At 43.2% G+C, this 169,372-nt stretch carries 152 protein-coding genes, 5 tRNA genes and 1 riboswitch (1 of these 158 running past the window's edge); of the genes, 10 read left to right on the forward strand and 147 right to left on the reverse strand.

Annotation, left to right across the window (positions count from 1 at the left end):
- The 20 genes from fetB to HMPREF1521_RS03200 all read right to left on the reverse strand — a co-directional run.
- Positions 1-658, reverse strand: the 5' portion of a protein-coding gene (gene fetB, locus HMPREF1521_RS03100; protein WP_038115655.1) for an iron export ABC transporter permease subunit FetB. Its footprint begins 107 nt before the window's first position; only the first 658 of its 765 coding nucleotides appear in the window; it begins with the start codon at positions 656-658; its stop codon lies off the left edge, out of view.
- Positions 655-1,311: an ATP-binding cassette domain-containing protein gene (locus tag HMPREF1521_RS03105; protein WP_038115657.1), complete on the reverse strand. Its 657-nt coding sequence runs from the start codon at positions 1,309-1,311 to the stop codon at positions 655-657. Before HMPREF1521_RS03105 ends, fetB begins: the two co-directional genes overlap by 4 nt.
- A 141-nt stretch (positions 1,312-1,452) precedes the next feature.
- Entirely contained in the window at positions 1,453-1,737 is a 285-nt protein-coding gene (gene rpmA / locus HMPREF1521_RS03110) for a 50S ribosomal protein L27 (protein ID WP_004696430.1), read from the reverse strand.
- A 12-nt stretch (positions 1,738-1,749) separates the two neighbouring features.
- A complete protein-coding gene (locus HMPREF1521_RS03115) occupies positions 1,750-2,064 on the reverse strand; it encodes a ribosomal-processing cysteine protease Prp (RefSeq protein WP_038115659.1) in 315 nt (104 codons plus the stop codon).
- A gap of 2 nt (positions 2,065-2,066) precedes the next feature.
- A complete protein-coding gene (gene rplU, locus HMPREF1521_RS03120) occupies positions 2,067-2,378 on the reverse strand; it encodes a 50S ribosomal protein L21 (RefSeq protein WP_038115663.1) in 312 nt (103 codons plus the stop codon).
- A gap of 201 nt (positions 2,379-2,579) precedes the next feature.
- Positions 2,580-3,146: a manganese efflux pump MntP family protein gene (locus HMPREF1521_RS03125; RefSeq protein WP_038115667.1), complete on the reverse strand. Its 567-nt coding sequence runs from the start codon at positions 3,144-3,146 to the stop codon at positions 2,580-2,582.
- Between the two features lie 27 nt (positions 3,147-3,173).
- Positions 3,174-4,601 (reverse strand): Rne/Rng family ribonuclease, encoded by a 1,428-nt coding sequence (locus tag HMPREF1521_RS03130; RefSeq protein WP_038115669.1) that lies wholly within the window; start codon positions 4,599-4,601, stop codon positions 3,174-3,176.
- 97 nt (positions 4,602-4,698) lie between these two features.
- Positions 4,699-5,394, reverse strand: a complete 696-nt coding sequence (locus tag HMPREF1521_RS03135) for a TIGR03936 family radical SAM-associated protein (RefSeq protein WP_038115672.1) — start codon at positions 5,392-5,394, stop codon at positions 4,699-4,701.
- Positions 5,366-7,249 carry a TIGR03960 family B12-binding radical SAM protein gene (locus HMPREF1521_RS03140; protein ID WP_038115674.1) on the reverse strand — a complete coding sequence of 628 codons (1,884 nt, stop codon included), beginning with the start codon at positions 7,247-7,249 and terminating at the stop codon, positions 5,366-5,368. The genes HMPREF1521_RS03135 and HMPREF1521_RS03140 overlap by 29 nt, the downstream gene beginning before the upstream one ends.
- Before the next feature lie 29 nt (positions 7,250-7,278).
- Entirely contained in the window at positions 7,279-8,382 is a 1,104-nt protein-coding gene (gene rodA / locus HMPREF1521_RS03145; protein WP_038115677.1) for a rod shape-determining protein RodA, read from the reverse strand.
- An 8-nt stretch (positions 8,383-8,390) separates the two neighbouring features.
- Positions 8,391-9,314: a P-loop NTPase gene (locus HMPREF1521_RS03150; RefSeq protein WP_038115678.1), complete on the reverse strand. Its 924-nt coding sequence runs from the start codon at positions 9,312-9,314 to the stop codon at positions 8,391-8,393.
- Position 9,315: 1 nt separating this feature from the next.
- On the reverse strand, positions 9,316-11,211 hold the full coding sequence (mrdA, locus tag HMPREF1521_RS03155) for a penicillin-binding protein 2 (protein WP_051435735.1): 1,896 nt from the start codon (positions 11,209-11,211) through the stop codon (positions 9,316-9,318).
- A 15-nt stretch (positions 11,212-11,226) separates the two neighbouring features.
- A complete protein-coding gene (gene mreD / locus HMPREF1521_RS03160; RefSeq protein WP_038115682.1) occupies positions 11,227-11,718 on the reverse strand; it encodes a rod shape-determining protein MreD in 492 nt (163 codons plus the stop codon).
- Positions 11,715-12,632, reverse strand: coding sequence for a rod shape-determining protein MreC (gene mreC, locus HMPREF1521_RS03165; RefSeq protein ID WP_038115686.1), 918 nt, complete (start codon positions 12,630-12,632; stop codon positions 11,715-11,717). The genes mreD and mreC overlap by 4 nt, the downstream gene beginning before the upstream one ends.
- A gap of 1 nt (position 12,633) precedes the next feature.
- Positions 12,634-13,671 carry a rod shape-determining protein gene (locus HMPREF1521_RS03170; protein ID WP_038115688.1) on the reverse strand — a complete coding sequence of 346 codons (1,038 nt, stop codon included), beginning with the start codon at positions 13,669-13,671 and terminating at the stop codon, positions 12,634-12,636.
- 161 nt (positions 13,672-13,832) lie between these two features.
- A complete protein-coding gene (radC, locus tag HMPREF1521_RS03180; protein ID WP_038115693.1) occupies positions 13,833-14,531 on the reverse strand; it encodes a DNA repair protein RadC in 699 nt (232 codons plus the stop codon).
- 33 nt (positions 14,532-14,564) lie between these two features.
- Positions 14,565-15,131, reverse strand: a complete 567-nt coding sequence (locus HMPREF1521_RS03185; protein WP_038115697.1) for a nucleoside triphosphate pyrophosphatase — start codon at positions 15,129-15,131, stop codon at positions 14,565-14,567.
- A gap of 27 nt (positions 15,132-15,158) precedes the next feature.
- Positions 15,159-15,761 (reverse strand): hypothetical protein, encoded by a 603-nt coding sequence (locus HMPREF1521_RS03190; protein ID WP_038115700.1) that lies wholly within the window; start codon positions 15,759-15,761, stop codon positions 15,159-15,161.
- A 178-nt stretch (positions 15,762-15,939) separates the two neighbouring features.
- Positions 15,940-17,145, reverse strand: a complete 1,206-nt coding sequence (locus HMPREF1521_RS03195) for an acetate/propionate family kinase (protein WP_038115702.1) — start codon at positions 17,143-17,145, stop codon at positions 15,940-15,942.
- Positions 17,146-17,148: 3 nt separating this feature from the next.
- Entirely contained in the window at positions 17,149-17,712 is a 564-nt protein-coding gene (locus tag HMPREF1521_RS03200; protein ID WP_038115703.1) for a hypothetical protein, read from the reverse strand.
- A 138-nt stretch (positions 17,713-17,850) separates the two neighbouring features.
- Here HMPREF1521_RS03200 and HMPREF1521_RS03205 point away from each other — a divergent pair, with 138 nt between their 5' ends.
- Positions 17,851-19,047, forward strand: coding sequence for a nucleotidyltransferase family protein (locus tag HMPREF1521_RS03205; protein WP_038115704.1), 1,197 nt, complete (start codon positions 17,851-17,853; stop codon positions 19,045-19,047).
- A gap of 107 nt (positions 19,048-19,154) precedes the next feature.
- On the opposite strand, the gene pyrR is transcribed toward HMPREF1521_RS03205, so the two are convergent.
- From pyrR to thiT, 68 genes are all read right to left on the reverse strand, one after another.
- A complete protein-coding gene (gene pyrR, locus HMPREF1521_RS03210; RefSeq protein ID WP_038115706.1) occupies positions 19,155-19,676 on the reverse strand; it encodes a bifunctional pyr operon transcriptional regulator/uracil phosphoribosyltransferase PyrR in 522 nt (173 codons plus the stop codon).
- A 159-nt stretch (positions 19,677-19,835) separates the two neighbouring features.
- Positions 19,836-20,759, reverse strand: coding sequence for an RluA family pseudouridine synthase (locus HMPREF1521_RS03215; RefSeq protein ID WP_038115708.1), 924 nt, complete (start codon positions 20,757-20,759; stop codon positions 19,836-19,838).
- Positions 20,760-20,762: 3 nt separating this feature from the next.
- Positions 20,763-21,200, reverse strand: a complete 438-nt coding sequence (gene lspA, locus HMPREF1521_RS03220; RefSeq protein ID WP_038115710.1) for a signal peptidase II — start codon at positions 21,198-21,200, stop codon at positions 20,763-20,765.
- A gap of 140 nt (positions 21,201-21,340) precedes the next feature.
- Positions 21,341-21,505: a DUF362 domain-containing protein gene (locus HMPREF1521_RS08875; RefSeq protein ID WP_005386021.1), complete on the reverse strand. Its 165-nt coding sequence runs from the start codon at positions 21,503-21,505 to the stop codon at positions 21,341-21,343.
- Positions 21,506-21,931: 426 nt separating this feature from the next.
- On the reverse strand, positions 21,932-23,233 hold the full coding sequence (locus HMPREF1521_RS03225; RefSeq protein WP_038115713.1) for an SLC13 family permease: 1,302 nt from the start codon (positions 23,231-23,233) through the stop codon (positions 21,932-21,934).
- 38 nt (positions 23,234-23,271) lie between these two features.
- Complete coding sequence (locus HMPREF1521_RS03230) at positions 23,272-23,529, reverse strand: hypothetical protein (protein ID WP_038115716.1); 258 nt, start codon at positions 23,527-23,529, stop codon at positions 23,272-23,274.
- Between the two features lie 195 nt (positions 23,530-23,724).
- A complete protein-coding gene (locus tag HMPREF1521_RS03235; protein ID WP_038115718.1) occupies positions 23,725-24,846 on the reverse strand; it encodes a sodium ion-translocating decarboxylase subunit beta in 1,122 nt (373 codons plus the stop codon).
- Between the two features lie 70 nt (positions 24,847-24,916).
- On the reverse strand, positions 24,917-25,300 hold the full coding sequence (locus HMPREF1521_RS03240; protein ID WP_038115721.1) for a biotin/lipoyl-containing protein: 384 nt from the start codon (positions 25,298-25,300) through the stop codon (positions 24,917-24,919).
- Between the two features lie 73 nt (positions 25,301-25,373).
- Complete coding sequence (locus HMPREF1521_RS09030) at positions 25,374-25,541, reverse strand: hypothetical protein (RefSeq protein WP_169835179.1); 168 nt, start codon at positions 25,539-25,541, stop codon at positions 25,374-25,376.
- Positions 25,542-25,563: 22 nt separating this feature from the next.
- Positions 25,564-25,902, reverse strand: a complete 339-nt coding sequence (locus tag HMPREF1521_RS03245) for an OadG family protein (protein WP_038115723.1) — start codon at positions 25,900-25,902, stop codon at positions 25,564-25,566.
- A gap of 73 nt (positions 25,903-25,975) precedes the next feature.
- Entirely contained in the window at positions 25,976-27,505 is a 1,530-nt protein-coding gene (locus tag HMPREF1521_RS03250) for a carboxyl transferase domain-containing protein (RefSeq protein ID WP_038115726.1), read from the reverse strand.
- A 149-nt stretch (positions 27,506-27,654) separates the two neighbouring features.
- On the reverse strand, positions 27,655-28,077 hold the full coding sequence (gene mce, locus HMPREF1521_RS03255) for a methylmalonyl-CoA epimerase (RefSeq protein WP_005377395.1): 423 nt from the start codon (positions 28,075-28,077) through the stop codon (positions 27,655-27,657).
- A gap of 52 nt (positions 28,078-28,129) precedes the next feature.
- Positions 28,130-29,068: a methylmalonyl Co-A mutase-associated GTPase MeaB gene (gene meaB / locus HMPREF1521_RS03260; protein ID WP_038115729.1), complete on the reverse strand. Its 939-nt coding sequence runs from the start codon at positions 29,066-29,068 to the stop codon at positions 28,130-28,132.
- 79 nt (positions 29,069-29,147) lie between these two features.
- Positions 29,148-29,543, reverse strand: a complete 396-nt coding sequence (locus tag HMPREF1521_RS03265; RefSeq protein ID WP_038115731.1) for a cobalamin B12-binding domain-containing protein — start codon at positions 29,541-29,543, stop codon at positions 29,148-29,150.
- A gap of 28 nt (positions 29,544-29,571) precedes the next feature.
- Complete coding sequence (locus HMPREF1521_RS03270) at positions 29,572-31,218, reverse strand: methylmalonyl-CoA mutase (RefSeq protein ID WP_038115732.1); 1,647 nt, start codon at positions 31,216-31,218, stop codon at positions 29,572-29,574.
- Positions 31,219-31,246: 28 nt separating this feature from the next.
- Complete coding sequence (locus HMPREF1521_RS03275) at positions 31,247-32,752, reverse strand: acetyl-CoA hydrolase/transferase family protein (protein ID WP_038115734.1); 1,506 nt, start codon at positions 32,750-32,752, stop codon at positions 31,247-31,249.
- A 514-nt stretch (positions 32,753-33,266) separates the two neighbouring features.
- Complete coding sequence (locus HMPREF1521_RS03280) at positions 33,267-34,523, reverse strand: O-antigen ligase (protein ID WP_038115736.1); 1,257 nt, start codon at positions 34,521-34,523, stop codon at positions 33,267-33,269.
- Between the two features lie 9 nt (positions 34,524-34,532).
- Entirely contained in the window at positions 34,533-35,840 is a 1,308-nt protein-coding gene (locus HMPREF1521_RS03285; RefSeq protein ID WP_038115737.1) for a folylpolyglutamate synthase/dihydrofolate synthase family protein, read from the reverse strand.
- 9 nt (positions 35,841-35,849) lie between these two features.
- Positions 35,850-38,507 (reverse strand): valine--tRNA ligase, encoded by a 2,658-nt coding sequence (locus tag HMPREF1521_RS03290; RefSeq protein WP_038115739.1) that lies wholly within the window; start codon positions 38,505-38,507, stop codon positions 35,850-35,852.
- A 21-nt stretch (positions 38,508-38,528) separates the two neighbouring features.
- Positions 38,529-39,419 carry a twin-arginine translocase subunit TatC gene (tatC, locus tag HMPREF1521_RS03295; protein ID WP_038115741.1) on the reverse strand — a complete coding sequence of 297 codons (891 nt, stop codon included), beginning with the start codon at positions 39,417-39,419 and terminating at the stop codon, positions 38,529-38,531.
- A 1-nt stretch (position 39,420) separates the two neighbouring features.
- Positions 39,421-40,392 (reverse strand): polyprenyl synthetase family protein, encoded by a 972-nt coding sequence (locus HMPREF1521_RS03300; protein ID WP_038115743.1) that lies wholly within the window; start codon positions 40,390-40,392, stop codon positions 39,421-39,423.
- Positions 40,389-41,087 (reverse strand): ribosome biogenesis GTP-binding protein YihA/YsxC, encoded by a 699-nt coding sequence (gene yihA / locus HMPREF1521_RS03305; RefSeq protein ID WP_084214614.1) that lies wholly within the window; start codon positions 41,085-41,087, stop codon positions 40,389-40,391. Before yihA ends, HMPREF1521_RS03300 begins: the two co-directional genes overlap by 4 nt.
- Entirely contained in the window at positions 41,087-43,396 is a 2,310-nt protein-coding gene (gene lon / locus HMPREF1521_RS03310; RefSeq protein ID WP_038115745.1) for an endopeptidase La, read from the reverse strand. Before lon ends, yihA begins: the two co-directional genes overlap by 1 nt.
- Positions 43,397-43,461: 65 nt before the next feature.
- The gene (clpX, locus tag HMPREF1521_RS03315) at positions 43,462-44,712 is read right to left on the reverse strand and encodes an ATP-dependent protease ATP-binding subunit ClpX (RefSeq protein ID WP_084214615.1); all 1,251 of its coding nucleotides are present in this window, start codon (positions 44,710-44,712) and stop codon (positions 43,462-43,464) included.
- Between the two features lie 12 nt (positions 44,713-44,724).
- Positions 44,725-45,318, reverse strand: a complete 594-nt coding sequence (gene clpP, locus HMPREF1521_RS03320) for an ATP-dependent Clp endopeptidase proteolytic subunit ClpP (protein WP_038115747.1) — start codon at positions 45,316-45,318, stop codon at positions 44,725-44,727.
- Positions 45,319-45,354: 36 nt separating this feature from the next.
- Positions 45,355-46,659: a trigger factor gene (tig, locus tag HMPREF1521_RS03325; RefSeq protein WP_038115750.1), complete on the reverse strand. Its 1,305-nt coding sequence runs from the start codon at positions 46,657-46,659 to the stop codon at positions 45,355-45,357.
- A 161-nt stretch (positions 46,660-46,820) separates the two neighbouring features.
- Positions 46,821-47,276 (reverse strand): CBS domain-containing protein, encoded by a 456-nt coding sequence (locus tag HMPREF1521_RS03330; RefSeq protein WP_038115751.1) that lies wholly within the window; start codon positions 47,274-47,276, stop codon positions 46,821-46,823.
- Positions 47,277-47,419: 143 nt separating this feature from the next.
- Positions 47,420-47,899, reverse strand: a complete 480-nt coding sequence (rlmH, locus tag HMPREF1521_RS03335) for a 23S rRNA (pseudouridine(1915)-N(3))-methyltransferase RlmH (RefSeq protein ID WP_038115753.1) — start codon at positions 47,897-47,899, stop codon at positions 47,420-47,422.
- A 12-nt stretch (positions 47,900-47,911) separates the two neighbouring features.
- Positions 47,912-48,730: an MBL fold metallo-hydrolase gene (locus HMPREF1521_RS03340; RefSeq protein WP_038115755.1), complete on the reverse strand. Its 819-nt coding sequence runs from the start codon at positions 48,728-48,730 to the stop codon at positions 47,912-47,914.
- Positions 48,731-48,889: 159 nt separating this feature from the next.
- Positions 48,890-50,074 (reverse strand): RuBisCO large subunit C-terminal-like domain-containing protein, encoded by a 1,185-nt coding sequence (locus HMPREF1521_RS03345; RefSeq protein ID WP_038115757.1) that lies wholly within the window; start codon positions 50,072-50,074, stop codon positions 48,890-48,892.
- 217 nt (positions 50,075-50,291) lie between these two features.
- Positions 50,292-51,677, reverse strand: coding sequence for a nucleobase:cation symporter-2 family protein (locus tag HMPREF1521_RS03350; RefSeq protein WP_038115759.1), 1,386 nt, complete (start codon positions 51,675-51,677; stop codon positions 50,292-50,294).
- A gap of 142 nt (positions 51,678-51,819) precedes the next feature.
- Positions 51,820-54,369 (reverse strand): selenium-dependent xanthine dehydrogenase, encoded by a 2,550-nt coding sequence (gene xdh, locus HMPREF1521_RS03355; RefSeq protein WP_038115761.1) that lies wholly within the window; start codon positions 54,367-54,369, stop codon positions 51,820-51,822.
- 17 nt (positions 54,370-54,386) lie between these two features.
- Positions 54,387-55,736 (reverse strand): dihydropyrimidinase, encoded by a 1,350-nt coding sequence (gene hydA, locus HMPREF1521_RS03360; protein ID WP_038115762.1) that lies wholly within the window; start codon positions 55,734-55,736, stop codon positions 54,387-54,389.
- Entirely contained in the window at positions 55,733-57,424 is a 1,692-nt protein-coding gene (locus HMPREF1521_RS03365; RefSeq protein ID WP_038115765.1) for a selenate reductase, read from the reverse strand. The genes hydA and HMPREF1521_RS03365 overlap by 4 nt, the downstream gene beginning before the upstream one ends.
- A 30-nt stretch (positions 57,425-57,454) precedes the next feature.
- On the reverse strand, positions 57,455-58,783 hold the full coding sequence (gene ssnA / locus HMPREF1521_RS03370) for a putative aminohydrolase SsnA (RefSeq protein ID WP_038115767.1): 1,329 nt from the start codon (positions 58,781-58,783) through the stop codon (positions 57,455-57,457).
- A gap of 51 nt (positions 58,784-58,834) precedes the next feature.
- Positions 58,835-59,773, reverse strand: coding sequence for a carbamate kinase (gene arcC / locus HMPREF1521_RS03375; protein WP_038115771.1), 939 nt, complete (start codon positions 59,771-59,773; stop codon positions 58,835-58,837).
- Between the two features lie 71 nt (positions 59,774-59,844).
- A complete protein-coding gene (gene ygeW, locus HMPREF1521_RS03380; protein WP_038115774.1) occupies positions 59,845-61,038 on the reverse strand; it encodes a knotted carbamoyltransferase YgeW in 1,194 nt (397 codons plus the stop codon).
- A gap of 165 nt (positions 61,039-61,203) precedes the next feature.
- The gene (locus HMPREF1521_RS08970) at positions 61,204-62,514 is read right to left on the reverse strand and encodes a YgeY family selenium metabolism-linked hydrolase (protein ID WP_038115777.1); all 1,311 of its coding nucleotides are present in this window, start codon (positions 62,512-62,514) and stop codon (positions 61,204-61,206) included.
- 12 nt (positions 62,515-62,526) lie between these two features.
- Positions 62,527-63,738 carry a diaminopropionate ammonia-lyase gene (gene dpaL, locus HMPREF1521_RS08975; protein ID WP_038115780.1) on the reverse strand — a complete coding sequence of 404 codons (1,212 nt, stop codon included), beginning with the start codon at positions 63,736-63,738 and terminating at the stop codon, positions 62,527-62,529.
- 9 nt (positions 63,739-63,747) lie between these two features.
- Positions 63,748-64,380, reverse strand: a complete 633-nt coding sequence (locus HMPREF1521_RS03395) for a transcriptional regulator (protein ID WP_038115783.1) — start codon at positions 64,378-64,380, stop codon at positions 63,748-63,750.
- Positions 64,381-64,762: 382 nt separating this feature from the next.
- Positions 64,763-65,182 carry a flavodoxin gene (locus HMPREF1521_RS03400; RefSeq protein WP_038115785.1) on the reverse strand — a complete coding sequence of 140 codons (420 nt, stop codon included), beginning with the start codon at positions 65,180-65,182 and terminating at the stop codon, positions 64,763-64,765.
- Positions 65,183-65,192: 10 nt separating this feature from the next.
- Complete coding sequence (locus HMPREF1521_RS03405; RefSeq protein ID WP_038115788.1) at positions 65,193-65,780, reverse strand: DUF3793 family protein; 588 nt, start codon at positions 65,778-65,780, stop codon at positions 65,193-65,195.
- A gap of 99 nt (positions 65,781-65,879) precedes the next feature.
- Positions 65,880-66,518: a hypothetical protein gene (locus HMPREF1521_RS03410; RefSeq protein WP_038115790.1), complete on the reverse strand. Its 639-nt coding sequence runs from the start codon at positions 66,516-66,518 to the stop codon at positions 65,880-65,882.
- A 124-nt stretch (positions 66,519-66,642) separates the two neighbouring features.
- Positions 66,643-68,331, reverse strand: coding sequence for a glutamine--tRNA ligase/YqeY domain fusion protein (locus tag HMPREF1521_RS03415; protein ID WP_051435736.1), 1,689 nt, complete (start codon positions 68,329-68,331; stop codon positions 66,643-66,645).
- Between the two features lie 84 nt (positions 68,332-68,415).
- Positions 68,416-69,465 carry a D-glycerate dehydrogenase gene (locus tag HMPREF1521_RS03420; protein ID WP_038116057.1) on the reverse strand — a complete coding sequence of 350 codons (1,050 nt, stop codon included), beginning with the start codon at positions 69,463-69,465 and terminating at the stop codon, positions 68,416-68,418.
- 186 nt (positions 69,466-69,651) lie between these two features.
- Positions 69,652-70,119 (reverse strand): large conductance mechanosensitive channel protein MscL, encoded by a 468-nt coding sequence (mscL, locus tag HMPREF1521_RS03425; RefSeq protein WP_038115793.1) that lies wholly within the window; start codon positions 70,117-70,119, stop codon positions 69,652-69,654.
- Between the two features lie 185 nt (positions 70,120-70,304).
- The gene (locus HMPREF1521_RS03430) at positions 70,305-72,098 is read right to left on the reverse strand and encodes an ATP-dependent endonuclease (protein WP_038115798.1); all 1,794 of its coding nucleotides are present in this window, start codon (positions 72,096-72,098) and stop codon (positions 70,305-70,307) included.
- Positions 72,099-72,343: 245 nt separating this feature from the next.
- Complete coding sequence (locus HMPREF1521_RS03435; protein WP_038115800.1) at positions 72,344-73,228, reverse strand: DMT family transporter; 885 nt, start codon at positions 73,226-73,228, stop codon at positions 72,344-72,346.
- 243 nt (positions 73,229-73,471) lie between these two features.
- Complete coding sequence (thrC, locus tag HMPREF1521_RS03440) at positions 73,472-74,971, reverse strand: threonine synthase (RefSeq protein ID WP_038115802.1); 1,500 nt, start codon at positions 74,969-74,971, stop codon at positions 73,472-73,474.
- A gap of 146 nt (positions 74,972-75,117) precedes the next feature.
- A complete protein-coding gene (locus HMPREF1521_RS03445) occupies positions 75,118-76,059 on the reverse strand; it encodes a Dyp-type peroxidase (RefSeq protein ID WP_038115803.1) in 942 nt (313 codons plus the stop codon).
- 282 nt (positions 76,060-76,341) lie between these two features.
- Positions 76,342-76,417: transfer RNA gene (locus HMPREF1521_RS03450), tRNA-Lys, on the reverse strand.
- A gap of 85 nt (positions 76,418-76,502) precedes the next feature.
- The gene (locus HMPREF1521_RS03455; protein ID WP_038115804.1) at positions 76,503-76,805 is read right to left on the reverse strand and encodes a hypothetical protein; all 303 of its coding nucleotides are present in this window, start codon (positions 76,803-76,805) and stop codon (positions 76,503-76,505) included.
- A gap of 1 nt (position 76,806) precedes the next feature.
- Complete coding sequence (gene moaA / locus HMPREF1521_RS03460) at positions 76,807-77,772, reverse strand: GTP 3',8-cyclase MoaA (RefSeq protein ID WP_038115805.1); 966 nt, start codon at positions 77,770-77,772, stop codon at positions 76,807-76,809.
- Between the two features lie 25 nt (positions 77,773-77,797).
- Positions 77,798-78,238, reverse strand: a complete 441-nt coding sequence (locus HMPREF1521_RS03465; RefSeq protein WP_038115807.1) for an MOSC domain-containing protein — start codon at positions 78,236-78,238, stop codon at positions 77,798-77,800.
- A gap of 348 nt (positions 78,239-78,586) precedes the next feature.
- A complete protein-coding gene (locus tag HMPREF1521_RS03470; RefSeq protein WP_038115809.1) occupies positions 78,587-79,915 on the reverse strand; it encodes a nucleobase:cation symporter-2 family protein in 1,329 nt (442 codons plus the stop codon).
- Positions 79,916-80,124: 209 nt separating this feature from the next.
- Entirely contained in the window at positions 80,125-80,742 is a 618-nt protein-coding gene (locus HMPREF1521_RS03475; RefSeq protein WP_038115810.1) for a cyclodeaminase/cyclohydrolase family protein, read from the reverse strand.
- A 13-nt stretch (positions 80,743-80,755) separates the two neighbouring features.
- Complete coding sequence (locus HMPREF1521_RS03480; RefSeq protein WP_038115812.1) at positions 80,756-82,426, reverse strand: formate--tetrahydrofolate ligase; 1,671 nt, start codon at positions 82,424-82,426, stop codon at positions 80,756-80,758.
- A gap of 388 nt (positions 82,427-82,814) precedes the next feature.
- The gene (locus tag HMPREF1521_RS03485; protein WP_038115814.1) at positions 82,815-84,089 is read right to left on the reverse strand and encodes an SLC13 family permease; all 1,275 of its coding nucleotides are present in this window, start codon (positions 84,087-84,089) and stop codon (positions 82,815-82,817) included.
- Positions 84,090-84,271: 182 nt separating this feature from the next.
- The gene (locus HMPREF1521_RS03490; RefSeq protein ID WP_038115816.1) at positions 84,272-85,540 is read right to left on the reverse strand and encodes an SLC13 family permease; all 1,269 of its coding nucleotides are present in this window, start codon (positions 85,538-85,540) and stop codon (positions 84,272-84,274) included.
- A gap of 106 nt (positions 85,541-85,646) precedes the next feature.
- A complete protein-coding gene (gene ttdB, locus HMPREF1521_RS03495) occupies positions 85,647-86,258 on the reverse strand; it encodes a L(+)-tartrate dehydratase subunit beta (RefSeq protein WP_038115817.1) in 612 nt (203 codons plus the stop codon).
- Positions 86,258-87,160 carry a L(+)-tartrate dehydratase subunit alpha gene (ttdA, locus tag HMPREF1521_RS03500; protein ID WP_038115820.1) on the reverse strand — a complete coding sequence of 301 codons (903 nt, stop codon included), beginning with the start codon at positions 87,158-87,160 and terminating at the stop codon, positions 86,258-86,260. Before ttdA ends, ttdB begins: the two co-directional genes overlap by 1 nt.
- Positions 87,161-87,577: 417 nt before the next feature.
- Positions 87,578-88,600: an AraC family transcriptional regulator gene (locus tag HMPREF1521_RS03505; protein WP_038115823.1), complete on the reverse strand. Its 1,023-nt coding sequence runs from the start codon at positions 88,598-88,600 to the stop codon at positions 87,578-87,580.
- Positions 88,601-88,889: 289 nt separating this feature from the next.
- Complete coding sequence (locus HMPREF1521_RS03510; RefSeq protein WP_038115825.1) at positions 88,890-89,156, reverse strand: SemiSWEET family transporter; 267 nt, start codon at positions 89,154-89,156, stop codon at positions 88,890-88,892.
- Between the two features lie 346 nt (positions 89,157-89,502).
- Positions 89,503-90,525 carry an AraC family transcriptional regulator gene (locus tag HMPREF1521_RS03515; protein WP_038115827.1) on the reverse strand — a complete coding sequence of 341 codons (1,023 nt, stop codon included), beginning with the start codon at positions 90,523-90,525 and terminating at the stop codon, positions 89,503-89,505.
- Positions 90,526-90,647: 122 nt separating this feature from the next.
- Positions 90,648-90,983: a cupin domain-containing protein gene (locus HMPREF1521_RS03520; protein ID WP_038115830.1), complete on the reverse strand. Its 336-nt coding sequence runs from the start codon at positions 90,981-90,983 to the stop codon at positions 90,648-90,650.
- A 33-nt stretch (positions 90,984-91,016) separates the two neighbouring features.
- Entirely contained in the window at positions 91,017-92,252 is a 1,236-nt protein-coding gene (locus HMPREF1521_RS03525) for a molybdopterin molybdotransferase MoeA (protein ID WP_038115832.1), read from the reverse strand.
- On the reverse strand, positions 92,209-93,357 hold the full coding sequence (gene mobB, locus HMPREF1521_RS03530) for a molybdopterin-guanine dinucleotide biosynthesis protein B (protein ID WP_038115833.1): 1,149 nt from the start codon (positions 93,355-93,357) through the stop codon (positions 92,209-92,211). Before mobB ends, HMPREF1521_RS03525 begins: the two co-directional genes overlap by 44 nt.
- Positions 93,350-93,880 carry an energy-coupled thiamine transporter ThiT gene (gene thiT / locus HMPREF1521_RS03535; RefSeq protein WP_038115835.1) on the reverse strand — a complete coding sequence of 177 codons (531 nt, stop codon included), beginning with the start codon at positions 93,878-93,880 and terminating at the stop codon, positions 93,350-93,352. Before thiT ends, mobB begins: the two co-directional genes overlap by 8 nt.
- A gap of 179 nt (positions 93,881-94,059) precedes the next feature.
- On the opposite strand from thiT, the gene HMPREF1521_RS03540 reads away from it, so the two are divergent.
- On the forward strand, positions 94,060-95,046 hold the full coding sequence (locus tag HMPREF1521_RS03540; protein WP_038115837.1) for a GMP reductase: 987 nt from the start codon (positions 94,060-94,062) through the stop codon (positions 95,044-95,046).
- A 203-nt stretch (positions 95,047-95,249) separates the two neighbouring features.
- Here the strand turns inward: HMPREF1521_RS03540 and HMPREF1521_RS03545 are convergent, their stop codons facing one another.
- The 12 genes from HMPREF1521_RS03545 to ilvB all read right to left on the reverse strand — a co-directional run bounded on the left by HMPREF1521_RS03545 (position 95,250) and on the right by ilvB (position 108,449).
- Positions 95,250-96,434 carry an MFS transporter gene (locus tag HMPREF1521_RS03545; protein ID WP_038115839.1) on the reverse strand — a complete coding sequence of 395 codons (1,185 nt, stop codon included), beginning with the start codon at positions 96,432-96,434 and terminating at the stop codon, positions 95,250-95,252.
- A gap of 305 nt (positions 96,435-96,739) precedes the next feature.
- Positions 96,740-97,918 (reverse strand): M20 family metallopeptidase, encoded by a 1,179-nt coding sequence (locus tag HMPREF1521_RS03550; protein WP_038115842.1) that lies wholly within the window; start codon positions 97,916-97,918, stop codon positions 96,740-96,742.
- A 106-nt stretch (positions 97,919-98,024) separates the two neighbouring features.
- A complete protein-coding gene (locus HMPREF1521_RS03555; RefSeq protein ID WP_038115843.1) occupies positions 98,025-98,207 on the reverse strand; it encodes a hypothetical protein in 183 nt (60 codons plus the stop codon).
- 82 nt (positions 98,208-98,289) lie between these two features.
- Positions 98,290-99,474, reverse strand: a complete 1,185-nt coding sequence (locus tag HMPREF1521_RS03560) for an aspartate aminotransferase family protein (RefSeq protein ID WP_038115845.1) — start codon at positions 99,472-99,474, stop codon at positions 98,290-98,292.
- A gap of 103 nt (positions 99,475-99,577) precedes the next feature.
- Positions 99,578-100,438 (reverse strand): acetylglutamate kinase, encoded by an 861-nt coding sequence (argB, locus tag HMPREF1521_RS03565; RefSeq protein ID WP_038115848.1) that lies wholly within the window; start codon positions 100,436-100,438, stop codon positions 99,578-99,580.
- Between the two features lie 10 nt (positions 100,439-100,448).
- Positions 100,449-101,399 carry an N-acetyl-gamma-glutamyl-phosphate reductase gene (gene argC, locus HMPREF1521_RS03570; RefSeq protein WP_038115851.1) on the reverse strand — a complete coding sequence of 317 codons (951 nt, stop codon included), beginning with the start codon at positions 101,397-101,399 and terminating at the stop codon, positions 100,449-100,451.
- A 109-nt stretch (positions 101,400-101,508) separates the two neighbouring features.
- A complete protein-coding gene (argF, locus tag HMPREF1521_RS03575) occupies positions 101,509-102,519 on the reverse strand; it encodes an ornithine carbamoyltransferase (protein ID WP_038115856.1) in 1,011 nt (336 codons plus the stop codon).
- 9 nt (positions 102,520-102,528) lie between these two features.
- Positions 102,529-103,713, reverse strand: coding sequence for a M20 family metallopeptidase (locus tag HMPREF1521_RS03580; RefSeq protein ID WP_038115864.1), 1,185 nt, complete (start codon positions 103,711-103,713; stop codon positions 102,529-102,531).
- Positions 103,714-104,119: 406 nt separating this feature from the next.
- Positions 104,120-105,454, reverse strand: a complete 1,335-nt coding sequence (locus HMPREF1521_RS03585) for a metallophosphoesterase family protein (protein ID WP_038115866.1) — start codon at positions 105,452-105,454, stop codon at positions 104,120-104,122.
- Between the two features lie 127 nt (positions 105,455-105,581).
- Complete coding sequence (locus tag HMPREF1521_RS03590; RefSeq protein WP_038115872.1) at positions 105,582-106,169, reverse strand: carbonic anhydrase; 588 nt, start codon at positions 106,167-106,169, stop codon at positions 105,582-105,584.
- 31 nt (positions 106,170-106,200) lie between these two features.
- Positions 106,201-106,713 (reverse strand): acetolactate synthase small subunit, encoded by a 513-nt coding sequence (gene ilvN, locus HMPREF1521_RS03595; protein ID WP_038115876.1) that lies wholly within the window; start codon positions 106,711-106,713, stop codon positions 106,201-106,203.
- A gap of 8 nt (positions 106,714-106,721) precedes the next feature.
- Entirely contained in the window at positions 106,722-108,449 is a 1,728-nt protein-coding gene (gene ilvB / locus HMPREF1521_RS03600) for a biosynthetic-type acetolactate synthase large subunit (protein WP_038115877.1), read from the reverse strand.
- Between the two features lie 188 nt (positions 108,450-108,637).
- Here ilvB and HMPREF1521_RS03605 point away from each other — a divergent pair, with 188 nt between their 5' ends.
- The gene (locus HMPREF1521_RS03605; protein WP_038115878.1) at positions 108,638-108,916 is read left to right on the forward strand and encodes a glutaredoxin; all 279 of its coding nucleotides are present in this window, start codon (positions 108,638-108,640) and stop codon (positions 108,914-108,916) included.
- 30 nt (positions 108,917-108,946) lie between these two features.
- On the opposite strand, the gene HMPREF1521_RS03610 is transcribed toward HMPREF1521_RS03605, so the two are convergent.
- The 13 genes from HMPREF1521_RS03610 to moaC all read right to left on the reverse strand — a co-directional run bounded on the left by HMPREF1521_RS03610 (position 108,947) and on the right by moaC (position 119,050).
- Positions 108,947-109,447 (reverse strand): folate family ECF transporter S component, encoded by a 501-nt coding sequence (locus HMPREF1521_RS03610; protein WP_038115879.1) that lies wholly within the window; start codon positions 109,445-109,447, stop codon positions 108,947-108,949.
- Positions 109,437-109,784 carry a nitrous oxide-stimulated promoter family protein gene (locus HMPREF1521_RS03615; protein WP_038115880.1) on the reverse strand — a complete coding sequence of 116 codons (348 nt, stop codon included), beginning with the start codon at positions 109,782-109,784 and terminating at the stop codon, positions 109,437-109,439. The genes HMPREF1521_RS03610 and HMPREF1521_RS03615 overlap by 11 nt, the downstream gene beginning before the upstream one ends.
- Before the next feature lie 8 nt (positions 109,785-109,792).
- Positions 109,793-110,611, reverse strand: a complete 819-nt coding sequence (locus HMPREF1521_RS03620; RefSeq protein WP_038115882.1) for a class I SAM-dependent methyltransferase — start codon at positions 110,609-110,611, stop codon at positions 109,793-109,795.
- A 290-nt stretch (positions 110,612-110,901) separates the two neighbouring features.
- Positions 110,902-110,976 (reverse strand) — tRNA-Arg (locus HMPREF1521_RS03625).
- A 129-nt stretch (positions 110,977-111,105) separates the two neighbouring features.
- Positions 111,106-111,564: a low molecular weight protein-tyrosine-phosphatase gene (locus HMPREF1521_RS03630; RefSeq protein ID WP_038115884.1), complete on the reverse strand. Its 459-nt coding sequence runs from the start codon at positions 111,562-111,564 to the stop codon at positions 111,106-111,108.
- A gap of 36 nt (positions 111,565-111,600) precedes the next feature.
- Entirely contained in the window at positions 111,601-112,236 is a 636-nt protein-coding gene (locus HMPREF1521_RS03635) for a flavodoxin family protein (protein ID WP_038115885.1), read from the reverse strand.
- A gap of 294 nt (positions 112,237-112,530) precedes the next feature.
- Entirely contained in the window at positions 112,531-113,250 is a 720-nt protein-coding gene (locus tag HMPREF1521_RS03640) for a DUF4198 domain-containing protein (RefSeq protein WP_038115886.1), read from the reverse strand.
- A gap of 290 nt (positions 113,251-113,540) precedes the next feature.
- The gene (gene typA / locus HMPREF1521_RS03645) at positions 113,541-115,352 is read right to left on the reverse strand and encodes a translational GTPase TypA (protein WP_038115887.1); all 1,812 of its coding nucleotides are present in this window, start codon (positions 115,350-115,352) and stop codon (positions 113,541-113,543) included.
- A 199-nt stretch (positions 115,353-115,551) separates the two neighbouring features.
- A complete protein-coding gene (locus HMPREF1521_RS03650; RefSeq protein ID WP_038115893.1) occupies positions 115,552-116,499 on the reverse strand; it encodes an epoxyqueuosine reductase in 948 nt (315 codons plus the stop codon).
- Positions 116,500-116,666: 167 nt separating this feature from the next.
- Entirely contained in the window at positions 116,667-117,596 is a 930-nt protein-coding gene (gene murB / locus HMPREF1521_RS03655) for a UDP-N-acetylmuramate dehydrogenase (RefSeq protein WP_369759695.1), read from the reverse strand.
- The gene (locus HMPREF1521_RS03660) at positions 117,571-117,933 is read right to left on the reverse strand and encodes a YlbF family regulator (RefSeq protein WP_038115899.1); all 363 of its coding nucleotides are present in this window, start codon (positions 117,931-117,933) and stop codon (positions 117,571-117,573) included. The genes murB and HMPREF1521_RS03660 overlap by 26 nt, the downstream gene beginning before the upstream one ends.
- Before the next feature lie 35 nt (positions 117,934-117,968).
- Positions 117,969-118,454, reverse strand: coding sequence for a tRNA (uridine(34)/cytosine(34)/5-carboxymethylaminomethyluridine(34)-2'-O)-methyltransferase TrmL (gene trmL, locus HMPREF1521_RS03665; protein WP_038115902.1), 486 nt, complete (start codon positions 118,452-118,454; stop codon positions 117,969-117,971).
- 95 nt (positions 118,455-118,549) lie between these two features.
- Positions 118,550-119,050 carry a cyclic pyranopterin monophosphate synthase MoaC gene (gene moaC / locus HMPREF1521_RS03670; RefSeq protein WP_038115903.1) on the reverse strand — a complete coding sequence of 167 codons (501 nt, stop codon included), beginning with the start codon at positions 119,048-119,050 and terminating at the stop codon, positions 118,550-118,552.
- 108 nt (positions 119,051-119,158) lie between these two features.
- On the opposite strand from moaC, the gene HMPREF1521_RS03675 reads away from it, so the two are divergent.
- Positions 119,159-119,836, forward strand: a complete 678-nt coding sequence (locus tag HMPREF1521_RS03675; RefSeq protein WP_038115905.1) for a metal-dependent hydrolase — start codon at positions 119,159-119,161, stop codon at positions 119,834-119,836.
- Positions 119,837-120,035: 199 nt separating this feature from the next.
- Here the strand turns inward: HMPREF1521_RS03675 and HMPREF1521_RS03680 are convergent, their stop codons facing one another.
- The 17 genes from HMPREF1521_RS03680 to HMPREF1521_RS03760 all read right to left on the reverse strand — a co-directional run bounded on the left by HMPREF1521_RS03680 (position 120,036) and on the right by HMPREF1521_RS03760 (position 140,445).
- Positions 120,036-121,679: a VWA-like domain-containing protein gene (locus tag HMPREF1521_RS03680; RefSeq protein WP_038115907.1), complete on the reverse strand. Its 1,644-nt coding sequence runs from the start codon at positions 121,677-121,679 to the stop codon at positions 120,036-120,038.
- 132 nt (positions 121,680-121,811) lie between these two features.
- Positions 121,812-122,912 carry an AAA family ATPase gene (locus HMPREF1521_RS03685; protein ID WP_038115913.1) on the reverse strand — a complete coding sequence of 367 codons (1,101 nt, stop codon included), beginning with the start codon at positions 122,910-122,912 and terminating at the stop codon, positions 121,812-121,814.
- 110 nt (positions 122,913-123,022) lie between these two features.
- Positions 123,023-123,829 (reverse strand): hypothetical protein, encoded by an 807-nt coding sequence (locus HMPREF1521_RS03690; protein ID WP_038115914.1) that lies wholly within the window; start codon positions 123,827-123,829, stop codon positions 123,023-123,025.
- A gap of 112 nt (positions 123,830-123,941) precedes the next feature.
- Complete coding sequence (locus HMPREF1521_RS03695; RefSeq protein ID WP_038115915.1) at positions 123,942-124,592, reverse strand: TrkA family potassium uptake protein; 651 nt, start codon at positions 124,590-124,592, stop codon at positions 123,942-123,944.
- A gap of 89 nt (positions 124,593-124,681) precedes the next feature.
- Complete coding sequence (locus HMPREF1521_RS03700) at positions 124,682-126,043, reverse strand: TrkH family potassium uptake protein (RefSeq protein WP_038115918.1); 1,362 nt, start codon at positions 126,041-126,043, stop codon at positions 124,682-124,684.
- A 10-nt stretch (positions 126,044-126,053) separates the two neighbouring features.
- On the reverse strand, positions 126,054-127,100 hold the full coding sequence (locus tag HMPREF1521_RS03705; protein WP_084214616.1) for a carbohydrate kinase family protein: 1,047 nt from the start codon (positions 127,098-127,100) through the stop codon (positions 126,054-126,056).
- Between the two features lie 189 nt (positions 127,101-127,289).
- Positions 127,290-128,930: a heme anaerobic degradation radical SAM methyltransferase ChuW/HutW gene (gene hutW / locus HMPREF1521_RS03710; RefSeq protein ID WP_038115923.1), complete on the reverse strand. Its 1,641-nt coding sequence runs from the start codon at positions 128,928-128,930 to the stop codon at positions 127,290-127,292.
- Positions 128,931-128,948: 18 nt separating this feature from the next.
- Complete coding sequence (locus HMPREF1521_RS03715; protein WP_038115925.1) at positions 128,949-129,467, reverse strand: flavodoxin family protein; 519 nt, start codon at positions 129,465-129,467, stop codon at positions 128,949-128,951.
- Positions 129,468-129,494: 27 nt separating this feature from the next.
- Positions 129,495-130,289, reverse strand: a complete 795-nt coding sequence (locus HMPREF1521_RS03720) for an energy transducer TonB (protein ID WP_038115929.1) — start codon at positions 130,287-130,289, stop codon at positions 129,495-129,497.
- Positions 130,290-130,291: 2 nt separating this feature from the next.
- Positions 130,292-130,699 (reverse strand): biopolymer transporter ExbD, encoded by a 408-nt coding sequence (locus HMPREF1521_RS03725; RefSeq protein ID WP_038115931.1) that lies wholly within the window; start codon positions 130,697-130,699, stop codon positions 130,292-130,294.
- A gap of 1 nt (position 130,700) precedes the next feature.
- Positions 130,701-131,318 (reverse strand): MotA/TolQ/ExbB proton channel family protein, encoded by a 618-nt coding sequence (locus tag HMPREF1521_RS03730; protein WP_038115932.1) that lies wholly within the window; start codon positions 131,316-131,318, stop codon positions 130,701-130,703.
- Between the two features lie 35 nt (positions 131,319-131,353).
- Positions 131,354-136,435, reverse strand: coding sequence for a TonB-dependent siderophore receptor (locus tag HMPREF1521_RS03735; RefSeq protein WP_038115933.1), 5,082 nt, complete (start codon positions 136,433-136,435; stop codon positions 131,354-131,356).
- Positions 136,436-136,679: 244 nt separating this feature from the next.
- On the reverse strand, positions 136,680-137,570 hold the full coding sequence (locus HMPREF1521_RS03740; protein WP_038115936.1) for an AraC family transcriptional regulator: 891 nt from the start codon (positions 137,568-137,570) through the stop codon (positions 136,680-136,682).
- A gap of 221 nt (positions 137,571-137,791) precedes the next feature.
- Complete coding sequence (locus tag HMPREF1521_RS03745) at positions 137,792-138,190, reverse strand: YbaN family protein (protein WP_038115938.1); 399 nt, start codon at positions 138,188-138,190, stop codon at positions 137,792-137,794.
- Positions 138,190-139,557 (reverse strand): PTS ascorbate transporter subunit IIC, encoded by a 1,368-nt coding sequence (locus tag HMPREF1521_RS03750; RefSeq protein ID WP_038115940.1) that lies wholly within the window; start codon positions 139,555-139,557, stop codon positions 138,190-138,192. Before HMPREF1521_RS03750 ends, HMPREF1521_RS03745 begins: the two co-directional genes overlap by 1 nt.
- Positions 139,558-139,591: 34 nt before the next feature.
- Positions 139,592-139,867: a PTS sugar transporter subunit IIB gene (locus HMPREF1521_RS03755; RefSeq protein ID WP_038115943.1), complete on the reverse strand. Its 276-nt coding sequence runs from the start codon at positions 139,865-139,867 to the stop codon at positions 139,592-139,594.
- Positions 139,868-139,992: 125 nt separating this feature from the next.
- Positions 139,993-140,445, reverse strand: coding sequence for a PTS sugar transporter subunit IIA (locus tag HMPREF1521_RS03760; RefSeq protein WP_038115945.1), 453 nt, complete (start codon positions 140,443-140,445; stop codon positions 139,993-139,995).
- 275 nt (positions 140,446-140,720) lie between these two features.
- Here HMPREF1521_RS03760 and HMPREF1521_RS03765 point away from each other — a divergent pair, with 275 nt between their 5' ends.
- From HMPREF1521_RS03765 to HMPREF1521_RS03780, 4 genes are all read left to right on the forward strand, one after another.
- Positions 140,721-141,728, forward strand: coding sequence for an iron ABC transporter permease (locus tag HMPREF1521_RS03765; RefSeq protein WP_038115947.1), 1,008 nt, complete (start codon positions 140,721-140,723; stop codon positions 141,726-141,728).
- A gap of 29 nt (positions 141,729-141,757) precedes the next feature.
- Positions 141,758-142,504, forward strand: coding sequence for an ABC transporter ATP-binding protein (locus tag HMPREF1521_RS03770; RefSeq protein WP_038115949.1), 747 nt, complete (start codon positions 141,758-141,760; stop codon positions 142,502-142,504).
- 18 nt (positions 142,505-142,522) lie between these two features.
- Positions 142,523-143,527, forward strand: coding sequence for an ABC transporter substrate-binding protein (locus tag HMPREF1521_RS03775; protein ID WP_038115951.1), 1,005 nt, complete (start codon positions 142,523-142,525; stop codon positions 143,525-143,527).
- Positions 143,528-144,369: 842 nt separating this feature from the next.
- Positions 144,370-146,520 (forward strand): ATP-dependent Clp protease ATP-binding subunit, encoded by a 2,151-nt coding sequence (locus HMPREF1521_RS03780; RefSeq protein WP_038115953.1) that lies wholly within the window; start codon positions 144,370-144,372, stop codon positions 146,518-146,520.
- A gap of 186 nt (positions 146,521-146,706) precedes the next feature.
- Here HMPREF1521_RS03780 and HMPREF1521_RS03785 read toward each other — a convergent pair whose 3' ends face one another.
- From HMPREF1521_RS03785 to HMPREF1521_RS03800, 4 genes are all read right to left on the reverse strand, one after another.
- Positions 146,707-147,705 carry an inorganic phosphate transporter gene (locus HMPREF1521_RS03785; protein ID WP_038115955.1) on the reverse strand — a complete coding sequence of 333 codons (999 nt, stop codon included), beginning with the start codon at positions 147,703-147,705 and terminating at the stop codon, positions 146,707-146,709.
- Entirely contained in the window at positions 147,698-148,327 is a 630-nt protein-coding gene (locus HMPREF1521_RS03790; RefSeq protein WP_038115958.1) for a DUF47 domain-containing protein, read from the reverse strand. Before HMPREF1521_RS03790 ends, HMPREF1521_RS03785 begins: the two co-directional genes overlap by 8 nt.
- Positions 148,328-148,531: 204 nt before the next feature.
- The gene (locus HMPREF1521_RS03795; RefSeq protein WP_038115961.1) at positions 148,532-150,001 is read right to left on the reverse strand and encodes a [FeFe] hydrogenase, group A; all 1,470 of its coding nucleotides are present in this window, start codon (positions 149,999-150,001) and stop codon (positions 148,532-148,534) included.
- Between the two features lie 60 nt (positions 150,002-150,061).
- Positions 150,062-152,119: an ABC-F family ATP-binding cassette domain-containing protein gene (locus HMPREF1521_RS03800; protein ID WP_038115965.1), complete on the reverse strand. Its 2,058-nt coding sequence runs from the start codon at positions 152,117-152,119 to the stop codon at positions 150,062-150,064.
- Between the two features lie 116 nt (positions 152,120-152,235).
- Between HMPREF1521_RS03800 and HMPREF1521_RS03805 the strand changes: the two genes are divergently transcribed.
- Positions 152,236-152,556 (forward strand): hypothetical protein, encoded by a 321-nt coding sequence (locus HMPREF1521_RS03805; protein WP_038115968.1) that lies wholly within the window; start codon positions 152,236-152,238, stop codon positions 152,554-152,556.
- A gap of 92 nt (positions 152,557-152,648) precedes the next feature.
- Here HMPREF1521_RS03805 and HMPREF1521_RS03810 read toward each other — a convergent pair whose 3' ends face one another.
- The 11 genes from HMPREF1521_RS03810 to HMPREF1521_RS03860 form a co-directional block, all read right to left on the reverse strand.
- Positions 152,649-153,800, reverse strand: a complete 1,152-nt coding sequence (locus HMPREF1521_RS03810) for a glycosyltransferase (protein WP_038115970.1) — start codon at positions 153,798-153,800, stop codon at positions 152,649-152,651.
- 82 nt (positions 153,801-153,882) lie between these two features.
- A complete protein-coding gene (locus HMPREF1521_RS03815) occupies positions 153,883-154,182 on the reverse strand; it encodes an HU family DNA-binding protein (protein ID WP_038115973.1) in 300 nt (99 codons plus the stop codon).
- A gap of 51 nt (positions 154,183-154,233) precedes the next feature.
- On the reverse strand, positions 154,234-155,046 hold the full coding sequence (gene mazG, locus HMPREF1521_RS03820) for a nucleoside triphosphate pyrophosphohydrolase (RefSeq protein ID WP_051435737.1): 813 nt from the start codon (positions 155,044-155,046) through the stop codon (positions 154,234-154,236).
- Complete coding sequence (locus tag HMPREF1521_RS03825; protein ID WP_038115974.1) at positions 155,030-156,637, reverse strand: polysaccharide biosynthesis protein; 1,608 nt, start codon at positions 156,635-156,637, stop codon at positions 155,030-155,032. The genes mazG and HMPREF1521_RS03825 overlap by 17 nt, the downstream gene beginning before the upstream one ends.
- On the reverse strand, positions 156,634-159,930 hold the full coding sequence (mfd, locus tag HMPREF1521_RS03830) for a transcription-repair coupling factor (protein ID WP_038115975.1): 3,297 nt from the start codon (positions 159,928-159,930) through the stop codon (positions 156,634-156,636). The genes HMPREF1521_RS03825 and mfd overlap by 4 nt, the downstream gene beginning before the upstream one ends.
- A gap of 136 nt (positions 159,931-160,066) precedes the next feature.
- Positions 160,067-160,151: transfer RNA gene (locus HMPREF1521_RS03835), tRNA-Leu, on the reverse strand.
- Positions 160,152-160,609: 458 nt separating this feature from the next.
- Positions 160,610-160,781, reverse strand: a riboswitch (cobalamin riboswitch).
- Between the two features lie 137 nt (positions 160,782-160,918).
- Positions 160,919-162,037, reverse strand: a complete 1,119-nt coding sequence (locus HMPREF1521_RS03840; RefSeq protein ID WP_232203177.1) for an ABC transporter permease — start codon at positions 162,035-162,037, stop codon at positions 160,919-160,921.
- A complete protein-coding gene (locus tag HMPREF1521_RS03845; RefSeq protein WP_038115978.1) occupies positions 162,034-163,146 on the reverse strand; it encodes an ABC transporter permease in 1,113 nt (370 codons plus the stop codon). Before HMPREF1521_RS03845 ends, HMPREF1521_RS03840 begins: the two co-directional genes overlap by 4 nt.
- The gene (locus HMPREF1521_RS03850) at positions 163,143-164,942 is read right to left on the reverse strand and encodes an ATP-binding cassette domain-containing protein (protein ID WP_038115983.1); all 1,800 of its coding nucleotides are present in this window, start codon (positions 164,940-164,942) and stop codon (positions 163,143-163,145) included. Before HMPREF1521_RS03850 ends, HMPREF1521_RS03845 begins: the two co-directional genes overlap by 4 nt.
- Positions 164,943-164,951: 9 nt before the next feature.
- Positions 164,952-165,992, reverse strand: a complete 1,041-nt coding sequence (locus tag HMPREF1521_RS03855) for an efflux RND transporter periplasmic adaptor subunit (protein ID WP_038115986.1) — start codon at positions 165,990-165,992, stop codon at positions 164,952-164,954.
- Between the two features lie 21 nt (positions 165,993-166,013).
- Positions 166,014-167,714: an efflux transporter outer membrane subunit gene (locus tag HMPREF1521_RS03860; RefSeq protein WP_038115988.1), complete on the reverse strand. Its 1,701-nt coding sequence runs from the start codon at positions 167,712-167,714 to the stop codon at positions 166,014-166,016.
- Positions 167,715-167,882: 168 nt separating this feature from the next.
- On the opposite strand from HMPREF1521_RS03860, the gene HMPREF1521_RS03865 reads away from it, so the two are divergent.
- Positions 167,883-168,161 (forward strand): helix-turn-helix domain-containing protein, encoded by a 279-nt coding sequence (locus HMPREF1521_RS03865; RefSeq protein WP_038115989.1) that lies wholly within the window; start codon positions 167,883-167,885, stop codon positions 168,159-168,161.
- A 304-nt stretch (positions 168,162-168,465) separates the two neighbouring features.
- On the opposite strand, the gene HMPREF1521_RS03870 is transcribed toward HMPREF1521_RS03865, so the two are convergent.
- A tRNA-Arg gene (locus tag HMPREF1521_RS03870) sits at positions 168,466-168,542 on the reverse strand.
- 100 nt (positions 168,543-168,642) lie between these two features.
- Positions 168,643-168,718 (reverse strand) — tRNA-Trp (locus HMPREF1521_RS03875).
- Positions 168,719-169,372: the final 654 nt, after the last annotated feature.

The following is a 169,372-nucleotide window of genomic DNA, read 5'->3' on the forward strand; positions in this document are numbered from 1 at the left end:
TTTGATATTTTACAGCTTCAAGTGGAGGCATTCCCGCTAAAATAAGACCTGTCATCATTCCCGGCAAGGCCACTATTCCTAATGTCTTAGCACTATCTACAGTTGGCTGCAATCCAGTCTTTATAACATCTCGTACGATGGCCTTTGAAGCTTGCTTAGGTGTACTTCCTAACGCTAGTTTAATTTCTACCTCTTGTTGACGTAACTCAAAATTTGATAGCATTTGGCGATAACAAAGCCCAATCGCCACCATAGCACCACTAATAATCATTCCTCCAACAGGAATCACTTGATAAGCAGTAAAGTTAAGCACGCCTGTTAGGAGCAAAATCAATAAGGTAATGCTTGCACCTACGGTTATGGCAAACCAAGAAATCCACAATGCATAAGGTATTCCCTTGCCGCGTTTAGAAGAATTATAGGCAGCATTAATAGCCATAAAACCTAATAATCCGATTATGAATATAGGACTTTCAGTACTAAAAATATAAGCTAGAATGAAACCGATGGCAAATAACTGTATGGTAGCCCGCAAAGCACTTATAAAAATATCCTTCTCTAACTTCAACTCCTGCCGATAGGATATGAACATGCTAATAATAACTAATATGGATGCAAGGCATAATGACGTGGCTGAAATAGCGTGAAACTGACTCATCGTAATACCTCCTCTTTAGCTAATGATCCATCTACAATTGTAATGCGGCGATTAGCCAAACGTAAACTTTGTTCCTCACTATGTGTAATTGATATGATGGTCATTCCATTTTTATGAAGCTCATCAATTACTCGTTCTACGATAGCGGTATTAACAGAGTCTAATGCAGAGGTTACCTCGTCTAGAAGTAATACTTTAGGTTCAAAAATAAGGCTTCGAATGAGACAAATCCGTTGCATTTCTCCACCAGATAGTTCATCATTACGACGCTCAAGATATTCAATAGGCATATGAAGTAAATCGAAAAGATATTTGATACGAATCATATCAGGTTCCATACCGCGAATATCATAAGGGAAGAAAATATTACGACGCACCGTTTTCGCAAATAAGTAAGGTCTTTGAAAGCAATAGCCACCCTCTTTTCGATAACTTTCAGGATCCATAGTGGCTAAATCACGTCCATTATAAGTAATAAGCCCTGAGGTGGGACTAATCAAATCACTGCATAATTTTAAAAGCGTGCTTTTACCACTACCAGAAGGGCCTACAACAGTGAGATACTCTCCTTCATTTACAGATAGAGATACATCACGGATAATAGACTTTTCTTTTACAACATAAGATATATTAGATAACTCTAATAGTGCCATAATGCCTCCGATTATATTTCAAGACTCTATGATATATTTAATAATCACATTAAACTATATTATATTATACCAATACAACTTACACCATAATAAACAAAAAATCCCTAGTGGAAACCACTAGGGATTAATAATCTTGTAAAATTAAGCTTCTACAGGGTATACACTAACTTTACGGTTATAACGACCGGCACGTTCAAAAGCCACTTTACCAGGCACAAGGGCGAATAAAGTGTCATCTTTACCGATACCTACGTTAGTACCAGGGTGGAAGTGAGTACCACGTTGACGAACGATGATGTTACCGCTCTTTACGATGGAACCGTCATGGCATTTAACACCAAGGCGTTTAGATTCACTGTCACGACCGTTACGAGTACTGGACACACCTTTTTTATGTGCGAACAATTGCAAATCAAAAGTAAACATTAAGTTCACCTCCTATATTTCGTGTATTTGGACAAACTCCGGATACTGACGACTGATTTCCTCGAAGCCGAGAATCATAGTCTCCAAAATATCCTGTCCACTCCGGTTAATCGTACCGGAGAGAACCATATCACATCGACCTTCGCTATTGGTATACTCCCCTTCTTGCTTGGCAATGCGGGTTAAACCTAACATCGCCGTCGCCGATAAGGCGGACAATGCGGCGCATACAATATCGAAGCCATGCTCATCATATCCTGCATGACCGGACATGTGACAACCAGTTACTTGACCGTCACTGTTCCGCTGGATCCCAATGGAAACCATAATTAAGCTTGGATAGATTCAATACGAACTTTTGTGAACGGTTGGCGATGGCCTTGGCGACGACGGTAGTTGGATTTAGCTTTGTATTTGAAAACTAAGATCTTTTTACCTTTACCTTGCTCAAGCACCGTACCTGTAACCTTTGCACCGTTTACAAGAGGAGCGCCAACTTTAACGTCACCGTCATTCACTACAGTCAAAACTTCTTCGAATGTAACGGAATCGTTAGCAGCTGCTTCCAATTTTTCGATAGTAATTACATCGCCTTCAGCAACGCGATATTGCTTACCACCGGTTTTAATAATTGCGTACATGAGAACACCTCCTTGTTATCGAACTCGCTGAATAAGGTATCCCGACCCGGAGCCGGGCGTTTGAACCTGCTTCATGCGGATTGCAAAGTTCAGAAAACCGAACTAATACTGATACAGTATACCTTGTTTCCACCCTGTTGTCAAACGTAAATCAAGGTTATTCCGCTGTATTTGATACTTTCACAGATAGACTCGTTCACATCAACCGATAAGGCCCAAATGCTGTAATAAAATCTTAGTCCCGATGAGGATCAATACACCGCCTCCGAGAATGCCCGCATATTTACCCACAAAGCGGCCCATAAATTTCCCCAGGTATATACCGATTAAGGAGATTCCAAATGTAATCAGCCCTATAATGGCCGAAGCTTCCCATACGTTGATAGGCAAAAATGCGAATGTAAGCCCTACCGCCATCGCATCGAGGCTCGTAGCGACGGAAAGCATGAGCATTTCCCATACACCGAGAAACGGTTTATCATCGTCATCATGCTCATCGCTCAAACCGTCGCGAATCATGGCGATGCCTAAATAACCGAGAAGGCCGAAGATAATCCAATGATCCCAATCAGAAATTATATCTATGAACTGGCGACCGATAAGCCACCCGATAACAGGCATAATAAACTGAAAGAGACCAAATAAAAAGGCTAATGTAATTTTACGACCATTAGATCCGACGGGGATAGTCAACCCCTTTCCGATGGACACGCCAAAAGCATCCATCGCAAGACCTATGCTGATTAATACGATTTCAATTAACGACACACTACCACCTATTAATAAACTACCTACTTACTCGGACACGGCCATCAACGAATACCCTTCGCGACTGATATTAGGGTTCACCACAACGGAAATCTTGCGGCCTATAGACTCACCGAGATCTGCCAAAACATGCTTTGACAAATATTGTGCCACTTCCGGGTGAACTTCGATTTCTAAATCGGTCCTAATGCGGCCCGATTTAAACAGTTCCCGTATACGCCGAATGATCTGCATATATACAGTGCGTCCGGACAACATATATCCGGTTCCGCCGCACTGAGGGCACGTATCAAACATCAGGGTCTGTAACCCCTGACGGGCCCGCTTCCGCGTCATCTCAACAAGCCCTAACGAACTGATGCCGCACACAACGGTCTTCATCTTGTCCAGTTTAGCCTGCGATGCCAAGAGATTTAATAATTCCTGCTGGTGCTCTTTATCCTTCATATCGATAAAATCGACTACAATAATGCCGCCGATATCCCGCAGGCGCAATTGCCGGCAGATTTCTTTCGCCGCCTCTTTATTCACTGTGAAAGCCAGATCCTCCAGCTTATCGGACCGGCCCGTATAATGTGCGGAGTTCACGTCGAACACGGTAAGGGCCTCCGTGTGATCGATACGGATAGAGCCGCCGGACGGCAAATCGATATCGCGAGAGATAAGATTTTCCAATTGAGGTTCAATGTGATTTGCCTTGAAAATAGGCGTGCTGTCCCGATGACGTGTAACCTTTATGGATTGTGACGTCGGACCATGTCCCAGTAAATCTGTCAAGCGAGATTCGGCCATATCGGAGTCGACGATGATTTCCTCTACATTGCGATGGGCGTAATCCCGCACGAGGCGGAACCAAAAGTCCGCATCGCTGTACAGATCCGTACCGCTCTTGGCAACTTTAAAACGCTTTAATACGTGCTGCCATGTGCGCCATAAGTAGTCCATATCACGGGCAATTTCCTCGGCACTCGCCTTAGCCGCCGCCGTACGGATGATAAATCCGCAGCCTTCCTGCACATAGGGCTTCGCCAGTTCCTGTAATTGACTGCGCACGGTTTCATCGGTGATTTTCTTTGAAATATGCATGCCTTCCGAATATGGCAACAGCACCATAAAGCGGCCTGCAAGGCTCACATCGGCCGTAACACGTGCACCTTTGCCGAGCATTTCTTCCTTCACCACTTGTACCAGGACCTGCTGTCCCACGGACAATCGAGGTAAGATCTTCTGTTCCTTCCCCTGCTGCAGATTCAGATATGCATTCTGAGAGCCGCCGATGTCAATAAAAGCGGCCTGCATGCCGGGCAATACATTTTTTACGGTTCCCTTGTACATGTGATTTGCTATATGAGTTTCATCGAAACGTTCCAATGCAAAGTCTACCAGCCGCCCCTCTTCGTCCACAACGGCCATACGCACCTCTTCACGCATCACATTAACCAGAATTTTATGCATCTTATCCCTCCTTTCCTATTGTCATTACGATTATGTTTTTTCAAACCATGATCTAAAAATACTATTAATAAAAACTATATGACTATTAGTCAGAAATTCAGTAATTGATCTCCAACGGCGTAAAGCGCCCCTCATCATTTTCCACCATAATTGCTTTTCTATGGATTTCATATCCCGTCGTAATAGGCCAGTTGAATTGATCCTTACCGAGGTTCCACACCTCACTCGGCTTGATAGTGCCTTCCGGATATACGCCGATACCCATGCGCAGGGTCACCTGGTCACCGTTCATCACGGCCGTAATCGGCTCTTTCACAAAATGTTTTACGTCAATAGTACGGGTTTTCTTAGGCGTCACCTTTTCATAAGAAATTTCAGCGGCCTCGTTAAAAGGTTTGAGCAATGTATCCCAATCCGCATATACATCCGTTACTGGACCCGTAACTTCATAAACGGCGTAATTACAGATAGCCATCATCTTCTTAACCTTGTCAGGCATTTCTTTACCGTCCAATACCTCAAGGCCCGGAGGCGCCACGCGGTTTAATCGTTCCATAATAGAATTCAGACTGTCATCCTCAAGTACATCCATGTCGATGTATTCCGCTGTAGCGGTCACACCTAGTGCCAGAGCGGAGGAAAAGCTGATTTTCATATGCGGATTAAACCCTTCCGAATAGGCCATCTTGATTTCGGCGCGACGAATCATGCGCTCAACAGCCTGAGCATAGTCGAGATGTGACAAAAATCGTAATTCTTCACCTTTATGTAAGGCCAAACGTAACTTTTTCAACTCTGCCACCCTCCTTATAATCAATAATCGCCGTATTTAATTCAGGACATACATTACAGCCCCTGCACGGAGCACGACGACAATCGCCGGTCAACTTCGCATCAACAGCCTGTTCCCATTCACGCTTCAAGAACGCCTTGCTCACGGTGGAGTCCAGATGATCCCACGGCAAAGCTTCATCAAAGTCACGGGTACGACGTGCATAGTATGCCGGATCAAGGCCGCAGTTTTCGAAAGCTTTCAACCATGTTTCATAATTGAAAAATTCCGTCCATCCGTCAAATTTACACCCTAATTTCCACGCTTCCACGAGGACGCCGGACAGTCGTCTATCCCCGCGGGCAAATGCGGCCTCCATATAACCGGTATAACCGTCATGGTAGTGATAGGAGATATTGCGATTATTGATGAGAGATTTCAGATAACGCTGCTTGCGATGAATTTCCTCCACATCCTGTTGTCCATACCATTGGTACGGCGAATGCGTCTTCGGCACGAAGAAGGAAACGCTGACCGTTACGGAACCGTTGCGTTTACCCGTAATATCGCGGTGCAGATCGAGGACCTTATATGCAAGATCGGCGATGCCCGCTAAATCTTCGTCAGTTTCAGTAGGCAATCCCATCATGAAATACAGTTTAACCGTATTCCAGCCCGATTTGAAAGCATTCGTACAGGCCGCCAGGAGATCTTCCTCACTGACACCTTTATTGATAACATCACGCATGCGCTGAGTACCCGCTTCCGGTGCAAAGGTGAGACCGCTCTTGCGGACCTGCTGCACCTTTTTGGCGATATCTATGGAAAAGCTGTCGATGCGCAACGACGGTAAGCTGACGCTCACCTGTTTATCCTTAAATTCCTCCATGAGCATATCCACGAGTTCCGGCAATTTAGAGTAATCGGCGGAACTCAAACTCATCAGGGAAACTTCATTATAACCTGTGTTGGCAATTGTTTCCTTTGCGATTTCCAATAACCGCTCCGGCGTTTTTTCACGCACAGGTCGATACAGCATCCCCGCCTGGCAGAAGCGACAGCCGCGCGTACAGCCGCGAAACAGTTCCAGTACAGCTCGGTCATGAACGATATCGAGGAACGGTACCACCGGTTTCGTCGGATAAAATACGTGTTCCACATCTTCAATAATCCGTTTTTCAATGGTTGCGGGCACGTCATCAAAGCGCGGTGTAATCGACTTAAAATCACCGGATTCCGTATAGTCCACCTTATACAGTGCGGGACAATACGTACCGGGAATTTTTGCAACCTTTCTGAGGAATGCCTCCTTACCGCCAGGAAAGCCTTTCGCTTTTTCGGACTTAAAGAGGTCAATAAATTCATCGCTCCACTCTTCCGATTCACCTAACGAGACAATATCAAAGAAATCCGCCAACGGTTCCACGTTAAAAGCACATGGACCTCCCGTAACAAGCAACGGAAAATCCATGTCACGATCTTTGGCATACATCGGAATTCCCGCCAAATCCAACATATTAAGAATATTGGTGAAGCTCATCTCGTATTGAAGTGTAAATCCTAACACATCAAAATCCCTGATCGGTGTCCTCGTTTCCAATGAAAATAGAGGAATATTGCGCTTGCGCATTTCTTCCTCCATATCATGCCACGGAGCGAATACACGCTCCGCTACGGCGTCTTCACGACGATTCACGAGACCGTATAAAATTTTTATTCCCAAATGGCTCATGGCCACTTCGTAAACATCAGGAAATGCCAGTGCCATGGTTACAGCTACCGTACTGTGATCTTTCACGATACTGTTATACTCACCGCCCGTATATCGAGCCGGTTTCTGTACGTGCTGCAGCCATGACGTATCTAATTCAATCATACATCCTCCGGCTGAAAGCCTTCTTTCAATTAAAATATATATTTAGTTCGCTGCATGGAGATATTCAGCAACAAACCTATACTCAACATATTAGTGGTCAGCGCACTGACACCGTAGCTGAGGAACGGTAAAGGAATGCCAGTTACAGGCATAATGCCGATAGTCATCCCCACGTTGACGAGAACCTCAAAGCTCAACATAGCGCCGATGCCTGTCGCCAGTAACATTCCAAATGTATCATTGCAGGTATACGCGATGCGTATACTGCGATAAATGAGCATGAATAATAACGCCAAAACAATGATACATCCTACAAATCCGAATTCCTCGCCGATAACGGAAAAAATAAAATCCGTATGATTTTCCGGCAGAAAGTTCAATTGACTTTGGGTCCCGTTAAAGACACCCTTGCCTAAAATCATGCCGGACCCGATGGCTATCTTCGATTGGATTATATGATAACCGGATCCGAAAGGATCTATATCGGGATTAAAAAACACGAGGATACGCTGTTTTTGGTAATCTTTCAGAATAAACCAGACCAAAGGCAGCAACAGTACGCCTAATCCGACGATAATTTGAATGAGCCGAACTCGAATTCCCGCAATAAAAAGCATGCCTCCGAAAATAGCGATATATACGAGTGATGTTCCCAGGTCAGGTTGTAAGAATACGAGGAAAATGGGAATCCCTACATATATCACGGGAACCAGCAGCGATTTAAAGGTATTTAAATGATTAATACGAGGCTCCAGCATCTTGGCCATACAGATAATCATGAGTAATTTAGAAAATTCCGACGGTTGCAAGGTTATAGGCCCGATCTGAATCCACCGCTGCGCCCCTAACGCCGATGTACCGGCGATCATTACGGCCAGCAGCATAATGAGCGTGAAGGCATAAATCATATTGCCCCAGTTTTTAAGACGATGATAATCAAAAAACTGCATTCCTATAACTACAGCCACATTTGCCACGAAGAAAAGCAGTTGCTTTACCACAAGACTGTTAAAACTGAGCGCCTCCTGATTGACATGGGTAGCACTGCCTACAGCGGTCAAACCGATGCTTACAAGCAGAACCGTACAAATTATGATTGTCCAGTCGCTATGAGTCCAAATTTTTTGCCACATCGTATCACCTATTTGAGCTTAATTCGGCGCCACAAGCTTTGTTTGGCGTCTAAAACAAGGCGCTGCGTAGTCCAACCGTTGCGATTAATATAGCGAACCGGCCGATTACCTTCAAAAATGGTATTGCCGGAAGATGCCAACGTCGACATAGGCGTGAGCTCTTTAGCTCTTCTCCGTTTTTCAGCATATGCATTAAATCGGTCCAGTATATCCTGTTCATCCCAGGTATTTCCTGAAATAACATAATCCACCAAAGGTTTTAATAAATCGGCCGCATCCGTACGAAGCAGATCAAATAATGTTCCATTCTGTGTATACCGCAAGACCTTTTCATCATACGGAATCATAGCCCCTACATATTCGGACCGGATCACATCCAACATATCGTACAGATTAATGTCCGCATCATCCGTAGGCACCGAATTAAATACGACTACATGGTCCCGGATATTAGCTTCCTCACAAACTTGAATCATGCGCGCTCCATTGCGCAACGACACCCATAACGGATGAGTCACTACAATACAGCGATTCACCAACTCGAGAATCGACTCAATTCCCTTACCGATTCCGGCAGGCGCATCAATGAGGACATAATCATATCTGTCAGCTAAATATTTAATGAGTTTCTTATACTTCTTTCGTCCCATATCTTCCCAGCGAAGTTTTTGACTGGCCGGCAGAAAATCCAGATTATCACCGATAGGTAATATGGCGTCATCTGCATATTCCTTATGTTCACTCGCATCCAAAGCGTCATAAAACACTTCATCCGCCACGCCTAATACGAGATCCAAATCGCGTAATCCAAAATCTCCATCGCAGAGCAGTACGCGATGCCCTGCATTACTTAAAGCCGCACCCAGACAGGCGGTAACGGTCGTTTTCCCAACGCCGCCTTTGCCGGATACGACACCGATGATTTCGCCCATATTATTCCTTTCTTGGTTGTATAGTATTTACAGTATTTAAACGATTCTGTTCTTGAGACGTATTTTTCTTATTTCCATCATTAGATGTATTATTCAAGTTTACGTGAAAGTATGCCGCCAATATATCTCGCACGATAGGCCCTGCAGAACCGGCACCGAAACTGCCTTGCTCCACAAGCGCCACCACGACGATACGAGGCTTATCATACGGTGCATAAGCGACAAACCAGCCATGATCTCGGCCATGAGCATTTTCCGCCGTCCCCGTCTTGCCCGCTACGTCCACAGGAAAACCTTTAAATAAGGCACCCGCCGTACCGCCTTCATTAGTAACATCCCGAAGGCCTTCGCGAATGAGATCCATAACATTTTTCTGAATCGGTAATACGCCCAATTTTTCCGGTCCGAAAACCTCCTTCGGCGTACCGTCCGAATTATCGATACGACTCACTACATACGGCCGATAACGAATACCTCCGTTTGCGACCTCGCTCATAACTACCGCCATCTGTAACGGAGTTACCAAGGTAAACGATTGTCCGATAGCGGCGTCAAAGGTTTCCCCCAAGTACCAGTCCTGGTCAAATACCTTCCGCTTATATTCCGGATTAGCCATATTGCCGGCCGCTTCACCGACCAGATTTATGCCCGTTTTCTCACCTAAGCCGAAATAACGAGCATATTTATCAAGATTTTCAATACCGACGCGATTACCCATTTCATAGAAATACACATTATCCGATTTTGCAAGAGCATTATTAAAGTTTAACCACCCCAGAGCCTCACCTTCCGCATTGCGCTTATCGATGAGCCAATGGCGCCCGCTGTCAAAAATCATCTCATCCGGTGTAACCTTCTTCAGATCCAATGCGGCCGCCCCCGTAATGATTTTGAAAGGAGACCCCGGCGGATACTCGCCGGATATAACCTTATTATCAAAAGGATGTTTCTTATCACTATTCAACTGATTCCATTGGGCGGATGTGATCCCCTTGGCAAACCAGTTCGGATTGAATTCCGGATTACTTACCATAGCCAGTACGGCGCCCGTATTGGGATCTAGGGCAACCACAGCAGCCCCCTGAGCCGGAATTCCCTGCGCCTGCAGCTGTGCCAACTGATTATTAACGGCTTCCTCTGCAGCCTTCTGCAGATTCACATCAATGGTGAGGTGAATATTGGAGCCCGGTACCGTATGTTTCCGATCGACCTCTGCAACAGGCCGTCCTGTCGCATCGACCTCCAGCTGCTTTCCGCCATCGGTCCCGCGCAGGATATTATCGTACAGTTTTTCCAACCCCGAACGCCCCAATATAGTACCGCTCGTAACGGAAGAATTCGGATCTTTCGCCTTCAATTCGTCCAGTTCCTCTTCACTGACCTCACCTACGTAGCCGAACAGCTGGGCCGCCATCGTCTCATACGGATAATAGCGAAGCGGCTCTACATCAATGGTAACGCCCGGCAATTCATGACGATGCTCTTCAATGGTGGTAACTACATCCATAGATATATCGCTGGCGATTCTGATCGGTTCGTAACCGGATTTATGATCATTAACTTTCTTCTTGATTTCCTCAGGATTTTTATTGAGTAAGGCGGCTAATCGCGCCACTTCTCCATCATCAAGAGCCTTACCAGTAGGCATAATGGATATGGTGTAGGCCGGTCTTGAGCCGACAAGGATCTGACCGTTTCGATCATACATCAAGCCCCGTGCGGCAGTCATGGGCACCATACGAAGCCGGTTGCCTTCCGCCTTCGCCTGATAATAGCCGCCCTCCAAAATCTGTAAATCCAGCAGTCGCAGTCCCAATATGATAAATATACCGGTTATGATGTAAAAGAGTACATCAAAGCGACTCGTTTTTTTCCGTTTATAGAGGCCTTCAAGCACTCTTTCACCCCCTCATCACCAAATATAATCCTGCTGTTCCTCCTTAGGACGCAAGAATGCATGCAAAGCAGCCGCCATCAAAGCATTCCAAGGAAGAGTCGGAATAATCATATGCCACAAGTATGACCAGAAATAAATATCTCCACCGCTGCCCCAAATCATAAAGAATCGAATCAGTCCGTCCAGGACTGTACAGACAGCTACAATACAGCTGGACCAGTACCAACGTTCTTCATACAGACGATGCTTCACAAAAGACAATATATACACGACGATGACATAGGGAAATAAATGAAGTCCAAAAAAATTGGAAATCAGCACATCATGCACCAGCCCGCCAACAACGGCGGATACAAGCCCCATGCGTCGTCCTTTAAATAGCGTAATCATAACGACGGTTGTCAAAATGAGATTCGGCAGCCAGTTCGTATGAAATATAGCCGGCAACAACTGAGCCTGAATAAAATATATTAAAAATCCACTTAACAGTAAGGCTAACCGGATCATGGTTTAATAGCCCCCTTTGCCCCTTCCACCTGATCGCGCTGAGTCTGAGGCACTAATTTAGTCTCTAAGCCCGGCTTTGTAGGTGCGCTCACAGATGACGAAGTGATGATGAATACCTCCTCTAAACGATGAAAATCCACACTCGGACTGATGACCGCATTTTTAACAAATCCTTCCGAATCGTTTTCTATGGACATCACATTGCCTACCGGCAATCCTTTCGGATAAATGCCGCCATAACCGGAGGTAACGAGCTTATCGCCTACCAACACGTCTCCGTCGCGCGCAATATTGACCATCGTCGGCGTTCCCGGTGCGTTACCGTTACCTTTTACAACACCCGACAATCGAGACTCCGGTCTCTGCACGAGAATACCGATGGCACTGCGCGGATCCAAAATCGTCTGAACCCTTGCCGAATGAGGATAGACATCGGTAATGAACCCTACGACACCGCTCGGCACAACCACGGCCATATTCACGTCTATACCGTCCTCACTACCTTTATCGATGGTGAAAGTATTGGTCCACGTACCATAATCCTTCGTAATGATTCCCGCTAAAGTCATGGTGAATTCGGAATGACTGCTCTTATAATCAAGCAACTGTCGAAGGCGGATATTTTCCGCAACCACTTCATCGTAATTGACCACCTTTTGCTCTAAAGCGGCCTTGCGCGCAGCCTCCTCCTCACTTTCAGAGGTCGAATGTATAGCATCATCGATAACCTGGATGCCAGTCTGTATGCCCGCCAGCATTCGAGCAGAACCATACGCGAACGGAGTGGTAATCCCCTCTAAGGTAACGGTAACAAAGGGAATACTGGTTCGCTGCTTCCATGCAAATCCCAATAAAGCCAAGAGAATACAGCTGATAACTACGACGATAATTAACTTACGATCCGACTGTATCATACTAGTCCCGGCCCTTTCTATTCTTTGAATTTACAATAAAACGCGACACACCTACTAAATCGGATGTGGCGCCGTGCAATCCCGTAACAACCTTTACTTCCGGTAATTCAGGCACATGAACGGGCACGCCCAATTCCGTTCCGATTCGTTGTGAAAGTCCCTCCAGCTGTGCGGTTCCTCCGGTAAGCCAAAGACCATATTGCATGATATCCGCTACGATTTCAGGTGCCGCCTGACGGATAATCTGCTTGATTTCATCTAAAAGACCTTGCAAGGAATCATTAATTACCTGATATACCTCGGATTGATGAATCACACAACGACGACCCAAGCCGTTCATCATGTCACGGCCCTGAAAGACATATTCCGAATCCTCCAGCGGCGCAATAGCCGTCCCGATAGAATGTTTAAGATCCATAATGGTTTCATCGGATACCATGACGCCAAAGCACTGACGGATATATCGCAACAAAGCTGTATTGATATCTGAACCGCCGAAGCGAATCGTCTTGCTGTTCACGATGCCCCCCAGCGACATGATGCCGATATCCGTGGTGCCGCCACCGATATCTATCACCATGGAACCGCGGGCGTCAAAAATCGGTAATCCACAACCGATAGCGGCCGCTACAGGACGTTCAATGAGAAACACCTCTCGCGCCCCTGCTTGCATAACCGCATCCATCATGGCCCGTTGCTCTACGTCCGTCATGCCGCACGGTACGCCGACGAGAACACGGGACAACCGCAAGGTGTTGGAAACTTTATGGAGAAAATACTTTAACATCGTATGCATAACACGATAATCGACGATAAAGCCGTCTTTCAGAGGCGTCAACGGTCTCCACATATCGGGCATACGTCGCACGATACGGTCCGCCTCATCCCCGACGGCTACGATTTTCTGCTGTTTTGCATCTGTAGCCACAATGGAAGGCTCACTGATGACAGACTCACGGGTTCCGCCCATTAAACGCGTCTGGATGCTACCTATATCTATACTTACGTCTCTTCCCAGAGAAGGTAAAATGGAACTCATAATGCTTATTCTCCTTCATTACATCATCATTACATTTTACCATATCAACAGCAGATTAGGGAAACACAAAACACCTATACAGAGGAATGATAAGCCACTAATTGGGAGGAAACATAAAACGCCTACACAGATGTGTAGGCGCTCTAAGGACATAACTTATCCTAGCTGAGTTTACCGATTTCGCTGAGGCTCGTAAACTCATTATCTCCGATGACAATATGATCCAGTACGGGAATCCCCATAAATTGACCTGCGCTGATAAATAATTTCGTCAGCCGTATATCATCATCGCTGGGGCGACTGTCACCGGACGGATGGTTGTGAATCAAAATGATCGCCGCCGCATTACAGGCAATCGCCTTGCGGAATACGGTTCGCTGTTCTACAAGGCTCGACGCCAGGCCTCCGTTAGAAATCCGCTCAAGCTGAATGAGTTTATTGCGCGACGTCAACATGGCCGCCCACACATGTTCCTCCTCCTCATGGCGAAGGCGTTCCATCACATATTGAGCAATGACAAAGGGCTGAGAAAAATCTTCGTACGTAGCCTTGATTTTCAATTCGCCTAACCGTCGTCCCAGCTCCAATGCGGCACAAATGGTGACAGCCTTATCCGCTCCGATGCCTTTAATCTTCATCAGGTTCTTTACGGTCATGCGATTCAATCCGTAAATACCGTCATCAAAGGACTCCACAATATCGTGAGCCAATGTAAGAGCCGACTGCCCTTTCACACCGGACCTCAGTAAAATGGCTAATAATTCCTCAATATCCATATGCGACGGTCCAAGAGTTAAAAACTTTTCTCGAGGCCGTTGAAAGGGTAACATATCCTTAACACTTACCGTTGGTACTTCCATAAACTCTCTCCATTCTCATAGATAATACCTACCTTATTTCGCGCCAAGCATCTCGCATAATACATTGTATACCTGCTCCACAGGCAGGCCGACTACATTCGTATATGAACCTTCAATCTTTTCCACCCACAGAGCGCCCTTTCCCTGAATGCCGTATGCACCGGCCTTATCCATGGGCTCCCCACTGGCAATATAGGATTCAATTTCAAAAGGGGCTAAACTTTTAAAATACACCTTGGTCTCATTGTGAAAGACCCGCTCTTTTCCTTTCACCAGCAATGCCACACCGGTTATGACGGAGTGAACTCTCCCCGACAGTCGTTGCAACATGAGCCGCGCCTCATCCTCATTGTGAGGCTTACCCAGTACATCGCCATCGAGAACGACGATTGTGTCCGCTCCGAGCACGAAGCCGTCATCAGGAACATCGACTGCACAACGGGCCTTACCAAGGGCCTGCGCTTTTACCATCTCCGTAGGATTCTCATAGCCCTCATTAGGTTCCTCATAGGTGCTGGATACCACAATGTGATCAATGCCGACCTGTGTCAACAATTCCGTTCTTCGCGGCGATTGACTCGCTAAATATAATTCTGCCATACAGACCTCTCTATAACGCTGTTTTCATCACTCTTCAGGTGCAATTAATTTTTTATAATATTCCTGTACGTCTTCGCCATGCTTAACCGCATCAGCCCGTACAGTCGCATAAAAAACAACATCCTCCTGCGGCACCCGCACTCGACCGGCCACGTATTCGCTTAATATCTCAAAAAAACGGTCATCCGCCTTGAGCAGAAGCCGTCCATATTGCACCTTCTTACCATTTACGATAGAGTACACCAATGACCAGATTGGACGAGGATCCGAGGTGGAGCATTTTCTATATTTATAACGATACCTCAAGTTCGTCAATAATTCCCGTTCAAATTTGAACACACCGTCAATCATATCGTACTCCACTTCAAAATGGCGCTTTCTGAATATAGACGATTCATCAATAATCAATTTGGAATCCGTCAAAATATATGTATATCGGCTGATCGCCTGCTTTACCATAACGATGATGGCCGCAATCTCAATAAAATACTCCGCTATCAGAACCGTGTGCAAAGTAATACTGCGATATGTGGTATACGCCATGGCACACACCAATAGAAAAACAAATAATGTTACCAGTAACTCCGCACTCTTAGCACGCTGTGATCGCTCTTCATATAAAACTTTCATAGTTAACCCCTTATGTGTAAATCAATATCGTCTGACTATAGATACTATTATAAGGTATTCTATGTATAAAAACTACAAAAACCCGTCTATATCAAAGATATAAACGGGTTTCTATTGACACTAATAGTCACCTAGTCCAGATGCGAAATAATATTATTTTTTGCGCACTGCACTAATATTATTTTTTCAATGCCGCCGTAATACATTGAGTATCACGGGCAATCATGATTTCTTCGTTTGTAGGAATTACGAAGATTTTTACCTTGGAACCTTCAGCACTGATTTCCTGTTCTTTACCGCGAACATTATTGCGTTCAGAATCAATACGAGTACCTAAGTATTCCAAACCGTTACAGATCGCATCGCGGTTACCGATACCGTTTTCCCCGATACCTGCAGTAAAGATGATAGCATCTACACCGCCCATAACAGCAGCAAAGGCACCGATTACACGACGAACTTTGTAGTGGAACATGTTCAATGCCAATTGTGCGCGTTTATTACCGTTAGCAGCCGCTTCTTCGATAACGCGGAAGTCATTGGACACACCGGAAATGCCCAATACACCGGATTCTTTATTCATAACTCTATCGATTTCTTCATAGGTCATGCCTGTTTTTTCCATCAAGAACGGAACGATAGCAGGGTCAATATCACCTGTACGAGTACCCATGATCAAACCGGACAATGGAGTGAAGCCCATTGTAGTGTCGATGGAACGACCGCCTTTAATAGCAGCCACGGAGGAACCGTTACCCAAGTGACATGTGATGATACGAAGATCGGTCATATGTTTACCCATTAATTCCGCACAACGTTGTGCCACATATTTATGGGATGTACCATGAAAGCCGTAACGACGAATGCCGTAATCTTCATAATAAGAGTAAGGAAGCGCATACATATATGCTTCTTTTGGCATCGTTTGATGGAATGCCGTATCGAATACAGCAACTTGAGGTACATTCGGCATGATAGCTTCACAAGCTTCAATACCTTGAATGTTTGGCGGGTTATGCAACGGTGCAAGAGAAGCACATTCTTCCAACGCTTCCATTACTGCCGGTGTAATCAATACGGAATCCGCAAATTTTTCACCGCCGTGTACTACACGGTGACCTACAGCATCGATTTCATCCATGGAAGAAATAACACCATATTCAGCATCAACTAAAATATCTAGCAAAATGCGAAGTGCTTCTTTATGGTTCAAAATCGGTTCAACGCGTTCCAATTTGTCCGCATTAGGACGTTTATGAGTAAAAATAGCGTCCTGATCGCCAATTTTTTCAAATAGCCCCTTTGCCAATTCCGTTTCAGTGCTCATATCAAGTAATTGATACTTTAAAGAAGAACTACCGCAGTTAACTACTAATACGTTCATCGATTAACCCTCTTTCTGTTGCGTAACTTGAATCTTATCTTTAATTTCTTTGCTGATATCAGCCCCTACCTGATCCTGAGCAGGATACTGGTAGACAATATTCCACAATACGTCATGATCCATGAATACGTATTGAGAAAAACTAAATGTTTGTCCCTGTGCCGAGTAAGTGACATCCAGCTTCTTCGCTGTCGCACCTTCCAGCTGTACGGACTCTTCCTTGATTGTGGCGCCTAAATTAGCAAATTCCGTCTTGCTGCGGTTGATTTGTTCATCCACCGTAGGCAAAGGCTTATTCACTCCGGCACGCAATGCTTCAACCTCTATGACCATATGTTCCGTTACGGAACCGTAAATATCGATAGGGTATCCATCATCAGTCATATTTTTTGTGCTTTTACCCATTTCATAAGGCAGAGCAATTGTAATCTCAGACTGACCTGCGCGGATAACTTGATGACCAAAACTATAAGTATCCATCACATTTGTGGAGCCACAGCCGGCCATCGCCAATAGCGCAGCACCCAATAAGGCACCCCGTAATGTACGTTTCCATTGTTCTTTCATCATATACCTCACATCAATTCAGCATTTACAGTTAATTATAGCTTATCAGACAAATAAAATCTATACTAAACTTGCAGATTCCCCCTATTTACAGCACCTCTTCCCTTTGCTACACTAACACTAATGAAAGGAGTCCCTATGAATACAATCGGCATCATCTGCGAATATAATCCGTTTCACAATGGACATGCGCATCAACTGCATATACTGACAAAACAGTCGCCTCAATCATTGCTCATCTGTATCATGAGCGGTGCCTTTGTTCAACGCGGTGAACCGGCTCTATTTTCAAAATTCGACCGTGCCCGCTGGGCCGTTTGTAACGGCGCCGATGTTGTCATTGAACTCCCTGCTCTATTTTCTCTCGGCAGTGCGCAATATTTTGCGACCGGTGCCATCCGCATGGTAAAGGCACTTGCTATCGATACCCTCTCATTCGGTGCGGAAACGACGAATCTTGCGGCCTTTCAGGAGACGGCACAACGTATTGACTCTGAAAGCACACAAACATCTCTGCACACCTATATGCAAAAGGGTTTATCCTACAGCTCGGCTCTGCGAAAAGCATTGATGCAATATCAAAATACATATATCGACGATATAATCAGTTCACCCAATGCCGTATTAGGGCTCGAATATATACGTGCGGCGCTCACCTACCATAAAGGCCTTCAGTATCTTCCGATTTTACGAACCTCCGATCATCATGCAACGTCGATAAATCAAAACCTCCCGTCCGGAACGGCTTTACGACGAGCTGTTACCGAAGGCGAGTCCATTATAAACCACATACCGGCGACTATATCCGGCGATATACAGCAACAGATTCAACAAGGGCATTACGTAGACTATACACGTTACGAAGACATGCTCCATACATTGAGTCGCCGCATGACACCGGAAGCACTCTCCGCCTTCGGCGACTTTAGCGAAGGAATTGAATCCCTCTGGGCCAGAGCGGCACTCCAACCGACGTGGAAAGAAAGTATCGATACAATAAAATCCAAACGCTATACCTATGCCCGTCTCCAACGAATGGGCGCTTACCTTGCACTGGGGATAACTAAACCATTACTTCGTGAAAGCCAGAAACAAGGCCCGCAATACGCCCGCCTATTAGCATTCAACGACAGAGGGCGCCAATGGCTGCAACAGGAATATACCATTCCAATCATTCAAAAATGGGCCAAAGCGCCCGCCCTACTTTCAGATTTCGGAAGAGCAATGCATCACATCGATACGATTGCGACAGACATGCAGAGTCTATGTTTCCATAATCCGTCAATGCGTAAGGGGCATACGGACTACACGTACACACCGCAGTATATCCGATAAATGATATATACCAAATTATATGACTATTAAATCAAATAATACTAAATACAATTAACATTAAGAAATATTACCGGAAACTATTATCTAAAAAGGGGTCACAATACAGGTTATTCCTGTATTGTGACCCCTTCTTCACCATCCAGTTCCTTTACGGCAACACGAACGCTTTCAAGATGAGATGTAGGAATATTTTTTCCCACATAATCAGCGCGTACAGGTAATTCCCGATGACCCCGATCGACGAGGACAGCCAACTGAATCGACCTAGGTCGCCCGGCCGTCATAAGCGCATTTAACGCGGCCCGTATGGTGCGCCCCGTATACAGCACATCATCTACGAGAATGATGGTTTTTTCCGTCGTATCAATGGTACAGGGTTCACCCTCCTTGCGTCGTGCATCTCGGTCATCACGATAAATTGCCACATTGAGAGACTCACAATCGATATGAACGCCTTCAATGCGTTCGATTTCCTCTTGCAAGCGCTTCGCCAAGATAACGCCACGACGCTCGATACCTACAATAAGAGCATTAGACAGCCCCTTATTTCTCTCAAGAATCTCATGACTGATTCGACGGACGGCACGCATAATGGCATCCTGGTCCATCAATAACCGTTTCTTTTCCATACACAGCACCCCACATTAACTAACTGTCATCTATTCTATAAAATTCATCTATTCTATCAAAATCAAATTCCGCTATTAAAATTCTACATCCTGCTATTCATTATACAAAGTATTTGAAAGTACATCTTAGCTGCACTGCAGCACTTATATCTATTTCAACTATTTAAATTTACTTTCACGATAAGTCTTTGCAAATTCCAAGCAAGCCGCAAAATCTTCCGGCACAGGTGCCTCAAAATGCATGGGTGCACCGGTAATTGGATGTTTAATATCCAGAGTACGGGAATGTAACGCCTGTCCATTAATAGGAAAGTCCATACGACGATATCCGTAAAACGGATCATTTACCACCGGGTGCCCAATATGTGCAAAATGAACGCGAATCTGATGAGTCCGCCCCGTTTCCAAATTGCATTCCACCAAGGTCTGATGACCATATCGCTCCAACACTCTAAAATGCGTCACCGCATCCTTACTGTTTTCAAACACAACGGCCATCTTCATACGATCCTTCGGGTGTCGCCCTATGGGGGCTTTAATTGTCCCCTTCTCTTCTACAATATTCCCCTGCACCAAAGCCAAGTAAGTTCTCTTTGCCGAATGAGCTTTCACCTGTTCCGCTAAACCAATATGTGCGGCATCATTTTTAGCAGCCATCATAACACCGGATGTATCTTTATCTAAACGATGTACGATGCCCGGTCTGATTTCACCATTAATACCGGATAAATCTTTGCAGTGAAAGAGTAACGCATTCACCAACGTGCCTGAATAATTACCTACGGCCGGATGAACCACCATGCCTCTCGGCTTGTTGATGATAATAATATCATGATCCTCATAAAGATAATCCACCGGGATATCCTCAGGTTTCACCTCAACAGATTCCGGCTCAGGTATCTCTACATATATCACGGCATCAGCTGAAAGACGTAAATTTGCTTTTCCCAGCTTATCACCTACCGTCACATGTCCGGATTTGATAAGATTCTGAATATAACTGCGAGAGCCTTCCAAGCGTTCCGTCAAAAATACATCTAATCGCATGCCTTCCTGTTCGGCAGTTACAATAAATTCGTTCATATATTACTCCTCTGTATGAGTTGTTATTAGATAATATAAAACCAGAATGACACCTATGCAAATTCCGATGTCCGCAACATTAAAAATAGGCCACACGCGAAAATCAAAAAAGTCAACCACCCCATGCAGCACATATCGATCTATACCGTTGCCAACAGCACCAGACGTCAATAAAGCGGCACCTACACGTAATGCCAACGGCCCTTTAGATAAACGTTTCCAATAATACATACACACGGCTACCAACACAATGGCTACCAACAGAAAGAACCAACGTTGATTCGCCAACATCCCAAAAGCGGCCCCGCGATTAATAATAAAAGTCAAGTGAAATACATTAGGTATTACCGACAGAGATTCACCTAATAAAAAATGATTCATCACATAAGATTTGCTCCATTGATCCAATGCAAGCCAAAGAATAAATACAATATAAAACAAAGGTCGACTCCCTTACAATAACTTTATAATTCATCAATACATTTAAATAATCAATATATCTTAATAGTCATATTATACTAAGTTACTCTATTTTAGGCAAAATAAAAAAGCCCCTCTACGAGGGGCCAGTTCATTTGTGATTACTCAGCGGAAATTACGGATACTGGGCAAACGGATTCGCAAGAACCGCAGTCGATGCAAGTATCGTTGATTTCATATTTAGTTTCGCCTTCAGAAATAGCGGAAACCGGGCAAACAGATGCGCAAGAACCACATTTAATGCAACCATCAGCAATAACTCTCATGATTAAGACCTCCATAAAAAATATAGATTAAAACTTTTATTATCATTTAAAAAGGCACTTGCCTTACTTATATTCTCATTATCACACAATAATAATTGAAAGTCAAATGAAAATGAGATAAATCAAAATCTTTTTATACATACTCGCCTTTCATTTTTATCATATAAGAACTAGCACAATCTTTATATTGATATATTTTTTCAATTATATTTTTCAAATAGAAACAGAGTAATTGAGAATTCATTTATTATCATTTAATCAAAATACGAATCATATTAATAGGAATATAACTATCAATATTCATTATCATATTAATAAGATCAAAAGCAATATTTTTAAATTAAAAATAGAAATTTACATATAAAAACGAGGTCAAATCTCACGATTCGACCTCGTATGTGCTCATATAGTAGAATAACAATTCCCTTATTTACCAGGGAAGAAAGGCCATACCATTGGAATAATAATTAAGCTTACTACGAAGCAAACTAAAATCAATGGAACGCCGGCTTTTACATAGTCAGTAAATTTGTATTGACCAGGACCAAGTACTAATGTATTTGGAGGTGTACCTACAGGTGTACCGAATGCGCAGGATGCGGCAACGCCGATAGCCATCAATACAGCATGAGGATCAGCACCCATACCTTGAGCAATGGAGATACCGATAGGAGCCAATAATGCACAAGATGCGGTATTAGACATAAATTGCGTCATAACACAAGACAAAATAAACAATACGCCTGTTGCAAAGTATGGACTAGGATCGGAACCCATAACGCCAATTACTGCATCAGCAATCATTTTACCTGCACCAGATTGATCAAGTGCAGTTGCCACTGGCATCATACCGGCAAACAAGAAAATTGTTACCCAATCAATAGATGTGTAAGCTTGTTTTTCATTCAAACAACCAGTTAATACGCAAAGCATTGCACCGATAACGGCAACCATGCTCAACGGTAAGTTAATACCAAAGTGTTCTTTCAATGGTTCGCCTAAAATCATGGCAAGGATTACACCTAAAAGAATAAGTCCGGAGAACAATTGTTTCTTAGGATCGTTAGAAATATCTTCAGCAGCTACTTCTTGTTCTACATCACCGGCATCAGTAATTTCATGTTTAGGTAATAAATGTTTACCAATAAGCATCATGAATACGATAGTAGCAATAGTCAAAGGAATACCAATCCAAGCAAACTCAAAGAAACCAAATGGTTCAATGCCAAATTTAGATAATGTACCACTTACAATGATATTAGGTGGTGTACCAACCATTGTAATGATACCACCAATGCCTGCAGCGAATGCTAACGGCATCAACTGGCGAGATGCAGGAATCTTAGCAACAGCACAGATACCGACAACTACAGGAAGTAATGCAGCTGTTGTACCTGTATTAGATAAGAATGCGGACATGGTAGCTGTTACAAGCATGATAGCAAGCATTAAGCCATTTTCGCTAGTACCTGCATGAGATACTACGGTTTCCCCAATTTTTTGAGCCAAACCAGTGTAGAATAATGCAGCACCAACAACAAACATACCTGCAAACAACACAACTGTACTATCAGATAAACCAGAAAATACAACCTTAGGAGTAATAATACCCATAAGGCCTAAAGTAATTGCACCGCCTAAAGAAGTAATCGCCAGTGGAATAATTTCCGTAACGAATAAGACAGCCATAACTGCAAGGACGATTAAGGTTTGTTCTGCAGTACCCATACATCATCATCTCCCTTCAGAGAAATGCACTGACATAATTATAAGAGATATAAAATATAACCTACGACACCAATGACAGAGGCCATCAAAAAAGTAATCCCACACCCCTCTCGTGTTTTAGGATACCCAAAGAATAAAGTTTCGCCAAGAAAACCGCGGCGATTAAACCAAGAATATTTAGTTCTCCGCTGAAACCATTTAGCTTTGCCTTCAGCACCGATGATCAGTGCAGTAATAAAAAAAACAATAAACGCCCATACAAAACAAATCAGTATTTTCAATTCTACAGATAACAAGATGACCACCTCTACTATATAAAAAGCACCGGAAGGTTATTTTGTGAGTTCTTGTTCACCACTTAATGACCGATCTGACGATAGCATTTATTGCCGTATACCAAAATATTGTATGTTTACATACAATCAGGCTAATTTTAATTCACCAATAGGTGTACCTGAGTAGGCACACCTTGGTGAATAATTATTAAATTATTAATGAGTGGACAACATAGCAAGCATTGTACCTGCCGCTACAGCTGTACCGATAACACCTGCTACGTTCGGCCCCATAGCATGCATGAGCAAGAAATTTGCAGGATTAGCTTTAGCACCAACTACTTGGGATACGCGAGCCGCCATTGGAACTGCGGATACACCGGCCGAACCAATAAGTGGGTTTGTTTTACCGCCATCGACTAAGCTCATCAATTTACCAAACAATACGCCACCAGCAGTACCGCCGATAAATGCAACCAGACCTAAGCCAATAATCAAGATTGTTTGAGTACTTAAGAAGTGTTCCGCACTCATCGTTAACCCAGTACCTGTTGCCAAGAAAATGGTAACGGTATTGATCAACGCATTTTGAGATGTATCGGACAAACGATCCGTTACACCGGATTCACGGAACAAGTTACCTAACATCAACATGCCTAACAAGGATGTAATGGAAGGAAGCAATAAAGAAATGAAAATCGTCGCAACAATTGGAAATACGATTTTTTCAAATCGCGTTACTTCACGCAATTGTTCCATCACAATTTCACGTTCTTTTTTAGTAGTAAATAATTTCATTACCGGAGGTTGAATCAACGGTACCAAGGACATATAGGAATATGCTGCAACCGCGATAGCACCTAATAAATGTGGCGCTAATTTAGCAGCCAAATAGATAGATGTAGGACCGTCTGCACCACCGATGATACCGATAGCGGCAGCTTCTTGTACGGTAAAGCCCAAAGTCATTGCGCCACCAAGAGCTACGAATACACCGATTTGTGCGGCAGCACCTAATAACAATGTTTTAGGGTTCGCAATTAACGGACCGAAGTCAGTCATGGCACCTACGCCAAGAAAAATTAGTGGTGGGAAGATTTCTTGGGAAATACCCGCACTGATAAGTGCCATAACGCCTTCTTCAAAACCGTTACGAGGAATGTTTGCAAGCAAACAACCAAAAGCAATCGGACCCAACAATAATGGTTCAAACTCTTTTGCAAATGCTAAATATAGTAGAATTAACCCAACAAGGATCATTATAGCATTGCCTAGTTCAAATGCGAGAAAACCGCTATCATTAATAACGGATTGTATCGCAACAGCAAAAGCCTCCATATTTGTTCCCCTTTCATAAATATAAAATTGTTTTTATGACGCGGTATGACCGCGTCACATCAACTTGGGATTAGCCAAGAACAACCATATCTTCGCCAGTGGATACAGTTTGGTTAGCAGCAACGCGAACTTCTTTTACTGTTGCATCATGTGGAGCGGCGATTTCATTTTGCATTTTCATAGCTTCAAGAATCAACAAAGTTTCGCCTTTTTTAACTGCTTGACCAGCGGATACTGCTACGGATAGGATTTTACCAGGCATTGGAGCTTTTACAGTTTCAGCACCTGCTGGAACTGGAGCTGCTGCTTTAGCTGGTGCTGGTGCAGGAGCTGCTTTAGGAGCTGGAGCCGCTGCAGGAGCTGCCTTAGGAGCTGCCGCAGGAGCCGCACTTTTAACTTCATTTACTTCTACATCATATGCTGTGCCGTTTACTGTAACATTGAATTTTTTCATTTTAAATTCCTCCAACTATTTGTGTGTTTATACACTATTTATAAATTAATTTACATATATAAATCTGATAATCCTATCGATTACCGCGTAAGCGCCCTTCCATTTTCCAATTATAGCTCACAATCGGACGAATATGCGCGATTTGATCAGCGGAATAACCCATTGCCGCTAATGCACCAACGATAACTGCCACTACATCTTTAGATGGAGCTTTACCGTTAGTCATTGTAGCATTGTTCATGACAAATGCCTCCTAAAATCTATTAATTTCTACCGCTTAAACGACCTTCCATACGCCATTTAGCGCTGGTTGCTGTAGGTCGAATAGATGCGATTTGTTCGGATGAATACCCCATCGCTACAATAGCACCTACGATAGCTGCTACTACTTCATCGTCGTTTTGAACAGGTGCACTTGCTACAGAAGCTGCAGAAGCAGCAACAGGTGTACTCGATTCAACAGGTGTTTTTTTCTTCTTTGTAGGATCAACTAAATGAACGATTTCCATCAGAATCCCCAAAGCAATCAAAACACCAAACACAACGGTCATATTAATGGCCATTATTAGTAACGGATTAGTAGTAACTGCTTGTCCTTCCATAATTATTCCCCTTTCTAAAAAAGTAGTAAAGAAAGGTATCTCCCAAATTCGATGATAACTTTACCGAATCGAATTATAATGGAATATTACCATGTTTCTTTGGAGCACGGTTTTCGCGCTTGCTTGCAAGCATTGCCAAAGCGTTGATAACTGCCGGACGAGTTTGTTTTGGTTCGATAACAACGTCTACGAAGCCACGTTCTGCAGCTTTGTATGGAGTTGCGAACTCTTCCACATATTTAGCTGTTTTTTCCTCTTTATCTTCATCTTTTCTGAAGATGATATTAGCAGCACCTGCAGGTCCCATTACAGCGATTTCGGATGTAGGCCAAGCATATACTTGATCAGCGCCCAAATCTTGAGAACACATAGCTAAGTAGGAGCCACCATATGCTTTACGAGTGATAACAGTAATTTTTGGAACTGTTGCTTCAGAGTAAGCGTACAACATCTTAGCGCCATGACGAATAATACCGCCCCATTCTTGATTTGTGCCAGGCAAGAAACCAGGAACGTCAACAAAGTTAACGATCGGAATATTGAAAGCATCACAGAAACGGATGAAACGGGAAGATTTATCGGATGCGTTGATGTCCAAGCAACCAGCCATAACTTTAGGTTGGTTAGCGATGATACCAACTGATTGACCATCAAAACGTGCGAAACAAGTAATGATATTTGTTGCATAGAATGGTTGTACTTCGTAGAATTCACCATTATCTACTGTTGCAGCGATAACATCCTTCATATCGTAAGGCATATTGCTGTTATCAGGCAACAAGCTATTTAAAGCTTCATCTTCACGAGTTGGGTCATCACCTGTATCTACTAATGGAGCATCTTCCATATTGTTGGATGGCAAGAAGCCTAACAAGTAGCGAATCTGCGCGATGCAGTCATCTTCATCTTCAGCTGCAAAGTGAGCAACACCGGACACGGAGTTGTGAGCCATTGCGCCACCAAGATCTTCAGCCGTTACTTCTTCACCGGTTACAGATTTAATTACTGCCGGACCAGTGATGAACATTTGAGATGTATTTTTTACCATGTAGATAAAGTCAGTCAATGCTGGAGAATATACAGCACCGCCTGCACATGGTCCCATGATTACGGAAATTTGTGGAATAACACCGGATGCATTTGTATTTTCAAAGAAAATTTTACCGTAACCAGCAAGCGCATCTACCGCTTCTTGAATACGAGCCCCGCCGGAATCATTGATACCAACGATAGGAGCACCCATTTTCATTGCTAAACGTTGTACTTTAACGATTTTAGCAGCATGCATTTCACCAAGAGAACCACCTTCTACAGTGAAGTCTTGTGCAAATGCATATACCAAACGACCGTCAATAGTACCATAACCGGTTACAACACCTTCGCCAGGTAATTCTTTCTTTTCTTGACCAAAGTTAACACAACGATGTTTAACAAATTGATCAAGTTCAACGAAAGAGTTTTCGTCGAATAATTTCGCCAAACGTTCACGAGCAGTCATTTTGCCTTGAGAATGTTGTTTTTCGACGCGTTTTTCACCGCCACCAGCTTTTACTTTAGCTAGTTTTTCGTGCAATAACTCGATTTTTTCCTGCACTGTTGCCATTATAGCACCTCCAAATAAAACTTGTTACATCATCATTTTATTTCATAAATAAATAAAGTTCAAGCATATATACATATTTAATATATAACTACCGGTTATATGAATATGTATATCTATAACTCATATAATGATATGTTTCAAGTACTGTATTATTTCATACGTTGACATAATTCAAGTAATACGCCACCTGTTGCTTTAGGATGAACGAAAGCAATGGAGGAACCACCTGCACCGTAACGAGGTTTTTCGTCAATCATACGAATACCTTTAGCCATCAAATCAGCAATAGCATTTTCAATATTATCTACGCGCAAAGCAACGTGTTGAATGCCGTCACGACCGCCATTCTTTTCGATAAATTTACCGATAGGGCCATCTGGAGTTGTAGTTTCCAAAAATTCGAGTTCTGCATCACCACAAGGGAAGAAAGATACTTTTACTTTTTGTTCTTCAACAACTTCATCTTCAGGAAGATGTTGAATACCCAATGCATTTTTATAAAATTCTTTTGTTGCTGCCAAATCATTAACACCAATACCGATGTGGTCCACTTGTAATACTTTAAAAGCCATTTTGATTATCTCCTTTTATAAGGCTAAATCTCTCATGCTATGTAGTCGCCGTCTACTTTAGCACATTTGACATAACGCCGTTAACAACTGTATATGGATCGCTAGTGCGTTCATTTACAGCCGCCACTTGGCTATTAAATTCATCGCTAGTGACTATTTTTTCCGCCACATAACGACCAATTTGCTCATTAATCATCGCGATGATTTCATCACGCGTACGTTCTGCCCGGCGAGCATCCAACTCACCAGAGTCTTCAAGATACTCAAAATGTTCATCTAAGGCTTCGATGAGTTCATCTACACCTTGATCTTTGCTGGCAACAGTACGCTTAATCGGAGGTCTCCATTTGACTTCGCGAGAATCGAGATCAAGCATCATCTCGATTTCAACATTCAAACGATCGCAACCGTCCCGATCCGCTTTGTTGATAGCAAATACATCGCCAATTTCAAGAATCCCTGCCTTAATTGCTTGAATATCATCACCAAGGCCAGGTACAAGAACAACTAATGTGGTATCCGCATTTTTTACGATATCCACTTCCGATTGTCCTACACCCACGGTTTCAATGATAACGAGATCCATACCAAAGGCATCCATCAGCTTGACAACGTCCGCAGTTTTTTTAGACAAACCGCCTAAACTACCGCGTGTCCCCATGCTTCGAATAAATACATTTTCATTTAACGTCAAATCATTCATTCGAATACGGTCCCCCAAGATAGCACCACCCGAGAATGGGCTAGTCGGGTCGATGGCAACGATGCCGATTTTTTTACCCTGATCCAAATAATGTTTAACAACTTTATCGGTCAAGGTACTTTTGCCGGCACCAGGGGCCCCTGTAATACCGAGAATACGAGCACGTCCTGTTTCAGGATAAATGGCCTTCATAATATCGATGGCATTATCATACTCATTCTCTACAGCAGTAATGGACCGTGCTAAGGCTAGTCGAGAACCCTCAAATAGTTCTTTAACTAAATCCATTCGCCTCACCACCTATCTTAAAATATGGGAATAGAGGGATTCAGCTGTACAGTTGATTCCCTCTCACCCATTAAATTAATTATTTCACGTGTTCTTTAATGAATTTAACGATATCGCCAGTTGGTGTACCAGGAGTGAATACAGCAGCTACACCGGTTTTTTTCAAGCCAGGGATATCAGCGTCAGGAATAACGCCGCCGCCGATAACCAATACATCACCCATACCTTTTTCTTTCAAAAGTTCAACAATTTTAGGGAACAATGTGTTATGAGCACCGGAAAGAAGAGATAATGCTACTACATTAACGTCTTCAGAAAGAGCTGCTTCAACGATTTGTTCTGGAGTTTGACGAAGACCTGTGTAGATTACTTCGAAACCAGCATCACGAAGAGCGCGTGCTACTACTTTTGCACCACGGTCATGACCATCAAGACCTGGTTTTGCTACAATTACTCTAATACGTTTTTCTGCCATGATTTATTACCTCCGAAATTAGCCGATATTATAATGTGGAATGAGCTTCGTATTCACCGAATACTTCGCGCAACACATTACAAATTTCACCCAAAGTAGCATATGTTTTTACTGCTTCAAGAATTAATGGCATCAAGTTAACGTTTTCGTCAGCTGCGCCTGCTTTAAGTGCTGCCAATGCTGCATCAACTGCTGCCTGATCACGTTTAGCACGAACTGCTTGAGTTTTCTTGGATTGGTTAACACCAACGGAAGCGTCTACGCGAAGAAGATCTTTTGGTGCTTCTTCTTCAACCTGGAATTTGTTTACGCCAACGATTGTGCGTAAGCCGGATTCAACTTCCATTTGCCATTTGTAAGCGGATTCTTGAATTTCTTTTTGGATGTAGCCTTTTTCGATTGCTACTACAGCGCCGCCCATTTCATCAATTTTCTTGATGTATGCCATAGCTTCGTCATAAATAGCGTTAGTCATAGCTTCAACATAGTAGGAGCCGCCCAATGGGTCAACTACGTCAGCCAAACCAGATTCGTAAGCCACGATTTGTTGAGTACGAAGAGCTACTTGTACAGATGCTTCTGTAGGAAGAGCCAAAGCTTCGTCACGGGAGTTTGTATGTAAGGATTGAGTACCGCCCATTACAGCAGCTGCAGTTTGAAGAGCAACACGAACGATGTTGTTATCAACTTGTTGTGCAGTCAACATGGAACCAGCTGTTTGAGTATGTACACGAAGCATCATGGATTTTGGTTTTTTAGCACCAAAACGTTCTTTCATGATTGTTGCCCACAAGCGACGAGATGCGCGGAATTTAGCAACTTCTTCAAGTACATTGTTATGAGCATTCCAGAAGAAGGAAAGACGACCAGCGAATGTATCAACATCAAGACCAGCTTTCAAAGCTGCTTCTACGTATGCGATACCATCAGCAATTGTAAATGCGATTTCTTGCGCTGCCGTGGAACCTGCTTCACGGATATGGTAACCGGAGATGGAAATAGTATTCCATTTAGGAACGTATTGAGAACAATATTCGAAGATATTAGTGATCAAACGCATGGATGGTTTTGGAGGGAAAATGTAAGTACCGCGAGCTGCGTATTCTTTCAAAATATCATTTTGAATTGTACCTTTCAATTCAGTGGAAGGTACACCTTGTTTTTCAGCTACTGCAATATACATTGCCAACAAAACAGATGCCGGAGCGTTAATTGTCATGGATGTGGATACTTTACCAAGGTCGATGCCATCGAACAAGATTTCCATATCTGCCAAGGAGTCAATAGCAACCCCTACTTTACCAACTTCGCCTTCAGCCATTACATCATCGGAGTCATAACCGATTTGTGTAGGCAAGTCAAATGCACAGGACAAGCCTGTTGCACCGGATTCGATAAGGTAACGGTAACGTTTGTTGGATTCTTCAGCAGTTGCAAAGCCTGCATACATACGCATTGTCCAGAAACGGCCACGGTACATAGTAGGTTGTACACCACGAGTATATGGATATTCGCCAGGCATACCCAAATCACGTTCATAGTCAAAGCCTTCAATATCAACCGGAGTATATACACGATTGTATTTCAAGTTTTGACGTTCTGGAGTTTTTACGCATTTTTCGTCACAAAGTTTGTTGTACTCAGCAATTTGGGCTTTTAAATTTTCGTAAGCCATGTTTTCATCATCCTCCTAATAAAACAGGTTATTTTTTCATGCTTCCAGTTTCTGTGAAGCGTTTATGCCAAGAAAGAGCTTCATCAAGCAACATAGGTGTATGGGCATTTTTTGTTGCTGCTAATGCTTTTTCTAGGTATTCAGTTAACATTGGTTTGTAGTCTGGGTGAGCACATTTTTCAATAATTAAACGAGCTCTTTCCACTGGGCTCAAACCACGGCAATCGGCAACACCTTGTTCTGTACAGAAAATCATAGTGTCATGTTCTGGGTGATCCACATGGGATACATATGGAACGATAGAACTGATGTCGCCATTTTTAGCAACGGAGTTAGTACAGAAAATAGTGAGATATGCACTACGTGCAAAGTCACCAGATCCGCCAACACCATTCATCATTTTGCTACCCATAATATGAGTAGAGTTTACATTGCCAAAAATATCAAATTCGATAGCGGTATTCATGGCAATGACACCAATACGACGAGCGATACCAGGGTTGTTGGAAATTTCTTGCGGACGAAGAATAATCTTTTTACGATATTCATCAATATTATTATAGAAACGTTTCAACCCATCCGGAGAAGGACTCAATGCAGTACCGGAACATACTGTTACCTTACCAGCATCGATTAAATCAAACATACCGTCTTGAATTACTTCTGTGTAAATGGATAAATCTTTGAACGGCCCTTGAGCCAAACCGCTGATTACCGCATTCGCTACAGAACCTACGCCGGATTGCAATGGAAGCAAGTTTTGAGGCAAACGGCCTTCCGCAATTTCTTGTTCAAAGAATTTGATAAGATGCTGACTCATCGCCTTCGCATCATCATCAATAGCAGCCAAAGGTCTAGTTGTATCAGGTACATCACTCGGAACCACGGCAATAATTTTGCTAGGGTCACAAGGGATTGCATCTGTACCGATACGATCACCGGCCTGTTCCAACGGAATTGGTTTGCGATGTGGTGGATCCAACGGTTCATAGATATCATGCATACCAACTAAAGATAATGGTTGAGATACATTCACTTCTACGATAACTTTTTTAGCTTGGCTGACAAATGTCGGGGAATTACCAACAGATGTAGTCGGTACTAAAGAACCGTCTTCGTTGATTTGACATACTTCAATAATCGCTACATCCAAATCCCCGAAGAATCCGTAACGAATATTTTGTGCCATTGTACTCAAATGCATGTCGACATATTTGACATCTCCACCATTTAAAGCCTTCCGCATATCTTTATTAGTTTGATATGGGAAGCGGCGATTAATACCATTAGCGCGTGTTAACGCACCATCAGCTTCATCACCTACAGAAGCACCTGTCCATAAATCGATTTTGAATGGTTCCTTTTCCATTCGTTCTGCCAAAGCCAATGGTACAACTTTTGCATAGCCCGATGGTGTAAAGCCGGAAATACCAACTTTGTCATTAGGGTTAATCAACTGAGCTGCATCATAAGCAGTGACAATTTTACCTTGCAGGTCCACATTTTTTACGCGGTCTTTGATGTCTATCACCATAACCATCTCCTTTAAGAGTAACATTGTTAAACGACAATTGAATCTCTTTGGTCTAATACGTTCCTTAAACCGACTTCATCGTAGTCCTATTACAGGTGTATTGTCAACTTATATGACTAAAATGTATTTTTTATCACACTTCCCCTATGCATTATGACTAAAAGTCATCAATTTTTACACTTTTATATAATATACATTCACACCGTTATAACTCACAGGAATTATCGATATACTCAGTATATAGTGATATTTTATGGGCAATCAGAAATTTCATATACAAGATATAGAAAAATCAAAATATAAAATAACACTGTACACTACGGATTCTTCAATACACCTCCCTCATATCATTACATAGAGATACAAAAAACCGATTTTCAAATGTAAAACTATAATGTGTAATTATGTCTAACATTAGAAAATCGGTTTGTGTTGAATAACATACAGACCCACTCAAGGTATGTATAAATTATACCATTTATAAAGTTGTATAGCTACCATCGGCACTTGTTATTTACGCATCTTTGGATGCGACGGCATTCTCATTTTGTATATATTCCACTTTCACAAAAGCCCCTATCCATCCCAAGAGCTGCCAAAATGTAATCGTCACCTGATGACTGTAAAGTTCAAAGTCCGATAGTCCACTAAATAGGACACCTATAGCGAGAGCACCCACACCGATCTGTGCAGCTTGACAGAATAAGTCGCCTTTCAATCGAATGGCGGTTACCACATGACCGATAATAACCGTGAGAAATGTTAATAATCCGGGGATACCCGTCTCGGCTAATATATTCAAATATAAATTATGTGCATGGTACATCAGCACATGAGGAGCCTGAATATAATAGTTATAATCCGGATAAACCAGGAAAAATGTATTCCACCCTATACCGAAAACGGGATGCTCCCGCACGATGTACATGGTACTGTCCCATAGAGCCCAACGTAAGTCAGCTGATGTATCATGGCCCTGAAAGATTGACCACAGACGAGATGCAACCTCACCTTCGTAGCAGTATAAAATAAGCGGTATAGCCAGCAAAGATAAAAACAGTCTGCGCTCTACAAAAACGGCCCAATACAGAATCATCGCCGCAAAACTGATCCAAATACCTCTTGAATAGGTCAATAACATCGTCAAAAACAAGATAATGCCGATAACCGACATGGATACAACCTCTCGAGTCCGTTGCCGCTTCATATACACCAGAATATAGCTGATACATACACTGAGCACCATCAACAGATAAGCACCGAGCAAATTAGGATTTTGCAAGGTCGAGGCCATGCGCCTCATCAGTTTTGGGAACTGTGTAGCATCCACCCAGTCTTTAATATGTATATTAGGAATAAATATATACTGATAGATACCGATCAGACAGACCAGAACGGCAGCACCCAAAAAGGCACGGAGGAAATAATTCCACTGTTTCGGGCTTTGAATATAGGTGCGGACCAGATAATACATGCCTCCACCGGCTACGATCTGATAAAGCCAGCTCGAAACAGCCCAACCCCAATGGTCAGATAATACTGCTGAAAGTCCTGTCCAAGCCACAAAAACCATGACGCTCCATGATAGAAATCCCGTAGGCAGGCTAAGCGATTTTTTCGAAATAAGATCGTACAGCGCAAAGCCGATAGCAATCCACAACAAGACATCCCCCACCATCGGCTGTAATGGCATAGATACTACGACAGCATAGATGAGGCGCTCTATATAAAATGATATTTTTTTATGATTAGGAAGAAGTGCTAGTTCCATAATCTCACCTTAATGACTCAACTCATGACTGAGCCATTGCCGAGCGTCCCCTAATATATACAGAGACCCGCATACGGCAATAATATCACCGGCTTGCGTGTGTTTATATGCCAAGGATAACGCCTCCGTTACGGAATCCGCCGTCTGAGCCGTTACCTTTGGTACAACTGTACGAATGCGTGTGACCAACGTTTCCGGCACCTCGGTACGTTCTGTCGGAGCCGGTACAACGATAACCGTATCACCCGATTTAACTACCTCCCGAATGATACCCTCTTCATCCTTATCCCGCAAAATAGCCATCACTAGCGTCTTCGGCTTGTCTTTAAACAGTTCCGCATATGTCAGATTAAAGGCTTCCGCACCGGCCGCATTATGAGCTCCGTCAAAAATAAAGGTGCGACCAAGTACAGGTCTCACTTCAAAGCGTCCAGGCCATGTTGCACGTGCGAATCCTTCACGCATCGTTTCCTCACTGATATGTGAATCGGTGCGCATCAACAGCCGCACCGTCATCAATGCGCAGGCAAGATTCACAGATTGATGAATTCCGGCCATCGTCGTAAATAACATAGCAGGCGCTTCGTGATCTGCACTGACGGTAATCATCTGACCGCCTGTCACCGCACTGCGACTATCGATACCGAAATCTTTATTGAAAGCATACAGCTTAGCATGTTTCTCTTTGGCTGTGTCTTCGATAACTCGAAGAGGCGCATCCTGTGCGGCTGTAACAACAGGCACTTGAGGCTTAATGATCCCCGCTTTGTGCCGTGCAATTTCTTCCACCGTATCTCCGCAATAGGCCTGATGATCGATCGACACATTTGTAATGACCGATATCTCCGGTGTAACGATATTCGTGGAGTCAAGTAAGCCTCCGAGACCGACCTCGACAACAGCATAATCTACACCTTGTTCCTTAAAGAATAGAAACGCGGCGGCAGTCAACATCTCAAATTGTGTAGGCGGTTCAACTCCATCACCTATGATACGATCCACAGCATCCTTTACACGACAAATCAACTCAGCAAAAGCATTCTCCGTAATATTCGCATCGTTGATTTGAATTCGTTCCGTATAGGATTGAAGGTGAGGCGATGTAAATCGCCCCACCCGTAATCCGCTTGTAAATAATGCATAGGAAATATATGTCGTTACCGAGCCCTTACCATTGGTTCCGGTAACATGAACAATTTTATAGTCCTCCTGCGGGTTTCCAAGAGCCTCCATGAGGGCTGTAATCCGATCCAGTCCCGGTTTAATACCAAATGAGGATGCCTGTTCCAAATAGGCTAAGGCCTCTTTATATGTCATATAAACCTCCTATAAGGTTTCAAGGAACGCTTCCCGTTCCAATAATGCCTGTTGTTTCTGTTTATACTCTTCCAACTTTTCTTTTTCTTTAGCTACAACGGCTTCTGGTGCCTTTGCAAGGAATCCTTTATTTGAAAGTTTACCTTCCAAGCGGGAGATTTCTTTTTCCATCTGAATTTTTTCCTTCGCAATGCGCTCTTTTTCCTTTTCACCGTCGATAAGATCTTTGAGCAAAAGATATACTTCCATACCGTTTACAACTGTTACGGTCGCGTTTTCCGGTTTTGCATCGTCAGCACCGAGAATTCTCACCTTTTCAGCCCAAGCCAATGTTACAAAATAATCTTTGTGATCGGCTACCACTTGAACTAAGGCTTCGTCTGTAGGCGCCACAATAACCTCAGCTTTTTTACCTAACGGTACATTCATTTCGGCGCGCATATTACGGATACCTTTGATGGCATCCATCATGACTTCCATTTGGCGAGCTGCACCTTCAAGATTTTCAAAATCCAACGCTTCCGGCCATTTTGTTATGACAATGCTTTCCCCTTCATGAGGCAAATGTTGCCAGATATGTTCCGTAACGAACGGCATGAATGGATGCAACAGTTCAAGCATATGACGCAAGATTGTTACAAGCAGGTATTGAACTGTACGGCGATCGCGTTCGTTGCTGTCACTGTACAAACGAGGTTTCGCCAATTCAATGTACCAGTCACAGTACGTATTCCAAATGAAGTCATATACCGAACTAGCTGCTTCGCCTAATTCAAATTTATCGAGGTTAGATGTTACACTTTGAACTGTTTCGTTGTATTTTTGAATAATCCATTGGTCAGCCAATGTCAAATCATCTGTCGTTGGGACGAAGCTTTCATCATAATTCGTAAGATTCATCAATACAAATTTTGAAGCATTCCATATCTTATTGGCAAAATTGCGATTCGCCTCAACGCGTTCCATATAGAAGCGCATATCATTACCCGGCGTATTACCCGTCACAAGGGTAAAGCGCAATGCATCAGCACCAAATTGATCAATCACTTCAAGAGGATTGATGCCGTTCCCCAAGGATTTACTCATCTTGCGGCCTTGACTGTCGCGAACAAGTCCGTGAATAAATACATGTTTAAACGGAATTTCATGTTCAAACTCAAGAGCCATAAAGATCATACGAGCAACCCAGAAGAAGATGATATCATAACCTGTCACAAGAACGCTCGTCGGATACCATTGTTTAAGCTCCGCCGTCTGTTCAGGCCATCCCATAGTCGCAAAAGGCCACAAACCGGAGCTGAACCATGTATCAAGCACATCAGGGTCTTGCGTTACAGTTCCATGACAATGAGGACATTCCGTGATATCCTCACGGCTGACGATGGTTTCACCACACGCATCACAGTACCACGCAGGAATACGATGTCCCCACCATAATTGACGGGAAATCGTCCAGTCCCGAATATTTTCAAGCCAGTTGACATACGTTTTAGTAAAGCGTTCAGGTACAAACTCCACTTCATGATCTTTAACAACCTTGAGAGCCGGTTCCGCCAACGGTTTCATATCTACAAACCATTGTTTAGATACCATCGGTTCGATGATCGTATGACAACGGGAGCAATGACCTACCGCATGATTATGGTCGTCGATTTTTTCAAGCAGACCCATTTCTTTTAGCTCTGCCACAACTTGTTTACGAGCCTCTTCGCGAGTCATACCGTTGAACTTGCCTGCCCCTTCATTCATCGTGGCATCATTATTCATGACAACAATGGAGTCCAAATTATGGCGTTGCCCCATTTCAAAGTCATTAGGGTCATGAGCAGGCGTAATTTTTACACAACCCGTACCGAAGCTGGAGTCTACATAGTCATCGGCGATAACAGGAATCTCACGGTTTACAAACGGCAATACCAATGTTTTGCCGATGAGGTCTTTATAGCGCTCATCATCAGGATTTACCGCTACGGCCACGTCGCCGAACATCGTTTCGGGACGCGTGGTGGCAACGATAACAAAACGATTATCTTCACCTTTCACAGGGTACTTAATATACCACAAATGACCGTTTTCATCCTCATGTTCCACCTCTACATCCGATAGAGCCGTTGTACAGCGAGGGCACCAGTTTATAATGCGTTCACCGCGATAAATCAAACCTTTTTCATATAAGCTTACAAATACTTCACGCACGGCATGATAATAGCCTTCATCCAAGGTAAATCGTTCGCGAGACCAGTCACAGGATGCACCGAGACTGCGAATCTGTTTTACGATTGTATCGCCGTACTCTTTTTTCCATTCCCATACGCGTTCTACAAATTTTTCACGGCCCAAATCATAGCGGGTTTTCCCCTCTTCTTTTGCGAGCATTTCCTCTACTTTGATTTGCGTTGCAATACCGGCATGATCTGTCCCCGGCATCCACAATACGTTATAACCTTGCATTCTTTTAAAGCGGATGAGAATATCCTGTAATGTATTATCCAGCGCATGCCCCATATGCAGCATACCCGTTACATTAGGAGGCGGTAAAACGATACTGAACGGCTCTTTACCTGAATCTACTTCTTCGTGAAAGTATCCCCTATTTTCCCAAAAGGAATACCATTTCCCTTCTATTTCACCGGGATTATATGTAGTTAAATTTTCGTAGGTCTTCATCGTTCCTCCCAAATAAACTCCTTAGCGCTTCATAATCTTAGCCAATACAAACAGGCTCGTTTCATACAGCAATATCATAGGCAATGCAATCATCGTTTGCGAGAACATATCCGGTGTAGGTGAAATAACGGCGCCTATGATAAAGGATATAAGAATAAATATTTTTCGCTTACTCTTTAAGAAGCGTGATGTAATTAAATTAAAATAACCTAATATAATCAAAATCAACGGCAACTCAAAAATAAATCCGAAAGGTAATACAAAAGATAAAACAAAATCCAGATACTGCCCGATGGAAAACATCGGTTGTAATTCGTCTGTAGCAAAGCCCATAAAGAACTTCACCGCCGCCGGCAATACGAGGAAATAAGAAAACACGATACCTATCGCGAACAGACCGATCGCAACGGGTAAGATCCAGTTAGATAGCTGCTTCTCTCGCGCAGTCAGTGCAGGCTTAACAAATAGCCATATCTGATGCAGTATGACAGGCGCCGCAATAACAAGTCCCCCCACGACGGATACTTTCATATACGTAAAGAAAGCCTCTGTAGGGCGCATATAATACAGCTTGCCTGCCGGCTTTAACAGTATTTCCAATAATAAATCCACATAATAATAAGAAATACATGTGCCTATAATGATGGCCACAGCCATAATGATAAGTCGTTTACGCAGTTCGGACAAATGTCCAACCAGGGATATTTCCCGTGCTTCATCCATCATCTTCTGTTCGATGGCCGTATACACCGGTTCCGCCTCATCATTCTCAGGTATTTGCTGATTTGCCACCTTATATCGCTCTTGTTCCGCCTTTAGCTTCGCTTCACGGCGCTTTTGACGGACTACACTATCAAAGGAAGGTTTCTGTATAGGATATTCGAAATCCGGTTTTGGTTCGAACGGTTCCATATCATACCTTTCTATCGGCTAACTTCTCAACGGCCATAACGAGAAATTCCTTTCCCGGAAAATCCCGTACAGCTTCAAGCGCAGCCAATGCATCCTTACAATATTTTTCAGCTACCGCCAATGTATTGTCTATACCACCTTCGGCGATAACATAATCGATAATTTGCTGCTCATTGCCACCATTATTAAGAGCCTTAATATCGGCTAACAATTTATCTTTATTCGTATCATTGACAATGCTCAATAACGGATAGGTCAATAAACCTTCGCGCAAATCATTGCCTACAGGTTTTCCTGTCGTATCGGACGTTTCCCGATAATCCATAATATCATCGGTGATCTGAAACGCCATCCCCAATGCGTGTCCATATTTTTTGAGCTCAACGATTTCCGTATCGCGCCAGCCGCCCAATAAGCCGCCTAATTCCATGCAACCTTCCATAAAATCCGCCGTCTTCTTCTGCGTTTTTGTCATATACCGCTCAATCCCCTGATCGATACGATATACGTCCTCCATCTGCATGAATTCACCTTCTACAAGACATGTGATAATATGAGAAAAAACTTGCAGATACTTCATCGACGGCATTTCCGAAACAATGCGAAAAGCCTTTGCAAACAGATAATCACCGCTAAGAATAGCTACTTTATTCCCCTTATGCATATGAATCGTTTCTTCACCGCGACGAATTTTGGCCTGGTCCAATACATCATCATGGATAAGTGTCGCCAGATGAAGCATTTCGACGGCTTCAGCGATTTTTATACGTTCAGACTCAATCGATTGTCCCGCATTAGCTATGAGCAGGCATAATTGAGCACGTAACCGCTTACCACCTGCGGCGGATAAAGGTCTGATCAGTACGTTGAAATCCTCCGAACCGGTATTAAAAGATGCAGCAAGAGACTCTTCAACCCCCTCTAAATCTAGAGCCATGCGTTCCATAATCTCTATTTCATTGGTCTGACTCATGCTTCCTCTCCTAATAAAACCTTATTAATCCGCTGTTGCAACAACTCACGCCCCGTATGTTTTAAAGAGCTGTATAAAATAGGCGGGGTCCCCGTCGGATACAAGTCCTTGATAATGGCAAGATTCACTGACTTTTCCTTTGCTGTCAGCTTATCCGCTTTAGTTACTATAATCTGCAACGGTACGCCTGCCTCTATAAGCCAATCGTAAGCCACCTTGTCGATGGGCATCTCAGGATGGCGCCCATCGATAAGCAGGCATAATAACATTAATCGTTCGGAATTTAGAATATAATCCGCAATAAACGAGGACCACAAATTTCGATTTCCTTTATTGGTCTTTGCAAAGCCATAGCCCGGTAAATCCACAAGGAACCAATTGTATCTGCGTTCTTCCGTATCGGAAAGGACTTCTTTTGATTCAATATCAAAATAATTAATTGTTTTTGTCTTTCCCGGTTGTCCACTGACAAGTGCCAGTCCCCGATGATTACATAACGAATTTATCAATGAAGATTTTCCCACATTGGAGCGGCCTAAAAACGCGATCTCTACCGTATCACCTTCGGGATATTGATCAGCCTTTACACAGGATGTATTATATTTTGCTGCTATAATACGGGGCCCGCTAACTTCTTTTCGTGTATATTGCGGTTTCGGTCCCATATGTTTAGTGGATTTTTTCTTTTTTTGCATTATACAAGTGCCTTTGCTAATACTTCATCCATTGTCTTTACTGTTGTAATGGTAAGTCCGTCTTTAACAATATCAGGTAATTCCGCTATATCCTTTTCATTGCCTTTCGGAATCAAGACTTCTTTCACCCCGTAGGACAATGCAGCCAATAGCTTTTCTTTCAATCCGCCGATAGGCAATACGCGCCCACGCAATGTAATCTCACCGGTCATGGCAATATCGGCACGTACCTTTCTACCCGTTAAAATCGATACCATCGCGAGTGTCATAGTAATCCCTGCGGAAGGGCCGTCCTTAGGGGTTGCCCCTTCCGGTAAATGCACATGAATATCGAGTTTCTTGTAAAAGTCCTCATTGATTTTCAAGGCTTTTGCATTATGGCGAATATAACTCATCGCCGCTTGACCGGATTCCTGCATTACTTTCCCGAGACTACCCGTAAGCGCGAGTTTACCGGTACCGTCCATCGTCGTCGCCTCGCACGGCAATACAACACCGCCAACAGAGGTCCATGCCAAACCGTTCACATAGCCGACTTGCGGCTTCTTTTCCCGCTCCTGATCGATAAAAATCGGAGCGCCCAGAAATTCATGAAGATTCTTTGTGGTCACTTTCGGTGCGTCACCACCTTCTTCGACGACTTTAAATGCAATTTTACGACAAATCTTCGCGATTGTTTTTTCTAAAGTACGGACACCCGCTTCGCGAGTATATTCGGAAATCACCTTTCTCAATACTGCATCAGATAATTTCACCTTGTAATTTTCAAGACCGTTTTTCCTGATCTGTTTAGGCGCTAAATAGCGCTTTGCGATTTCCAGCTTTTCTTCTTCCATATAACTGGATAGTTCGATAATTTCCATACGGTCCAATAATGGTCCAGGAATATTGGATGCTACATTAGCCGTAGTAATCCAGAACACCTCCGAGAAATCGAACGGTACTTCGATGAAATGATCACTAAATGTGCTGTTTTGTTCAGGATCCAATACCTCCAACAATGCAGAGGACGGATCGCCCTTATAATCAGAAGCGAGTTTGTCGATTTCATCTAAAAGGAAAACGGGATTCTTCGTCCCCACATTCTTAATACCTTGAATCATTCGACCCGGCAACGCACCGATATACGTGCGACGATGACCGCGAATTTCAGCCTCATCCCGCACACCACCCAGGGAAGCGCGGATAAACTTACGGTTCATCGCCTTTGCAATCGATGTGGCCAATGATGTTTTACCGACCCCTGGAGGGCCAACCAGGCAGAGAATTGAACCGCTATTTTTACCGGTCAGCTTACGTACCGCAAGGAATTCTAGGATGCGTTTCTTAACCTTTTCAAGCCCGTAGTGATCTGCTTCAAGGATTGATTCAGCTTCTTTAATATCGAGTCGATCTTCACTCAACTCGTTCCACGGCAAGGACAAAACCCAATCCAAATAGTTCCGTAAAATCGTCGCTTCCGGCATCAACTGAGGCATACGGCTATAGCGAGAAATTTCTTTATCGATGCGCGTATGCACATCCTCGCTGAGGTTCAAGGCCTTCAATTGAGCACGTAGCTCTTCCGCCTCTTCCTCCGGATCACCTTTATCACCTAATTCATCGTGAATGATTCGGATTTTTTCGCGCAAGAAATATTCTTTCTGTGCTTTTTCCATGGATTGCCGTACTTGATTATTAATTGAATTCTCCAAATCGGAGATTTGTAATTCCATATTCAAGATACCCACAATCATATTAAGACGTCTTGCAACAGATAGCTCTTCAAGTAATTCCTGGCGCTTCAAGTTATTAATAGGCAAGAGGAATGCAACTTGATCCGCCAATTCACATGGATCACGAAGTTCCATTACACGGGTTACCCCTTCATCGGTAATGGTTTTAGCTTCTTCTACCCACTCGTTAAACTTAGCTTGCACTAAACGACGATAGGCCTCTAATTCCACATCATCTTCAAACTCAGACGCCACTCGTTCATAATCCCCTACATAATAAGGGTCCATGCTGGTAATATTCATAAGGCGAATACGAGTGATGCCCTCTACAAGAACACGTACTATACCACCTGGTAAGCGCAACATTTGTTTAATTTTCACCAATGTGCCCATTTGGGCTAAATCATGAACTGTCGGTGCATCTACAGCATCATCTTTTTGAGTTACGACGGCTAAAATGCGATCCTCATTCATTGCGGCTTCCACCGCCTTAATGGATTTGTCTCGACCGATATCGAGGTGAATCACGATATTCGGGTATACGACCATGCCTCTGAGAGGTACGGTAGGGATCCCAATTTCGAGTAAATTCATAGGTCCTCCAGGTATTTATATTATGAAAAGAAACTCATTCCTACACAGAAATGAGTTTCTTCGAATTACGATTTCAACTGGATGTCTTGGTCTGCCTCATTTTTGAGTATAGGTTCACCTGTGCTCAATACGGATTCACGATTAACAATGCACTTTGTTACCTCCGGCATCGAAGGAACTTCATACATAACGCGTTTCATCACCTTTTCAATGATAGCACGCAAACCACGAGCACCTGTTTTTCGCTGCAAAGCTTCATCAGCGATTTCTTCTAATGCATCTTCAGTGAAAGTTAATTCCACCCCATCAAGGGAAAGAATTTTTTCATATTGTTTTGTTAATGCATTCTTAGGCTTTGTCAGAATTTGAATCAATGCATCCCGATCCAGCTGGTCCAACGTCACCATCACAGGTAAGCGACCGATGAATTCAGGAATCAGACCAAATTTCAATAAATCTTCAGGTACAACATCTTTTAAGATAGCTGACACATTACGTTCTTCTGTACGTTGCACATCAGCACCAAACCCAAGAGTTTTCTTCGCGGTACGTTTGGTAATAACCTTATCCATACCGTCAAAAGCACCGCCACAAATAAACAGGATATTTGTCGTATCGATTTGCAACATCTCCTGATTAGGATGCTTCCGTCCGCCTTGCGGAGGGACTGATGCAACAGTTCCTTCCAGAATTTTTAGCAATGCCTGTTGAACACCTTCGCCTGACACGTCACGTGTAATAGAAGGATTTTCAGACTTACGAGCAATTTTATCAATTTCATCTATATAGATAATGCCTCGTTCGGCACGAGAGATATCATAATCTGCAGCTTGAATCAATTTAAGAAGAATGTTTTCCACATCTTCCCCTACATAGCCAGCTTCAGTCAGACTGGTCGCATCGGCAATAGCAAATGGAACTTGCAACATTTTTGCCAATGTTTGAGCCAAAAGCGTCTTACCGCTACCGGTAGGGCCAATGAATAATACATTCGCCTTCTGTAATTCAACATCGTCGACTACATTATCTGTCTGTAATCGTTTATAGTGATTATATACAGCCACAGCTAAAGAGATTTTCGCATCATCCTGACCGATAACATATTCGTCAAGATGAGCTTTTATTTCTCTTGGCGTCGGCAATTCTTGCAATTCGAAATCCGATTCGAGGTCACCCAGTTCATCAGCAATGATTCGTTCACAAACCTCAACGCATTCATCACAAATATATACATTCGGACCCGCCACTAATTTGCGGACTTCTTCACTAGTACGTCCACAAAAACTGCAGCGCATACTTTCCTTATCTTTTGCCAATGGACGCCTCCACTACTTGCTTTCTACAGGTTCTCTTGTGAGTACCTCATCAATTAAGCCGTATTCAACGGCATCTTGAGCACTCATAAAATTGTCTCGATCCGTATCACGAGATACAACGTCAATATCTTGTCCACTGCGAGACGCTAAGATACCGTTCAGTTCTTCACGCATACGAAGAATTTCACGAGCATGAATTTCAATTTCAGATGCCTGCCCCTGTACGCCACCTAACGGTTGGTGAATCATAACGCGTGCATGAGGTAGTGCATACCGTTTACCCTTTGTACCGGCCGTCAATAAAACGGCACCCATACTGGCGGCAGAGCCTACACAAATAGTAGATACATCCGGTTTGATGTATTGCATCGTATCATAAATAGCCATACCGGCGGTTACAACACCGCCAGGGCTATTGATATACAAATGAATATCCTTGTCTGGATCTTCCGCTTCAAGAAAGAGCATTTGTGCAATAACCGCATTTGCTACATTATCATCGATAGGGCCACCGAGAAAAATAATGCGGTCTTTCAACAAGCGAGAATAAATATCATAGGAGCGCTCTCCGCGTTCTCCTTGTTCAACTACGATTGGTACATACATATATTCACCTATTCGTATATCCAGTTGATCAGGCTGTTATTTAGCTGCTTCAGCACCCTTTGCATTATCAATAATGAATCGAGCTGCTTTTTTACGTGCTACGGAGCCTGCCAACATAGCTACACGGCCTTCTTTTGCAATAATATCCCAAACTTCTTTAGGGTCTGCCCCGAAGTTTTGGGCCATAACGAAGATTTCACGATTCATATCATCTGGAGTTACTTCCATATTTTCCGCAGTAGCGATTGCGTCCAATACCAGATCGGCACGTACGTTTTCAGCTGCGGAATCTTTGTATTCGGCGCGTAAATCTTCAATGGTTTTATTAGAGAATTTTAAATAATCATCAAGTTTCAAGCCACGACCTTCCATGTTCATAGCCAATTCTTGAATCATTTGTTCCACGCGATCAGTAATCATTACTTCCGGAATGTCTACAGTCGCATTTTTTACAGCTGTTTGAATCAAATCAGCATTATAAGTATCAATTGCACGACGGGATGCTTCTTCTTCCATTTTCGTGCGAAGATCTTTTTTCAATTCATCCAACGTTTCGTAAGAGCTTGCCCCTTTAGCGAATTCATCGTTTAATTCAGGCAATTCCTTACGTTTGATGTCATGAATATGAGTTTTGAATTCCGCTTCTTTACCGGCAAGTTCTGCCACGAAGTAGTCTTCAGGGAATGTTACTTTTACGGTTACATCATCACCGGCTTTTGCACCGATCAATTGATCTTCAAAGCCAGGAATGAAGCTGCCGGAACCGATTTGTAACGGATAGGATTTACCTTCTCCGCCGTCAAACGGTTTACCGTCAACGGTACCTGCGAAGTCGATCACTGCAAAGTCGTCCTTCTGAATTTTTGCGCCTTTTTCAGCAACGACCATAGTCGCCTGTTGTTCACGGATATTGTTCAATTGTTCTTCAATTTGTTCGTCAGTTACTGTAGCATCCTGTTTTTCAGCTTCCAAGCCTTTATAGTCGCCAAGTTTAACCTCAGGGCGTTTTGTTACAGTCGCCTTAAAAATCAAATCTTTACCTTCTTCGAACTGTTCACGTTCGATTTCAGGTTCGGATACAGGGATAATATCATTTTCACGAAGTGCTGCACTATAATTTTGATTAGCCAATACTTCGAATGCTTCTTCTAAGATAGCGTCTTTCCCGAAATTCATTTCCAAGATGCGACGTGGTGCATGACCCTTACGGAAACCTGGGATATTTACTTGACCTGCAATGCGTTTTACAGCTTGTTTAATGCCTTTATCTACTTCTGCTGCAGGTACTTCAATAGTTAACGTTACCACGTGTTGATCAACAGGATTTACAGTTGCTTTCATTTAAAATATGTCCTCCTTGAAGGGCGAAACGCCCAAATTTCTGTAGTATATTATGCACTCCTAATAATAACATAAATGCAAAGTCAATGCAATTCATCTCTATATACACTAAAAGACCACCCCTTCGGATGGTCTTTGTAAAATTTTTAAAATTATTCCTATTAATTATCTTTTGCAATCAATTTGATGATGTCACGACGAGACAGGATACCGATTAAATGGTAATCCTTATCCACCACCGGAACATTCTTCAAATGTTGATCCAACATGACGGAAACGACTTCCTCCACATCTTTCTCCGGCGTAGTAGTAATCACTTCATCAGTCATCAATTCATGAACATGAGATGCAAGTAATTTTTTAAACTGGGAATTATATTCACCAATACCATTATAGTAGATGCTGGCACCCAATACATTTACATAATGAGGCACATGAGGACGCACCTTTTTATACAGTAAATCCCCTTCGGATATGATGCCCAGTAATTTATTGTTGTCATCCACTACGGATACAGCCGTTAAATTATATTTAACCAATAAATCAGCCACATCAGAGATTGGCGCCTCTTTGCCAATAGTAACAGGATATTTATTCATTACCTCTTGGATTTTCATAGTGAATTCCTCCTTAAAATATATCTTGCTTAATTATACTATTCGCTATGAAATAATGAAACTCCTTTTTTATAAAAGTATTATCTCAGAAATTTATGAGATTTCTCTTATCTCAAAACAGTACCTTCACGCAGAGCAAAACACTACCAATGATACGGTTCATTCCGATTGATTTTAGAGGCTCTGTAAATTTGTTCCACCAGGAGTAATCGTACCATTTGATGAGTGAAGGTCATCGGGCTGAAAGACAATTTACAATTGACCGCACCACGTAATGCATCACTGACGCCAAAGGCACCACCTATGATGAAAGTCATATCACTGACACCGTCTACTTCCAATTTAGCAATTGTCTTCGCTAAATCCTCAGACGACATGGTACGTCCATACACATCGAGAAGCACCGTATAGGAATTCTTAGGTACCGATTTCAGCAAGCGTTCCCCTTCATCATCGACCACCTGCTTACGCTCCGCATCACCGGCTCGATCTCCGATTTTGCTTTCACCGAGTCCGGTAATCGTAATGCCGCCGTACGGACGCATGCGCTTTACAAATTCGGCCACGCCGTCACGCAAATAAGATTCTTTTAATTTTCCGATGCATACCACATAAAATCTCATACTGACTCCCCATTATTTCTGTTCGACCTTCATCACGGCCCTCATCGATACGATTTCATTAGGTTGACCATGCTGCAACTTCATCTCCGGCCCGATTTTGACCCCTCCGTCAACGAGCATCCGTCCGATGGTCTGCGTTACCACAACAGGATTATTATTGTTTTCCGAACGATGTGCCAGAATAACCTGCATAAAATCAGGTCGTTTCATCATAAGCAAGGCCTGTGCCGCCATTTCATTACTCAAATGGCCGAAATTTCCGGACACGCGCTGCTTTAAAAACGGTTGATAGGGACCGAACTGCAACATATGAGGATCGTAATTCGCCTCCAGTACAAGCAACGTCGTATCGTCGAGACGATGTAATATATCATCCGTAATAATTCCCGTATCGGTAACTACCGTAGCCTTATCCGTTCCGGAAAACACGTTAATGCCGATAGGATCCGCCGCATCATGACTGACTGCAAAAGGCTCCACCGTCAAATTCCCCAATGTGATACTTCCCTTTGTTATCGGTATCAACTGATGCTTCGGCACATCCAGCTTATCTTGTATTTCACGCCACGTTCCCATCTTCGTATATACGGGAATATCAAAACGTTTTAATAACTGCTGTAAACCGGCAATATGATCACTATGTTCATGACTGACAAATATCCCCTCAACCTGAGCCATATCAATATGTAATTCTTTCAAACCGTTCACAATGCGGCGACAGCTGATACCCGCATCGTGCAATATGACCGAAGCGCCCTTCTTGACAACCGTACAATTTCCCTTGCTACCGCTGGCAATAACGTGCACCTCCAACTGTGAGGACTCACCCATCAAACTGCTCCATTATATCCACTATAATTTAGTTTCATTGTAATTAATCATCATACTATAAATTATGAAAGCAACTTTAAATTATTTTCACTATAAATAAATATGAAAAAATTACGCTTTCACCATTCGTATCATATAAAAAAATATATTACCATTATTTTATAAATCGGATAGTTCATCTAAACGATTCACAAAATACGCCATATTCGATTCAATATCGGGACCTCGGCGGAACATGTCGCCGCCGACGAGGAACATCGTATCATTCCCGTATAAGCCGACCAATTCAGCTAATCTCGTATCGGTAATGCCCCCTCCCGGCGCCGGACATGCAGCTTTCAAAGGCCCCGTAGGATTTTTTATATATCTGCTGATCCGTTGACATTGATCCTGTGTGAAAGTAAAACGTCCGCCGTAAGACACGAAAATCGGCATATCGGCACCGAACAATCGAGGAAACAAGCCCAACTGTAAATAATCAGCCACACCGGATATTCCCGGGCTCACACAACATCCTGAGAACGCAGGGTGATTGATAATCGGCAAGCCTAGTGTTTCATCCGTGGCCAACACATGTAACCATCCAAAGCCGATTAAACTCGAAGCCACCATGAGGGCTGTCGCACCTGCTTCCTTTGCAAACTGTGCCCGTTCCATAACCTCAGGGCCATCACCTGATATATTGGCCGCATACAAGGTCTTTGTACCATGAGCGGCATTTATCTCCTGCACCGTATAGGCACAGCGGGAAATGCGATCACGAAATTCAGAAAAGGACTGATTGGAAATACCGTGATCATCTTTAATCACATCCGCACCGCCACGTGTATACGCACCGCACATACGTGCCAGCTCTGCACTAGATGTCCCCATAGGCTTGATAACAGCTTGAATCATAGGTCGTTTGGGAGTCCCCACAAGCTTTCGAATTCCTGCCAATCCGAAGCGTGGTCCCTTAAATAACTCATATAAAGATGGACATAGCTCTACATCAACCACCCAGATATGAGGTTGTAAAGATGAATTGCCGAAGATGACATTCAGAAATTGGGTCGCCTCCATTGCGGTCGTTTCTACCGCGTAGGATATACGTGCCACATAGTAAGAATCTGCCAACATGGTTTGTCCCGGCATCATTCCCACCGTTGCATAGGGCGAATCACCTTTCATCGGTTCTAATGCCACCAACTGTCCCGTTATGTGCTCTTTAATATATTCATCCGTTACAAATTCATAGGGAAACTCGATAGTTTGCTCCACTTGCACGGCCCTGGCAATAGCTCTTGCATCATCGTAACTGTTTGCTGCTATTCGATACGTGACTATAAATCGCTCGCTCTTCATAATGCATCTCCTTATCACAATATTATTTAATTATATACCAAACCTCCGGACTATACCATATATAGACATGAAAACGCCTCCCTCTAAATTATATTAGAGAGAGGCGTTTTCCTTGTGCAGGATAAAACACGTGCTATATAGAAACCCGAGCCTTGAAACTCAGAGGTTCTATCTAATTCATAAACAAATCTTTCAAATTATTATAATGATATATGAATTATTGATAGAAATGTTTAGGGAAGCCTTTAAACCGTGTAAAGTGACCATATTTTTTAGCCGCACGATTCGGCTGATTCACAGTTTTATAACCAAATCCGTTGAATAAAACATTTAAGATAACAGCAACGATACTACCTGCTGTAATCCCGGACTTCAATAGAATTTGAGCCCACGCCGGGAAGTGTACATAGAATTGAGATGCTGCAAGCGGAATCATGGATACGCCGATACTGATAGCAACAAGCATCAAGTTATAGTTATTATCAAAGCTAACTTTACCAAGAGAGCGAATACCGCTGGCAATAATCATACCGAACATGGCAATCCCCGCTCCGCCTAATACGGCATTCGGAATACAAGCGACGATAGCTGCCAACTTAGGGAAAAGACCTAATAAAATTAGAATAACGCCGGAAGCGGCAACAACGAAACGACTTTTTACACGTGTTACGGCAATAAGACCTACGTTTTGAGCGAACGCCGTATAAGGGAAACTGTTAAGAATCCCACCGATAACGGTGGATAAACCGTCAGCACGAAGAACAGCTGCCAATTCTTTCTGACCGATATGTTTGTTTACGATTTCACCAACAGCGATACTATCACCTGTCGTTTCCACCATAACTACAAGCATTACGACGATCATAGACAAAATTGAAGCCACATCAAAGGTCGGTAAACCGAAATAGAATGGCTGAACAACGGAAACCCATTGCGAACGACCTACTTCGGAGAAATCAGTGATACCCGCAATCATAGCCAAGGCAGTACCGAGAATAAGCCCTACCAAGATGGCCAGATTTCCGAGGAATCCTTTACCAAAACGATAGGTTAATACGACGATAATAAATGTCGCCACCCCGAGTGCGATGTAGAGCGGATCACCAAAGTTCGGATTGCCTACGCCACCGCCCATCCAGTTGACGGCAACAGGCATCAGGTTGATACCGATGATTGTAATAATTGTCCCCGTTACAACCGGCGGGAACAGACGAATCAAACGGCTGAAAAACGGTGCTACAAGGAAGGTAAACAGGCCTGCTACGATAATCGCGCCATAAATGGTGGTAATATCATGTTGCTGACCGATCATAATCATAGGTCCTACAGAGGCAAATGTTACCCCCTGAATTAGAGGAATACGTCCCCCGACCGGACCGAAGCCTAATGTCTGAATCAATGTGGCGATACCACAGGTAAACAAATCGGCCGTAATCAAGCGAATCAAATCTTCAATCGGTAAATGCATGGCTTGAGCAATAATAATCGGTACTGCCACAGCACCGGCGTACATCGCCAACACGTGCTGCAAACCATATGCAAATAATTGTGTGAACGGTACCATACCATCTACATGATTGACACCGGAATTGCCTTTAAGCATAATAAACACCTCATATCTTACGTTTTAGTTACTTAATATAGTCATACTTTCTCGTACATGATAGAGATTAGAACTCTCATCGACTTCACATAGGAACCTAATGGGTCGGGATTATACGAACCCCGCCCCGTTAGGCAAAAATTTATTTTCTATAACCCGTATGTTTAATCGGCAAGGACCTACGCGGTTCTCCGTCGATGCGACGATACGCATTTGCAATAGCCGGTGCAATCGGAATGCTTGAAATTTCACCAATCCCCTTAGCACCATATGCATATTGATCTGGTCTACCTTTTTCAATTAAATCTACATGAATAGGAGGACATTGAGTGGATCTGAGGAGACCAAGAGTACCATATTTAGATGTTACAAAGCCTTCATTGTAAACAAAATCCTCTGTTACAGCAAAACCCATCCCCATGATAGCGCCGCCTTCAGCTTGTCCGGAACAGGATTGCGGATTGATAACACGACCCACATCATAAGCTACATGCAAGTCGGAAATTTTATTATCTTCACCAATTGTTGCTACACAAGCCCCGAAACTATAGGCAACGTGACTCTTTGGATGAGGTTTATCCGAGTTGAACGGATCCGTTTCACCAAGGAACTCTTCGTAAATTTCCACGCCATCCAACTCTTCTAATGTTTTCGTTTCCAACATTTTCTTCAAGCGAAGACTCGCTTTACGCGTAGCCTCACCGGTAAAGAGGGTCTGACGAGATGCGGTAGTTGTACCGGAATCCGGTGTGCGTACAGTATCAGGATGTTCCGCAACGATTTTATCACTACTTAAACCCGTTGTTTCACTGAGCACCTGTGTCGCCATGGTAGCCATACCCTGACCGATACAAGCAGCACCCGTGCGGATGCGAACCTGACCATTGCGAACCTCTAGAATAACGCGCCCCGTATCAGGTAAGCCTACACCGATACCGCTATTTTTCATACACACTGCAAGTCCGGTGCGATCAGATGCATAATATGCATCCTTTACGGCTTCCAAACATTCTGCAAGAGCGGTCTCTTCCGAACAAATTTGTCCATTCGGCAATGAATCACCAGGCCGTACTACATTTTTATAGCGGAACTCCCAAGGATCCATCCCCACAAGAGCGGCCAATTCATCGATATTCTGTTCTTGACCAAAAACGGATTGCGTTACACCAAATCCACGGTAAGCCCCTCCGGGAACCGTATTTGTATATACGCAAATACCATCAAAAGAGAAATTATCAAAGTGATAAGGACCGCTGGAGTGAGTACCGGCCCGTTGAAGTACCGGTCCGCCTAATGATGCATATGCACCGCAGTTCGATACGATATTCACCTTGCTGGCAACTAAATTACCTTCCGCATCACATGCAGTGGTAATATCCATTTCCATAGCATGACGTTTTGTATGAATATTGATGCTTTCCTGGCGAGAGAACAAGACCTTTGTCGGTTTGCCCGTAATCCATGCCATAAGCGATGCATGATGTTGTACAGACATATCTTCTTTACCGCCAAAGCCGCCACCTACGAGCATGCCGTGAACCTTGACGGATTCATTCGGGATTCCCAACATGCGAGCGACTTCACGACGATCATCAAAAACGTTCTGACTGCCTGAATAAAGATGAATTTCATCACCTTCACGATATGCAACAGCACATTCAGGCTCCATAAACGCATGATCCGTTTGAGGCGTAGAATAATGATTTGTCACTACGAATGCAGCCTCTGCGATAGCCTTATCCACATCACCTCTAGATAAGGTTTGATGAGATAATATATTTCCATCCGGATGTAGTTTTGGCGCATCAGGTTTTAATGCATCCATCGGGTCGAGAATAGGTTCTAATTCCGTATACTCAACCTCAACGAGATTACATACTTCATCCAGGTATTTCTTCTCTGTCGTCGCTACTAATGCAACCGAATCGCCAATATAACGGGTAATATCCCCCTCTTTAATAAGTACATCCCAGTCCGGAATCAAATGACCTGTCTTATTGAACGGTACATCCGCCCCTGTTAATACCGTTACACACGCAGGATGCTCTAGAGCTTTAGAGATATCAATACGATCCACCTTAGCTCGCGGATATTTTGTTCTAACCGCCTTAGCATAAATCATACCGTCTATAAAAACATCATCGCTATATTGACCGGTACCGAGCGCCTTTTCCTCTGCATCAACACGGTGTAGGCGAGCGCCGATAGCCGCATTATTATCTTTTTCAGGAACAGGCAGGTTTTCACGGAACATCTTAGCTGCTAAGCGTATACCCTCTTCAATCTTGACATAGCCCGTACAGCGACAGATATTCCCCATAATCGCCTTTTTTATATCGTCTGACGTAGGGTCATTATTTTCATCAATCAATACCTTTGCACTAATAATCATACCTGGTATACAGAAACCACATTGCACCGCTCCGCATTCACCGAAAGCATATGTGTATACCGCCTTCTCTCGCTCAGATAGACCTTCGATAGTTACAACCGATTTACCATCCAATTGAGATAATTTAGTTACACAAGCTTTTGCCTTTTTCCCGTCTATAATTACTGTACACGTACCACAAGCACCAGCACTACAACCTTCTTTAGTGCCCGTCAATTTCAAATCAGCTCGCAAGAAATCAATTAAGCGCTGATCTTCCTGAACCTCATGATAGGTGCCATTCACTTGAAAGCGGTACATATATAGCCCTCCTTTCACTAAGGAATACATTCACCAAGATATGATTCTCGTAAGGATCCATCTTGTACCACATGGTGACCTCTGAGGATTACATCCCGTACCTTACCGGTTACGGTTAAACCCTCATACGGTATATAGTCTGCCTTTGTATGGGCTGACTTTTTTGAAAGAATGTGTTTCACATTCTTATCGACAATTGTAATATCCCCATCGCTACCAACGGATAATGTCCCCTTCTTAGGATACATACCGTATAATCTAGCCGGGTTTTCACTAACTAATTTCATAAATTCTACGACGTTCATATTGCATTGATTGACCAATACATCATAAGCGACGATGCCCCGTTCTTCTGCCCCGGGAATACCTCCGGGAATTCGGGTAAAATCATTACGTCCTTGAGACTTTTGACCTTCAAAGTTAAAACTGCAGTGATCAGAACCGATCGTTTGGAACACGCCCTCTAATAGTGCCTGTTTTAATACCAATTGATCCCTTTCAGTTCTAAGAGGCGGACTCATCACATATTTACCACCTTCAAAATCGGGTAAATTATATAAAGACTGATCAAGCACCAGGTATTGAGGACAGGTTTCACATGTTATCGCATGCCCCAGATCGCGTTCATCGAGGACTTGGTAAAGACCTTCTTCCGAACTGACATGAACAATATGCACGGGATAATCAAGTGCTGCACCAATAGTGCTGAAACGCTTTATCGCCTCCGCTTCAATCATGGCAGGTCTCGTAAGTGGATGATTGCTGACGTCTAATTCACCACGTTTGCGCTTATCCGCTACAAGAGCATCGATAAGATCACCATTTTCACAATGAGCCGCAACGAGTACGCCTGTGGGTTTAATCGCTTCGATGGCATCATAGATTTCGCGGTCCGTTAAGCGGAATCCGTAGGCCAAGTAGACCTTAAAGGATGAAACACCGGCATCTACAACCTTCGGAATCTCACGAGCCACTTCATCATTCATTTCTATAAGTTCCATATGGAACTTATAGTCACACGAGCAATGCCCCAAGGCGCGCCCCTTATGAACCTCCAGCCCCTTACAAAGAGATCCCTCTTCGGGAGAAGCAAAATTTATGATGGAAGTAGTACCTCCAAGAATAGCAGCCTTCGTACCGCTATCAAAATCATCCGCAGTGGATGCCAAGGCATTTGTCATTTGGAAATGCGTATGAGGATCTATAAATCCAGGAAATACATAACAACCTTGTGCGTCAATGACCTCGGCTCCATCCGGAACAGGAACATGTTCATCAATGGCTACAATTTTATCACCATCAATCAATAAGTCTCCGGTAAGGGTTCTATCAGATAAGACCAATTCCCCTTGTTGTATGATAATCATGATACATAGTACACATGCTCCTTACAAAAAGCATGTACAACTCCTTTCAACTCGTCCGGTAATGCATCGATGTCACATACGGCTTCTTCACCTTTAAAACGGTAGCCACAGCTAGTACCGTCGATGTAGAATCCATCATTCGTACTATCCGCCATCGCTTCTTTATTGTGGAAGAATGTAATGCGATCCTTGTACGGTTGACAAGGTTCTACGCAATGACATGCACAGTTACCACATTCATTACAACTTTGATCAATATGGATGATCAATTTGGCATCATTTACGGTAATGACTTCATTACATCTGTTTGGACATACGCGAACACAAGAACCACATGTTACACGACAACGATAGTCTGTGCTGTGTGTGCCAGGGAAGGACGGCATCGCCTCCCGTTTCTTCTTCATCGCTTCACTCTTCTTGTAAATCTTATTATCGGCGATATCCTTAGCGAGTTCAGCGATACGTTCTTTATGAATCTTTAACGCAGCATTATAATCAGTTGATTCCACTTCATCCGCTAACCCTTTAAATGTATTGTACCCTTCTCCCTGTAAAAGAATAGTACATACCGTTACAGGCCAGATACCGCAATCAAAGATAGCTTTGATATTCTGTTTTACGGCACCACCGCTATAAGACATAGGTAAACGTTCGCCGAATTGAGCACTTAATAGCTCCGCTACGCCAATTGTTACTGGTAACAGGGATTTACCGGACATATACATTTGCTCACCCGGCAATTCATTATTATGAATTTGTACAGGGAATGTATTTGTCAATTTAACGCCAAAAATCTTGTTATGTTTTTCACCAAGAGCGATAAGGCGTTCTAACATTGGAATTGCTTTGTCAAATTGCAGATCAACCTCGAACTGATGATCATCAAAATCGATGTATTCAAAACCCGCATTATCTAGAAGTTCTCTAATGCGTTTAGGACCTAACAATGTAGGATTACATTTCAAGTATAAGTTAAGTCCTTTTTCACTAATTAAATACGAACAGATAGACTCGATTTCCTCAGCCGGACAACCGTGCATGGTGGACAATGTGATCGCCTGACAGAGCTCATCGTCGATGGAGTTGATAAAGTCAACATCGATATGTTCAAATTCATCTACATGATCCAGGCACCACTGTTTACAGGTATTCCACATAGGAGACTGGGATGCACTGCGCATTGTATTGATGAACTTATCAACCATAGGACTCTTGATGCCGGCTAAATTATAGCCCACACTCATGATGAATAGGAAACCGTCAGGATCACCTAATCCCAGTTCCTTAGAAATCAGTTTTAAAGCGAACCAAGCTTTGATATATTCATCGGCCGCTTCATCACAGCTATACTCAGATGACCATTCCACATTGTATGCTTCATCAACAGAATAGATACAAGGTCTAGGAATACCTAGTTCCTCACCGTACATGATCTGTACAGTTTTCAATTCGATACAGCGAGCACCGGCCACATAGGAGGCTACGATATTCTGTGCCAACTGCGTATTAGGACCCGCTGCCGGCCCTACAGGATTTTCAATGGATTTTCCAAAAATATTCAATCGTTGATTATGCTTTGTACGATGAATTTTGTTTACATTATAAATACAATTGTACATCTTGTACTCAGTCATAATGTGATTCATCAATTTTCCGAAACTTACCGGATACATAATATCACTCATAAAATCACACTCCTTCAAAAGCGCTTGGTCTTATGGGTTGAGTCGTTTCCATAAACTTTTAGATGTCGTTAAAATTTCATCCATTACAGCGGCCTTGTCTATACCTTGTAATTGACGATCGATCATACGCGGCACACCATCGCTAATAGTAGTTACCACATACATACCGTTAGTACCGAACAGTAAATGCCCGTTGATGTTATTTTCATCAAGTGGTGTCGGCGCCGTGTAATCAAGTACAATCACATCAGCTGCAGCACCCTTTTTAAGAATACCTACTGTAGTATCAAAAAATTCATTCGCCATGTTACGGTTATTTTCAAATAACATGCGAGGGACCTCTCCCCATCCCACATATGGTTTATGCTGTTCGTGTTTCACGAGACAGTTAGCCACCTTATAGGATTCAAGCATATCATTTGTATATCCATCCGTACCAAGGCCAACAGTAATGCCCGCCTCTAACAGTTTTAAAATATCTGTTGTGCCGACAGCATTCCCCATGTTGCTTTCCGGATTATGTACAACCCTAGACTTCGATTCCTTCAATAATTGCACATCTTCATCAGATACGTGAACGCAGTGCCCCGCTATGCTCTTTGGTCCTAAAATACCGGCCTCTACGAGGCGTTTTACAGGACTCATGCCATACTTTTCTTTACTATCTGCCACATCTTCAGGGCCTTCCGCAACATGAACATGATATCCTAACTGATCCTCATTATGAGCTTTCACATAATCTAATGTTTCCGTGCTCAATGTGAAAGATGCATGCAGTCCCATCATCGCTGCCAGTCTGGATGGATCTTGTTTCGCCTCTTTACCAAAACGAACATTTTCTGCTACAGCCGCTTTCATCTGATCCGGACCATTGCGATCTGATACTTCATAGCACAAACAAGAGCGAACACCAAATTGTTTAGCCGCATCGGCAATGACGGATAGACTGTTAGGAACTTCACCATAACTCGCATGATGGTCAAAAATAGTCGTTACCCCATTTTCAATACAGCCTAAATAAGTAAGTAATGCACTGGCTTTCACATCAGGAGCAGTCAGTTTATTATCTAAATAGAACCATAGCCCCTCCAAGATTTCACCGAAATTCGTCGGCGCCGGACCCGGTAAGGATAAACCGCGTGCAAGCGCAGAGTAAATATGGTGATGTGCATTGATAAAACCAGGCATAATCAAACCGCCATGAGCATCGATGATTTGTGCATTTTCATAAGTTTTACATAATTCATTATATGTGCCGATATCAACAATTTGAGTCCCGTCGATGGCAACAGCACCATCATAAATGATAGGTCTATCAGCATCACGAGTAATTACAGTACCTTTACCTAATATAATCACTTGGACACCTCCTCAACAATTGGTTGAAATGCATACTTATAAATCTATATGTTATTGTAATACGATACGCGTACCGGTTTTTCCTGCTATACCGTCCTTAGATTTTTCCAATAATGTGATAATTGCAACACGACCCTTCTTAGATGCCGCAAACGCAACGGCAGCCTCAACTTTCGGTTTCATAGACCCTTCTCCGAATTCACCGGCTTCAATATATTTTTTAGCCTGTTCAACAGAGATTTCGTCCAGCCATTGTTCGTTTTCTTTGCCAAAATTAATGGCTACTTTTTCAACCGCTGTTAAAATAACGAGAATATCAGCATCAATTTCTCGAGCCAGCAAGCTACTGGTCCAATCTTTATCGATAACAGCGGCTGCACCATGAAGTTCATTACCTTCTCTGGTAACAGGAATACCGCCGCCGCCACAAGCCACGATTAACTCTTTACCTACTAAACCTTTAATCGCATCTAATTCGATGATTTCCTTAGGCGCCGGAGATGCCACCACACGACGATAGCCACGGCCGGAATCTTCCTTTACCACGTAATCGTAATTTTTTTCTGCGTATTCAGCTTCTTCCTTAGTCATAAAGTGACCGATAGGTTTCGTAGGATTTTTGAAAGCCGGATCTTTAGGATCAACTAATACTTGCGTAACCATAGTCATTGTAGGCAAATCTTTAATCCCACGGTTAAGGAGCTCTTCATGGAGAGCATTTTGTAAATCATAACCGATATAAGCTTGACTCATCGCTACACATACGGATAATGGAGTATTCGGCTGGCCTTCTTTTTCACGAGTCAACGCTGCCATGACATTATTGATCATACCGATTTGAGGTCCATTACCATGCGTTACTACCACATCACAATCCGATTCAACAAGGTCCACAATAGTTTTCGCCGTACTCTTTACTGCAATTTTTTGCTCCGGTAGGGAATTACCTAATGCATTCCCCCCTAATGCTACTACAACTCTTTTCTTCATGTTATTCCTCATAACAACTAATTTAAGAATAAAAAGGAGCCATCAACAACGGATGGCCCCTAAACTTTACTTTACGGTTGAACTCGTTCAGTTCCCTTCCGTTCTAATTCTTTTAAGGTTTCTACAGGATTTTTAAATTTGCTGAGGAAAATCATAGCTGCAATAACATATGGTTTGTAGCTTGCTTCCTTGTAAAGAGGTATACGATAGCGGTCGAACACTGTTGCGTCCACTTCGCCTTCATCACAACTTACACCTGTAATATCTGCCGGTAAGCAATGTAAGTAAAGAGCTTTACCATCTTTAGTGAGACTCATCATCTCTTCGGTACATGCCCAATCTTTATGTTTACCATTTTCCTCAAGAAGTACTTTTTCTAATGCTTCAATGCCTTCATGATCGTTGTCCCCGTACAACTTTGTACGTTTTTCCATCGCACCGAATGGTGCCCAGCTCTTAGGATATACGATGTCCGCATCTTTGAAAGCATCTTTCATATCGTTAGTTCTACGGAAGGAACCGCCGCTCGCTTCAGCTTGTTTTTTAGCGATTTCTTCGACTTCCGGCATTACTTCATAGCCTTCAGGATGTGCTAAAACGACTTCCATACCGAGACGAGTAAATAAGCCGATAGCACCTTGAGGCACAGATAAAGGTTTACCATAAGATGGTGAGTATGCCCAAGTCATTGCAATTTTTTTGCCTTTAAGGTTTTCAAGGCCACCGAATTCACGAATAATATGTGCCGTATCAGCCATAATTTGTGTCGGATGGTCGATATCACATTGTAAGTTAACAAGTGTAGGACGTTGTTCTAACACGCCGTCTTCATGACCTTCTTTAACTGCATCAGATACTTCATGCATATAAGCATTACCTTTACCGATATACATATCATCGCGGATACCGATAACATCAGCCATGAAGGAAATCATGTTAGCTGTTTCACGAACTGTTTCGCCGTGAGCGATTTGGGATTTACCTTCATCCAAGTCTTGAACTTCAAGACCTAACAAGTTACATGCAGACGCGAAGGAGAAGCGAGTTCTTGTGGAATTATCGCGGAATAAGGAGATGCCCAATCCACTGTCAAATACCTTTGTAGAAATGTTGCGTTCTCTAAGAGCACGTAATGCATCAGCAACCGCCCATACACCTTTTAATTCGTCATCAGATTTCTCCCAGGTCAGGAAGAAATCCTCACCGTACATTTTGCTAACATCTAAGCCTTGTAAAGTCTCAATACTTTTATTGAAGTCCGTCATAAATATATCCTCTCTTTCATATCCCCGTAGGGCTACTTAGTGCCAAATTATACTCATTACCTTTATAAAAGGTACAATACTATATCTATTTTCTTAATAACTGCTAAGCGATTATGTATTAAATATCATTTTAATTGCTAACTATATGATATTAATGAATAATTATTAACCTTTGCAATAAACTGTCGGTAGTAATGCATATACAGCTGCACATGTTACGAGATCTTGTTTCCATGTAATTTCATTAGGAGCATGTGCTTGTGCTTCTGCACCAGGACCAAAGCCGATACATGGGATACCGTTACGGCCCATGATGGATACACCGTTTGTGGAGAATGTCCATTTATCAGTCAACGGACGAGCTTTACGCATTTCTACGGTATCTGGTGCGCCGATTCGTTCAGTACCATATAGGCTGGTGTATGCTTCTTCCAATGCTTTTGTTACTTTGTGATCCTTAGGAATAACCCATGTCGGGAAGTAACATTCAATCGGATATGTCAAGCCTGTCCAGGATGGACGTGCATATTCGTACATAGATACCTTTGCACCGTATTCTTTAACATGTGGTAACGCTTCGATTTCCGCCAAGCAGCTTTGCCATGTTTCCCCGGCAGTCATACGACGGTCCAAGGAAACCGCACAGGAATCAGCCACTGCACAACGGCTTGGAGATGTATAGAAAATTTGAGAAGTAGTTACTGTACCGCGACCTAAGAAGCGAGCTTCTTCATAATGATCCGGGTTAAATTTAGGATCAAGCATTTTTACAAGACCCTTAATTTTTGTACTTTCATCAGCGGAGTTCGCATTCAACTCACGAATGTCCTGAAGGATATCCGCCATCTTATAGATTGCGTTGTCACCGCGTTCAGGAGCAGAACCATGGCAAGATACGCCTTGTACATCAACGCGGATTTCCATGCGACCGCGTTGACCACGGTAAATACCGCCATCAGTAGGTTCTGTGGATACAACGAACTCAGGACGAATATTGCGTTCTTTAATCATGTATTCCCAGCAAAGGCCATCGCAGTCTTCTTCTTGTACCGTACCTACAACAAGTACGCGATATTTATCACTTAACAGACCCAAATCTTTCATGATTTTAGCGCCGTATACAGCGGATACGATACCACCTAATTGGTCGGATACGCCGCGACCGCCGATTTTGGTTTCATCTTCAAAACCTTCATATGGGTCAAAATTCCAGTTATCACGATTACCGATACCTACAGTATCAATATGAGCATCAAATGCGATAAGAGTTTTCCCGGTACCCATGTATCCGAGAATATTACCCATAGGATCTACTTCAACTTCATCAAATCCTAGGTCCTTCATTTCCTGCTCTATACGTTTTACATGGTCTTTTTCCTCAGCACTTTCACCAGGAAATGCCACGATTTCACGTAAGAACTTTGTCATTGCCGGGCCATAAGTTGTTGCCGCCTGTTTAACTGCTTGTAAATCCATAAATAATACCTCCTATCGATCTTCACCATACCACATAATGTTTTTATATCTCATAGGATCCGTATCCCCTTCAGTGGAGAAGCAGAGTACCTTTGAAGACGCATCTAATTCTAATTCTTTCCGTAAGTCTTCATATTCCGGCATCGTCATAATGGCCGTCACAAGTCCTAACGGAACAGCACCGGACTCACCTGTTGTAATCGGTGTATCGCCCTTAATCGGAGCGCCGCCAACGCGCATGCCAAGACGTGCAACCCAATCCGGAGCGGCTACAAATACATCCGCATGGTTTCGTAAAATATCCCATGACACGGTATTTGGTTCACCACATGCAAGCCCTGCCATAATCGTTTCAAGGTCACCATCTACAATGCGAGGGTCTCCGTCACCGGCAACAGCACCTTTATATAAACATGCCGCCGCTTCGGCTTCTACAACAACGAGTTTCGGTTTCTTCTTTTCATTTTTATATAAATTACTGAAATAGCCTACTACGGAACCGGCAAGTGAGCCTACACCGGCTTGTACGAAAACGTGAGTCGGAACCTTGCAATGATCCTCTTCTAATTGAGCTGCCGTTTCCATAGCCATCGTGCCATAGCCTTGCATAATCCAATTCGGAATTTCTTCATAGCCTTCCCAAGCTGTATCCTGAACTACAACACCATTCGGCACTTCTTTAGATTTCTTTGTAGCAAGTCGTACGCACTCATCGTAGTTAAATTCTTCGATTGTTACGGTAGCGCCTTCGTTTTCAATCTGCTGTCTACGATATTCCGTAGATCCTTTCGGCATAAATACTACCGACTTTTGACCTAATTTATTAGCTGCCCATGCTACACCGCGACCATGATTACCGTCGGTAGCAGTAAAGAATGTAGCTTGACCAAAATCATCTTTTAGCTTCTTGGATGTCAAAACATCGTATGGTACATCTGCAATCGTTTTACCAAGTTGCTGTGCCACATATTTACCCATCGCATAAGAACCGCCCAACACTTTGAACGCATTGAGCCCAAATCGATATGATTCGTCTTTCACATAAAGTGAATCAACACCGATATAAGATGCTAAGTGTTTGAGTGATACAAGTGGTGTAACGCTATATTGCGGAAAGCTTTCATGAAATGCTTTAGCTTTCTTTATTTCCTGAACATCCATAACTGACAGAAATTTGTCACTGGATGGTGCCATCGTATTACGTACCCACTGAATTCGTTCCATATTAGCCTCCTATGATTCTTCCTTAACAGCATTCAAGTCACTATATAAAGTGAACTTGGAAATATTAAAATACTCTGCAATCTTCTCAGAAGATTTAGAGATTAAAAAAGCACCTTTATCGTTTAAATAGGCAATCGCTTTAAGACGCTCCGTTTTATTCATCAAAACGCCCGGTTTTCCAACCAATCGTTCTGCATCTTGGAGTAAATCATCCAATAAATCGGAAACACTGGTTGTTATCCTTTCAACCGATTCGGAATCATCATTTCCAATGCCGATAAGATGTTCCAATGTGCTGTGCATCATAACCAAATCTGTTATATCCTGGTTAATTCCTAGCAAATATGCGATCTTACCGTTATCATCACGGATATACATCGTTGAGGATCGCAAGACACGACCTTCCTTCGTCTTTGTAAGATATCCGAAACGACCATCCCCTCCATCATCATGACGGAGTACATCCAGAACAACATGAGACGGGCCGTCTCCGACATGACGATTTGTTATATTCCCATTCTCAATGTATACAAGGGATGAATCGATATCATGCTGTAAATCATGTATCAGTACTTCACAAGACTGGCCGAACTGTATGGCTAGTCCATGAGCTATGACCCGTAACCGATCCAACGTACTCATCGATATAATCACCCTCTCATCTATACATGGTCATGTTAATTTACAACCTTACTATAGCCTTCATCGGTATATTTAGATTTTCTCTAACAATTTTTGTTTATACCTAACAATTTGTTAGGTTTCTTTACTTTGATTATAGTCATATGTTTATAAAAATGCAACTATATTATGCATAAAAGTTATTTATAAATATAATTTTATATGTAAACTTTTATAAAAGCACAAATAATACTATCAATACAGCTGTTTTATGCTGTCTATATCATATAGATATCAAAATAAATTCTGACTGATATATCATTAACATAACCATGTAAATGCAAAAAAGGCTGTATTAATGACATCGTCATTATTACAGCCTTATCTATTCTATTATATTATATTATGCATTCGCCAATGTTTTACCTAATTCTTGACATTGTGCTTTACCATCATCATCAGGTTCACCCAGAACAGCAACGCCGTCAGCAACAAGTACTCCACCGGCAGCTTTGATGCGAGAGCCCCAATCTTCAAGCCATGTACCGCCCCAACCATAGGAGCCGAAGATAGCCAATTTCTTGCCACTTAATTTACCTTCCAATTCAGTGTAGAATGGTTCAAATTCGCCTTCTTCAAGTTGTTCCGCGCCCATATCAGCACAACCGAGAGCTAATTTTTCATAAGCAGCTGCTTCATCTACGGATACTTCAGAAACAGATTTAACTTCCACTTCCTGACCAGCAGCCTTGATACCTTCTGCTACTTCGTGTGCCATTTGTTCTGTATTACCTGTACCGGACCAATAAATTACACCAATCATCTTGTACCTCCTAGGCCGTTCTTGCGACCAATGAACCAAATGTTTTTCCCAACATCAATTGAGTTTGACAATACTGTCGACATGCTTTATAACACATGAAAGAACGCTGTGCGCCTATCACATCATCATAGACTTTCCATTCCCCGCACATGTGGTAGCCTGCACCACGTCGTGAAATAAAGTATTTCACATCGGTTAGAGGATATCCGAGAAATACACCGATCTCATGAGGAAAATCAATGCTAGCTTCCATACGGTACCGCAAATGTTCAAGCATTTCCATAATGCTCATCCGCTCATGATAACCGTATGCTTTCAAGAATGTCATCACCGCAGGTTGCCGCACATAGTCTCGTAATTGGGTTTCCCGAAACACCAGTAACAGTCTACGAGCTTTACAACGACACAATTCAAAGAAGAACAAACCCTTTTCATTGAACTCTTTATTATATTCAGTCAATACAAATTGGATCTGCTCATTCATGTCCCGTGGAATAGAAACCAAATTCGATAGCTTGATGCCACGAATTGCCGGTGCACAATGAAATCCAATGATTTGGTCAATTGAATTCATCATAATTTTACCTGCCTGCCGCATATCTACATAGGATGTTTTTATTTGAGAACAATTCCTATATCCACATGGTACTCTTGATGAGAAAAATTGTCAAGAATAATTGATATATACTTTCAATATTTATTTAGTTTTACTTTGTAATAATTCTTTTACCTTTGGAAATATCTTGGCATCACTTTCCTCATCAATAGCTATAAAACGTGCCTTAGGGCCTGTATACTTGTCATCGAACAACATGACATGCAGAACTTCTTCATAAGAATTATTATTAGCTACACCTCTATGTTTTAATGTTCCTTCATATGCATCCCCCTGCTTAGCCAACGGATTGACGACGGTAAATGTACCAAGAACAGGATTATTTCCACTGTTAATAGAGGATACCAAGGCCCCTAATGTGGATGAATCCGTACTAACGTCTCTGCGTTCACCCATAATCCCAGTCAACTGCCTGCCTAAAACCACATCGGCATAAACAGCATAATTCATTTCATTTCCATTTTTAATATTCAATGTATATACATTGGCAGATGTAGCCCCCGCATCTAACAAAGCGGTTCTAACGTCCTTCTTGCCTTCTGCGGCGAAGAGGGCTTTCGGATTATTGTTATACACCGTCACACCCTCCGGCATTTTAATGCCTTGATACATAGTATTCTGGTTTTTATTCATAACCGTCTTAATATTGGCAGCAGAACTTACAGCCGGAACATTAGCCAAAACAGAGGCTGCAATTGCAAGTAATAGTAATTTTTTCATCATAGCTCCTCAATTGATTAGAACATATTTAATGAAGAACCGCCCACACGGGACGGTTCTTTAAAAATTTCATATCGATTCATTTTACCACGATTGTTTAAATAAATTCTGAATCATAAAACAATTATTTTTTCTGTTGTTTAGCCCAACTGTCGCGCAAACCGACGATACGATTCACCACGATATGATCAGATGTGCTATCTTTATCGGTTACAAAATAACCTTGACGTAAGAATTGGAAGTGATCTCCCGGCACCGTTGTAGCTAAGGATGCCTCGCCTTTACTGTGTAAAACCTGTAGCGACTCATGGTTAAAGCTTGCCAAGAAATCCTTATCATCCGCATCGTCACGTAATAAGTAGTCATATAAACGCGTTTCGATATCCACCGCAGAGGATGCTTCCACCCAATGCAAAGTGCCTTTTACTTTGCGCGTGCAACCGCTACCGCTCTTTGTTTCAGGATCATAGGTACAGTGAATTTCCGTAATATTGCCATCCCCGTCCTTCACGATATCTGTACAAGTCACGAAATAAGCCCCTTTAAGACGCACTTCTTTTCCGGGAGCCAAACGGAAGAATTTTTTTACCGGTTCCTCCATAAAGTCGTTTCGTTCGATGTAAACTTCACGGCCGAATACAACCTCACGGCTACCGAGTTCTTCGTTTTCAGGATTATTTTCTATGGTCACGAGCTCGGTTTGACCCTCAGGATAGTTCGTAATAACGACTTTCACAGGATCCAATACCACCATAGGGCGCGTAGCTTTTAATTTCAGATCCTCGCGAATACAGAATTCAAGAAGAGCAATATCTACCATACTGTCCGCCTTAGCTACGCCGATACGGTCGCAGAAATCGCGAATCGCAGCCGGTGTATACCCTCGACGGCGCAATCCGGAAATAGTCGGCATCCGAGGATCATCCCAGCCGGACACAAGCCCCGCCTCAACAAGAGCACGCAATTTTCGTTTTGACATAACCATTTTGGTTACATTCAGCCGGGCGAATTCGATTTGCCGTGGAATTTCGGTATCGTCCCAATCCGCCAGAACCCATTCATATAGCGGACGATGAACTTCAAACTCCAATGTGCAAATGGAGTGTGTAACACGCTCAATCGCATCCTCAATAGGATGAGCGAAGTCATACATAGGATAGATTTTCCATTCGCCGCCTGTACGATGATGATCCGCATTCACGATGCGGTACAAAACGGGATCGCGCATAACGATATTAGGGTCGGCCATGTCGATTTTCGCACGCAAAACCTTTTCGCCATCCTTATATTTACCGTTTTTCATATCTTCAAAGAGAGCCAGATTCTCTTCAACACTGCGGTCTCGATAAGGGCTGTTCGTACCCGGCGTGGAAAAATCACCGCGCGTTTGACGAATTTCATCCGCCGTCTGGTCATCTACATAGGCTTTGCCAAGCGTAATTAATTTCTTGGCGTATTCATACATCTGTCCGAAATAGTCCGATGCATAGCGCACATCCTCGTTCCAATCAAAACCGAGCCACTTCACATCATCCATAATGGAGTTTACGTATTCCACATCCTCCTTCGTCGGATTTGTGTCGTCAAAACGCAAGTTTGTGAGCCCATTGTATTCCTTACCGAGCCCGAAATTCAGGCAAATGGATTTTGCATGACCTATATGCAGATATCCGTTCGGCTCCGGCGGAAAACGGGTCAATACACGTCCGCCGTAACGACCGCTTTCATTATCCTTATTAATTTCAGCTTCGATAAAGTTAACTGATACAACTTCTTCCGGAGCTATCGATTGTTCAATATCTTTATGTTCCAACGTTATAACCTCCACATGATAAATATTCTTTTATTTTACCATATATCGTATAAGACCGCACATATTTCATATTCTTGTGAAAGTTTAATCGAAATCGCTCAAATCAACGCCGGCTTTTTTCAATTCTTCTAAGGCAATTTCCTCTGTCAAAACGGGTTTCTTGTAATTCACTTCTTCGTTGACACATGTTTTAAGCGGTTTCTTATGAACTCCGGCGATGATATTATCCGCCGTCAGAATAGACATATCATAACGAGTTCTGTCTGTGTAGGAGCCTATATGCGGCACGATCAAACAGTTTTCTACAGATAACAGCGGATGATCTGCCGGCAACGGTTCAGGATCTGTTACATCAAGGGCCGCATAGTCGATTTCACCTGTTCTTAGAGCATTGATCAAGGCTTCCGTATCAACGATAGGTCCACGCCCCACATTGACGAACAATGCGGTATTTTTCATTTTCTTGAAAAATGCTTCATCACACATATGATATGTTTCATCAGTAAGAGGAGCCATAACACAAACCACGTCACTGGTAGCTAACAGCTCATCGAGTTCCATATAAGTTGTTTTATATAATTTATCATCATTACGCGGATGACGATTATGATACACAACTGTCATGCCAAATGCGCGTGCACGCCGGGAAATGGATACCCCGATTGCCCCCATACCGATGATTCCCAAGGTGCGACGACTCAAATCGAAACCTTTAATATTCGACGGTCTTTGTGCCCATCGACCGGATTTTACAAAATTTGCATTCTCCAAAATTCGACGACTCGCAGTAGCGATTAATGTAAAAGCCAGTTCAGCAACCGTTTCATTGAGAACCCCCGGCGTATTACCATAAGGAATCCCTGCTGCCGTCAAATCATCGATTTTCACATTATCATAACCCACCGCGGCTTGTGCGATAACCTTCAAATTTGGAGCATTTTTGACAAGGTCAGCATCTACATCGAGCGGTCTCACGCACCATAAGCCATCGGCTTCGACGAGCCACTCTTTTAACGTCTCACGAGGCATCACCGTCTTTTCAGTCCATTGACGTACCTCTACATGCTCTTTTAAATATGCAATCGCATCTTTGCGAACAAGTCCATTTACAACGACTAGAGGTTTTCGTTCCATATGCATCAGTCCCTCCAAAAAATTTACAGTATATACATATATTTTATACTAGAGCGTAAATCTAATACAATAAAAAAGAATTCCCGTACTTGTGCAGCGACATCAGGAATGCGAGCGGGCAAGTACAGAAATTCTTCTTTATTGGATGAGAGCCGATTAAGAGCTCTATCAATATTGAAATGTAAATTATTTCAAATCTGCAGTACAGTTAGGACATTTAACTGCATCAATGTTGATTTCAGATTTACAATATTGACATTCTTTCGTTGCAGGAGCTTCAGCAACGTCCTCTTCTTTTGCGGATTTCATCATTTTAGCCAATCCACGAACCATCAAGAATACAACAAATGCCAAGATTAGGAACTGAATCAAATCAGTGATAAATGTACCGTATGGCAATACGGAACCGGCTGCACGCGCCGTAGCGATATCAGCACCGGCCATGAATGCATCTTTAGAACCTGTGCTCAACGGCAAATACAAATTGCTGAAATCAATACCGCCTGTGAACACGCTGAGGATAGGCATAAACAAGTTGTTTACAACAGAGTTAACCAATGCTGTGAAAGCAGCCCCAATAATCATACCTATAGCTAGGTCCATCATGTTACCTTTGAACGCAAAGGCTTTAAAATCGTTTAAAAATTCTTTCATCTTACTACTCCTAAACACCTGATACTCGAAATCTTTTAATTCCTAAAAAATTTATTAATTACTTTACTAATGATAAAAGATAGAGTCCTCGATGTCAAGATTTTTCGATATAGTTTTCTCAATTTATACCGTACTCTTTTGCATAGGTATCTTATTTCAATAATAAATCAATTACCATGCGGATTCTATGCCAATCCTAACGATAAAATCTTTGCACGCTCCACGACGGCTATGAAAGCGGGCGGGATTAAAGATGCATCCAGGAATTGACTGATGCGACGACCTACAATAACCCCCTTATTCGCATAGAACCAGGAGAAATAATAAATATGAAGATCATCTATTTTGCGATCTGAAATATTGGACAAACAACGTTGTACAATTTGACTCTTTGTAATACCCAGCTTGGCATAGCCGCGCCGCGCCATATCCTTCGTCACCATCGGACGACCGTCATCTATAATATCCCTGATAATGGCATCCATAACGGATCGCTTACGCAACTCCAGCAAATGAGCTACAAAATCCATTTCAAAGCAGATTTCATCGGTGTAAAAGACATTTTCATTGCCTTTTGCATATTTTCCTTCCACATCGCGATCGTATAATGCCACAGTCGGTATGGCAAATTTATGAAACAGTTTTTGCAATTTGCTGATAGAGGATTCACCGCGTGCATTGATAAGACATATGCCAAAATAATCAAAATCCACACCCAAACGCTTACCAAAACCTGCAAAGCTGCCATATTCCGTCTCGCCTTCTACAATGATTATACATCGTGAATAAAGAGCTTCTTTCGCTTCAGGGAAATGCATAATCAGATGCTTCTCCACTTCCTTCGGGAAGTTAAAGGTAACGCCGCAAGCGGCACAGACCATATCCTGGTCATCCCGATACAGCCGAATAATATGGCGATAATCATCGACGAGGGCATCGGTACTATGCGTCACCACGAAAAGCTGTCCCAACAGTCCATCAATTTGAAATAATTCCCGAATAAGTCCGAGAAAATCTTCATTCTCATTAGTCGCAATTTGTCGATAATAATTGAGCACAGCCCGTTGCAGATAAGGACTTAAATGAAGTTCCGGCTCATCCACGCTGATAAAGATGGGTAAATATCGATGTCCCTCCGAATCATATACGAGTAAAGATTCTAAATTAGTAGTTGCACTGCGAACTTTCATATAAACCTGAGCGAGAATTTTTAAGGCTACCGCCATGATAAGACGAACATTATCAGCGGAATACTTTCGTTCCACCGTAACCGATGTGGACAGAACCTCGATTAGATGCTGTACATTCAGCATGCAATATGGATCCAGATCCTCCCTCAAGCTGTTGATTTCATGCTGTATATTACGGTCAGGCACCTCGAGTTTCGACACATAATTCTGTAAAAGATGCCCCAGCTCAACATAAATAGAGGACGGAATAGAAAAAAGCTCCCGTTCCGAAGTATCTCGATGGCAGACGTAAAGCGCGTGACGAACCATAGACAAAGGCATCGGCTCCATCTGTCCGTCATCGACCTTATATAGCCTAGGGTATACTTCCTGCACAACCTGCTCCAACCGCACCCGATATGTGGGCCCCGAAGATAATACATCATCATTAGTACTATTTAAACTCAAGCCGTTACCTGGGGTTTTACTCTTCTTATCCGTTCCCTTCATAACCGATTCGATAGATGCGGCTTTAGTATTCTTCATAGTCTCCGCCTCTATTCCGCCTAAAGGGTATATATGATTCAACTCCGACAGGGATAATTCAAGATCAATACGAATCGGTTTATTTACGTCTGTAAAATCGCCTTCGCTGAAGCCGCGACACTCCATAATAATTTCCAGAAGATCCAGAAAATTTGATTTTCCAACGGCATTCTCACCGACAAAATAATTTATATCATTATGAAAGCTTAGTCCCACATCCGCCAAATTCCGATAGTTTTCGATATGCATCCATCGTATGTACATAAGAGCCTCCTTCCCATTTGTTCTCCACGAGCAGTCAGCCAAGCAATTTATAAAATACTTAACAAACAGTAGATGGACCGCATCCCCACCCACCTCATTGTCACCGCTTCTCCGATATTAATTTGATATATAAATATTTTATCCATACAATTATAAATTATCACTTATATAAAAAGGTGCCAATCACGATCGTGATCAGCACCCCAGCTGTCATACAACGTTCTTACATTGTATATATTCGACATTTATTTGGTTTTTTCCTCTATGACCTTGCCGCTCCCCACAGAACTTTGTTCCTTTAAACGCGCCAACATAACGGATGCGATGAACATGGCAACGCCGGCACAGACCGTCGATACGGATAAACTTTCAGAAAAGAAAAGAAATCCATAAAACGAACTGATGAAGACACCTACGTATTGCAAAAATTGTGCCACCACCGCATTGGTCGTAACAAACGCACCGGTCAGGCAGAACTGAGCGACCACCGATATGCCGCCGATAATAGCGATAATAAGCCAGTCATATCCTTGAGGCATCACGAATTGATCAGTTGCTATAAAGCCGGCAAACATGCTGGTAATCAGAAAGTACGCCATGATTTCAAAATTGCTGTGCTGTCCACGCTTGCTGATGGTTCGTATCGTCGTATAAGCGGCCGCAGCCAACGCTGCGCCTAAAATAGCCACCAGTGCATACCACGAGAACGAGTCATAGCTGAACGGGTTCACCATTACTGTAACGGCAATCAGAATCAGGCAGAGCCATTTACCGGCGCCTTTCGGTATCGATTCTTTCAAAAACAGAGCGCTAAAGATAAAAACAAATATTCCCGTCGTCTGAAACAGGATTGTCGCATCGGACAATTTCATGTGCACCAAAGCGATGAAATTACATACCATGCCAAAACCGCCGTATAGACCGCGCATGATAAGGAGTCCCCGATCCTCCTTTGAAAATCGGATGTTCTTAACATACATGATGATAAGTACCGCAACGGTCCCGAAGAGCCCGCGGGCAAAGGCAATCTCCCCTGGTGGGATATTCGTACCCAGCAATTTTACAAATACATTCATCGTACTGAATAAAAGTGCGGATAACAAAGCATATATAAGGCCTTTTTTAGCCATAGCCCCTCCTTGAATTATTTCTCCCCATGTAATTCTGAATCCATCTTTCTATAAAGATCGATAAATCTATAAAGCTAACGATCTATATACGTATACTGGATAGTCACATATACTAGATAGTCAGGTAGATAATTAAATGGATAATTTTAGTTAATCACTCAGTTGGATAGTCAGATTAATTGATAGTAAACACCTAACTAAATATACAGATATACCGCCCTTCCTCGGAAAGGCGGCATCATATTATTTAGAGAATGTATCTACAAAATCTAAAACTTCCTGTTTCATGTTCTCTTTATCAATCGCTTTCATAAAGCGTAAGTCTTTAGACTGTAACGCCTCCAGTTGTTTAGGGAACCCCACACCTGTCACATCGGAAATATTATGCAAACTTTCATACGGAGTCGCCCCCGCCTTGATATCCAAAGCCTCACAAATCGCCATAGGGAATTTGAACGGATGCGCCGTGGAAGCTATAATTGTATGGCGAGCACCGTCTTCGGGATGTTTTTCCAATTCCTTCATATACGCCCCCATAGCTACGGCCGTATGCGGATCCATCACATAACCATAGGAGTTATAAACCTGTTCAATAATCGCCTTCGTTTCTTCGTCATCTACATAAGCGCCGGAAAAAGTCGCCTTAACCCGTTTGAATTCCTCTTCGTTAACAGATAATTTACCCGTCGCCTTAAGGTCTTTCATCCATCCCGCCGTTCTTTCACAATCCTCACCGGAAATATAGTATAAGAAGCGTTCAAAGTTCGAGGATTCAAGAATATCCATCGACGGAGAAATAGTCGTATAGAACGGACGATTCATATCATATGTGCCGGTTTCAAAGAATTCGGTGAGCACATTATTCTGATTGGATGCGCAGATTAATTTGCCGACAGGAATCCCCATTTTTTTCGCATAATATGCAGCCAGAATATTGCCGAAATTACCGGTCGGTACCACAACATTAAACGCTTCATCCTCATGGATTGCGCCTTGCGCCACAAGTTCAGCATAAGCATTGACATAATACACCACCTGCGGTGCCAAACGCCCGATATTAATAGAGTTAGCGCTGGAGAACATAACGCCCTTTTCCGCCACCTCTCGGGCCGTCTCTTTATCTACGAATAAGCGCTTTAAGAATTGCTGAGCATCATCAAAATTACCACGAATAGCGGTCACATTGACATTTGCCCCCTCCTGTTTCTGCATCTGTTCCGCCTGCATAGGGCTGACGCCGTCCGTCGGATAGAATACTTGAATATGAGTACCCGGCACATCTTTAAAACCTTCCAATGCCGCTTTGCCCGTATCACCGGATGTGGCGGTCAAGATGAGTACTTCCTTCTGTTCACCTTCCGCTTCTTTTGCCGCCACCAACAGATATGGGAATAGAGACAACGCCATGTCTTTGAAGGCTTGCGTACGTCCATGGAACAGTTCCAGTACGGATACTTTTTCCAATAGGGAATGAAGCGGCGCAATATCTCGTGTGTTGAAATTCGCATCGCTGTAGGCGGAATGAATCATATCCTTCAAATGAGCTTCGGAGAAGCACGGAAATAGTTTTGCCAATACAACAGCCGCTACCTCTTGATAGCTTTTATCTTTCACATTATCATATGTCAAGCAGTTAACAGGAAATAAAGACGGCACATATAAGCCTCCGTCCTCTGCCAAGCCATGTAACAACGCATAGGTTTCATTTACCGCAACTGTACCGCGGGTGCTAGTATAATTCATGAAATACCTCATCTATAAACGGACTACATTCTATGGAATCTAATAAGTTTTATTATAGCATAAAAGCGCCCCAAAAGGAGCGCTTTCTATTTTTCGGAACCATATTTAGATATGCATCAACAATAATAGTCCCCAAATTTATAACATTATATTTCTTCTTCCGCGATAGCATCCAATGTATCAAGAGACGGAATAAAGAACAGCATACCGGTTGTCGGTTTGGAATAGTCTAACAATTTATCATTCTGCGTAAACATATTCGTCAACATGGTTTTTGTTACATCCCAGTAACGCGCGTACCCGATAAAATATGTGCCGCGTACACCATGACCGGGTTGAGCGAACGGTACGTTCATCCGAACGATTTTATGTTCTTCCCCATCACGGTTATCTTGAGCCACCACATTATGTGCCGCTTCATCCTTTTCATCATCTTCCAGCTCTATGTCACTGAATTTGCGACGGCCGATAAACTTTTCCTGCATTTCTGTCGGCAATGCCCGCCATGCATCGAGATCATGAATATATTTTTGAGCAAACGCATAGGAACCGTTTATGAATTCCGGATCTTCATCACCGATAACGCCCCACTCTACGGCTTCTTCATCTACAGGATTTTCCGTGCCATCCACAAAATCAATGATAGCGCGGCCCTGTTCATAGTGAAAGCCATGTGTTTCATCAACAACGTCAGTAACAGGGCGTAAAAAATCCATGATTTGATCCACTACCGTATACGTAACGGATTCATCGTTGGAGCGTACATGTAAGAATAAGTCCGCCGGTGTCGCAGGAACATCCTGTTTGTCCCCCTTAATACCTGTGAAGTCTTCTAATTCTTTTGGTAGACGTGCATCCGGGAATAAGTACGTCCAACCTTGATAACTAAACCCGAAGGCGATACCAAGGCCCGCATTATTCGCCCGAATGTTAACGGAACGCTTAATCGCCTGAATACGGTCCGCCATGTCACGAATAACATCAAGTTCAGCATCGTGATTTTCACGCTTTAATAATAAGGTCGTAAAATTAACACTTTGCCCCGCATCTTTGTACACATCCTGTGTTCTGCTTTTATCTACCGCCATTTTGTACCTCCTGATAAATCCAGTACTTAACTCCTTTATATGTTCATGGTAAAGCATTTATGCTCTATTGTCTATGACTTATGTTTTTGTGTCTTCAATATATTCTATCTGATCGTACCGCACACGTAAATCTCCAACTGCACACTTAAAATCAAGGATATCAAACTAGGGTATAGAGCAAAAGCTGTTACAAGTTTAAAAATTATAGGACAAAAGGTGTTACAAATTTAATCTCATAAATAAAAAAAGAACCCGCATGTTCATGTGAGTTCTCTTTTAATATGGTGGACCACCAGGGGTTCGAACCCTGGACACCCTGATTAAGAGTCAGGTGCTCTGCCAGCTGAGCTAGTGGTCCATAACAAAATATATTATATGACTATTTTATGGGAATGTAAAGAATATATTAGACTCCTTCCCATAAAATAGCATATTAAAATATATCAATACTGTAACATCCAGTCTTTTATGATATTACACGATTCGGTAGGAATCACATCGGTAGTTCCGACGCATTCCGAATCGCTGTACATCTGCACTACACTGTGGGTACGACTCACTTCTTTCACGATTACATTCGTCAACTTCACCTTAGGCACACTGAACTGCAAACCATATCGTCCCATATAGGTAAACACCTCTTTTTGTGTATCATACTCCATATGGACTTGTAACATCTTACCACCGGGCCAACATTCTTCAACAAATGTCTTGGATCGAGGTTTCAAGAAATCAAAAAATCCCATACTACCCTCCAATGCGCCACATAGGTCGATCCGGCTGTTCCATAGTAATACCGTCATGGCGTTCCTGTTTACGTTGTAAAGCTCGTTCGATGTGATCCGCCAGTGCTGCTTCCGAAATACCGTTGCGCACAAGGGACACCAAATCAGCTTCGTCATCACGCAGGAGGCAGAGTCTCATTTGCCCGTCCGATGTAAGGCGTACACGGTTGCAGGAATCGCAATAGCTGTGAGACATAGAAAATATAAATCCTATATTTTTACCGCTCGGCAAGCTGAAATACGTAGCCGGGCCGAAGCCGTATACGGAATGCGTCTCTACAAGAACGCCTCCGACAACGCGTTCTAACTGGGACTTCCACTCATCAAATGTCGGTCCATGAAAAGCATCCCCCTGAAACGGCATATATTCGATAAAGCGCCATACAACAGGCCATTTTTCAACATACTGTAATAAAGATCGGACTTCATCATCCGACCAGTGCCGTGACAATACGGTATTAATTTTAACGGATTTAAAGTTTGCATCTATAGCACTTCGGATACCGTTCAGAACGGAATCCAACTGCCCTTCTTTGCCTACACAAACGGCAAATGCGTCGCTTTCCAAGGAGTCCAAACTGATATTGACACGATGTAATCCGAGTTTTCTCAACTTCTGTGCCCGTGAAGCCAGCAAACTGCCATTGGTGGTCATGGAGATATCTTCAAACCAGCCACTGTTTTTAATTCGACTCAACAAGTCCTCAATATGAGGGTATAATAACGGTTCTCCGCCGGTAAGGCGTACCGCTTTCACACCGATTCGATGAAAAGCACCGAGAATAAGCATCCATTCATCGACCGATAACAACTGAGTTTGACTTTGAGGCGTAATCTCTGATGGCCGGCAATAGGGACAACAAAAATTACACGCATCTGTCAGCGACAGACGTACATATTCAATGGTACGGCCCCATGCGTCTTTCATAATCTACCTCGTTTACTAACATTCATTATTTAATAATCGATACATCATCACCGACGCGAATCGTACCGTTTTTAAGTACCTTCCCAAAAATCCCCTGTGTGGGCATAATACAGGAACCGACCTGTTTCATGATTTCACAGCCTTGATGACATTCCTTACCGATTTGAGTAACCTCCAGCACAGCCTCGTCACCAAGCTTAAGATGCGTTCCTACAGCCAATTCATAGAGGACCATGCCTTCAACGGTAATATTTTCCGCAAAATCTCCGGGGTGTACATCCGCCCCTTGTTCACGCATATGATCGATGCTGGCGATGCCGAGTAAACTGATTTGACGATGCCAGTTTCCCGCATGTGCATCCCCTTTCATACCATGATCCACGATGAGATTCGCCGATTCGATATTATGTTTCTTTTGCCCTTTTCTCTCACTGATAGAGATGGCAATAATTTTTCCTTCTGCCATGTGCTCCTTCCCTTCTTATGGGAATACATCAATACATAACTTTATATAAATATCAATCTATTCTATCAAAATTTTTCTTGCACTATTTCTTTTGTGAAAGCTTTCACAAAACAGTTCTACATTTATCTATTTATTATAACATAATATTCATACAAATTCCCTGTGAATTTAATCACTAATCTATTTGCTGTTCCAATTAAATCGGGGATTCATTCGGCCTATTTCGGATATATAAGGCTAATCCTGCATACAAAAAAACTCGCTCATATAACGGACTGCCCCTCCAGAAATTGTGTCCAAATTCTGGAGGGGCAGTTCATAAAGCAAGGTTCTTCTATGGCACGACAATTACCGACGCCCCATTGTCTGGAACTCATCACCGTGATTAACTCCATTGAGCAATAAATTCAGTAAGATAGCTGTAATGCTGCCGAAGGTAATACCGGATTGTAAGATAATTTGCGCCCATGCAGGGAAATTCATATAAAATGTCGGAGCCGCAATTGGAATCATAGCTACACCGATACTGATGGCAACGAGCATCAAGTTGTGATTGCCATCAAAGCTGACCTTACCAAGAGATCGTATGCCGCTGGCGATAATCATACCGAACATCGCAATACCGGCTCCACCGAGCACCGCATTCGGAATACTGGCAACAACGGCCGCCAATTTAGGGAACATACCTAATAAGATTAGAATAATACCGGATGCGGCGACTACAAATCGGCTTTTAACACCTGTTACGGCAATAAGGCCTACATTTTGAGCAAATGCCGTATAAGGAAAGCTGTTTAGAACGCCGCCGATCACTGTTGAAACGCCGTCGGCCCGAATAATGGAGGCCAACTCTTTTCGACCGATCTTTTTGTCTACGATTTCACCGATTGCAATACTATCACCGGTTGTTTCAACCATGACCACGAGCATAACGACAATCATCGAAATCACAGAGGCCCAATCAAAAGTAGGTAATCCGAAATAAAAAGGTTCGATAAATGCCACCCATTGGGACCGTCCTACCTCTTCAAAACTTGCTACGCCCATCGCAAAGGCAATCGCAGTACCTGCAATCAGTCCGATTAATACAGACAGATTTCCGAGAAAGCCTGTAGCAAACTTATACACAAATACTACGATCAAAAACGTAATAAAGCCGAGGCCAATGTTGGTATAACTACCGAAATCAGGGCTACCCGCACCGCCCCCCATCCAGTTAATGGCCACAGGCATCAAGTTAATACCGATAAGGGTGATAATGGTCCCGGTCACAACAGGAGGAAATAGACGAATGAAACGGCTAAAGAATGGCGCAACCAGAAATGTAAATAGCCCCGCTAAGATGATAGCTCCATAAATGGCCGGCATACCGTGCTGTGCACCGATCATGGCCATAGGACCGACAGAAGCAAAGGTGACACCTTGAATCATGGGAATACGTCCCCCTACATTCCCAAAGCCTAACGTTTGGATCAGTGTTGCAATGCCGCAGGTAAACAAGTCAGCGGTAATAAGCCGAATCAAATCCTCCATGGGCAAATTCATCGCCTGTGCAACGATAATCGGCACCGCCACGGCACCGGCGTACATAGCCAACACATGTTGCAGTCCAAAAGCAAACAGCTTCGGAATCGGCAACATGGTATCCACTGTATTGATTTGTTCATGCTCCGTCATAATCATCTCCTATGTAAAACCATAAATATTACCTGTTTATTTTACATGATTGTTCGGATTTTAACAATACAAAAAGGAAATCCGAGGTAATTTATTCTACCGCGGACTTCCTTTTTCAAGATTTACCGAACATTATACAATTATCAAGATTATAATATTCAAATTCTATCTATTCGTATAAACAATCATTTATTTAACGGTGAAACAATCTATTTATATAAATTCACAATAGCAGCTTCTTTCGCATCGAGATTCGATTCAATACGTTCCATCTGTGACTCTAATTCAGTCACATAAGCTGTATCTTTGATGCCCGACAAATTAATCCGCACATTAAGAAATGCCGCCTTTACCGCAGCCCGTGCATTGATAGCCGCAATAATACCGTCGGTAATAAGATTCTGATTCCCCTTACGCACCGCAAGTTCCGCAAGCTCAAAAATCTTGGCCGCCACATTTCCGATCTCAAAGGGAACCATAGCTGCATCCTTATATGCCTTTTGAATCGCTGCCGTCCGTTTAGCCTTTTCTTCATCCGTATCTTTCGGTAAGCCCAAGGCATTCATAAATACATTAAATACATCCGCATCGGCCTGTGCTAAAACGAGCATTCGTTCACGTACAGCCTCGGCTTGAACTCGCAGATATTCCATATCCGACTGCACATCTTCGTAGCCTTTTTTATTACATGTCAAATTGGCCACCATTTCAGCTAACGCCGCACCGGTTGCAGCCGTCAGAGCCGCAATCGCACCACCGCCGGGTGTCGGTTCCTTAGATGCCGTAGCACCCAAGAAATCAATAACACTTTGCTCCACTAATTTCATAATCGCCTCTATCTCAATACAAACCTTTAATCGTTCCGTCCGCCTCTATATCCATGTTAAGCGCTGCCGGCCGTTTAGGCAGTCCCGGCATTACCATTACATCTCCGGTTCGGCATACAATAAAGCCCGCGCCATTGGCAACGCGAATATCCGATACGGTAATAGAAAAACCTGTCGGTGCCCCTAAAAGTGCCGGATTATCCGATAAAGAGTACTGAGTCTTTGCCATACATACAGGCAATCGATCAAGTCCCCAATCGGCAAGCTGCTTAATTTGTTTTTTCGCCTTATCCGTAAAGATGACACCATCACCACCATAAATAATACGTACTATTTTACCGACTTTTTCTTCTAAAGAATCCTCTAAATCATATACAAATTTAGGACTTGGTTTAGGTCCGTCCAATAATTCTACGACCTTCTTCGCCATATCGACTCCGCCATTACCGCCCTTTTCCCAACATTCATTGAGTTCTACAGGAACGCCGAATTTTTCACATAAGTGTTTGAGTTCCGCAACCTCCGCATCCGTATCGGTAGCAAATTTATTGATGGCCACTAGCACAGGAACATTGAAAAAGCGCATATTTTCGATGGCTTTACGTAAGTTACTGAAGCCTTTTGTTACTGCTTCCACATTTTCTTTGCTCAACACTTGTTTCGGTACTCCGCCATGCATCTTTAATGCCCGTAATGTAGCAACGATAACAATCGTATCCGGAAAAATATTACCATAGCGGCATTTGATATCGAGGAATTTTTCCGCCCCCAAGTCAGCACCGAAACCGGCCTCCGTAACGACGATATCCCCCAATTTAAGGCCTAACTTCGTCGCTACTATGGAATTACACCCATGTGCAATATTCGCAAACGGTCCGCCGTGAACAATGACCGGCGTATGCTCCAAGGTTTGTACAAGGTTCGGTTTGATAGCGTCCTTCATCAATAGTGCCATTGCGCCCTGACAACCTAATTGATGAACATATACAGGGTCTCCCGACAAATTACAACCGATAACAATGCGTCCGAACCGTTCTTTTAGGTCCTCTAAATCCTTTGCAAGACATAAAATCGCCATAATTTCAGATGCAACGGTAATCATAAAATGATCTTCCCGCGGAAATCCGCACACCTTTCCTCCAAGAGCGACCGTTACATTGCGTAGCGCCCGATCGTTCATATCGAGAACACGCGTCCAGGACAGTTGACGCAAGTCGATTTGCAGTTCATTGCCTTGATGAATATGATTGTCAATCATAGCGGACAATAAATTGTTTGCCGCTGTAATAGCATGCATATCACCTGTAAAATGCAGGTTGATGTCATCCATCGGTACGACCTGTGCATAACCGCCGCCTGCCGCACCGCCTTTGATACCGAATACAGGTCCTAACGACGGTTCGCGCAACGTAGCAATCGCATTTTTACCGATTTTTTGTAATCCCTGTACAAGGCCGATGCTCGTCGTGGACTTACCTTCCCCCGCCGGCGTCGGTGTAATAGCCGTCACGAGAACAAGCTTTCCGTCCGGTTTCGACTCAAGTCGACGAATGGCGTCAAAAGAGATTTTCGCCTTATAATGGCCATATTGTTCAATGTCATCAGCTGTGAGACCGCATTTATCAGCTATGACCTGAATTTTTTCCATCTTATTTTGTTGGGCAATTTCAATGTCGCTTAACATAATTTCTCCTCCATACCATTCAGCATTACCACTCTATCTGACATACCTATGCTTTTACCTTTATAGAATCCAACGAACTTAACATATCTTTATGGTTTATGCACTTCACAACAATATCTTAGATAATTGTCCACTGTGAATGTATCTTTGTACGCCAATAATACTATTATATGTGAAAGTATGAGTAATGTCTAATATAAATCTCTACTAAAATGAATCCTATCATAACCTCCGGCGTCTATCGGCGAATATATCACCTCAATCCAGTACTTTCATAATATATAAAGTCTGATCCAATATCACATAATAATTAAAATACGTGATATAGAGATTATAAAAAAAGAAACCCCGTCACAAATGACGGGGTCGTATGACTTACATTATATAATTATGGGTTAAATGGGAATAAAATAGGCAATAAAATTAAGGACACAACAGCAGATACCAAAATCAACGGTAAGCCGGCTTTCACAAAGTCCTTAAAACTATATCCGGCTACGTTATATACCATTGTATTCGCCGGCATACCGATTGGTGTCGCATATGCAAGAGAACTGGAAATAACGATGGCTACGAGGATTGCCTTAGGATCGAAGCCTAATTGAGATGCCAACGACAAGCCGATCGGTGCCAACAACGCAACGTCCGCCGTATTGGACATGAAGTTTGTCATGAATACGGACAAGAAGAATAATACCGCCAACAAAGCCAACGGATTTGGAGTTGCTCCTAAACCATCAACGATAAGATTTGCAATGAATGCACCTGTACCGGATTTAACCATCGCCGTACCGAGCGCCAACGATCCTGCAAACAAAAGAATTGTCTTCATATCGATGGATTTAACAGCCTCTGTTTCCGTAATAACACCGGTCGCTACGATAACAAGAGCACCTACCCAGGCACTGACAGCCAAGGATACGCCGATTTGTTTTTCAAAAATCATAGCCGCAATCGTCAACACAAGCACCAAGCCGGCAGTCCATTTTTTCCAGGCTGGAACATGGCTGAAATCAGCGTTCTTCTGATAATTTGCATCCGGCTCACGAGTCGGCACTTCCGGCAAGAAACGTTTGCCGATGAATGCGTAGAAAAGAGTACCTACGATTAGCATCGGTAACCCTACTTCACCGTATGCGAAGAAATCGAAGGATCCGAGACCCGCTTCTTGCAAGTTGGAGTTAGCGATCATGTTACCCGGGGAACCGATCATAGAGATATTCCCGCCCATCGCAGCGGCAAAAACGATTGGCATCAAAAATTTAGTCTGATTGAAGCCACCCTTTTTACAGATACCGATAACAACAGGAATCATAACAGCCGCAGTGCCCGTATTGGACAAGAAGCCTGACATAATACCGGTAAGCATCATAATAGCAATAATAAGAATTGTTTCATTTTTAGCGAATTTATTTACAATGTTACCTACGTCAACGGCTACACCCGTTTCAAAGAAAGCGGCACCAATAATAAACATCGCCATAAATAAAATGACATTAGAGTCAACAAAGCCTTTGAATGCTTCTGCTGCAGTCAACACACCGGCAAGGTGCAAACCGACAGCCACAATCATAGCTGTAATGGACAACGGGATTCGCTCCATCGCAAACATTACGATGGCAAATACTAGGAATCCCAATGTGACCATAATACTGTAATCCATGAGAATTTTCCTTTCATTGTAGAGTCATACTAATCCAGTATATAAACAAAGCCTTATAATGTAAATTACCTAATTTGCATTTCAAAAATGAATTTTTCTTCATAATCGACATTTTAAAAGCCCTCATGTTCAAAACATGAGGGCTCATTGGCTCATTATTGATATTATGTAGTTTTTAAACATTAAAAAGGAAATAGTAAAGGTAACAAAATAAGTGCCACAATGCTGGAAACGAATATAAGCGGTAATCCGGCTTTCACATAATCCATAAAACTATATCCGGCAATATTATATACCATCGTATTTGCAGGCATACCAATTGGCGTTGCATAAGCTAACGAGCTGGCAATAACGATAGCGGCTAAGACCGCCTTTGGATCAAAACCAAGTTGAGAAGCTAAACTTAGTCCAATAGGTACTAATAGTGCACATGTTGCCGTATTAGACATAAAATTAGTCATAAACACGCCCAGTACGAATAAAACAATTAACACAACGATTGGAGATGGGCTTGCGCCTAAACTGTTAACAATAATATCGGCAATCACCGCGCCGGTTCCGGTCTTAACCATCGCATCGCCCAATGCCATAGAGCCGGCAAACAGCATAATGGTTTTCATATCAATGGATTTTACAGCAACCGTTTCACTGATAACATTAGTCGCTACAAGTACAAGAGCACCTATCCAGGCACTGACATACAACTTAACACCTAATTGTTTTTCAAAAATCATAGCTACAATGGTTAAGATCAAAACAATCGCAGCCGCCCACTTTTTCCAAGATGGTACATGGCTATAATCATCATTACCTTCAAAAGCACCGTCAGGTTTATGACTTGGTGCATCAGGCAAGAATCGTTTGCCGATAGTCGCATAGAATATAGTGCCAATTATGAGCATTGGCAATCCTACAAGCCCATAATCAAAGAAACCAAAGGAACCCAACCCAGCTTGTTGCAAACCTGATTGAGCAATCATATTACCAGGCGCACCGATAAGAGAAATATTACCGCCCATAGCAGCTGCAAATACCAACGGCATCAATAATTTCGTTTGCTTAAAGCCACTCTTTTTACAAATACCGATAATAACGGGAATTAAAACTGCCGCAGTCCCTGTATTGGATAGAAAGCCTGACATAATGCCGGTGATCATCATAACCGCTACAAGCAGAGAAGTTTCTGTCTTTGCAAATTTATTAACAACATTCCCTACTTCTACAGCAACACCGGTTTCAAAAAAAGCTGCACCAATAACAAACATTCCCATAAAGAGCAATACGTTTTGATCTACAAAGCCTGCAAATGCATCTTTGGCAGATAAAACACCGCTCAAATGCAATCCAACAGCTACAATCATAGCCGTAATTGACAACGGGATTTTCTCCCATGCAAACATGACGATGGCAAATACTAAAAAGCCAAGAGTTATGATTACACTCGTATCCATAAAGACCTCCCAATACACATAACATCTAAAACAGATACCAAAAGGAGGATTGTAAACTCCATACAAATCCTCCTATTCAGTTGAGCACAACCTATAACGGTATATTTTATTTAATGAAGCTTACGTGCTTATAAATTTCTTCCAATACTTCATCTTTCTTGGCATTGTATTCCACTTTTTTATTTTCAAAGTAATTATTTCCTTCCGCATCGATAGACACGATGAGAGGGCCAAATTCCTTTACGCGGCAAGTCCATAATGTTTCTGGCATACCAAGTTCACGCCAGTTAGCAGATTCAATCTCCTCTACCTCTGTAGCCGCAAGCACCGCATTACCGGCCGGGAATACACAGTGAAGAGCACCAAAATCCTTACATGCACGGGCAGTTTCCGGCCCCATACCGCCTTTACCGACAATGAGACGTACACCTGTCTGTTTTACAAATTCGTACTCGAATTTTTCCATACGCATGGACGTAGTAGGTCCTACAGAAATCATTTCAAATTTATCATCACCATGATCACGCACAATCGGACCCGCATGTAAAATAGCCCCGTTACGAACATCTACAGGTAACTTTCGACCATATTCAACGAGACGTCGATGAGCGACATCACGGCACGTTGTGATATGACCGTTTAAGTAAATAATATCCCCAGCTTTAATTCCTTCAAGATCAGATGCTTGAATTGGTGTTGTCAAAATATGCTTAGCCATTAGAATGTCACTCCTTTGTGAGATAAAATTTCGTACTTACCGTCTTTATCAAATATCATATGACCGCGGCGATGGTTCCAGCAGCCTACGTTTACGGCTACGGAAATTACGGATGGATGGCGGGACCCATGCTCGATGTTTACACCCATAACGGATTTGTCTCCGCCCATCCCTTGTGGTCCAAGATGCAATGCATTAATTCCGTCTTCAAGCAGTTGTTCCATATATGCCGCTTTTTCATTTTCCGCTTTAGAGGATACGGGACGCATCAATGCTTTTTTAGACATCGTTGCCGCCGTATCGATCGAAGTAGCAATACCGACGCCAACGAGCAGTGGAGGACATGCATTAAGTCCATAGCTTGTCATTAAATCCAATACAAATTTAGCGACACCTTCGTACCCTTCACCCGGCATCAAGGTCTTTCCGGAGCCGGGTAAGGAGCACCCGCCCCCGGCCATATATGGAAAGATTTCCACATCATCACGACCAGGAATGATATCCCATGTTATATAAGGTGCTGTGCGACCGATGTTCTTTCCCGTATTAAACTCATCAAAAGTCTCTACACAATTATGGCGCAATGGAGCATCCTGGGTCGCTTTATATGTCGCTTCACGCAAGATTTCTTCCAACTCTCCAATCAATGGATAATTAGAACCCACCTTCACCCAAAACTGTAAAACGCCTGTATCTTGACAAGACGGACGATTTAACTCATAAGCCAAATCCATGTTTTTATGCATCGTTTCATAAATTGTTTTCGCTAACGGATTCTTTTCATCCGCTGCAAGCTCTTTAATTTTTGCTTCTACATCATCTGGTAATTTTTTTGCCATATAAGCTATGAACTTTGCCATGACATTTGTCATTTCTTGCACTTGTTGTTCTTTCGTACTCATCGTAAAACCTCCTAAAAGGACTTCATTACTATCTTTGTTAAGGATCTCACAATATTATTAGTGGACTTAATCCCTTTTGATGATTACATTCTACGCTTTTTACCGAATTCAACTATCCATTTTAAAATATGATTTTTTATGGTGAAAGTATGAGAAATCATATACATTGCGCCGATTAATGTCTCTACTGATCTTATACGATATACAAATAAGTCCATATATAGAAAACTAAAAAAGCGCTACCTGTAAAAGGTAACGCTTTATTTCCCATATATTTATATAGGATTTTAACATATACAAAATCACCTACACCTAATCATTTTATATAGGCTGAAAAAAATATAAATTCACACCCATATACTGCACGAATATCCACCGGCATATGCCGAACAGTCAGTATATTTTATAACAATAAATCTATAATTCCTCTACGATTGCTTTCAGTTTAACCTTAAGAGACTGCAATTTTTTATCTGCTTCAATCGAAGTTTCCCCATCGATAAGATTAAAATGATATGGCAAAAAAGAATTCAATATATCTAACATATCCTTATCACGGGTAGAAATCATTTCCTTCCAGTTGTGCAGTTTTGTTTTTCTCCCGATGCTTCGTGCCTGCTTACGATATTCAGACGGAGTCGTATGAAAATGCTTCTTAAAGGCCACGTTAAAGGCTTTTATATCAGGAAATCCACAGCGATTAGCAATACGCACTATCGCCTCTTCCGAATTGGCTAAACGCACCGTCGCTTCTCGTAATCTTAAGCGCAATAAATACTCAAGGAAGGAAACACCCAATTGGCGTTTGAAGAACTGTGATGTATAGTTCACATTATAGCCACCTACCCTTGCAATATCCTCTAATTCAATCTTCTGCTGATAATGTTCATCAACATAAGCAATCATCTTATCAAAGGTAGCGGCGGTCATATCTGCCGGTTTAGAGCTGATATGCACGGATTTTACCGCATCAACCTCACTATACACATCCCCCGCCAAAACCATGTAATGATGTTCAATCCACATGCGATTAGCAGGACTTTCACCATTAACCTCCAACAGCATCATCATCGCCGCATGATGGCGCAAAGATGTAAAGAACGGATTGTGACGACTAGTTTCATCTGATCGAACCACAAATTGATACATGCCGAAATTAGGATCAAACCCTTGAAAGAACTCCTTACCTACGTGAATAACGAGGGCTGTTGTATCCTCCTCCAATGCCAACGTAGCATGCCCGACTTGAGGCGAAATTATAATTGTATCGAGGGGTTCCATAGTAAAAACTTCGCTGTTACAACTCATCTCAATACGCCCTTTTAACAGAATAAGAATTTCAGTTTCACCATGCCAGTTGTAATGATATGTACTGACCTTGTATATGTGGCTACTGAAATCTATATGGTTGTTTTTATAGGTATAGTAAAAGTATTCCATTTATGTATCTCCTTATTCTATACATCTATTGTATCGAATAAAACCATCATTTCAATTGTCTCTGCGATACCTTCTCTTGTTCTGTTCCAGCCGCAATAGATAAAGTCAGGTTATATTGCTCAATTATATCCATAAAATGTCCCTCTCAATTAAACCGGCTACAAAAAATGCACCCTTTATAAACTAAAGGATGCATTTATTATGATATATTTATTTGACTACGGTCAACAGTATCTTGAAGTTTCCACCTGCATCAAGGCTTATATGATGACAGTGTCACTCACGAAGATTACATAAGTGCTGTAATTGCTGCGGCCAAGCCAAAGAAGATCCCTGGTGCATTGGCTAATGCAACCGGTAAATCTCTATGTTCTTTAAACAAACCATATAGTACCCATAATGTACAGTTGATAGCAGCTACTAAAGGCTGAATCCAATCACCGGTGCCTGGATGTGCCAGATTGTTCATAATTTGTGGAAAGTAAGATACATACATAGCTACAGCTGTAACTGTTGCAACTTTCCCTAAGTTTTCCATAAATTTTACTCGAGTCATTATATCCTCCAAATGATTAACTCAACATAGTTTTGTTTTCTGATGAAATATATTCTACTCGATTTGGTGAATATAACTATCCATATTAAAAGGTAATTTTTTTAATAAAATCAGATAAAACATATAGATTTCTCTCAGTATATTCTATTTCAAGGATTATGAACCTATAAATTCACCCACAAATGAGTATAGAAAAAGCACTACTTATTAAAAAGTAGCGCTTTAATAGATAAATTATATGCTTTCAACATATATAAAATCACCTATGTCCAATAATTCTATATCCATCAAAATATATTGCTCGCATTATAAAAATTCCAATATCAATACACCATGCGGATACGAATTATAACTCCTTGACAACATCGGCTAATTTTACTTTTAAAGTTTCTAGCTTTTGACTCATAAACTCTAACTCAGCCTTAGCTCTTGAATCATCTTCATACGATAAAAACGAATGTAATACATCAAGAACATCCTGATTTTCAACAGAAATAACTTCCACCCCATCATGTAATGTTGTTCTACGTCCGATTTCCTTTACCTTCTTGCGATATTCTGTTGGTGTCAATCGAAAATGCTTTTTAAAAGCCACATTAAAGGCTTTGATATCCGCAAAGCCGCATCCACTAGCAATCCTTGCGACTGCCTCGTCCGTACTGGTCAATAGAGCCGTTGCATCCCTGAGTCTCAAGCGTAATACATACTCAACAAAGGAAATACCCATTTGTTTCTTAAAAAACTGCGATGCATAGGCAACATTATATCCGCCAATCTTTGCAATATCCTCTAACTCGATTTTTTGTTGGTAATGCTCATCGATATAAGCGATCATTTTATTAAAGGAGGCCGGTTTTATATCACCGGGTCTAGCCTCTTCATGGACAAGTTTAACAGGATAAAACTCCCTAAATACATCACCGGCTAATGCCAAGTAATGATGCTCTATCCACATTCGATGTATAGGGCTTTCATCTTTCACCATTAACAACATCATCATAGCCGCGTGGTGACGCAAAGTTGTAAAGAATTGGTTATGGCGAGACCTTTCATCCGAATGGACAACGAATTGATACATTCCAAAATTCGGATCATACTGTTGATAAAACTCATTGCCTACATGAATTGCCAAAGCAATTACATCCTCCTCAAGAGCCAGTATTGAATGCCATACCTGAGGCGAAATAATAACAGCATCAAGAGGTTCCAGAGTAAAGACCTCATCATTACAACTCATTTCAATGCGACCCTTTAACAGAATAAGAATCTCCGTTTCTCCATGACAATCGTAATAATATGTACCGACCTTATATATATTGCTACTAAACTCGATGTAATTATGTTTATATGAATAGTCGAAATAATCCATAGCAACCAATCGCTCCAACAATCAAACAAGTGGGTAATTAATACTAAGTTTAAAAGCTACCTTTTTCAAATAAAGATAAATGCATCCCTAAAATTAATAGGGATGCATTTATTATGATATATTTATTTAACTACGGTCAACAACATCTTGAAGTTTTCACGAGCATCGAGGCTATGAGGCACTTCAGACGGCATGATCAATGTTTCGCCGGCTTTTACGGTGTGTTCCGTATCGCCGACAACGATATGTGCTTCTCCATCAAGGATTTGCACAATGGCATCCCCCACTGTTACATGCGTAGAAATTTCTTCCCCCTTCGGCAACGCAAATAATGTAATGCTGAGGCGTTCATTTTGAGCGATGGTAATACTGATAACTTGGCCGGCCTTATACTCCAGTACATCTGCTAGATGTAAAATTTCGTTAACAGGAATATTTTTTGTAAAAGTTTTGCTCATAAAAATCACTCCTTATATGACTGCATAATAGCTTTAAATCGCCGGTAACAGCCCTAACAGATACACATCGAACGTATCACCGGGATGTACTTCATGTATACCTCGCGGAATACATGCCAACGCATTAACAGTATATAGACCTAACATACTGCTACTATTAAAGTGACGGTTGGCAACAAAGCGTGGAGCCCCACCGCCGAATATCACTTTTCCTTGTACATAGCGGTCAAAAGCATTACGTTTAAAGATTTCTGTATCCATTACGCAAGCCACCACCGGAGTCGTCCAGTTAGACAACCCTTTATAGCGCTTCAAGGTCGGTGCTACGATTAAATGCCATCCATTAAAGGCAGCCCCCGGATTTCCGGACAAGCCGAAAATAATCTGACCTTTCGGTGTAACTGCACCATAGGATGCCGCGCCCGGTCGCATCTGAATACGGGCATAGATGGATTTAGCCCCTAACTTTTCATAAATAAGAGGCATCGTATCAAAAAGGCCTACCGATACACCACCGGAACTGATGATAACATCAGCATCTTCACTAAGTTCCAAAACATGATCGATTTCGGAGTCCAGTTCCTCAGGAGCATCGCTTACGTGATAGTGGGTTATCTTGTGAAAGCCTAAGTCCTCCAACAACCCGCATATCATAGCTCGATTAGAGTTGTAGATTTTACCAGGTGTTAAACTTTCACCTGGCTCAATAACCTCATGACCGGAGGTAAGAACCAACACACGAGGCATTGCATTAACAGATATATCGGTAATCCCCAGCCCCGTTAAAACAGTCTGTACCGTAGATGTTACCTCCGTCCCCTGCGGAATCACAATAGTACCGGCAACACACTCCTCACCTTGCGGGATGATGTGATCACCACGGTGATATCTTCCTTGAATCGTAATCGTCGTGTGCGGTTCACCTGTGCCGACTACCTGTTCCTGCATGATAACAGTATCACATGTATGAGGGATAGGTGCCCCCGTCATGATACGTACCGCATGACCGGGCCCGACAGGGTTCTCCCACACGACACCGGCCCCGATAATACCGTCAACGATATATTTATTACGTCCTGCTTCATAGGCAACGGCATATCCGTCCATAGCAGATTTTGAAAAGGCAGGTACATCTGTAGGAGCTATAATATCCTGAGCCAACACATAGCCCTTTGCAGCCTGAACATCAATCGTTTCTACTTTATGAACTTGCGTTTGTAAGGCCTCATCCCATAATTGGAGAGCCTCCTCGACAGTAACGACGGCCATCTAAACTCCTCATCATTTCCTGTATGTGGCGTACCAGTTCAGGTACGTCTCGATCTAACTTGCCAATTTCTATCGTCGCCACTCGGTCCATGGAATCCGAGATAAACGCTTCCGTATGTCCCTCCTGGGTAACCTCTATAATAGGGGCAATCCCTTGAGACCGCGATTCTAGTATAACTATATCCACGGGCATAAACTGTGATATTTCGTACAGGTTTGATTGTTCTTTTGTGCGTATGCGAATCGCTGTTTCAGTAGGTCCCGCAATAGCAACAGCATCAGCCCCGGCTTTATAGGCAAGATCTGTATCTGTTCCCTCATGGTCCATCTGAAATCCGTGTTTATCACTTTTTACAACACCGACGGATAACCCGATTTGTCGTAACTCGGATACAAGGCGCGTCACAACGGTAGTCTTACCCGTTTTACGTTTTGATGCGACCACGCTGATTAAAGGTACCCGGCGGAATTCATTTTCAGCTAAAGCCCGAGCCCATTGATAATCTTCAAATCTGTTTACATTTCGCAATGCATGACTCTGATCCTGTGCATCAATCAGTTCCACGGCTCCGATTATATCGATGGCATGACGCAAAGATACATCATCTCCGGCGATAACGGCTTGCAACAAAGGTACAATAGACGGTCTGTATATGCCCGCCATAGGCTCACGTTGTCCGCTACAGCCGATTGGAACAATAGCATTCCAATCATCTTCGTCGACTTTATATAACCATTCATAATACAGAGACACATCCATAAACGGCATGTCTACAGCCATCACCGCATAGGCAGGGCTCGCCCCGACGGACAAGGCACTATAGAGACCACCTAACGGACCGCAGCGCTTCACAGAATCCCGAACAATGGAAACCCTCTCTTTCTCATTGTTCGATAAAGTATCAATGATATGAGTTTGAATGGCAAGTCCTAATCGATCATCATCACCGACGGAAATTATAATATCTTTAACATCCGCCTCTAACCCCTTGCGCAAAGCATGTGAAATGAGACTTTCACCATTAACCCACGGTAACAGAGCCTTAGGTCGCCCCATCCGCGTACTCAAACCACCGGCTAAAATAATTAAACCTAACTCACTCACGACGTTTTAACCCTCGTTTTACCCCTTGGTATATAAACAATAAAACAACGATATTTATGATACCGTCCGGCACCATATAGGATGCATTGTACACCATCGAATAAATCCATGGATTTTGCCCCTGTGGCGCATAACTGGCGAATACGACAGCACCGCTCGTAACCGATGCCAACCAGCGCAATGCGATAGCCACGACGGAACCGCTGATAAGACCTGTGAAAGAATCCTTAAAATAACCGCATACACCGATGGCACCGTAAGCGACTACATAATCCAAAATAATGCTCAAATAATGCACAGATGACTTGAATCCCAAAATAAAATGCAAAATACCGTACACGACGCCGGCAAAGATACCGCGCGCCCCGCCCCAGCGATACGCAAAAATCATGAGCGGTACCAAAGAGGCAGCCTTTATGGAGCCCCCTTGAGGCATGTGGAAAATCGTAATAAATGATAAGACTTGCGCAATGGCGATAGCTACACCGGCTTCGGCAAGCATACGCGTTTTAGACTGACCCATCTGTATCGACCTCCTATGTAAAGTGAACTTATTAATATCATTAAATACAGTCTATCTGTATTGTACTACAGAATTCAAGCTACACCAATCAAATATTCGGAATGTGTTGAAAATTTTTCTCCTCTCTTGTATAATGGTACAGGTTCATTATGTAGTAACTCGAAGGAGATATAGAAACTATGATCAATACAACGAACATCTTTGATTATGAAGACGTGCAACTGATTCCTAATAAATGTATCGTCAACAGTCGTAGCGAGTGTGACACACATGTTAAATTGGGTAACCGCACCTTCAAATTACCGGTAGTTCCTGCTAACATGCAGACCATCATCGACGAAGCGTTGGCTGAAAAATTAGCACGTGAAGGCTATTTCTATATCATGCATCGTTTCCAACCTGAACGTCGTATGGACTTTGTAAAACGCATGCACGACCTAAAACTATATTCTTCTATCTCTATCGGTGTAAAAAAGGAAGAGTTCGCCTTAGTTGACGAATTCAAACAAGCAAATTTAACACCCGATTACATCACAATCGATATTGCACACGGTCATTCCAATGCAGTTATTGATATGATTCAATACATTAAAAAGAACTTACCGAATACATTTGTTATCGCCGGCAATGTAGGGACCCCGGAGGCGGTACGCGAACTTGAAAACGCAGGTGCTGATGCGACAAAGGTAGGCATCGGTCCCGGTAAAGTCTGCATTACTAAACTAAAAACCGGCTTCGGTACCGGAGGCTGGCAGCTGGCAGCGGTACGCTGGTGCGCAAAGGCGGCCACAAAACCTATAATCGCTGACGGCGGTATTCGCGACCACGGCGACATCGCAAAATCCATCCGCTTCGGTGCTACCATGGTCATGATCGGCTCTCTCTTTGCCGGTCACGAAGAATCCCCCGGAGAAGAAAAAATCGTTGACGGTCAAGCTGTAAAAGAATACTTCGGCTCCGCCTCCGAATTTCAAAAAGGAGAACGCAAAAACGTGGAAGGCAAAAAAATCTTCATCCCTTCCAAAGGATCCATCTTCGATACATTGATTGAAATGGAACAGGATTTACAATCCGCAATCTCCTACGCGGGCGGCACAACCTTACAGGCGATTCGAAAAGTAGATTATGTACTTGTTAAGAACTCCATCTTTAACGGCGATCGCTAATTAAACAGAAAAATACAAAAAGAAAACCATAAGTCCTCGACACGAGCTTTATCAAAGCTCGTCCAGGACTTATGGTTTTTATTTTTATATTACCTGATGTATGGATTTATAGTATCTAATACTTATTTGTTCTTAATAATATTAAATTAGTTGATGATATTCAGTTATGTATGTCTCAATTCTATTAAGCCTAAACAGATAAACTACATTTCGGTCTCTTCCACTTTATTCATCATAATATATGCGTACTTTCCGATAGCCGCACTCACCACAAGCAAACAGGTAAGCACGATGAAAGCCACAGTAAGGCTCGTACCATGAGCGATAAACCCGATTAATGCAGGGCCCATCAATATCCCCATATAACCGAGCATAGTCGATGTCGCCACCGCCTGCGTCATAGGAATAACATTCTGTTCCCCCATTGCGGAGAACAAATTCGGTACGATCATCGCTAAGGAGATACCTAAGAGTAAATAGGTATACATGGATGCGTGCCCCGGCAATGCGACGATGAGCCCCATTGCAACAGCACCTGACAAGTACCCGCCTACCACAACCTGTTTAGAGGATAAATGCTTACCAAGAGTGTTGCCGAGCAACCGGCCGATACACATGGTGCCATTAAAGAGCATAACCCCCATTACGGCTTCTTGAATGAGAATTCCTTTATCTTCATGAAGATATAACGCACTCCAGTCCCCTACTGCGCCTTCCACCAAATACGACACGAAACATAAAAGGCCGAAAATAATCGCAATAGGATGAAACGATAAAGGACTTTTAGATTTCTTTACCGTTTTTGCATTTGGATCTGTTCCAAATGGCAACATGAATCGACTGATGACAACAATAGCGATGAACAATATGATGAGTAGTCCCCAGATACTTTTATCAACAGGCAAGGATAACATTTTTAAAAGCACGAGCAGCACGCCGGCCCCGGCAAAGCCGCCGAGACTCCATCCGCCGTGATAGGCACCCATCAAATGTTTTTTGCTCACCTTCTCAGTGAGAATCGCCTGCAAATTAGCGGACGAGCTGCTGAGCCCTACGCCGATACCGAAGAAAAATAACGCCACCGTCGTTTCAAAAATGGTGGAACACATAATCACGACGGCAAGGGACAACATACCGATAAAACTGCCGGTAAGCACCGTCTTCTTGCACCCCAAAGTTTCTACCATTTTACCCGCTACGGCCATAGACACACAAGAACCTACACCGAGCAATAAAATCATAGAACCCAATACATCCTCACCGATGCCGAGCTTCGCCTTTAAGTAAGGCACAAAACCGGCCCATAAGGCCGTATACATACCGGGGATAAAAAACGCCCCGAAAGCACCGCGGATATTTGCTCTTGAAATAGAAACTTGATCGTTCATTGCATCCTTTCTGGCTTCTAGAACCGCCCGGCAAAGAAAGGTCCTTTTTTATCCGCAGAGCACGAAAACATGCGCCATGCAGGAAACCATTTTAACTACGATATGATTAATATTGGAATATAATAAACCTCTTTACGGAAAATGTAAAGAGGTTTATTTCCAAAAAATATTAACGATAAACTCATCAAAACACTATCGTGAAGCAGCTTCGGTACAAACAGAAACACGTTCAATTGAGGGCTTAAACATAAGTAAATACAGGATGTAGACATTAATAATCGGGAGGATAACCCCTAACAACCAAACTATTTATTCCGCTGTAACCATGCAATCGCATATTCCGCATACACCGCGGATGCCGCGGACAGTACGGAGTCATCCATATTAAATCGATTGTTATGATGATCATAGACGGCATCTACATCAGGGTTTTGAATGCCGATAAATGCAAAGCATCCCGGCTTTTTCTGTAAATACCACGCAAAGTCTTCTCCGGGCATCACTTTACGCATTTTCGACAGTTTATCCGCACCGAGCGTATCGATAACCACCTGTTCAGCAAGGGCGCTGCAACTTTCATCATTAATCGTCGGAGGAACCCGTTTTTCATAGGTTAATGTCGCCTCCGCGCCATAGGCAAGGGCCGTATGTTCCACGATTTGACGCATCCGATCGACGATATACTCCTCCTGATGAGGATCAAAGAAGCGAACGGTTCCGCCCATTGTCGCCTCTCCGGGAATCACATTCCATTCCGAGCCGGAATGAATATTTCCGATTGTGACCACTACGGAATCAAGGGCGCTTACATTACGGGATACAACCGTTTGCAGATTCAGAACGATGGCACTGGCCACAACCACCGCATCAACGGCCTGATGCGGCTGAGCTCCATGGCCTTGTTTTCCCTTTACATTAATAGAAAACAGGCTGCTCGCCGCCATGCGTTCCCCCGCTTCAACAGATACGAGACCGGCGGGCAAATCAATCCACACATGACCGCCGAAAATGGCGTCAATTTTTTCAAACCAGTCACCGAATTTAATAAATTCCGGTGCACCACCGCCGGTTTCTTCAGCCGGTTGGAATACGAGGTATACATCTCCCTCCAAACGATCCTTCATCTGCATCAGCATTTTAGCCGTCCCTAAGAGAATCGCCATATGCCCGTCATGACCGCACGCATGCATCTTGCCGTCTACCTCGGATTTATATTCGCATGTATTATGCTCCTGCACAGGCAGCGCATCAATATCGGCACGCAAACCTATCGCCTTGCCCGGTTTAGCCCCCCGAATGATACCGATGAGCCCCGTCTTGCGCACGTCATCAACATGCACCTCAACGCCCATGGACTCCAATTCTTTAGCCAAGGTCTTCGTCGTTTCGAATTCTTCATTACTCAGTTCCGGATGTCTGTGAAAGTACCGTCTCCATTCCTGTACATAGGTTTTATATTGTTCAATCAAATCACGACTATGCATATTCTATCTCTTTCTCTATTAATCCCCTATTTTCCCCTTTTTATCAGGAATAAAAGGCCTAACGTAAAAGAAAACGGCAGGCAAAAACCTGTCGTTTTCTAATTTCTTATCGGTTGCGCAATACCGCCTGTACCGCAAAGGTTACAACAGCCGTGGCCGCTGCTACAGCAACTGTAATTTTTAATGTAGTACAAACTTCGTCTTTGGTCGGTTTTGCTTTGCTTGCAATATCCAATGTTTTAGCTACTGCAGGCACTAGTACGTCGTTGCGTAAGGATTCTGTATTCATGATAGTCCTCCATTCATTATATTTCTTTTAGAGTATCACGAATATTGTATAAAGTCTACAATGTTTATTATCTCTACACGGTTTATTTACTTAGACTTTCAATAACATCAGCCACAACTGCAACCGCCTTTTCCAGCAGCTCTTGAGGAATGTTAAGAGCCGGCAATAAACGGACCTTGTTTTTCGCTGAAAGTACGACAACCCCTCGTTCTAAACATTTCAAGATTACATCCTTCACATCGACGGTCGTTTCGATACCGAGCATCAAGCCCATACCGCTGACATCGACAATTCCCGGTTTTCCCGCCAATGCGGATTTTACATAATCCCCTTTAGCTTTAACGGTTTTGAGAAATTCCGGCGTCAATCGACTGATAATGGTATTTCCGGCCGCCGCACAGATAGGATTACCGCCGAACGTAGTGGCATGAGCGCCGGCAGTGAGTACATATTGCGTTTTTTCATTAAACAGTGTGGCCCCCATCGGCAAACCTCCGGCAAGTCCCTTAGCGGTAGACACGATATCCGGCTCAATACCGAACTGCTCATACGCATACAAGGTGCCTGTCCGGCCGTTCCCTGTTTGCACCTCGTCGATAAGAACCAGTTGATCGTGCTCATGAGCATATTTTGTAACGGCTTGCACAAATTCCGCATCAAGCGGCATAACTCCGCCCTCACCTTGAATCGGTTCCATCATGACGGCGCATACATTCGGATTTGATAACACCTGCAGTGCCGCCTCTATATCGTTGGCAGCTGTATGAACGAATCCCTCCGTAAAAGGAAAGAAATGCTGATGAAATACATCTTGTCCCGTAGCGGATAATGTCGTTACGGTACGCCCGTGAAAGCTGTTGACGAGCGTGACGATTACATTACGACCGTCCCCATATGTATCATGACTGTACTTACGAGCCGCCTTGATGGCACATTCATTGGATTCCGCTCCGGAGTTAGAGAAAAACACCTTCTTCATGCCCGTTTTGGCACATAACTGTTTAGCCAATTCGATTTGCGGTAATGTGTGATATAAATTCGATACATGATTAAGAGCATGAGCCTGCTTCGTCACCGCATCGGACCACGCTTCGTCATCCACACCGAATGCGGTAACGCCGATACCGGATCCCAAGTCAATATACTCTTTACCGTTGACATCCCACAATAAAGAGCCTTTCCCCTTTTCAAAACATACATTGAAACGGCCATACGTATTGGCTATATATTCTTTATCCTGTTTTTCAAAATCTGTTGTACTATTCATCATATCCTCCAATCGTACGATCCTTATCGATACCTGTATCCTATAAACCACTTATCGGATATACACCTATATTACACAGAATAATGACCTTACCGAAAACATGTTAGCCGGCTACAAACATCGTGCCAAGGCCTTCATCTGTCAACAATTCAATCAAGATAGCATGCGGTATTTCTCCGTTGATAATAAATACCTTTTGAGCTCCCGCTTCAATGGCCTCTAAGCAGCAGTCCACCTTCGGAATCATACCGCCGGCGATAATGCCGTCCGCTTTGAGCTGAGCCGCTTCCGACACGGTAATCTTTGAAATCAGCGATAACGGGTCATTTACATCACGCAAAACACCGTCAATATTGGTCATGGCAACCATCGTCTCCGCTTTAAGAGCCCCAGCAACTTTTGCGGCCACCGTATCTGCATTGATATTATAGGTCTTGCCGTCTTTCCCCATCCCGATAGAAGATATGACAGGAATATAACCCTTGCTGATAACATCATCGATAACTGTCGTGTCGATATAATCGATGGCCCCTACATAACCGAGTGTTTCATCCTGTCGGTGCACCTGAATCATATTGCCGTCCACACCGCAAAGACCGATAGCCTTGCCGCCGAGATCCACAAGATCCGCCACGAGGCTTTTATTCACCTTGCCGGCCAAAACCATTTGTACCACATCCATAGTCGGTTCATCGGTAACGCGTAAACCATTCGAAAAATGAGATTCTATGTTCATAGCATCTAATGTGCTGTTGATGGCGGGGCCGCCTCCGTGGACGAGAACAACTTTCACCCCCACCAATTGGAGCAACAGTAAATCCTTCATAACGGATTTTTTCAGCGCCTCATCGGTCATGGCATTCCCGCCGTACTTAACGACAACATATTGATCTGTATATTGTTTTATATATGGAACGGCCGCCGTCAAAATATGCGCCCGCATCGCATTTGTTACATTATTCATGATGTCCCCTCTAGCCTAATTCCAATCCGGTTTCCTCCGGTAAGCCTAACGCGATATTCATGCATTGGACGGCTGCGCCCGACGCACCTTTACCTAAATTATCGAAAATCGCATGAACCATGATGCGGTCGTCATTACCCGTCACATGGATTCTCATGCTGTCCGTATTACTCATCTGATTGGCGTTGAGCATACCGCTATTGCTATTTTCATCAAATGTCTCCACGTTTACGATGACGCTGTCCTTGTAAAAGTCAGTCAATGTATGTTGCACCGTAGCTATACTGATAGGTTTTTGACATAATCGGCTGTGAATACCGACGGTGACCTCCATGCCTGAATAATAATCGTCAACAATGGGCATAAAAATCGGAGCCTCGCTGAGACCGCACACATGCTGCACCTCCGGTAAGTGCTTATGCTGTTGTCCAAGGCCATATTGACGTGGCGCATACAGGAAGTAATCCTTCGGTTCGCTCTCATATTGTCCGATCATTTTCTTACCGCCGCCGCTATATCCCGTTAGTGATGTGATGGTAAACGGATAATCAGCCGGTACAAGCCCTGCCTTTACAAGCGGTGCGATACAGGCGATCATGCCGCTCGCATGACATCCGGGATTTGCGATATGCTTTTCTGTAGCAATCGCTGTTTTGTAGCTTTCACCAAGTTCAGGAAAACCATAGGCCCAGTCCGCATTCGTTCTGAAAGCCGTCGATGTATCGATAACCTTACACGGCAAATCACCGATAGCCGCCATAATGTCCTTGGATGCCGCATCCGGCAAACAAAGAAATACGATATCTGCATTCTTAGCTACCGCTTTGATAGCTTCGACATTTTTACGATCCTCATCGGCGGTAGCCAATAATTCAATATCTTTTCTGTCGGACAACCGTTCATGAATCCGGAGCCCCGTGGTCCCTTCATGACCGACGATAAACACCTTATACGATGCCATACTACACCTCAATTCTCACCTCTATATCGGTGATCAAACCTGCTCTTTGTTCACGGCACTCTCTGCCATGCTGAATAAACTATACTCATAATCGCTTAAAACAAAGAATTTATTTCATTGGATAGTCGCCGAATGTGGCAACCATAACAGCCTTAATCGTGTGAAGGCGATTTTCCGCCTCTTGGAACGCAAGAGAATTAAGACCTTCAAAGACTTCTTCCGTCACCTCTATACCGTTCATGCCGAATCGTTCAAAGATATCGTGACCGACCTGTGTTTCCGTATTGTGGAACGCCGGTAAGCAATGACAGAATTTAACATTTGGATTTCCCGTCAGTTCCAGCATCTTTGCATTTACCTGATACGGTTTGAATGTATTGATACGTTCCTCCCACATATCGTAAGTGTCGCCCATCGTCACCCATACACCCGTATAGATAACATCTAAGCCTTTAACGCCGCTCGCCACATCATCCGTAACGGTAATGGTCGCACCGGTCTCCTTCGCCACCTTGAGGCATTCTTCATAGAACGGTCCGGCCGGCCAGAATTTTTTAGGTCCGATCAATCTGAAATCCATCCCCATTTTGACGGCGCCGCTCATCAGAGCGTTGCACATATTCGATTGCCCATGTCCTACATAGGCAAAAGAAATTTCATGCAACGGTTTATCCATATTTTCCTGTAAAGTCAAGAAATTGGCCAAGGTCTGTGTGGGATGATCCATATCTGTAAGGCCGTTCCACACAGGCACACCGGAATAATCCGCCAATGTATCTACATCTTCTTGCGCAAATCCTCTGAATTCGATGGCATCATACATGGAACCCAATACACGAGCCGTATCCTTTAAGGACTCCTTTTTATTCATCTGAGATCCGCTTGGTCCGAGGTACGTCGTATGCGCCCCCTGATCTGCAGCCCCGACTTCAAAGGCACAACGAGTCCGTGTGGAATCCTTTTCAAAAATAAGAGCGAAATTTTTACCGGTTAATGTCTTTACCTCCGTACCCGCTTTTTTATCCGCCTTAAGTTGAGCCGCAAGTTTTAGAAAATACTTGATTTCATCCGGTGTATATTGAAGCATTGTCTTAAATGATTGATTCTGTAAACTTTTCATAATAACCTCTTATTTCTCCTGTAATAACTCCGCTGCTATGCCGGCCATCATCGTAATTCCCGGTTCCAATATGCTTTCATCGATGGTGAAAGCTGCATTATGCAAGGCCGGATTACCTTCAAATCCCGTTCCCAGCCAGAGAAAAGCCCCTTTGATTTTGTTTAGATATGCGGAAAAATCTTCCGCCGCCATCGACGGAAATTCCGGATGTACCACCGCATCCTTGCCGAGATAGGTTTTAACGATATGTGTGACATAGTCAATAGCATCCGCATCGTTAATTGTGGCCCCATGTCCACGACGATATTCCAATGTACTGGTTGTACCGAACATCATGTCGAGGGCCTTGAGACTTTCACCGAGGCGACGTTCAATGTAATCCCGTTTCGCCGGGTCATAGGTTCTGCAGGTTCCCTCCAGATATGCATCTCCGGAGCCCACATTATATCGATCACCGGAGTTAAAGACACCGATTGTACATACGAGATTGTCCATAGGATTGGTTTCACGAGCCACCATGGACTCTACATTGACAATCCAGTTCGCCGCGGCCACAATGGCATCAATACCGTTGTGAGGCTCGGCGCCATGGGTAGCCTTCCCCTTGATATGTACAAGGAATCGATCCGATGCGGCCATGAGGTTTCCTTTCTTGAGTCCCACCGTCCCCACCGGCAGCTGAGGCCATACATGAAGCCCGTAAATCTCGTCCACATCATCCAAAACACCGGAGTCCACGATACCTTGTGCCCCTTTAATAAGTGCTTCCTCCTCCGCAGGCTGGATTACGAGTTTCACAGTTCCGTGTAATTGGTCCTTGACGGATTGCAGAATGGCTGCCGCTCCTAATAGAATAGCCATATGGCTGTCATGGCCGCATGCATGCATAACACCGGGATTCTCAGATGTAAAAGGCAGACCCGTTACCTCCGTGATAGGCAATGCATCCATATCTGCCCGAAGTCCCACTACAGGGCCATCAAAGGCACCTTTAATCTCTCCGATAACTGCATATTTATATACATCCGCTTTAAAAGGAATACCTAAATCCGTCAGCACGCTCTGAATAAACGCGGATGTTTCCTTTTCTTCACCGGATAGTTCAGGATGGCTATGAATATGACGGCGCCATGCCACAACTTGTTCTTTATATTGAGAGGCATATTGTTTAATTAAATCTTGTAGTGTATGCATGACGATTTCTCCTTTTCCGCAAAATATACAGAACCCATTTATTTATACACAAACTTTGTATTTTTATAATCCATGTACGTATTATAATCCCATAATTTTCATTTCGCAAGTATTTATACGTTAATGGCGTATTTTTATTTGTAATTATACATATCGCATTTTGTAATACCCATACAATCGACTCGAAACGAATATATCAAAATACAGGAAATAATAATATTACAATGAAGCGTCTTTGATGTACTTTCAACATAATAGAGTCATAATATAAACAGCACACAAAAAAGGCACCTTCCACGGAAGATGCCTTAGTATTGTAAAATCTAACATATTAAATTATATTTCACCGTATATATCATGTATCACCATAAAATACGATAATATATTAAGTATACTTATACATAATTTATTTTTCTAAAGTCGTTTCGTCCAACAATGTTCCGTCAGGCAAGAAAGACTTAATCGTTAACGAATGTTTTGTCACCGTCATAGACATATAGTTATCCGTTTCCGGTTGCGGCGCCACATATACATCTAGCGGATGTCTTACCCATAACCCCGGGTACCTCACATCACCGGCAACGCCCGTAATGATATAAAGAGGTCCCGATGCATCTCGGTCAAAATTACGCACATGACCGCGATTGCGATAGGTATGTAAATGCGCCGACAACACAAGATCCACATTAAATTCATCGAAGATAGGCATAAACAATACACCTTCCTCGCTAAATCCGGAAGCACGACTGGCCCCTTCGCGATTAACCGCATATTGGAACGGATCACGATGCATGAGCACTACTGTCCATTTCCTGGTATTAGACGCTAAGTCCTGCCGCAGCCATTCGACCTGCACATCATATAAATCAGGATGATGTACATCGTGATTGTCCTCATGGTTACTTTCATACAATTGCGTATCCAGTACGACATAGTGAACATCGCCATAATCATAAGAATAATAACAACGATTAAACGTATCATTCCCGTTACCGGGCACATCAAAATAATTCAGATACGCCCGGGGTTCACGCATTTTCCAATCTACGGTATACATTTCATGATTCCCCAATAACGGCGACAACGGAATTCGTGTACTGAGAGGTGCAATAGAATTTAGCCATGCGCGCCATTGTGACGCCGCTTCACCGTTATCCACAAGATCGCCCATGCTGATATACATAGCCGCCTCAGGGTTACGTTGAGCCGAAGCTTTTACGATTTGATTCCATCCGGAATAATCAGCGGACTGCGAATCCGGATAGATGAGCACCTCATATTCATCGGCGCCGGCCGTTTTCAAGGGGTACCATTCACTGCGTCGATCCGTTCCATATCCGACACGATATTCATACTCGGTATCCGATGCGAGTCCGGTCAATGTCGCCTCATAAATATATGTGCTTGTACCGTCGTCCGTGAAAGCCTTACTTGATGCATTCTGACTCATAAGACTTGTTGCGGATGTATCACCGCGCTTACGATATTCAACCAGCCCATCAGACTCATCACTATCCGATTGCCACATGATGGTTCTGGCAACACTGTTGTCTTTGGCAACAATCTGACGAATATAACGCCCCTCTGACGCCAATAGCGGTTTAATCTCCTGCCCCGTAGCAACCGCCATGCCACGCTCGAGAAAGGAGACGAAAACATCACGATATTCATAAGCACCAAAGAATAAAGCCGCAACAATACCTCCGATGCCTATTATTTTTAATAAATACTTTTTATTCATATATCCTCATTTTTATATATTGTAAATACATGACCTTATTGTACAAATTAAAGTTCACTTTAAGTCAATATATAATTTTATCATCTTATATAACGCCATATAAAACAAAGGGAGGCTGGGCCTCCCTTTATTTTTCATAATACTGTTTCATCTGTGTATAGCCGTTTACAATGACTTCAATTTCGCCTGTGCGGGGATGGAAAATTAATCCGTGAATAGGCACATCTTTAGGGATAAGAGGATTAACTCGCAGTTCATCTACCGTGTCCTCCACATTTTCCGCAGGATGTGTGAATCCGTCCGCCCATCGCTCCATTTCCCGCTTTACCATATGAATCGCTTCCGGTGCGATACCGCGAGCCAGCATCTTTTCCGTCAAGTCCTTCGCCGTCGTCTTGGACATACCGCATTCATGATGTCCGATAATAAAAATTTCATTAACACCGAGTTCATAGATACATACCAGTAAGCTGCGAACAACGCCATCAAAAGGACCGGTAATACAGTTTCCGGCGGTCTTTACAATCTTAGCTTCCCCACGGCCGATGTCCATGGAATCCTCCAGAAAGTTTACAAGGCGTGTATCCATACATGTGACAATGGCCATCTGACGACTCGGCATCTTACTGCACTTTGTATCAGTTTCCACATAACCCGTATTTTGATCTTCCACGTATTCTCTATTATGGGCTAAAATATCATCCAGTAAACTCATGGTACCTCCTATATTAAAAGATTATAATCAATTAACGGTCCAGCGTAGACAATGCCTCAATAGCGACGCTGCCGCCGCGAACGACTTCAATACGATTGACAAACATATCCTTGAACAGTGCAATCATATCATTATTCTTTGAGACTGTCTTTACACACTGTACGAGAACGGATTTACGATTATAATCCACAACGAGCAGATCAAAGGTTTGGGCGATGCGGAAAATCTCCTGCTTATCCGCCTCCTTACAGCTGTTTACCTTGATAAACAACAATTCCTTCTTCGTAATCGCCATATCCGTAAAGTCGATGACCTTGATAACCTCTACGCTACGATTCAACTGCTTAATGATCTGTTCGTATGTCAAATCATCACAGGTCAGATCAATAGTCATCCGCGACATCGTCGGATCTTCGGTTTCCCCTACGGTCAATGTATCAAGATTATAATTCTTACCCGCGAAGAGGCCCGAGATTTTAGCTAACACGCCGATCTGGTTTTCCACATACGCCGAAATACAGCGCTTTTTCATATGTAATTCCATAGCCCCTCCTATTTCTTGTCCTTCAATAACATATCGCTCAAGGATTTTCCCGCCGGCACCATAGGTAGCACATTGAGTTCCGTAGGAATGATAAATTCCAATAAGGTCGGACCTTCTTTGAAAGTATCCGCCAAATGGAACCCTTTTTCTATATCCTTCACCTTTGTAATGCGCATGGCCTTAGCGCCATAAGCCTCAGCCAGTCTCACGAAATCCGGTACGTATTCAAACTCGTCATTATCAATCATACTACGTGTAACAATAGCGCTTTCATCCATCAACAAATTCGTACAGGCATACCATTTATCATAGAATAGCTGCTGCCATTGACGTACATTGCCGAGATAGCCGTTATTAAGCACGATGAGTGTCATCGGCAATCGATAATGCATAGCCGTAGCAAACTCTTGAATATTCATCTGTACACCGCCATCTCCGCATATGGCGAAAACACGACGATCCGGATTTCCCAGCTGAGCCCCTAAAGCGGCAGGAAAGCCATACCCCATCGTACCGAGACCGCCGGATGTCAATAATTGACGACCGCCTTTCAACTCTAAAAATTGAGTTGTCCATAATTGGTTCTGACCCACATCGGTCGCTACAATAGGGCGATCATAGTGATTATTGATATAATCTATGACGATTTGAGGTGTTAAGCCCTCTTCATCGGCTTGCGTAACAGGTCGCTCCTCTTTCAGTTTCTGCAATTGTTTAGGCCATTCGCCGAGGTCATGAGGCTCGATATATTCCAATAATTTCTCAATCGCCAGTTTCGCATCGGCTACAACGGGAATATCCACCTTAATATTTTTAGAAATCGATGCCGCATCAACATCAATATGAATAATCTTACAGTTTTGAGCAAATGTGCTCAATTTACCCGTAATGCGATCGTTAAAACGGGTGCCGATTGAAATCATCACGTCACAATCCGTAAGGGCTACATTAGGTGCATATCCGCCGTGAATCCCCACATTCCCTAGGTATAAAGGATGACGCGAATCTATAGCCCCTTTTCCCATTAATGTAGTGACCACGGGAATACCCGTTTTTTCAACAAGCGCCGTCATAAGTTCATTGGCGCCGCTGATGCTGACACCGCCGCCTAACAGAAATAAAGGACGCTTCGCCTTTGCGATAACGGAGCAGGCCTTCTTGATTTGTCCGACATGGACCGTCGTATTCGGTTTATAGCCTCGGATATTCACCTCTGTCGGGTATTCATCGGATCCCATTGCCTTCTGAATATTTTTAGGTATATCAACCACAACCGGTCCAGGTCGACCCGTACGGGCTATATAAAAGGCTTCTTTCAAAATGCGACCCAAATCCCTGCGATCACGAACAGTAACCGCATATTTACACACATTGCGCACGATACCGACCGTATCGACCTCTTGAAAGGCATCATTCCCCATGAGACTCAAGTCTACCTGTCCCGTAATACAGACGAGAGGCACGCTGTCCGCATACGCCGTTGCAATCCCCGTTACAAGATTGGTCGCGCCCGGTCCGGATGTCACCATACAGACACCTACCTTACCGGTGCTGCGCGCATAACCATCCGCCGCATGAGCCAAGGCCTGTTCATGACGCGGTAATACGACTTTCACCGTATCCTGTTTATATAACTCATCCATTATGTCGATAGTCGCCGCCCCGGGATAGTTGAATAAAATCTCCACCTGCTCCTCTTGAAGCGCTTTCACCAAGTATGCCGCACCGGAAATCATAAGGGCCTCCTCATCTGCTTATAATATATGTACTCAATTACTATGCACATTCAATATATTTAAAAAATTGAATATCGTATGTAGATATGATATACTCAATAATATACCATATCTTGTGGTGTGTGAGTATGTAATTAATCTCAATTTATATAAGTATATTAATGCTATTTTTGAAAGGACGGTATACTATGAAAGAAATTCTAGGCTTCCACCTGAACGGTTGCCCTTATTGCAAAAATGCATTCCGCGCTATCGATGAACTCGTTGCGGAAAATCCTAAATACGCGGATATCCACATCAACTGGGTTGAAGATCAGGATGCTCATGAATTATTCAAAACACATCCTTATGAATACTATCCGAACTTGTGGTTCGATCTCGACAAACAATATGAGGCTCAACCGGGTGAAAGCTACGAACAGACAAAAACATTGATTAAAGCGGTGCTTGATAAAGCATTGGCATAAAGAAAAGCTGTAACTTCAGATTAGTTGAAGTTACAGCTTTTTATGTACAATAAATCTGCTTATCGCCTTATATACAATTAAAATCAATGCAATCTCTAGAGGGAAGCATAGGATATTTTTTATGAGTCGGCTCAAAAAAATGGCGGATACCGCTTTGTTATAAAATATCGTGAGCCACAATGTGTTCAGCATCAGATGTATACATACCGTAACAATCAGTTCCGGCAACAGCAGGCGTTTAAGCGTAACATCACGATCGTGCAGGAAATAACCATACACATATCCCACCAGGAACTCGGATACAATAAAACCCGGAAAAAATACGCCGTGTCCGAATAAGGACATTCCGATAAAACAGGCAATCGCCGCCATAATACCGGCGGCCATAGGCCCGTATAGAATACCGAATATAGCAGTCGATAAAAACCCGAATGTAATATGTATAAATGTGGTATGAATGGCGAAAATATAAGATAGTAAGACCGTCAAAGCTATAAATATACCGGTCTTTACAATCATATCAGTCTTCATGAGATGTGATACTCCTTTTTCTGTCCTTCCACTCCAAATACATATGGCGAATCACCATAATCGGTGAGACGAATAACATACGCGGTCCGCCATATCGCATGATTTCACGGATTTTTTCGCGATAGGTCGGCTCATAACAATGTGTTTTGCAAACGCTACAAAAGGTTTTACTGTCCATATGAGGGCATACGTCTATTCGATGCTCCGCGTACTGCCATACCTTTTGGCATTCTTCACACAAATCACCCTTCTGTGTATGATGTTTATTATGACAATAGATGGCGATGATTTGATGCATCGTCCTCAGCTCTAACCGACGCTTTTCATCAACAGTCATACGACCTCCTACTTAACAGACCAGGAAACCCACGCCACCTTATCTACCGTTTTATTTTGAATCTTGTTATCCATAGCCAGCGGTTCTATGAGATTTCGTATTTCTGCCTTCATATCATCTATACTGCCCCAACCATTATTATGTAACCTCATCGTAAAATATTCAACCGCTTTATCGAGATCCATAACCTCAGTTTCAGGCACGGTTTTATAGGTTACTTTCACATTATGTCCCATGTTATGAATCGCATCAAGACATTCCTTCGTCTTTCCATCCCATGGAAATGCATCGCTGCCGAAAAAATGTTCCCATAACATATCCACCATTTCATCACTCCGTTCGCTAAAAGCAACCCACAAGCATTTATCCCGGCTCGCATCATGCATGGCGCGGATATTTTCAACATCAAACATAATGGGGCAGAAAATACTGTACGCCAAGTCAAAGGCCTTATTCCATTCTAATTTACGTCTCGTTTCATCGGACCACGGAGCGATATATAGGCTCAAGTCCAGCCCTTCTTCATCAGCTAGCTGCTTTGCACCGTTAATCATACCGTCCGATAAATCAATCCCCGTCGCTCTATATCCTTCACGCGCCAGTCCTAATGCATAATCACAGACGCCACAGCCTATATCAAGTGTTCGTCCGCCTGGCGCCGGCAATAGCCGCTCCGCCTTCAAAAAATCAAGAAATGCCTTTACCTGCGCCCTGCGGTCCTCACGATTATGCATCTCCACAAAATAGTTGGACCGATTATTCCATGCATCCTGCTCGTCTTTCCACGCTTCGAGTGGTACAGACACAGCCTGTATTTCATTTGCCATAATGACTCCTTTATATCCGTATGGGATACTGACGATACGAATCGTCATCCCCCTTTACTACAACACAAAATAATTCTATATACCTCGGTGTTCCGTCCGAATGTGTTCAGAATTTCATATAAATTATCCATTCTAATTGTACATCATTCTCAATAGTTTTTGTGTTACTATAGTCACATCGGCTATGCAAATTTGATACAAATAAAAAAGCCCTCAGTCTGAACTGCATCTCTCAAAATTATATCTAAATTTTAAGATGCAGTTCGATCTGAAAGCCCTTTGTTTCATCATGGTGCGCCTAGCAGGATTCGAACCTGCGCACCCGGTTCCGGAGACCGGTGCTCTATCCCCTGAGCTATAGGCGCATGAGTACCTAAAAATTATACCATATTACGCTATGGTTCGATAGTACAAAGTATATACGGACACTAGAGTTATACAGAAAGGCCCCTATAGTTAAGCATCTTGTTAGTTAACTGTAGGGGCTATCGCCATTATATATTTGCTTTAATCACTTCTAGTAATGCATCACAGCTGCGACTTACATCGTCATAGGTTTCGTCAAAGTTCCCCGTATACCAAGGATCCTTTACATCACGGCTTTCACCAACAAAAGACATTGCCTTATACACCTTATGATCAACATCATCACCAATGATACGGCGTAAGTTCCGCGCATTGTTTTCATCCATAATGACGAGATAATCAAAATTATGATAATCATCCATTGTTACTTGGCGAGCCTTGCGACGAGTATAAGGAATCCCCATTTCATCTAGTTTTTGCTTAGTCCCATAATGGGTATCATTCCCTATCTCTTCACGAGATGTACCGGCTGACTCAATGTAAATAGAATCATCCAAACCGACCTGATTAACAATATATTTCATATAAAACTCAGCCATCGTTGAGCGGCAGATATTGCCGTGGCAGATAAATAAAACCTTGACCATTATAGCTCCTTCAACACCTAATCTAACAAGGGATTATTAGCGTACGAAGTTTGTAGATACATTTTTCTCTGTATTGGGATATGGAATACCTTGTTCTTTAGCTACAGCAAAGCTACGCATCATCCAAATCATATTTCTTGCTAAGTTACGCATGGTTTGCATACCTTCTTCATCTTGCTTAGCATCTTTTGCTACTAAACCATGGCTAATATTCCAATAGGTAGACCCTGCAATCGGCATTTGAGAAATACCAAAGTATTTATTGAGTACATCAAAAGAAGCCGTTGTACCACCACGACGAGCTATGGCTATCGATGCACCGGGTTTAAAGGCGAACGGATTTTGTTTTGCGCCTTCCACACTGAAGAACACGCGATCTAAGAAGGATAAAATACGTCCACTAGGATGAGCATAGTATACAGGGGTTGCAAAAATAAAGCCATCAGCCTCCTTTGCTTTTTCTACAAAACCATTTATATCATCATCCTTGAATACACATTCACCATGTTCAAAACAATACCCACATTGAATACAATCTCTAATTGGCTTGTTACCCAGTTGGATTACCTCTGTTTCTACATTGGCTTCATCGAAAACCTTTTGTACCTCTTGTATAACTTGCATTGTTGTAGCGTTTACATGGCTACTACCATTTACGATTAGAACTTTCATATTATATCCTCCTACTTCTTACTTAAGAAGTTATATAATTTGAGCTTTTATATATTATCATAAAAATAAAGATTGTCAAATATAATGCATAATATAGGAATTGAAAAAATATTATATAATCCATAAAAATATCTTTCTAAAGATTAGTCCATATAAATGCTCTCTTTCTTACCTCGCTAATACGAAGCTCTCACAGAACGCATTCATATATACTCTAAAAATATAACAAGACCCCCTAAGTCCAACTTAGGAGGTCTTGTTTATTTCACACATTAGTAAATAGTATACACTATATTATTCAGGATCAATTATGAAAGATAATGCACTGAAGTATTTATTTTGTTCGCCCTTAGTTTGAGTCGGGAAGCCTACTTCCACGCCTACCACATTGAGGCCGTTAGCGCTTACAGTAACGGTAGCCTTACCATTTGCATCGGTTTTGCTTTCATTTGTAAGATCATTAATTACATCTTTAATAAGCGGTGCATCAGCATATGGTTTGCCCTCTTTAAGCACTTGAATTTCGTAGGTATCACCTTTTCTTAGCGTCAATGGATTCACGGATGGCACGATTTGAATGAAAGCATCTTTATTATTCAAAGGTTTAGCGCTTGCATTCCAGTAGTGCACATCATATTTGATAGCGTGTGTACTCTTAGTTGCACCAGGCACCTGTGTAATAGGTTTATGTACAGTCTTTCCGTCTTTATCCTTTGTCCAATAACCGTAATCAAAGTTCGTTACAGTTACACCAAGGTTGGACGGTTGTTCAATGGCTACATTTTTCTCATGTTTAATCACTTTCACAGGCATAACATTACCGTTTACATCATAACCGGTAATTCCTTTTACCATATCTGAAGTGTATGCATTATCTACAGGTCCTTCACCGAGGACAAGTACTTTTTCATCAGTTCGATTAGCAAAGAAAACGCCATGTGCATCGACAGTGGTTAATACGGAGCTCGCTGCAAGACCAACAGCAAACAGGGATGCAAGAATTTTTTTGTTCATTGGTGAACCCTCCTACAAACTAAAAATAATTTTCAATAAATATATTATCATTATACAGATTTATTTATTAAAATTTCATGAAATTTTAATAACTTTCATAGACATATGACTATTAGCTATAATCATGCAGAATTATATATGAAAGTAATACTCAATTAGATAATTTGCATTGCTCTTTCTTCTGAAACTCAGCATATCTAAGCCGGACATAAAACAGCGGATAGTCGATACATACCGACTATCCGCTGTATAGATTCAGGAAAACTCATATTTCCATGAATTTCAATCAATTATTTTTTGTTTTTTGCAGCCTTCGCACGAGCATTGCGGTCAAGAATCATCTTGCGCATACGAATGCTTTCAGGTGTTACCTCAACGAGTTCATCATCGTTGATCCACTCAAGAGCCTGCTCCAAGGAGAAGATACGAGGCGGCGTCAAGCGTACCGCTTCATCAGAGGAACTGGAACGCATGTTTGTAACGTGTTTTTTCTTACATGGGTTAACATCCATATCAAGTTCACGAGTGTTTTCACCGATAACTTGTCCTGCATACACGTCTTGGTTAGGACCCACGAACAATGTGCCGCGGTCTTGAACCGAGTTCAAACCATATGGAGTAGTTTCACCATTTTCAAATGCCACCAAAGCGCCACGTGTACGGGAAGGAATTTCACCTTTGTATGGTGCATAGCCATGGAATACATGGTTCATGATACCATTACCCTTTGTAGCTGTTAAGAATTGAGCACGGAAACCGATCAGACCACGAGCTGGAACTACGAATTCCATACGAAGATAACCGGCCAATTCAACCATGTTAGTCAATTCAGCTTTACGTTGACCGAGGTTTTCCATTACAGTACCCATAAATTCCTGAGGTACATCGATGGTCAACGCTTCGAGCGGTTCACACAATTGATCGTTGATGGTTCTGAAGATTACGCGAGGTTTCCCCACTTGTAATTCGTAGCCTTCACGACGCATGGTTTCAATCAATACAGCCAAATGCAATTCACCACGGCCGGATACTTTGAATGCATCTGCAGAATCAGTTTCTTCCACCTTCATGGATACGTTAGTTTCTACTTCGCGGAACAACCGATCACGCAAGTGACGGGATGTAACGAATTCACCTTCACGACCTGCAAATGGAGAGTTATTTACGGAGAATACCATGGACAATGTCGGTTCGTCGATGGAAATGGATGGCAATGCTTCAGGATTTTCAGCATCCGCTACCGTCTCGCCGATATTGATATCATCGATACCGGCAAAGGCGATGATATCCCCCATTTCAGCTTCGTCAGTTTCAACGCGGTTCAAACCATTGTATGTATATACACGGCCGATTTTCGCTTTACGAGTGCTTTCACCGTTCATGATAGCAACCTGTTGATTAGTTTTCATTTTACCGCGTACGATACGACCTACGGCGATTTTACCGATGAAGTTATCGTAATCAAGTGTAGTTACCATAAATTGAAGAGGACCTTCCATATCACCTTGTGGCGCAGGAATTTCGTCGATCAACGTTTTAAACAACGGTTCCATGTTTACGGCTTCGTCATCCCAGTTGGTTTTGGAAACACCGGAACGAGCGGATGCGTAAACCACAGGGAAATCGAGTTGGTCATCGTCAGCTTCGAGTTCCATAAATAATTCAAGAACTTCGTCCTCAACCTCTTTAACGCGTTGGTCAGGACGGTCGATTTTATTGATAACCACGATCGGTTTCAATTTCTGTTCTAAGGCTTTACGCAAAACATATTTAGTTTGAGGCATTGGACCTTCGTAAGCATCTACGAGAAGCAATACGCCGTCAACCATATTAAGTACGCGTTCCACTTCACCGCCGAAGTCAGCATGGCCCGGGGTATCAACGATGTTGATTTTGATACCGTCATGCATAACGGCCGTATTTTTGGACAAAATGGTAATACCGCGTTCACGTTCCAAGTCGTTGGAATCCATTACGCGTTCTGCTACCTTTTCATTCTCCCGGAACACATGGCTCTGTTTTAATAATGCGTCCACCAAGGTCGTTTTACCATGGTCAACGTGGGCGATAATCGCTACATTTCGAAGATTTTCGCGAATCATAAGATCCTCCCTTTAATTCCTTCAGTATATTCTATATCACATAGCCTCTATGAAAGTAGCCATGTAGGTATATTCCCAAAAATTGGCAACAGTTAATTATAACTCACTATATCTATGAAAGTCAAAGAAGCTCGTTCGTTGTAGCCATCACAATTTCTACATTTGATTATACATTTAAATCATCGTATAACGACAGACATTATGTATCCTGCATAGCTCGCTTCGCGGATTTACGTAATAACGGTATTTGCTCATCCGTTAAATGAAAGCAGCATTTTGGAATCACCTTTTTGATAAGTTCCTCATCGGATGCTTTCAGAATATATTCCGGTTGTAGCAACGGCTCTAATTCATCAAGTCCGGGATAATCCACACCTATACTCCATTCATGATCTGCATTAAAAGGGCACGCATCCTGGCAGTTATCACAGCCTAATATCCACGCCTCCAGCATATCATCTGTGACACCATCCGGTAACTTACCATCACCGAATGTATTTATAAAAGATACACATGTTAACGGATTCATAGTAAACGGCGCAGATAGGGATTTTGTCTTACACCCTTGCTGACATAAATCACAAGAATCCGGACACGGAGGTATCCCTAACTGCCGAATATACTCACAGGGCTCATCAATTAAATAGGCTACCAGTTCATAGCTAGAGCCTTTAGGTCCATAAAAGAAATTATTTTTCCGATAAATGCCTAAACCTGCTGCTACCGAAGCGGGCCGCAAAGGAATAATTCCGGCAGGTTTTGCCGTTTCGCCGCCAATATATCGTATACCATTTTCACCAAGCCAGGTTTCAAAAGATCGCCGTCGTTTAAACTCATCACTGCGAGGAATATTTGATAAAGATAACAACAACCCTTTTGCATATCGTTTTCGAAGAGATACAGGAAACTTATAATTTCCGTAATACTCCGTGCAAACTACGATGGATTGAGCCCACGGATACTTTTCTTTTAGCTCTAAAAATGATTTAGTATGAGCATATATATCCTCACTTTCCGGAACCGCCTCAAGTCGTTGCGCCAGACGGTCCTTATATGAATCCAATGCATCAATGGATATAATACCACAATCATCAAAGCCGCATTCCAACGCTTTGTCATGAATCTGTTTTGCTGTTAAGGTCGTCATATCCTCGCCTCCTACTGAACTGAGTATCCATTTACAAACAATTACGGTCATAGATATCAATAATTATAATCATAGATACTATTGAAAAAAAGACTTCCTACGAGTCTCCTATCAAAACCATTGCAAAGATATAAAAACTCATAAGAAATCTTTTTATTATTATTTAATTAGTCTTCCCCAATCATGCGCACTTCCGGCTCAAGATGTACACCATGTTCATCGTATACACGGCGCTGCACCTCCTGAATCAGATTAAGTACGTCCTTGGCGGTAGCTCTCCCCGTATTGATAACAAAGCCGGCATGCTTATGCGACACCTGCGCATCACCGACGGATAGTCCTTTTAACCCCGTCTGTTCAATCAGGGTTCCCGCGAAATATCCGGGCGGGCGCTTAAATGTGGATCCGGCACTGGCAAACTCTAGCGGTTGTTTTGATTCGCGCTTTGCAGTCAATTCATCCATACGTGCCTTGATAGCAGCCTTATCACCGTATTCCAAGGTCATAACCACTTCACCGATTACTTCATGATTATCATGAAAAATGCTATGACGATAAGCAAAATCCAAATGAGAAGCATCATATTCCTTGATATGACCTTCAAAGTCCACGGCCCGTACCATCGTCACGACATTACTCATTTCACCGTCGTAAGCTCCGGCATTCATAAAGACGGCCCCGCCCAATGTTCCCGGAATCCCGATGGCAAATTCAAGGCCTGTCAAACTGTTTTTCCAGGCGAACTCGGATGCATCTTTCAGCATAAAACCGGAGCCAATGCACAATGTATTATCATTACAGTCCATGATTTGCATCATCTGACGCACGGATACAACGGCACCACGGATGCCACCATCTTTCACCAGAATATTGGAACCGCAGCCGATAACAGTAACAGGAACCCGCTGTTCATGAATCGTACGCAGTACGAAACTCAACTCCGCCATCGACGTAGGTTCGATAAATAGATCGGCAGGCCCACCGATTTTAAAGGTCGTATGCTCACATAATAATTCCCGTTCACGCACACGTGTGCCAGGAAGTCTCTCTAATAATGCAGCCTGTAATGGCTTAATGTTGCTGTTGTTGCCCATGATCTAAAACCTTCATCCCCTCAGTGATTGGCTCGCTAATGATTTTATAGATATCGTTGGATACTTGACTCCAACGGACATGAGCTTGCAGATAAGCCTGTGCCGCTGTATTCGCTTGAATCTGCGGCATCAGTTCTTCCTGCTTTTTCAATAATTCCGCTTCTTCCGGTGCACCGGAGATTTTCGCATATTCCCACTGCATTTGCTGGGCCATGAAAGTTCTCACCAGCGCAGCCGCAGTCGCATCAGCCTGCACCGCCTCCTGCGCTTTCATCAACTCTTTGTACTCTTCGGATTCACGCATAGCATGCGCTAAATCATGAGCCTTATCGTAATTCATACTTACCTCCTAAAACAACACTATATAACTGCCATTCATTTAGATTGAATCCAGTTGCCTTTCGCCTTCAAATCGGGATAGTCCAACTGCCGCATAGCCTCATATGCGATAACGGCCACCGCATTGGATAAATTCAAGGATCGCGCCTCTTCAACCATAGGAACGCGAATACAGGATTCATCCTTTCCCGCCAATAATGATTCAGGTAAACCTCGCGTCTCCGGACCGAAAACGAGCATGTCCCCTATTTCATACTTCACCTCGGAATGGGTATGTTTCGCCTTCGTCGTCGCATAGAAAAACCTGCGATCAGGGTATTTATCATAAAGTTCTTGAATATTTTCATGCACCTGTACATCCACCAGATGCCAGTAGTCGAGTCCGGCCCGCTTTACATGCTTATCATCGATGGAAAAGCCTAACGGCTTGATGAGATGCAAAGTCATATGATTCGCCGCACATAAGCGTGCAATATTTCCTGTATTACCGGGAATTTCCGGTTCATATAACACAATTTCCACTATATGCCTCTTATATTATTACTTAGATGAAGAAAAAGTCTCCTCTAACATATAATTATACCATTATATGTAAACTACAGATTAAAAATTTAGATTTACCGTACAAAATGCCCGCTTTTACCGCCTTCTTTTTCAACGAGGTATGTAGGGCCCATAATCATGCCCTTATCGATGGCTTTACACATATCATATACGGTTAACAATCCCACCTGAACGGCTGTGAGCGCCTCCATTTCAACACCTGTTTTTCCTGTCGTTTTTACGATAGCACGAACCTTGACGGCACGATTATGCGTCGCATCCGTACAGGCCGGGCTTTCACCATCAACTAAAGTGCAATGCACCTCGACCTTTGTCAAACTCAAAGGATGGCAAAGCGGTATGAGCTGACTCGTCTGTTTCGCCCCCATGATAGCGGCCAACTGGGCCACACTCAACACGTCCCCCTTTTTCATTGTCCCCGCTGCGATGCGATTATAAATTGTATCATTAACAGCTATAAATCCCTCCGCAATAGCGGTACGCGATGTCACGTCCTTATCGGACACATCCACCATCCACGCATTACCTTGTTCATCAAAATGTGTCAAATCCATGTGTATATTTCCAATCTGAATGTATAAATTCACTATCTATAGTTTTATTTTCATATATTATATTATACAATAGAATTAAGAATTATATATATGGAAGGAAGTGTTCCCATGAAAACAAAATTAACCTATTTCGGTCACGCTTGCTTTATGCTTACCCGTGATAATGTATCCATGATTTTTGATCCATTCTTAACGGGTAATACATGGAATATTGCAAAGAAAGAAGATATTAAATGTCAATATATCTTTGTCAGCCACGGACATGACGATCACTACGGCGATACAGATTATATCGCCAAGGCTAACGATGCCCTCGTTATTTCCACAGCCGAAGTAGCCGGCAGAGCGGCTGAAGCCGGATGCCGCACGCATGCCATGCATTTGGGCGGTAAATTCGACTTTGAATTCGGAGCCGTTCATTTAGTTCCCGCCTTTCACGGTGCCGGTGTTCCGGGCGGTCACGCCGCGGGTTGCCTTATAGATTTCTATGGCGATATCATCTACTTTGCAGGTGATACGGCACTCTTCAGCGATATGAAACTGTTAAACCGCTTCGGTGATATCGACTATGCACTCTTGCCTATCGGCGATAATTATACAATGGGCGTTGAGGACGCAGCACTTGCCGCTTCCTATGTGAAAGCGCGCATTTCCATTCCGATTCACTATAAAACATGGCCAGTTATCGATCGCGAGCCCGGTGTGTTTACGAGCCTCGTAGAAGGTAAATACAACCAGACCGGCCTCATTATCGATCCCGGTTCTTCCATTGAACTGAATAGTTAATCAAATTTCACAAACAACTGCATTTACAAAAACGACAAAAGGCTGTCACAGCATACGACAACATTCCTCAAACAAGGGGAATACGGTCTCTTACGCTGTGACAGCCTTTATTATTTCTGCAAACGTCGGCATGCAGTTCCAAATATGGGACTGAATGTATACTTTGTATCTCCTAGTGAATCTATAATCCTGGACCAGCTTATATTTCCTGATGCGCCATGGAGAATCCGCCGCGATTACTCATGCGCACGAATTCATCAATGTCCTGCCGTTCATCGACCCCCACATAGCCTAATTCACGAACGAGCCCATGAGGATTATGCAAGGAAAGCTTCGGCTGTTCTCCCGTGAGAACCCATAGAACTTTGTACCCTTTCGGCACATCCCGCAAACGCTCCTCGCCCTTACCGTCCGTAAAATAAACCAGTAAATCTACGCGATGTTGATTGGCCAACGAAAATACAGGACTGAACGCCGTAGCACCGCGCACATCCAGACGCGGTTTTACATCCCGTACGGACTCCATCGTATATATGCGGCGCACCTCATTATCGCACTCCACAACCGTAATGCGATGGTTATAGGCATGTACGATCTGCAATACCTGCTCCAGTGCATTCGTAAATTCATCATCGGTAATGCTGCCGCTCATATCAAGGGCCACCCACACATTCGCCTTATGCTGGCGCAATGTACCCGATAATTCAAGGCGCTCCGGCTGACGGCGATTACGGCGCATCGTCGTCTTCTTATATCCGCTTGAAACCTTGCCCATCAGTTTTTTAAGATAAAAGTACCACGGCAATGTACGACGGGTTTTCTGAAAGGTATCGATGAGACTTTTCACATACCCTTCCATGTCACCTTTAGAGGCTTCATTAATATAGCGCTCTGTGATCTGATCCATCATATCCGTATCGATAGAATCCGACTCATCCCAAATATCATGACTTGTTTCATGATTAAATTCCATCGCTACCGCCGTATCCGCATCATCAATCGGCACAAAGAGGTCCGGTTTTTCCGTCATCACCTTATCAATGGCCTTTGCATAGTATTCAATGGTACGGAATCGCTTAAGTAACAAACCGAACCGCTCATTCACATTCGCTACCGTCACCGCATCTCGGTCCACATGCTCCAAATAATCATTCACCACCATATCCATAGCCATGTGTACCGCAGTTTTATTAAAGCTTTGGCTCAACTGTTTCACACGCATCAAATGGGCGGAAATAATATGGAGCACCTCGCGTTTGATGCCGTCTTTCATGACGTCCGGCGGCTGTCTGAGCAGGATAAACGGATTCACATACAGCACATAGCCGCCCTGTTTCAAATTTATGCCGAACGCACTGGTCATATCAAATCTGATACGATGTGCCATCTGCAGGTAAAAGTATCCGAAAAATTGGTCTTCTTCCAAAAGCAGACTGTTCACGTCATGCAAAATCGCCCACAATCGCTGCTCATACGAAGTATTCATAACAGCCTGTTGCATGACCGCCAAATCCGTTCCTTCTAACGGCATATCCTCTAATGCGCAACCGATAGTACCGATATGACTGTCTGACATATTGTGATTCATCAAATCAACGGCGATGCGCTCCGGTTCAAGGCTGTGATGTTGAGCTTCATAGCTATCCACATAGGCCTCATAGGTCGCATAAATCTGCGTAAATAACGCCTCCGCCTCACGATGGATTCGTTCCCGTTTGGCATACCATCTATCTAGTGACTCGGCCGCATCCGCATCATAATCACCGGTCTTTTCCCAGCCGTCGATATGCGTCAACAGATCTGAGGCGTCACGGATGTCATCCTTATCCAAATTACGTTGCATCTATTCCACCTCCTTCAAGTTAATAACGATAAAACATAACATTCACCTGAATCACAACACAACTAAATCTCACATAGCCGTATAGTTATCAATCTAAGGGCATATAAATTTAAAATGACACATTTTTAACAGCTATTTCTGCGCCTCAAAAAATGTATCCACAAACAGTTCATCTTCGATAGCATAGGCATAAACGCGTTCGTACATATTACGCAGATCCTTCATAACCGCAATGCGTAAATCACCGGGATAGAGTGTTAAAAATTCTACAAAGTGATGTACCTCTTCCGCATTGCTGTTACCGTTCAGGCGATGAAGCATATTCTTTGCCGCCACGTAAAGACGAGTAGGGCTTTCACCTTGAACCTGTTCAGCCATAGACATGATGGCCCCCGGTTTTTGAACGGCTGCGAGCACATCGTCAAAGGTAATCAACGGTTCCTGATCGGACTCGATAAAGTTTATAAACGCCTCGGCAATCAGTTTTCCCACATTGCCGCGTATGACATTCAAAAACACGTCGCGACTGTAACTGTTGTCCTCTTGATTCTTATAAATACTGTATAGGCCGGATACCCGCTCAAAGGAACGCGGCGTCGCATCGATATCATCCTCATGCCGCTGATTCAAGTATTCCGGATACGATGAAATAAACTCGATTACCTTGCTTTCAATACCGGCACCGATAGCCCAGTCAATCCACTGCATATAATCCGCATGCATATACAGCCAGACAAAACGGTTCTGTTGCGCCGGATCCATATCGATAGTTTGATAGTCAAAGGAATCCTCCGGATTCATGGCCGCCACGATTCGCACGTTGTCACTCAAGGAAAACCCGTTGATTTCACGATTCAGAATGAGATTCATCAACTCCTGCTGTACCGCATGTTCAGCGCGATTGATTTCATCGATGAACAGCAATACATGCCGTCCCTTGTCGACCGCCTGCGCCACATGTTCCAGCGTATGATGAACCGCATATACAGTGGTCTTCACTTGGTGTACGGTGCCATGTCCGTCCGTATGCGACACGGTTTCCACGGTCGGTAAGCCGCCGATTTCCCCTTCTTTCAAAAGATTACCGTCAATCGTCACCAGTTCCCAATCGTGAAGCGTCGCCACGCGCGCCGCTAATGATGTTTTACCGATACCCGTTTCACCGACGAGCAAAGGTACCTGATTCGCGGCCAGCACCAATTCAACACTGGCCATTGTATCTGTAAAATTCATTATAACTCCTTTAATGCCTTATATTTCAAGAAACAGGGCTTTCATAATGTATCAACCTTTTTGTGAAAGTCATATTCCTCACCCTATCAATACGCAATGCCCTTTCAGCATCAATATATTAAATATTCATCTACCGCGATTTTCTTTACATCTCTTGTTCCATACGTATCGATTAGCGCCAATACATCGATTGGCCATTTTGATTGACGTCCGCCGATAGAGGTATTGTTAATAAGCTCACGAATATATACTTCGTTTACGTTCTCACCGGACAATGTATCTATAATACTCCGCCGTATATCCTCCACCGAAATTCCCAATGTATTCGGAATATAGCCTAAAACCCGTGCAGAAACAGAAAAAAGATGTAACGCCATTTCCTTCGTCAGACTACCGATCTGTCTCATTGCTTGCGGATCTTGTAATACGGCTGTCTCCAATACGATCATCGAAGGCTCCGGAATATAGCGAAGCGCTAAATAATTTTCCCGTACAGCTGCCAATTGCACCGCTTCCGTAGGATATTTAATATATTGCAACGCATCAAAGTTTTTCCGCACCGCGGTAAGTTGCAATGCTTCCGACGGATTCTCGATGTATCGAATAGCCCAGCCCGACTGTTCAAGTGCCTTCTCAATTAATGCATCGGACGGATTCTCTATAAACTCCAATACGGCCCAATCCTTTTCAATCAATCGCATCAACAAGGCTTCATCCGGATCCTCCACAAACTGAATCGCTCGAGGCGATACTTCAAGGGCTTTTTCAATAACCGATTGCGTAGGTTGTTTAATATATTGTAACAACATGCCGTTTTGCGAAACGCAGACGAGCTGCATTCCCTCCGTAGGATTTGGAATATTCCGTATGCCATGCGGATTATTAGCCAATGCCGTTATGTATTGTTCCTCTGTCATAATACCCTTCACTTCTATATAAAAAGGCCATACGAATACGTATGACCTATACTGAATTCCATTCTATTATATCATCTTTTTTCGATATAGTTATATATCTTTTACATACTTGCTACATCGTTAATGCATCCAAATCGGAATTATTCCCGATAACCAATAGTTTATCCTCTTGTGAAAGTATGGTTACAGGGTCCGGCGGAACCTCCAGTTCCGAGCCGCGCCGAATACCGATGGCATTCAGATTATATTGCTCACGCAACCTGGAGTCCTTTAAACAGGACCCTACCATAAACGCCGGCATATCCACCTCGATAAGACCGATACTTTCAGATAACTGTAAATAATCCATCACATGATCGCGCGTCAAGGACTGTGCCAAACGTAACGCTACGTCATATTCAGGATAAATTACCATATCTACGCCCATTTTTTTGAGCATCTTGCCTTGCAAGCTATTTTCCGCCTTCGCCACCACATAGGGCATATTCATTTCTTTTAACAGCATGGATGTCATCAAATTCGCCTGCACATTGTCACCGATAGCGACGATAACCAGATCGAATTGGCTAAGTGCCAATGACTTGATCGCCGTTTCGTCAGTGGTATCCGCTACGATGGCATGTGTCACATAAGGAGATATTTTCTGCACAATATCCGGATCGATATCAACACCGAGCACTTCATGTTTCATGGATGCCAGCATTTTAGCAATGGTCGTACCGAATTGACCGAGACCAATTACAGCTATAGTTTTATGTTTCATACAAACACCTCTCATTACCTCATGGAACTCAATACGCTAATACTCAATACTCAAAATAAAAATATCGAGAGGTTCATGCGAAATAACAGTTAGAGCAGCACATTCTCCTCCGCATATCCGATAGGTTTCATAGGCGCAGTTTTTAAGGCCCATGTACCGATAACCGTCATAACACCGACGCGCCCCGTAAACATGACGAGCATCAGCACCCATTTGCTGCTATCCGATAAGTCCGGGGTAATCCCCGTCGTGAGCCCGACCGTACCGAATGCGGACATAACTTCAAACAGAATCCGTATAAAGTCATACGGTTCATCCCATGCAAGATAACAGGTCGCCAATAGCACTATCAGTAACGACAAGAAAATGATACCGTTCGCTTTCATTACGGTAACTATGGATAAGCGACGTTCAAAGACCTCCACATCAGGTCTGTTATTAAACAGTGTACGTGCAGACAAAAATGCAACAGCTACAGTGCTTATTTTGACACCGCCGCCCGTCGAGTTCGGTCCGGCCCCTATAAACATGAGAATAATCGACACGAACAATGTAATGGGATGTAATGAACTATAATCAATCGTCGCAATCCCCGCCGTACGCGGCGTAACGGATTGGAAAAGCGAAGCCATGACCTTTTCCCATACCGATAAAGGCCCCAAAGTCTTTGGATTTCCCCACTCGACTCCTAAAATGATGATGGCTCCGATTGCAATGAGAGTCACCGTTCCTATCAGCATGATTTTCGTATGCAGTTTAAGATTTGTAAACCGTCTTGCACCGCGATTCGCCCATATATCAAAGGTCGCTAAATATCCGAAGCCGCCGACAATGATAAGAACCATCGTATTAATATTAAACAGCACATCCCCTACCATAGCATAGGGCAGATTATTATCGAAAAATACAAAGCCCGCATTACAGAAGGTCGAAACAGCCTGCATAAACCCGGTATATAGAGCTTCAGAGCCGATATAGGGGTATAGTTGAATCGTATAAATGATGCCGCCTATAATCTCCATAACTATGGTATACAGTGTTATCAGTTTTGTGATATGTAAGAGTCCGCTCATCCCCTCCTGCCCTACATCCTCCGACAAGAGAACTCGATTTCTGAGACCGATGCGCCGCCCTAACAGTAATGCAATAATCGTCGTAAACGATACGATACCGAGTCCGCCCAACTGAATGAAAAGAACCATGATTATTTTTCCCAAAAGAGACCAATGGTAATAGGTATCCACAGTCGCAAGCCCCGTAACGGACACACAGGATACCGCCGTAAAAGCCGCATCCACGAGATTCGTACCGTAACCATCGGCACTCGACATGGGCAGCATCAACAGTAATGTACCTAACGCCATGACACTGAAAAAACTGAGTGCCAATAATCGATAAGGGTTATCTTGAATATATTTTTGTACAGGATGATGTGAAATATCGTGCCACATAATGTCCACCTTAACGGGAGTTTGCCAATGCCACCGCATCCTCTAATGAGGGTAATCCGCTGCGGCCACCGAGCCTCTGCGTATTTAAAGATGCGACGGCGGAAGCAAAATCAGCGGCACTTTCAAAAATTGTATTAGAGCAGTCCAACAGGACCTCACGCGCACTTCGACGCCCCTCGCACTCAACGCGCATATTGCGAATCGTCTTGGCGATAACCGTCAAAAAGGCACCGTGAAAGCTGTCACCCGCCCCGGTAGTATCTAAAACGGCATCTTGAGGAAATGCGGGGCACCGATAAAATGTCCCGTCAGGCCATACAAAATAGCTGCCCTCAGCCCCATCCGTAACGCCCGCAATATAGGCGCCACGCTCATGAATAATGCGGCAGGCCTCCTCCAGGTCCGTAGTTCCCGTATATTTTTCGGCGTAATCCCGGGCGACGATAACAATATCACTGGCCCGTGTAATGTCCTTCAAGCCTTCATCATACCGGTTCGCACCGCCATCAAGAGAGACAAGGTTCCCGGACTGCTTACAGATAGTCATGGCCTCAATCAGGCATTTACGATGACGGCCGTTGATATGTAGGATATGACCGCCTTCAACACACGCCTTATGCTTATCCAGAGACTCCAGTTCGGGTGCCGTGGACCGTTCAAAGAAAATAGCCCGATCGCCGGTCTTTTCATTAACTAAAATAGTGGCACTCGCCGACTTGGAGTCCCGCGCAGATTCGATATGACTGGTTTCAACATTATAGTAATCAAAATCATCGAGAATATGAGTTCCCCCTATATCATCTCCGATAACGTCAATCATAACCGTATCGAGTCCGTACTTCCCCGCCGTAGCAAGGGCAGTCGCCACAGGGCCGCCTCCGTCAACGGCAGTCATTACCGCCTCCTGCACCTCACGTCCCGTAGGGAATGATTTAACCATGACAAATCGATCCAATGTACTGGCCCCGATACCGACAATATCAAAAGGATGTGTATCATATACAATATCTCTCGGCCGTTCAGGTGTCGCCGTAACACTTGCAATAGTAACCTGCATATTACTTCCTCATTATACTAATCATCTTACATGCTGACCTTAATTTTAATACAATTCTACGTCTAGCATACCCGTATACATGGTAAAAGTAAACCCCGGAACGAATCCCGGGGTTTTTATCGATCATGTGATGAAATAGTATATACAATGTATACTGAGGTTATTTAGTTGGTGTAAGTAGTGTAAAGGTCAGGACATCATACGTTCCATCATATATTCTATTTCATCAGCGCTGAGATTATACATAGCCTGGACCATACGTTCCGCAGATTCACCGAAGGCACCGCTTTTCGCGATTTCCGCTTTAGCCTTTGCAATGAGAGCATCCTTACGCTTAGCTTCTTCGTTTTCACCGGTGGGGACGGAAACATTCTCCTTGCCTTGACCGATGCCGCGCACCTCTTGAGCCGGCGCCGTTTTAGAACGAGTCTTTGTATCCTGTGCAGCTACCGATTCCAACGCGAATGAATTGCGACCGGTCATGATGTACTCGACGACTTCCAGTGTACTTTGAGTGATATTAACGGTCCAAAACTCACCGGCCGTCGTCAAACGGTAAAGGATCCCGTTATAGGTTACAAGTCCTCGTTCCCTCCAGATATCATAGAGCCAGCAAAGCTCTTTCAAGCGGGAATCCATCGCCACTAAATCATCAATATTCAGGAAGCCCTGTTCCAGTTGACTCACCACGACATTGACAATCGGCTGCAGTTCGCTCTGCTTCATAAGCGCCATAAACGGTTTCTCACCGCGGCTGACCATGTCTTCATAAGGCTTTAACGCGCGATGCAACATCATACCGTAACCGTCTATATTACCACCGGCACCGCTTCCGAACGGAAACATCGGCACACCGGCTTTAGCGAGAATATTATACAGGCTGCGTTCCCGATTATTGGCACTCCAATGGGCTGCACTCAATCTACGATACGCGCGTTTCTCCAAATAGTCCCGACCGAACGTAAACATATCACTTTGCATTGCCGTCGTCGCTGCCGGCGGCACTTTACCGCTCGCAATATCCCTATTAAGGTCGCTGCCGTCAAACACATTAAGCTGGTATAAGTCGGCTCCATCCACTCCGGAACTTACGAGTTGAGCCAGGTCGTCCTCCCATACCTCCATCGTTTGACCCGGTAAACCATAGATAAGGTCAATAACCAGAGAACACTGACCGTAAGCTTTCACATCCGCCAGTCTTTTAAGCACCGTCTCCCGATCGTCTAAACGCCCTACCATTTGGCGTACCTCGGTATTAAAGGACTGCACCCCGATAGACATACGATTTACACCGTGACTCATCCAAACGTCCAAATTTTCCGGAATCAAATCGTGAATACGACCTTCCAAGGTCAGTTCATAATCATTCGCCAACGGCAAGTAGTCGCGAATCGCCTGCAACAGGCGTTTCGAGTTCTCCGGAGATAACGATGTAGGCGTACCGCCACCGATAAACAGCGCATGAATTAGACCGTCTTTCAATCGCTTGCATTCACTGGCGGCCTGCAATTCACCGATGAGGCCGTCGATATATGTATCTTCCACATTCTGACTGGTCCCGTTCTGAAAGAAGCCACAATAGGTGCATTTCGTCTTACAGAATGGAATATGGATATATGCGGACTGCATCTGTCCTTTAGAGGCCTCTCCGTTCATCACGGTCTGCCAGACATGTTGAGTTTCCTTCGGAGATACGAGTGTACCGTTTAACCCCGCATGAACGACGCGCTTATGAGGGAATGCCCCGCTGATAGGATCATCACAAATCATACCCAATTGCAAATTTCTCTGCTTCTCAGGAAGTGATTCAAAAAACGCTGCTAACGTCATACTACAATCCCCCTTATATCAGGCTTGCAACTTGGCAAGAACCGATTTTGCAAATTCCTTGGCATTTGCAAAGTCCTGTTCATCCGGATGCGTTTCTGCAGACTTATGTAATGCATCACGTTCAGGACTTTGACCATGTGCAGATCCCGGAGGGAACATCTTATACATCATTTCGATGACCTTCGGATCGATTTTTCCTTGACATACGAATCCATCTACCAGTTGCTCCTTGTTCGGTAATAATGCGGCTGCTTTTTCAATGCTTTCACGAGCATGGTCGGAATCGGCATACATACCCAACGTCGCAAATAATACGACATGAGGATTTGTAAGCGTTTCAATCAATTTAGCGGCTTCTTTATTAGCCGTACCGCGATCAACCCAGAAACCTACAAATACAGTGTCGTAATCACTCAAATTTTCCGGTGCGTCCTTAACGGAAACGCAAGGTGTCCCCGGCGGCATAATGGAAGCCATGGCTTCCGCTACACGTTTTGTATTCCCTGTAAGGGATGAATATAAAATAATGTTCTTCATTGCTATCTCCTCTATTACTTATATAGATTATTCGTCATCTTCATCAGATGATTCTTGTCCTCTAAATTCAACCGGTACATTTACATTTATATCTTCTCCGGTCGGATTATTATATGGTGTTGCGGATACAACTGCAGACATAGCTGCATCATTAAAGATTTCATTTGTGGTCGATAAAATTTGCTGCCCGATAAGAGCACCATCCGTATTTAATGTCACCTGTACAAGTACGTCACCTTCCAGGCGCCGTTTCAACGCCATAGCCGGACTTTGTGCATAATTCTGTACTTTTTCACGGAAGCCTTCACTGTCAAATGCCGCTTTCACTTTGCCATGACCGTCTCCTTCACCCTTGCCATCGCCCTTGCCATAACCGGTACCACGACCATCGCCAACACCTGTACCGTCACCGGTTCCATGACCACCACCGGTGCCGCCTCCGGATCCCGGACCGTTACCGACTCCGCCATTTTCACCGGATGTGTTCGATTGAGCTTCATTACCCTTACTTGGTACATTTACAGCATCAGGAATATCTGTTGCCGTAGATGGTTCCACATTTGTTACAACAGCCTTTGTCCTTGCCGCCACTTCATCAGCGGACAGCGGTTTCGGGAATAGGGATGCCCTGTCCCCGCCTCCGCCGCCGGCATGGCCGCTACCGCCATCATCAAGCACACTCTGAGTGAGATCGATTTCATATGTGTCCTGCTCCTGGATAGCGGGCACTACTACAAAGAAAATGACGGCAATAAATAGAATAATCAGATGCACTATGGCGGATATGATGGCTGCCTTTTTCCATGATATGCCTATTCCCATAGTTATCCTTTCTGTTCTGCAGCAATAGCCAGACGCTTAACACCGGATTGTTTAAGCATATCCATGATAGCTACCACCTGACCATGTGCTGCACGCTTATCGGCCTGTAAAATAACGCTGGCATTCGGATTCTGGGCTATACGTTCTTTTACCATGGCCTCTGCCGCATCGATGCTCATCGGATTATTATCAATCGTGATGTGTCCCTCCGCATCCAGCGTGAGGACCACCGGTAATTGAGCCGGTGCCGATGCGGATGAAGCTTGCGGCAACTGTACGGATAAAGCCTTCTGTGCAATGGTCTGCAAACTATTCATCATGAAGAACACCAATAAGAAGAATATAATATCAATCATTGGGATAATCATGAATTCAGGCTTGGATTTCATACGAAAACTTTGTAAATTCATACTATTTCCACCCTTCCCGTTTTGCTGTAATTATATTAACACACATCGTTTCAATTTGATTAATAATGGAGTCCAAACGATGACTAAAAAATGTATAAACGATAAATGCCATAATCGCCACGCATAGACCGGATGCCGTCGCGATGAGGGCTTCACCTACCCCTCCGGTAATGGCGGATGCACCTGCACCGGAGTCGAGAATACTGAAAGAACCGATCATCCCCGTAACCGTCCCCAACAAGCCCAATAATGGAGAAATTGTTACGGTTGCACTTAAGTAATCCATATATTTTTTGAATCCTACCGCATCAACGCCCATCTGGTCGCCGAAAGCCGTTTTCATTCCCGCTTCGTCCTTATCATTCATCAATCCCGCTTGCGCAACTCGACTTGCAATAGACGGGTTTTCCTGAATCACTTTTTCAATTTCATCCCATCTCTGCAATCTGGAAAGTTCATTAACAGCATGACACACAACAAAGGTCTTACCTGCATATTTACGATAATAGAAAGCTCGTTCCACCGCTATGGCGATAACCATAAGGGACAAGAATAACAATGGATACATGACATATCCGCCGCTATGAAATAAATGAATTACATAATTTAGATTTTCCATACTAGTTACCTTTCTGTCTATTCACAGACCGCATATCAGAACCGATAGGTCCCTTGAATTCTTGTATAATCGCCTAACTTAAAGCTTTCACTACCATATAAAGTATCCCGTTTATTAGTACCCTTGGCATCAAATGTATAGAACGCCTCAATGAGCAGATCCTTACGCGGTACATAACCGGCGCCAAATGTGAAGCTGCGGATTCCGTCCAGATAACGGTCCGGAACAGCACCTGTACCGTTGCCGCCGAAGAATGAACCGTGCTGGAAGTATTTATAATCAATAAACGCATTCCACGACTTCGGAACATCCAAATCCGCACGGCCGATATCGAGTCGAGCCATCCAGAAGTGCGGCGTACCGCCCATTTGGTGCCCTTTAACAGTAAAATCCGCGGTGCCCCGTTCATGTTCATAAACGGTATTACCGTTCATATATCTGCCGAAGTTCGATCTGTTCTGCCCGTAATCAACGGTTACGGATGCATTAGCGCCTAGCTGATATTTAGCGCCGATACCGAATATATGCGCTACATTCGAGAAACTGTATTCATCATTTTTGTTGCCGTTAGCATTCAGGAAGGTATGCTTGCTGCCGTTAAAGGAACGTAAATACCATGCTTGCAAGCCGAGACGTGAACCGATCTGTTTCTTCACCTGTACAAAAGCGGCCGTTTCAATCGGTGGAATTGTATCCTTTTCAAGAACAACACCTTCCGTCCTGATAAGATTACCGATAATCTTACCGATAGCCTCCCGAGGCAATTTATTTTCAGACTCAGCATCATGTACAACCTTTTCCAAATTATATAGATAGTTATACATCGCCGAAGTAAGACCCCAACCATAATCGGAGCTACCTTCACCCCAATCACTTGAGGAAAGTGTAAAGTTCTTATTATAAAGAGCCGATTTAGCATCATAATCGCTAAATACATATTTACCGCTGTCGTATTTGTAGGTCTTGGCACCTAAGAATCCAGAAAATTCGTAGTCATTTGCAGATTGACCATAATAATCATACGATTGACGGAACGTACCGTCCGCCTGTTTAACCCAAACAGCTTCAAGTTCACCATTCTTATAGTTGGACCAATTATCGGATGCATTGTATTTAGCGATAGAGTTCATAGCTTTATCGATATCCGCCCCATGTTTATCCATATAAGCTTTAGGATTCAACAAAGCATCCTTATTATCTGACGAAATGATAAGCCCTTTGGCCGACTCTTTTAAGTACTCAGGATATAACGGCGAATTCACGTTATACATGATGCCGCCAGTCATATAGAGTTTTTCCCCTGTTTTCTTATTAGTGATTTCATACATTGCATAACCACCGGACGGAATATCAAGGGAGAACTTGGCTTTCGCCATTTCTTCCGGATAGGCCTTTGTAAGAATATCCTGTAAGCGCCCCATTATTTGAGCCTGTTTCTTCTGCGTTTCAGCCAGTTTTGCATCAACCTTCGCGATTTCCTGATCACGATTAGGATTACTCCAGCTTAGATCCGCATTCTTTTTGAAAGTCTCATATTCATCCTGTAAATCCTTTAGCTGTTGATAGAAGTAGAGATTATCCGTTTTACCTTTATACGTGGAGTCGTAGATACCATTTGGACTGTCCGGAGCCGCCGCATCTTCCGTCGTCTTTCGTTCTCCATCAGATCCAGACTTGGTTGCGCTGTTGATATCATACGGATATTCATCTCGATTAATACCTATCAGCTCGGCCGCAGTAGGCGGTCTGTAGATCACCTTATGTTCCGCATGTGTATAAGCGGAATCACTGATTCCTGTACTGTGCTTAAATGTACCTACGCCAATGCGTACTTGTGTATCATTACCGGTCCACACGGCACGTGCCCCATCATAAGACTGTCCGAACCAATAGCCGCTTACCCCCATAGGCTCAGTCAATCGTCCTACGGATACGTCCCACTTCTTAACACGCCTTGTAAGATCAACCGTATCGAGCCGTTGATGATTAAAGCCCTTCGAATTAGACATCGTCCAACTCGTATCTACGCCACGCATACCCGTCGCACTGCCGATAACGGTGAGATTAGTAAACTCATTGAGACGTGCATCAAAGCCAAGACGCAGTCGTTGTTCAAAGCTATGACGATTTGCATCGTACATATTGGCCTTTGCAGATCCGATAGCAGAATTTTCTCTAAACGGCGATTGAGGACGATTAGTGCCGTCATGAGCCATCCAACGTGTACGGTAATCGCCGACCATCGTAATACCACGTTCTTTAGAGGTGTCGAAATCAGAGCGAATAAAATCGGTTAGACGAACTACATCGGATACATTTTGTACTGCGGCGGATTCGATATTTACAGACTCACCATTAGCTGCATTAAAATCTACAGAACCGGCTTTACCGGTTGTGCCGTTGGCTTTACCGATGGCCGCGGTCTTACTTTCACCACCGCCGAATTTAAGATTGACACCTACTCGGTATACGCGTTCCTGTGTAGCCCGATCATCATCACGATGATTAAAGATATTATTGATGCCGAAGTACATCATGGCATTTTTATTAAACCGCTTCTGCACCATGACATTCCAAATACCGAATGTCTTCTTTTCATAAACCTGTTTCTTATATACACCGGCATCACCGGACAGGATATCAGGCCAATAGTTACCGCCATTATTCAATGTGTTGCTGTCGAGCATGTTGATATAATAATCACCCCAGATAGAGCCGTTCCAGCCGGATTTCGGATTATCATATGTAATACCTATATCCACTTTATGCATCGGTTTATCTAAGAGCTGACGCGGCATGCTCGGATCGCTCTTGTTAATGGCATGCAAATAGGTATAACCCAATTTCGCAGACCAGTACTTGCCGAACTTCTGCTGCACTTCCGCTTGAAGACCGGTAATTTCGGCTTTGCCGATATTTTTAAAGCTGTAAATCATATCCGGTGCGCGTTGGTATTTTGCATCGCCCCGCAAGTACGGTGCGAAGTCCATAAAATCACCAGTAAAATACACGGACATATAGTTTTTAATGCGATTATGGAATACCCCGATACGAGCATAGGTATTTTTGTTTTCACCTTCTAAACTCATATCAAAGTTGAGTGATTTTTCCGGTTTCAGGTTCGGGTTGCCCGCCCAGTACCAACCGAGCTTGGCAACACCGATGCCCACAGGATTCGATGCATACATTTCCCAGTTGTACCACAACTCGCCCATGCCCGGTTCCGTATAACCGGTACCCACATTAGCCTTGAATCGACGGTGTGTATTACCTTTGACGTTATAAGTCATCCCCATAGACGCGGATATATTGGAACCGAACAGACTGCTGTTATCAAATCGTACAATCGGTATCAATGTCAAATTCTTATTAACCTGCCATGTATCGGAAATATAAGCGTTTACCTTTCTAATCGTTCCGCTACCGGTAGTCAACCGTTGATCTCGATTACGATATTCTTCAAGGAATGCCTTACCATTTAATTTAGGTGCTTTCTTACGCATTTCCGCATCATTGGATTCACCGTATTTAAAGTAATCGCCAACAATGTTCGCACGATGCGCCGCCATTTCAGGATTCTCCGCTTTTAAGCGATCCTCTAAAGCATAATACCGCTTTTTAAACTCATCGGTTACAGGTTGATTATTCGGTGATGTGCTGGACCATTCACTGAGACGGCTTTCAGATAAGCCGTAATTCACATAGTCATCATATGTAATCCCCGGTTTCTGAGCATTTGTTTCAGCGCCATAGTATTCATAATCCATATCCCACTGCGGCATTCCACCGCCGGAATTAATGAATTTATAGTCATGAATATGAGAATACACCTTAACGCTGTTATCACCTTTACGCCGCACCAGACGGTCTAATTTATCTACGAGCAGACTCTTGTCATAATTCCACGGATCGATATACATAGTGCTCGTATTCGGCGAGCTCTTAAGGCGACTGCCGGAGCCTTCTTCACGAGCATAACTTACGCCGTAACTGAGCAAGTGATTTTTATGGACCTGTGTGTTCGCATTCGCACGAATATCCAATTGACGATGATCGATATTATCGATATACCGCAATTCGTTGGATCCTTCATATGCGGACCGCCCCGTATAACTGATGAGAGCCACATCATTTTCCTTGATGCGCGAATAGTTGGTCTCTACCGTCCAATCACTTTTGCCGGCCTTCGAGGACCACGATAAATTCGCCGTATTCCGATCAGCGGTTCGTTTAAAGTGTTGTTGCGGTTCCAAATCTGAATCGGAATGTTTCACATCACGTACAAGATCCTCCGTATATCGGTTGAGACGCATTTCAAACTTATTTCTGTCACTGGCCTCATAGGTCGCAACGAGACCGATATCCGCCGCATCCCCATAATAACGAAGCACGTTCGGCTTAAAGTTATGTTTTGCATAATCAAAAGCCATCCCGGACTGACGACGCTTAACAGATGCTAGTACCGGCATAAGATCCCGTTTACTGCCTGACAAGCCCACCTTCAATTTACCCATTTGACCCGAATCGGCCCGAATAAAGAAGTTTTGATACGGAAAAGCATCACCATCACTCTTCCGACGCATCCCTTCCGCATTAAGTTGTAAGGTAGGTTTCTTCTGCGCCTTCTTTGTGATAATGTTGACAACACCGCCCACCGCATCGGAACCGTATTTAGCGCTCGCCGCTCCCTGAATAACCTCGATTCTCTCTACATTTTCCGTTCCCAGACGCTGTACTTCATCAGCAGCTCCGGAATACTTATCAAAATCACCCAGTACCGGTTGCCCATCCACTAGAATCAACGTATGACGCGCCTCGGCACCACGTATGGATACCCCTACGCGCCCCATTGCATCAACCGTTCTGGATACACCGGTTTGAGTAAAAATAATATCTTCGACGGACTTCGCCTGCTTCTTTTCAATTTCTTTTTTGGTAATAATTTGCACTTGCTGTGGATTTAATTTTGCTTCCTCTTCGGCCCATGTACCCTTAACATGAACTACATCGGTGGTCACCGTCGCATTGTCAGCCATGACAACAAACGGAACATTTAACCATAGTGCCACCGCACTGGATAGGATTAAATAGCGTTTTGTGCGTCCCCAACGGATCATCACAACCTCCTCCAATATCTGATTACACACAACTATACTGTTTCTTTATGATTCCCATTTCACACCAGAAGAATCATAAAAAATACACTTCACTACCATCAGGTAATGACATTGAAAATCATTTACATAATTATGGTAGCAAAGTGTATCTTGCATATCTACTCCGAACAGACCAAAAATATACGATTCGGACAATATTCAATTATCGTGTAACAACCGATCTAAATCTGTTGTTATAGTGTGACTATATCTTTCGATAATCACTCGGTTTCATCCCTACAGCCTCTTTGAAAGCACTTGTAAATTTACTGCCGTTTTCATATCCGACGGCATTAGCAATGCGCAAAATCGGTTCATCCGTATCGCGCAGCAGCCGCTTCGCCTCATTAATGCGACATTCTTTCAAAAATTGATGAATGGTCACACCATATACACCTTTAAAACACCGTTTCAATGTGGATGAGGGAATGTTAAAGCTATTGGCTAACTCGTCAATAGTGATACGCTTCATAAAATACGTAGACATATATCGACTGACGGATTTAACAATATCTACCTGTTGCTTCCTGAAAGTACTGCGCCTTTCACAATTTTCTGTAGATATAACAGATAATAATAAAAAGATTTCAATAACCTTCAGTCTAAAATAGTGACCTTTAATTTGATCGGGCACGGTATATAAACTGGAAAAAATTTGACGAACAGATTCCGTTTCCTCCACCATCATACCAAAGTCTGAATTCTCGCAAAATCGATTAGCTAAGTCCGTCAAATCGATGCGCGAATCCGTTACAAGGGAGTCCAATACAGGTTGAGCTTTTTCAACATCTACCAACAATACAATCCCTTTAAAAAATTTTGTAGGAAAATAGTTCTCATGTTGATAATCCGAGTGAGTGTGCCATCCTAATGACATATCCCCTGCCCCCATATATAGGTACTCGCCAGATGTAAATTTGCACTCAATGCGTCCCTCTTCACAGTGATTAATTGCAAACGTCTTTGTATGTGACTGGGCGAAAAATTGAATCGTCTCTCGTTTCACATCAAGGAAAATCAAATCGATACCGTCAAAGACAGTATATCTCGACATGGAAATTCCCGGCTGTGAAATCGCATGATTATGTAGATTCATACTATCACCATATACACAAATACTATAAACATCACTATTATAGTATACATATTGAAAGTGATTGTCAAATTCAAATTACCAATAATTCATATTACTTTTAAATTATATAAGTTTCCATATCGACGTAAAACCATTACAGATAATTCTCCTCAAATAAAATGACCACCCCTAATTAACACATCTAATAGGGATGGCCAGTTTAAAGTATGATAAACCGGTACTTACTTATTTTTTGTTTTTACAACACACGTTAAAGCTATTACATGTGCAATCCATACGATTGCCATCACTATGAGCGCTGCCGGAATATTTCTACTAAAGTAGGCTCCTATCGCCATTATGGTACTGACGGAAACCAGGATGGTCAACTTTGCCCGAACCGTCAACGCCTTATCGCGCTCATAAGCTCCGACAGTCCTTTGATATAAATCGGATTCCAGAAACTTCTTGTGGAATCTTTCAGAGCCTCGGGCCAAACAAAATAGTGTAAGCATGTAAAAGGGAACAGTTGACAACATTGGCAGTACAATGCCTGCAGTACCAAGGCCAAAGCTAATAGCGGCTATAGTAAGAAATACATAGCGCACTACTGCATATCGATGTTGCGCTGTTGTTTTCATCATTCTTCTTCTACGTAGTTAATAACTTTACCTTTTGTTTTGATAAAATTAGGAATAATCAGTACCAATGCGGCAATAGCGACGATACCGTAGATACCTGCCATACCGATCCATTCAAAAGCGTGGCCTAACACTAAAGCTACCACTGCAAAATCCGCATCACCGAAGGTCGTATTTTGGAAGCCGAGCTGTCCTAAAACGGGTAACGCCATTGCAGGCAAAAATGTAATCGCCAAACCATTGAGAAATGCCCCTACCGCTGCACCACGACGACCACCTGTAGCATTGCCGAAAATACCTGCAGTAGCACCGCAGAAAAAGTGAGGTACAAGTCCCGGAATAATCAAAACGCCACCTACGGCACCAAGAATGAGCATCCCGATGATGCCGCCGATAAAGGAACTGATAAAGCCCAGCACTACAGCCGTCGGTGCATAGGTGAAGAATACGGCGCAATCTACGGCCGGAATAGCATTAGGGATAATCTTTGTAGCAATCCCTTGGAACGCGGGAATCAAATCACCTAAAATCATTCGAACACCGGAGTATACGATAGTCACACCTACCGCAAAGTTCATAGCGCTCATAATGGCATATAAATAAGGACTCATTTCACCCGATAAGGTTGCTACAAACTCAGAGCCTGCCGCAAAGGCCGCAATTAAATAAAATACGATCATCGTCAAGGCCGTAGACAATGTAGAGTCACGTAAGAAACCCCATTTTTCCGGAATTTCAATATCCTCCGTACTGTCATCGGCTTTACCAACATATTTAGCAATCCATGCGGATAAATAATAACCCAAGCTGCCAAAGTGCCCCATTGCGATTTCATCACCATCCGTCACTTTAGATGTATAGCTTTGACCGATAGCAGGGGAAATAGCGGACCAGGCCCCCATCAAAAAGCCCCCTACAAAGATCAGTTCCATACCGGATAACCCCGCCGTACCCAGCACGGCGGACATGAGACATGCCATAAACAAGCTGTGATGACCAGTTAAGAATACATACTTGAACTTGGTAAAACGGGCAATCAATAAGTTCATAATAAGACCGACTACCAGAATAGACATCGTTTCAACGCCCAATACCTTTTGTGCTACCGCTACGATAGCTTCGTTATTCGGTACGACACCGGTAATATGAAATCCATGTTCAATCATCTTCCCTAAAGGATCGAGATTGCTTACGATAACACCGGCCCCTGCGGCGAGCATTAAATAACCGAGAATCGGCTTTAGTGTGCCCGTCATAATTTTATGAAATGGACGTTTCAGTGCAATCAGTCCGATGCATGACATGATACCGATTAATAATGCCGGTTGAGAGAGCACATCACGTAAAAACTCCAATACCATTTCCATAACACTACCTCCTATGGTAAAACTCAAACGACTGTTATTGAGCCGCCTGTTGCAATGCTTCTAAAATATCTTCTTTGATCTTCTTTTTATTGATATAGCTACGAACGACAGCCACATTTTTACCATCAAACTGTTCCGCTAATTCTTTTACGGTTACGATTAAATCCGCCTTGCGACCTTGAGCCGCATTAAAATCGATGGATTCCACTTGCGCATCGATACCGTTTTCCGCACATATTTCTTCAATTTTCATTTTAAGCATCAAGCTAGATCCGATGCCATTACCACATACAGTTAATACTGAAATCATAAAGTCCTCCCATACTATTAAGCACGATACATCATATAGCTAATACTGCATATAAGCATATAAAATAATACATATAATATGTCTAAGTTAAAGAACATATCATACTGTAGATTTTAAACAACTCACTATTCACTCAAATGTTCCGACAAGAATGCCTGAACATCATCGATACTTTCAAAATTAGCAGCCGCATCAAGAAATTCTTCATCATCAAACAGCATCGCAATATCCGTAAGTAATTGAATATGCTCATCTTTGTTAGGTGCACATAAGAACAATGCTACGGATACGGGGTCATTGTCAGGGCTGCCGAAATCCAATGGTTTTTCCAACGTAACCAGTGCCGTTCCCACTTGTTTCGCTCCGTTTTCGGGACGTGCATGCGGCATGGCTAACCCCGGAGCCAATACGATGTACGGACCCATTTCACGAACGACCTCTACCATAGCCTCCGTATAAGAAGGTTCCGTAAACCCTGCCTCCACCATAAGCTGACCCCCATGACGGATGACATCCTCCCAGGATTCCGCCGGATAATGAAAGGATACATTGTCCTCGGATAATAAATCTTGTAACAAGCTAACACCTCCTAAGCTTAAGTACATATTAGATATCATGTCTATTATATCTATTCTGTGACAAATTTCATATATCAAAAAACAGATGAACTCATCATAAGTATAAAAACCTTAATCTTAAAGGATATGAACTCACAAATTTGTATACCAAACTTACTGCTTGTTCATCTATATTTTCGAATACCCATACGCCTATCCATATTGTATATATATTGAAAGTTATCTATACTTATCTAAGTAGTTATTACCTGCTAAAACGATAACAAGGAGATTTTATGCAGATTCCTATAAAAGTACTAATTCTAAGTCTTATACTCTGTTTTTCATTAGTAGTCGCCCTTCAGTTCGGGGCTAATTTTATTCCATTAGAGCAAATCACGTCTGCACTTGCGCACATACTGAATTCGAATGCTCATACAACTACGACAGACACGATTATTACAGATATTCGGTTGCCACGACTTATCTACTCGATTTTGACAGGTATCGGTCTTTCGCTCGTAGGTCTATTAATGCAGACCGTCACGCGCAATGCATTGGCAGACCCCTACGTATTAGGTGTTTCATCCGGCGCGAGTACCGGTGCTGTTTTCGCCATAATCATAGGCGGCGTTCCTCTGTTAGGACAATATAATACGCCTGTTTTTGCAGCCTTGGGTGCGGCACTTTCCATTCTACTGGTACTGCTTTGTGTCGGTAAAAGCAACAGTCCCGTAAAACTCATACTCATCGGTATGGGAATGACCGGAATCTTCTCGGCATTAACGATGATGATTATTTATGGAGCCAAGCACGAAGCTCAAGTCCGCAGCGCCATGTTCTGGCTGCTTGGCAGCTTTGCCGGCATACAATGGGGTGACCTGCCTCTAACAGCAGTTATTGTAGTCTTATTAATTATATACATATATATGTTTAATCAGGATCTAGATGTACTGCTTCTTGGCAATCACGAAGCCGCACAAATGGGCTTATCTATAAAACAATTGCAACTGAGCATCGTCATCATATCCTCCATCGTCATCGCCACATTGGTATCAAAGGTTGGAGTTGTCGGATTTATCGGTCTTATCATTCCTCACTTGGCGCGGATTATAGGCGGACCCAAACATAAACACACATTACTGTTCAGCGCACTCATCGGCAGTATTGTAATGATTTGGTCAGACGTATTATCGAGAGCGCTCTATAGTCCGGAAGAAATCCCTATCGGTGTTCTTACATCCTTATTAGGGGCTCCGCTCTTCATATGGATTATCATGAATCGTTATAAACACAACAGTTAGCGGTCTTTATCAAATTTATGGGAGATACTATGTATCATATCGATCAGTTGTCTTTTTCTTATGAAAAAAAAGAAGTGTTAAAGGATATTACCGTAACATTTCCAACGAATAAAATAACGGCCATAATCGGCCCTAACGGATGCGGTAAATCAACGTTGCTCAGTCATCTATACCGCCTCCATCCGTCGCAAAATAAAATCACATTAAAACAACGCCCTTTAGAATCATATAAAGGACGCGAATTCGCTCAATTAGTGGCAGTCTTATCACAATCCAGAGACGCCATGATCGATGACTTCTTAGTGAAAGATATCGTTCTCATGGGGCGCTATCCGTACAAACAGCATTTCGGTACATATGGTTCAGAGGACATTAAAATTGCAGAGCACTATATGAATGAAGTAGGTATCGTACATCTTGCCAACGAGGAGATTCATCATCTGTCGGGCGGCGAAAAACAACGCGTCTTTATCGCTAAAGCATTGACGCAAGAGCCGCAGGTGCTCCTCCTGGATGAACCTACCAATCATCTGGATATGAAATATAAAATAGCCCTTATGAAACAATTACGGTCTTTCACAGGCACTACGATTGTAGTGCTGCATGATTTAAATTTAGCCGCTCAATACTGCGACCATGTGATCATAATGAATCACGGGGTCATACTGAGACAAGGTTCACCCGACGAGGTGCTCACACCTGAAATTCTTGAACCGATTTTTGAAGTTCCTTTCAAAACATCCTGGGATGAAGGGCGCTATCATTTATATTATTAACCAAAGAAAGGATTTATCATGTTTCAAAATTTAAGAAAAGCAAAAAAATTAGTAGTAATTACCCTGACCTGTGCAGCCTTTGCCATTGCCGGTTGCGGGTCTGATGCCACAAAAGATACAGCTGACACAGGAAAAGCCGTAACTTGGAGTGAAACATTCGACGGTACGAAAACGGATTTCTCCGTAAAAACACCTCCTACCCATGCCGTATCAATGTCTCAAGCAACAACGGAAATGATGTTGCAATTAGGACTTGAAGACAAAATGGCGGGAACAGCATTTAAAGAAGAAGAAATTTATCCGCCTTTACAAGCCGCTTACGATAAGGTAAAAGTATTATCCGACAAATGGCCATCTTATGAAGTATTTATGTCCGTAAAACCAGACTTCGCCACCGGCTGGCCTGACTCATTCAGTAAACGCGCCATTCCGGCCGATAAGATGATTGCTCAAAAAGTAAATATCTGGCTTCCTGAATCCATGTTGTCCACCAAAGCCGATTTAGATACGAACTTCAATGATATGATCAAATTAGGCGAGATCTTCGGTGTAAAAGACAAGGCCGAAGACTGGGTCGCAGGTCAGCGTAAAACATTGGCTTCTATTCAGGACAAGCTAAAGGATTTACCTCGTAAACGCGTATTTATTTATGACTCCGAAGACGGTCAACCATTTACCGCATTTGAAGGCTATACAACAAATATCTTAAGACTTATCGGCGCGGATAATGTTATGAGCGGATTGGGTGTAGATAAAACATGGGCTAAAGGCTCCTGGGAAACAGTGATCGCACAAAATCCGGATTACATTATTATCGCTGACTACGGTAACTCTATCCGCAACGATGACGACTTCCAGCAAAAAATCGAAAAAATCAAGGCAAATCCTCAACTTCAGGATATTACAGCCGTTAAAGAAAATCACTTCATCCGTGTAAAACTTTCTGAAATCACACCAGGCGTGCGTACAGTCGCCGCACTCAAACGCCTAGCGGAAGAAATTCACGGTGTCAAAATCGACTAGAGTCAAATAGTCATTCAATCTAATACTGAAAAGGACCCGATCCATAAGAATCGGGTCCTTTTCATATTGCTTATTGCACACAGCATATGTTAGAGAGTTGGAATGTGTTGTGATTTGAAAGATTTAAAAAGTTAAGTACAAATAGATACAAAATATAAAATTTGATATTCAGTTATCATATGCTGTGACAATGCCGTCATAATCATTCCGACAGATTAACGCTCATGTCCTTTTAGTTTCATACCGCCTGTCATTATTCGCCTTAATCGCCATAATCAGAGGTCTTAACGAAAGAAATTCCTCATCGCTAAGTCGAAAGGTTCTGCCAATACGTTTAATAGGTTTACAAGGGCGCCCTGCCCCACGTCTTGCTCCACCCCAGGCCATATACATACCTCACTTTTCACTTGAAATAACTCCTCTCAAGGAACAGTATACTCTTATGTACATAACTATTCAATACTTATCCATCCTTGACAGACCATTAAATCGCATTAATCCATATATAAATTGCAAGCATTAGTAAAATGCATAGTTAATCAAAGCACATAATTATAAGATTTATATACTTTTACACTTGAATAACGACATCAATGTTGCCAAATATAGATATATTCAGATTATAGAATATAGTATTTACCTGTATTTAACTATTATAATAATATTTCTTATAATAAAAAAGTCAGAAAAAGTCAAAAATTTTATTTCAAGCTATTGACTTTTTGACTTTTTAAAGTTATTATAATGACATAAGGTTAACAGAACCTAATAATATACGCAAGAAATTAAGTGGACAAAAAGTCAAATAGTTAAGCTTGTAGTAAAAAAGTGAGGTAATATATATGAATAACAATTTTAATAACTTTGGCAGTGAATTCGGTAGCATGAATGATTTGTTTAATCAATTAATGGGAAATATGGGCGGTTATTCCACAGAAACTCGTCGATACAAGATCAACGGTCGTGAAGTAACACCTGAAGAATTTGCTTACTATCGTCAAACAGGTCACTTACCTACCGATGAAGAAATTCAAGCTGCACAACAAGGCAAGATAAAGCAAGATGGTATTCTTGCTAAACTCGGTACAAATTTAACAGAACAAGCCCGTAACGGAAAACTGGATCCTGTTATAGGACGTAATAAGGAAATTCAGGAAACAGCTGAAATCTTGGCCCGTCGCACAAAAAACAATCCGGTGTTGGTCGGCGATGCCGGTGTCGGTAAAACAGCCGTTGTCGAAGGGTTGGCTCAAGCTATCGTAAACGGCGATGTACCGGCAGCGATTAAAAATAAGGAAATCATCTCCATTGATATTTCCGGTTTGGAAGCAGGTACACAATACCGTGGTTCCTTCGAAGAAAACATTCAGAACCTTATCAAAGAAATAAAGGCTGCGGGCAATATCATCCTGTTCTTTGATGAAATCCACCAGATTCTAGGTGCCGGATCCACAGGTGACGGTCAAGGTTCCAAGGGGTTGGCAGATATCTTGAAACCTGCTCTATCTCGTGGTGAAATGACTGTAATCGGTGCGACTACACAGGATGAATATCGTAATACAATTATGAAAAACGCGGCTCTCGCTCGACGTTTTAATGAAGTAAAGGTAAACGCACCGTCCCCGGAAGATACTTTCAAAATCTTACAAGGCATTCGCCCATTGTATGAAGCACATCACAACATTGAATTACCGGACGCTGTATTGAAAGCGGCCGTAGATTATTCCGTGCAGTACATCCCTCAACGGAGTTTGCCTGATAAAGCTATCGACTTGATTGATGTAACAGCAGCTCACTTGGCCTCTCAACATCCCGTAACCGATATCAAAACATTGGAAGCGGATATTGCGGATGCTAAGGCAAAACAGGAGGAATACGCGCAGAAAGAAGATTACGAATCCGCTATCAATGAAAAGATGCGCATTCAGAAATTACAGGAAGAAATCGATAACCACACAGAAAACCAAAAGGTTGTGGCTAAGGTTAACGATGTAGCCGAAGCGGTAGAACGCATGACAGGTATTCCTGTATCCCAAATGGGTGCATCCGATATCGAACGATTGAAAGACATGAAGTCTCGCTTGGAAGCTCATGTAATCGGCCAGGATAAAGCTGTAGAAGCTGTATCTAAAGCAATCCGTCGTAACCGTGCGGGCTTTGACGAAGGCAAGCGTCCAATCGGCAGCTTCTTATTTGTGGGTCCTACCGGTGTCGGTAAAACGGAATTGGCAAAACAATTAGCCCTTGATATGTTCGGCAATAAAGACGCCATTATTCGTCTCGATATGTCCGAATATAGTGACCGCACTGCGGTATCCAAATTGATTGGTGCCACTGCCGGTTACATCGGTTATGACGATAACTCCAATACATTGACTGAACGTGTTCGTCGTAACCCATATTCCATTATCCTATTCGACGAAATCGAAAAAGCGGATCCTCAAGTTATCACATTACTTTTACAAGTATTGGATGACGGCCACCTAACAGACGGTCAAGGTAACACGGTCAACTTTAAAAACACCGTTATCATCGCCACATCTAATGCCGGCTTTGGTTATGGTGATACTAAGGATGATGAAAGCTCAGCTGAAATCATGGATCGTATCGCCCCATTCTTCCGTCCTGAATTCTTAAACCGTTTCAACGCGGTTATCGAATTCAATCATTTGAGCAAGGAAGACTTGAAGAAAATCGTTGATTTGATGCTTGCCCAGGTAAATGCTACATTGGCGAAGAAAAACATCACCCTTGATGTAACCGATGCAGCCAAAGAGCTCTTGATGGAACAAGGCTATGACAAAGCGATGGGCGCTCGTCCATTACGTCGCGTCATCGAATCCGAAATACGCGACAATGTGACTGACTTCTATTTGGATCACATCGATGCTAAACACTTACTTGCCGATGTTGTGGACGGACACATCGTTATCAGCGACAAGGAGGAGGCTAAGCCATCAGATGATACAAAGTCAGCTGATTCCAGCAAATAATCAGTTTATAGATAAAACATGTTTCAATTTAAATATGACAATACATGATATGAGGATATATGACAAAACGTATTGTAACTTTAACCCCATGAAAAACAATTACACACATAAACATCCCTATTAATAATGAAAGGGGCTGTAACAGGAATGCGGTTTTTCCGCAGCCTGTTACAGCCCCTTTTTATATTAACCGAATAACAGATGTCCTACTTCATAAGCAATAGCCGATACGATACCTGACAACGGAATCGTGACGAACCACGCCATAACCATGGATCGTGCAACGCCCCAGTTAACAGCTTTTACACGCTTAGCCGAACCGACCCCCAAAAGAGAGCCGCTCACAACATGAGTCGTGCTGACCGGTAAATGCAAGAACGTAGCTGTAAAAATCGTAATAGCGGAGTTTAAATCCGCCGCAAAACCGTTGATGGTTTCCAATTTGAAAATCTTTGTACCCATGGTGGAAATGATTTTCCAACCACCTGCCGCGGTGCCTAACGCCATCGCCGACGCACAGCATAATTTAACCCATAACGGTACATCGAGAGTATCGATATATCCGCCGCTGAGCAAAGTCAACGTGATAATCCCCATCGCTTTCTGAGCATCATTTGAGCCATGAGAAAACGCCATCATAACCGCCGATACAACTTGCATGGATCGGAATCGGTCATTTAAGACAATCGGTGAAAATCGTCCGAAGATAAGCAGCAACAGCTTCATGATGATAAAGCCACCTATCATCGCTACGATGGGCGATAAGATAAGGGAGAAAAATATCTTCAAGATACCGCCTTCATTTAAGGCATCAAAGCCGACAGACCATCCGACGGCACCGATAATACCGCCAATCAGGGCATGAGATGAGGAGCTTGGAATTGCCCACCACCAGGTGGCAAGATTCCAAACGATAGCGCCGATTAATGCGGCACTGATAATAGAGCTGTCAATCAGATCAGGCGATAATACGATATCTCCGCCGATAGTCTTCGCTACACCGGTACTGACCATGGCACCGAGGAAATTCAGCCCTGCTGTCATCATAATCGCCTTTTTAGGTGAAATTGCCCGCGTCGATACGGATGTCGCAATGGCATTTGCCGTATCATGAAAGCCGTTGATATAATCAAAAGCTAACGCCAACAACACGACCAGCCATACCAAGTAATGAGAATCAAGCATACTTCAATACTACCCGGCGGAATGTGCCTACCAAATCTTCGCAACCATCGATGACATCTTCCATAGCGCTAAGGATTTCCTTCCATTTGATAATCTCAATCGGATCATTGCATTCCGTAAAGAGTTTAGCCATTTCTTCATGATAGATATTATCTGCTTCAGACTCAAGCTTCAACACTTGATGTACGCGGCCTTCCACCTTTACATGATCCTTCTTAAGGCTACCCATGTATCCGATGGATTTATTGATATGCTTCACGCATTTCACGACAATTTCACTCATGCGTATCGCGCCGTCACTAGGATTTCCCACATGGTACATCAACATTTTATCCATGATTTCTTTGATATTATCCAAGGTCGTATCCAATTGATCGATCAACAATTGAATATCCTCGCGATCCATCGGGGTAATGAAAGTCTTGCGCAATCGCTCTACTGTTTCGCTCACTAATTCATCTGCAGCCTTTTCTTTTGTATCAATTTCAAGAAAGGCCTCCTCTTTTGAAATCTCCCCTTTAAAAACACGCTCCATCATTTCTGCACTTTCATAGGTTAAGGCAGCATGATGCTCTAGAATACTGAAAAACTTTTCTTCTTTTCCCTTTAATTTAAAAGCCATGAAGTTCCTCCTGAAACAGTATCGGTTTGCTTCTGTAATATAATTTCATTATAGCATACCCCAAAGAATTCCTAAACAAATTTAACAGTCTCAATGTTAATACTTCATATGCGCATATCGTATATAGTATATGAAAAAGCAACCGATCTATAACGAGATATGGATCGGTTGCTTTTATTACGGATACTACAATGTATCATTATATTAATTATTTGATTCCGCCGCCGCTTTTGCCGCATCAGCCGCCTTTTTCAAATTAGGCACCGATGTAGGGCATGTAGCCGGTGTGCATGCACCGTTAGGGCCCAGATCTTCAGCGCGGCTTACATATGTCGTATGTAACATATGATGGGCCTTATGACTCAACGGTTTACCGTCAAAGAACTCGGCATATAGTTTTTGAATATCCGGATTATCACAGGATGCTTTAACTTTTACTTCGTTATCGCGCGTATACAAAGAGGCGATACGCGCTTCACGAGCCTTGTCAGCCATCGGTAATTTAACGCGCGGTTGACCGCCGCCACCGATACAGCCGCCTCGACAGGCCATCACTTCGATGAAATCATAATGGATATTTTCCGCACGCATGCGTTCAATGAATTTACGCAAGTTACCTGTACCATGTACAGCAGCAACATGTAATGTCTTATCACCGATTGTAACGTCCGCTTCACGGGCACCATCCATACCGCGGATTGCTTCAAACGGAATCAATGTATTCGGTGCATCCTCGTTCGTTACCACCTTGTATGCCGTACGCATAGCCGCTTCCATAACACCGCCGGTGTTACCGAAGATGATACCGCCTCCGGACGCTTCCCCCATCAACGGATCGAATGCGGAATCTTCAAGTTCGTCGAAATTAACGTTCTCAGCGCGTAACCATTTAGCCAATTCACGTGTTGTAATACAGTAATCCGTATCGCGCATTTCCGGTACATCCCAGTATTCCGCGGAAGAGTTCATTTCATCGCGACGGATTTCAAATTTCTTCGCCGTACAAGGTGTTACTGCAACAGCGACGATTTTCTTTGCATCGAGACCCATTTTTTCCGCAAAATATGTTTTCTGCGTAGGAGCCTGCATAGCAATAGGACTCTTAGCCGTGGATAAATTCGGTAAGAATTCCGGATAAAATGTTTCCGCAAATTTAACCCAAGCAGGACAGCAGGATGTAAATTGAGGCAACTCACCCGCACCGTTTAGAACGCGTTCAACAAGTTCCGATGCTTCTTCCATAATAGTCATATCAGCGCCGAAGTTTGTATCCAGTACATAATCGCCGCCCAGCTTACGAAGGGCCGCTACCATTTTGCCTTCTACAAAGGTCCCCGCATCAAGACCGAACTCTTCACCCAAACCGACACGCACTGCCGGCGCAGTTTGGAAGATAACGATTTTATCAGGGTCAGCGATAGCCGCTTTCACCTCATCGATTTCAGAGCGTTCATTGATGGAATCGAACGGGCAAATAGATGCACATTGACCGCAATGAATACAAATCGGATGGTCTCCGTTCGTCGTTAAATCATAATAATCAAATACGCCCATGTCTACGGCACAGGCCTTGCGACACAAAGAACAGTTCTTACATTTAGATAAGTCTTGTACTAATGCAATATTTCCTTCTTCAATAGGTACGCGACGATCCAAGAATTGATACTTACTCATGAATTCCTCCTACTTAGGTAACGTTGTTATCGTTATATCATCAGTGAATTATATCACAAATTATAATTGTTCTTCAAGAACTATCCACCGCTCCGTTAAGGCATTTAAGCGTTCCTCCGCCTCACTACGCTCCGCCATCAGATCTTGCATTTTTTCATAGTCCGTTGCAAATTGTGCAATCATAACATCAATGCCCTTGATAAGGTGTTCTACCTTCGGCATTTCTTCAAGAATTCGATCGTATTCGGCTTTCTCTGATTTATTGAGACCCTTTTTTACAGATGTATCTGTGAAAGTATCCTGCACTTCACCGTTCCGAGTCGTTTCAACATCTGGGGAATTCAACTTGCCCCTATCCGCCTCATTTGCCATTATAAATGGCTCTGCATTTTCCCGATGTAATTTAGACTGTACAAATGTATCACTATGTTTTTTATCTGCTTTTTCTGTATTATCTACGGTATTACCTGCTGTATCAGCAACATAGAACGTCCGTTTCCCTGCAGTACTTTCATCAAGAGTATCCTTGTAATCCGAATACGAGCCATGCACGATATCGATATGACCATCACCGGTAAATACAAAGAGTTTATCCACCACACGGTCCAAAAAATACCGATCATGGCATACGGTGATGATGACGCCGCCGAAAGAATCGAGAAAATCCTCCAGCACCTCAAGGGTTGGAATATCAAGATCATTCGTCGGTTCATCGAGCAGTAACACATTCGGTGCACTCATGAGCAGTTTCAGCAAATAGAGACGACGACGCTCACCGCCGGACAATTTACGAATCGGCACACCGTGAAGCTCCGGCGTAAAGAGGAATCGCTCCAGAATCTGTCCCGCACTCAACGTGGATCCATCCCCCAATACCATGTAAGCATGATCTTCCCGAATATAGTCGAGAACGCGCATGTCCTCGTCAAACTCCGGCAATTCCTGTTTAAAGTGAGCGATACGAACCGTTTCCCCCTTACCGATGGTGCCGCCCGTCGGCTCATAGGCACCATCAAGGATATTCATAAATGTAGATTTTCCCACCCCGTTAGGGCCTACGATACCGATGCGATCATGACGAACCACATGATACGTAAAATCTGAAATAATCGGACGATTTCCGAAATTAAACGTTAAATGCTCAATATCAAAAATCGTCTTTCCCAACCGGGTCTTTAATGCAATCGGATCCATCTGGTCGGGACGACGAATCTTTTCCATATTCTTTAACGTTTCATATCTGTCTAACCGGGCCTTCTGCTTCGTACTACGTGCCTGTGCACCGCGGCGCACCCATTCGATTTCGCGCTTTAAAAATTGACGTCTCCTTTCTTCAGATGCCGCCTCACGTGCTTCACGATCAGCTTTCAAAGCAAGAAACTCCTCATAGTTTCCATCATATTGATACATGCGTCGATTTGACAATTCCAAAATACCATTGCATACGGAATCGAGGAAGTATCGGTCATGAGTACTGATCAGGAGTCCTCCCTGACGGTTGCTCAGATAGGATTCGAGCCATTCGATGCTGTCCTCATCCAAATGATTCGTCGGCTCATCTAACAGCAGTAAATCACAGGGATATAACAAAGCCTGCCCCAGTGCGAGGCGCCGCTTCTGTCCGCCGGACAACAGCTTCACCTGCTGCTCCACATCCATAAACCCGAGCTTGGATAAAATGATGCGAGCTTCCTGCTCCACCTGCCAGCCGTCTTGTTGATCCATCTGTTCCAATGCATTCATATACCGGCGAGATATCCGATCATCATCGCGGCTCTCCGCCTGCATAGCGTGATATTCTCGGCTGATTTGGCCAAAATTTCTGACCATTTGCAGTCTCGGATGATTTCCGTCTAGAATCGCGTCCAACAAGGTCGCATTTACATCGAAATCCGGCGTCTGCTCCAAATAATATATACTCGCCTTTCCGTTTCGTTCAATATGGCCCTTATCGGCCTCCATCTGGTCGGCTAATATTTTCAAAAACGTGGACTTACCTGTACCGTTAATCCCCACAAGGCCCAATCGTTTCTCCGTAGTAAAGGTGATGTTCACATCTTTAAATAGCAGCCGCGTGCCATATGATTTTTCTATATTCTGTAAACTGATGACATTCATATCCCGCTCCTGTTTTGTAACTATGGTACTTATTATACTACAAGATTATCATTGACAGTAACGATCCCCATCAGTAGAATAAACGTAACGTAATAAATATTCCTGAGGAGGTCCTTATGGTAACAGATACGGTATTAGATTTTTATGAAAGCATCAATTTTGAAATCATCGACATAGACGGATATGATACATTATTCACAGAGCTCCTAGAGGACGGTACCTACGCTACCGTATCCGATGATGACGGATACATGCCCGAGGATTTAGACACACCTGTCGTATTCAGTGTATACGATGATAACGACTCATTTCAATGGAGTGTCACCCTGGACAGCTCTCATCAGCTACAGGAACTTTTACAAAATGCGGACAGCACGGAAACATTTCTTGCCACATTAGAGAATATTCGCGAAGAACACATCGAGCAACACCAGTAAAACACAAACTGATTGAGTACGGTATAAACCAATAGCCCCTTGGTATCAGACTAAAGCCAGTCAATACCAAGGGGCTAATTATGTCTTAGCAACTATATAGATTCCTCTATAGCCGTTACCTGCACCGTATCATAATCATCTAAAATTTTAATCAAATCATTTACGATTTCCGCCGCTCCGTCCACCTGCCATTCGCGAGCACGTTGAGACATCTGCTGTAATCGTGGCGGGTTGATAAGGAGTGCCGCAACAACGTCCTCCAGATTGTGAATATCGCGGGCCCAGCGAGCGCAACCGCGCTGTTCAAGAAGCTCCGCATTGGCTTCCTCCTGTCCGGGAATCGCATTGAAGAATACCATCGGCAATCCGATCGTCACCGCCTCCATACAGGTCAATGCGCCCGGCTTCGTCACCAGTAAGGAGGATGTCTTCATCAATTCCGAAATATTCGACGTATAGCCGAATACGGTGGTCTTCGTTTTCATCGAGGTGCTGAGGGTCACCAATGATTCATAGAGCGATGTATTTTGACCGGCTACAACGGTGATTTCATCGATGCCGTTTACATCATCTAAATGCTTCAATGCCGTTTCCAATGAACCGAGGCCAAGACCTCCGCCCATAACAAGCACTTTCACAGGTTTTTCTAAGGAGTAGTCCTCAATGGCATCTCGAAAGAAGGAGCGACGCACGGGAATCCCCGACACATGTATGCGCGACTCATCTATACCGGACTGTACCATCTCGGAAACCATGCCTTCGGTGGCCACAAAGTATGTATCAACCTGCGGATAGAGCCAAAATTGATGGCTGCTGAAATCCGTCATAATCGCTACGAGAGGCATGTTGATATGTCCCTGTCGCTTCAAGATCGATGCGGCCCCACAGGGAAACGGGTGCGTAAAGACCATTACGTCAGGTTCTTCCTGTTGAATCAGCTTGAGCATACGACCTTTTAACAGATAGGACAAAGCGGTCTGCATAATGGACCCCTGCTTCTCCCCTTTAGAGACGCGATAAATGATATCATACAGCATCGGGAACACGTCAATCATCTTGATATATGTCCCCTTAATCAGATGCTCGACTGACATCGTCTCGGTATCCAAAAAATCCACATGACTGATTGTGGCCTGTGGTTCCTTATCCTTCCAATATTCTTCTATGGCTCTGGCAGCCTGCATATGCCCCGTTCCGATGGATGCGGACACAATGAGGACCTTCCGTGATAAATCGTTATTCATAATGCACCCTTTCTCTGTGCATTATACCATAAATAGACAAAAAAAAGAGACCTCGAAAGGTCTCTTTTGCTTTTACAGCAAATTATTTTTTGCGTTTTTTAGCTTTTGCAGCGTTAACTTGTTCTTTCAAACCTTTACCAGCTTTGAATGCAGGAGATTTGGAAGCTGCAATACGGATAGTTTTACCGTTTTGTGGGTTGCGGCCTTCACGAGCTGCGCGTTCACGAACTTCGAAAGTACCGAAGCCGATAACTTGTACTTTACCACCAGCAGCTAATTCTTCAGCAACTGTATCGAATACAGCTTTAACTGCTTTTTCAGCGTCTTTTTTTGTTAATTCAGTTTTTTGTGCAACACTTGCGATTAATTCTGTTTTGTTCATGACAGAACCTCCTTAAAAATACAATACCCGAGATGTTAAAATACCTCTAGGTTACTTTTCCTGCACCTTAGCCTCCTCCCAAAAAGCATCCAGCTCAGCTAATGAAAAGTCTTCCCATGAGCGATCGCTTTGGTTAACACAAGCCTCTACATGTGAAAAACGCTGTCGGAACTTAGTGTTTGTGCGATTCAGTGCATTTTCACCGCTTATTTTATACCATCTAAATAAATTAATCAAGGAAAAAAGCACATCGCCCGCCTCTTTTTCCATATTTTCGCTATCTTTTTCGCCTACGGCTTCCTTAAATTCAGCCATTTCCTCGTCTACTTTCGCCCAGACAGGATCGAGCTCATCCCAGTCAAAGCCTAGCTTTCCGGCCTTTTCCTGTAGTTTCTGGGCGGCCACTAAAGCGGGTAAACTTTTAGAAACGCCGTCTAATACAGATTTTTGTATATTTTTCTTTTCTTGTGCCTTTAATTCATCCCAACTGTATGATTTTTCATCATTTCCGGGGTTGAAAATATGCGGATGACGGCGAATCATCTTGGCGGTCACATCATCAATGACATCTTGCAGCGTAAAATGTCCGGCGTCTTCCGCCAGCTGACTGTGAAAAACGACCTGTAATAATACATCACCTAATTCTTCCCGCAAATTGGGCATATCCTTATTATCAATGGCATCCACTACCTCATAGGTCTCCTCGATGAAGTAGCGCCGCAATGACTCATGAGTCTGCTTTCTGTCCCAGGGACAACCATCGGGAGCGCGCAATGCTTTCACTACATCAACAAGCGGTTTAATCGATACCTTTTCTGTAGATTCATCATGAATCAAGCCGGACTGATCAATATTGTTGTTCATATAGTTTCGCCTCCTCTCTATTTCGGCGAGCCTGTAAGCGTTTACCGATGATCGGGAAATAATAGATATCGTCCTTCACGATCGCCTTGGTAAGCCATAAGGATAAACAGTAAATGAAAATAGCCACCAGTATAGCTACCGCCACGGCCCCGCCATTACCCAACAAATCCACCGTGCTTACATAAACCACCTGAGTCGCACCGCCCATAGCCATGGCGGATACGATGATTTTTAGAAGTTCCATTTTATTTAAAACAGCACCTACATATCGTTTTACAAAGGTATAGTTGATGAGGGCCGCAATAGCAAAGTTGAAATTTGTAGCCCATGCGGCGCCGTTAATACCGAGCTCGACGGTTCCCGTCAATTTATAATCCAGTACGGTTTTTGCTACAAGCCCGATAAAAATAGCAATCATCGGAATCATAGTTCTACCGAGCCCTTGCAGAATCCCCGCCGTCACCTGTTGCCATCCCAGAAATACGATACTCAGGCTGATGACCGCAATAACAGGACCTGCATTAGGCGTCGCATAAATAAGCTGCGATATAGGCGTCGCCAATACACAGAGGCCCACACAGGCCGGTATGGTGAACATATTCGCGATTTTGATGGCCGAACCGGAACGCTGTACGATGCGATGCACATCCTTTTGCGCATGCGCCTCGGAAACGGCCGGCACAAGGCTTGCCGCCAAAGATGTGGTCAGAATAATGGGCAATCCGATTAACGACGTAGCCATTCCGGTTAAATAACCGAATTGTGTGGTCGCTTCATGCAGATAGTATCCTATATCCATCAACCGTTTCGGAACGATAAAGGTATCGATAAGGGATACCATCGGCAACATGATATTAGCCATCGATACGGGAATCGCAAGACTGAACAAACGCTTTACGACAGTCGTCGTACTTTCAACAGAGACCTGCGAATGTTGATGCATCAACATTTGTTGACGCACGTGACGTTGGCGATAGTAAAAGTAAATCAGCACCAATAATCCAGCCAATACTCCGGGAAACGTAGCAAACGTAGCACCGCCTGCCGCAAGATGCAAGCCGCGATCTATAAAGTAATACGCCAGCCCCACCATGGAGGACACGCGAAATATCTGTTCAAAGACCTGGCTCGTACCGGTAGGGACCATGTACTGAAAGCCCTGAAAATAGCCTCTGAAGCAACTCAATATGGTCACCACCAAAATAGCCGGCGACAGAAGTTGAATGGCGGTCAACGCCCGAGCGTCGGTTATAATATGATAATCAACCAGCCACTGAGCGCTGCTATACAAGGCGAGACTAAATACGACCCCCAGCACGGTAAGCGTCCGCAAGGATACGGAAAAAACCTTCTGAACGCCGCGCATATCATCGTTGGCAAGCTTTTCGGCAATCATAATCGATATGGCCACGGGAATCCCCGAAGCGGATATGCTGACGATAATCTGATAAATCGGATAAGCCATCATATAAAGACCTATCCCCTCACCGCCCAGAATACGGGCGATCAGGACCTTGCTGAAAGCGCCGATAATCTTGACGATAATACCGGCCAAGGTTAAAATCATGGCACCTTTTAGAAATCGATTCATAGGCTCTCCTTTGTCGATGATTTCTGACTCAAGGCCTTCATCACCGCTTCTGTAATCGTTAAAATAGAACCCTTCATACCGTTGAGGCTCACATACAATGTGGTCGGTTTTGTATCCACGAATTTCATTTTCTTCCATAAATCTTCACGAACAGCGCCCATATCCCAATCGGCCATTTTCGAATCATCGTACCAATGAATAATGAGCTGTTCCGCGCGGCATACCATGCTCTTAATGCCCAATAATCGAGCCTGCTCCTTGATTTGAGCGATGCGCAACAAACGGTCCACCGGATCCGTCGGCGTACCAAAACGATCAATGAGTTCATCCGTCATATCATCCAGGTCTTGTTTAGACTTAATGCGCAATAATCGTTGATATACAGAGATTTTCCGAGCACTGTCCTTGATATAGGCATCGTCGATAAAGGCATCCACCTCTAAATCGATGGCGGGATCAACTGTAGTCTCCCGTTCCAACTTTTTATTTTGAGCCTTTGCAATGGCCTCTTCCAGCATCGTTACATACATGCCGAAGCCGACGGATGCGATGTTGCCGTGCTGTTGAGAGCCCAACAAATTACCGGCCCCACGGATTTCAAGATCGCGCATGGCCAGCTTAAAGCCTGCTCCGAGTTCCGTAAATTCCTCGATGGCTTTCAAGCGCTTCTCCGCCGCCTCAGACAACATCTTATCCGGACGATACATGAAATACGCATAAGCCCTGCGGCGCGAACGCCCTACACGACCACGCATCTGATATAGCTGAGATAACCCCAATCGGTCCGCATCATAAATAATAATCGTATTTGCATTCGGAATATCCAGTCCCGTTTCAATGATACTCGTCGATACGAGCACATCATAGTGACCTTCATAAAAATCGGTCATAATCTCTTCGATTTGACGCCCCGTCATCTGACCATGAGCAATAGCATACCGTAGACCCGGCAATGCATCAGCAAGAAGTTCACCCATATGTTCAATAGAAGCAACGCGATTATATACGAAGTACACCTGTCCCCCTCGGGCTAACTCCCGCTTGATCGCATCGGCGATGAGATTCATATCGTATTCAACCACATAGGTCTGAACCGGTAGACGCTCTTCCGGCGGCGTATTGATGACGGACATTTCCCTCACCCCTACAAGTGACATGTGTAATGTTCTAGGAATCGGAGTGGCACTCAAGGTGAGTACATCGATATTATGCGCCCATTCTTTCCATTTTTCCTTCTGTGCCACACCGAATCGCTGCTCCTCATCGACGACGAGCATGCCTAAATCTTTAAACCTTACCTTTTTATTGAGCAATGAATGCGTACCGATCAACACATCTATAGAGCCTTCCTCAACGCCCTTGAGAATCTGCTTTTTCTCTGCTGTACTGCGGAAGCGATTCAATACATCCACCTTAACACCGAACGAAGAGAATCGGTCCACAAAGGTCTGATAATGTTGTTGAGCCAATACGGTAGTGGGCACGAGCACGGCCACCTGTTTACCGCTCATAACGGCTTTAAAGATGGCTCGCATAGCCACCTCGGTTTTACCAAAGCCTACATCCCCCGCCAGCAGTCGGTCCATAGGCACCGGGCGTTCCATCGATTCCTTGATTTCCGCCGTCGCCTGCAATTGATCCGCCGTTTCTTCATAAGGAAAGGCATCTTCAAATTCTTGCTGCCACGGTTGGTCAGGGAGAAACGCAAATCCCTCGGTTATCTCCCTCTGAGCATATAATTCCACCAATTTCTCCGCCAAGTCATCGATGGACTTTTTCGCCTTCGTAACGACCTTATTCCAGTCACCGCCGCCCATCTTATGGATACGAGGCACATCACCTTCATTGCCGATGTACTTTTGCAACTGATCCAGGTGGTCGGCCGGCAAGAACAATTTATCCGTACCGGCATAGGCGATTTCAATATAATCACGATGAATGCCTTCAGTTTCAATCGTCTTAAGTCCGATGTACTTGCCGATACCGTGAACACTGTGAACTACATAATCACCGACAGTCAGATCCGTAAAATAATTGATTTCCTGCCCTTTCTTAGGCTTGTTTCGCAACTTGCGCTTCTGCTGTCCGTAAATATTGCCCCCTACAACGACCACAATGTGACTGTTCGGCAACTCAAAACCGTCTGTTAAAAGCCCCTGTAAAATAACGACAGTATCGGGCTTAGAAATCCATGTATCACTATGAATAAAAGGAATATTTTCCTGCTCTAGAGCCCGCTCAATGCCCTCTCTGCGCTGCTGATTATTAAGGACTAGCACCACTTGATGATGTCGGCGATGCCACTGCTCTATCTCATCCGTTAACAGCGGAATCTGCCGCTCAAAACTGGTCATCGTCTTGCCTTGAATACCGATTGAGGTAAACCCGCCAAGGCCGATGGAACGTTGCTGCATAAATGTGAAAGCAATCCGTGTCCGCGCATCTACGGTTCTCTGCAAGGAGCTCCAGTCACAGTGCATTTTCCGATGAGTCGGATCCTCCTTGAGGAACTTTTTCAATGCCTCTTGAATCCGTCCCGGCTCATCGTAAATAAGAGTCCCCTCTTTTACATAGGATAAAAGCGTACTTTCAGCATCATCATTACCTAAGAAGAAAGGCGTCACTGTATAGGACTCGATTTGCTCGACGGAGCGCTGACTTTCAACGGAGAAAAAACGCAATGTATCGATTTCATCACCGAAGAACTCAATACGAATAGGGTCATCACTATTTACGGGATAAATATCCAATATATCGCCGCGCACGGCAAAATGACCACGCTGTTCCACCTGGTCCACTCGTTCATATCCAATTGTCACTAACTGCTCGAGTACGGTATTGCGATCAATCACGTCACTCAAACCGAAGTGAAGGGATTGGCCTTTCAGATATTGAGGTGACACCACATATTGGGTGACCTCCTCCGCATTGGCCAGCACCACCACCGGTTCCTGCCATGCTAACAGACTCAAGGCACGCATCTGCGCCCCCTGGTCCTCCAGACTGCGTGCAACAGTGGTAAAATCAACATGATCCGTTACAGGAAATGATAGGACCGGAACATTCGGCCAGAAAAAGGCTAAATCCCGTTCCCACATCTCCTTATGTTCCTTATCATGAACCACTATGACGAACGGCTTTGCGGGCCCGTCTGTGAAAGCTCTGCTCAACAAGAAACTCTTTTGAGACCCGCTGAGCCCATATATAACTGATTTTCCTTTATTTTGAAATGCGTTTAGCCCATCCGCAAAGGATGGGTTCTGTGAAAGCAGTTCTGTAAATGTATTATCCATACTGCACCATATTGTATTAATTTAAATCTTTTGACTCATTAATTATAACATATCATAGATTTACCCATGTCCCAAGACGATTGAGACTCAAATTTTTGGCAAAAAAAATAGCACCTCCAAGGTGCAATAATAAAGTTGGTGCGGGAGAAGGGACTTGAACCCCCACGCCGTAAGGCGCCAGATCCTAAGTCTGGTGCGTCTGCCAATTCCGCCACTCCCGCGTACCGACTGAAATTATAATATCACGTATACACAGCACCGTCAATTACTTTTTTATAATTTTTCAAAATCGTTAATCACAAATCCATGCTATAAAAATATATGGTACTCATCGTGAAAATATACAATAGCAAAAACATATATTGTCAAAACTGTATCCGACTAAATATAATCTACCGGACCCATAGAAAAAGAGACTGTCCCGGAATCTGTAAACTACAAAATCCCGGGACAGCCTCTTTTTAGGATGATGATGAATAAATGCATGCCCTACATTTACCATAAAATATATTAACAGCCACAAACAAAAATGCCGTGGTGATAATACCGAAATTCATAAATCACCACGACTGAACGACAAAAGCAAAAGCTTTCGACTTTGATTAACAGACTAAAAAATCCTTTTTACGGGTACGCAAAAAGAAGATTCAAACTTCTCCTCCCTATCGCTCGTAGGTCAAATGGTGAATGTTGAATAGGCAGTTCTCCTGACTCGGCATCAACGCTCATCCGGCCTTCCCAGTTTCCCAGTGACTTAATCGGATTCGCTCAACCATACAGTGGCGGGACCGTGCCGGCCTTTAACCGGCTTCTCTATTATGCTTTTCAGCACCTATTCCCAAATATGTTCTTTTGTATGCTTTTATTCTAACAGTCCCCATTCATTAAGTCAATACGGCAGTAGCATATTTATTAATAAAAAAATGCTATGTAGGTCTGCCGTATTGTTATAACAGAAATGAACAGTTCAACCATCCAGAAAATATGCTTATCCCACGCGGTTTCTAAACAGCCAGCCCGCTATGGACATGGTTATAACAGTCAGGATAATCATAGGAATAAAATTGAACCATATATCAACGAATCCTGCCCCTTCCAAATAAACCCGCCGTATCGCTTCGGTAGAAAAGCGCATAGGATTTACATATGTAATATATTGCAATAATTTCGGCATATTATGAATCGGCGTAGCCAATCCGGATAATAACGCCAAGGGCAATAAAAAAACTAAAACATATACGAGGACCTGCTGCATATTTTTAGCAATGGCCGAAATAGATAATCCCAACCCGATGCTGCTGCATATAAATGTAAATAATACGGCATAGACGAGAAAAATATTTCCTCGGAACGGAACTTGAAACCAGAACATAGCCAGTAATAGCAATACACTACTTTGAAACAGCCCTATAAACATTGGAGGTATGGACTTTGCAATCAAAATCTGCAGGGAGGATACAGGCGTTACCAACAGCTGGTCAAAGGTTCCCTGCTCTCGTTCTCGCGCCACCGATAGGCCGCCCAGCATGATGACTTGTGTCATGCTGACCAAGACGACGAGACCGGCTAAAAAGGTCCATGAAGACTGCTGATTTTCATTATACCACGTACGAGATTCAATCGTGATACCCTTATGTCCAACACCTAACGAGGTCTGATTGAATTGAGAAATAATTTGTCCCATATACGAAGCGGCAACACCTGATGTCATAGAATTTGTTCCGTTTGCAATAACCGTAATTGATGAAGGCTGTTGATGTTTTAATTTTTCTTCAAAATCCTGAGGTATGATAACCGCCATAATCACCTCGTTAGAATCGATAAGCGGGGCGATTACATCGGGGGAGTCCGCAACTTTATACAAGCTAAAGATACCCGATGAATTGATGGTTGACTCCAGAGCAGCCGACGTTTGTGTATGACTTTCATCAACCAGTACATAGGGAACCTTGTTGAGGTTATATGTCGCGGCATAACCGAAGAGGAATCCTTGAATAATAACCGGTACCAGTAAGATTATACGAGTTTTCGGATCTTTGAAGGTGGCTATCAGCTCTTTCCATATGATAGCGACAATCTGATTCCAGTATAGGCGCCAATTCATCATTCCACCTTCTTCCTCGTAATATGAATCGTCAAAAATGTAAAACAAACAGCAAACCCAGATAAAACGGCGCTGTTCTTAATAATTAAATACCAGTTATTTCCACCCAGAAACAACGATTTCAACAGTTCCAAATAGTACGTAGGCGGTAACATTCGCGAAATATATTGAATCGCCACAGGCTGAGAATGAGGATCAAACAAAAAACCTGTCAACATCAAAGCCGGTAGAAAGCTCGTAAGTGATGCCATTTGACACGCTAAAAACTGCTTTTTCGTAAGTGCGGATATAAGCAGACCCATATTTAAAGAAACAATTAAATACAATGTGGACACGATGCAGATGATCCATAAGGAACCACGCATCGGCACGTCATAAAAAAAATACGATACACCGAGGCAAAACAGCAGCCCCAACATGGCCAATACATAATAAGGCACTACCTTAGCCAAAATAATTTCAATAGGCTTAACCGGTGTAACGAATAAAGCCTCGAAAGTCCCCCGTTCCCACTCTCTGGCCATGACGACAGCCGTAAGAAATACGGATACAATCGTCATGATAATCATTATGAGCCCGGGAATCAAAAACCATGTACTCGTATTTTCCTCATTAAACCACATGCGATAGTTCATCGTTATATATCCGCCACGCATCATAAACGGAATATTCTTAGCCGCCCACAAATTGATGGCTGAGGTAACATAACTTTGCACACTCATCGCTACCGAAGTGTCGACACCGTAGTAAATCCCCTGTACCTTTCCTTGTCCGCGCATAACTTGAGACGAAAAATCCTGTGGAATCACCAGTATGGCATCCACCTTTCGTTTTTCCATCAACAGTTCCGCCGTATTTCTATCGCGAACCGCTATGGGTTGAAAGTACTCAGACCCGTTTAATGAATCGTACACACTCTCGGACATTGCATCCTGACGTTCCATAACCACCGCTATCGGTACATGCTTAACATCCAACGTTACCCCTGAACCGATGAGGATAATAAGGAGTATGGGTAGTACGACCCCCAGCAAAATAGTGCTGGGGTCGCGCAATACCTGTAAGGTTTCCTTATGTACCAATGAGGAAAACCGTTTTATAAAGCCGTTCATGCGTTCCCCTCCTGTTCCCGCTTTTTCAATATGACGGAGATAAACGCTTCATCCATAGTACAGGTCTCATCTCCGGCAGTCCGTCTGACCTCATCCGGTGTGCCCAGTACAACGAGCTTACCCGCATCCTGAATCATAATACGGTCACAATATTCCGATTCATCCATAAAATGAGTCGTAATAATAATCGTTGTTCCCCGTTTTGATAAAGAGGTAATCTGTCGCCAGAAATTACGCCGCGTAAGAGGATCAATACCACTTGTGGGCTCATCCAAAAAGAGAATTTTAGGCTCATGCATTAACGCAGCCGCCATGGACAAGCGTTGTTTATAACCGCCCGGCAGATCACCGGCCATCATACCTCTCACGTCGTTCAGACGGAACTCCTTAATAACAGCTTCTATCCGATCAAGCTTCTTCTGTCCGTGAAGGCCGTACACACCGGCAAAAAATTTCAAGTTTTCCATAACGGACAGATTACCGTACAAAGAAAATTTTTGCGCTACATATCCGAAATTGCTTCGCGCCGCTGTACGGGATTTAACGACATCAACACCGGCCACATGCAAATCGCCGCTCGTTACAGGCAACAATCCACAAAGCATATGAAATGTCGTCGTCTTGCCGGCACCGTTTGGTCCGAGCAATCCGAATACTTCTCCGCGCCGCACCGTAAACGAGGTATTGGCAACCGCCGTAAAATCACCGAATTTTCTCACCAAATGAGATACGGAAATCTCTACATGCGGCTCGGCCATTTCATTTGGGGTCAATAAACGATTTCGTTCTTTTTCTATTGCACTTTCATCTATGTCCATATTTAAACGCCCTGAAAGCTCAGCCCCGTGCCCGGAGGTAAATTCATCCTCTTTTAACAGCATCATAAAGGTATCTTCCAAGCGGCTCTGAACAGGCTGTTCCTCCATACCGTACTCGCTAAGCCAAGGAATCGAAGGTACTTCTTTCGTTTTTATGTACCGCACGGCACCGGCCTCCGGAACGGCATCTATCACGCATTGTGTATCATCCATCAATGCGGCCTGCACATTTCTCATGCTCAATGGTTTAGGAATCTTTACCTGAAAGCATCGCCCCTCAGACATTTTAGTTAATTCATGCGGCGTCCCCGTTGCCAAAAATCGCCCCTTATTGAGGACGAAAACATCTTTACAACGCTCCGCCTCGTCCATATACGCTGTACTGACAAGTACGCTGATTCCATCTGTACGTACCAGCGACTCTAAAATCTCCCATAGCTCACGTCTTGAAAACGGGTCGACCCCTACGGTAGGCTCATCAAGCAGCAACAGCTCCGGAGATCGCACCAGTGTGCAGGCCAGGCTGAGCTTTTGCTTCATACCGCCCGATAATTTACCGGCGGGGCGCTTCGTAAATTTTGATAGCCCCGTCATATGCAGTAATTTTTCGAACCGTTCCGTTCTCACTCCCGGAGGGATGCCGTGTAAATCCGCATACAGATTCATGTTTTCACTGACCGATAATTCCTCATAAAGGCCGAATTTCTGAGGCATATAACTGAGTCTGTCTTGAACTTCCTGAGAATATGCTTTCACATCCATTCCGAGGACATCTAAAGAGCCCGACGTGGAGTCCAATAAACCGGCTATCAACCGGATAAGCGTTGTCTTCCCCGCACCATCCGGTCCCACTAATGCCGTTAAACAACCTTTCCGAATTTTAAAATCCAGATGGTCCAATGCTATTATAGGATCAGCTCCGACAATGGGAAAATCTTTATATAATTGTGACGCTTCGATTGCATATACATCATTCACCGCACACCTCTATATATCAATGGAAACAGTGGCAGGCATTCCTAAACGAAGGCGATTATCAGGGTCATCCACATAGACCCGCACTTCATACACAAGTGTAGTACGCACATCCTCCGTTTCTACCGATTTAGGTGTAAATTCCGCTACGGAAGAAATATATCCGATTGTGCCGTGAATCGGTTCATTCTTATCGGTATCCGTCGTCACATTCGCATCCATACCGTTATAAATTTTCCCTAAATCCCGTTCGTTCACATATACACGAACCCATTTCTTAGTATTCTCAGCCAACTTAAATACAGGTGTATTGGGGGAAGCCATATCACCGACCTGTAACAATCGGGCCGTTATAACCCCGTCTATAGGCGCCGTTAATACGGTTTGGTTCAACAAGAACTCCTGACGGGCCAGTTCACTTTTCATCGCATCCAATTGTGCCTGTGCCTGTGCTATATCTTCCTGTCTCGGTCCTGCAACGGCTAAATTATAAGCTTGCTGAGCCTCATTCAATTTAGCTTCCGCCACTTTCACCTTCGCCTGTATATCATCTACGGACTGTCGACTGACAGCCTTACCATTTGAAGCATTATAGGATTTTTGCAACTTATCGGACTCCTGCTTCGATTGAGCCAGCGAAGCCTCTGCAGATGTAACTCGTGCCGATGCCTGGGCGATTTCTTCAGGTCTGCTCCCCGCCTGCAGCTTAGACACTACCGCTTCCTGTGCTGCAATGGTATCCTTAGCCTGCTGTACAGCAAGACTCAATTCATCAGAATGTAAATAGCCCAGTATCTGCCCCTTGGTTACGACGGCCCCTTCATCCACTAACAGGCTGGAAATCCGATCGCTGCCCCGGAATGCAACATTCACTTCACGCAGATTCACATTGCCTTGCAGCACAATGTGATGTGCGGCCTTATACGCTTCATATTGATAATAAGCATAATAACCTGCGCCGCCCAGAATAATTAGAAGAGCAATCATTATACTTATACATTTTTTTCTATTATTCGCCATCCATCGTTTAACAGCATCAAGTTTCTCTTTCATAGTCATTCCCCTTCTCTGACACTATTTCTTAGCATGCGAATCCGCCTCTGCCGCCTGATCGATGTCCATAGCTTCCCAGCCACCGCCCAGAGACTTGAATAAACGGATGGTATCGGCAAATTCCTGTCCCCGACTCATGATATATTGCCGCCTTGCGGATAATACATTTCGTCTCGCATCAAGAACACTCAAATAATCGCTAAGACCGGAGTCGAAATTGGTTTGTGCCAGCGACTCCGCTTGTTTTGAAGATTCTACGGCAGATTTTAATTCCTCGGACTTAATATAATCCTGAGATGCATCCGTCACCGCATTTCGAACCTCCCCGACAGCTTTCAAAACAGTTTCTTCATAATCAGCTAAATATTCCTGTTCCTTTTCCGTTTGTACTTTTATATTTTTCCGGATAGCTCCGGCATGGAAAATAGGCATCGTTATTGACGGTCCTATTCCGATCATTTTCCCGATGACTGAAACGAGTCCACCCGATGCAAACGACTCCAATCCTATACTGCCATTCAGTGAAAATCTAGGCTTAAGATCAGCCTTTGCGGACTTCGTTTTCTGCTGTTGTGCCGCAATACGTCGTTCAGCCGCCTGTATATCCGGCCGTTGCCGCAAAGCTTCCGCCGGTATGCCGATAAACATATGCGGATCCACCGTCGGTAACGAAGCATTATCCATCAATAACCCATCGACTTCGCCCGGAACCGTTCCTGTCAATATAGAGATGGCCGACATTGTGGATGCTATATTTTTCTTTAATGAAGGAATCTCCGCCTGAGTCTGAGACAATGCATATGTAGCCTGTTGTACCGGTAATTCATTTATAACGCCTGACTGATAATTTACCTTGAGCAGTTCCAACGCTTCCTGTTGGCGCTTCACATCATCTTCCGTAATGCGTAGTTGCTCCTGCAAGGTTCTTAACGACATATACTGTAATGCGGTTTCCGCACTCAATGATACCCATGTGGAATATAAATCCGCCTGTGAAGCCTGCAACGAATTCGATGCAGCACGTGAATTGGCTTTTTGTCTTCCGAATATATCAATTTCCCATCGGGCATCCACGCCCAGTTTGCCGGTTTCTACAGTTCTCGTCGTCTTATCCGGTAAAGGTAAACTCTTTATTTCTTCTCGGTCCGAATCCCATTCGCCCTGCCCCCTGTTAGCAGACCATGAACCGGAAGCATCCAGCCAAGGTAATCGTTGCGCTTCAGCAATTCCCAACTGCAACCGTCCCTGTCTAACTCGAGAGCGCGCCACTTCTAATTGCCGGTTATTTTTAAGAGTTAAATCAATTAACTGATCCAATACGGGATCGTTAAAAACCTTCCACCAATGAGCTAATTCATCTTCACTGACCGCTTTTCCTTCCACAACCTCATACGGTGTCGGATGTTTTCCCGCTTCTTCCACCCAAGAATGCTCATTCAATTCTTTGGTTGCTTTTTGTTTTTCTGAAAGCTTCGCTTCATCAGCAGATGACTTCTTTTTCTTTTTATCTTTTTCGGCCTTGTAATACGATGCAATAACAGGACTGCCTTGATTAGTCGTATTAACAGTGGTCTCATTTCCATGCTGTACTTTCGTTATATCCCGATTAGTTCGACTCACATCGTCATTCGATTGACTGAAACTGATGCCTCCGCCAGCGCTCCAAGCCCCCAGCGCTAAACATATATAAACAATTAAAAGTTGTTTTCTATTCGTCTTCATAGCAAACCTCTTTTCATTTCCATATATACGTATCATTATATATTCATCATATAATATAAAACCGTTATTTATCAATAATATGAAGTATCATTACAATCTAGCTTGAGTTTTATCCGGCTTTCACATAAAATTAAAAATGTATTAATATAATTCAAGTGGAGGCCCATCATGTATATCGGTGAAATCATCAAAACCTATCGCGAACAACATAATATGACGGTTGAGGAGTTCGCAACCAGATCAAATCTAAGTCAAACAGAAATCAATCAATTAGAAGAACTATTTCAAGCCGATGGAAGGACACCCCATCCTGTTGCGATGCGACAAATCAAAAGTATAGCAGAAGCCATCGACCAGCCAATTTCCATCATTATGAATCAGATTTCTTCGGATCAAGAAATCGTCGTTAACGTAGTGGCTGAATCGGATCAACCTCACGCAAAATAGTATGATACTTACACCATCAGGTAACAAAAGCTCATCATCGCTAATAAACATCTTCTGTATAATAATTAATGTAAACAAACTTAGATAATATATAGTAACAATACTACATTGTAAAAATAGTACTACGTTATATTAATAAATAACTAGATACGATACAGTAATAGAAAATATGCCATAACAACGATAAAAGAGACTGTCCTCGAAATGCGATTCTACTGCATTTTGAGGACAGTCTCTTAATTGTGTTTAAAAATTGGGGGTTATAGGACAAAAAGAAAAACCCGCACAACCGTGCGGGTTAATTTGGTGACCCAGAAGGGATTCGAACCCCTGGCCTTTTGATTCGTAGTCAAACGCTCTATCCAGCTGAGCTACTGAGTCATAAATTGAGTACTCACTCATATTAACATAATGTCTGCTTTAAAGCAAGCATTTATTTAACATTTAGAGTACTTCACAGCCAAAAGGCTGAAAATAAATTTGGCAGGGGCAGTAGGACTTGAACCCACAACCAACGGTTTTGGAGACCGCTACTCTACCAATTGAGCTATACCCCTATCTCCACCAAGCGATGCTTGATACTTGATTATCATAACAAAAAACAGGGACACTGTCAAGAAATACGCGCATTCTAAATAGCAGAATCACCGTGTCCCGGAAGGAAAAGAGCCCTAAAAAGGGCTCTTATGTCTACCTAACTTTTACCTTTATATATACGGGAGATGGTATATATAATTAGAGAGTTTTGTATATGTATTGTTTTGTTTATACACAGGGAGAGTATTGTTGTGTATTAAGTGTTGTTTTATGTGTTGTATTGTTTTGTGTTGTTTGTATTATTTGTAAAAGGGACAGGTAAAAGTTATTAGCAGTAGACCTCCATTCCTTAGTTGACCTCAATCAACTATTGCTAGTATATATACACTTCGTGAAAAGATAGTGAAAGTTCCATATTTTACAAAAAATATACGGGTATTTTTTGGGACATAAGATAAATGCAAAGAATCCGAAAAATATAGTATATTACTAAATATTAAATTATTTGTATATCATTCAAAAGCATAATTCATATATATGAATTATCAAATGAAGTACCAAAACTTGTACATACTGTAGGCCTAACTGTTTAGAATTACCTATATCGACTTACCAATATGATCAGCGAATCCATAGCGACGAACACCCTTAGCTATACCGGGTGTTCGTCGCTA

The sequence above is a fragment of the Veillonella sp. AS16 genome (genome assembly GCF_000517785.1).
GTDB lineage: Bacteria > Bacillota > Negativicutes > Veillonellales > Veillonellaceae > Veillonella > Veillonella denticariosi.

Coding starts and splice junctions, on each gene's coding strand:
- HMPREF1521_RS03105 (WP_038115657.1), bottom strand. CDS start 1,311: ATGGCACTATTAGAGTTATCTAATATATCTTATGTTGTAAAAGAAAAG.
- rpmA (WP_004696430.1), bottom strand. CDS start 1,737: ATGTTTACTTTTGATTTGCAATTGTTCGCACATAAAAAAGGTGTGTCC.
- HMPREF1521_RS03115 (WP_038115659.1), bottom strand. CDS start 2,064: ATGGTTTCCATTGGGATCCAGCGGAACAGTGACGGTCAAGTAACTGGT.
- rplU (WP_038115663.1), bottom strand. CDS start 2,378: ATGTACGCAATTATTAAAACCGGTGGTAAGCAATATCGCGTTGCTGAA.
- HMPREF1521_RS03130 (WP_038115669.1), bottom strand. CDS start 4,601: ATGCATAAAATTCTGGTTAATGTGATGCGTGAAGAGGTGCGTATGGCC.
- HMPREF1521_RS03140 (WP_038115674.1), bottom strand. CDS start 7,249: ATGATTGAATTAGATACGTCATGGCTGCAGCACGTACAGAAACCGGCT.
- rodA (WP_038115677.1), bottom strand. CDS start 8,382: ATGTGGCAAAAAATTTGGACTCATAGCGACTGGACAATCATAATTTGT.
- HMPREF1521_RS03150 (WP_038115678.1), bottom strand. CDS start 9,314: ATGGGCGAAATCATCGGTGTCGTATCCGGCAAAGGCGGCGTTGGGAAA.
- mreD (WP_038115682.1), bottom strand. CDS start 11,718: ATGATCCGGTTAGCCTTACTGTTAAGTGGATTTTTAATATATTTTATT.
- mreC (WP_038115686.1), bottom strand. CDS start 12,632: ATGATACAGTCGGATCGTAAGTTAATTATCGTCGTAGTTATCAGCTGT.
- HMPREF1521_RS03170 (WP_038115688.1), bottom strand. CDS start 13,671: ATGAGTTCCATTTTACCTTCTCTGGGAAGAGACGTAAGTATAGATATA.
- radC (WP_038115693.1), bottom strand. CDS start 14,531: ATGGAAGTACCAACGGTAAGTGTTAAGGATATGTTACCCTTTCAACGG.
- HMPREF1521_RS03185 (WP_038115697.1), bottom strand. CDS start 15,131: ATGGCAGAATTATATTTAGCGAGTCAATCGCCGCGAAGAACGGAATTG.
- HMPREF1521_RS03190 (WP_038115700.1), bottom strand. CDS start 15,761: ATGAAAGTTTTATATGAAGAGCGATCACAGCGTGCTAAGAGTGCGGAG.
- HMPREF1521_RS03195 (WP_038115702.1), bottom strand. CDS start 17,145: ATGAACGTATTAGTAGTTAACTGCGGTAGTTCTTCTTTAAAGTATCAA.
- HMPREF1521_RS03200 (WP_038115703.1), bottom strand. CDS start 17,712: ATGAAAGAACAATGGAAACGTACATTACGGGGTGCCTTATTGGGTGCT.
- HMPREF1521_RS03205 (WP_038115704.1), top strand. CDS start 17,851: ATGAATACAATCGGCATCATCTGCGAATATAATCCGTTTCACAATGGA.
- pyrR (WP_038115706.1), bottom strand. CDS start 19,676: ATGGAAAAGAAACGGTTATTGATGGACCAGGATGCCATTATGCGTGCC.
- HMPREF1521_RS03215 (WP_038115708.1), bottom strand. CDS start 20,759: ATGAACGAATTTATTGTAACTGCCGAACAGGAAGGCATGCGATTAGAT.
- HMPREF1521_RS08875 (WP_005386021.1), bottom strand. CDS start 21,505: ATGAGAGTTATTGCTGATGGTTGCATTAAATGTGGTTCTTGCGCATCT.
- HMPREF1521_RS03225 (WP_038115713.1), bottom strand. CDS start 23,233: ATGGGTACTGCAGAACAAACCTTAATCGTCCTTGCAGTTATGGCTGTC.
- HMPREF1521_RS03235 (WP_038115718.1), bottom strand. CDS start 24,846: ATGGAGGCTTTTGCTGTTGCGATACAATCCGTTATTAATGATAGCGGT.
- HMPREF1521_RS03240 (WP_038115721.1), bottom strand. CDS start 25,300: ATGAAAAAATTCAATGTTACAGTAAACGGCACAGCATATGATGTAGAA.
- HMPREF1521_RS09030 (WP_169835179.1), bottom strand. CDS start 25,541: ATGAACAATGCTACAATGACTAACGGTAAAGCTCCATCTAAAGATGTA.
- HMPREF1521_RS03245 (WP_038115723.1), bottom strand. CDS start 25,902: ATGGAAGGACAAGCAGTTACTACTAATCCGTTACTAATAATGGCCATT.
- HMPREF1521_RS03250 (WP_038115726.1), bottom strand. CDS start 27,505: ATGGCAACAGTGCAGGAAAAAATCGAGTTATTGCACGAAAAACTAGCT.
- mce (WP_005377395.1), bottom strand. CDS start 28,077: ATGGCTTTTAAAGTATTACAAGTGGACCACATCGGTATTGGTGTTAAT.
- meaB (WP_038115729.1), bottom strand. CDS start 29,068: ATGGATTTAGTTAAAGAACTATTTGAGGGTTCTCGACTAGCCTTAGCA.
- HMPREF1521_RS03265 (WP_038115731.1), bottom strand. CDS start 29,543: ATGGCAGAAAAACGTATTAGAGTAATTGTAGCAAAACCAGGTCTTGAT.
- HMPREF1521_RS03270 (WP_038115732.1), bottom strand. CDS start 31,218: ATGGCTTACGAAAATTTAAAAGCCCAAATTGCTGAGTACAACAAACTT.
- HMPREF1521_RS03275 (WP_038115734.1), bottom strand. CDS start 32,752: ATGGTGATAGACATCAAAGACCGCGTAAAAAATGTGGACCTGCAAGGT.
- HMPREF1521_RS03280 (WP_038115736.1), bottom strand. CDS start 34,523: ATGGAACTAGCACTTCTTCCTAATCATAAAAAAATATCATTTTATATA.
- HMPREF1521_RS03285 (WP_038115737.1), bottom strand. CDS start 35,840: ATGACATATAAAGAGGCCTTAGCCTATTTGGAACAGGCATCCTCATTT.
- HMPREF1521_RS03290 (WP_038115739.1), bottom strand. CDS start 38,507: ATGAAGACCTACGAAAATTTAACTACATATAATCCCGGTGAAATAGAA.
- tatC (WP_038115741.1), bottom strand. CDS start 39,419: ATGGAACCGTTCGAACCAAAACCGGATTTCGAATATCCTATACAGAAA.
- HMPREF1521_RS03300 (WP_038115743.1), bottom strand. CDS start 40,392: ATGAGTCAGACCAATGAAATAGAGATTATGGAACGCATGGCTCTAGAT.
- yihA (WP_084214614.1), bottom strand. CDS start 41,087: ATGCAAAAAAAGAAAAAATCCACTAAACATATGGGACCGAAACCGCAA.
- lon (WP_038115745.1), bottom strand. CDS start 43,396: ATGAATTTACTCGAAATTGGGATCCCTACCGTACCTCTCAGAGGCATG.
- clpP (WP_038115747.1), bottom strand. CDS start 45,318: ATGTATGTACCAATCGTAGTTGAACAAGGAGAACGCGGAGAGCGCTCC.
- tig (WP_038115750.1), bottom strand. CDS start 46,659: ATGAAAGCAACTGTAAATCCTGTTGATCAACACGTGGTAACGTTAACT.
- HMPREF1521_RS03330 (WP_038115751.1), bottom strand. CDS start 47,276: ATGAAAATCCAAGAGGTAATGAATAAATATCCTGTTACTATTGGCAAA.
- rlmH (WP_038115753.1), bottom strand. CDS start 47,899: ATGAGATTTTATGTGGTATGCATCGGAAAATTAAAAGAATCTTATTTG.
- HMPREF1521_RS03340 (WP_038115755.1), bottom strand. CDS start 48,730: ATGGGTGAGTCCTCACAGTTGGAGGTGCACGTTATTGCCAGCGGTAGC.
- HMPREF1521_RS03345 (WP_038115757.1), bottom strand. CDS start 50,074: ATGAAGAGCGAGCGATTTATAGTCACGTATCGAATAGCAGCAAACAGT.
- HMPREF1521_RS03350 (WP_038115759.1), bottom strand. CDS start 51,677: ATGCTTAAAGGCAATTCCGGTGTCAATCATGTAGATGGTATGGTACCG.
- xdh (WP_038115761.1), bottom strand. CDS start 54,369: ATGTACCGCTTTCAAGTGAATGGCACCTATCATGAGGTTCAGGAAGAT.
- hydA (WP_038115762.1), bottom strand. CDS start 55,736: ATGATTATCATACAACAAGGGGAATTGGTCTTATCTGATAGAACCCTT.
- HMPREF1521_RS03365 (WP_038115765.1), bottom strand. CDS start 57,424: ATGAGTGATATTATGTATCCGGTAAGTTTCGGAAAATTGATGAATCAC.
- arcC (WP_038115771.1), bottom strand. CDS start 59,773: ATGAAGAAAAGAGTTGTAGTAGCATTAGGGGGGAATGCATTAGGTAAT.
- ygeW (WP_038115774.1), bottom strand. CDS start 61,038: ATGACGGACTTCAATAAAAGTATTGAGACTTTACAAGGCTTAGATGTT.
- HMPREF1521_RS08970 (WP_038115777.1), bottom strand. CDS start 62,514: ATGGATTTACAAGCAGTTAAACAGGCGGCAACAACTTATGGCCCGGCA.
- dpaL (WP_038115780.1), bottom strand. CDS start 63,738: ATGGAACGAATTCAGTGGGTACGTAATACGATGGCACCATCCAGTGAC.
- HMPREF1521_RS03395 (WP_038115783.1), bottom strand. CDS start 64,380: ATGAGTACGTTGGATCGGTTACGGGTCATAGCTCATGGACTAGCCATA.
- HMPREF1521_RS03400 (WP_038115785.1), bottom strand. CDS start 65,182: ATGATTGGTGTAATTTATTGGTCCGGTACAGGTAATACAGAACAAATG.
- HMPREF1521_RS03405 (WP_038115788.1), bottom strand. CDS start 65,780: ATGCGGCAGGCAGGTAAAATTATGATGAATTCAATTGACCAAATCATT.
- HMPREF1521_RS03410 (WP_038115790.1), bottom strand. CDS start 66,518: ATGAAAAAATTACTATTACTTGCAATTGCAGCCTCTGTTTTGGCTAAT.
- HMPREF1521_RS03420 (WP_038116057.1), bottom strand. CDS start 69,465: ATGGAACGAAAACCTCTAGTCGTTGTAAATGGACTTGTTCGCAAAGAT.
- mscL (WP_038115793.1), bottom strand. CDS start 70,119: ATGAAAGAATTTTTAAACGATTTTAAAGCCTTTGCGTTCAAAGGTAAC.
- HMPREF1521_RS03430 (WP_038115798.1), bottom strand. CDS start 72,098: ATGTACATACGATGGATGCATATCGAAAACTATCGGAATTTGGCGGAT.
- HMPREF1521_RS03435 (WP_038115800.1), bottom strand. CDS start 73,228: ATGGCTAAAAAAGGCCTTATATATGCTTTGTTATCCGCACTTTTATTC.
- thrC (WP_038115802.1), bottom strand. CDS start 74,971: ATGAATTATACTAGCACCCGCGGTACAGTTGCGGTAAATGAAACCTAT.
- HMPREF1521_RS03445 (WP_038115803.1), bottom strand. CDS start 76,059: ATGGCGGTAGATAAAAGCAGAACACAGGATGTGTACAAAGATGCGGGG.
- HMPREF1521_RS03455 (WP_038115804.1), bottom strand. CDS start 76,805: ATGGGATTTTTTGATTTCTTGAAACCTCGATCCAAGACATTTGTTGAA.
- moaA (WP_038115805.1), bottom strand. CDS start 77,772: ATGAAAGACGCATGGGGCCGTACCATTGAATATGTACGTCTGTCGCTG.
- HMPREF1521_RS03465 (WP_038115807.1), bottom strand. CDS start 78,238: ATGGCAGAAGGAAAAATTATTGCCATCTCTATCAGTGAGAGAAAAGGG.
- HMPREF1521_RS03470 (WP_038115809.1), bottom strand. CDS start 79,915: ATGACGGAGCATGAACAAATCAATACAGTGGATACCATGTTGCCGATT.
- HMPREF1521_RS03475 (WP_038115810.1), bottom strand. CDS start 80,742: ATGAAATTAGTGGAGCAAAGTGTTATTGATTTCTTGGGTGCTACGGCA.
- HMPREF1521_RS03480 (WP_038115812.1), bottom strand. CDS start 82,426: ATGTTAAGCGACATTGAAATTGCCCAACAAAATAAGATGGAAAAAATT.
- HMPREF1521_RS03485 (WP_038115814.1), bottom strand. CDS start 84,089: ATGGATTACAGTATTATGGTCACATTGGGATTCCTAGTATTTGCCATC.
- HMPREF1521_RS03490 (WP_038115816.1), bottom strand. CDS start 85,540: ATGGATACGAGTGTAATCATAACTCTTGGCTTTTTAGTATTTGCCATC.
- ttdB (WP_038115817.1), bottom strand. CDS start 86,258: ATGGCTAAGCATATTTTGACAACACCAATTCAAGCATCTGATCTTGAA.
- ttdA (WP_038115820.1), bottom strand. CDS start 87,160: ATGAGTACGAAAGAACAACAAGTGCAAGAAATGACAAATGTCATGGCA.
- HMPREF1521_RS03505 (WP_038115823.1), bottom strand. CDS start 88,600: ATGGAATACTTTTACTATACCTATAAAAACAACCATATAGATTTCAGT.
- HMPREF1521_RS03510 (WP_038115825.1), bottom strand. CDS start 89,156: ATGACTCGAGTAAAATTTATGGAAAACTTAGGGAAAGTTGCAACAGTT.
- HMPREF1521_RS03515 (WP_038115827.1), bottom strand. CDS start 90,525: ATGGATTATTTCGACTATTCATATAAACATAATTACATCGAGTTTAGT.
- HMPREF1521_RS03520 (WP_038115830.1), bottom strand. CDS start 90,983: ATGAGCAAAACTTTTACAAAAAATATTCCTGTTAACGAAATTTTACAT.
- HMPREF1521_RS03525 (WP_038115832.1), bottom strand. CDS start 92,252: ATGGCCGTCGTTACTGTCGAGGAGGCTCTCCAATTATGGGATGAGGCC.
- thiT (WP_038115835.1), bottom strand. CDS start 93,880: ATGGGTCAGTCTAAAACGCGTATGCTTGCCGAAGCCGGTGTAGCTATC.
- HMPREF1521_RS03540 (WP_038115837.1), top strand. CDS start 94,060: ATGATCAATACAACGAACATCTTTGATTATGAAGACGTGCAACTGATT.
- HMPREF1521_RS03545 (WP_038115839.1), bottom strand. CDS start 96,434: ATGAACGATCAAGTTTCTATTTCAAGAGCAAATATCCGCGGTGCTTTC.
- HMPREF1521_RS03550 (WP_038115842.1), bottom strand. CDS start 97,918: ATGCATAGTCGTGATTTGATTGAACAATATAAAACCTATGTACAGGAA.
- HMPREF1521_RS03555 (WP_038115843.1), bottom strand. CDS start 98,207: ATGAATACAGAATCCTTACGCAACGACGTACTAGTGCCTGCAGTAGCT.
- HMPREF1521_RS03560 (WP_038115845.1), bottom strand. CDS start 99,474: ATGAATAGTACAACAGATTTTGAAAAACAGGATAAAGAATATATAGCC.
- argB (WP_038115848.1), bottom strand. CDS start 100,438: ATGAATAATGTAACAAATGCGATGCGGGCGCATATTTTGACGGCGGCC.
- argC (WP_038115851.1), bottom strand. CDS start 101,399: ATGGCATCGTATAAGGTGTTTATCGTCGGTCATGAAGGGACCACGGGG.
- argF (WP_038115856.1), bottom strand. CDS start 102,519: ATGAAAAGTTTACAGAATCAATCATTTAAGACAATGCTTCAATATACA.
- HMPREF1521_RS03580 (WP_038115864.1), bottom strand. CDS start 103,713: ATGCATACACTACAAGATTTAATTAAACAATATGCCTCTCAATATAAA.
- HMPREF1521_RS03585 (WP_038115866.1), bottom strand. CDS start 105,454: ATGAATAAAAAGTATTTATTAAAAATAATAGGCATCGGAGGTATTGTT.
- HMPREF1521_RS03590 (WP_038115872.1), bottom strand. CDS start 106,169: ATGAGTTTACTGGATGATATTTTAGCCCATAATAGAGAATACGTGGAA.
- ilvN (WP_038115876.1), bottom strand. CDS start 106,713: ATGGAATTACATATGAAAAAGCGCTGTATTTCGGCGTATGTGGAAAAC.
- ilvB (WP_038115877.1), bottom strand. CDS start 108,449: ATGATTTCCGGTGCGGCATACTTGGTGAAAGCGCTTCAAGAGGAGCAG.
- HMPREF1521_RS03605 (WP_038115878.1), top strand. CDS start 108,638: ATGAAAGAAATTCTAGGCTTCCACCTGAACGGTTGCCCTTATTGCAAA.
- HMPREF1521_RS03610 (WP_038115879.1), bottom strand. CDS start 109,447: ATGAAGACTGATATGATTGTAAAGACCGGTATATTTATAGCTTTGACG.
- HMPREF1521_RS03615 (WP_038115880.1), bottom strand. CDS start 109,784: ATGACTGTTGATGAAAAGCGTCGGTTAGAGCTGAGGACGATGCATCAA.
- HMPREF1521_RS03620 (WP_038115882.1), bottom strand. CDS start 110,611: ATGGCAAATGAAATACAGGCTGTGTCTGTACCACTCGAAGCGTGGAAA.
- HMPREF1521_RS03630 (WP_038115884.1), bottom strand. CDS start 111,564: ATGGTCAAGGTTTTATTTATCTGCCACGGCAATATCTGCCGCTCAACG.
- HMPREF1521_RS03635 (WP_038115885.1), bottom strand. CDS start 112,236: ATGAAAGTTCTAATCGTAAATGGTAGTAGCCATGTAAACGCTACAACA.
- HMPREF1521_RS03640 (WP_038115886.1), bottom strand. CDS start 113,250: ATGAACAAAAAAATTCTTGCATCCCTGTTTGCTGTTGGTCTTGCAGCG.
- typA (WP_038115887.1), bottom strand. CDS start 115,352: ATGATTCGCGAAAATCTTCGAAATGTAGCGATTATCGCCCACGTTGAC.
- HMPREF1521_RS03650 (WP_038115893.1), bottom strand. CDS start 116,499: ATGACGACCTTAACAGCAAAACAGATTCATGACAAAGCGTTGGAATGC.
- HMPREF1521_RS03660 (WP_038115899.1), bottom strand. CDS start 117,933: ATGAATTACGATAAGGCTCATGATTTAGCGCATGCTATGCGTGAATCC.
- moaC (WP_038115903.1), bottom strand. CDS start 119,050: ATGGATTTGACACATTTTGATGAACAAGGTAATGCGTGGATGGTGGAT.
- HMPREF1521_RS03675 (WP_038115905.1), top strand. CDS start 119,159: ATGAAAACAAAATTAACCTATTTCGGTCACGCTTGCTTTATGCTTACC.
- HMPREF1521_RS03680 (WP_038115907.1), bottom strand. CDS start 121,679: ATGCAACGTAATTTGGATAAGGATGACATCCGTGACGCCTCAGATCTG.
- HMPREF1521_RS03685 (WP_038115913.1), bottom strand. CDS start 122,912: ATGAATTTTACAGATACAATGGCCAGTGTTGAATTGGTGCTGGCCGCG.
- HMPREF1521_RS03690 (WP_038115914.1), bottom strand. CDS start 123,829: ATGACAGAGGAACAATACATAACGGCATTGGCTAATAATCCGCATGGC.
- HMPREF1521_RS03695 (WP_038115915.1), bottom strand. CDS start 124,592: ATGAAACATAAAACTATAGCTGTAATTGGTCTCGGTCAATTCGGTACG.
- HMPREF1521_RS03700 (WP_038115918.1), bottom strand. CDS start 126,043: ATGTGGCACGATATTTCACATCATCCTGTACAAAAATATATTCAAGAT.
- HMPREF1521_RS03705 (WP_084214616.1), bottom strand. CDS start 127,100: ATGCAGGTTACTATTGCAAGTGTTACGGCGACACCTGAACGGCCGAGA.
- hutW (WP_038115923.1), bottom strand. CDS start 128,930: ATGACGTTAGCAGCGTTTTTTGAATCACTTCCTGAGAAGCAGAGAAAT.
- HMPREF1521_RS03715 (WP_038115925.1), bottom strand. CDS start 129,467: ATGAAGAACATTATTTTATATTCATCCCTTACAGGGAATACAAAACGT.
- HMPREF1521_RS03720 (WP_038115929.1), bottom strand. CDS start 130,289: ATGGGAATAGGCATATCATGGAAAAAGGCAGCCATCATATCCGCCATA.
- HMPREF1521_RS03725 (WP_038115931.1), bottom strand. CDS start 130,699: ATGAATTTACAAAGTTTTCGTATGAAATCCAAGCCTGAATTCATGATT.
- HMPREF1521_RS03730 (WP_038115932.1), bottom strand. CDS start 131,318: ATGGAAAATCTAAATTATGTAATTCATTTATTTCATAGCGGCGGATAT.
- HMPREF1521_RS03735 (WP_038115933.1), bottom strand. CDS start 136,435: ATGATCCGTTGGGGACGCACAAAACGCTATTTAATCCTATCCAGTGCG.
- HMPREF1521_RS03740 (WP_038115936.1), bottom strand. CDS start 137,570: ATGAATCTACATAATCATGCGATTTCACAGCCGGGAATTTCCATGTCG.
- HMPREF1521_RS03745 (WP_038115938.1), bottom strand. CDS start 138,190: ATGAAAACAACAGCGCAACATCGATATGCAGTAGTGCGCTATGTATTT.
- HMPREF1521_RS03750 (WP_038115940.1), bottom strand. CDS start 139,557: ATGGAAATGGTATTGGAGTTTTTACGTGATGTGCTCTCTCAACCGGCA.
- HMPREF1521_RS03755 (WP_038115943.1), bottom strand. CDS start 139,867: ATGATTTCAGTATTAACTGTATGTGGTAATGGCATCGGATCTAGCTTG.
- HMPREF1521_RS03765 (WP_038115947.1), top strand. CDS start 140,721: ATGCAGATTCCTATAAAAGTACTAATTCTAAGTCTTATACTCTGTTTT.
- HMPREF1521_RS03770 (WP_038115949.1), top strand. CDS start 141,758: ATGTATCATATCGATCAGTTGTCTTTTTCTTATGAAAAAAAAGAAGTG.
- HMPREF1521_RS03775 (WP_038115951.1), top strand. CDS start 142,523: ATGTTTCAAAATTTAAGAAAAGCAAAAAAATTAGTAGTAATTACCCTG.
- HMPREF1521_RS03780 (WP_038115953.1), top strand. CDS start 144,370: ATGAATAACAATTTTAATAACTTTGGCAGTGAATTCGGTAGCATGAAT.
- HMPREF1521_RS03785 (WP_038115955.1), bottom strand. CDS start 147,705: ATGCTTGATTCTCATTACTTGGTATGGCTGGTCGTGTTGTTGGCGTTA.
- HMPREF1521_RS03790 (WP_038115958.1), bottom strand. CDS start 148,327: ATGGCTTTTAAATTAAAGGGAAAAGAAGAAAAGTTTTTCAGTATTCTA.
- HMPREF1521_RS03795 (WP_038115961.1), bottom strand. CDS start 150,001: ATGAGTAAGTATCAATTCTTGGATCGTCGCGTACCTATTGAAGAAGGA.
- HMPREF1521_RS03800 (WP_038115965.1), bottom strand. CDS start 152,119: ATGAATGTCATCAGTTTACAGAATATAGAAAAATCATATGGCACGCGG.
- HMPREF1521_RS03805 (WP_038115968.1), top strand. CDS start 152,236: ATGGTAACAGATACGGTATTAGATTTTTATGAAAGCATCAATTTTGAA.
- HMPREF1521_RS03810 (WP_038115970.1), bottom strand. CDS start 153,800: ATGAATAACGATTTATCACGGAAGGTCCTCATTGTGTCCGCATCCATC.
- HMPREF1521_RS03815 (WP_038115973.1), bottom strand. CDS start 154,182: ATGAACAAAACAGAATTAATCGCAAGTGTTGCACAAAAAACTGAATTA.
- mazG (WP_051435737.1), bottom strand. CDS start 155,046: ATGAACAACAATATTGATCAGTCCGGCTTGATTCATGATGAATCTACA.
- HMPREF1521_RS03825 (WP_038115974.1), bottom strand. CDS start 156,637: ATGAATCGATTTCTAAAAGGTGCCATGATTTTAACCTTGGCCGGTATT.
- mfd (WP_038115975.1), bottom strand. CDS start 159,930: ATGGATAATACATTTACAGAACTGCTTTCACAGAACCCATCCTTTGCG.
- HMPREF1521_RS03840 (WP_232203177.1), bottom strand. CDS start 162,037: ATGATGAATTGGCGCCTATACTGGAATCAGATTGTCGCTATCATATGG.
- HMPREF1521_RS03845 (WP_038115978.1), bottom strand. CDS start 163,146: ATGAACGGCTTTATAAAACGGTTTTCCTCATTGGTACATAAGGAAACC.
- HMPREF1521_RS03855 (WP_038115986.1), bottom strand. CDS start 165,992: ATGAAAGAGAAACTTGATGCTGTTAAACGATGGATGGCGAATAATAGA.
- HMPREF1521_RS03860 (WP_038115988.1), bottom strand. CDS start 167,714: ATGAAGACGAATAGAAAACAACTTTTAATTGTTTATATATGTTTAGCG.
- HMPREF1521_RS03865 (WP_038115989.1), top strand. CDS start 167,883: ATGTATATCGGTGAAATCATCAAAACCTATCGCGAACAACATAATATG.